Annotated in this window: 203 protein-coding genes, 5 tRNA genes, 3 pseudogenes and 1 riboswitch (1 of these 212 cut by a window edge); of the genes and pseudogenes, 98 read left to right on the top strand and 113 right to left on the bottom strand. The window is 70.0% G+C overall.

The window, feature by feature from the left end:
- Positions 1 to 85: 85 nt before the first annotated feature.
- From OHT77_RS28885 to iolC, 6 genes and pseudogenes are all read right to left on the bottom strand, one after another.
- Complete coding sequence (locus OHT77_RS28885; protein WP_328831342.1) at positions 86 to 1501, bottom strand: APC family permease; 1416 nt, start codon at positions 1499 to 1501, stop codon at positions 86 to 88.
- 198 nt (positions 1502 to 1699) lie between these two features.
- Positions 1700 to 3202, bottom strand: a complete 1503-nt coding sequence (gene mmsA, locus OHT77_RS28880) for a CoA-acylating methylmalonate-semialdehyde dehydrogenase (RefSeq protein WP_328831340.1) — start codon at positions 3200 to 3202, stop codon at positions 1700 to 1702.
- A 14-nt stretch (positions 3203 to 3216) separates the two neighbouring features.
- Positions 3217 to 5103 carry a 3D-(3,5/4)-trihydroxycyclohexane-1,2-dione acylhydrolase (decyclizing) gene (iolD, locus tag OHT77_RS28875; RefSeq protein WP_328831339.1) on the bottom strand — a complete coding sequence of 629 codons (1887 nt, stop codon included), beginning with the start codon at positions 5101 to 5103 and terminating at the stop codon, positions 3217 to 3219.
- Positions 5100 to 5694 (bottom strand): annotated as a pseudogene (locus OHT77_RS28870) (5-deoxy-glucuronate isomerase); the annotation flags it as partial. The pseudogene OHT77_RS28870 and the gene iolD, both read right to left, overlap by 4 nt.
- Positions 5695 to 5704: 10 nt before the next feature.
- Positions 5705 to 6580 carry a Cgl0159 family (beta/alpha)8-fold protein gene (locus OHT77_RS28865; RefSeq protein ID WP_443048220.1) on the bottom strand — a complete coding sequence of 292 codons (876 nt, stop codon included), beginning with the start codon at positions 6578 to 6580 and terminating at the stop codon, positions 5705 to 5707.
- Positions 6581 to 6789: 209 nt separating this feature from the next.
- The gene (iolC, locus tag OHT77_RS28860; protein ID WP_328831338.1) at positions 6790 to 7740 is read right to left on the bottom strand and encodes a 5-dehydro-2-deoxygluconokinase; all 951 of its coding nucleotides are present in this window, start codon (positions 7738 to 7740) and stop codon (positions 6790 to 6792) included.
- A gap of 377 nt (positions 7741 to 8117) precedes the next feature.
- On the opposite strand from iolC, the gene OHT77_RS28855 reads away from it, so the two are divergent.
- Positions 8118 to 8963, top strand: a complete 846-nt coding sequence (locus OHT77_RS28855) for an AraC family transcriptional regulator (protein ID WP_328834369.1) — start codon at positions 8118 to 8120, stop codon at positions 8961 to 8963.
- 501 nt (positions 8964 to 9464) lie between these two features.
- Positions 9465 to 9665 carry a helix-turn-helix transcriptional regulator gene (locus OHT77_RS28850; RefSeq protein WP_054212427.1) on the top strand — a complete coding sequence of 67 codons (201 nt, stop codon included), beginning with the start codon at positions 9465 to 9467 and terminating at the stop codon, positions 9663 to 9665.
- A gap of 136 nt (positions 9666 to 9801) precedes the next feature.
- Here the strand turns inward: OHT77_RS28850 and OHT77_RS28845 are convergent, their stop codons facing one another.
- Positions 9802 to 10845, bottom strand: coding sequence for a zinc-dependent alcohol dehydrogenase family protein (locus OHT77_RS28845; protein ID WP_328831337.1), 1044 nt, complete (start codon positions 10843 to 10845; stop codon positions 9802 to 9804).
- Positions 10814 to 13132 (bottom strand): MMPL family transporter, encoded by a 2319-nt coding sequence (locus tag OHT77_RS28840; RefSeq protein ID WP_328831336.1) that lies wholly within the window; start codon positions 13130 to 13132, stop codon positions 10814 to 10816. Before OHT77_RS28840 ends, OHT77_RS28845 begins: the two co-directional genes overlap by 32 nt.
- Positions 13133 to 13300: 168 nt before the next feature.
- Here OHT77_RS28840 and OHT77_RS28835 point away from each other — a divergent pair, with 168 nt between their 5' ends.
- The 4 genes from OHT77_RS28835 to OHT77_RS28820 all read left to right on the top strand — a co-directional run bounded on the left by OHT77_RS28835 (position 13301) and on the right by OHT77_RS28820 (position 17945).
- Complete coding sequence (locus OHT77_RS28835) at positions 13301 to 13936, top strand: TetR/AcrR family transcriptional regulator (RefSeq protein ID WP_328831334.1); 636 nt, start codon at positions 13301 to 13303, stop codon at positions 13934 to 13936.
- Between the two features lie 365 nt (positions 13937 to 14301).
- The gene (locus OHT77_RS28830) at positions 14302 to 15252 is read left to right on the top strand and encodes a PrsW family intramembrane metalloprotease (protein ID WP_328831333.1); all 951 of its coding nucleotides are present in this window, start codon (positions 14302 to 14304) and stop codon (positions 15250 to 15252) included.
- Positions 15253 to 15324: 72 nt separating this feature from the next.
- Entirely contained in the window at positions 15325 to 15564 is a 240-nt protein-coding gene (locus OHT77_RS28825) for a heavy-metal-associated domain-containing protein (RefSeq protein ID WP_266768849.1), read from the top strand.
- A gap of 116 nt (positions 15565 to 15680) precedes the next feature.
- Positions 15681 to 17945, top strand: coding sequence for a heavy metal translocating P-type ATPase (locus OHT77_RS28820; protein WP_328831332.1), 2265 nt, complete (start codon positions 15681 to 15683; stop codon positions 17943 to 17945).
- A gap of 885 nt (positions 17946 to 18830) precedes the next feature.
- Here OHT77_RS28820 and OHT77_RS28815 read toward each other — a convergent pair.
- The 6 genes from OHT77_RS28815 to OHT77_RS28790 all read right to left on the bottom strand — a co-directional run bounded on the left by OHT77_RS28815 (position 18831) and on the right by OHT77_RS28790 (position 24051).
- Positions 18831 to 20120 carry a citrate synthase gene (locus tag OHT77_RS28815; protein WP_328831331.1) on the bottom strand — a complete coding sequence of 430 codons (1290 nt, stop codon included), beginning with the start codon at positions 20118 to 20120 and terminating at the stop codon, positions 18831 to 18833.
- A 232-nt stretch (positions 20121 to 20352) separates the two neighbouring features.
- Positions 20353 to 22614 (bottom strand): SF1B family DNA helicase RecD2, encoded by a 2262-nt coding sequence (gene recD2, locus OHT77_RS28810; protein WP_328831330.1) that lies wholly within the window; start codon positions 22612 to 22614, stop codon positions 20353 to 20355.
- A 174-nt stretch (positions 22615 to 22788) separates the two neighbouring features.
- A complete protein-coding gene (locus OHT77_RS28805) occupies positions 22789 to 23265 on the bottom strand; it encodes a hypothetical protein (RefSeq protein ID WP_328831329.1) in 477 nt (158 codons plus the stop codon).
- A gap of 85 nt (positions 23266 to 23350) precedes the next feature.
- Positions 23351 to 23575 (bottom strand): DUF397 domain-containing protein, encoded by a 225-nt coding sequence (locus OHT77_RS28800; protein WP_328831328.1) that lies wholly within the window; start codon positions 23573 to 23575, stop codon positions 23351 to 23353.
- Positions 23576 to 23665: 90 nt separating this feature from the next.
- Positions 23666 to 23866, bottom strand: coding sequence for a hypothetical protein (locus OHT77_RS28795; RefSeq protein WP_328831327.1), 201 nt, complete (start codon positions 23864 to 23866; stop codon positions 23666 to 23668).
- Positions 23863 to 24051, bottom strand: a complete 189-nt coding sequence (locus OHT77_RS28790) for a hypothetical protein (protein WP_328831326.1) — start codon at positions 24049 to 24051, stop codon at positions 23863 to 23865. The genes OHT77_RS28795 and OHT77_RS28790 overlap by 4 nt, the downstream gene beginning before the upstream one ends.
- A gap of 173 nt (positions 24052 to 24224) precedes the next feature.
- Here OHT77_RS28790 and OHT77_RS28785 point away from each other — a divergent pair, with 173 nt between their 5' ends.
- From OHT77_RS28785 to rbsD, 8 genes and pseudogenes are all read left to right on the top strand, one after another.
- Positions 24225 to 24488, top strand: a complete 264-nt coding sequence (locus tag OHT77_RS28785; protein ID WP_328831325.1) for a hypothetical protein — start codon at positions 24225 to 24227, stop codon at positions 24486 to 24488.
- A complete protein-coding gene (locus OHT77_RS28780) occupies positions 24460 to 24975 on the top strand; it encodes a DUF6879 family protein (RefSeq protein WP_328831324.1) in 516 nt (171 codons plus the stop codon). The genes OHT77_RS28785 and OHT77_RS28780 overlap by 29 nt, the downstream gene beginning before the upstream one ends.
- A gap of 15 nt (positions 24976 to 24990) precedes the next feature.
- Positions 24991 to 25839: pseudogene (locus OHT77_RS28775) on the top strand (helix-turn-helix domain-containing protein).
- A 133-nt stretch (positions 25840 to 25972) separates the two neighbouring features.
- Positions 25973 to 27010: a LacI family DNA-binding transcriptional regulator gene (locus tag OHT77_RS28770; protein WP_328831323.1), complete on the top strand. Its 1038-nt coding sequence runs from the start codon at positions 25973 to 25975 to the stop codon at positions 27008 to 27010.
- Positions 27007 to 28545, top strand: a complete 1539-nt coding sequence (locus tag OHT77_RS28765; RefSeq protein ID WP_328831322.1) for a sugar ABC transporter ATP-binding protein — start codon at positions 27007 to 27009, stop codon at positions 28543 to 28545. The genes OHT77_RS28770 and OHT77_RS28765 overlap by 4 nt, the downstream gene beginning before the upstream one ends.
- Positions 28535 to 30481: an ABC transporter permease/substrate-binding protein gene (locus tag OHT77_RS28760; protein ID WP_328831321.1), complete on the top strand. Its 1947-nt coding sequence runs from the start codon at positions 28535 to 28537 to the stop codon at positions 30479 to 30481. Before OHT77_RS28765 ends, OHT77_RS28760 begins: the two co-directional genes overlap by 11 nt.
- A gap of 88 nt (positions 30482 to 30569) precedes the next feature.
- Positions 30570 to 31472 carry a ribokinase gene (locus tag OHT77_RS28755; RefSeq protein WP_328831320.1) on the top strand — a complete coding sequence of 301 codons (903 nt, stop codon included), beginning with the start codon at positions 30570 to 30572 and terminating at the stop codon, positions 31470 to 31472.
- Positions 31469 to 31861: a D-ribose pyranase gene (rbsD, locus tag OHT77_RS28750; protein WP_266768873.1), complete on the top strand. Its 393-nt coding sequence runs from the start codon at positions 31469 to 31471 to the stop codon at positions 31859 to 31861. The genes OHT77_RS28755 and rbsD overlap by 4 nt, the downstream gene beginning before the upstream one ends.
- Here rbsD and OHT77_RS28745 read toward each other — a convergent pair.
- The 3 genes from OHT77_RS28745 to OHT77_RS28735 form a co-directional block, all read right to left on the bottom strand.
- Complete coding sequence (locus OHT77_RS28745) at positions 31858 to 32742, bottom strand: hypothetical protein (protein WP_328831319.1); 885 nt, start codon at positions 32740 to 32742, stop codon at positions 31858 to 31860. The genes rbsD and OHT77_RS28745 overlap by 4 nt on opposite strands.
- A 77-nt stretch (positions 32743 to 32819) precedes the next feature.
- Entirely contained in the window at positions 32820 to 33230 is a 411-nt protein-coding gene (locus OHT77_RS28740) for a hypothetical protein (protein ID WP_328831317.1), read from the bottom strand.
- 254 nt (positions 33231 to 33484) lie between these two features.
- Positions 33485 to 34489 carry an ArsR/SmtB family transcription factor gene (locus OHT77_RS28735; RefSeq protein ID WP_328831316.1) on the bottom strand — a complete coding sequence of 335 codons (1005 nt, stop codon included), beginning with the start codon at positions 34487 to 34489 and terminating at the stop codon, positions 33485 to 33487.
- A 351-nt stretch (positions 34490 to 34840) separates the two neighbouring features.
- On the opposite strand from OHT77_RS28735, the gene OHT77_RS28730 reads away from it, so the two are divergent.
- Positions 34841 to 35230: a DUF937 domain-containing protein gene (locus OHT77_RS28730; protein ID WP_328831315.1), complete on the top strand. Its 390-nt coding sequence runs from the start codon at positions 34841 to 34843 to the stop codon at positions 35228 to 35230.
- 114 nt (positions 35231 to 35344) lie between these two features.
- Here the strand turns inward: OHT77_RS28730 and OHT77_RS28725 are convergent, their stop codons facing one another.
- The 4 genes from OHT77_RS28725 to OHT77_RS28710 form a co-directional block, all read right to left on the bottom strand.
- Positions 35345 to 35698, bottom strand: a complete 354-nt coding sequence (locus OHT77_RS28725) for a hypothetical protein (RefSeq protein WP_328831314.1) — start codon at positions 35696 to 35698, stop codon at positions 35345 to 35347.
- Between the two features lie 266 nt (positions 35699 to 35964).
- A complete protein-coding gene (locus OHT77_RS28720; protein ID WP_401326888.1) occupies positions 35965 to 36765 on the bottom strand; it encodes a sugar phosphate isomerase/epimerase family protein in 801 nt (266 codons plus the stop codon).
- Between the two features lie 35 nt (positions 36766 to 36800).
- Positions 36801 to 37955: a dihydrodipicolinate synthase family protein gene (locus OHT77_RS28715; protein ID WP_328831312.1), complete on the bottom strand. Its 1155-nt coding sequence runs from the start codon at positions 37953 to 37955 to the stop codon at positions 36801 to 36803.
- The gene (locus tag OHT77_RS28710; RefSeq protein ID WP_328831311.1) at positions 37952 to 39109 is read right to left on the bottom strand and encodes a Gfo/Idh/MocA family protein; all 1158 of its coding nucleotides are present in this window, start codon (positions 39107 to 39109) and stop codon (positions 37952 to 37954) included. The genes OHT77_RS28715 and OHT77_RS28710 overlap by 4 nt, the downstream gene beginning before the upstream one ends.
- 247 nt (positions 39110 to 39356) lie before the next feature.
- On the opposite strand from OHT77_RS28710, the gene OHT77_RS28705 reads away from it, so the two are divergent.
- A complete protein-coding gene (locus OHT77_RS28705; RefSeq protein ID WP_266768883.1) occupies positions 39357 to 40403 on the top strand; it encodes a LacI family DNA-binding transcriptional regulator in 1047 nt (348 codons plus the stop codon).
- Between the two features lie 42 nt (positions 40404 to 40445).
- Here OHT77_RS28705 and OHT77_RS28700 read toward each other — a convergent pair whose 3' ends face one another.
- The gene (locus OHT77_RS28700) at positions 40446 to 41228 is read right to left on the bottom strand and encodes a helix-turn-helix transcriptional regulator (protein ID WP_328831309.1); all 783 of its coding nucleotides are present in this window, start codon (positions 41226 to 41228) and stop codon (positions 40446 to 40448) included.
- A 55-nt stretch (positions 41229 to 41283) separates the two neighbouring features.
- Between OHT77_RS28700 and OHT77_RS28695 the strand changes: the two genes are divergently transcribed.
- On the top strand, positions 41284 to 42588 hold the full coding sequence (locus OHT77_RS28695; protein WP_328831308.1) for an MFS transporter: 1305 nt from the start codon (positions 41284 to 41286) through the stop codon (positions 42586 to 42588).
- A 52-nt stretch (positions 42589 to 42640) separates the two neighbouring features.
- A complete protein-coding gene (locus tag OHT77_RS28690; protein WP_328831307.1) occupies positions 42641 to 43678 on the top strand; it encodes an NAD-dependent epimerase/dehydratase family protein in 1038 nt (345 codons plus the stop codon).
- Positions 43679 to 43697: 19 nt separating this feature from the next.
- Here the strand turns inward: OHT77_RS28690 and OHT77_RS28685 are convergent, their stop codons facing one another.
- Together OHT77_RS28685 and OHT77_RS28680 are read right to left on the bottom strand one after the other, a co-directional pair.
- Positions 43698 to 44366: a Type 1 glutamine amidotransferase-like domain-containing protein gene (locus tag OHT77_RS28685; RefSeq protein WP_328831306.1), complete on the bottom strand. Its 669-nt coding sequence runs from the start codon at positions 44364 to 44366 to the stop codon at positions 43698 to 43700.
- On the bottom strand, positions 44344 to 44940 hold the full coding sequence (locus tag OHT77_RS28680) for a GNAT family N-acetyltransferase (RefSeq protein WP_328831304.1): 597 nt from the start codon (positions 44938 to 44940) through the stop codon (positions 44344 to 44346). The genes OHT77_RS28685 and OHT77_RS28680 overlap by 23 nt, the downstream gene beginning before the upstream one ends.
- 111 nt (positions 44941 to 45051) lie before the next feature.
- Here OHT77_RS28680 and OHT77_RS28675 point away from each other — a divergent pair, with 111 nt between their 5' ends.
- The 3 genes from OHT77_RS28675 to OHT77_RS28665 all read left to right on the top strand — a co-directional run bounded on the left by OHT77_RS28675 (position 45052) and on the right by OHT77_RS28665 (position 48205).
- A complete protein-coding gene (locus OHT77_RS28675) occupies positions 45052 to 45987 on the top strand; it encodes a bifunctional helix-turn-helix transcriptional regulator/GNAT family N-acetyltransferase (protein WP_328831303.1) in 936 nt (311 codons plus the stop codon).
- A 27-nt stretch (positions 45988 to 46014) separates the two neighbouring features.
- Positions 46015 to 46815, top strand: a complete 801-nt coding sequence (locus tag OHT77_RS28670; protein WP_328831302.1) for a sugar phosphate isomerase/epimerase family protein — start codon at positions 46015 to 46017, stop codon at positions 46813 to 46815.
- A 145-nt stretch (positions 46816 to 46960) separates the two neighbouring features.
- A complete protein-coding gene (locus OHT77_RS28665; RefSeq protein ID WP_328831301.1) occupies positions 46961 to 48205 on the top strand; it encodes an MFS transporter in 1245 nt (414 codons plus the stop codon).
- On the opposite strand, the gene OHT77_RS28660 is transcribed toward OHT77_RS28665, so the two are convergent.
- Complete coding sequence (locus OHT77_RS28660) at positions 48202 to 48789, bottom strand: RBBP9/YdeN family alpha/beta hydrolase (RefSeq protein WP_328831300.1); 588 nt, start codon at positions 48787 to 48789, stop codon at positions 48202 to 48204. The genes OHT77_RS28665 and OHT77_RS28660 overlap by 4 nt on opposite strands.
- A gap of 90 nt (positions 48790 to 48879) precedes the next feature.
- Positions 48880 to 50139: a 3-phosphoshikimate 1-carboxyvinyltransferase gene (gene aroA, locus OHT77_RS28655; protein ID WP_328831299.1), complete on the bottom strand. Its 1260-nt coding sequence runs from the start codon at positions 50137 to 50139 to the stop codon at positions 48880 to 48882.
- Positions 50140 to 50559: 420 nt separating this feature from the next.
- Here aroA and OHT77_RS28650 point away from each other — a divergent pair, with 420 nt between their 5' ends.
- Together OHT77_RS28650 and OHT77_RS28645 are read left to right on the top strand one after the other, a co-directional pair.
- Positions 50560 to 52344, top strand: coding sequence for a glycoside hydrolase family 3 protein (locus OHT77_RS28650; RefSeq protein WP_328831298.1), 1785 nt, complete (start codon positions 50560 to 50562; stop codon positions 52342 to 52344).
- A 110-nt stretch (positions 52345 to 52454) separates the two neighbouring features.
- Positions 52455 to 53087: a hypothetical protein gene (locus tag OHT77_RS28645; protein WP_328831297.1), complete on the top strand. Its 633-nt coding sequence runs from the start codon at positions 52455 to 52457 to the stop codon at positions 53085 to 53087.
- Between the two features lie 40 nt (positions 53088 to 53127).
- Here OHT77_RS28645 and OHT77_RS28640 read toward each other — a convergent pair whose 3' ends face one another.
- The 5 genes from OHT77_RS28640 to OHT77_RS28620 all read right to left on the bottom strand — a co-directional run bounded on the left by OHT77_RS28640 (position 53128) and on the right by OHT77_RS28620 (position 60886).
- Positions 53128 to 54552, bottom strand: a complete 1425-nt coding sequence (locus OHT77_RS28640; protein WP_328831296.1) for a S28 family serine protease — start codon at positions 54550 to 54552, stop codon at positions 53128 to 53130.
- Positions 54553 to 54648: 96 nt separating this feature from the next.
- Positions 54649 to 55038 (bottom strand): hypothetical protein, encoded by a 390-nt coding sequence (locus OHT77_RS28635; RefSeq protein WP_402035840.1) that lies wholly within the window; start codon positions 55036 to 55038, stop codon positions 54649 to 54651.
- A 72-nt stretch (positions 55039 to 55110) separates the two neighbouring features.
- A complete protein-coding gene (locus tag OHT77_RS28630; RefSeq protein ID WP_328831295.1) occupies positions 55111 to 58839 on the bottom strand; it encodes an ABC transporter ATP-binding protein in 3729 nt (1242 codons plus the stop codon).
- Positions 58840 to 58947: 108 nt separating this feature from the next.
- Positions 58948 to 60027 (bottom strand): esterase-like activity of phytase family protein, encoded by a 1080-nt coding sequence (locus tag OHT77_RS28625; protein ID WP_328831294.1) that lies wholly within the window; start codon positions 60025 to 60027, stop codon positions 58948 to 58950.
- Positions 60028 to 60097: 70 nt separating this feature from the next.
- The gene (locus OHT77_RS28620) at positions 60098 to 60886 is read right to left on the bottom strand and encodes a serine hydrolase (RefSeq protein ID WP_266776419.1); all 789 of its coding nucleotides are present in this window, start codon (positions 60884 to 60886) and stop codon (positions 60098 to 60100) included.
- A 208-nt stretch (positions 60887 to 61094) separates the two neighbouring features.
- On the opposite strand from OHT77_RS28620, the gene OHT77_RS28615 reads away from it, so the two are divergent.
- The 3 genes from OHT77_RS28615 to OHT77_RS28605 all read left to right on the top strand — a co-directional run bounded on the left by OHT77_RS28615 (position 61095) and on the right by OHT77_RS28605 (position 65458).
- Positions 61095 to 63389: an ArnT family glycosyltransferase gene (locus OHT77_RS28615; RefSeq protein WP_328831293.1), complete on the top strand. Its 2295-nt coding sequence runs from the start codon at positions 61095 to 61097 to the stop codon at positions 63387 to 63389.
- 221 nt (positions 63390 to 63610) lie between these two features.
- Positions 63611 to 64417 (top strand): endonuclease I family protein, encoded by an 807-nt coding sequence (locus OHT77_RS28610; protein ID WP_328831292.1) that lies wholly within the window; start codon positions 63611 to 63613, stop codon positions 64415 to 64417.
- Positions 64418 to 64675: 258 nt separating this feature from the next.
- Positions 64676 to 65458 (top strand): VOC family protein, encoded by a 783-nt coding sequence (locus OHT77_RS28605; protein WP_328831290.1) that lies wholly within the window; start codon positions 64676 to 64678, stop codon positions 65456 to 65458.
- 69 nt (positions 65459 to 65527) lie between these two features.
- Here the strand turns inward: OHT77_RS28605 and OHT77_RS28600 are convergent, their stop codons facing one another.
- The 3 genes from OHT77_RS28600 to OHT77_RS28590 all read right to left on the bottom strand — a co-directional run bounded on the left by OHT77_RS28600 (position 65528) and on the right by OHT77_RS28590 (position 69837).
- Complete coding sequence (locus tag OHT77_RS28600; RefSeq protein ID WP_328831289.1) at positions 65528 to 67213, bottom strand: thiamine pyrophosphate-binding protein; 1686 nt, start codon at positions 67211 to 67213, stop codon at positions 65528 to 65530.
- 102 nt (positions 67214 to 67315) lie between these two features.
- On the bottom strand, positions 67316 to 68284 hold the full coding sequence (speB, locus tag OHT77_RS28595; protein WP_266768930.1) for an agmatinase: 969 nt from the start codon (positions 68282 to 68284) through the stop codon (positions 67316 to 67318).
- A gap of 83 nt (positions 68285 to 68367) precedes the next feature.
- Positions 68368 to 69837, bottom strand: a complete 1470-nt coding sequence (locus tag OHT77_RS28590; protein WP_328831288.1) for a sodium:solute symporter — start codon at positions 69835 to 69837, stop codon at positions 68368 to 68370.
- Positions 69838 to 69994: 157 nt separating this feature from the next.
- Here OHT77_RS28590 and OHT77_RS28585 point away from each other — a divergent pair, with 157 nt between their 5' ends.
- Together OHT77_RS28585 and OHT77_RS28580 are read left to right on the top strand one after the other, a co-directional pair.
- Entirely contained in the window at positions 69995 to 71689 is a 1695-nt protein-coding gene (locus OHT77_RS28585) for a PucR family transcriptional regulator (protein ID WP_328831287.1), read from the top strand.
- A 77-nt stretch (positions 71690 to 71766) separates the two neighbouring features.
- Entirely contained in the window at positions 71767 to 72558 is a 792-nt protein-coding gene (locus OHT77_RS28580; RefSeq protein WP_266768936.1) for a phosphatase, read from the top strand.
- 22 nt (positions 72559 to 72580) lie between these two features.
- Here the strand turns inward: OHT77_RS28580 and OHT77_RS28575 are convergent, their stop codons facing one another.
- The 4 genes from OHT77_RS28575 to OHT77_RS28560 all read right to left on the bottom strand — a co-directional run bounded on the left by OHT77_RS28575 (position 72581) and on the right by OHT77_RS28560 (position 76395).
- The gene (locus tag OHT77_RS28575; protein WP_328831286.1) at positions 72581 to 73552 is read right to left on the bottom strand and encodes a cation diffusion facilitator family transporter; all 972 of its coding nucleotides are present in this window, start codon (positions 73550 to 73552) and stop codon (positions 72581 to 72583) included.
- Positions 73553 to 73556: 4 nt separating this feature from the next.
- Entirely contained in the window at positions 73557 to 74438 is an 882-nt protein-coding gene (locus OHT77_RS28570) for an acyl-CoA thioesterase (protein WP_328831285.1), read from the bottom strand.
- A 35-nt stretch (positions 74439 to 74473) separates the two neighbouring features.
- Positions 74474 to 75631, bottom strand: coding sequence for an acyl-CoA dehydrogenase family protein (locus OHT77_RS28565; protein ID WP_328831284.1), 1158 nt, complete (start codon positions 75629 to 75631; stop codon positions 74474 to 74476).
- A gap of 167 nt (positions 75632 to 75798) precedes the next feature.
- On the bottom strand, positions 75799 to 76395 hold the full coding sequence (locus OHT77_RS28560; RefSeq protein WP_328831283.1) for an SACE_7040 family transcriptional regulator: 597 nt from the start codon (positions 76393 to 76395) through the stop codon (positions 75799 to 75801).
- Between the two features lie 106 nt (positions 76396 to 76501).
- Here OHT77_RS28560 and OHT77_RS28555 point away from each other — a divergent pair, with 106 nt between their 5' ends.
- The 8 genes from OHT77_RS28555 to OHT77_RS28520 all read left to right on the top strand — a co-directional run bounded on the left by OHT77_RS28555 (position 76502) and on the right by OHT77_RS28520 (position 87325).
- Entirely contained in the window at positions 76502 to 78118 is a 1617-nt protein-coding gene (locus tag OHT77_RS28555) for a carboxyl transferase domain-containing protein (RefSeq protein WP_328831282.1), read from the top strand.
- A 59-nt stretch (positions 78119 to 78177) separates the two neighbouring features.
- Positions 78178 to 80166 (top strand): acetyl/propionyl/methylcrotonyl-CoA carboxylase subunit alpha, encoded by a 1989-nt coding sequence (locus tag OHT77_RS28550; protein WP_328834367.1) that lies wholly within the window; start codon positions 78178 to 78180, stop codon positions 80164 to 80166.
- An 8-nt stretch (positions 80167 to 80174) separates the two neighbouring features.
- Entirely contained in the window at positions 80175 to 81098 is a 924-nt protein-coding gene (locus tag OHT77_RS28545) for a hydroxymethylglutaryl-CoA lyase (RefSeq protein ID WP_328834366.1), read from the top strand.
- Between the two features lie 5 nt (positions 81099 to 81103).
- The gene (locus tag OHT77_RS28540) at positions 81104 to 82264 is read left to right on the top strand and encodes an acyl-CoA dehydrogenase family protein (RefSeq protein ID WP_266768948.1); all 1161 of its coding nucleotides are present in this window, start codon (positions 81104 to 81106) and stop codon (positions 82262 to 82264) included.
- 214 nt (positions 82265 to 82478) lie between these two features.
- The gene (locus OHT77_RS28535; protein ID WP_328831281.1) at positions 82479 to 83528 is read left to right on the top strand and encodes an ABC transporter substrate-binding protein; all 1050 of its coding nucleotides are present in this window, start codon (positions 82479 to 82481) and stop codon (positions 83526 to 83528) included.
- A gap of 108 nt (positions 83529 to 83636) precedes the next feature.
- Entirely contained in the window at positions 83637 to 84470 is an 834-nt protein-coding gene (locus OHT77_RS28530; protein ID WP_328831280.1) for a siderophore-interacting protein, read from the top strand.
- A gap of 151 nt (positions 84471 to 84621) precedes the next feature.
- A complete protein-coding gene (gene desA / locus OHT77_RS28525) occupies positions 84622 to 86064 on the top strand; it encodes a lysine decarboxylase DesA (protein ID WP_328831279.1) in 1443 nt (480 codons plus the stop codon).
- Positions 86048 to 87325 (top strand): lysine N(6)-hydroxylase/L-ornithine N(5)-oxygenase family protein, encoded by a 1278-nt coding sequence (locus OHT77_RS28520; protein ID WP_328831277.1) that lies wholly within the window; start codon positions 86048 to 86050, stop codon positions 87323 to 87325. Before desA ends, OHT77_RS28520 begins: the two co-directional genes overlap by 17 nt.
- A gap of 13 nt (positions 87326 to 87338) precedes the next feature.
- Here the strand turns inward: OHT77_RS28520 and OHT77_RS28515 are convergent, their stop codons facing one another.
- Entirely contained in the window at positions 87339 to 88556 is a 1218-nt protein-coding gene (locus tag OHT77_RS28515; RefSeq protein ID WP_328831276.1) for an RNA-guided endonuclease InsQ/TnpB family protein, read from the bottom strand.
- A gap of 68 nt (positions 88557 to 88624) precedes the next feature.
- Here OHT77_RS28515 and OHT77_RS28510 point away from each other — a divergent pair, with 68 nt between their 5' ends.
- Both OHT77_RS28510 and OHT77_RS28505 read left to right on the top strand, forming a co-directional pair.
- A complete protein-coding gene (locus OHT77_RS28510) occupies positions 88625 to 89176 on the top strand; it encodes a GNAT family N-acetyltransferase (protein ID WP_328831275.1) in 552 nt (183 codons plus the stop codon).
- Positions 89173 to 90951 carry an IucA/IucC family protein gene (locus OHT77_RS28505; RefSeq protein ID WP_328831274.1) on the top strand — a complete coding sequence of 593 codons (1779 nt, stop codon included), beginning with the start codon at positions 89173 to 89175 and terminating at the stop codon, positions 90949 to 90951. The genes OHT77_RS28510 and OHT77_RS28505 overlap by 4 nt, the downstream gene beginning before the upstream one ends.
- 83 nt (positions 90952 to 91034) lie before the next feature.
- Here OHT77_RS28505 and OHT77_RS28500 read toward each other — a convergent pair whose 3' ends face one another.
- Positions 91035 to 92624 (bottom strand): beta-N-acetylhexosaminidase, encoded by a 1590-nt coding sequence (locus tag OHT77_RS28500; protein WP_328834365.1) that lies wholly within the window; start codon positions 92622 to 92624, stop codon positions 91035 to 91037.
- A 95-nt stretch (positions 92625 to 92719) separates the two neighbouring features.
- Here OHT77_RS28500 and OHT77_RS28495 point away from each other — a divergent pair, with 95 nt between their 5' ends.
- Positions 92720 to 93598: a DUF4429 domain-containing protein gene (locus OHT77_RS28495; protein WP_328831273.1), complete on the top strand. Its 879-nt coding sequence runs from the start codon at positions 92720 to 92722 to the stop codon at positions 93596 to 93598.
- A gap of 60 nt (positions 93599 to 93658) precedes the next feature.
- On the opposite strand, the gene OHT77_RS28490 is transcribed toward OHT77_RS28495, so the two are convergent.
- On the bottom strand, positions 93659 to 95239 hold the full coding sequence (locus OHT77_RS28490; protein ID WP_328831272.1) for a purple acid phosphatase family protein: 1581 nt from the start codon (positions 95237 to 95239) through the stop codon (positions 93659 to 93661).
- Between the two features lie 165 nt (positions 95240 to 95404).
- Between OHT77_RS28490 and OHT77_RS28485 the strand changes: the two genes are divergently transcribed.
- Positions 95405 to 95662: a hypothetical protein gene (locus OHT77_RS28485; RefSeq protein WP_266768966.1), complete on the top strand. Its 258-nt coding sequence runs from the start codon at positions 95405 to 95407 to the stop codon at positions 95660 to 95662.
- 12 nt (positions 95663 to 95674) lie between these two features.
- Positions 95675 to 97492, top strand: coding sequence for a glutamine--fructose-6-phosphate transaminase (isomerizing) (gene glmS, locus OHT77_RS28480; protein WP_266768968.1), 1818 nt, complete (start codon positions 95675 to 95677; stop codon positions 97490 to 97492).
- Between the two features lie 123 nt (positions 97493 to 97615).
- Here the strand turns inward: glmS and OHT77_RS28475 are convergent, their stop codons facing one another.
- Positions 97616 to 98188 (bottom strand): GPR1/FUN34/YaaH family transporter, encoded by a 573-nt coding sequence (locus tag OHT77_RS28475; protein WP_328831271.1) that lies wholly within the window; start codon positions 98186 to 98188, stop codon positions 97616 to 97618.
- Positions 98189 to 98294: 106 nt separating this feature from the next.
- Positions 98295 to 98822 carry a universal stress protein gene (locus tag OHT77_RS28470; protein ID WP_266768972.1) on the bottom strand — a complete coding sequence of 176 codons (528 nt, stop codon included), beginning with the start codon at positions 98820 to 98822 and terminating at the stop codon, positions 98295 to 98297.
- A gap of 301 nt (positions 98823 to 99123) precedes the next feature.
- On the opposite strand from OHT77_RS28470, the gene OHT77_RS28465 reads away from it, so the two are divergent.
- The 5 genes from OHT77_RS28465 (at position 99124) to OHT77_RS28445 (ending at position 102716) form a co-directional block, all read left to right on the top strand.
- Positions 99124 to 99447 (top strand): hypothetical protein, encoded by a 324-nt coding sequence (locus OHT77_RS28465; protein WP_328831270.1) that lies wholly within the window; start codon positions 99124 to 99126, stop codon positions 99445 to 99447.
- A 377-nt stretch (positions 99448 to 99824) separates the two neighbouring features.
- A complete protein-coding gene (locus tag OHT77_RS28460) occupies positions 99825 to 101081 on the top strand; it encodes a GlxA family transcriptional regulator (protein WP_266768975.1) in 1257 nt (418 codons plus the stop codon).
- A 134-nt stretch (positions 101082 to 101215) separates the two neighbouring features.
- Entirely contained in the window at positions 101216 to 101818 is a 603-nt protein-coding gene (gene orn, locus OHT77_RS28455; RefSeq protein WP_328831269.1) for an oligoribonuclease, read from the top strand.
- Between the two features lie 82 nt (positions 101819 to 101900).
- A tRNA-His gene (locus tag OHT77_RS28450) sits at positions 101901 to 101973 on the top strand.
- A 140-nt stretch (positions 101974 to 102113) separates the two neighbouring features.
- Positions 102114 to 102716, top strand: a complete 603-nt coding sequence (locus tag OHT77_RS28445; protein WP_328831268.1) for a TetR/AcrR family transcriptional regulator — start codon at positions 102114 to 102116, stop codon at positions 102714 to 102716.
- Between the two features lie 35 nt (positions 102717 to 102751).
- Here OHT77_RS28445 and OHT77_RS28440 read toward each other — a convergent pair whose 3' ends face one another.
- The 5 genes from OHT77_RS28440 to OHT77_RS28420 form a co-directional block, all read right to left on the bottom strand.
- Entirely contained in the window at positions 102752 to 103807 is a 1056-nt protein-coding gene (locus OHT77_RS28440) for a LacI family DNA-binding transcriptional regulator (protein WP_328831267.1), read from the bottom strand.
- 172 nt (positions 103808 to 103979) lie between these two features.
- The gene (locus OHT77_RS28435; RefSeq protein WP_328831266.1) at positions 103980 to 105434 is read right to left on the bottom strand and encodes a GH1 family beta-glucosidase; all 1455 of its coding nucleotides are present in this window, start codon (positions 105432 to 105434) and stop codon (positions 103980 to 103982) included.
- A gap of 167 nt (positions 105435 to 105601) precedes the next feature.
- A complete protein-coding gene (locus OHT77_RS28430; RefSeq protein WP_328831265.1) occupies positions 105602 to 106522 on the bottom strand; it encodes a carbohydrate ABC transporter permease in 921 nt (306 codons plus the stop codon).
- A 14-nt stretch (positions 106523 to 106536) separates the two neighbouring features.
- Positions 106537 to 107529 carry a carbohydrate ABC transporter permease gene (locus OHT77_RS28425; RefSeq protein ID WP_328831264.1) on the bottom strand — a complete coding sequence of 331 codons (993 nt, stop codon included), beginning with the start codon at positions 107527 to 107529 and terminating at the stop codon, positions 106537 to 106539.
- 279 nt (positions 107530 to 107808) lie between these two features.
- Positions 107809 to 109128 (bottom strand): ABC transporter substrate-binding protein, encoded by a 1320-nt coding sequence (locus OHT77_RS28420; protein WP_328831263.1) that lies wholly within the window; start codon positions 109126 to 109128, stop codon positions 107809 to 107811.
- A 492-nt stretch (positions 109129 to 109620) separates the two neighbouring features.
- Here OHT77_RS28420 and OHT77_RS28415 point away from each other — a divergent pair, with 492 nt between their 5' ends.
- From OHT77_RS28415 to OHT77_RS28405, 3 genes are all read left to right on the top strand, one after another.
- Entirely contained in the window at positions 109621 to 110664 is a 1044-nt protein-coding gene (locus OHT77_RS28415; RefSeq protein WP_328831262.1) for a LacI family DNA-binding transcriptional regulator, read from the top strand.
- A gap of 587 nt (positions 110665 to 111251) precedes the next feature.
- Positions 111252 to 112679: a GH1 family beta-glucosidase gene (locus tag OHT77_RS28410; RefSeq protein ID WP_328831261.1), complete on the top strand. Its 1428-nt coding sequence runs from the start codon at positions 111252 to 111254 to the stop codon at positions 112677 to 112679.
- Positions 112680 to 112867: 188 nt separating this feature from the next.
- Positions 112868 to 114397, top strand: a complete 1530-nt coding sequence (locus tag OHT77_RS28405; protein ID WP_328831260.1) for an HAL/PAL/TAL family ammonia-lyase — start codon at positions 112868 to 112870, stop codon at positions 114395 to 114397.
- A 260-nt stretch (positions 114398 to 114657) separates the two neighbouring features.
- Here the strand turns inward: OHT77_RS28405 and OHT77_RS28400 are convergent, their stop codons facing one another.
- From OHT77_RS28400 to OHT77_RS28390, 3 genes are all read right to left on the bottom strand, one after another.
- Positions 114658 to 116127 carry a glycoside hydrolase family 18 protein gene (locus tag OHT77_RS28400; RefSeq protein ID WP_328831259.1) on the bottom strand — a complete coding sequence of 490 codons (1470 nt, stop codon included), beginning with the start codon at positions 116125 to 116127 and terminating at the stop codon, positions 114658 to 114660.
- 107 nt (positions 116128 to 116234) lie between these two features.
- Entirely contained in the window at positions 116235 to 117638 is a 1404-nt protein-coding gene (locus OHT77_RS28395) for a HAMP domain-containing sensor histidine kinase (protein WP_328831257.1), read from the bottom strand.
- A complete protein-coding gene (locus OHT77_RS28390; protein ID WP_328831256.1) occupies positions 117635 to 118339 on the bottom strand; it encodes a response regulator transcription factor in 705 nt (234 codons plus the stop codon). Before OHT77_RS28390 ends, OHT77_RS28395 begins: the two co-directional genes overlap by 4 nt.
- 111 nt (positions 118340 to 118450) lie before the next feature.
- On the opposite strand from OHT77_RS28390, the gene OHT77_RS28385 reads away from it, so the two are divergent.
- On the top strand, positions 118451 to 118990 hold the full coding sequence (locus OHT77_RS28385; RefSeq protein WP_443048141.1) for a hypothetical protein: 540 nt from the start codon (positions 118451 to 118453) through the stop codon (positions 118988 to 118990).
- A 27-nt stretch (positions 118991 to 119017) separates the two neighbouring features.
- Here OHT77_RS28385 and OHT77_RS28380 read toward each other — a convergent pair whose 3' ends face one another.
- The gene (locus OHT77_RS28380; protein WP_328831254.1) at positions 119018 to 119890 is read right to left on the bottom strand and encodes a spermidine synthase; all 873 of its coding nucleotides are present in this window, start codon (positions 119888 to 119890) and stop codon (positions 119018 to 119020) included.
- Between the two features lie 164 nt (positions 119891 to 120054).
- A complete protein-coding gene (locus OHT77_RS28375) occupies positions 120055 to 120489 on the bottom strand; it encodes a hypothetical protein (RefSeq protein WP_328831253.1) in 435 nt (144 codons plus the stop codon).
- 270 nt (positions 120490 to 120759) lie between these two features.
- On the opposite strand from OHT77_RS28375, the gene OHT77_RS28370 reads away from it, so the two are divergent.
- Positions 120760 to 122232: a hypothetical protein gene (locus OHT77_RS28370; protein ID WP_328831252.1), complete on the top strand. Its 1473-nt coding sequence runs from the start codon at positions 120760 to 120762 to the stop codon at positions 122230 to 122232.
- 58 nt (positions 122233 to 122290) lie between these two features.
- Here the strand turns inward: OHT77_RS28370 and OHT77_RS28365 are convergent, their stop codons facing one another.
- Positions 122291 to 122887 (bottom strand): histidine phosphatase family protein, encoded by a 597-nt coding sequence (locus tag OHT77_RS28365; RefSeq protein ID WP_328831251.1) that lies wholly within the window; start codon positions 122885 to 122887, stop codon positions 122291 to 122293.
- 223 nt (positions 122888 to 123110) lie between these two features.
- Here OHT77_RS28365 and OHT77_RS28360 point away from each other — a divergent pair, with 223 nt between their 5' ends.
- The 7 genes from OHT77_RS28360 (at position 123111) to OHT77_RS28330 (ending at position 129637) form a co-directional block, all read left to right on the top strand.
- Positions 123111 to 124100: a phosphatase PAP2 family protein gene (locus OHT77_RS28360; RefSeq protein ID WP_328831250.1), complete on the top strand. Its 990-nt coding sequence runs from the start codon at positions 123111 to 123113 to the stop codon at positions 124098 to 124100.
- Complete coding sequence (locus tag OHT77_RS28355; RefSeq protein ID WP_328831249.1) at positions 124051 to 125250, top strand: hypothetical protein; 1200 nt, start codon at positions 124051 to 124053, stop codon at positions 125248 to 125250. Before OHT77_RS28360 ends, OHT77_RS28355 begins: the two co-directional genes overlap by 50 nt.
- Before the next feature lie 64 nt (positions 125251 to 125314).
- A complete protein-coding gene (locus OHT77_RS28350; RefSeq protein WP_328831248.1) occupies positions 125315 to 126913 on the top strand; it encodes a hypothetical protein in 1599 nt (532 codons plus the stop codon).
- Positions 126910 to 128244: an AAA domain-containing protein gene (locus tag OHT77_RS28345; protein WP_328831247.1), complete on the top strand. Its 1335-nt coding sequence runs from the start codon at positions 126910 to 126912 to the stop codon at positions 128242 to 128244. Before OHT77_RS28350 ends, OHT77_RS28345 begins: the two co-directional genes overlap by 4 nt.
- A gap of 184 nt (positions 128245 to 128428) precedes the next feature.
- On the top strand, positions 128429 to 128800 hold the full coding sequence (locus tag OHT77_RS28340) for a hypothetical protein (protein ID WP_266769010.1): 372 nt from the start codon (positions 128429 to 128431) through the stop codon (positions 128798 to 128800).
- A 158-nt stretch (positions 128801 to 128958) separates the two neighbouring features.
- Complete coding sequence (locus OHT77_RS28335; protein WP_266769012.1) at positions 128959 to 129573, top strand: bifunctional DNA primase/polymerase; 615 nt, start codon at positions 128959 to 128961, stop codon at positions 129571 to 129573.
- Positions 129564 to 129637, top strand: a tRNA-Lys gene (locus OHT77_RS28330). Before OHT77_RS28335 ends, OHT77_RS28330 begins: the two co-directional genes overlap by 10 nt.
- Here OHT77_RS28330 and OHT77_RS45060 read toward each other — a convergent pair.
- Positions 129638 to 129763, bottom strand: coding sequence for a hypothetical protein (locus OHT77_RS45060; protein ID WP_402417602.1), 126 nt, complete (start codon positions 129761 to 129763; stop codon positions 129638 to 129640).
- Between OHT77_RS45060 and OHT77_RS28325 the strand changes: the two genes are divergently transcribed.
- A complete protein-coding gene (locus OHT77_RS28325; protein ID WP_328831246.1) occupies positions 129713 to 130048 on the top strand; it encodes a hypothetical protein in 336 nt (111 codons plus the stop codon). The genes OHT77_RS45060 and OHT77_RS28325 overlap by 51 nt on opposite strands.
- Here the strand turns inward: OHT77_RS28325 and OHT77_RS28320 are convergent.
- On the bottom strand, positions 130026 to 131348 hold the full coding sequence (locus OHT77_RS28320; RefSeq protein WP_328831245.1) for a M6 family metalloprotease domain-containing protein: 1323 nt from the start codon (positions 131346 to 131348) through the stop codon (positions 130026 to 130028). The genes OHT77_RS28325 and OHT77_RS28320 overlap by 23 nt on opposite strands.
- A 1020-nt stretch (positions 131349 to 132368) precedes the next feature.
- On the opposite strand from OHT77_RS28320, the gene OHT77_RS28315 reads away from it, so the two are divergent.
- On the top strand, positions 132369 to 134054 hold the full coding sequence (locus OHT77_RS28315) for a putative bifunctional diguanylate cyclase/phosphodiesterase (protein ID WP_328834364.1): 1686 nt from the start codon (positions 132369 to 132371) through the stop codon (positions 134052 to 134054).
- On the opposite strand, the gene OHT77_RS28310 is transcribed toward OHT77_RS28315, so the two are convergent.
- The 3 genes from OHT77_RS28310 to OHT77_RS28300 all read right to left on the bottom strand — a co-directional run bounded on the left by OHT77_RS28310 (position 134042) and on the right by OHT77_RS28300 (position 136792).
- On the bottom strand, positions 134042 to 135163 hold the full coding sequence (locus tag OHT77_RS28310) for an LLM class flavin-dependent oxidoreductase (RefSeq protein ID WP_328831243.1): 1122 nt from the start codon (positions 135161 to 135163) through the stop codon (positions 134042 to 134044). The genes OHT77_RS28315 and OHT77_RS28310 overlap by 13 nt on opposite strands.
- A 112-nt stretch (positions 135164 to 135275) precedes the next feature.
- The gene (locus OHT77_RS28305; protein WP_328831242.1) at positions 135276 to 136010 is read right to left on the bottom strand and encodes a maleate cis-trans isomerase family protein; all 735 of its coding nucleotides are present in this window, start codon (positions 136008 to 136010) and stop codon (positions 135276 to 135278) included.
- Positions 136007 to 136792 (bottom strand): maleate cis-trans isomerase family protein, encoded by a 786-nt coding sequence (locus OHT77_RS28300; protein WP_328831240.1) that lies wholly within the window; start codon positions 136790 to 136792, stop codon positions 136007 to 136009. Before OHT77_RS28300 ends, OHT77_RS28305 begins: the two co-directional genes overlap by 4 nt.
- 147 nt (positions 136793 to 136939) lie before the next feature.
- On the opposite strand from OHT77_RS28300, the gene OHT77_RS28295 reads away from it, so the two are divergent.
- Both OHT77_RS28295 and OHT77_RS28290 read left to right on the top strand, forming a co-directional pair.
- Positions 136940 to 137902, top strand: a complete 963-nt coding sequence (locus OHT77_RS28295; protein ID WP_328831239.1) for a D-2-hydroxyacid dehydrogenase — start codon at positions 136940 to 136942, stop codon at positions 137900 to 137902.
- A 22-nt stretch (positions 137903 to 137924) separates the two neighbouring features.
- The gene (locus tag OHT77_RS28290; protein ID WP_328831238.1) at positions 137925 to 139301 is read left to right on the top strand and encodes an amidase; all 1377 of its coding nucleotides are present in this window, start codon (positions 137925 to 137927) and stop codon (positions 139299 to 139301) included.
- Positions 139302 to 139363: 62 nt separating this feature from the next.
- Here OHT77_RS28290 and OHT77_RS28285 read toward each other — a convergent pair whose 3' ends face one another.
- The gene (locus OHT77_RS28285) at positions 139364 to 139858 is read right to left on the bottom strand and encodes a DUF3830 family protein (protein WP_328831237.1); all 495 of its coding nucleotides are present in this window, start codon (positions 139856 to 139858) and stop codon (positions 139364 to 139366) included.
- Between the two features lie 47 nt (positions 139859 to 139905).
- On the opposite strand from OHT77_RS28285, the gene ehuB reads away from it, so the two are divergent.
- The 6 genes from ehuB (at position 139906) to OHT77_RS28255 (ending at position 144112) form a co-directional block, all read left to right on the top strand.
- Positions 139906 to 140823 (top strand): ectoine/hydroxyectoine ABC transporter substrate-binding protein EhuB, encoded by a 918-nt coding sequence (gene ehuB, locus OHT77_RS28280; protein ID WP_328831235.1) that lies wholly within the window; start codon positions 139906 to 139908, stop codon positions 140821 to 140823.
- On the top strand, positions 140820 to 141527 hold the full coding sequence (gene ehuC, locus OHT77_RS28275) for an ectoine/hydroxyectoine ABC transporter permease subunit EhuC (RefSeq protein ID WP_328831233.1): 708 nt from the start codon (positions 140820 to 140822) through the stop codon (positions 141525 to 141527). Before ehuB ends, ehuC begins: the two co-directional genes overlap by 4 nt.
- A complete protein-coding gene (ehuD, locus tag OHT77_RS28270; RefSeq protein WP_266769030.1) occupies positions 141524 to 142174 on the top strand; it encodes an ectoine/hydroxyectoine ABC transporter permease subunit EhuD in 651 nt (216 codons plus the stop codon). Before ehuC ends, ehuD begins: the two co-directional genes overlap by 4 nt.
- Complete coding sequence (ehuA, locus tag OHT77_RS28265) at positions 142164 to 142961, top strand: ectoine/hydroxyectoine ABC transporter ATP-binding protein EhuA (protein WP_323185334.1); 798 nt, start codon at positions 142164 to 142166, stop codon at positions 142959 to 142961. The genes ehuD and ehuA overlap by 11 nt, the downstream gene beginning before the upstream one ends.
- Positions 142962 to 143181: 220 nt before the next feature.
- Complete coding sequence (locus OHT77_RS28260) at positions 143182 to 143940, top strand: IclR family transcriptional regulator (protein ID WP_328831232.1); 759 nt, start codon at positions 143182 to 143184, stop codon at positions 143938 to 143940.
- A gap of 98 nt (positions 143941 to 144038) precedes the next feature.
- Positions 144039 to 144112 (top strand) — tRNA-Lys (locus tag OHT77_RS28255).
- Between the two features lie 39 nt (positions 144113 to 144151).
- On the opposite strand, the gene OHT77_RS28250 is transcribed toward OHT77_RS28255, so the two are convergent.
- From OHT77_RS28250 to OHT77_RS28230, 5 genes are all read right to left on the bottom strand, one after another.
- The gene (locus tag OHT77_RS28250; protein ID WP_328831231.1) at positions 144152 to 145753 is read right to left on the bottom strand and encodes a long-chain-fatty-acid--CoA ligase; all 1602 of its coding nucleotides are present in this window, start codon (positions 145751 to 145753) and stop codon (positions 144152 to 144154) included.
- Positions 145754 to 145792: 39 nt separating this feature from the next.
- The gene (locus OHT77_RS28245) at positions 145793 to 146257 is read right to left on the bottom strand and encodes a DUF3592 domain-containing protein (protein WP_328831230.1); all 465 of its coding nucleotides are present in this window, start codon (positions 146255 to 146257) and stop codon (positions 145793 to 145795) included.
- Positions 146258 to 146333: 76 nt separating this feature from the next.
- Complete coding sequence (locus OHT77_RS28240; RefSeq protein ID WP_328831229.1) at positions 146334 to 146942, bottom strand: lytic polysaccharide monooxygenase auxiliary activity family 9 protein; 609 nt, start codon at positions 146940 to 146942, stop codon at positions 146334 to 146336.
- A gap of 97 nt (positions 146943 to 147039) precedes the next feature.
- Positions 147040 to 148167, bottom strand: a complete 1128-nt coding sequence (locus OHT77_RS28235; protein WP_328831228.1) for an SPFH domain-containing protein — start codon at positions 148165 to 148167, stop codon at positions 147040 to 147042.
- Between the two features lie 56 nt (positions 148168 to 148223).
- Entirely contained in the window at positions 148224 to 149552 is a 1329-nt protein-coding gene (locus tag OHT77_RS28230; protein ID WP_328831227.1) for a peptidoglycan-binding protein, read from the bottom strand.
- Between the two features lie 176 nt (positions 149553 to 149728).
- Between OHT77_RS28230 and OHT77_RS28225 the strand changes: the two genes are divergently transcribed.
- From OHT77_RS28225 to OHT77_RS28215, 3 genes are all read left to right on the top strand, one after another.
- A tRNA-Lys gene (locus OHT77_RS28225) sits at positions 149729 to 149802 on the top strand.
- A 122-nt stretch (positions 149803 to 149924) separates the two neighbouring features.
- Positions 149925 to 150662 carry a FadR/GntR family transcriptional regulator gene (locus tag OHT77_RS28220; RefSeq protein WP_328831226.1) on the top strand — a complete coding sequence of 246 codons (738 nt, stop codon included), beginning with the start codon at positions 149925 to 149927 and terminating at the stop codon, positions 150660 to 150662.
- Between the two features lie 109 nt (positions 150663 to 150771).
- On the top strand, positions 150772 to 151524 hold the full coding sequence (locus tag OHT77_RS28215; protein ID WP_328831225.1) for a GAF and ANTAR domain-containing protein: 753 nt from the start codon (positions 150772 to 150774) through the stop codon (positions 151522 to 151524).
- A gap of 324 nt (positions 151525 to 151848) precedes the next feature.
- Here OHT77_RS28215 and OHT77_RS28210 read toward each other — a convergent pair whose 3' ends face one another.
- The 13 genes from OHT77_RS28210 to OHT77_RS28150 all read right to left on the bottom strand — a co-directional run bounded on the left by OHT77_RS28210 (position 151849) and on the right by OHT77_RS28150 (position 164434).
- Positions 151849 to 152535, bottom strand: coding sequence for a class F sortase (locus OHT77_RS28210; protein ID WP_328831224.1), 687 nt, complete (start codon positions 152533 to 152535; stop codon positions 151849 to 151851).
- 6 nt (positions 152536 to 152541) lie between these two features.
- Entirely contained in the window at positions 152542 to 153093 is a 552-nt protein-coding gene (locus tag OHT77_RS28205; RefSeq protein ID WP_328831222.1) for a hypothetical protein, read from the bottom strand.
- Between the two features lie 101 nt (positions 153094 to 153194).
- Entirely contained in the window at positions 153195 to 153974 is a 780-nt protein-coding gene (locus OHT77_RS28200) for an HAD-IIA family hydrolase (RefSeq protein ID WP_328831221.1), read from the bottom strand.
- A 79-nt stretch (positions 153975 to 154053) separates the two neighbouring features.
- On the bottom strand, positions 154054 to 155535 hold the full coding sequence (locus tag OHT77_RS28195) for an alkaline phosphatase family protein (protein ID WP_328834363.1): 1482 nt from the start codon (positions 155533 to 155535) through the stop codon (positions 154054 to 154056).
- A gap of 68 nt (positions 155536 to 155603) precedes the next feature.
- A complete protein-coding gene (locus tag OHT77_RS28190) occupies positions 155604 to 156659 on the bottom strand; it encodes a 2-aminoethylphosphonate ABC transporter substrate-binding protein (RefSeq protein ID WP_328831220.1) in 1056 nt (351 codons plus the stop codon).
- 51 nt (positions 156660 to 156710) lie between these two features.
- Positions 156711 to 157508 (bottom strand): ABC transporter permease, encoded by a 798-nt coding sequence (locus tag OHT77_RS28185; protein ID WP_328831219.1) that lies wholly within the window; start codon positions 157506 to 157508, stop codon positions 156711 to 156713.
- On the bottom strand, positions 157495 to 158355 hold the full coding sequence (locus OHT77_RS28180) for a 2-aminoethylphosphonate ABC transporter permease subunit (protein ID WP_328831218.1): 861 nt from the start codon (positions 158353 to 158355) through the stop codon (positions 157495 to 157497). The genes OHT77_RS28185 and OHT77_RS28180 overlap by 14 nt, the downstream gene beginning before the upstream one ends.
- A complete protein-coding gene (locus OHT77_RS28175) occupies positions 158348 to 159394 on the bottom strand; it encodes an ABC transporter ATP-binding protein (RefSeq protein WP_328831217.1) in 1047 nt (348 codons plus the stop codon). The genes OHT77_RS28180 and OHT77_RS28175 overlap by 8 nt, the downstream gene beginning before the upstream one ends.
- Positions 159391 to 160023, bottom strand: a complete 633-nt coding sequence (locus tag OHT77_RS28170; RefSeq protein ID WP_405881795.1) for an HAD family hydrolase — start codon at positions 160021 to 160023, stop codon at positions 159391 to 159393. The genes OHT77_RS28175 and OHT77_RS28170 overlap by 4 nt, the downstream gene beginning before the upstream one ends.
- A gap of 59 nt (positions 160024 to 160082) precedes the next feature.
- Positions 160083 to 161207 (bottom strand): TIGR03364 family FAD-dependent oxidoreductase, encoded by a 1125-nt coding sequence (locus tag OHT77_RS28165; protein ID WP_328831215.1) that lies wholly within the window; start codon positions 161205 to 161207, stop codon positions 160083 to 160085.
- A gap of 132 nt (positions 161208 to 161339) precedes the next feature.
- Complete coding sequence (locus OHT77_RS28160) at positions 161340 to 162095, bottom strand: GntR family transcriptional regulator (protein WP_328831214.1); 756 nt, start codon at positions 162093 to 162095, stop codon at positions 161340 to 161342.
- A 31-nt stretch (positions 162096 to 162126) separates the two neighbouring features.
- The gene (locus OHT77_RS28155; protein WP_328831213.1) at positions 162127 to 162924 is read right to left on the bottom strand and encodes a hypothetical protein; all 798 of its coding nucleotides are present in this window, start codon (positions 162922 to 162924) and stop codon (positions 162127 to 162129) included.
- Positions 162925 to 163093: 169 nt separating this feature from the next.
- The gene (locus OHT77_RS28150; protein WP_328831212.1) at positions 163094 to 164434 is read right to left on the bottom strand and encodes an ROK family transcriptional regulator; all 1341 of its coding nucleotides are present in this window, start codon (positions 164432 to 164434) and stop codon (positions 163094 to 163096) included.
- 395 nt (positions 164435 to 164829) lie between these two features.
- On the opposite strand from OHT77_RS28150, the gene OHT77_RS28145 reads away from it, so the two are divergent.
- From OHT77_RS28145 to OHT77_RS28135, 3 genes are all read left to right on the top strand, one after another.
- Positions 164830 to 165915, top strand: coding sequence for a Gfo/Idh/MocA family protein (locus OHT77_RS28145; protein ID WP_328831211.1), 1086 nt, complete (start codon positions 164830 to 164832; stop codon positions 165913 to 165915).
- Positions 165912 to 166430, top strand: coding sequence for a heme-degrading domain-containing protein (locus OHT77_RS28140; protein WP_328831210.1), 519 nt, complete (start codon positions 165912 to 165914; stop codon positions 166428 to 166430). The genes OHT77_RS28145 and OHT77_RS28140 overlap by 4 nt, the downstream gene beginning before the upstream one ends.
- A 68-nt stretch (positions 166431 to 166498) precedes the next feature.
- Positions 166499 to 167377, top strand: coding sequence for an LLM class F420-dependent oxidoreductase (locus OHT77_RS28135; RefSeq protein WP_328831209.1), 879 nt, complete (start codon positions 166499 to 166501; stop codon positions 167375 to 167377).
- Between the two features lie 83 nt (positions 167378 to 167460).
- On the opposite strand, the gene OHT77_RS28130 is transcribed toward OHT77_RS28135, so the two are convergent.
- The 4 genes from OHT77_RS28130 to OHT77_RS28115 form a co-directional block, all read right to left on the bottom strand.
- On the bottom strand, positions 167461 to 168318 hold the full coding sequence (locus OHT77_RS28130; RefSeq protein WP_328831208.1) for a fumarylacetoacetate hydrolase family protein: 858 nt from the start codon (positions 168316 to 168318) through the stop codon (positions 167461 to 167463).
- A gap of 128 nt (positions 168319 to 168446) precedes the next feature.
- A complete protein-coding gene (locus OHT77_RS28125; protein WP_328831207.1) occupies positions 168447 to 169124 on the bottom strand; it encodes a YidC/Oxa1 family membrane protein insertase in 678 nt (225 codons plus the stop codon).
- A 90-nt stretch (positions 169125 to 169214) separates the two neighbouring features.
- Complete coding sequence (locus OHT77_RS28120) at positions 169215 to 169505, bottom strand: DUF6412 domain-containing protein (protein WP_328831206.1); 291 nt, start codon at positions 169503 to 169505, stop codon at positions 169215 to 169217.
- A gap of 40 nt (positions 169506 to 169545) precedes the next feature.
- A complete protein-coding gene (locus OHT77_RS28115; protein WP_328831205.1) occupies positions 169546 to 170073 on the bottom strand; it encodes a winged helix-turn-helix transcriptional regulator in 528 nt (175 codons plus the stop codon).
- 67 nt (positions 170074 to 170140) lie between these two features.
- Here OHT77_RS28115 and OHT77_RS28110 point away from each other — a divergent pair, with 67 nt between their 5' ends.
- A complete protein-coding gene (locus OHT77_RS28110; RefSeq protein ID WP_328831204.1) occupies positions 170141 to 171571 on the top strand; it encodes an MFS transporter in 1431 nt (476 codons plus the stop codon).
- 75 nt (positions 171572 to 171646) lie between these two features.
- Here OHT77_RS28110 and OHT77_RS28105 read toward each other — a convergent pair whose 3' ends face one another.
- On the bottom strand, positions 171647 to 172435 hold the full coding sequence (locus tag OHT77_RS28105) for a class E sortase (RefSeq protein ID WP_328831202.1): 789 nt from the start codon (positions 172433 to 172435) through the stop codon (positions 171647 to 171649).
- Positions 172436 to 172677: 242 nt separating this feature from the next.
- Between OHT77_RS28105 and OHT77_RS28100 the strand changes: the two genes are divergently transcribed.
- The 5 genes from OHT77_RS28100 to OHT77_RS28080 all read left to right on the top strand — a co-directional run bounded on the left by OHT77_RS28100 (position 172678) and on the right by OHT77_RS28080 (position 178239).
- Positions 172678 to 174153 carry a beta-1,6-galactanase gene (locus OHT77_RS28100; protein WP_328831201.1) on the top strand — a complete coding sequence of 492 codons (1476 nt, stop codon included), beginning with the start codon at positions 172678 to 172680 and terminating at the stop codon, positions 174151 to 174153.
- Positions 174154 to 174182: 29 nt separating this feature from the next.
- Positions 174183 to 175454 (top strand): MFS transporter, encoded by a 1272-nt coding sequence (locus OHT77_RS28095; RefSeq protein ID WP_328831200.1) that lies wholly within the window; start codon positions 174183 to 174185, stop codon positions 175452 to 175454.
- A gap of 253 nt (positions 175455 to 175707) precedes the next feature.
- A complete protein-coding gene (locus OHT77_RS28090; protein ID WP_328831199.1) occupies positions 175708 to 176730 on the top strand; it encodes an SEC-C domain-containing protein in 1023 nt (340 codons plus the stop codon).
- A gap of 36 nt (positions 176731 to 176766) precedes the next feature.
- On the top strand, positions 176767 to 177744 hold the full coding sequence (locus OHT77_RS28085) for a NaeI family type II restriction endonuclease (protein ID WP_328831198.1): 978 nt from the start codon (positions 176767 to 176769) through the stop codon (positions 177742 to 177744).
- A gap of 12 nt (positions 177745 to 177756) precedes the next feature.
- Positions 177757 to 178239 (top strand): very short patch repair endonuclease, encoded by a 483-nt coding sequence (locus tag OHT77_RS28080; RefSeq protein WP_328831197.1) that lies wholly within the window; start codon positions 177757 to 177759, stop codon positions 178237 to 178239.
- On the opposite strand, the gene OHT77_RS28075 is transcribed toward OHT77_RS28080, so the two are convergent.
- Positions 178236 to 179372 carry a DNA cytosine methyltransferase gene (locus OHT77_RS28075; protein ID WP_328831196.1) on the bottom strand — a complete coding sequence of 379 codons (1137 nt, stop codon included), beginning with the start codon at positions 179370 to 179372 and terminating at the stop codon, positions 178236 to 178238. The two genes, OHT77_RS28080 and OHT77_RS28075, sit on opposite strands and share 4 nt — an antisense overlap.
- Before the next feature lie 172 nt (positions 179373 to 179544).
- Between OHT77_RS28075 and OHT77_RS28070 the strand changes: the two genes are divergently transcribed.
- Positions 179545 to 180321: an HNH endonuclease gene (locus tag OHT77_RS28070; protein WP_328831195.1), complete on the top strand. Its 777-nt coding sequence runs from the start codon at positions 179545 to 179547 to the stop codon at positions 180319 to 180321.
- Here the strand turns inward: OHT77_RS28070 and OHT77_RS28065 are convergent.
- Positions 180294 to 180869, bottom strand: coding sequence for an ATP-binding protein (locus OHT77_RS28065; protein ID WP_328831194.1), 576 nt, complete (start codon positions 180867 to 180869; stop codon positions 180294 to 180296). The genes OHT77_RS28070 and OHT77_RS28065 overlap by 28 nt on opposite strands.
- 275 nt (positions 180870 to 181144) lie before the next feature.
- Here OHT77_RS28065 and OHT77_RS28060 point away from each other — a divergent pair, with 275 nt between their 5' ends.
- Together OHT77_RS28060 and OHT77_RS28055 are read left to right on the top strand one after the other, a co-directional pair.
- Complete coding sequence (locus tag OHT77_RS28060) at positions 181145 to 181990, top strand: helix-turn-helix domain-containing protein (RefSeq protein WP_328831193.1); 846 nt, start codon at positions 181145 to 181147, stop codon at positions 181988 to 181990.
- Positions 181991 to 182194 (top strand): DUF397 domain-containing protein, encoded by a 204-nt coding sequence (locus tag OHT77_RS28055; protein ID WP_328831192.1) that lies wholly within the window; start codon positions 181991 to 181993, stop codon positions 182192 to 182194. It begins immediately after the preceding gene.
- 223 nt (positions 182195 to 182417) lie between these two features.
- On the opposite strand, the gene OHT77_RS28050 is transcribed toward OHT77_RS28055, so the two are convergent.
- From OHT77_RS28050 to OHT77_RS28030, 5 genes are all read right to left on the bottom strand, one after another.
- Positions 182418 to 183011: a hypothetical protein gene (locus OHT77_RS28050; RefSeq protein ID WP_328831191.1), complete on the bottom strand. Its 594-nt coding sequence runs from the start codon at positions 183009 to 183011 to the stop codon at positions 182418 to 182420.
- 118 nt (positions 183012 to 183129) lie between these two features.
- Positions 183130 to 184551, bottom strand: coding sequence for a PIN-like domain-containing protein (locus tag OHT77_RS28045; protein ID WP_328831190.1), 1422 nt, complete (start codon positions 184549 to 184551; stop codon positions 183130 to 183132).
- Positions 184552 to 184711: 160 nt separating this feature from the next.
- A complete protein-coding gene (locus tag OHT77_RS28040; RefSeq protein ID WP_328831188.1) occupies positions 184712 to 190303 on the bottom strand; it encodes a DEAD/DEAH box helicase in 5592 nt (1863 codons plus the stop codon).
- Positions 190296 to 191243 carry a hypothetical protein gene (locus OHT77_RS28035; RefSeq protein WP_328831187.1) on the bottom strand — a complete coding sequence of 316 codons (948 nt, stop codon included), beginning with the start codon at positions 191241 to 191243 and terminating at the stop codon, positions 190296 to 190298. The genes OHT77_RS28040 and OHT77_RS28035 overlap by 8 nt, the downstream gene beginning before the upstream one ends.
- Positions 191243 to 193342, bottom strand: coding sequence for a hypothetical protein (locus OHT77_RS28030; protein WP_328831186.1), 2100 nt, complete (start codon positions 193340 to 193342; stop codon positions 191243 to 191245). Before OHT77_RS28030 ends, OHT77_RS28035 begins: the two co-directional genes overlap by 1 nt.
- A 477-nt stretch (positions 193343 to 193819) precedes the next feature.
- On the opposite strand from OHT77_RS28030, the gene OHT77_RS28025 reads away from it, so the two are divergent.
- Positions 193820 to 194677, top strand: coding sequence for a hypothetical protein (locus OHT77_RS28025; RefSeq protein WP_328831184.1), 858 nt, complete (start codon positions 193820 to 193822; stop codon positions 194675 to 194677).
- Here the strand turns inward: OHT77_RS28025 and OHT77_RS28020 are convergent.
- The 5 genes from OHT77_RS28020 to OHT77_RS28000 all read right to left on the bottom strand — a co-directional run bounded on the left by OHT77_RS28020 (position 194665) and on the right by OHT77_RS28000 (position 197855).
- Positions 194665 to 195522 (bottom strand): aldo/keto reductase, encoded by an 858-nt coding sequence (locus OHT77_RS28020; protein ID WP_328831183.1) that lies wholly within the window; start codon positions 195520 to 195522, stop codon positions 194665 to 194667. The two genes, OHT77_RS28025 and OHT77_RS28020, sit on opposite strands and share 13 nt — an antisense overlap.
- On the bottom strand, positions 195456 to 196652 hold the full coding sequence (locus OHT77_RS28015; RefSeq protein WP_328831182.1) for a JmjC domain-containing protein: 1197 nt from the start codon (positions 196650 to 196652) through the stop codon (positions 195456 to 195458). Before OHT77_RS28015 ends, OHT77_RS28020 begins: the two co-directional genes overlap by 67 nt.
- 88 nt (positions 196653 to 196740) lie before the next feature.
- Positions 196741 to 196908, bottom strand: a complete 168-nt coding sequence (locus OHT77_RS28010; protein ID WP_328831181.1) for a hypothetical protein — start codon at positions 196906 to 196908, stop codon at positions 196741 to 196743.
- A gap of 117 nt (positions 196909 to 197025) precedes the next feature.
- Positions 197026 to 197364, bottom strand: a complete 339-nt coding sequence (locus tag OHT77_RS28005; protein WP_328831180.1) for a hypothetical protein — start codon at positions 197362 to 197364, stop codon at positions 197026 to 197028.
- The gene (locus OHT77_RS28000; protein WP_328831178.1) at positions 197364 to 197855 is read right to left on the bottom strand and encodes an ATP-binding protein; all 492 of its coding nucleotides are present in this window, start codon (positions 197853 to 197855) and stop codon (positions 197364 to 197366) included. Before OHT77_RS28000 ends, OHT77_RS28005 begins: the two co-directional genes overlap by 1 nt.
- A gap of 306 nt (positions 197856 to 198161) precedes the next feature.
- Between OHT77_RS28000 and OHT77_RS27995 the strand changes: the two genes are divergently transcribed.
- From OHT77_RS27995 to OHT77_RS27970, 6 genes and pseudogenes are all read left to right on the top strand, one after another.
- A complete protein-coding gene (locus tag OHT77_RS27995; RefSeq protein WP_328831177.1) occupies positions 198162 to 199457 on the top strand; it encodes a transcriptional regulator in 1296 nt (431 codons plus the stop codon).
- 73 nt (positions 199458 to 199530) lie between these two features.
- Positions 199531 to 200703, top strand: coding sequence for a serine hydrolase domain-containing protein (locus OHT77_RS27990; RefSeq protein ID WP_328831176.1), 1173 nt, complete (start codon positions 199531 to 199533; stop codon positions 200701 to 200703).
- A gap of 231 nt (positions 200704 to 200934) precedes the next feature.
- The gene (locus OHT77_RS27985) at positions 200935 to 201537 is read left to right on the top strand and encodes a DUF5753 domain-containing protein (protein ID WP_328831175.1); all 603 of its coding nucleotides are present in this window, start codon (positions 200935 to 200937) and stop codon (positions 201535 to 201537) included.
- A 204-nt stretch (positions 201538 to 201741) separates the two neighbouring features.
- A complete protein-coding gene (locus tag OHT77_RS27980; protein WP_328831174.1) occupies positions 201742 to 202593 on the top strand; it encodes a hypothetical protein in 852 nt (283 codons plus the stop codon).
- 284 nt (positions 202594 to 202877) lie between these two features.
- Positions 202878 to 203843: pseudogene (locus OHT77_RS27975) on the top strand (hydrolase); the annotation flags it as partial.
- 114 nt (positions 203844 to 203957) lie between these two features.
- On the top strand, positions 203958 to 204260 hold the full coding sequence (locus OHT77_RS27970) for a hypothetical protein (protein ID WP_443048219.1): 303 nt from the start codon (positions 203958 to 203960) through the stop codon (positions 204258 to 204260).
- A 188-nt stretch (positions 204261 to 204448) separates the two neighbouring features.
- On the opposite strand, the gene OHT77_RS27965 is transcribed toward OHT77_RS27970, so the two are convergent.
- From OHT77_RS27965 to OHT77_RS27950, 4 genes are all read right to left on the bottom strand, one after another.
- On the bottom strand, positions 204449 to 204814 hold the full coding sequence (locus OHT77_RS27965) for a VOC family protein (RefSeq protein WP_328831171.1): 366 nt from the start codon (positions 204812 to 204814) through the stop codon (positions 204449 to 204451).
- Between the two features lie 13 nt (positions 204815 to 204827).
- A complete protein-coding gene (locus OHT77_RS27960; RefSeq protein ID WP_328831170.1) occupies positions 204828 to 205247 on the bottom strand; it encodes a hypothetical protein in 420 nt (139 codons plus the stop codon).
- Between the two features lie 62 nt (positions 205248 to 205309).
- Positions 205310 to 206848 carry an MFS transporter gene (locus tag OHT77_RS27955; RefSeq protein WP_328831168.1) on the bottom strand — a complete coding sequence of 513 codons (1539 nt, stop codon included), beginning with the start codon at positions 206846 to 206848 and terminating at the stop codon, positions 205310 to 205312.
- 65 nt (positions 206849 to 206913) lie between these two features.
- A complete protein-coding gene (locus tag OHT77_RS27950; protein WP_328831167.1) occupies positions 206914 to 208278 on the bottom strand; it encodes a DUF445 domain-containing protein in 1365 nt (454 codons plus the stop codon).
- Positions 208279 to 208384: 106 nt separating this feature from the next.
- On the opposite strand from OHT77_RS27950, the gene OHT77_RS27945 reads away from it, so the two are divergent.
- The gene (locus OHT77_RS27945; RefSeq protein WP_328831166.1) at positions 208385 to 209710 is read left to right on the top strand and encodes an SGNH/GDSL hydrolase family protein; all 1326 of its coding nucleotides are present in this window, start codon (positions 208385 to 208387) and stop codon (positions 209708 to 209710) included.
- A 23-nt stretch (positions 209711 to 209733) separates the two neighbouring features.
- Here the strand turns inward: OHT77_RS27945 and OHT77_RS27940 are convergent, their stop codons facing one another.
- From OHT77_RS27940 to OHT77_RS27925, 4 genes are all read right to left on the bottom strand, one after another.
- On the bottom strand, positions 209734 to 210591 hold the full coding sequence (locus tag OHT77_RS27940) for a DUF1707 SHOCT-like domain-containing protein (protein WP_328831165.1): 858 nt from the start codon (positions 210589 to 210591) through the stop codon (positions 209734 to 209736).
- A gap of 66 nt (positions 210592 to 210657) precedes the next feature.
- Positions 210658 to 211665, bottom strand: coding sequence for an ABC transporter ATP-binding protein (locus OHT77_RS27935; protein WP_328834362.1), 1008 nt, complete (start codon positions 211663 to 211665; stop codon positions 210658 to 210660).
- A gap of 2 nt (positions 211666 to 211667) precedes the next feature.
- Entirely contained in the window at positions 211668 to 212432 is a 765-nt protein-coding gene (locus OHT77_RS27930) for an ABC transporter permease (protein WP_328834361.1), read from the bottom strand.
- An 82-nt stretch (positions 212433 to 212514) separates the two neighbouring features.
- Entirely contained in the window at positions 212515 to 213315 is an 801-nt protein-coding gene (locus tag OHT77_RS27925; RefSeq protein ID WP_328834360.1) for an ABC transporter permease, read from the bottom strand.
- A 221-nt stretch (positions 213316 to 213536) separates the two neighbouring features.
- On the opposite strand from OHT77_RS27925, the gene OHT77_RS27920 reads away from it, so the two are divergent.
- Positions 213537 to 215984 carry a transglycosylase domain-containing protein gene (locus OHT77_RS27920; protein ID WP_328831164.1) on the top strand — a complete coding sequence of 816 codons (2448 nt, stop codon included), beginning with the start codon at positions 213537 to 213539 and terminating at the stop codon, positions 215982 to 215984.
- A gap of 16 nt (positions 215985 to 216000) precedes the next feature.
- Here OHT77_RS27920 and sugE read toward each other — a convergent pair whose 3' ends face one another.
- The 3 genes from sugE to OHT77_RS27905 form a co-directional block, all read right to left on the bottom strand.
- The gene (gene sugE / locus OHT77_RS27915; protein ID WP_033286057.1) at positions 216001 to 216321 is read right to left on the bottom strand and encodes a quaternary ammonium compound efflux SMR transporter SugE; all 321 of its coding nucleotides are present in this window, start codon (positions 216319 to 216321) and stop codon (positions 216001 to 216003) included.
- Positions 216322 to 216357: 36 nt separating this feature from the next.
- A riboswitch (guanidine-III (ykkC-III) riboswitch) is annotated at positions 216358 to 216425 on the bottom strand.
- A 53-nt stretch (positions 216426 to 216478) separates the two neighbouring features.
- Entirely contained in the window at positions 216479 to 216835 is a 357-nt protein-coding gene (locus tag OHT77_RS27910; RefSeq protein WP_328831163.1) for a GroES family chaperonin, read from the bottom strand.
- 77 nt (positions 216836 to 216912) lie between these two features.
- Complete coding sequence (locus OHT77_RS27905) at positions 216913 to 217251, bottom strand: DUF3618 domain-containing protein (protein ID WP_328831162.1); 339 nt, start codon at positions 217249 to 217251, stop codon at positions 216913 to 216915.
- A gap of 94 nt (positions 217252 to 217345) precedes the next feature.
- Between OHT77_RS27905 and bcp the strand changes: the two genes are divergently transcribed.
- The gene (bcp, locus tag OHT77_RS27900; protein WP_266769116.1) at positions 217346 to 217813 is read left to right on the top strand and encodes a thioredoxin-dependent thiol peroxidase; all 468 of its coding nucleotides are present in this window, start codon (positions 217346 to 217348) and stop codon (positions 217811 to 217813) included.
- A gap of 12 nt (positions 217814 to 217825) precedes the next feature.
- On the opposite strand, the gene OHT77_RS27895 is transcribed toward bcp, so the two are convergent.
- On the bottom strand, positions 217826 to 218305 hold the full coding sequence (locus tag OHT77_RS27895; RefSeq protein ID WP_443048138.1) for a GNAT family N-acetyltransferase: 480 nt from the start codon (positions 218303 to 218305) through the stop codon (positions 217826 to 217828).
- Positions 218306 to 218485: 180 nt separating this feature from the next.
- On the opposite strand from OHT77_RS27895, the gene OHT77_RS27890 reads away from it, so the two are divergent.
- Together OHT77_RS27890 and OHT77_RS27885 are read left to right on the top strand one after the other, a co-directional pair.
- A complete protein-coding gene (locus OHT77_RS27890; RefSeq protein ID WP_328831160.1) occupies positions 218486 to 219496 on the top strand; it encodes an HNH endonuclease in 1011 nt (336 codons plus the stop codon).
- Between the two features lie 31 nt (positions 219497 to 219527).
- Positions 219528 to 219611: transfer RNA gene (locus OHT77_RS27885), tRNA-Leu, on the top strand.
- A gap of 59 nt (positions 219612 to 219670) precedes the next feature.
- Here OHT77_RS27885 and rdgB read toward each other — a convergent pair.
- The 4 genes from rdgB to OHT77_RS27865 all read right to left on the bottom strand — a co-directional run bounded on the left by rdgB (position 219671) and on the right by OHT77_RS27865 (position 222570).
- Positions 219671 to 220273 carry an RdgB/HAM1 family non-canonical purine NTP pyrophosphatase gene (gene rdgB, locus OHT77_RS27880; protein ID WP_328831159.1) on the bottom strand — a complete coding sequence of 201 codons (603 nt, stop codon included), beginning with the start codon at positions 220271 to 220273 and terminating at the stop codon, positions 219671 to 219673.
- Between the two features lie 607 nt (positions 220274 to 220880).
- On the bottom strand, positions 220881 to 221291 hold the full coding sequence (locus tag OHT77_RS27875; protein WP_328831158.1) for a hypothetical protein: 411 nt from the start codon (positions 221289 to 221291) through the stop codon (positions 220881 to 220883).
- Positions 221292 to 221433: 142 nt separating this feature from the next.
- Positions 221434 to 222171: a ribonuclease PH gene (gene rph / locus OHT77_RS27870; RefSeq protein ID WP_328831157.1), complete on the bottom strand. Its 738-nt coding sequence runs from the start codon at positions 222169 to 222171 to the stop codon at positions 221434 to 221436.
- A gap of 129 nt (positions 222172 to 222300) precedes the next feature.
- A complete protein-coding gene (locus OHT77_RS27865) occupies positions 222301 to 222570 on the bottom strand; it encodes a PTS glucose/sucrose transporter subunit IIB (RefSeq protein ID WP_266776471.1) in 270 nt (89 codons plus the stop codon).
- 106 nt (positions 222571 to 222676) lie between these two features.
- Here OHT77_RS27865 and OHT77_RS27860 point away from each other — a divergent pair, with 106 nt between their 5' ends.
- On the top strand, positions 222677 to 223969 hold the full coding sequence (locus tag OHT77_RS27860; RefSeq protein WP_328831156.1) for a PTS transporter subunit EIIC: 1293 nt from the start codon (positions 222677 to 222679) through the stop codon (positions 223967 to 223969).
- Between the two features lie 216 nt (positions 223970 to 224185).
- On the top strand, positions 224186 to 225436 hold the full coding sequence (locus OHT77_RS27855; protein WP_328831155.1) for a PTS transporter subunit EIIC: 1251 nt from the start codon (positions 224186 to 224188) through the stop codon (positions 225434 to 225436).
- A gap of 74 nt (positions 225437 to 225510) precedes the next feature.
- Here the strand turns inward: OHT77_RS27855 and OHT77_RS27850 are convergent, their stop codons facing one another.
- The gene (locus OHT77_RS27850; protein WP_328831154.1) at positions 225511 to 226263 is read right to left on the bottom strand and encodes an MBL fold metallo-hydrolase; all 753 of its coding nucleotides are present in this window, start codon (positions 226261 to 226263) and stop codon (positions 225511 to 225513) included.
- A gap of 214 nt (positions 226264 to 226477) precedes the next feature.
- On the opposite strand from OHT77_RS27850, the gene OHT77_RS27845 reads away from it, so the two are divergent.
- Positions 226478 to 226894: a type II toxin-antitoxin system PemK/MazF family toxin gene (locus OHT77_RS27845; RefSeq protein WP_328831153.1), complete on the top strand. Its 417-nt coding sequence runs from the start codon at positions 226478 to 226480 to the stop codon at positions 226892 to 226894.
- 38 nt (positions 226895 to 226932) lie between these two features.
- Here the strand turns inward: OHT77_RS27845 and OHT77_RS27840 are convergent, their stop codons facing one another.
- Positions 226933 to 227624 carry the 3' portion of a PLP-dependent cysteine synthase family protein gene (locus tag OHT77_RS27840; protein WP_328831152.1) on the bottom strand. 259 nt of this gene lie beyond the right edge of the window, so 692 of the gene's 951 nt are visible here — the last part of the coding sequence; its start codon lies beyond the right edge, outside the window — the gene reads right to left on this strand; the stop codon is at positions 226933 to 226935.

The raw sequence follows: 227624 nt of genomic DNA, 5'->3' as shown, positions 1-227624 counted from the left end.
GCTGGTCGCGCAGTTCCCCGCGCCCCTTCGGGCCTTGCCCCTTCGGGGCTTAGGCCCGCTCGGAGGCCTAGTCCTCCTCGGGGGCCTAGTTTTCCTCGGGGAGGGAGATCAGCCAGCGGGTTTCCTTGCGGGGGCGCAGGTACAGGGCCCAGTAGAGGGTTGCCGCCGTGACTATGCCGCCTGTCCAGAGGAGGTAGGTCGTTTCCTGTTGGGTCAGGATGTAGGCCAGGACCGCTATCAGGAGGATCGGCATGGCGGGCCAGAGGGGCATGCGCCAGGCGTGGGTGTGGCGGTGGTGGCCTCGGCGGGAGAGGAGGGCCGCTACCGCGACCAGCAGGTACATGCCGGTCACCGAGACGCCTGTCACGCCGTACAGGGTGTCCAGGTTGACGAAGCAGAGGATCGCGCCCGGGATGCCGACGGCGAGGGTGGCCACCCAAGGGGAGCCGAAGCGGCCCAACTTGGAGAAGAGGGTGTTGACCGGCTGGGGCCAGGCCTTGTCGCGGGAGGAGGCGAAGAGGACTCGGGAGTTCTGGATGACCATGACGATGCCGGCGTTGATGATCGCGAGGGCCACGCAGAGGCTGACGAAGGTGCCGACCGCGGAGTTGGACCACGCCGTCACCATGGTGCTGATGTCGCCGCCGGTCAGGGTCGAGAGGTCCGACGCTCCCATCGTGATCGCCACGACCGGGACCAGGATGATCACCGTCGAGATCGCGAGGGTGGCGAGGACCGTGCGGGCCACGTTGCGGCGCGGGTTCTCCAGCTCCTCGGAGAGGTAGACCGCCGTCGAGAAGCCCTGCGTGACGAACAGGGCGATGGCCAGCCCCGAGACCACCAGCATCGCCGTCACCGTGTCCGTGTGACCGTGCGGGCCCGCGACCTGCATCGAGGTGAGGCTGCCGATGCCCCGCTGGCTGTGGGTGAAGCCGAGGAGCGCCACGACTCCGGCCGCTATGACCTCCAGGACCAGGAAGATGCCCGTGATCCACGCGTTGGCGCGCAGGTCCAACAGGCCTGCCAGCGTGGCCAGGAGCATCACTCCGGCGCCGGTCATGGACGGGTTCAGGTGGGCGATCGGGGCCAGGTAGTCCGCCGTGCCCATCGCTATCACCGGCGGGACGATCATCACGACCAGGAGTGAGAGGACGAAGACCAGCCAGCCCGCGAGGCGGCCCGCCAGTGTCGACACCATCGCGTACTCGCCGCCCGCGCTGGGGATGAGGGTGCCCAGCTCCGAGTAGCAGAACGCGACGGCGATGCAGAGGACCGAGCCGATCGCGATCGTGAGGGCGGTCGCGGTGCCGAGCGAGCCGAACAGGTCGGGGACGACCACGAAGAGCGTGGACGCCGGTGTCACGCAGGACAGCGTGAGAAGGGTGCCGCCGACGATGCCGATGGAACGCTTCAGCTGCTGCGGGTTCTTGCTCTGGCTCTGGGGGCTGTCCGACGTCGCCTCGGAAACGGCGGCCCCGGCAGTGGAGAGGGTGTCGGTCACGCGCTGATGGAACATTGACGGAAACCATCACGTCAATGGGTGTTCACCTACGGAATTCGTTGATCCAGAGCGGTTTGAGTGCCCTGTTCGGCACCTGGACGCAGTACCGGTCCCGGTTCGGCTCGGTACGGGAACCGCAGCCGTCGTAGGCGAAAAAAAGGGGCCGTCCGCGATGCGGACGGCCCCTTTCGGGGTTTTTCAGTGGTTGCGCGGGAAGCCGAGGTCCACGCCGGAGGGGCCGTCGGCCGGGTCCGGCCAGCGGGTGGTGACGACCTTGCCGCGGGTGTAGAAGTGCGTGCCGTCGTTGCCGTAGATGTGGTGGTCCCCGAAGAGGGAGTCCTTCCAGCCGCCGAACGAGTGGTAGCCCACCGGGACGGGGATCGGGACGTTGACGCCGACCATGCCGGCCTCGATCTCCAGCTGGAAGCGGCGGGCGGCGCCGCCGTCGCGGGTGAAGATCGCGGTGCCGTTGCCGAACGGGGAGCTGTTGATCAGCGCCACGCCCTCGTCGTACGTGTCGACGCGCAGGACACACAGGACCGGGCCGAAGATCTCGTCCTGGTACGCCTTCGCGGTGGTCGGCACCTTGTCGAGCAGGGAGATGCCGATCCAGTGGCCGTCCTCGAAGCCCTCGACCGTGTAGCCGGTGCCGTCGAGGACGACCTCCGCGCCCTCGGCCGCCGCGCCGGTGACGTAGGACGCCACCTTGTCGCGGTGGACCTTCGTGATGAGCGGGCCCATCTCGGAGGTCGGGTCGTTGCCGGGGCCGATCTTGATCTTCTCGGCGCGCTCGCGGATCTTCGCGACCAGCTCGTCGCCGATCGAACCGACCGCGACGACGGCCGAGATGGCCATGCAGCGCTCGCCCGCCGAGCCGTAGGCCGCGCTCACGGCCGCGTCCGCCGCCGCGTCGAGGTCGGCGTCCGGGAGGACCAGCATGTGGTTCTTGGCGCCGCCCAGGGCCTGGACGCGCTTGTGGTTCGCGGCGGCCGTGGTGTGGATGTAGCGGGCGATCGGGGTCGAGCCGACGAAGGAGACGGCCTTGACGTCCGGGTGCTCCAGGAGGCGGTCCACGGCCACCTTGTCGCCGTTGACGACGTTGAAGACGCCGTCGGGCAGGCCGGCCTCCGCGAGGAGCTCGGCGATCTTCAGGGACGCCGACGGGTCCTTCTCGGACGGCTTGAGGACGAAGGTGTTGCCGGTCGCGATGGCGATCGGGAACATCCACATCGGCACCATGGCCGGGAAGTTGAACGGCGTGATGCCCGCGACGACGCCCAGCGGCTGGCGGATCGAGGAGACGTCGACGCGGCCGGCGACCTCGGTCGACAGCTCGCCCTTCAGCTGCACGGTGATCCCGCACGCCAGGTCGACGATCTCCAGGCCGCGCGCGACCTCGCCCAGCGCGTCGCTGTGCACCTTGCCGTGCTCGGCGGTGATCAGCTCGGCGATCGCGTCGCGGTTGGCGTCGAGCAGCGCGCGGAACTTGAAGAGGATCGTGGTGCGCTTGGCGAGGGACGAGGTGCCCCAGGTCGCGTAGGCGTCCTTGGCGGCGGCGACGGCCGCGTCGACCTCGTCGACGGCCGCGAAGGCGACCTTGGTGGTGACCGCGCCGGTCGCCGGGTCGGTGACCGGCCCGTAGTTGCCCGAGGCGCCTTCGACGGTCTTGCCGCCGATCCAGTGGTTGACGATCTTCGTCATGCCCAGTTGCTCCTTCACAGATGGCGGCGTCGGGTGGAGACGTGCCGTTCGTACAGCTCACGTGCCTTGACCGCGGACGATCGGGTCGCGGTCGCGGCCACAGGTACATCCCACCAGGCCTGCGCGGGAGGCGCGCCCGACACTGTGTCTGCGGTTTCGGTCTCCACGTAGACACATGTGGGAGTGTCGGCGGCCCGCGCCTCGGCGAGCGCTTCGCGCAGGTCGCTGACGGTCTTCGCGCGCAGCACCCGCATGCCGAGACTGGCCGCGTTGGCGGCGAGGTCGACGGGCAGCGGGGCCCCGGTGTAGGACCCGTCCGCAGGCGAACGGTGGCGGTACGCCGTGCCGAACCGCTCGCCGCCCACCGACTCCGACAGGCCGCCTATCGAGGCGTACCCGTGGTTCTGTATCAGCACCACCTTGATCGCGATGCCTTCCTGTACGGCGGTCACGATCTCCGTCGGCATCATCAGATACGTGCCGTCGCCGACCAGCGCCCACACCGGCCGGTCCGGAGCGGCCAGCTTCACGCCGATCGCGGCCGGGATCTCGTAGCCCATGCAGGAGTAGCCGTACTCCAGGTGGTACTGGTCGAACGACCGCGTCCGCCAGAGCTTGTGCAGATCCCCGGGGAGCGATCCGGCCGCGTTGACCAGGATGTCGGTGGCGTCGACGATCTCGTCCAGCGCGCCCAGGACCTGGGGCTGTGTCGGGCGTACGTCGGGCTCCTCCGCCTCGTAGCAGGCGTCGACGCGCTGTTCCCAACGCTCCTTGTCCTCGCGGTACTCGGCGATGTACGAGTCGGTGACCCGGTACGCGCCCTGGCCCAACTCCCCTGCCAGCGCGGCCAGTCCGCTGCGCGCGTCGGCGATCAGCGGCTGTCCGGCGAGCTTGTGGCCGTCGTGGGCACCGATGTTGAGGTTGAGGAAGCGGACGCCGGGGCGTTCGAAGAGGGTGCCGGAGGCGGTGGTGAAGTCGGTGTAGCGGGTGCCGATGCCGATCACCAGGTCGGCCAGGCGGGCGAGTTCGTCGGCGGTGGCGGTGCCGGTGTGGCCGATGCCGCCGACGTCCTGCGGGTGGTCGTGGTTCAGGGAGCCCTTGCCGGCCTGCGTGGAGGCGACCGGGATGCCGGTGGCGGCGGCGAACTCCGCGAGGGCCGCCTCCGCCCGGCTGTGGTGGACTCCGCCGCCCGCGACGATCAGCGGCCTCCTGGCCTCGCGAACCGCCCTTACCGCGGCGGCGAGTTCGGCCGGGTCGGCGGCCGGTCGCCTTACCTGCCAGGTGCGTTCGGCGAAGAACTCGTCCGGCCAGTCGTACGCCTCGGCCTGAACGTCCTGCGGGAGAGCGAGCGTCACGGCTCCGGTCTCGACCGGGTCGGCGAGCACGCGCATGGCGTTCAGGGCGGCGGGGACGAGCGCTTCCGGCCGGGTGATCCGGTCGAAGTACTTCGACACCGGGCGCAGGCAGTCGTTCACCGACACATCGCCCGCGTACGGGACTTCGAGCTGCTGGAGCACCGGGTCGGCGGGGCGGCCGGCGAAGGTGTCACCGGGGAGGAGCAGGACCGGGAGGTGGTTGACGGTCGCGAGGGCGGCGCCGGTGACGAGGTTGGTGGCGCCGGGGCCGATGGACGTCGTGACGGCGTGTGCGGCGAGGCGGTTCGACTGTCGTGCGTAGCCAACTGCCGCGTGGACCATGGACTGTTCGTTGCGGCCCTGGTGGTACGGCATCTCATCGGCGTACTCGATGAGGGCCTGGCCGAGCCCGGCCACGTTGCCGTGGCCGAAGATGCCCCAGGTCGCGCCGATCAGCCGCTGCCGGGTGCCGTCCCGCTCGGTGAACTGGGCGGCCAGGAACCGCACCAGCGCCTGCGCGACCGTGAGCCTCGTCGTCGAGGTCATCGGTAACCCTCCGTGTGCTCGGGGTGGAAGCAGATCCGCCATTCCCCCGCCGGGCCGTGCCGGTCGTCGGGCACGGGCACGGCGTCGCCGGAGCGGACCTCCGCGAGGGCATCTGCTCCGCCCTCACGGGAGGGGAATACGCACTGATGGCCGAAACCGTTCGGGCCGTCGATCCCGAAGCAGTGGATCTCCTCCAACTCGGCCTCCTCGCCCGCGCGTTGTTCGACGTCCGAAGGCGGGGACTCCCCCGCGCGAGCCTGTTCGGGCGTGGGGGCGCGGGCTGGTGCCGTCGCCGCGTCGTTCCACCGGAACCTCCGGCGCGGGGCCGTAGCGAGCGGGGAGTCGTCGCTCGCACTTCGCTCCTGCCAGGGCGAAGCGGCCTCCCGCGCCGGAGGCGATCTTGACCTGGGCGTCTCGGGGGACGTACGCGAAGTCGGTGACTCCGGCGAACACGCTTTCCCTGCCCAGGAGTTGGAACTCTTCGTCCGCAATTCGCACGGTACATCCACCGCCGAGCGGAAGCACGGTCCACTCGCTGTCACCGGTGGTGAAGTGGCGTGTCCCGCCCGGCTCCGGCTCGACGGCCGTCATGACGCGGCCCTCACAGCAGTCCTACGGCGGTGTCGACGGCGGCGGCGACATCGCCGTCCGGCGGGTAGAGCAGCGAGCGGCCGACCACCAGGCCGCGCACGGTGGGGAGTTGGAGGGCGCCGCGCCACTTCTCGTAGGCGCCGTCCTGGTCGTCGCCGACCTCGCCACCGAGAAGGACGGCGGGGAGGGTGGAGGTCTCCATGACCTGGGCCATGTCGTCCGGGTTCTCGGTGACGGGGAGTTTGAGCCAGGTGTAGGCCGAAGTGCCGCCCAGGCCCGAGGAGATGGCGATGGACTTGATGACGGCCTCGGCGGAGAGGTCGTTCCTCAGTCTGCCCTCGTCCGTGCGGCGGCTGATGAACGGCTCGACGAACAGCGGGAGTCGACGCGCGGCCATGTCGTCGATGGCACGCGCGGTGGACTCCAGGGTGGTGAGGGAGCCGGGGTCGTCGTAGTCGATGCGCAGCAGCAGTTTGCCGGCGTCGAAGCGGAGGCGCTCGATGTCCTGGGCGCGGTGGCCGGTGAAGCGGTCGTCGAGTTCGAAGCTCGCGCCCTGGAGGCCGCCGCGGTTCATCGAGCCCATGACGACCTTGCCGTCGAGGGCGCCGAGGAGTAGCAGGTCGTCGAGGATGTCGGCGGTCGCGAGGACACCGTCGACACCGGGCCGGGACAGCGCGAGGCAGAGGCGTTCGAGGAGTTCGGCGCGGTTGGCCATCGCGAACGCGCGGTCGCCGACACCGAGGGCGCCGCGGGCGGGGTGGTCGGCGGCGACGATCATCAGCCGGCCCGCGTCATTGAGCAGCGGGCGGCGGACGCGCCGGGCGGCCGCCTCGGCGATGGCCTCGGGGTGGCGGGTGCGGGTGCGGACGAGTGCGGAGATGTCCACGCGGGGGCCGGTGGAGGGGGTGGTTCCGGTGGAGGCGGAGATACCGGAGGCGGTGGCGGAACCGGTGCCGGTGGAGGGGCGGTTGCCGGTGGCGCTGCCCTCGTGGCCGGAGACGTCGTCCCCCTCGCCCTGCTCGCCGTGCGCGTGCGTCACGCCGTCCCCGCCCTCGTACTGGCCCTCGTGCTCGGCTCCTGTCACCCGACCGGCCCTCACAGGACCGCTCCGGCGGCGACCGCGCCCTCGACCTCGGTGACGGTGGGCATCGCGGAGGAGCACTCCAGGCGGGAGGCGACGATCGCGCCGGCCGCGTTGGCGTGCCGCATGATCTTCTCCAGATCCCAGCCGGAGAGCAGGCCGTGGCAGAGCGAGCCGCCGAAGGCGTCACCGGCGCCGAGTCCGTTGAGGACGGTCACGGGGAGCGGGGGCACCTCGGCGGTCGTGCCGTCGCGGTGCACGGCCAGGACGCCCTTGGGGCCCTGCTTCACCACGGCGAGTTCGACTCCGGCGTCCAGAAGGGCGCGGGCGGCGGCGTGCGGTTCGCGTACGCCGGTGGCGACCTCCACCTCGTCGAGGTTGCCGACGGCGACGGTGGTGTGGCGCAGGGCCTCCTCGTAGAAGGGGCGGGCCGCGCCCGGGTCCTTCCAGAACATCGGGCGCCAGTCGAGGTCGAAGACCGTCGTACCGGACTTCGCGCGGTGGGCGAGGGCCGCGAGCGTGGCCGTACGGCTGGGCTCCTCGCTCAGGCCCGTGCCGGTGACCCAGAAGATGCGGGCCGCGTGGATCGCGTCCAGATCCAGGTCGTGGGCGTCGATCTCCAGGTCCGGGGCCTTGGGCTGCCGGTAGAAGTACAGCGGGAAGTCGTCCGGCGGGAAGATCTCGCAGAACGTGACCGGCGTCGGGTACTCCGCGACGGGCGTGACCCAGCGGTCGTCCACGCCGAAGTCGCGCAGCGCCTCGTGCAGATAGGTGCCGAAGGGGTCGTCGCCGGTGCGCGAGACGAGGGCGACCTCGCGGCCGAGCCGGGCGGCGGCGACCGCGACGTTCGCCGCCGAGCCGCCGAGGAACTTCCCGAAGGTCGTCACCTGGGGCAGCGGTACGCCCGTCTGCAGCGGGTAGAGGTCCACCCCTAGCCGCCCCATGGTGATGAGGTCGTACGCCATCGACTTCCCTTCGCGCCCGCGCGCGGTCTCCTGAGGACCGGACGTGGAGCGGCTTCGTTTCGGCTCTCCACGGTTTGTAGTCCCGTGCCCCGAGCCCTGTCAATGTTTTGTCCAGACATTCGGACGAGACGGGGGTGGGTTGGGGGTAAGGGCTTGCACAGTGACCGCCGTGTCAGGTTGTTCGTCGGTTGCGGGTCCGTTGTGGTTGCTCGCGCAGTTCCCCGCGCCCCTTACGGGGCGCTGTCGAGCCGTAGGACGATAAGTGGATGTCTGCTGGTGTGCACGTTCGTGCCGGGCACGGGGCCGATGGGTCCTGGGAGACCGTGCTCGCTGTGCCCCATGCCCGTCTGCGGCCCGGGGTGATCAGTTATCGGGGGATGCGGCTCGACCTTGTGCGGGCGCGGGCTCGGCTGGAGGCGCCGATCGGGGCGGCGACGCTGTTGCTCGGGTTCGAGGGGTCGGTGCGGATCTCGCGGGCGGGGCGGCCCACGGCGACGCTGGGGTCCGTGTTCTGCGGTCCTACGACGACTGCGGCGCTCGGTGAACACAGCGGGCGGCTAGCGGGAGTTGAGGTGCTGCTGATGCCGTGGGCGGCGTTCACGCTGTTCGGTACGGCTCAGCACGAGCTGGCCGACCGGGTGGTGGACCCCGATGAACTCCCGCACACGCTCGGCTCCCACTGGGCCGGTCTCGGTGAACTGGCTTCCGCGCTGGCCGCGTTGCCGACCTGGGAGGCTCGATTCGGGCTGCTGGACGACGTGTTGACCCACTGGTCGGCCGCCGGTACGCCGAGTTCGGAACGGGTGGTGCGGGCCTGGTCGGAGCTGGTGCGGACCCGGGGCGCGGTGCCGGTGCCCCGGCTCGCGGACGAAGTGGGCTGGAGCGTACGGCAGTTGGAGAACCGCTTCCGGGAACAGATCGGCCTCGGCCCCAAGGCGGCGGCCCGGGTCCTGCGGTTGCAACGGGCCCGGCGCCTCCTCGCGTCCGGCCGCAGCCAGGCCGAGACGGCGGCGGTCTGCGGCTTCTACGACCAGGCGCATCTGAGTGGCGAGTTCAGGGCGATGACGGGGTGTACGCCGGGGCAGTTCATGGGGGCGCGGGTGGGTCCGGCGGTGGCGCGGTCCGGGATGCCGGCCGGGGACCGGATGACGGGCGAGGCGACGAGTCTGCTGATCACCCCGGGCCGCAGTGCGGATTTCTCCAAGACCGGCCGAGCCCGCTGATGCAGGCTGAGCGCCGGGCCGCTTGATCCCGGGCGACGCGCGCCGTCTCCCGACGGGTCACCGGCCGACGGGGGATGCGGGGGAAGCGGGCCGGACCTGACGCAGCGGGTCCGGCCCGCCGGGGGTGGGGTCGCGGGTTCGGGGCGCCCTTGATCGAGGGTGGGGCGGGGACCCGGCCTGCCTTGCCGTCCCGCTCAACACCCCGGCTCACCTCAACACCCCCGGCTCACCTCAGCGCCTCACCACACCCCCGCCCCACAAGTCAACGCGCCGCGCTCGTACGCCCGCGTGCGCCTTTGCGTCACCTGTGTCACAAAAGCACCCCTCGTGTCACACATATCGCGTGTACGCGGGTTTTGCGTCACACCCGGTCGACAGGCGCTGCCCGTCCCTCACTGTGCGTCGTTCACCCGGCACAGGCTTGTGATCGCCAGCGCAGCGCACGGCTCCCCCGACGGCCGCCCCCGGTCGACGCCGCGGCGCGCGCAGGGAGGTGCACTCATGACCGACCGACGGCTCTGGTCGTACAAGGAAATCGCGGCCCACATCCGGGTCCAGCCCGACACCGTGCGCTCGTACCGCAAGCACGGCCTGCTGCCCCCGCCCGACCACGTGGAGAGCGGCAAGCCGTACTGGTACGCGGACACCGTCCGAGCCTGGGTCGCCTCCCGGCCCGGCAACCGGGGACGCAGAGAGGACTGACCCGAGCCGACGGACGGGTCGCCCGACCGGCGGACTGACTGACGGGCTGACGCGGTGCCGGGTGCCCGGCGCCGCTCCGGTCACACCGGCGAACTCCTCGGCGAGGTCGTCCCGCACGACTGGGATCCCGAGCAAGTCACCCCCACGGTTCGATGACCGTCACCCCCGCTCCCGGTGCCGTGTCCATCGTGGTGAGGGCGGTTGGGGTGTCGGCCAGGGTGATGGTGGTGGTGGCGAGGAGGTCGGGGCGCAGTACTCCCGACCGGACCAGCTCCAGCATGGGCGGGTAGGTGTGGGCCGCCATGCCGTGGCTGCCGAGGAGTTCGAGTTCCAGGGCGATCGCTCGGGCCATGGGGACCGGGGTCGTGCCGGACGCGGAGGGCAGCAGGCCGACCTGGAGGTGGCGGCCCCGGCGGCGCAGGCCGTTCATCGAGGCGGCGCAGGTCGCCGGGGAGCCGAGGGCGTCCAGCGACAAGTGGGCGCCGCCGCTGGTCAGTTCGCGCACCGCCTCCGCCGTGTCCGGGGTGCTCGCGCCGTCCACGCACTCCGCCGCCCCGAACTTCCGTGCCAGCGCGAGTGCTTGGGGTGAGATGTCCACCGCGATGACCCGCGCTCCGGCCGCCGCCGCGATCATCACCGCCGACAGGCCCACTCCCCCGCAGCCGTGCACCGCCACCCACTCCCCCGGTGCGACCCGGCCCCGCTGCACCACCGCGCGGAACGCCGTCGCGAACCGGCAGCCCAGCGAGGCCGCCGTCGCGTAGGACATCTCGTCCGGGATCGCGACCAGGTTCACGTCGGCGTGGTCCAGGGCGACGTACTGGGCGAAGGAACCCCAGTGCGTGAAGCCGGGCTGGGTCTGGCGCTCGCACACCTGCTGGTCGCCGGCCGCGCAGGCTGCGCAGGTTCCGCAGGCGCACACGAACGGGACCGTGACGCGGTCGCCGGGGTGCCAGGCGGTCACCCTGTCGCCGACCGCCTCGACCACGCCGGCGAGTTCGTGGCCCGGTACGTGGGGCAACGTGATGTCCGGGTCGTGGCCCTGCCAACCGTGCCAGTCGCTGCGGCAGAGGCCTGTTGCCTCTACCCGGACGGTCACTCCGTGGGGTGCGGGAGCGGGGTCGGGTACGTCTCGTACCTCGGCGGGTTCACCGTATTGCTCGAACACCACCGCTTTCATTTGGGCTCCCATCGCCGTTTTCGTCTGCGGGTACATCGTGGCTGGTCGCGCTCCGCGACGGAGCCGCAGAGCGATGCGGTCCCGCGCCCCCAGGTGGGTTCTCTCCCCCCTCGCTGACACCGAACCGGTCGTGGAACCTTCGCAGCGGGGCCGGTGCCCACCACGTCGCCGTCCCGGTCAGCTTCATCACCGCCGGGACCAGCAGGCTGCGGACGATCATCGCGTCCATCAGGACCGCCAGCGCGATGCCCAGGCCCAGCATCTTGGTGTTGGTCACCCGGGAGGTGCCGATGGCGACCATCACCACCGCCAGGATCACCGCCGCCGCCGTGATCAGGCCGCCCGTGCGCTGGAGGCCGTGGCGGACCGCCTCGTGGTGGTCGCCCGTGCGGTCGTACTCCTCCTTGATGCGGGAGAGCAGGAACACGCCGTAGTCCATGGAGAGGCCGAAGGCCACGCAGAACATCAGGACCGGGAGGGTGGTCTCTATGGAACCGGGGCTGGTGAAGCCGAGGAGGCCGGAGAGGTGGCCGTCCTGAAAGACCCAGACCACCGCGCCGAACATCGCCGTGAGGCTCAGCGCGTTCAGCAGGACCGCCTGGATCGGGATCAGGACGCTGCCGGTCAGGAGGAAGACCAGGAGCAGGGTGACGATGACGATGAGGGCCGCGGCCCAGGGCAGCCGGGTGGCTATCGCGTGCTTGGAGTCGACCAGGACGGCCGCCGTGCCGGTCACCTTGGTGGTGAACGGGGCGTCCGCCGACCGCAGTTCACCGACCAGGCGCTGCGCCGCGGTGTCGACCGCCTCGCCCTTGGGCAGCACCGTGAAGTAGGCCGAGTCGCCCTTCACCAGGGGGCCGTCCACCCCGGCGACCTCGGGGAGCCGGGTGATCTCCGCCTTGTACGCCGTGTACTGCGCCGGTGTCGCCGACCCTTCGGCGAGCACTTCGAGGCCGCCGCCGGGGTTGCCCGGGAAGCCGTCCCGGATGTGCTGCTGCACGACATGGGACTCGGCGCCCGCGGGGAGTTGGCGGTCGTCCGCGGTGCCGAACTTGACGCCCAGGAAGGGCAGTCCGAGCAGGACGAGCACCGCGGCGGTGGCCAGGGCGAAGAAGGGGGCCCTGCGCATCACGAGGTTCGCCAGGCGGGCCCAGGCCGTGTCCTCCCCGGATGCCGGTGCCTGTGTCTGTGCCTGTGTCTGTGCCTGTGCCTGTGCCGGTCGGCCTCGGCGGAACAGGCGCCGTAGATCGAGGGAGTTGACGCGGTGGCCGAGCAGCAGGAGGGCCGCCGGGAGGAGGATCAGGGCGGCAGCCGCGGCCAGGAGCACCACGGCGATGCCCGCGTAGGCGAAGGAGCGCAGGAAGTACATCGGGAAGACCAGCATCGCGGCCAGGGAGACCGCGACCGTGAGGGCGGAGAACAGCACGGTGCGGCCGGCCGTGCGCAGGGTGGTGGCGATCGCCGTCAACGGCTCGGCGCCGGTGGAGAGTTCCTCGCGGAAGCGGCGGACGATGAACAGGGCATAGTCGATGGCCAGTCCGAGGCCGAGGGCCGTCGTGAGGTTCATCGCGAAGACCGAGACGTCGGTGAACTCCGTGAGTCCGCGCAGTACCGCGTTCGTCCCCAGGATCGCGACGATGCCGATGCCGAGCGGGAGCAGGGCCGCGATCGCCGAGCCGAAGACCATCACCAGCAGGAGCAGGGTCACTGGCAGGGCGATCATCTCGGCGCGGGCGAGGTCCTCCTTGATGATCGTCTGCATCTCGTGGCGCACGGCGACGATGCCGCCGACCTTCACGTGCACCGGGCCGTGCGTGCCGCGCAGGGCGGGGGCGATGCGGTCCAGGGTGTCGTTCGTCGCCTTCTCGTCGCCCGTGAGGTGGGCGGCGATCAGCGCTTCGTGACCGTCCTTCGCGCGCAGGCCGGGAGACTTGGTCCGCCAGTACGAACCGACGCCTATGACGCCCTTCTCGCTCGCCAGCCGCGCGGTGAGGCGGTCGGCCTCGGCCGCGACCGCCGGATCGTCCACCGAGGCGCTGCCCGAGTCGATGAGCAGCAGGAGATTGGGCTGCGAGGCCGGGAACTCGCGCTCCAGGGCCTTGGTCGCGTACGTCGACTGGGCCGTCGGGTCCTCCCAGCCGCCGCTGCCCAGCCGGTCGGCGACTCCGCTGCCGGCGACCACGGCGAGTGCGGTGAGCACGAGGGCGACGAACAGCGACAACCGGGGGCGCGCGGTCACGAAACGCGTCCATCCGCCGAGGCGCGGTGGGCTGTTGACTTCGGTCATCGTGCGGTGCTCCCCTTCACCTTGACCCGGCCTCCGCGCAGACAGGTGGCATGGGTCGGTTCTGTCATAGACTGGCAAACACGAGAGACCGCTCGCGTTTGCCGGACCATCAGAATGCGAGCGACCACTCGCGTTTGTCAACGCCGTTCGGAGAGCTGGGGATAACTCGTGTCCGTGGACCAGGAGAAGGCCGGCCCCCGCCGCCAGGCCCGCGGCGAGCGCCGCATCGCCCAGCTGCTGGAGGCCGCCGCGTCCGTCTTCTGCACGACGGGCTACACCGCGTCCAGCACCAACGCCATCGCGCGCGAGGCCGGCGTCTCACCGGGCACGCTGTACCAGTTCTTCCCGAACAAGGAAGCGATCGCCATCGAGCTGGGCGACCGGCTGCTGCACGAGATGCGCGACATGTACGGCGAGGCGCTCACCCCCGTCGACCCGGCGACCCCGCTGGAGGAAGCGGTCGGCGCGGTGGTCGACCGTTTCACCGCCTTCAACTGCCGGCACCCGGTGTTCTTCGCCCTGATGCACGGCCCCGACATCCCCGGCCGGCTCGCCGAGGAGCACGATGCGCTGCACGCGAACCTGCTCGCCGGGATAGAGGCGGTGATCGCGGTGTTCCTGCCCGCCGCCCCCGCAGCCGACGTCACCCGCACCGCCCGCATGTGCCTGGGCCTCTACAAGGCCGGCCTCGAACTCGTCCTCTCCCACGAGGGCGCCGAACGCGAGGCCTACGTCCGGGAGTTGAAGAACGTCCTGATCCGCTACCTGGCCCCGATGGTCGCGGAGGCGCGGAGCACGGCCTGAGGCGCGGAGCACGGCCTGAGGCGCGGAGCGCGGCCCGAGGCGCGGAGCGCGGCCCGAGGCGCGGGGTGCGGCCCGAGGCGCGGGGTGCGGCCGGAGGCGCGGGGTGCGGCCGGAGGTACGCAGCACGGCCGGGCGCGAGCCCCGCTCCCCTCGCTTGCCCGTCGCCCGTAGTCCGTCGTCCGTCGCCCGTCGCCCGTCGCCCGTCGCCCGCCCAGCCGAGTACGTCCGGGCCGGTCACGCGGACCGGCAGGGGTGCCGTCACGGCGACGGCCGTGGTCAGGACGGGTCTCCCGGACTGCGGTATGAGGCGTACCTACCATAAAGTGCCGGTAAATCTGCCCTGTAGGAGTACGAGGGGATTTGCCGTGACCTACTCTCCGCCGCCCGGCGCGCCCCGGGCCCGCATCCCCGGGCCGCAGCAGCCGCCGCCGACGTACCCCCAGATCCGCACCGGCCTGTGGAAGCACTGTCTGGGCGGCGGACTGGGACTGTGGGTGCTGACCGCGCTGGTCACGTACGCGACGAAGAACACCACCCTCCTGCCGACGCTGATCCTGCTCGGCAGCTTCCTGGTGCCGGTGACCTTCGTCCTGTGGGCGTACGAGCGGCACGGGCGCGACCTCGGCGTGAGCGTGATCCTGGGCTGCTTCCTGACCGGCGGCACGCTCGGGGTGCTGGGCGCCTCGGTCATGGAGTACTACCTGTTGCACCCCTCCTTGTGGATGTTCGTCGGCGTCGGCCTCATCGAGGAGGCCGTGAAGCTCGGGGCGCTGATGTTCGTGCTGCGCCGGCAGTCGCGGCTGCACGGGATGCGCGCGGGCCTGATCCTCGGCGCGACGGTCGGCTTCGGTTTCGCGGCCCTGGAGAGCGCCGGGTACGCCTTCAACGCGGCCGTCTCCACGAAGGGCATCGATCTGCGCGCACTCCTGGAGACCGAGATTTTGCGCGGCGTCCTCGCCCCCTTCGGGCACGGCCTGTGGACGGCGATCGCGGGTGGCGTCCTGCTCACCTACCGGCAGCTGAACGGCCGCTTCCGTTTCACCGGCCCGGTCGTCGGAACGTATCTCGGCGTCTCCTTGCTGCACGCCCTGTGGGACTCGACGCACGGCATCGCCATCTGGCTGGTGGCCCGGCTCTCGCGGACCGGCCTGGACAAGCAGCTGTTCGCCCAGGGGTACATCCCCCGGCCGACCGATCAGCAGGAGCATCTCTTCACGGCGTTCTCGGTGGGCGGGATGGTCCTCGTGGCCCTGCTCGGCATCGCCTGGGTGCGGTCGCTGGCCCGCCGCGATCCCTCTTGGAGAAATACCCCCTAGGGGTATAGTCTGGGGACAGAGTGAGCCACCGTGGGCCACTCCGACCCCACACGCCTCTACGAGGAGAACGACATGACCGCCCAGACCGACACCCAGGGTTCCGTCACCACCGTCTACAAGGTGAGCGGGATGAGCTGCGGGCACTGCGAGGGCTCCGTCTCCGGCGAGATCTCCGGACTGCCCGGTGTCAGCTCGGTGACGGCCGTCGCGTCGACCGGCGAGGTCACCGTCGTCTCCGCCGCCCCGCTCGATGACGAGACCGTCCGCGCGGCGGTCGACGAGGCGGGCTTCGAACTCGTCGGCCAGGCCTGACCGGTATCGGCGTCAGCCCGAGCAGCACCCGTACGACACTTCTGTTCTCCGACCGGGCCGTGCCGACCAGCTGATACTGGCTCCGTGCGGTCCGGTCCGATGTCTGGAGTCCGGACATGACCAGCACCACCGCGACCAGCACCACAGAGACACCCATAGCGGCGGCACCCGAAGTCGCCGCCGCCGAGGTCGAGTTGCTCATCGGCGGGATGACCTGCGCCTCCTGCGCGGCCCGCGTCGAGAAGAAGCTCAACCGCATGGACGGCGTCAGCGCCACGGTCAACTACGCGACCGAGAAGGCGAAGGTCAGCTATCCGGCGGGCATCCAGGTCGCCGACCTCATCGCGACCGTGGTCAAGACCGGGTACACCGCCGAGGAACCCGCCCCGCCGGAGCCCGAGCCGGAGACCCCCAAGGACGACGACCCCGAACTCGCCTCCCTGCGCGAGCGGTTGACCGTCTCCGCCCTCCTCGCCCTGCCCGTCGTGCTGCTCTCGATGGTCCCGGCCCTGCAGTTCGACAACTGGCAGTGGCTCGCGCTCACCCTCGCCGCGCCCGTCGTCGTCTGGGGCGGACTCCCGTTCCACAGGGCCGCGTTCACCAACGCCCGGCACGGCGCCGCGACCATGGACACCCTCGTCTCGGTCGGCACGCTGGCCGCGTTCGGCTGGTCGCTGTGGGCGCTGTTCTTCGGCGACGCGGGCATGGCCGGCATGCACGACGAGTTCCGCCTCACCGTCGCGCGCACGGACGGCGCCTCGACGATCTACCTCGAAGTGGCCGCCGGAGTCGTCGCGTTGATCCTCCTGGGCCGCTATCTGGAGGCCCGCTCCAAGAGGCGCGCCGGTGCGGCCCTGCGCGCGCTCATGCAACTGGGCGCCAAGGACGTCGCCGTGCTGCGAAACGGCCGTGAAGTACGGCTCCCGGTGGCCGAGTTGGCCGTCGGAGACCGTTTCGTCGTACGGCCCGGGGAGAAGATCGCGACCGACGGCACCGTCGTCGAGGGAGTCTCGGCGGTCGACGCGTCGATGCTGACCGGCGAGTCGGTACCGGTCGACGTGGCACCGGGTGACACCGTCACCGGCGCGACCGTGAACGCGGGCGGGCGACTGGTCGTAGCGGCGAGCCGGGTCGGTGCGGACACCCAACTCGCGCGGATGGCGCGGCTGGTGGAGGACGCGCAGAACGGCAAGGCCGAGGTGCAGCGGCTCGCGGACCGGATCTCCGGGATCTTCGTGCCGGTGGTGCTGCTGATCGCGGTCGCCACCTTCGGGGCGTGGCTCGCCGTCACCGGCGACACGGCCGCCGCGTTCACCGCGGCCGTCGCCGTGCTGATCATCGCCTGCCCGTGCGCGCTGGGCCTCGCCACCCCGACCGCCCTCATGGTCGGCACCGGCCGCGGCGCCCAGCTCGGCATCCTGATCAAGGGCCCCGAGGTCCTGGAGTCCACCCGGCGCGTCGACACGGTCGTACTCGACAAGACCGGCACGATCACCACCGGCCGCATGACCCTCCAGCAGGTCTACGTCGCCGAGGGCACCGACGAGCGGCAGCTGCTGCGCCTCGCGGGCGCTCTGGAGCACGCCTCCGAGCACCCCGTCGCACGGGCCGTCGCCGCGGGCGCCGAGGAGCGGGTCGGACCGCTGCCGTCGGCCGAGCACTTCGAGAACGTGCCGGGCCGCGGCGTCCGCGGCCGCGTGGAGGGCCGTGAGGTGGCCGTGGGGCGCCTCTACGACGATCTCCCGGAGGAGTTGACCCGCGCCCGCTCCGAGGCCGAGAGCGGCGGACGTACGGCCGTGGTGGTCGGCTGGGACGGAATCCCGCGCGGAGTCGTCGCGGTCGCCGACGCCGTCAAGGAGACCAGCGCCGAGGCCGTACGCGAGCTGCGCGCCCTCGGGCTCACCCCGGTGCTCCTGACCGGCGACAACCGCGCGGTGGCCGCGTCCGTGGCCGCCGCCGTCGGGATCGCCCCCGGGGACGTCATCGCCGAGGTGCTGCCCGAGGACAAGGTCGCCGTCGTACGACGGCTGCAGGGCGAGGGGCGGAGCGTCGCCATGGTCGGCGACGGCGTGAACGACGCCGCCGCGCTCGCCACCGCCGATCTCGGGCTCGCGATGGGCACCGGGACGGACGCGGCGATCGAGGCGAGCGATCTGACGCTGGTGCGCGGGGACCTCCGGGTGGCCGCGGACGCGATCCGGCTCTCCCGGAAGACCCTCGGCACCATCAAGGGCAATCTCGTGTGGGCTTTCGGATACAACGTGGCGGCGCTCCCGCTGGCCGCCGCGGGCATGCTGAACCCCATGATCGCCGGGGCCGCGATGGCCTTCTCGTCGGTGTTCGTGGTCACCAACAGCCTGCGACTTAGGACATTTCGCTGAAGTCCCGCAAAGTTACCGGGAGTTACGGGAAGCTGAAGTAAGAGTCCCTCTAGAGACCGACGACGGCCTCACATAAGCTCTTCACAAGGCTCGCGCATCATCCTTACGCTGGGGTCCCGACCACGACATCGGGGCTCTTGCGTACCTAACGGACATATGCAAGAGACGCAGATCACAGTGATGTGAACGTAACCATCGAAGGGGTTCGAAGGTCTAAGTTGACGATGTCAGTAAGCGTCTTGGGGGGCGCGAACTGGCATCTGAGGATGTCTTGGGGGACTTCCTCAGAGATGCGTTGCCGGGACACGTACACCGGGGAGCTTTGAGCGGCCCTCTCGACGTGCGATGTCCCGGCAGATCGCACACATCACTGGCACCACCCAGTAGTACGAGCAGTTTTGCTCGTTCTGCTCAACGAAGCCCAAGATCCATCGGGCTTCGGCACGACAGCGATTCAGGCGCTGGTTTCTCAAAGGCGCCCGGCCGGATCCCGTGGGGGGAATCCGCACCGGGACATGGGAAGGCGCCCTGTACGCCGGCCCGTGGGGGGACCGTCGGCAGGGCGCCTTCTTCCCGTTCTCTTTTTTTGAGGCTCGGTTCGCCTCCGGGGCGCCAAAGTCGGTGTCGGGAGCGCGATCGTGCTCGACCCTTCGGGCCTCCGCGCGTTCGCGCTCCCGACACCGACGCGCCCCTTCGGCTCACTCGCCGCGTAGGGCGAGGGAGTTGAAGAGGCGCGGGCTTTTCGTGGTCCGGAGTTGTTGCTGTGCTGCAGTGCCTCGCTCTCTTAGGGACGCCGGGCACTGCTGCTTTTAGGGGCGCGGGGAACTGCGCGACCAGCCCCCACCGGGCCCGCGGTGAACGAACTGCGCGGACCCAGCGGAGCGATCAGCGGCCCTCGACCGGGACGAAGTCCCGCTCGACGACGCCGGTGTAGATCTGGCGGGGGCGCCCGATACGCGAACCGGGCTCCTTGATCATCTCGTGCCACTGGGCGATCCAGCCCGGGAGGCGGCCCAGGGCGAACAGGACCGTGAACATCTCGGTCGGGAAGCCCATGGCCCGGTAGATCAGGCCGGTGTAGAAGTCGACGTTCGGGTACAGGTTGCGCGAGACGAAGTAGTCGTCCGACAGCGCGTGCTCCTCGAGCTTCAGCGCGATGTCCAGCAGCTCGTCGGACTTGCCGAGGGCCGAGAGGACGTCGTGCGCCGCCGCCTTGATGATCTTCGCGCGCGGGTCGAAGGACTTGTACACCCGGTGGCCGAAGCCCATCAGGCGGACGCCGTCCTCCTTGTTCTTCACCTTGCGGATGAAGGAGTCGACGTCGCCGCCGTTGGCCTGGATGCCTTCCAGCATCTCCAGGACGGACTGGTTGGCGCCGCCGTGCAGCGGGCCCCACAGCGCGTTGATGCCGGCCGAGATCGACGCGAACATGTTGGCCTGCGAGGAACCGACCAGGCGGACCGTGGACGTGGAGCAGTTCTGCTCGTGGTCCGCGTGCAGGATCAGCAGCTTGTCGAGCGCGGAGACGACGACCGGGTCGAGGTCGTACTCCTGCGCCGGGACCGAGAAGGTCATGCGCAGGAAGTTCTCGACGTAGCCGAGGTCGTTGCGCGGGTAGACGAACGGGTGGCCGATCGACTTCTTGTACGCGTACGCCGCGATCGTCGGGAGCTTGGCGAGCAGACGGATCGTGGAGAGGTTGCGCTGGTTCTCGTCGAACGGGTTGTGGCTGTCCTGGTAGAAGGTGGACAGCGCCGAGACGACCGACGACAGCATCGCCATCGGGTGGGCGTCGCGCGGGAAGCCCTTGTAGAAGTTCTTGACGTCCTCGTGCAGCAGGGTGTGCTGCGTGATGTCGTTCTTGAACACGGTGAGCTCGTCGACGGTCGGCAGCTCGCCGTTGATGAGCAGGTAGGCGACCTCCACGAACGTGGAGCGCTCGGCCAGCTGCTCGATCGGGTAGCCGCGGTACCGGAGGATGCCCTGCTCACCGTCGAGGTAGGTGATGGCGGATTTATAGGCGGCGGTGTTCCCGTAACCGCTGTCCAGCGTCACCAGACCGGTCTGGGCGCGGAGCTTCCCGATGTCGAAGCCCTTGTCGCCGACGGTGCTGTCGATCACCGGGTAGGTGTACTCGCCGTCGCCGTACCGCAGTACTACAGAGTTGTCGCTCACGTCATCCCTCACCGACGTTGTGCCTCTTCTTCGAGGTTGCCCTGACTGTCTCTACCATCCCCCATTTGGCGCAGGAGAGTGCACTCGGGGTCGACCATTGGGCCTATTGGCGGCACTCAGTGCCGCCAACCTGCTCATCCTGCCCCCTCCACCCCGGCATCTGGAAGTGCTGTGTGACCTTCCTGACTCATTTGATCGATCATTTTTCGTGATGAGTCGGCGCCACGGCCGGTCACGGGCCCGAGAGTCTGAAGTCCAGGGCCGTGCAGCGCCTGCCCGCCGACACCGTGCGCACCGCCTGCCCGATCGCCTTGCGCGATCCGACCAGCACGACCAGCCGCTTCGCCCGGGTCACGGCCGTATACAGCAGGTTCCGCTGCAGCATGGTCCACGCGCTCGTGGTGACCGGGATCACCACGGCCGGATATTCACTGCCCTGGGAGCGGTGGATCGTCACCGCGTACGCGTGCGACAGCTCGTCCAGTTCATCGAATTCGTACGGCACTTCCTCGTCCTCGTCCGTCAGCACCGTGAGGCGCTGGTCCACCGGGTCGAGTGAGGTGACGACGCCCACCGTGCCGTTGAAGACGCCGTTCTCGCCCTTCTCGTAGTTGTTGCGGATCTGGGTGACCTTGTCGCCGACGCGGAAGACCCGGCCGCCGAACCGCTTCTCGGGGATGTCGGGGCGGCCGGGGGTGATCGCCTGCTGGAGCAGCCCGTTCAGGTTGCCCGCGCCCGCCGGGCCCCGGTGCATGGGTGCGAGCACCTGCACGTCCCGGCGCGGGTCGAGCCCGAACTTGGCCGGAATCCGCCGCGCCGCCACGTCCACGGTGAGCCGGCCGGCCTCCTCCGTGTCGTCCTCGACGAAGAGGAAGAAGTCCTTCATGCCGTCGGTGACGGGGTGTTGGCCGGAGTTGATCCGGTGCGCGTTGGTGACGACGCCGGACTGCTGGGCCTGGCGGAACACGCGCGTGAGGCGTACGGCGGGGATCGGACCCCCGTCGGCGAGCAGATCGCGCAGCACCTCGCCGGCGCCGACGCTGGGGAGCTGGTCCACATCGCCGACGAAGAGGATGTGGGCCCCCGGAGGTACGGCTTTCACCAGCTTGTTGGCGAGGAGGAGGTCGAGCATGGAGGCCTCGTCGACCACCACCAGGTCGGCGTCCAGGGGGCGGTCCTTGTCGTACGCCGCGTCGCCGCCGGGCTTGAGTTCCAGCAGGCGGTGGACGGTCGAGGCCTCGGCGCCGGTGAGTTCGGCGAGGCGTTTCGCCGCGCGGCCGGTGGGGGCGGCGAGGACGACCTTGGCCTTCTTGGCGCGGGCCAGCTCGACGATCGAGCGCACAGTGAAGGATTTGCCGCAGCCGGGGCCGCCGGTGAGGACGGCGACCTTCTTGGTGAGGGCGAGCTTGACGGCGGCCTCCTGCTCGGCCGCGAGCTCCACGCCAGTACGTCGTTTGAGCCATCCCAATGCTTTGTCCCAGGCCACGTCGTGGAAGCCGGGCATGCGGTCCGCGTCGGTGTGGAGGAGGCGGCGGAGCTGGGCGGCGAGGGAGAGTTCGGCGCGGTGGAAGGGGACGAGATAGACGGCGGTGACGGGGTCGGGGCTGCCGTCGGGACCGGGAACCTTCTCCCGTACGACCCCGGGGTCGCCCGACTCCTCGTCCGGGAGGGCGAGTTCGGCGAGGCACTCGATGACGAGGCCGGTGTCGACCTGGAGGAGCTTGACCGCGTCGGCGATCAACCGCTCCTCGGGGAGGTAGCAGTTGCCCTGGTCGGTGGCCTGCGAAAGGGCGTACTGGAGGCCTGCCTTGACGCGCTCCGGGCTGTCGTGCGGGATGCCGACGGACTGGGCGATCTTGTCGGCGGTGAGGAAACCGATGCCCCAGACGTCGGAGGCGAGGCGGTACGGCTGGTTCTTGACCACGGAGATCGACGCGTCGCCGTACTTCTTGTAGATGCGGACCGCGATCGACGTCGACACCTCGACGGTCTGCAGGAACAGCATCACCTCCTTGATCGCCTTCTGCTCCTCCCACGCCTCGGCGATCTTCTTCGTCCGCTTGGGTCCGAGCCCGGGAACCTCGATGAGGCGTTTCGGCTCGTCCTCGATGATCTGCAGGGTGTCCAGGCCGAAGTGCTGGGTGATCCGGTCGGCGAAGACCGGGCCGATGCCCTTGACGAGGCCGGAGCCGAGGTAACGCCGGATGCCCTGGATGGTGGCCGGGAGGAGTGTCGTGTAGTTCTCCACGGTGAACTGCTTGCCGTACTGGGGGTGCGAGCCCCAACGGCCCTCCATCCGGAGGGACTCACCGGCCTGAGCGCCGAGGAGCGCCCCTACGACGGTGAGCAGATCGCCGCCGCCCCGCCCGGTGTCGACCCGGGCGACCGTGTAGCCGGTCTCGTCATTGGCGTACGTGATCCGCTCCAGGACACCTTCAAGGACGGCGAGGTGTCGCTCGCCGGTGGTCCCCGGTTTTGCCGCCTGGTTGGACATGGGTCGACGGTAGCGGGTGGGTGTGACAGGGGGGTGGGGTCAGGGGTGGGGGTGGGGTTTCAGGGCGTGGGTGAAGGTGGGGAGGCCTCGGTGGGCAGCGTGAGGGTCGCGTGGGTCGAGTCTGCGCTCGTGTGGTGCGAGCTTGCCGCGGCCTGAGATGGCGGCCCGCGCGAACTACCGCATGGGGCATTGCAGTTCGGGCTTCGAGTGGTTCGGGGAGCAGGTCACCACTGCCAGGGACAGGTACGACGGGCGTTCGAGGTAGAAGCCGAGCGAGACGTCAGCCCCTGACTCCAGCCGCTCGGCAGCGTATTTCACCAGGCGGGCCAGCGGGGCCGGGCGGCTGGTGTTGCGCTGCACCTCGGAGGTGAACCGGGGCGCGTACAGGGCGAGTTGCTCCCCGAGCCATGACGCCGCCTCCTTCGCCTCGCCCCAAGTACCCCGCACGAGCGAGCGGGGCTTGATGAGCCAGTACGCCGTTTCCAGCGGGGGAAGATCCACCGTCGGGAACTCCGCCGCCACTTCGCGGTAACGCTGGATCAGTTCCGGCTTGCTTCCGGCGGGAGGGGGCTCCGGGTGCGGGGGTCGCCGTAGGGCCTCATTGTCGAAGCTTGCCTTCGGGCCGGTCCACACATAGGCGTGGTGGTGCACGAGTTGGTCCCGTTTCGAGGTGTGTCGGCCGGGCAGCCGAGGGCGAGGGATGGGTCCGGTTGCCCGGCCGACATCGAGGGGCGGATCAGACGTTCAGGCCGAACCGCGCCGGGTCGATACCGGCCGCGCCCAACTCCTCCGTGATGAACCGCAACGGCTCCGTGCCCGGCCGCTTGCTGTCGCCCAGGGCCCACGCGTCCTCGCCGATCCGGGCCAGGATCACGCACCCCTCCGTACAGGGGCCGCCGCACGCCCTCACGAACGAGGCTCCGTCGATGTCGAGTGCGTACAGGTCAGTTCCGTTCTGCATGACTGCACCTTCCTGCTGCGCTGATCGCGGCCATGGGTGACCGCCGCCGCCTTTGTCCCGAGCGGGAGTTGATGGGAGACGGAGACCGCCTCAGCGATCGGAGCGCTTGCCACGTGCCGCGCAGCGCGGGCACCGGCAAGGGGGCCATTCCGAGGTGGCCAGGGGAGCCAGGTCGACGTCCCCGTCGAACACGGCTCGCTCGGGTTCCCAGGACCGTCCGGAGTCCCGGGAGATCCTCATCGTCATCAGGGGGCGGTCGATGGCGAAGCCGGAGCCCGTTCCTGTGCTCATGCCGCGTGTGCCTCCGCCCGGTGCCGGCGCAGTGCAACGTTCGCGTCGGACCCGGCGCTGTAGTCACCTCTGGAGCGGGCGTTCTCGCTGGTGACCGAAAGGGAGAGACAGTCCGGGCAGCCGGGCTCGGCGAAGGGCTCGGCCGATGGTTCGGCCAGGTGATAGGCCTGCGGCTTCTGGGCCATCGCTGCCTCCTCGGCTCATCCGCGTGATGAAAGGACGCTAGGAGCCGGGTCGCCTGACGCTCCACGAACTTGCATCGACTTGCACGTCAATTCGCCTGGCTGATAACGCCATTGACGCTGTATCCGCAGTTCATCGATGCTGCTGCAAGTCACAGCAAGTACTCGAACCTAGGATGCCGGCCAGGGCCGTAGAGTTCGTTGGAATCGACCCCGAAACCGACCTGGACCACTGCCCCACGGTGTGGGCGGACGCGGAAGCGCAGGAGATCTTGTTGCAGGGGTGGAAGCCGAGCACCGAGACCCGGGCTCAGTGCGAGACAAGCAGCCCGGCGCGGGGCCGGGTGCCTGACAGCGAGGCCATCGTCAGGATTCCGGCCCGGATGATCCCGATGATCAGGGAGGCGTGTGATGCAGTCGAACGCGCCCGGCTTCACTGAGCTGCTCGGCCGGTGCGAGCGGTCCGCCGTCCACCTGGAACTACGCGACTCCTATGCCTCGACGGACCGGTTCGAGGCGTGGAAGCGCGGTGAGCGGATCAACTGGGCGGACCGTGACGCCTGGTGGCACCCCTTCTATCAGTCGATCACGGACGCGGTGGCCCGCGGCATCACGATCCGTCGGGCACGGGTGGTCTCCGAGCCCGTGTCGGAGTACATCCGCTGGGAGCACTACGTCACGCAGGCCAACCTCACGGCGGGTGAGGACGTTCGGTGGCTGCCGCGACGCCGGGCCACGAACATCCCTCTTCCCGGAAACGACTTCTGGCTGTTCGACGGCGCACTGCTCCGGGTCCATCACTTCTCCGGTGACGGGGTGGTGGCCGAGGATGAGTTCACGGCGGACCCGGAGGCCGTGAAACTGTGCTCGACCGCCTTCGAGACGGTCTGGGAGCGCGCCGTACCGCATCACCTGTACAAGATCTGACGGAAAGTCAACTCCATGTCCCCGCATCCCTCTTCGAGCGTCCAGAAGGCACGCGAAGTCCTCGCCGGCCGTCTGCGTGAGATCCGGAGGGATGCAGGGATCAGCGGCCGGGAGCTGGCCGTCAGGTGTGGCTGGTCGGAGTCGAAGTCGTCCCGCATCGAGAACGCCAGGACTCCTCCCTCCGACGCGGACATCACGGCGTGGTGCCTGGCCTGCGCCGCCGAAGACCAGGCACCCGACCTGATCGCGGCGAACAGGCAGTCCGCCGATGCCCATGTGCAGTGGAGGCGACTCCAGCGCAGCGGTCTCCGGCTCCTCCAGGACTCCGTGGTCGACCTGTAACGGCAGACCAGGTGGTTCCGCGTCTACGTGTCCGACGTGGTCCCCGGCTTTCTCCAGACACCCGGATACGCCACCGCCCTCCTGTCGTCCATCGCGGACTTCCGGGGAACCCCGGACGACGTGAGTGATGCGGTGGCGGCCCGCATGAGGCGCAACGCCGTGCTGGGCAACGCCTCCCGGCGGTTCTCGTTCGTGCTGGAGGAGTCGGTGTTGCGGTACCGGCTCTGCGGCGCCGAGACCATGGCGGCGCAGCTCGGCCACCTGCTCGCGGTCATGGACCTGCAGAACGTCGCCCTGGGCATCGTCCCGTTCTCGGCGCAGCGAACCGTGTGGCCCATGCCGACCTTCACCGTCTTCGACGACACCAGGGTGCACGCGGACACCCTGGATGCCGCTTCGGCCCTCACCCAGCCGAGTCAGGTCGAGCTGTACGCCCGGGCCTTCGAACGGCTCTCGCAGGGGGCCGTGAGGGGAGCCGCGGCTCGGTCGCTGATAGCGGGGGCGTTGTCCTCGCCGGACTGAGTCGGCCTCGGGACCAACACCCGCCCCCACCCGAACCCCCTTCATCACGATCCGGTCTCAGGGTCTTGATTTACACCCGTGTAATCGATTCCAATCCTTCGTGTAATCGATTCCACGAGGAGGTGGAACGGCGATGGCGAGCATCAAGGACGTCGCCGCCGGGGCCGGGGTTTCCGTGGCCACGGTGTCGCGGGTGCTGAATGATCATCCGTCGGTCAGTGACGACGCACGTACGCGCGTGCTGGCCGCCGTGGAGGCGCTGGGGTATCGCCCGAACGCCGTCGCCCGTTCGCTGCGGACCGATCAGACCCGCACCCTCGGCCTGGTCATCAGCGACGTGCTCAACCCGTACTTCACCGAGCTGGCCCGTTCCGTCGAGGAAGAGGCCCGTGCGCTCGGGTACAGCGTGATCATCGGCAACGCCGACGAGCGGCCGGAGCTGCAGGACCACCACGTGCGGACGCTGCTGGACCGTCGTATCGACGGACTGCTCGTCTCCCCCACCGACGGCGGCTCCCCCGGCATGCTGGACGCCGCCCGCGCGGGCACCCCGATGGTGTTCGTGGACCGGTGGATCCCGGGCGTGGACGTGCCGGTCGTGCGGGCCGACGGGCGGGCCGCCATCCGGGATCTCGTCGCCCATCTGCACGGGCTCGGGCACCGCAGGCTCGCCATCATCGCCGGCCCCGCCGCCACGACCACCGGCAGTGAGCGCGTCGCCGCCTTCCGGGACGCGCTCGCCGAGTACGGGATCCCGCTCCCCGACGCCTACATCGGGCAGGGCGACTTCCAGGCCGAGAGCGGGCGGCGGGTGACCGAGGGGTTCCTCGACCTGGCCGAGCCGCCCGAGGTCGTGTTCGCCGCCGACAACCTGATGGCCCTGGGTGCCCTGGACGCCGTACGCGCGCGTGGGCTGCGGGTTCCGGAGGATCTCGCGCTGGCCGCGTTCGACGACATCCGGTGGTTCGTGCACACCGATCCGCCGATCACCGCGATCTCCCAGCCCACGGGTGAGCTGGGGCGGGCCGCCGTGCGCGCCCTGGTCGACCGGATCGAGGGGCGGGCGCCGCGGTCCGTCACCCTTCCCGCCCGGTTCGTCGTGCGCCGCTCGTGCGGCGAACCCGGTGAGCCCCAAATCTCGTCATCCCCTGTTCGAAGGAGCCAGCCGTGAGCAACCAGGACGAGTTGCTGCGCATCGAAGGCATTCGCAAGACCTTCCCCGGTGTGGTCGCGCTGGACGGCGTCGACTTCGATCTGCGCCGGGGCGAGGTCCATGTGCTGCTCGGTGAGAACGGCGCGGGCAAGAGCACTCTCATCAAGATGCTCTCCGGCGCCTACCGTCCCGACGGCGGCCGTGTCCTGGCCGGCGGCGAGGAGGTGCGCATCCACGACGCGCAGGACTCCGCGCGGCTCGGGATCGCCACCATCTACCAGGAGTTCAACCTCGTTCCCGATCTGACGGTCGCCGAGAACATCTTCCTGGGGCGGCAGCCGCGCCGGCTCGGGATGATCGACCGGAAGCGGATGGAGGCCGATGCCGCCGTGCTGCTGGAGCGGGTCGGCGTGAACGTGTCTCCCCGCGCGCGTGTCCGTGAACTCGGTATCGCCCGGCTCCAGATGGTCGAGATCGCCAAGGCCCTCAGCCTCGACACCCGGGTGCTGATCATGGACGAACCGACCGCCGTGCTCACCTCGGAAGAGGTCGAGAAGCTGTTCTCCATCGTGCGCCAACTCCGGTCGGACGGCGTGGGGATCGTCTTCATCACGCACCACCTGGAGGAGATCGCCGCCATCGGGGACCGCGTCACGGTCATCCGGGACGGCAAGAGTGTGGGGCAGGTGCCTGCCTCCACGCCCGAGGACGAGCTCGTACGGCTCATGGTCGGGCGCTCCATCGAGCAGCAGTATCCGCGTGAACGGGCCGACACCGGCGCCGCGTTGCTCTCCGTCGAGGGGCTCACCCGGGACGGTGTCTTCCACGACATCAGCTTCGAGGTGCGGGCCGGCGAGGTCGTCGGCATCGCCGGGCTCGTCGGGGCGGGTCGTACCGAAGTCGTACGGGCTGTCTTCGGGGCCGACCCGTACGACCAGGGAGCTGTCACCGTCTCCGGTGACCGCATCCCCAAGCACGACGTCAACGCGGCCATGACCGCCGGGATCGGGCTCGTGCCCGAGGACCGCAAGGGACAGGGGCTCGTCCTCGACCAGTCCGTGGAGGAGAACCTCGGGCTCGTCACCATGCGGGCCGCGACCCACGGCGGGCTCGTCGATCTCAAGGGGCAGCGCGTGGCCGCCGCGCGGATCGCGGAGCAGCTGGGCGTACGGATGGCCGGACTCGGCCAGCAGGTACGGACGTTGTCCGGCGGCAACCAGCAGAAGGTCGTCATCGGCAAGTGGCTGCTCGCCGACACCAAGGTGCTGATCCTCGACGAGCCGACCCGTGGCATCGACGTCGGCGCCAAGGTCGAGATCTACCAGCTCATCAACGAACTCACGGCCGCCGGTGCCGCCGTCCTCATGATCTCCAGCGATCTGCCCGAAGTCCTCGGCATGAGCGACCGGGTGCTGGTCATGGCCCAGGGGCGCATCGCGGGCGAACTGTCCGCCGAACAGGCCACGCAGGACTCCGTGATGGCGCTCGCCGTCAGCACACCCGGCACATCAACCGACGCGACTACCGCTGTGGAGGGCCACCGTGGCCACTGACACGCTCAAGAGCACGACGGGCGCGAGCGGCGCCTCGGGAATCCGCCGACTGCTCCTGGACAACGGGGCGTTGACCGCCCTCATCGTCCTGGTCATCGCCATGTCGGCGCTGTCCGGCGACTTTCTGACCACCGACAACCTCCTCAACGTCGGCGTCCAGGCGGCCGTGACCGCCATCCTCGCCTTCGGCGTCACCTTCGTGATCGTCTCGGCGGGCATCGACCTGTCGGTCGGTTCGGTGGCCGCCCTGTCCGCCACCGTCCTCGCGTGGAGCGCCACGCAGCACGGTGTCCCGGTCGTCCTCGCCGTGATCCTCGCGATCGCCACCGGCATCGCGGCCGGTCTCGTCAACGGCTTCCTCATCGCCTACGGCAAACTCCCTCCGTTCATCGCGACGTTGGCGATGCTGTCAGTGGCGCGCGGGCTTTCCCTGGTGATCTCGCAGGGCTCGCCGATCGCCTTCCCCGACTCGGTCTCGCACCTCGGCGACACCCTCGGCGGCTGGCTGCCGGTGCCGGTCCTGGTGATGATCGCGATGGGTCTCGTCGCGGCCTTCGTCCTCGGCCGTACGTACATCGGCCGTTCGATGTACGCCATCGGTGGCAACGAAGAGGCCGCACGGCTGTCCGGTCTGCGGGTCTCCAAGCAGAAGCTCGCGATCTACGCCCTGTCCGGTGTCTTCGCCGCCGCCGCGGGCATCGTCCTCGCCTCCCGGCTCTCCTCCGCGCAGCCGCAGGCCGCCGACGGTTACGAGCTGGACGCGATCGCCGCGGTCGTCATCGGCGGCGCCTCCCTCGCGGGCGGCACCGGCAAGGCGTCCGGCACCCTCATCGGCGCGCTGATCCTCGCGGTGCTGCGCAACGGCCTCAACCTCCTTTCCGTGTCGGCCTTCTGGCAGCAGGTCGTCATCGGTGTCGTGATCGCGCTCGCGGTCCTGCTCGACACCGTGCGGCGCAAGGCGGGCGCGACTCCCGTCTCCGGCGCGGGCGGTGGCGGCAGGGGCAAGCAGGCGACGACGTACGCGCTCGCGGCCGTCGTCACGGTCGCGATCGTGGGCGCGACCTCCTTCCTGCACAACGACTCCTCCACGTCCACGAAGCCCAAGCTCGGTCTGTCGCTCTCCACGCTCAACAACCCGTTCTTCGTGCAGATCCGGTCGGGTGCGCAGGCCGAGGCGAAGAAGCTGGGCCTGGACCTCACCGTCACGGACGCGCAGAACGACGCCTCGCAGCAGGCCAACCAGCTGCAGAACTTCACCAGTTCGAACTACGGCGCGATCATCGTCAACCCGGTGGACTCGGACGCGGCGAGCAACTCCGTGAAGGCCGCGGACAAGGCGAAGATCCCGGTCATCGCCGTCGACCGCGGCGTCAACAAGGCGGCCGTGGACACCCTCGTCGCCTCCGACAACATCGCGGGCGGTGAACTCGCCGCCAAGACCGTCGCCGAGAAGCTCGGCGGCACCGGCAAGATCGTCATCCTCCAGGGCCAGGCGGGCACGTCGGCGGCGCGTGAGCGCGCGGAGGGCTTCGCGAAGGGGCTCAAGGCCTACCCCGGCATCAAGGTCCTCGCCCAGCAGCCGGCCGACTTCGACCGCACCAAGGGCCTCGACGTGATGTCGAACCTGCTCCAGGCGCACCCCGACGTCCAGGGCGTCATCGCCGCGAACGACGAGATGGCGCTCGGCGCGATCAAGGCGCTCGGCTCCAAGGCCGGAAAGTCGGTCTCGGTGGTCGGCTTCGACGGCACCCCGGACGGTCTGACCGCCGTCAAGAAGGGCACTCTGTACGCGTCCGTGGCCCAACAGCCCAGCCAGTTGGGCAAGATCGCCGTGGACAACGCGCTGCGCGCCGCCCAGGGCAAGAAGGTGGAGACGACGGTGAAGGTGCCGGTCAAGGTCGTCACCAAGGACAACGTGGCCGGGTTCACCGGCTGACATCGACCGGCGGACACGGGCCGGCTGACACGGGCCGGATCGGCGCTCCGAGGCACCACTCCAAGTCACCACTGTGGGGAGTCAATTGATGTACGACTACGACCTCCTGGTCGTGGGATCGGCCAACGCCGATCTCGTGATCGGCGTCGAGCGGCGGCCGGGCGCCGGCGAGACGGTCCTCGGTTCCGACCTGGCCGTCCACCCGGGCGGCAAGGGTGCCAACCAGGCGGTCGCCGCCGCCCGGCTGGGAGCCCGTACGGTCCTGCTGGCCCGGGTCGGCGACGACGCGCACGGCCGGCTGCTGCTCGACTCGCAGCGGGCGGCCGGTGTCGACACGGTGGGCGTGCTGGTCAGCGGCGCGCCGACCGGGGTCGCGCTGATCACCGTGGACCCGTCGGGCGACAACAGCATCGTGGTGTCGCCCGGCGCCAACGGAAAGCTGTTCCCGGTGGACGTCCAGGCCGCCGGGTGCCTCTTCCAGGCCGCCCGGGTGGTCTCCGTACAGCTGGAGATCCCGCTGGAGACGGTCGTGGAGGTCGTACGGAATCTCGCGGAGGGCAGCCGGTTCGTGCTGAACCCGTCGCCGCCCCGGCCGCTGCCGTCCGAAGTCCTGGCCGCCTGCGACCCGTTGATCGTCAACGAGCACGAGGCGAAGGTGATCCTCGGGGACGCGCGCGCGGGCGAGCGGCCCGAGGACTGGGCGCGGGTCCTGCTGGCGAAGGGGCCGCGTTCGGTGGTCGTGACGCTCGGCGCGGAGGGCGCGCTGGTGGCCACCAAGGACGGGGTGACCCGGGTGCCGTCCGTGAAGGTGGACGCCGTGGACACCACGGGCGCGGGCGACGCGTTCACCGCGGCGCTGGCCTGGAAGCTGGGCGCGGGGCTGTCGTTGGCCGAGGCGGCGGAGTACGCGGCCCGGGTCGGCGCGGTCGCGGTGACCCGTAAGGGTGCGCAGGACTCCTTCCCCACGGCGGACGAGGTCGCCGCACTGTGAAGAAGGCAGGGATTCTCAACCGTCATCTCTCCGGCGCGCTGGCCGAGTTGGGGCACGGGGACGGGGTGCTGGTGTGCGATGCCGGGATGCCGATCCCCAAGGGGCCCCGGGTGGTGGACCTGGCGTTCCGGGCCGGGGTGCCGTCGTTCGCGGAGGTGCTGGACGGGCTGCTGGCCGAGCTGGTCGTGGAGGGTGCCACGGCGGCGAGCGAGGTGCGCGGTGCCAACCGCGCGGCCACGGCGCTGCTCGACGCCCGCTTCCCCGACGGCCTGGACCTCGTCCCGCACGAGCGCCTCAAGGAGCTGTCGGCGGACGCCCGGCTGATCGTCCGCACGGGCGAGGCGCGGCCGTACGCGAACGTGCTGCTGCGGTGCGGGGTGTTCTTCTAGGGCTCGGGGAACACCAACGGCACGTCGTAGCGGTGCTCGGCGGCGCGCAGAGCCGGGAGGAGTTTCGTGCGGAGGGTTCGGATCTCGGCGGTGTGGGCGGTGAGGAAGCCCGTGCGCAGCCGCAGGCGGGCGGGGGCCCGGACGGCCTCGACGGGGCGCATGCAGGTGGCGTAGACGCGGCCCGACTCGGCTTCCACGACGGGGAGTTCGGCTGCCGTGGCGGACTGCTGGCGGGCGTCGGCCACGGCCATGAACCCCTGCTCGTCACGGGCCTCGACGCCGTGCGCCGACAGGCAGCCGGACAGCCCTCTTGTGGCCCGGACCGTGGCGGGATCGCCGTCCACGGAGCCGAGTTCGCCGAACCAGCGCTGTTCCACCGGCAGGTAGATGCCGCTCAGTGCGGCCGCGGCCTTCGCGCCCTCGGCCCGGCAGCGGCGTACCTCCGCCGCGGTGCCGGTACGGGCCGTGGACGGGGCGGTCGCGGGAGCGGGGACCTCCGCGCTGGCGCTCAGGCCGTGCCGGGCGATGAAGTCCAGGTCGGGGAGGGCGAAGAAGCGGATGAACGCGAGGGGGATCTCGGCGGGCAGCGCGAATCCGCCCCGGCGGGCGCAGTCGGCGGCGGCCGCGCGGTCCACCTGCCGGCCGAACACGTACAGGCCCTGGGTCCACCGGGTCTCGGCCCCGGTCGCCGGCAGGACCATGCGGACGGGGTCGGCCGGCAGGGTGCGGCCGAGGCGGGCCGGGGTCACGGGTGCGGCCCGGCTGCCGGAGGGCGGGTCGGCCACGTCGGCGACCTGGGCGCCGTGAGCGGAACACGCGGTGACGAGCAGGGCGACGACCGCCGCGAGGACGGCGCGCACCGGAACCGGGCGCGGGATCATCCGGGCACTCCTCTCCTCCCGCCGACCGGGGGCACCGTCCGGCGTGGACGGCACCCCCGGCGGACACGGGACCGGGGTCAGTGGACGACCTTGACGGTGTCGCCGCCGTTCGCGGCGCTCGCCACCGTGAACAGGGTGTTGTCGGAGACGTCGGTGCACAGCAGTTCGCTGTCGACGGGGTAACTGCCGTCCGTGAGCCAGATGTAGCCCGCGGTGCAGGTGATCCACGAGCTGCTGGACGTGTGGTAGAGACGGCCGGCGTAGCCGTCGTTGGCGTAGACCGTCTTGTCGTCGGTGTAGACGAGGTTGAGGTCGCTGCAGCTGCTGGTCGACGACTTCCGGACCTGCGTGCCGACGCCCTCGTGTCCTCCGGTGGTCAGCGTGCTGGTCACACAGGCGGCCGGTGCGGCGGACGCGGCGGGCGCGAGGACCACGCAGGTGGCCGCGGCGACGAGCGCGAGTGCGCCGGCCGCGATGGCGTTCTTCATGGGTTTTCCCCCTTCGACGGTGGTCACCGGCGGGACTGGCCGTTGCTCCGCCGGTGCTTCGCCGGACACGTTGGCAGCGCGGGCCCGCCGCGCACGAGCACCTTCGAACTGGCTCGAAAGTCGCTGGCCGGGCGGCGGAGGCCGTTGCTCCTCCGGTGCGTGCGGGATCGGTGGGGCGGCCGGGACGAAGGAGGCGGGTGAGGTCCGGCGCACGAGGGGGCCGGGTGACGCGATAGCGACCGCGGGATACGGAACTACGGGGTGCCGGGTGAGACGGGCGCCGTGGGTACCGGTCTGCGGAGCAGGGCCGCACCGAGCGGGGTGAGGGTGTGCAGCACGGTGTTGCCGACGCGATGACTGGTGGTCAGGCCGGAGTCGCGCAGGACCGTGGCGTGGTGGGTCGCGGTGGCGGGCGAGACCCCCAGGCCGCGCGCCAGCTCGGAGGTGGTCGCGCCGGACGCGATGCCGCGCAGCGCCGCCGCCCGGGTCCGGCCCAGCAGCGCGGCGAGGGAGGCGTCGGCGGGGCGCACGGGGGCGGGCTGCCGCTTGTAGCGGAGGGGGTAGATCAGCACGGGCCGTAACTGCGGGTCGGCCATGGAGACCGGCGACTGCCAGCAGAAGTAGGTGGGGACCAGGCGCAGTCCGCGGCCGTCGAGATGCAGGTCCCGGTCCTCGACGTTGTCGACGTGCAGCACCGGAGGGCACCAGCGCATCGCCGGGGAGAGGCCGGAGAGCAGTCCGTCGACGCCGGTGGCGAGGACCTCGTGGGCGCGCAGTGCGCGTTCGCCGGTGAGTTCCGCGTGGATGCGGTCGTGGTGCGGGGCGACGACGGCGTCGTAGTAGGCGCGCAGGACCTTGGCCAGCTCCTCCCGCGCCGGACGTTCCACCAGGCGTGCGGCCCAGGCGGGGACGCCGCTCGAACCGCGCAGCAGGCTCAGCTCGTGGGCGACCCGGCCGGGCGGGGTGTCGACGACCGCGGCGAGCCCGCGGTCCAGGCCGTCGGCGGACTCGGCGGGGGTGAGGAAGTCGGGCAGGTAGCGCGCCCTGGGCAGCAGCGGGACCAGCAGGCGGCGTACGGCCGCGCCGAGCGGGGTGCCGACGAGGGTGGCCCGGGCTCCCTGATGCCAGTCGGCGTAGGCCCAGCGGCCCTGGGTGGTCTGCAGCCGGTGCAGGGTGCAGACGAGCTCCCAGAGCGGGTCGGGGCCGCTCGCGAGATGGAGGCGTGTCAGGTCCTGGGGAGTGAAGTGGATCCGCAGCACTGCGCTCGCCCCCGGCTCGGTCGTCCTTCGCCACAGGATGGAGCGTGGGTGACGACCGTCATGGGGGCAACCTATGGATTCAGCCGCTCCGTTGCGTCACTTCAGGCTCACACCCCGCGCGCGGGGTGCGGTGGGGCCGGACAAATTCGAGGGGGCCCGGTCCGTCGACCGTGCCCCCTCGGGTTTTCCCCTCCAGCATCAGGACCCCTCGTGATCCCCCCAGATCCCCCTCCAAGAGTCCTGATGCCAAGTAGGACCCGCGTACTGCGGGGAGGGTTGTACGACATCTTGAGAATTTTTCAAGATGGGCTCCGGGTGCCGACCAAACCGGGCGGACGTAGCGTTTCAGACATGAGCGAAGACTCGGCTACGACCTTCCAGGGCGCCGTCCTCGACGAGCTGGGCGGCGACAAGGTGCGGGAGATCGCGGGGCTGCTGGGCACGGACGAGGCGGGCGCCCGGGACGTGGTCGGTACGACCGCGTCGGCGCTGTCCGGCGAGGCGGCGGCCGTGGAGCCCGAACCGACGCCTCAGGAGGCCCCGCTGCAGGGCGTGGCCACGCTGGGCGGTTTCGCGACCGGCGGGCTCATGGCCGGGGTGCTGGCCAAGGCGTCCAGGCCGGTGGCGAACGCGGTGGCCAAGAAGACGGGGCTGCCGCCGGCGACCGTCGCCCGGGTCGTCGAGATGGTGATCCCGGTGGTGCTGACGGTGCTCACCAAGCGGGCGGCGAAGAAGAAGTAGCCCGCGCGGTACGGGTGTCGGGCAGCCGGTACGGCATACTCCTGACCTCCTGCCCCACCCCGGATCGAACGGGGTGGGGCAGGGCTCAGGGGTGTGTCAGGGGTGCGGTCGCCGTCAGCGGACGGTGACCGGGACCGCCTTGGACACGGCGGCGCCGTCCTTGACGCGCAGGACCTGGACGCCCTTCTTCTGGAACGCGTCGGTCAGCTTGTAGGCGCTGTGGTTCACCTTGGCGGTCACCGGCAGCGACTTCCAGGTCGCACCGCTCTTGACCTGCAGCGTGACCTTGCTGCCTTCCTTCAGGCCGGTGGTCCTGCCGGTGAAGGTGACCACGTCGCCGAGCTTCACGGAGGCGTGGTCGGCCTTGAGGGTGATGCCGGCCGGGGCGGGCGCGGCGACGGCGGAGGTGGCGCCGACGGCGACGAGCGCCGCGGAGGCCACGGAGACGGCGGCGATACGCACGTTCACAGTTAACTCCTTGCTGTTTTTCTCGAATTACTTCTCTTATGCAGCTCTCAGGCTTCTCTCATACAAGAAAAAGCCCGGAAGGCCGCGCTTCCGGGCTTTGTCCCGGCACCGCGGCGAGCACGATCCTATAGACACGACCTGGGCAGATGCGGTTCCGGAAGACTCCGGAAAAGCCGAATCAACAGGTCATTCACAGGAATTGCGCCCGCCGCACGGGCCGTGAACTGCATTGATAAAAAGGAGCTGTGTGAAGGTGACTCTCACATTTATCGGAGCACATGCTCCGCGAACCGCGCCGCCGTCTCCGCCAGCACCTCGCGTCCGTCCCGGGCCCACAGGCCGTCGTTGAACAGCTCGACCTCGATGGACCCGGTGTAGCCGGCGGCCTCGACGTACGACAGCCACTCCCGCATGTCGATCGCGCCGTCCCCGATCTGCCCGCGGCCGTTCAGCACGCCCTCGGGCAACGGGGTGGTCCAGTCGGCGAGTTGGAAGGTGTGGATACGGCCGCCCGCACCCGCCCGGGCGATCTGCTCGGGCGCCCGGTCGTCCCACCAGATGTGGTACGTGTCGACCGTGACCCCGACCTGCCGCGCGGGGAACCGCTCGGCGAGGTCGAGGGCCTGGGTGAGCGTCGAGACCACGCAGCGGTCGGAGGCGTACATCGGGTGCAGCGGCTCGATGGCCAGCCGTACGCCCCGCTCCTCGGCGTAGGGCCCCAGCTCGCCCAGCGCGTCGGCGATCCGCTCCCGCGCGCCGTGCAGGTCCTTGGATCCGGCGGGGAGACCGCCGGACACGAGCACCAGGGTGTCGGTGCCGAGGGTGGCGGCCTCGTCGACGGCGCGGCGGTTGTCGTCGAGGGCGCGGGCGCGCTCGGCCGGGTCGAGCGCGGTGAGGAAGCCGCCCCTGCACAACGTTGTCACCGTGAGCCCCGCGTCACGGACCAGCTTCGCGGCCGCCTCCACGCCGTACGACTGGACGGGCTCGCGCCACAGTCCGACGGCGGGGACGCCCAACTCCAGGCAGGCGTCGACCAGTTCGGGCAGGCCGAGCTGCTTGACCGTCATCTGGTTGATGGAGAAGCGGGACAGGTCGGTATTGCTCACTGGGTCACTCCGTACAGGGCGAGCAGGTTCTTCATCCGCTCCTCGGCGAGCTTCGGGTCGGGGAACAGGCCCAGTCCGTCGGCGAGTTGGTAGGCGCGGGCGAAGTGCGGGAGGGAGCGGGCCGACTGGAGTCCGCCGACCATGGTGAAGTGCGTCTGGTGGCCCGCGAGCCAGGCCAGGAACACCACGCCCGTCTTGTAGAAGCGGGTCGGCTTCTGGAAGAGATGGCGGGACAACTCGACCGTCGGATCGAGGAGTTCGCGGAAACCGGCCGTGTTCCCGGTGTCCAGGACGCGGACCGCCTCCGCCGCCAGCGGGCCGAGCGGGTCGAAGATGCCGAGCAGCGCGTGACTGAAGCCCTGCTCGTCGCCCGCGATCAGCTCGGGGTAGTTGAAGTCGTCGCCGGTGTAGCAGCGCACGCCCTGCGGCAGCCGGCGCCGGATGTCGATCTCCCGCTGAGCCTCCAGGAGCGACACCTTGATGCCGTCGACCTTGTCGGGGTGCGCGGCGATGACGTCGAGGAACGTGCCGGTGGCCGCGTCGAGGTCGGACGAACCCCAGTACCCCTCGAGTGCCGGGTCGAACATGGGGCCCAGCCAGTGCAGGACGACGGGCTCGGACGCCTGGCGCAGGAGATGGCCGTAGACCTCGAGGTAGTCCTCGGGCCCCTTCGCCACGGCCGCGAGCGCGCGGGACGCCATCAGGATGGCCTGCGCTCCCGACGCCTCGACGAGCGCCAACTGCTCCTCGTAGGCGGCCTGTACGTCGGCCAGGGACGCCGGGCCCGTGAGCTGGTCGGTGCCGACACCGCAGGCGATGCGGCCGCCGACGGCCCTGGCCTCGGCGGCACTTCGGCGGATCAGCTCGGCGGCGCCCGCCCAGTCCAGGCCCATGCCGCGCTGGGCGGTGTCCATCGCCTCGGCGACACCGAGGCCGTGCGACCACAGGTGGCGGCGGAAGGCGAGGGTGGCGTCCCAGTCGACGGCGGCGGCCGAGTCGGGGCTCGTGTCGGCGAAGGGGTCGGCGACGACGTGGGCCGCCGAGAACACCGTACGGGAGGTGAAGGGGGTGCCGGAGGTGACGGCGAGGGGTTCCTGCCGGGGCTCGTACGCCCTCAGGGCCCCGCTGCTGTCCGGGAGTTGGATGGTCACAGGGTGATCTCCGGAACGTCGAAACGGCGGCCCTCGGCGGACGACTTCAGGCCCAGCTCGGCAAGTTGGACACCCCGGGCGCCGGCCAGGAGGTCCCAGTGGTAGGGGGCGTCGGCGTAGACATGGCGGAGGAACAGCTCCCACTGCGCCTTGAAGCCGTTGTCGAACTCGGTGTTGTCCGGGACTTCCTGCCACTGGTCGCGGAAGACCTCGGTGGCGGGCAGGTCGGGATTCCAGACCGGCTTCGGGGTGGAACTCCGGTGCTGGACACGGCAGTTGCGCAACCCGGCGACAGCAGAGCCCTCGGTCCCGTCGACCTGGAACTCGACGAGTTCGTCGCGGTTGACGCGCACGGCCCAGGAGGAGTTGATCTGGGCGATGGCTCCGCTTTCGAGCTCGAAGATGCCGTAGGCGGCGTCGTCGGCGGTGGCGTCGTAGGGCTTGCCGTTCTCGTCCCAGCGCTGCGGGATGTGGGTGGTCGCGATGGCCTGGACGGACGTGACGCGGCCGAACAGCTCGTGGAGGACGTACTCCCAGTGCGGGAACATGTCGACGACGATGCCGCCGCCGTCCTCCGAGCGGTAGTTCCACGACGGGCGCTGGGCGGTCTGCCAGTCGCCCTCGAAGACCCAGTAGCCGAACTCGCCCCGGATGGACAGGATCCGGCCGAAGAAGCCGCCGTCGATGAGCCGCTTCAGCTTCAGCAGGCCCGGGAGGAACAGCTTGTCCTGGACGACGCCGTGCTTGATGCCGGCGGCGTCGGCGAGGCGGGCCAGTTCGAGGGCGCCGTCGAAGTCGGTGGCGGTCGGCTTCTCGGTGTAGATGTGCTTGCCCGCGGCGATCGCCTTCTTGAGCGCCTCCTCGCGGGCCGAGGTGACCTGGGCGTCGAAGTAGATCTCGACGGTCGGGTCGGCGAGGACCGCGTCGACGTCCGTGGAGACGTTCGCCGGGTCGAGGCCGTGCTGCTCGGCAAGCGCCTTCAGCGCGTGCTCGCGGCGGCCGACGAGGATCGGCTCCGGCCACAGCACGGTTCCGTCGCCAAGGTCTAGACCACCCTGCTCGCGCAGTGCGAGGATCGAGCGGACGAGGTGCTGTCGGTAGCCCATGCGCCCGGTCACGCCGTTCATGGCGATACGCACCGTCTTGCGTGTCACGTGTTCCCCTTCGTCCGCATGCGTCTCATCGCATGTCCCAGCGCATGTCCTGATTGCAGCAAGCGCTTTCTACATATGCAGAAGCTAGCCTTTGCCCACTGGTCTGTACAAGACCGTGATGGGGTCGAGTTGTTCGAGGGGGCGAACGACCGGGGTAGGTGGCCTTATGGTCTGCTCGGACGGGGGCTTCCTTTGAGCAGCCTGTGTACAACGGCGTACGACGATGCGCGACCGGAGGACGAACAACATGACGGTGACCCTGGCGGACGTGGCGGCCCGCGCCCAGGTCTCCCCCGCGACGGTGTCGCGCGTACTGAACGGCAACTACCCGGTCGCGGCCACCACGCGCGAGCGCGTGCTGCGGGCGGTCGACGAGCTGGACTACGTCCTGAACGGTCCCGCGAGCGCGCTCGCCGCGGCCACGTCCGACCTGGTCGGCATCCTGGTCAACGACATCGCCGACCCGTTCTTCGGGATCATGGCGAGCGCGATCCAGTCCGAGATCGGCGGGCCGGGAGGTCGTGCCGGGGGCGAACGGCTGGCGGTGGTGTGCAACACGGGCGGCTCTCCGGAACGCGAGCTGACCTATCTGACGCTGCTCCAACGACAGCGGGCGGCGGCGGTCGTGCTCACCGGTGGCGCGATGGAGAACGCGCCGCATGCGGCGGCCGTCGCGGCGAAGCTGCGGAAACTGGGCGAGGCCGGGACGCGGGTGGTCCTGTGCGGACGCCCTCCGGCGCCGGACACGGGGGCGTTCGCGCTGACCTTCGACAACCGTGGCGGCGGGCGTGAACTGACGGAACACCTGATCGGTCTCGGCCACCGCCGGCTGGGCTACATCGCGGGTCCCGAGGAGCGGACGACCACGCGGCACCGGCTGGAGGGCCACCGGGAGGCGCTGGCGACGCACGGGATCACGGAGGACCCGCGCTGGACCGTGCACGGACGCTACGACCGGCGGTCGGGTTACGAGGCCACGCTGGAGCTGCTGCGCCGGGACCCGTCCCTGACAGCTGTCGTCGCGGCGAACGACTCCGTCGCGATGGGGGCGTGCGCGGCGCTGCGCGAATCGGGACGCCGGATCCCGGACGACGTCTCCGTCGCCGGGTTCGACGATCTTCCCTTCAGCGTGGACGCGGTGCCTTCGCTTACGACGGTGCGGTTGCCGTTGTCCGAGGCGGGGGCCCGGGCGGGGCGGATCGCCATGGGGCGGGAGGAGCCGCCGCCGGGCGGGATCGCCACGGTTCGGGGGGAGTTGATGGTCCGGGGATCTTCTGGGGTACCGCGGAAGTAGCTGTCCCTGAGCCGGGTCCGAGTGCGGCCGCGGGCCACCCGCCTATCCGCCCGCCCCGATCCGGTACGTGCCCGGTGTCTGGCCCATCGTGCGGCTGAACGTGTCGATGAAGGCGCTGGTGGTGGCCCAGCCGCACCCCTGTCCCGTCTCGCTGACCGTCGCCCCTTCCGCCAGCAGGACCATCGCGTGGAAGACCCGTACGGTGGTCCGCCATTGCGGATACGTCATGCCGAACTCGGTTCGAAACAGCCGGGCCAGGGTGCGTTCGCTGACGCCGATGCGGCGGGCCAGCCAGGTGGCGGTGCGGGGTTGTCGCAGGTCGTCCGTGACCAGTGAACAGGCCTGCTGGAGAAGGGGGTTGGTGGGGGTGGGCAGCGTCAGCGGTTCCACCAGGGCGCGCCGGAGCCGGTCCCGCAGGACCGCGCGCAGGCGGCGTGACTCCTGCGGCGGAAGGTCCGGTTCGCTGCACGCGATGATCAGTTCGCGTACGAGCGCGTCCACGGCCACGACGACCGGCGTCACGGAGTCCAGCAGCACATCGTGGGCGGCGAAGCCGATGGTGTGGACGGAACTGTGCCCGTGCACCCGGTGCTGGTGCCAGATGCCCGCCGGCAGCCAGATGGCACGCGCACTGGACGCCACCCAGGACGCCTCGCCCGTCTGCACCGCCAGCACACCGGCACTGACGTAGAGCAGCTGGTGGTAGCCGTGCTGATGACGGCCGATGACATCACCCGCGAGGTGCGCGTGCGTGGTGTCCCGGGGCTCGGCCGCCACCCCGTCCACCGCTTCCGCTCCCGCTTCCGCCTGACCGTTTTCCGACATACCTCGGCAGAATAACGGAAGCGCCCCACCCGGCCGCCCTGCCAGCGTGAGAACCATGCCGCCGACATCCCCCGCCCCCTCCCCACCCGCACCGAAGACCCGCCTCACCGACAGGATGCGTGGTGTCGCGCTCGACACCCGCCCGCTCCAACACCCCGTGTTCCGGCGCCTGTTGATCGGCCAGAGCGCGGCCTACGTCGGGACGATGGTCACCGACGTCACCATCCCGGTGCAGGTGTACGGGCTGTCCCGGTCGTCACTGTTCGTGGGGCTGACGGGCGTCGCCGGCCTCGTACCGCTCGTGGTCTTCGGGCTGTACGGCGGTGCCGTCGCCGACCGCTTCGACCGCCGCACGCTCTACCTCGCCTCGGCCTCGCTGACCTGGGTCGTCACGCTCGCCCTGCTGTTCCAGGCGGTCGCCGACGTGCGTTCGGTCCCGCTCGTGCTCGGCCTCGTCGCCGTGCAGGCCGGCGCCTTCGCCGTGTCGTCCGCGGCCCGGGGCGCGATCATCCCCCGTATCGTGCCGACCCCGCTCGTGCCCGCCGCGAACACCCTGTACTTCACCGCCGGCAACGTCGGACAGGTCGCGGGACCGCTGATCGCGGGCGTCCTGATCTCCCTCCCGAACGGCTACAGCTGGGCCTACGGCGCCGACGCCCTGCTGTTCTCCCTCCTCCTCTGCTCCGCCCTGCGCCTCCCCTCGGTCAAGCCCACCGGCGAGGGAACCGCCACCACGGGCGGGCTCCGCTCGGTGCTCGACGGGCTGCGGTTCATCGGCGCCGCCCCGGTGCTCTGGATGTCCTTCGCGGTCGACATCGCGGCCATGACCCTGGCCATGCCGACCGCGCTGTTCCCGCAGGCTGCGCAGACACGCTTCGGCGGCGGGGTCGGGCTGCTGTACTCGGCCATCGCGATCGGCTCGGTCGCGGCGGGCCTGTTCAGCGGCTGGATCGGACGCGTACGCCGCCAGGGCCGGGCACTCGCCATCGCCGTCGTCGCCTGGGCCACGGCGGTCGCCCTCGCGGGCACGGTCCACCAACTCTTCGCCGCCGCAGCCCTGTTGGCGGCAGCCGGAGCGGCCGACCTGGTCAGCGCCGTCTACCGGCAGACCATCCTCCAGACCTACGCCCCCGACGCCCTGCGCGGCCGACTCCAGGGCGTCTTCACCGTCGTCGTCGCGGGCGGCCCCCGCCTCGGCGACCTCCGCGCCGGCGCCATGGCCTCCACCACCGGCCTCGGCCTCGCCTGGACGGGCAGCTCGCTGCTGTGCGTGGTCGTCGTCATCGCGGGCGCACTGCTGGTCCGCCCGTTCTGGCACTACGACGTCCCCGCCGCGCTGCCGGCGCCCTCACAGCCGTAGAGCCCCGGAGCCGCACCAACTCCCCTGCCCGGTCCTGTCCTACGATCCCTCCATGCCTCGTGCCCTCATCCTCGGCGGAACCGGACTCGTCGGACGGGCGACCGCGCTGCGGTTGCTGGGGAGCGGGTGGCAGGTCGATGTCGTCGGGCGGGACTCGGCGCGGATGCCGCCCGAACTCGCCGCCGCCGGTGCTCAGTTCATCGCGGCGGACCGGGCCGACCAGGGGCAGCTGCAGGCCGCACTCGGCGCCGGTGCCGATCTGCTCGTCGACTGTCTCTGCTTCACCGCCGCCGACGCCCGGTCGTTGCTGCCGCTCGCCGCGAACTCCGGTTCCACCGTGGTGATTTCGAGTCGCGCCGTGTATGCCGACGCGGAGGGCAACCACGTCAACTCGGATGTGCCGCCGCACTTCGCCGCGCCGATCACCGAGGACCAACCGACCCTCGCGCCGACGACCGACATCGACTACCGCTCGCGCGAGGGATACGGCGCCAACAAAGTCGCCGCCGAACAGGTCGTGTTGGAGAGCGGGTTGCCCGTCAGCGTCGTGCGGGCGTCGCAGATCCACGGGGTCGGGGCGTCCCCGGCGCGTGAATGGGCCGTCGTGAAGCGGGTGTTGGACGGGCGTACGGCCTTGCTCCTGGCCCGGCGGGGGGTCGGGGGCGTCCACACCACCGCCGCCGCGAATCTCGCCGCGCTCATCGAGACCGTCGCCCACCGGCCCGGCACCCGCGTCCTCAACTCCGCCGATCCGGACGCGCCCAGCGCGCTGGAGATCTGCCGGACCATCGCCGGGCACCTGGGCCACGAGTGGGAGGAGGTCCTGCTGGACGACACCGCGCCTGCCGGGCTCGGCCGTACGCCCTGGGACTCCCCGCATCCGATCGTCCTCGACACCTCCGCCGCCACGGCACTCGGCTACCAGGCGGCCGGTACCTACGCGGCCACGATCGCGCCCGCCCTGGACTGGCTGGTGGACGCGGCACGCGACGGCCAACCCCCCGCCGACGCCGACTACTTCGCGGAGTACTTCGACTACGCGGCCGAGGACGCGTATCTCGCGAAGCGGGTCGGGCGGCTCGGGCGATGACGGGGAGGGGCGGGCCGCCTCACGGGTGGAAGCGCCACCGGCCCTCGGAGAGGACGTCCACCTTGCCGTCCCTGACCCGGATGGCCGTGTCGTCATCGATGAAGTAGATCGGGAAGTCCGCGCGCTCGACGATGCGGTCGGCCCAGGCGTCGTCCCGTTCGGGGAAGTCCGGGGAGTACAGGTGCGGCTTGAGGTACCAGTCGAAGAGGCCGAACGGGGGCTCCACGGTCGTCGCGTCGAGCACGTGGAGGTCGGCGGTGTCCCCGATGACGTCGGCGGAGTGGCCGGTGAGATGACGGCTGAAGATCATGGATCCGGCGCTGACGCCCACGTAGATCCGGTCCTGCAGTGCTTCGAGGAAGCCGTCGGCCAGGCCGTTGCCGGTGATGCTGCGGGCGAGGTGGTAGTGGTTGCCGCCCTCGACGTAGACGACGTCGGCGTTGAGCAGCCGGTCCAGCACCAACTGCCGTGGCAGGCCGTTCAGTTCGAGGACGTCGAACTCGCGCCAGCCGAGGCCGTGCAGCCGGTTCAGGTCCGCGACGAACCATCCGTGGTCACCGGGTTCGGCGACGGATGCCGTCGGGACGTACACGACGTTCGCCGACCTGAACGGCTTTCCCAGCATGTCCCGCAGGGCGTCCCGCAGGGTGTCGTTGCGCAGGCCGCTAGCCGTCAGCAGAAGGTTCATCGGGCGAGCCAAGCACGGCCGCCGGGCCCGCGCAACGAACCCTGACGCACCACTCGCCGAGCCACTGCTCGGCGCCCCATGCCTCGTACCGTCCCACCTCGGTGAAGCCCAGTTTCGCGGCGAGGCGCATCGAGCGGGTGTTGGCGGTCTGGGTGCAGAGGACGACCGGGCTGCCGGGCAGCGCGGCGGCGAACCAGGCCAGCACCGCCCCGCACGCCTCGGCGGCGTAGCCGTGTCCCCAGGCCTCCGGCAGGAACAGGTAGCCGAGTTCGGGCTCCCCCGCGTCCGGGCGCACCTGGCTGCGGTACTCCGATCCGCGCCGGTTCAGCTCGACGGTGCCGATCATCGCTCCGTCGTGCTCGACGACGAAGACGCCGGGGCGGCGGCCGGGTGTCTCGGACATCGTGCGCTCCAGCTCGTCGCGGGGGCGCGGGCCGCCGACGTACGTGCCCACCTGCGGCGATGTGTGCAGCTCGATGAAGGCGGCGCGGTCGCGGGGCTCCGACTCACGGAGCACGAGGCGGTCGGTGCGTATCGGGGCGGGAGGCCAGGCGAGGGGGCCGAGTCCGGTCATGGCGGGCAACCTATCGCAGGCCCATGGCAATTCCGCCGCCCTGGTACTACCGTCGGAACCACCAGACCTCTGACTGAGTCAACTACCCTGAGCGAGCACCGGGGATCGATCATGACCGTCCAGGACATCCGCGCCTTCAACCGCTTCTACACAAACGTCATCGGCGCCCTCGACTACAGCCGCCACCTCTACGCCCCGTTCACCCTCACCGAGTCCCGCGTGCTGTACGAACTCGCGCACTCCCCGCGTACGGACGCCGCCGACCTCCGCGGCGAACTCTCGCTGGACGCCGGGTACTTGAGCCGGATCCTGAACCGGTTCGAGCAGGACGGGCTGATCGAGCGGGCGCCCTCGCAGCGGGATCCGCGGCGGCGGCAGGTCACGCTCACCGTGCGCGGGCGGGAGACCGCCGACCTCCTGGCCGAGCGGGCGGACGAGTCCGTCGGCGCCCTGCTCGCGACCGTGCCGGACGCCGACCGGCCGCGGCTCGCCGAGGCGCTCCGTACCGTGCGGACCCTGCTGTCGGGGTCGGACCGGGGGCGGCCGCGGCCCGAGGACGTCGTGCTGCGGGAGCCGGGGCCCGGTGACCTGGGCTGGATCGTGCAGCGGAACGCGGCGCTGTACGCCGCCGAGTACGACTTCAACGCCGACTACGAAGGGCTCGTGGCGCGGATCGTCGCCGATTTCGCCGAGGACCACGATCCGCATCTGGAGCGGGTGTGGATCGCCGAGCTGGACGGGCGGGCGGTGGGGTGCGTGATGTGCGTGCGGGACGACGCCCCGGGGACCGCACGGCTGCGGCTGCTGCTCGTCGAGCCGGACGCGCGGGGGTTGCGGATCGGGGACCAACTGGTGGGCGCGGTCGTCGAGTTCGCGCGCGGGGTCGGCTATCGCGACCTCGTGCTGTGGACCAACGACATCCTGGGTGCCGCCCGCCGTATCTACCAGCGGCACGGATTCGTCCTCTCCGCCGAGAAGCCGCACCGCTCCTTCGGCAAGGATCTCGTCGGCCAGGACTGGCGGCTCGACCTGCACCAGCGGCAGTAGTGAGCGGTGACGAGTAGGGTCCGTGGCATGAAGCTCGCGTTCTCCACCCTCGGTGTCCCCGGCCTCCCCGTGACCGACGTCCTGGACCTCGCCGTCACCCACGGTTACCACGGCGTCGAACTGCGCGCGCATCCCGAGGAGCCCGTGCACCCGGGTATCGACGCCGCCCAACGGGCCGACGTGGTCGCCGAGTTCAAGTCCGCCGGGATCGAAGTCCCGGGCCTCGCCGGGTACGCACGCGTGGCCGCGCCGGGTGACGACGACGCCGTACTCGCCGAGATCCGTGAACTGCTCGAACTGGCACGGGACTTGGGCGCACCCTTCATCCGCGTCTTCCCCGGCGCCGGCCCCGACCAGCCCGTCGAGGAGGCCGACGCCACGGCCGCGCGACGGCTCGGCACGGCCGCGGAGTGGGGCGCCGACCTGGGCGTACGCGTACTCCTGGAGACCCACGACTCACACCGCACCGGCGCGGACGCCCTGCGCATCCTCGGTCCCGTCGGCCATCGGCAGGTCGGCGCCCTGTGGGACGTGATGCACACCTGGCTCGGCGGCGAACAGCCCTCGGAGACGGTCGCCGCACTCGGCCCCTACCTCGGCTACGTCCAGGTCAAGGACATCGCCTCGGCCGATGACACCACCCCCCTGCCGCTCGGCGCGGGCGCCCTGCCACTCGCCGAATGCGTCGAGGTACTGTCCCGCCACGGCTGGGACGGCTGGCTGTGCTGGGAGTACGAGAAGCGCTGGTACGAGACAGCGGCACCCCTGCCCGGACTCCTGAGCGCGGGCCACGATCACCTGGCACGCCTGCTCAACGACTCGGCGTGACTCCGTACAAAGTCGGCGGGCGCGGTCGTAGAAGACCTGCCGGGCGGCCGTAGAAAAACAGTTCGCCCGGTTCCGAAGCCTCCCTATAGGGTCCCCCGGTGCCCCGACAACCCGCCGCTCCGCGCGCTGCCCTGCCCGTGTCCTCATGAGTCCTGGTCTCGGGCTCGGGCGGACGTTGATCGATGTTCGGCCGTTGCGGGCTTCGCCGGTGTTTCGGCGGTTGCTGGTCGGGCGGACGGTGTCGGTGCTCGGCGGGTTCATGACCCTGGTGACCGTCATGTACCAGGTCTGGGAGATGACCCACAGCACGGTCTGGACGGGTGCGGTCGGGCTGGCGAACGCGGTGCCGACGGTGGTCGTGGGGGTGTTCGCCGGGTCGTGGGTGGACCGGGGTGACCGGCGGCGCATCTTTCTCTTCAACACCGTTGCGCAGGCGGTCTGTTCGCTGCTCCTCGCCGTGCAGGGGTTCACCGGTCACGTGCCGGTGCTCGGCGTGCTCGCGCTGGTCGCCGCGCAGTCGTGCTTCGGCGCGGTGGGCGGTCCGGCGTCGGGTGTGTTCATACCCCGGCTGCTGCCGAAGGAGCAGGTGGCGGCGGGCCTGGCGCTCAACAGGGTGTCCTTCACGACCATGATGCTCATCGGCCCCGCACTCGGCGGCCTGCTGATCGGCTGGGCGGGCATCGGCGCCTGCTACCTGGTCGACGCCCTCACCTTCGTCCTCGGTTTCTACGGCGCCTTCGGCCTGCCCGCGCTGCCGCCCGAGGGCGAGCCGTCGCGGGGCGGACTGCACGGGGTTCTGGACGGGCTGCGTTTCGTGGCCGGCCACCAGGTGGTGCGCGGCGCGCTGCTCATCGACCTCGCCGCGACCGTCCTCGCCATGCCGATGAGTCTGTTCCCGCTGGTCAACTCCGAGCGCTTCGGGGGTGATCCGCGCACCCTGGGCCTGTTCCTGTCGGCGATCTCGGTCGGCGGGATCGCGGCGTCCGTGTTCTCCGGCGCGGTGACCCGGCTGGGCCGACCCGGGCCCGTGATGCTCCTCGGTGCGGGTACGTGGGGCGTGGCGCTGGCGGTGTTCGGCCTGATGACGAACCCGTGGGCGGGCCTGGCCTGCCTCGCGCTGGCCGGTGCCGCGGACTCCCTGTCCGTGATCTCCCGCAGCACGATCGTCCAGACCCACACCCCGGACGCCCTCCTGGGCCGCGTCTCCGCCGCCGAACAGATCGTCGGCCAGGCGGGCCCCAACCTCGGCAACCTCCGCGGCGGCCTGGTCGCCGGCTGGACCTCCGGCGCGACGGCCCTGGTCAGCGGCGGGGTGCTGTGCGTTCTGGCGGTGCTGGGCGTGGGGGCGGCCACGCCCGAGCTGCGGAGCGGCCGACAACACCCGCCCTAAGCCGGCCGAGCCACCAACCGCGTCGACCCGTCCAGGCACCAGTCCAGCACGGCCGGCCAGGACCCGTACCCGGCGACCAGGTCCAAGTGCCCTGCCCCCGGGATGAGTTCGGTGGGCAGGGCGAACGGGTCTCCATAAGCGACGCGGGCGTTCTCCGGGCAGTGCGGGTCGTCGTCGCCGGCGACGAGGCGGACGTCTCCGGGGAGGGTGAAGTCGGCGGCGGGCGGAGCAAATCCGGCGACCTCGGGATACTGGGCGACCACGGCACGCGAGGGCGGTCCGACCAGTAGCACCCGGTCCGCCTCGTCGCCCCGCACCTGCCCGCGGGCCACCGCGTGCAGCCAGAGCAGCGCCGACGCGCTGTGCCCGAGGACGACCCGTTCGGTGGCCCCGCTGTTGTTCAACTCGTCGAGACAGCGGGCGAGTTCACCCAGCCATACGTCCAGGTCGGGGGCGTCGGGGTCGGGCAGCTGGGGGTAGACGACGTGGTGGCCGAGGTCGCCGAGGCGGTCGGCCAGCCAGTGCTGCCAGTGGTCCTTCGGGCGGTGGTTCTGCCAACCGTGCAGGATGAGGTAGGAGTTCATGAGGCGATGGTTTCCGATCACCGGCCGATCGGTCCAACTGGGCGCGTGCGCAACCCTGTTCGCCCACGCACCCCTGTTCGCCCCGCCCCCTCATCCCGGCAACTGCCCCCGCAGCGCCTCGAACGCCTCATGGAACCCCGGGAACGTCTTCCGCACACACCCCGGGTCGTCGAACGACATCCCCGGCGCCCGCAGCCCGGCGACCGCGAAGGACATGACGATGCGGTGGTCGCCGTAGGACTTGATCTCCGTGCCCGCGAGACCCGAAGCCCCAGCCTCAGTTCCCGTCCCCGGCCGGATCTCGATCCAGTCGGGCCCCGTCTCCACCCCCACCCCCAACCGCCGGAGGTTCTCCGCACAGGCCTCCAACCGGTCGCACTCCTTCACCCGCGTGTTCCCGACGTCCTCGATACGCACCGGCCCGGAGGCGAAGGGGGCGATCGCCGCCAGCGTCGGCATGGTGTCCGAGATGTCCCGCATGTTGACGGTGAGGCCGCGCAGTTGGCCCGTCCCCCGCACCCGGGTGCCCCGCGCGTCCGTCTCCACCTCGGCGCCCATCCGCCGCAGGATGTCGACGAAGCCCAGGTCGCCCTGGAGCGCGCCCGTGCCGAGGCCCGGAACCGTGACCTCGCCGCCCGTCAGCGCCGCCGCCGCGAAGAAGTAGCTCGCGGTGGACGCGTCCGGTTCGATCCCGTAGGTGGTGGCCCGGTAGCCCCCTGGAGGGACGACGTAGACGGAGCCCTCCGTGCGGACCTCCGCCCCGAACTCCCGCATCATCGCGATCGTGATCTCGACGTACGGCGCGGAGACCAGGTCGGTGACCCTGACACGGAGACCTTTCCTGGTCAGGGGGCCGAGCAGGAGCAGGGCGGTCAGGTACTGGGAGGACTGGCCGGCGTCGAGCACCACCTCGCCGCCCTCCACGCCCGCCGCCTCGATGCGCAACGGGTGGTGGCCCTCGGCCTCCTCGTGCCGCAGGTCGACGCCCAGGTCGCGCAGCGCCTGGGTCAGCGGAAGGAGCGGGCGGCGCTGCATCTGCGGGGACGCGTCGAAGCGGAAGCTGCCGTGGCCGGCCGCCGCGAGGGTGGGCAGGAAGCGGGCGGTCGTCGCGCCGTCCCGGCAGTACACGTCCGCCTCGGCGACCGCCGGGCCGTCCGGGCGGCCGTCGATCTGCCAGGCGTCCGGGGTCCGGCCCACGCGGTAGCCGAGCCGGGTCAGGCCCTCGGCGAAACCCTCGGTGTCGTCCGAGCGGAGCGGGCGCCGGAGGGTGGTCACCCCGTCGGCGGCCGCGGCCAGGAACAGCGCGCGGGCGGTGATGGACTTGGAACCGGGGATGTCGACTACGGGCATGCCCTCATGATCGGGCGGCGGCCGTCCGCCCCGCCGGGACGTCCACGGGATGGACCGCCGCCGTTCGCCCGCCCGTTCCTGTGCGTGACCGCATCCGTCCCGTTGTGCACGGGTTCACCAACTTCCGGGAATCGGGGCGAACCGGGGAACCCGGACCGCTTCCGCTTCGTCCAAGACGCATGCTGCCGGACGAGTCTCCGCGGTACGGCGTCGGCCTCGCTGCTGGCTGCGAACGCTGACCAACCCTCTCCTCCGTACCGCGGCCGACAGCAAGCCGTCATCGGCGCGCCCCCCTCCAACTGCGCCGATGGCGGCCCCTCGGCCGATTTGCTGCGCGCTCCCTTGACTGGCGGAAACTTCCCGGATATTCGTGAAATCTTGGAAGTTTCCTTCAACGGATCACCTCCGGAAGGAGCGCACGTGCCCTCCAGACGTACCGTTCTCGCCGCGACCATGGGCGTCACCGCGTCCCTCGCGATCGGCGGCACCGCCCACGCCGACGACACGCGACTCCGCTCGCTGATCTCCCGCATGACGCTGCCCGAGAAGGTCGGCCAGCTGTTCGTGATGCGGGTCTACGGCCACTCCGCCACCGCCCCCGACCAGGCCGACATCGACGCCAACCTGAGCGAGATCGGCGTCCGCACGGCCGCCGAGCTGATCGCCAAGTACCGCGTCGGCGGCATCATCTACTTCACCTGGGCGCACAACACCCGCGACCCGCACCAGATCGCCGACCTCTCGAACGGCATCCAGAAGGCGTCCCTGAGCCAACCCCGAGGGCTGCCCGTGCTGGTCGCCACCGACCAGGAACACGGCATCGTCTGCCGTATCGGCGCCCCCGCGACCCTCTTCCCGGGCGCGATGGCGATCGGCGCCGGCGGCTCCCGCGACGACGCCCGCACCCTGGGCCGGATCTCCGGGGCCGAGCTGCGCGCGATGGGCGTCAACCAGGACTACTCCCCCGACGCCGACGTGAACGTCAACCCGGCCAACCCGGTCATCGGCGTGCGGTCCTTCGGCGCCGACCCGGACGCGGTGGCCGGCCTCGTCGCCGCCGAGGTGAAGGGGTACCAGAGCAGCCAAGTCGCCGCTACCGCCAAGCACTTCCCGGGGCACGGGGACACCGCCGTGGACAGCCACTTCGGGTTCCCCGTCATCACGCACAGCCGCGAGGTGTGGGAGGCGCTCGACGCCGTGCCCTTCCGGGCGGCCGTGAAGGCGGGCATCGACTCGATCATGACCGCCCACATCATGGTCCCGGCGCTCGACGACTCCGGCGACCCGGCCACCCTCTCCCACCCGATCCTCACCGGCATCCTGCGCGGCGAACTCGGCTACGACGGCGTCGTGATCACCGACTCGCTGGGCATGGAGGGGGTACGGCAGAAGTACGGGGACGACAGGGTGCCGGTGCTCGCCCTCAAGGCCGGGGTGGACCAGCTCCTCAACCCGCCGTCCCTTGACGTGGCCTGGAACGCGGTCCTGAAGGCGGTGCAGGGCGGGGAGTTGACGGAGGCGCGGCTCGACGAGTCGATCCTGCGGGTGCTGCGGCTGAAGGCCAGGCTGGGCCTGTTCAAGGACGCCTACGTCAGCCGGGCGGGCGTGAGCCGCACGGTCGGGACCCGGTCCCATCTCGCCGCCGCCGACCGCATCGCCGAGCGGACCACCACCCTGCTGGTCAACGAGGAGGGGCTGCTGCCGCTGTCCCGTCGTACGCACGGGAAGGTCCTGGTGGTCGGCGCCGATCCGGCCTCCCCCTCCGGTACCACGGGTCCCCCCACCGGTGTGCTCGCGGCGGCCCTCGGCGAGCTGGGGTTCACGGCGACCGCCCGGTCGACCGGTACCGATCCCTCCGCCGCGACCGTCTCGGCGGCCGTCGCCGCGGCGCGCGAGGCGGATGCGGTGGTGGTGGCGACGTACAACGTCACGGCGGGCAGTTCGCAGCGGACGCTCGTCGAGCAACTCGTCGCCACCGGGCGGCCGGTCGTGGCCGTCGCCGTCCGCAACCCCTACGATGTCGCCCAACTGCCCTCAGTGTCCGCCTACTTGGCGTCCTACTCCTGGACCGACGTCGAACTCCGGGCGGCGGCACGGGTGATCGCGGGCCGGGTCCGGCCGCGCGGGAAGCTCCCGGTGGCGGTGCAGCGCGCGGACGATCCGGCGCAGGTGCTGTATCCCGTGGGGCACGGGCTGTCGTACTAGGGGTACGTTCCCCACCCGCCCCACCCCCGGCAAGCGGCCCAAAGCCCCCCGCACGTCTGGCGTGCGCCCGCTGTCGCGGGTCACGCTGGGCGGGGCAGCCGGGGGGATCGATGCGTGAGAGATGGTGCGTGGGGGTGGGGTGCGCGGTCCTGCTCGCCGCCCTGGTGAGCGGCTGTACGTCCGCGCACGGCTCCGACGCCGGGGACAGCCGGCTCGACCCGAAGACCTCCGCCGCGCCCGTGGTCACCCAACCCTCCGCCTACGGCGCGGAGTTCCTGGCCGTCGACGAGTGCAGCTCCTTCGGCACGACGAGTTTCACCGAGGTGCCGTGCACCAGCGAGCGGGCCGCCGCGCGGGTCGTCGCCCGCCACGACGGCGAGGTGAGCGGCGGTCCCCTCTGCCCGGCGACCACCGACTTCGTGCTGCACATCAGCGCCCAGGGCCCCTCGGGCGCGGGCGGCGACGGGGTCATCCCCAAGGGCTACGCCTGCATGCGGAACCTGGAGCCGCCGCACCCCGGCGACCCGGGCGGCGGGGGCGGGCCCCGCACGATCGTCGGCGACTGCGTCTACGGCTCGGGCAGCGGGCAGGTCCGGGAGACGGCGTGCGACGGCTCGGGCACGAAGAAGCCGCAGTACAGGGTGGTCGAAGCCGTGCCCCGGCGCGCGAGTTGCCCCGCGTCGACCGCCCTGTACGTCCAGCTCGGCGGCGGGCGACCCGTGGGCTGCGCCCGGCCGGTGTAGTCGGCTGACCGTCAATGGCCGGGCGCAGCAGGGGTGTTGGTTACGGCCGGAGCGTCGGTTCGCGCTGCACGTCCTGCCGGTCGAGCTTCGCGTCGTACGGCGCGAGGGGCTTCGCCTGTGCGGTGGTGGGGGCCGGGACGCCGGCCCAGGCCAGGATGCGGGCGGTGGCCAGCGCCTTCTGGTCGGCGCTCAGGCCGGCGACGTTCGCGCCGTGGTTGAGGCCGGGCGCGGTGAAGACGTAGGAGTCCTTCGCGCCCTTGCCGACGGCGAAGCGCTCGGCGCCCCACGGGTCGTTCTGGCCGTAGACGAAGAGCATGTGGTCGGCATGGTGGCGGACCCAGCTGTCCACGTCCCGCATCGCGCCCGGCCGGAACCTCATCGGGATGGAGCGGGGGACGAAGTTGCGGGGCGGCTGGTAGCCGTAGCGGAGGTACTTCTTCTCGATGTACGGGAAGTGGATGGTGGGGGCGCCGAGTTGGGTGCCCGCCTGGTAGTAGTACGGGGTGTACGGGGCCAGGCCCTGGTCGGTGTAGAAGGAGAAGCCGGAGATCGTGTCGACCGAGGTCCAGATCTCGTCGTCGGTGGCGGTCGCCGCGTTCGCCGGGACGGTGTCGCAGTCGGAGAGCAGGCTGTACTGCCAGAAGCCCCAGACGTAGTCGAGGACGACGGCCTCGAACGCCTTGTCGAGGCTGCCGACGGTGGTGAAGGTGTAGCCGTTGTCGGCCGCGTACGCCGCGTACTTCTTCTCCAGCGGGCCCCTGCGCACCAGCGCCTCGCGCTGTACGGCGTCCAGGCGGTCGCGGCACTCCTTGGTGCCGACCTTGGTGAAGAAGCGGTCGTAGGCCGAGTCCTCGTCGTTCACCACGTCGTTGGGGGCGACGTAGGCGACGACACCGTCCATGTCACGCGGGTAGAACCGCTCGAAGTAGGTGGCCGTCATGCCGCCCTTGGAGCCGCCGGTGGCGATCCAGTTCTTGGTGTAGATCGGCTTGAGGGCCTTGAAGACGCGGTGCTGGTCGCTGGCCGCCTGCCAGATGTCGAGCTTGGACCAGTCGGCCGGCTCGGGGCGGGACGGGGTGAAGTAGCGGTATTCCAGGGAGACTTGGTTGGCGTCCGCGATGCGGGTCGGTTCGCTGCGGCTGGGTGTCGTGGAGACGTTGTAGCCGCCGGTGTAGAAGACCGTCGGGCGCGAGACGTCCTTGTGCAGCACGGTGATCCGCTGCTGGAACGTGCCCTTGGAGGGGTGCCGGTGGTCGACCGGCTGGGTGTAGTTCAGGACGAAGTAGCGGTAGCCGGTGTACGGCTTCTCCTCGACCAGGCTCATGCCGGGTATCGCCAGCAACTGGTCCTTGATGTCCGTGACGTGGGCGGTTCGGCCGGCCTGGGCGGCGGTGGCCGCTCCGGCCGTGCTCAGCGTGCCTATGAGCACGGTGAGCGCGAGCAGCCATCTGAGCGCCTTGCGCATGCATACTCCCCTGTGAGGCAGTTGTGAACGGGAAGCTAGCGGAGCAACTCCCGTCACACCAGAGGAGGTTGTGCGGCCGGGGCGCCGGCCTGCGGTTCAGCACATCCAGCCGGAGCTGACCGAGCCGCCGCCGACCGAGCCCTTCACCAGGACGCACCGGTGGCCGGCGTGCACGGTGACGGGTCCGGCCCGGCGCGTGTACCGGCCGCGGTCGACGACCGGGCGGTTGCCGCGCGCCTGCACGCTGACCGACATCGTGCGCCTGGCGCCGGCCTTCTTCGGGACGGTGTAGGCGCAGACGTAGTCCCCCCGGCGGAAGACATGGACGGTGCCGGTGGAGAAGGGCAGCGTCTCCACCTCGTGCCCGGGGCAGATCACCGCCGCCTGGGCGGTGCCGGGGGCGGCGAGCGCGAGCAGTCCGGACGTGGTGAGCACGGCCGTGCCGAGCGCCACCCGCCGTCGTAGCGCACCCATGTCCACAGTCATCCCTCCCGCACAGCAGCCGGACAGCGTACTGATGTACGGACGCAAGACGTACGTCGCATGGTTGCGCGGGGCTCAGCCGGCCGCGACCGGCTCCTCCGTCTCGGGTGCCCCGACGAAGGTGCGCCACAGTTCGGCGTAGTACCCGTCGAGCGCGAGCAGCTCGTCGTGGGTGCCGTCCTCGACGACCCGGCCGTGGTCCATCACCACGACCCGGTCCGCGCGGGCCGCGGTCGTCAGGCGGTGGGCGACGACGAGGGTGGTACGGCGGCCCGCGAGGCGGTCGGTGGCCTGGTTGACCTGGGCTTCCGTGGCCAGGTCCAGGGCCGCCGTGGCCTCGTCGAGGAGGAGGATGTCGGGGTCGACGAGTTCCGCCCGGGCCAGGGCGATCAGCTGGCGCTGGCCCGCCGAGAGGTTGCGGCCGCGCTCGGCGACCTCGTGGAGGTAGCCGCCCTCGAGCGTCGCGATCATCTCGTGGGCGCCGACCGCGCGGGACGCGGCCTCCACCTCGGCGTCGGTGGCGTCGGGGCGGCCGTAGGCGATCGCGTCGCGGACGGTGCCCTGGAAGAGGTACGCCTCCTGGGGGACGACCCCGAGGTGGTGGCGGTACGACGTGATGTCCAGGGCGCGCAGGTCGGTGCCGTCGACGGTGACCCGGCCGCCGGTCGGGTCGTAGAAGCGGGCGACCAGTTTCACGAGCGTCGACTTGCCCGCGCCGGTCTCGCCGACGAAGGCGACCGTCTGGCCGGCCGGGATGCTCAACCGCACGCCCCCGATGGCCTCTTCGTCGTCGCCGTACGCGAAGTGCACGTCCTCGAAGGCGATGTCGCCCCGCAGGGAGAGGACTTCGAGGGGTTCGTCGGCGGCCCGGGTGGACGTCGGTTCCTGGAGCAGCTCCTGGATGCGGCCGAGGGAGACGGTGGCCTGCTGGTAGCCGTCGAAGACCTGGGAGAGCTGCTGGACCGGGGCGAAGAACAGGTCGATGTAGAGGAGGTAGGCGACCAGCGCGCCGGTCGTGAGGGTCGCGTCGTCCACCCTGCCCGCGCCCGCGATCAGCACGGAGGCCGCCGCCACCGACGACAGCAGCTGGACGAAGGGGAAGTAGATCGAGATCAGCCGCTGGCCCCGGGTGCGGGCCGCGCGGTAGCTGCTGCTGCGCTCGGCGAAGCGCCGGCTGCCGTCCTGCTCGCGCCGGAACGCCTGCACGATCCGCAGCCCCGACACCGACTCCTGGAGGTCGGCGTTGACCAACGACACGCGCTCACGGGCGAGTTCGTACGCCTTCACGCTCGCCCGGCGGAAGAAGAAGGTCGCGATGATCAGCGGCGGCAGGGTCGCGAACACGACCAGGGCGAGCTGGATGTCGATGACCAGCAGGGCGACCATGATGCCGAAGAAGGTGACGACCGAGACGAACGCCGTGACCAGGCCGGTCTGGAGGAAGGACGAGAGGGCGTCGACGTCCGTCGTCATCCTCGTCATGATCCGGCCGGTCAACTCCCGCTCGTAGTAGTCGAGTCCGAGGCGCTGGAGCTGGGCGAAGATCTTCAGGCGGAGCGTGTAGAGGACCCGTTCGCCGGTACGGCCCGTCATGCGGGTCTCGCCGCGCTGGGCCGCCCACTGCACAACCACGCCCAGCAGCGCCAGAAGCGACGCCGACCAGACCGCGCCGATCGCCATCTTGCTGACGCCCTGGTCGATGCCGTGCCGGATCATGATCGGCAGGAGCAGGCTCATGCCCGCGTCCACGGCGACCAGGCCGAGGCTGATCAGCAGCGGGGCACCGAACCCGCGCAGCAGCCGGCGCAGCCCGTACGAGTCCTCGGCCCGCACCGCGCGCGCCTCGTCGATGTCCGGGACGTCGGTCGCCGGGGGCAACGCGTCGACCTGCGCGAGGAGTTCGGGCGTCGCGGGCATCCCGGACAGCGCGGTGTCCTTGGGCTCGCGGTCCCCCGTCCACAGCCGGGGCGTGACCCCGCGCTCGGCGTCGAACTCAGCGTCCAGCTCGTCGCGTACGGAGGTGTCCTCGGCCGGTGCGGCCGCCTGGGCGTGGCCGGGCGAGACGCCGCCGAGTTCGTCGGGGTCGGTGAGGAGGCGGCGGTAGAGCGCCGAGCGCTGCTGGAGTTCGTCGTGCGTGCCGATGTCGGCGAGGCGGCCACCGTCGAGGACGGCGATGCGGTCGGCGAGGTTGAGGGTGGAGCGGCGGTGCGCGATCAGCAGGGTGGTGCGGCCCTCCATGACCTGCTTCAACGCCTCGTGGATCTCGTGTTCGACGCGGGCGTCCACCGCCGAGGTCGCGTCGTCCAGGACCAGCAGGCGCGGGTCGGTGAGGATCGCGCGGGCGAGGGCGACGCGCTGGCGCTGGCCGCCGGAGAGGGTGAGGCCCTGCTCGCCGACCGCCGTGTCGTAGCCCGCGGGGAGTTCCTGGATGAACCGGTCGGCCTGGGCGGCGCGGGCGGCGGTGAGGATCTCGTCCTCGGTCGCGTCGGGGCGGCCGTAGGCGATGTTGTTGCGGACCGTGTCGGAGAAGAGGAAGGAGTCCTCGGGGACCAGGCCGATCGCGGCGCGCAGGGAGTCGAGGGTGAGCTCGCGGACGTCGTGGCCGCCGATGAGGACGGCGCCGTGGGTGACGTCGTAGAAGCGCGGGAGGAGGAGCGAGACCGTGGACTTGCCGGAGCCGGAGGAGCCGACGACGGCGAGGGTCTCGCCGGGGCGGATCTCGAAGCTGAGGCCGTTGAGGACCGGGCGCTCGTGGTCGTAGCCGAAGGACACGTCGTCGAACTCGACCGTGGCCGGGGCGTCGGCGGGGAGTTCCTTGGTGCCGTCGGTCATCGACGGCTCGGTGTCGATCAGTTCGAGGACGCGTTCGGTGCCGGCGCGGGCCTGCTGGCCGACGGTGAGGACCACGGCGAGCATGCGGACCGGGCCGACGAGCTGGGCGAGGTAGGTGGAGAAGGCGACGAACGTGCCGAGCGTGATGTGCCCGCGCACCGCGAGCCAGCCGCCGAGCGCGAGCATCGCGACCTGGCCGAGGGCGGGGACGGCCTGGAGGGCGGGGGTGTAGCGGGCGTTCTGCCGGATCGTGCGGAGGCGGCCCGCGTAGAGGCGGCGGCCGACCTCGCGGAGCTTTCCGGTCTCCTGGTCCTCCTGGCCGAAGCCCTTCACCACGCGTACGCCGCTGACGGCCCCGTCGACGACTCCCGCGACGGCGGCGGCCTGGGCCTGCGCGTACCAGGTGGAGGGGTGCAGCTTGCTGCGGCTGCGCTTGGCGATGAAGCCGAGGGCCGGGGCGACGGCCAGGGCGATCAGGGTCAGCGGGATGGACAGCCAGGCCATGATCGCCAGCGAGAGCACGAACAGGAGGACGTTCCCGATGGTCATCGGGAGCATGAAGAGCAGGCCCTGGATCAGCTGGAGGTCGCTGGTGGCGCGGCCGACGACCTGGCCGGTGGACAGCTCGTCCTGACGGCGGCCGTCGAGGCGGGTGATCGTCCCGTACATCTCGGTGCGGAGGTCGTGCTGGACGTCCAGGGCGAGGCGTCCGCCGTAGTAGCGGCGGACGTAGGCGGAGACGTAGACGAGGAGCGCGGCGACGATCAGGGCGCCGGCCCAGGGGGCCATGGAGCGGGTGTGGCCGGTGATCACGTCGTCGATGATCACCTTGGTGACCAGGGGGACGAGGGCCATGACCGCCATGCCCGCGAGGGAGGCGCCCAGGGCGAGGACGACGTCCTTGGGGTAGCGCCACGCGTATCCGGCGAGCCTTCGGGCCCAGCCTTGTGTCTCCCCCTGTTTCGCTGCCACGCGGTGCCTTCCGTTCGCCCCTGATCTGCTGGTCTTACGGAAGGCACCAACGCGGATTGAAGCGGATTTCATCCCTCCGCAACATTGCGCTTCGCGGGGGGTGCGTTTTCAGCCCCGCGCCTCTGAAGACCGGAAAGCGGGCGTTGTGCGGACCCGGAGGTAGTAGAAGCGGGTCGTCTGTACGGCGTTCTGGTTGTCGTCGCTGACCAGGAGCACCTTGTAGGCGCCCTTCTCCCTGCCCGTGATCACCATGCCCTCGATGTTGTCGAGGAGGGGGTTCGGCTGGGGCTGCTTCGCGGTCGCGCCGAGGGACGGGCAGTCGGCGATGTCGGCGAGCAGGGTCTTCTTGATCAGGCGGACCCCGGGCCGGCCGGTGAGGTGGTCGATGCCGCTGGTGTCCGTGGCGTGGCGCGGGTCGGCCAGGTAGAGGCGGACCGTGTTGCCGACGCCGCTGGTGAAGCCGCGCTCCAGGACGAGGAGCCGGCCGTCGGGCAGGGCCTGCACCTCGGGGACGCCGAGGAAGGAGGCGTCGGGCTTGTACGCGTACTGCGCGGCGAGCCTGAAGTGGTCGCCCTTGGTCCGGGTCCAGGTCTGGAAGCGGACGGCGCCCGAGGTGTCCCCGGCGATCGGGGCCTCCATCGACGCGAGGAGCGTGCGGCCGCCGGGCAGCAGGGTCAGGCCCTCGAAGGTGAGGTTCGAGGAGGCCCGCCCGGCCGGGGCGACCAGCAGCGAGGAGGGGACCGGGAGGCGGTCGAGGATCTTGCCGTCACGGGAGTAGCGGCGGATCGACGGTTCGGTCTCGGAGGTGATCAGCCGGGTGCCGTCGCGGTCGACGACCAGGCCCTCGGAGTCGAGGTCGGCGCCGTTCTCGTCGGCGAGGTGGACGACCCGCTTCGGCTGGAGCGTCTTCGCGTTCAGGTCGAACAGCGAGGAGCGGTCCTCCAGGGCGGCCAGCGAGCCGTCCCTGTCCAGCGCGAGCGCGGAGAAGTTGCCGACGAAGGTGCCGTCGTAGGTCGTCTTGTCGAGCGCGTCGGAGAAGCGGTCGATCGAGACGGACGACGAACAGGCGTTGCTGGTACGGGAGTTGGTGGTCCCGGTGCTGACGGCGGTCGCGGGCCCGGCGGCGGTGAGGCAGGTGGCCGCCGCCAGGCCGGCGGTCGCGGTCGCGAGTACGGTTCTCAGGCGCATGGGCGTCACCGTAGGTCGGACGGGTGACGCGCGGGAGACCGCGCAGTGAAGCGCTTCCCCGGAACGAGCCCTAGGCCAGGTCCTTGTGGATCGCCTTCGCGACACCCTGGATCGTGGTGATGCCGTAGCTCATCGTGCTGTTGTCCTGGGTGAGCACGGACATCATGTAGTCGTGGCCGCCGCCGCTGAAGGTGCCCAGGCTGTGGACGCGCCAGCCGTGCGTCGAGCGCTGCAGCCAGCCGTTCTTGACGTGCACGGTGACCTTCGAGGGGGCGCCGGACGGGGTGCCCCAGCGCTGCGACGAGATGACCTGGTTCATCAACTTCAGGATGTACGCGCGGGAGTTGTCGCTCAGCACCGAGTTCTTGGCGGTGACCAGCTTGAGCAGCTTCTGCTCGTCGGTCACGGTCTCCTGGGTCAGGCCCCAGTAGTTGTTCGCGCCGGGCTTGGTCTGGGTCATGCCGGCCGCGGACAGGAAGCCCTTGATCTTCGTCATGCCGAGCTGCTTCCACAGGGTGGAGGTCGCGTCGTTGTCCGACTTGGTGATCATGGCCTTGGTGAGCGTCGTCTCGCGGGACGTCAGCAGGCGGTTGTGCTTCTTCGCGTCCCACAGCAGCGTGGCGAGGACGGTGACCTTGACGGTGCTGGCCGAGTCGTAGGCGCTCGTCGCCCGCAGGGTGCAGGTGGTCTTGGTGGTCCGGTCGTAGAGGCCGACCGCGACGGTTCCCTTACGGGTCGCGAGCGCGGCGGTGATGTCCTTCTTCAACTTGGCGGCCAGCCCCGCCTTCGCGGACGTACAGCTGACCGTCGGGGTGGCCGCGGCGGCGGGCGTCGCGGTGGCCAGGACGGGTATGAGCATCCCGGCGCCCACGCCGACGGCCAGCACTCTGGCCCGGCGGGATGTCCAATAAGACTGAGTCATGCACGAGTTGACTCACAGGAAGGCATGAAAGGTTGTACGGGTTGGAGAACGGTTGTGCGACGTATTACCCCGCCCTGTGCGAATTCACAGGCAGCGGCCAGGTACGGCACAGCACCCTCCCACCCTGCTTTCGCACGATGCGTGGGTGACATCTGCCACCGATCCGCACCCCCCCACCGAACCCGCGTCCGCCGACTGGCCGCCGCCGGCGCCACCCGCCGACGCGCCGCCCGAGAAGGCGCCCCGCTGGTCGCTGCCCGTCCTGGTCGCGATCATGGTCCTGGCGGCCGTGCTGTACTCCTGGAACCTCTCCGGCTCCGGCCTGAACAGCTTCTACAGCAGCGCGATCTACAGCGGCACGCAGAACTGGAAGGCCTGGTTCTTCGGCTCGCTGGACGCCGGCAACTTCCTCACGGTCGACAAGCCGCCCTTCTCCCTGATGGTGATGGGCCTGTCGTGCCGGATCCTCGGCTTCGGCACCTGGCAGATGATGCTGCCGGAGGTCGCCGCCGCGCTCGGCACGATCTGGATCCTGCACACCTCCGTGAAGCGGTACTTCGGCCATGCGGCCGCGGCGATCGCGGCGCTGGTCCTCGCCCTCACCCCCATCACGGTCGCCATCAACCGTGACAACAACCCCGACACGATCCTCGTCCTGCTGATGGTGGCGGGCGCCGCCCTCGGCCTGCGCGCCGTGCGCACCGAGCGGCTGCTGCCGCTGCTCGGCTCCGCGGTCTGCTTCGGCTTCGCGTTCAACACCAAGCTCCTCCAGGGCTACATCGCCCTGCCCGCCGTCTTCGCCGTGTACCTCTTCGCGTCGAAGCTCGGCTGGAAGCAGAAGGTCGTCCAACTCGCCCTGGCCACGGTCGCGTTGGCGGTCTCCAGCTTCTGGTGGGCCACGGTCGTCTCCCTCGTCCCGGCCGCGGACCGCCCGTACATCGGCGGCTCGACGGACGGCACCGCCTGGGACCTGATCATGGGCTACGACGGCTTCGGCCGCGTGTTCGGCGGCGAGGGCAACGGCGGCGGGGGCGGGGGTGGCGGCGGCACGTTCGCCGGCACCGCGGGCATCGGCCGTATGTTCAACGACGTCCTCGGCGGCCAGATCTCCTGGCTGCTCCCCTTCTCGGCCATCGCCCTGATCGCCGGCCTGGTCCTGGTCGGCCGCGCCCCGCGCACCGACCCGACGCGCGCCGCGCTGGTCCTGTGGGGCGGCTGGACCCTGCTGCACTACGTCACCTTCAGCATGGCCCAGGGCACGATGCACCCGTATTACACGACCGCGCTCGCCCCGGGCATCGCGGCCCTGTGCGGTGGCGGCGGCGTCATGCTGTGGCGCGCCTTCCGCGGCGGTGACGCCCGCTGGTCGTGGGTCCTCCCGGCCGGCCTCGCGGTCACCGGGATCTGGGCGATCGTGGTGCTGCGCCGGGCCTCCGGCTGGAACACCTGGCTGTGGCCGACGATCGGCGTGCTGATGGTCCTCGCGATCGTGGGCCTGTTCGTCTTCCGCTCCGGCAACCGGACCCGCCTCCTGACGGCGTCCGTCGCGGCGGCGGTCATCGCGGCGCTCGCCGGTCCGACGGCGTACGCCGTGACCCCGGCCGCGTCCAGCGGTACGGGCGGCGGCATGGGCGGTACGAACCCGACGGCGGGTCCGTCGACCGGCGGCGGCATGGGCGGCCCCGGTGGGGGCGGCGGCCGTGGCGGCTTCGGCGGCGGGATGCGCGGCGGCGAGGGCGGCCCCGGCGGCGGTACGGCTCCGGGCGGCACCGGCACGGGCGGCGGCACCGGCAGCGGCCGGGCGAGCGGCGAGATGCCGGGCGGCGGCGAGGCTCCCGGCGGGATGACCCCGGGCGGCGGCGGTACCGGCGAGGTGCCGCAGGGCGGCCAACAGGGCGGTACCGGCGGGGAGTTGCCCGGTGGCGGTACGGCTCCTGGCGGCACGGGCGGCGAGAACGGTACGGCCCCGGGCGGCACCGGCGGTACGCGCGGCGGCTTCGGCGGCGGTGGCGGCATGGGCGGCACCACGTCCAGCGCGCTCGTCTCGTACCTGGAGAAGCACCAGGACGGCGCCAAGTGGCTGCTCGCGGTCTCCAATTCGCAGAGCGCGGGCCAGCTGATCCTCAGCACCCACAAGCCCGTCATCTCCATGTGGGGCTTCACCGGCTCCGACAAGGCGATGACCCTCGCCAAGCTCAAGGAACTGGTGAAGAAGGGCGAGCTGCACTACATCCAGCTCGGCGGCGGCGGGATGGGCGGCAACAGCGCCCTGAACACCGAGATCACCGCGTGGGTGAAGAAGAACGCGACGGCCGTGAAGGAGAGCGCGTACGACAAGAGCGCCTCCACGGAGGGGAGTTCGGGCTCGACGGGCTCGTCGTCCTCCACCACGACCACCACGTCGACGATCTACCGGCTGGACCCGTCGGACGTGAAGTGACGGCACCGACGTAGCCGAACGGCCGACTGCCCCCGACCACAAGGCCGGGGGCAGTTCCGGTGTGCCACCCCACGTTGTCGCGCTGTCAACTCGCGTAGACACAGGGCAGATTGTCGCTTCAGGTCACCGGATCGACACGTCCCGTTTATTTACTGGACCGCATGAACATGTCACGCTCCCGTTTGCCGCCCCATTCAACCCGCGTAGATGGGACACTCTTTATGCTTGGGACACGGATCCACCGCTGGAAATCGGTGGCGCTGACGACCGCCGCCGTCCTGGTCGGCTTCGCCGCGCCGACCCTGACCGCGACCCCGGCGTCGGCCACGACGACCGCGTACGACTCGACGTACTACAAGAACGCGGTCGGCAAGACGGGCACGGCCCTGAAGTCCTCGCTGCACACGATCATCAGCACCAACGTCACGAAGATCTCGTACGCGGCGGTCTGGAACGCGCTCATGGCCACCGACCAGGACCCGAACAACAGCAACAACGTGATCCTGCTGTACAGCGGTGTCTCCCGCGCCAAGTCCCTCAACGGCGGCGACGTCGGCGACTGGAACCGCGAGCACACCTGGGCCAAGTCCCACGGCGACTTCGGCGAGGTGACCGGTCCCGGCACCGATCTGCACCACCTGCGTCCCGCGGACGTCCAGGTCAACAGCATCCGCGGCAACCTGGACTTCGACAACGGCGGCAGCGCGGTCACCAACGGCGGCGGCAGCACCGTCGACTCCGACTCCTTCGCACCGCGCGCGGCGGACCGGGGCGACGTGGCCCGCATGATCCTCTACATGGCCGTGCGCTACGACGGCGGCGACGGCTTCGCCGACCTGGAGCCCAACGAGAAGGTCAACAACGGCAGCAACCCCTACATGGGCAAGCTCTCCGTCCTCAAGGCCTGGAGCGCGGCGGACCCGCCCAGCGCCTTCGAGGAGAAGCGCAACCAGGTCATCTACGACACCTACCAGCACAACCGCAACCCGTTCATCGACCACCCGGAGTGGGTCGAGGCGATCTGGTAGGAAGCGACTGCCCGGCCTGAACTCCCTCTGCTTCAGGGGGAGTTCAGTCGCTCCTGCGCTTGCCCCCGACGCGGCGGCCGTCTCCCACCCCGTGTCCGTCCATGGCGGGAAGTCCGTCAGCGCGCGGCACCGGCACCGGCGAGCGTTCGGCCGTTCGGTGGAAACCGGGGGCCTGTCGGTGCTCGTGCACGGACGGCGGCGGCGGGCGGGACGGCATCGTGGCTCCCGTCCCGGCCCACCCCCGTCCAGGAGGACTTCATGCTCGGCACCGACTTCGTCACCGGATCGCCCAACTGGCTCGACCTCGGCAGCCCCGACACCGACGCCGCCGCCGCGTTCTACGGCGCCGTCCTCGGCTGGCAGTTCGTCTCGGCCGGTCCCGACACCGGCGGCTACGGCTTCTTCCAGGTGGACGGGAAGACCGTCGCCGCCCTCGGCCCGCTCACCGAGGAAGGGGCCAAATCGGCCTGGATGATCCACTTCAGGACCGACGACATCACGGCCACCGTCCAGGCGGTCACGGCAGGCGGCGGGACCGTCCGCATGGAGCCCATGGACGTCATGGGCGAGGGCATGCTGGCCCAGGCCACCGACCCGCAGGGCGCCCAGTTCGCGCTGTGGCAGCCCGGCAGGACCGCGGGCCTGGAACTCACCTCCGCCCCCAACACCCTGCTCTGGGCGGAGCTGCACGCCCCCGACCCGGAGGCGGACATCGCCTTCTACCAGGGCCTGTTCGGCTGGCGCACCCAGGACATGCCGGCGCCCGGCATGACATACCGGGTACTGAGCACCAGCGAGGGCGACCAGCAGGACGCGTCCTTCGGCGGAGCAGCGCCCCTGAACGACGGCGAGGGCGAACTCCCGCGCTGGGTACCGTACTTCCACGCGACGGACACGGACGCCACGGTCGCGACGGCCCAGTCCAACGGCGGCTCCGTCCTCATGCCGGCGACGGACGTACCGGAGGTCGGCCGCATGGCGTGGCTCGGGGACCCGTTCGGAGCGGTGTTCGCACTGCTGACGCCGGATCCGCGGATGTGAGAGCGGGTGCGCGACGCGGACGTGTGGCGCTCGGCGCCGGAGCGTCACACGTCCGCGGGGCGGTACCCGTCACCCCACGTGCGTGGCCGCGAACATCCGCAACACAGCCGGGAGCACGACCACCGAAGGCCCAGGCGTCGCAAGGGACTTCGCGAGGTCCTCCTCCAGCGCCTCCGGTGAGGTCCGCAGCCCCCGCACCCCGAACGACTCCGCCAGCGCCACGTAGTCCGGCCGGGTCAGTTCCGTCGCCGTGGCCTCGCCGAACGCGTCCGTCATGTACTCGCGGAGGATGCCGTAGCCGCCGTCGTCGACGATGAGCCAGGTGACGTTCAGGTCGTACTGCTTGGCCGTGGCCAGCTCCGCGATGGAGTACAGGGCGCCGCCGTCCCCGGACACCGCCAGCACCGGACGGGTCGGGTCGGCCGCCGCCGCGCCCAGTGCCGCCGGGAAGCCGTAGCCGAGGCCGCCGGCGCCCTGCGCGGAGTGGAGGTGGTTGGGGCCCTTCGCGTCGAAGGCCGACCAGGCCCAGTAGGCGAGGATCGTCATGTCCCAGAAGGAGGGGGAGTTGGGCGGGAGGGCCTTCCTCACCGACGCCAACACGCTCTGTTCCAGGGTCAGTTCCTGGGCGGCGATGCGTTCCCGGACGCGGACCAGCAGTTCGGCCACCCGGGTCTCCGCCGTCGGGTCCGTCCGTTCCGTCACCGTCTCCAGGAGTGCCTGGAGTCCGTGCCACGCGTCCGCGTGGATTCCCAACGCCGGGTGGTTCGACTCCAGTTTGCCGAGGTCCGCCTCGATCTGGACGACACGGCCGCGCGGCTTGAACGTGTGGTAGTTCGAGGAGAGTTCGCCCAGACCCGAGCCGACCACCAGTACTACGTCCGCGTCCTCCAGGAAGTCCGTCGTATGGCGGTCCTCCAGCCACGACTGGAGCGACAGGGGGTGCGTCCACGGGAACGCGCCCTTGCCTCCGGGAGTCGTGACCACCGGGGCCTGGAGCCTCTCGGCCAGTTGCCGCAGCTTCTTCGACGCGTCCGCGCGGATCACTCCCCCGCCCGCGATGATCACCGGGCGGGCTGCGCGCGACAGCAAGTCCGCTGCCACGGCGGTGAGTTCGGGGCGCGGGACCAGGTCCTCCGGGGTCGCGTCCACCGCCGTCACCACCGGCAGCGACGTCTCGGCCAGCAGCACGTCCTGCGGGATCTCCACCCACACCGGGCCGTGCGGAGCCGTGAGCGCCGACTTCCACGCCTCCGCGATCGCCGACGGGATCTGCGACTGGGTGCGGACCGTGTGGACGGACTTCACCACGCCCCTGAACGAGGCGGACTGGTCCGGGAGTTCGTGGAGATAGCCGTGGCGTCCGCCGCCCAGACCCGGGGTCGGGATCTGGCTGCTGATCGCCAACACCGGGGCCGAGGCCGCCCGCGCCTCCTGGAGCGCGGCCAGTGACGTCAGCGCGCCCGGGCCCGTCGACAGGAGCAGCGGGGCCGCCTCGCCGGTGATGCGGCCGTACGCGTCCGCCGCGAACCCCGCGTTGTTCTCCACCCGCAGGCCGATGTACCGCAGGTCGGAGCGGCGCAGCGCGTCGAACATGCCGAGGGCGTGCTGCCCGGGCAGGCCGAAGACCGTCGTCGCGCCGAGGCCCGCCAGGGTCTCCACGACCAGGTCACCGCCGTTGCGCCCGGGGGGCGGGTTCAGCGCGGCGGAGATCTGCGCGGCCGTCGGGCGGAGTTCCAGGTCGTGGTCGTGCGTCACTTGCTCTCTGTCTCCCTACGAGTCGCCGAAACGGGTCGGCGAGTCACTGAACCGGGTCGGCGGCCGGCGGTCGTTCGCGCAGCGCCAACCGCCCTTCCCGCCCTACGCGTTGCGTGCCTCCGCGATCTGCCGGGACATGATCGTGATCAGGTCGTACGCGGTGTGCGACGCGGCCACCGACGTGATCTCGGCGTGGTCGTACGCCGGTGCCACCTCGACGACGTCCGCCGATACCAGGTTGCAGGATGCCAGGCCGCGCAGGATCTCCAGAAGTTCGCGGGAGGTCAGGCCGCCGGCCTCGGGCGTGCCGGTGCCGGGCGCGTGGGCCGGGTCGAGGCAGTCGATGTCGATGGAGATGTAGAGGGGCCGGTCGCCGATGCGCTGGCGCAGCTGGTCGGCGACCTCGTCGGCGCCCCGGCGGTACACGTCCGCCGACGTGACGATGCCGAAGCCCATCTTCTCGTCGTCCTTGAGGTCCTGCTTGCCGTACAGCGGGCCGCGGATGCCGACGTGGGAGAGCGCCTCCGTGTCGAGGATGCCCTCCTCGACGGCCCTGCGGAACGGGGTCCCGTGGGTGTACTCGGCCCCGAAGTACGTGTCCCAGGTGTCGAGATGGGCGTCGAAGTGCAGCAGGGCCACCGGGCCGTGCTTCTTCGCGACCGAGCGCAGCAGCGGGAGCGCGATGGTGTGGTCGCCGCCCAGGGTCATCAACCGCGCGCCGGTGTCGAGGAGTTGGTCCGCCGCCTCTTCGATGGTCTCGACGGCCTCGTTGATGTTGAACGGGTTCGCCGCGATGTCCCCGGCGTCCGCGACCTGCGCCAGCGCGAACGGGGAGGCGTCCTGCGCCGGGTTGTAGGGACGCAGCAGCCGGGACGCCTCGCGGATCGCGTTGCCGCCGAAGCGGGCGCCCGGCCGGTAGGAGACCCCGGCGTCGAAGGGCACCCCGACCACGGCGACGTCCGCGGTGCCGACCTCGTCCAGGCGCGGCAGCCGGGCGTAGGTCGCGGGGCCGGCGAACCGCGGGAAGCGCGAGGAGTCGACGGGGCCGCGGGGCGTCTCGTTGCTGGTCATGGGGACTGCCTTCTTTCCTACGCTTCGTGACGTATGGGATGGGTTACGTGCAGCTTGTGGCTGTTTGCGCGTCCGCTACGACTTTACTGGTGCGCGGCGACCGGTTCGGACGCCCGTTCGGGGGTGCCGCGGCCGGCGAGCCGGTCCCGCCAGGCGGCGAGGACGGCCGCGTCGGTCGGCGGCGTGGCGAGGGAGACGGTCACATAGGCGGCCAGAGACAGCAACAGGCCGTAGTAGACGGGCTCGTTGGCGAGGATGCCGTAGGCCGCCATCAGGCCGACGACCGCGAGGCCGCCGACGATCACCGAGGCGAGTGCGCCCTGTGCGGTGCCGCGCTTCCACAGCAGGCCGCCGAGGATGGGGACGAGGAGTCCGCCGACGAGGAGGTTGTAGGCGACGGTCAGCGCCTCCACGACGTTGTTGAGCGCGATCGCCGTGACGATCACGCCGACGCCCATGACGAGGATGAAGACCCGGTTGCCCCGCACCTCGTCGTGACCGCCCTCGTCGCCCTGGTCCCTGGCCGCTCCGCGCAGCCGCGACCAGATGTCGTTGTTGGCGACCGTGGCGCAGGCGATCAGCGCGCCGGACGACGTCGACATCACGGCGGCCAGGGCGGCGGCGAGCACCAATCCCCTTACGCCGATGGGGAGTTCGTCCTTGACGATGGTGGCGAAGGCGTCGTCCGGGCTGCCGAGGTTCGGGTAGAGGACCTTGGCCGCCGTGCCGATGACCGCGCCCGCGACGGCGTAGACGAGGCAGTAGGTGCCCGCGACCGTGCCGCCCCACCTGGCGGTCTTGTCGCTGCCCGCCGTGAACACGCGCTGCCAGATGTCCTGGCCGATGAGCATGCCGAACGTGTAGATCAGGACGTAGGTGAAGATCGTCTCGCCGCCGATGCCCAGCGGGTCGAAGTACCCGGTGGGCAGCTTCGCCTTCATCTCGCCGAAGCCGCCCGCCTTGACGACCGCGATCGGCAGCAGGAGCAGCAGCACGCCGATCGTCTTCACCACGAACTGCACCATGTCGGTGAGGGTGATGGACCACATGCCGCCGAGCGTCGAGTACGCGACGACGATCGAGCCGCCGAGGACGATCGCGAGGGTGCGGTTCATGTCGAAGAGGACGTCGAAGATCGTGGCGTAGGCGATCGTCGAGGTGACGGCCAGCATCAGGGTGTACGCCCACATGACCACGCCGGAGATCACGCCCGCGCGGCCGCCGTACCGGAGATCGAGCATCTCGGAGACGGTGTAGACCTTCAGACGGGCGATGCGGGCGGAGAAGAAGACGGAGAGGGCGAGCAGGCCGAGGCCGATGGTGAAGACCATCCAGGCGCCGGACAGCCCGTACTGGTAGCCGAGGCCTACGCCACCGATGGTGGACGCGCCGCCCAGGACGATCGCGGCCATGGTGCCGGAGTACATGACCGGGCCCAGGCGGCGGCCCGCGACCAGGAAGTCGCTCTTGGACCTGGCGCGGCGCATGCCCCACCAGCCCATGGCCAGCATGCCGGCCAGGTAGACGACGATCACGGTGTAGTCGACGGCCATACGGGGGCCTCCTTCGCGCGCTCTGGGGGGTCGTCCCCGGGGCCTGGGGGATGTCTCGGGGGGGCTTGCGCCGCGACTGACCCTAGGTGGCCGGAAAGCGGCTGCGAAGTGTACGTTTCATCCATCCGAGCCCCAGGCGATGGAGGAAACATCCACCATGCCGGACCTCACGGTTCCGCCCACACCGCCCACTCCCCCCGTGCCCCTCGGCGCCCTCCTGGCCCGCGAGGACCTGGGGCTGCGGCAGATCGCCGGGCCGTCCGACCCCGACATCGCGATCCACTGGGCGCACACCTCGGAGATGCCGGACCCGTACCCGTACCTGCTCGGCGGCGAACTGCTGCTCACCGCGGGCGTCCACATCCCGGACGCGGCCGGCTCCGGCACCTACTTCGACGACTACGTCGCCCGGATCGTCGAGGCGGGCGGGGTGGCCCTCGGCTTCGGCGTCGCACCGGTCCACGACACCGTGCCGCGCGCCCTGGTCGCCGCCTGCGACCACTACGACCTCCCCCTCCTGGAGGTCCCGCCGCCCACCCCCTTCTCCCGCGTCGCCCGCGCGGTCTGGCAGCTGATGGCCCAGGCCCGCCTCGCCGAACTCCGCCGCGTCACCGAGGCCCAGCAGAGCCTGGCGGCGGCCGCCTCCCGCCCCGACCCGCTCCCCTCGGTGCTACGCCAGCTCGCCCAACGGGTGGGCGGGCGCGCGGTGTTGTTCGGTCCTGACGGGACGGAGATCGCGGGGGCGGGGCGGGGAGCGGGGGCGGTTGGAGCGACGGGGGCGGGACGCGGAGTGCGGGCAGTGGGAGCGCCGGGGGCGGTGGCGGGAGGCAGGACGGGCTCGTCGGGTACGGGTACGGAAGGTGGGCCCGGCGCCGAGGCGAGCGGCGCGGAGGTGCGGGAGGCGTTGGCGGAGTTGGTGCGGGTGGTCCGGCCCCCGGGCGCTCCCACTTCGTCCCCTACGTCCGCCACCGCATCCTCCACGTCACCCGCCTCCACCCCCGCCTCCACGGACAGCACACCCCCGACCCGCCCCACCCCCACCTCCGCCACCGACACCGTCTCCGGCGTCCACCTCGCCGCCTACGCCCTCGGTACCGGTCAGGGTTTCGTCCTGGGGGTCGCCGCCCCGCAGCGCGCGCCCGGCGACCACACCATCGCCTCCGTCGCCGCCGTCCTGCTCTCCCTGCTCACCGGCGAACACCAGAGCCGCACGGGAGCGGACCGGTCCTCGGCGCTCGTACGGCTGCTGCTGGGCGCCCCGCCGGAGGACGTCGCGTCGCTGCTCGGCGGTGACCGGTGGCTGGTGGTGCACGCGCTGCCCGACGCCGGTACCGGCCCCGATCCCGTCGCCACCTCCGCCCTGGGCGCCGCCCTCGGTTCCGCGCTGATCGACCTGGCGCCGGAGGCCGTACGGGTCCTCGTCCCCGGCGACCGCGCACCCGCCGCGCAGCCCGGCTGGACCCTGGGGGTCAGCGCTCCCGTGGCCCCGGAGGACTGGTCCGCCGCCGACCAGCAGGCGGCCCGCGCCCTGGCCCGCGCCCGCGCGACCCGTACCCCTCTGGTCGTACACGGCGCCTCCGGCCGCGCCGGGCTCGCCGACCTGCTCCCCCACGACGCGGCCGAGGAACACGCCCGCACCCTCCTCGCACCGCTCGCCGCGCACCCCGCGCTCGTCGAGACCCTGCGCACCTGGCTCTCCCTGCACGGGAGTTGGGACCGTACGGCGGTCGCCCTCGCCGTGCACCGCAACACCGTGCGGCAGCGGATCGCCCGGTGCGCGGCGCTGCTGGAGACGGACCTCGACGATCCGGACGTACGGATGGAGCTGTGGTTCGGCCTGCGTCAGCTGTGAGTCACCCCTGAGTGATCCACATCCCAGCGTGCGGGACGCCGGGCACGCGCACAGTCCTCTGCTTCACAATGGGAACCATGCCGATATCCGGGACACCCAGCCGCGCCGAGCTCGTCGACCACCTTGTGAAGACCCGTATCGCGGGCGAGGTGGCCACGCCCCGCGAGAACAACCTCTCCCACTACCGCAAGCTCGCGAACGGCGACCGTCACTACTGGCTCGGGCTGGAGCTGGGCGACCGCTGGACGGACGAGCAGGACGTGCTCGCGGTGATGGCGGAGCGGGTGGGCGTGAACGACGATCCCGAGTACCGCTACGGCCAGGACACCATCGACCCGGAGCTGACCGTCGAGGGCCTGGACCGGATGGCGGCGCGGCTGCGCAAGGCGGCCGACGGGCAGCAGCGGGTGCTCTTCGCGACCGGCCACCCCGGCGGTCTGCTGGACGTGCACCGCGCCACGGCCGCCGCCCTGCGCACGGCGGGCTGCGAGATCGTCGTGATCCCGGAGGGGCTGCAGACGGAGGAGGGGTACGTCATGCAGTTCGCCGACGTGGCCGTCCTGGAGCACGGCGCGACGCTCTGGCACACGCACTCCGGTGAGCCGATGAAGGCGATCCTCACCGCCCTGGAGCGCGAGGGCCGCCCGCTGCCCGACCTGGTCGTCGCCGACCACGGCTGGGCGGGCTACGCGGGCCGCCACGGCGTCGACTCCGTGGGCTACGCCGACTGCAACGACCCGGCGCTCTTCCTCGCCGAGTCCGAGGGCACCGTACAGGTGGCGGTCCCCCTCGACGACCACGTCGTCAGCCCCCGGTACTACGACCCGATGACGGCGTATCTGCTGGCCGAGGCCGGTCTGTCCGCCTGAGCCGCCGGGCTCGGGTCCCCTGTCACGGCCAGGGGTTGAGCCCTTCCGCGCGGCGCTGCGCGTATCCCGGTGTCGGATCCAGGTAGACCCGGCTGACCGCCGGGAACGCCTCCCGCAGCCGCTGCTCGGCCTGTTCGCAGGCCCACTCGATCTGCGCGGCGCTCGACCGGTCCCGGAAGTCGATCTTCGCGGCCACCAGCGCCTCGCGCGGACCCTGCACGAGGGTCGTCAACTCCAGTACGGCCTCGATGTGTTCGACCCCGAGCAGCTCCTCCTTGATCCGCTCCCGCACGGCCTTGGGCAGCGGGCGGCCGATGAGGAGTTCCGCGTTCGAGCGGCCCAGCACCCAGGCGACGTAGAGCAGCAGGGCCCCGATGCACAGCGAGGCGGCGCCGTCCCAGGCGCCGGAGCCGGTGAGCTGGCCGCCGAGCAGGCCGCCCGCCGCGAGGACCAGGCCGACGAGCGCGGCGGAGTCCTCGAGTACTACGGCCTTCACGGCGGTGTCGGGGGTGTAGCGGAGGTAGCGCTTGAAGGAGGCGTCGAAGCGGGCCGCCTCGCCGCGCGCCTGGCGTACGCCCGTCCGCAGGGAGTAGCCCTCCAGGAGGAAGGCGACGCCGAGCACGATGTACGAGACGAGCGGGTCGCCGAGGTCCTCGCCGGCGACGAGGGTGTGGATGCCGTCGTAGATGGAGAAGACCGCGCCGCCGACGAAGGTGGCGACGGCGGCGAGCATCGCCCAGATGTAGCGCTCGGGGCCGTAGCCCAGGGGGTGGTCCTCGTCGGCGGGTTTGCTGCTGCGCTTGAGGGCGGTCAGCAGGAGGAGTTCGGTGACGGTGTCGGCGACGGAGTGCGCGGCCTCCGACAGCATCGCGCTGGAGCCGCTGATGACGCCGGCGACCGCCTTGGCGAGCGCGATGCCCAGGTTGGCGACGGCCGCGACGATCACGGTGACGGTGGACTCGCCGCCGCCGTCACCCTCCTCTGTTTCTGCCATGCCCTCAGTGTTCCCGAGGAACCCGGACCACGCCCTCCTGAATGACGGAGATGGCCAGTTGGCCGTCCTGCGTGTAGATCCGCGCCTGCCCGAGCCCGCGCCCGCCGGACGCCGACGGCGACTCCTGGTCGTAGAGCAGCCACTCGTCCGCCCGGAACGGCCGGTGGAACCACATGGCGTGGTCGAGGGAGGCCCCTACGACATCCCCTACGGCCCAGCCGCCCCGGCCGTGCGCGAGGAGCACGGAGTCGAGGAGGGTCATGTCGGAGACGTAGGTCGCGAGTACTACGTGGAGCAGGGGCTGGTCCACGGGTCCGTCGAGCTTGCCGTTGGTGCGGAACCACACCTGGGAGTGCGGCTCGCGCGGCGCGCCGAACCTGCCGTACGGCGGCTCCTCGACGTAGCGCAGGTCGATGGCCTCGCGGGCCTCCAGGAACCTCTCGACGATCTCGGGGGCCATGTGGTCGTAGCCGCGCAGCCGGTCCTGCGAGGTGGGCAGGGTGGCCGGGTCGGGGGCGGACGGCATGGAGGTCTGGTGGTCGAGGCCCGTCTCGGGGCGCTGGAAGGACGCGGAGAGGGCGAAGATCGGCTGCCCGTGCTGGACCGCGACGACGCGGCGCGCGGTGAAGGAGCGGCCGTCGTTCATGCGCTCGACGGTGTAGACGATCGGCGCGCCGGGGTCGCCGGGGCGCAGGAAGTACGCGTGCAGGGAGTGCGCGAGACGGTCCTCGGAGACCGTCCGGCCTGCCGCGACCAGCGCCTGGGCCGCCACCTGTCCGCCGAAGACCCGGGGGACGACGGCGGACTGCGACTGGCCGCGGAAGATGTTCTCCTCGATCTGCTCCAGATCGAGCAGGTCGAGGAGACTCTGAAGTGCCTGGCTCATGGCACCTTTTCTACGGGCCGGTAATTTCGGGGACCTTACAGGCCCATGTCCTTCGCGATGATCGTCTTCATGATCTCGCTGGTGCCGCCGTAGATGCGGTTGACGCGGTTGTCCGCGTACAGGCGGGCGATCGGGTACTCGTTCATGAAGCCGTAGCCGCCGTGCAGCTGGAGGCAGCGGTCGATCACGCGGTGGGCGACCTCGGTGGTGAACAGCTTGGCGCTGGCCGCCTCGGCGGGGGTCAGCTCACCGGCGTCCAGGGCCTCGGTCGCGCGGTCCACGACGGCCTCGGCGGCGTCCACCTCGGCCTGGCAGGCGGCCAGCTCGAACTTGGTGTTCTGGAACGCGGCGACGGGCTGGCCGAAGACCACGCGCTCCTGGACGTACTGCTTGGCGAACCGGACGGCGGCCTTGGCCTGCGCGTACGCGCCGAAGGCGATGCCCCAGCGCTCGGAGGCGAGGTTGTGGCCGAGGTAGTAGAAGCCCTTGTTCTCCTCGCCGAGGAGGTCCTCGGCCGGGACCTTCACGTCGACGAACGCCAGCTCGGCGGTGTCGGAGGTCTTCAGGCCGAGCTTGTCGAGCTTGCGGCCGACCGAGTAGCCCTCGGCCTTGGTGTCCACCACGAAGAGGGAGATGCCGTGACGGCGGTCCTCCTTGGTGGACGGGGAGGTGCGGGCGCAGACGATCATGCGGTCGGCGTGCACACCGCCGGTGATGAAGGTCTTGGCGCCGTTGAGGACGTAGTGCGTGCCGTCCTCGGAGAGCTTGGCGGTGGTCTTCATGCCCGCGAGGTCGGAGCCGGTGCCCGGCTCGGTCATCGCGATGGCCCACATCTCCTCGCCGGAGACGAACTTCGGCAGGAAGCGCTTCTTCTGCTCGTCGGTGGCGAGCAGCTTGATGTAGGGCAGGCCGAGCAGCACGTGCACACCGGAGCCGCCGAAGTTGACACCCGCGCGCGCGGTCTCCTCGTAGAGGACGGCCTCGAACTTGTACGAGTCGATGCCCGCGCCGCCGTACTCCTCGTCCACGCGGATGCCGAAGACGCCGAGCTCGGCGAGCTTGTAGTAGAAGTCGCGCGGCGCCTGGCCGGCCGCGAACCACTCGTCGTAGACGGGGACGACCTCGGCCTCGATGAAGGCCCGGAGGGTATCCCGGAACGCCTCGTGGTCCTCGTCAAACACCGTACGGCGCACCGCCGGCCCCTCTCTGCGCCTGAACCGGCGCCGCTCTCGCGGATGTGGTTGCTCGCCGTCGGGGTGCCTCAAGTAATGGCTGCGGTCCGATGGCTAAGCGCTTGCTCAGCATTGAGCGTACCGGCGGGTAGGCGGAGGCGTCCAGCGGAACGGGCACGTAACGCTCGTCACGCCCCCGCCGCCGCGAACGCCCCCCGGGCCATCCGGTGCAGCAACTCCGCCGTGGCCCCCCGCCCCGGCAACGCCCCCGGCCTCCCCAGATGCGGGGTCGAGTTCAGCAGGCCGAACACCGAGTGCACCGCCGAGCGCGCGCTGGGTTCGGCCAGGTCCGGGTACACCTCGCGGACGACCTCGACCCACAACTCGACGTACTGGCGCTGGAGTTGGCGCACCAGCTTGCGGTCGGTGTCGCGGAGGCGGTCCAGCTCGCGGTCGTGCAGGGTGATCAGGGGGCGGTCGTCGAGGGCGAAGTCGATGTGGCCCTCGATGAGCGAGTCGAGGAGCAGCTCGGAGGACGTCACGCCCTCCGCCTCGGCCAGGCGGCGCTTCGCACCCGTCAGGAGCTGGCCGCTGATGCCGACCAGCAGCTCGGCGAGCATCGCGTCCTTGCCCGGGAAGTGCCGGTACAGGCCGGGGCCGCTGATGCCGACGGCCGCGCCTATCTCGTCGACCCCGACGCCGTGGAAACCCCGCTCGGCGAAGAGCCGCGCGGCCTCCTTGAGGATCTGCTCGCGGCGGGTGGGGGCGTCGGTTCTCGTGGTCATGGAAGCAATTCTAGACAGGGAGGTTAGCGGTCGTTAACCTGAAGGAAATGGTTAACGCTCATTAACGGTCGAGAGCAGCCGATCGCTGTGCGAGGGGACCCACGACATGCACGAGGCACCGGAGCTGACGAGCGCGGCGGACCCCGCGTCGGAGGCGTGGCGGGCCAACGAGGCGGCGCACCGCGCGCTGGGCGAGGAACTGCGCCAGAAGCTGGCCGCGGCCCGGCTCGGCGGCGGCGAGCGCGCCCGGGACCGGCACACCGCGCGCGGCAAGCTGCTCCCCCGCGACCGCGTGGACACCCTCCTCGACCCGGGCTCGCCCTTCCTGGAGCTGGCCCCGCTGGCGGCCGACGGGATGTACGACGGGGCCGCCCCGGCCGCCGGTGTCATCGCCGGGATCGGGCGGGTGAGCGGGCGCGAGTGCGTGATCGTCGCCAATGACGCCACGGTCAAGGGCGGCACGTACTACCCGATGACCGTGAAGAAGCATCTGCGCGCCCAGGAGATCGCCCTCGAGAACCGCCTCCCCTGCATCTACCTCGTCGACTCCGGGGGCGCGTTCCTGCCCATGCAGGACGAGGTGTTCCCGGACCGCGAGCACTTCGGGCGGATCTTCTACAACCAGGCCCGGATGTCGGGGGCCGGGATTCCGCAGATCGCGGCCGTCCTCGGGTCGTGTACCGCCGGTGGGGCCTACGTCCCCGCCATGAGCGACGAGGCCGTCATCGTCCGTAACCAGGGGACGATCTTCCTCGGCGGGCCGCCCCTGGTGAAGGCCGCCACCGGTGAGGTCGTCACCGCCGAGGAGCTGGGCGGCGGCGACGTGCACGCACGCGTGTCGGGCGTCACCGACCACCTCGCGGAGGACGACGCGCACGCCCTGCGGATCGTCCGGAACATCGCCGCCACGCTCCCCGCGCGCGGGACCCTCCCCTGGGAGGTCACCGAGTCGGTGGAGCCGAAGGTCGACCCGTACGGCATCTACGGCGCCGTCCCGGTCGACTCCCGTACCCCCTACGACGTACGGGAGATCATCGCGCGCGTCGTCGACGGCTCGCGCTTCGCCGAGTTCAAGGCCGAGTTCGGGCAGACCCTGGTCACCGGCTTCGCCCGCATCCATGGTCACCCGGTCGGGATCGTCGCCAACAACGGCATCCTGTTCTCCGAGTCCGCCCAGAAGGGCGCCCACTTCATCGAGCTGTGCGACCAGCGCGGCATCCCCCTGGTGTTCCTGCAGAACATCTCGGGGTTCATGGTCGGCAAGGACTACGAGGCGGGCGGCATCGCCAAGCACGGCGCCAAGATGGTCACCGCCGTCGCCTGCGCGCGCGTGCCGAAGCTCACGGTGGTGGTCGGCGGCTCGTACGGCGCGGGCAACTACTCGATGTGCGGCCGGGCGTACTCCCCCCGCTTCCTGTGGATGTGGCCCGGCGCCAAGATCTCCGTGATGGGCGGCGAGCAGGCCGCGTCGGTCCTCGCGACCGTGAAGCGGGACCAGCTGGAGGGGCGCGGCGAGGAGTGGCCGGCCGAGGACGAGGAGTCCTTCAAGGCCCCGATCCGGCAGCAGTACGAGCGCCAGGGCAGCGCCTACTACGCGACCGCCCGCCTCTGGGACGACGGGGTCATCGACCCGACGGAGACCCGCCAGGTCCTGGGACTCGCCCTGACCGCCTGTGCCAACGCGCCGCTGGGAGACCCCCAGTTCGGCGTCTTCCGGATGTGATGAGGATGCCCGAGATGGTCGACACCTTCGCGATTTCCGGGGCGCCCGAGGGACCCGGGATGTTCGACACGGTCCTCGTGGCCAACCGTGGCGAGATCGCGGTCCGCGTGATCCGCACCCTGCGCTCGCTCGGTGTGCGCTCGGTGGCCGTCTTCTCCGACGCCGACGCGGACGCCCGGCACGTCCGCGAGGCCGACACGGCGGTACGGCTCGGTCCGGCCCCCGCGTCCGAGAGCTATCTGTCGGTGGAACGGCTCCTGGAGGCGGCGGCCCGCTCCGGCGCGCAGGCCGTGCACCCCGGCTACGGCTTCCTCGCGGAGAACGCGGCGTTCGCGCGCGCGTGCGCCGACGCCGGGCTCGTCTTCATCGGTCCCCCGGCCGACGCGATCGCCCTCATGGGCGACAAGATCCGCGCCAAGGAGACCGTGCAGGCGGCAGGCGTCCCGGTCGTCCCCGGCGGCCGCGACCCCGAACTCGCGGAGGCGGCCCACCAGTTGGGCGCCCCCGTCCTCCTGAAGCCGTCGGCGGGCGGCGGCGGCAAGGGCATGCGCCTGGTCCGCGACCTCACCGTCCTGGAGGAGGAGATCGCCGCCGCCCGCCGCGAGGCCCGCGCCTCCTTCGGCGACGACACCCTCCTGGTCGAGCGCTGGGTCGACCGCCCCCGCCACATCGAGATCCAGGTCCTGGCCGACACCCATGGCAACGTCGTCCACCTCGGCGAGCGCGAGTGCTCCCTCCAGCGCCGCCACCAGAAGGTCGTCGAGGAGGCCCCGAGCGTCCTCCTGGACGAGGCCACGCGCGCGGCGATGGGCGAGGCGGCGGTCCAGGCGGCCCGCTCGTGCGGGTACGCGGGCGCGGGCACCGTCGAGTTCATCGTCCCCGGCAGCGACCCGTCGTCGTACTACTTCATGGAGATGAACACCCGTCTCCAGGTCGAGCACCCGGTGACCGAGTTGGTCACCGGCCTCGACCTCGTCGAGTGGCAGCTCAGGGTGGCCGCGGGCGAGCGACTGCCCTTCGCGCAGGACGACATCACGCTCACCGGACACGCGGTGGAGGCGCGCATCTGCGCCGAGGACCCGGCCAAGGGCTTCCTCCCGTCCGGCGGCACGGTGGTCCGGCTGCACGAACCCCAGGGCGACGGCGTCCGCACCGACTCCGGCCTCTCCGAAGGCACCGAGATCGGCAGCCTCTACGACCCGATGCTCTCCAAGGTCATCGCCTACGGCCCCGACCGCGCGACCGCGCTCAGGAAGCTCCGGGCCGCCCTCGCGGACACGGTGGCCCTGGGCGTGCCGACGAACGCCGGTTTCCTGCGCCGGCTGCTGGCCCATCCGGCGGTCGTTGCGGGCGAGTTGGACACCGGACTCGTCGAGCGGGAGGCGGACGGGCTGGTGTCCGGCGAGGTGCCGGTGGAGGTCTACGCGGCCGCCGCCCTGCTGCGCCACGCGGCGCTCACGCCCGGGCGGGGCTCCGGCTGGACCGACCCGTTCGCCGCCACGGACGGCTGGCGGCTGGGCGGGGAGCGGGCCTGGACGGCGCACCCGCTCCAGGTGCCGGGCCACGACCCGGTGACCGTGCGCGTCCGCCGCACGCCCGAGGGCGGCACCGAACTGCTGCCGGACGGCGCCGGAAAGCCGCTCGACGGGTCCGGCTGGGCCGGGCCCGACGGCCGGTTCGTCGTGCGGCTCGACGGACTCGTGCACACCTTCACCGCCCTGCCGGACGGCACCTGGCTGGGCCGGGACGGGGACGCCTGGCAGGTGCGGGACCACGACCCGGTGGCCGCCTCGCTCAGCGGCGCCGACCGCTCCGGCGCCGGTTCGCTGACCGCGCCGATGCCGGGCACGGTGACCGTGGTGAAGGTCGCCGTCGGGGATCACGTGGCCGCGGGGCAGAGCCTGTTGGTGGTCGAGGCGATGAAGATGGAGCACGTCGTCTCCGCGCCGCACGCCGGCACCGTCGCCGAACTCGACGTGACACCGGGCGCGACGGTCGCCATGGACCAGGTGCTGGCGGTCGTCACCCCGGTGGAGGAGGACCAGTGACACTCCCGATGGTCGTACCCGCCCCCGGTCTGCCCGCCCGGGTGCGCATCCACGAAGTGGGCGCGCGGGACGGACTGCAGAACGAGAAGGCGACCGTCCCCACGGAGGTGAAGGCCGAGTTCGTCCGGCGGCTCGCCGACGCGGGCCTGACCCGCATCGAGGCGACCAGCTTCGTGCACCCCAAGTGGGTGCCCCAACTGGCCGACGCCGAGGAGCTGTTCCCCCTCGTGCGCGACCTGCCCGGGGTCGAACTCCCGGTGCTGGTGCCGAACGAACGCGGCCTCGACCGCGCCCTCGCGCTCGGCGCCCGCCGTATCGCCGTGTTCGCCAGCGCCACCGAGGCCTTCGCCAAGGCCAACCTGAACCGCACGGTGGACGACGCGCTGGCCATGTTCGAGCCGGTGGTGACCCGGGCGAAGGCGGCCGACGCGCACGTGCGCGGCTATCTGTCGATGTGCTTCGGCGACCCCTGGGAGGGCGCCGTCCCGATCCACCAGGTCGTCCACGTCTGCAAGTCCCTGCTGGACATGGGCTGCGACGAGTTGAGCCTCGGCGACACGATCGGCGTCGCGACTCCCGGCCATGTCCTGGAGCTGCTGTCCGCGCTCAACGAACAGGGCGTACCCACCACGGTGTTGGGCGTGCACTTCCACGACACCTACGGCCAGGCCCTCGCCAACACCCTGGCCGCCCTCCAGCACGGCGTCACCACCGTGGACGCCTCCGCGGGCGGCCTCGGCGGCTGCCCGTACGCCAAGTCCGCCACCGGCAACCTCGCCACCGAGGACCTGGTGTGGATGCTCCGGGGCCTCGGCATCGAGTCCGGAGTCGACCTCGACCGTCTCACCGCCACCAGCGTGTGGATGGCCGACCACCTGGGCCGACCCAGCCCGTCCCGCACCGTCCGCGCCCTCTCCCACAAGGACCAGTGACCGCCATGGACCACCGCCTCTCCCCCGAGCTGGAAGAACTCCGCCGTACGGTCGAGGAGTTCGCGCACGACGTCGTCGCCCCGAAGATCGGCGACTTCTACGAGCGGCACGAGTTCCCGTACGAGATCGTCCGCGAGATGGGCCGCATGGGCCTGTTCGGACTGCCGTTCCCCGAGGAGTACGGCGGGATGGGCGGCGACTACCTGGCGCTCGGCCTCGTCCTGGAGGAGCTGGCCCGGGTCGACTCGTCGGTCGCGATCACCCTGGAGGCCGGGGTGTCGCTGGGTGCGATGCCGATCCACCTCTTCGGCACCGACGCCCAGAAGGCCGAGTGGCTGCCCCGGCTCTGCTCCGGCGAGATCCTCGGCGCCTTCGGCCTGACCGAGCCGGACGGCGGCTCCGACGCGGGCGCGACCCGGACGACGGCCCGCCTGGACCCGGACACCGACGAATGGGTGATCAACGGCTCCAAGTGCTTCATCACCAACTCCGGTACGGACATCACCGGCCTGGTCACGGTCACCGCCGTCACCGGCCGCAAGCCCGACGGCAAGCCCCTCATCTCGTCGATCATCGTGCCGTCCGGGACCCCCGGCTTCACCGTCGCGGCGCCGTACTCGAAGGTCGGCTGGAATGCCTCGGACACCCGTGAGCTGTCCTTCGCGGACGTCCGCGTCCCGGCGGCCAACCTGCTGGGTGAACAGGGCCGCGGCTACGCCCAGTTCCTCCGCATCCTGGACGAGGGCCGCATCGCCATCGCGGCGCTCGCGACCGGTCTCGCGCAGGGCTGTGTCGACGAGTCGGTGAAGTACGCGAAGGAACGGCACGCGTTCGGGCGGCCGATCGGCGCGAACCAGGCCATCCAGTTCAAGATCGCCGACATGGAGATGAAGGCCCACACCTCCCGCCTCTCCTGGCGCGACGCGGCCTCCCGCCTGGTCGCCGGCGAGCCCTTCAAGAAGGAGGCGGCCCTCGCCAAGCTGTACTCCTCCACGATCGCCGTCGACAACGCCCGCGACGCCACCCAGGTCCACGGCGGCTACGGCTTCATGAACGAGTACCCGGTGGCCCGCATGTGGCGCGACTCCAAGATCCTGGAGATCGGCGAGGGCACCAGCGAGGTCCAACGGATGCTGATCGCCCGCGAGTTGGGGCTCACGGGCTGAGGCAGCGGCCTGCACGGGCTCGGCGCGTCGGGATACCCAGGTCTGCCGGCAACGGGGCCGGCCGTCGGGTGCCCGGACCGGGCGGCAGCTCCTGCCGGCCCGCCTTCGAGCCGAGGGCGGCGGTGACCCCGCCCGCTGGACACATGGTGAGGTTAGGCTAACCTACCTTCGAATTGTCCGGCGGGCGCTCCGCCCTGTTCGAAAGCAGCCATACATGTCCAACGCCCGTGCCACTCACCTCTCCCGCCGCGGCATCCTCGCCGCGGGCGGCGCCCTCGGCCTCGGTGCCGTGCTCGCAGCCTGCGGCGACGACGACGCGAAAAGCGGTGGCTCGGACAAGGGGACGACGGCCGCCAAGTCCGGCCCCTGGACCTTCAAGGACGACCGCGGCCAGACCGCGAAGACCGACAGGACCCCGGCGAACATCGTCTCGTTCATCGGTGTCGCCGCCGCGCTGCACGACTACGGCATCGAGTCGAAGGGCGTCTTCGGACCGACCAGGCTGAAGGACGGCAAGGCCGACGTCCAGGCCGGCGACCTCGACATCAGCAAGGTCACCGTCATCGGCAACGAGTGGGGCCAGTTCAACATCGAGAAGTACGCGGCCCTCTCCCCCGACGTCCTCATCACCACGATGTTCGACGCGGCCGGCACGCTCTGGTACGTCCCGGAGGAGTCGAAGAAGAAGATCCTCGCGGTGGGGGCGCCGTCCGTCGGCATCTCGGTGTACGACGTGCAGCTGCCGACGCCGTTGCAGCGGATGCTGGAGCTTGCCAAGTCCCTTGGCGCCGACACGACTTCCTCCACGATCACCGCGGCCAAGAAGCGGTTCGAGGATGCGGCGGCCCGGCTGCGCGCCGCGACCAAGGCCAAGCCGAACATCAAGGTGCTCGTGGGGTCCGCCAGCCAGGACATCTTCTACGTCTCCGGGTCCAACCTCTCCGTCGACCTGGAGTACTTCAAGGCGCTCGGGGTGAACTTCGTGGAGCCGGCCGCTTCCGCGCTCAAGGCGAGTGGTGGGTGGTACGAGAACCTGAGCTGGGAGAACGTCGACAAGTACGGGGCGGACGTCATCATGATGGACAACCGGACGTCGGCGATTCAGCCCGCGGACATCACTGAGGGCACGTGGAAGAAGCTTCCGGCTGTCAAGGCGGGGCAGGTCATCGCGCGTAATCCTGAGCCGATTCTGTCCTACGACAAGTGTGCGCCTCTGCTTGAGGATCTGGCCAAGGCGATCGAGAGTGCGAAGAAGGTCAGTTGATCTGGGGTGGTTCGCCTTGTGGGGAGCTGCGAGTCCGATGTGGCTGGTCGCGCAGTTCCCCGCGCCCCTAGGTATGCATCCCTGACGCCGACTCAGGAGTCACCCCCTATGACCACGGCCGTTGCCGCGCCCTTCCGCTTCTTTTCACTTCAGGTCTCGCGGACGGAGCGGCTTGGGCCGTCTCTGGTTCGGGTGACCTTTGCCGGGGATGATCTGGCGTACTTCTTCTCCGACGGGTGTGATCAGTCCCTGTCGTTGTTTCTTCCGCATCCCGGTCAGGTCGAGCCTGCCGTGCCCCATGAGCTCGGGGACGGGTGGTGGCAGGGGTGGCGTGAACTCCCGGACGACGTGCGGGCCGTGATGCGGTCGTACACGCTGCGGGGGCTGCGTCGCGATCCCGACGAGATCGACATCGACTTCGTGTTGCACGAGCCCGCCGGGCCCGCCTCGCGGTGGGCCTCGCGGGCCGGTGCCGGTGATCGGGTCGTGTTGCTCGGGCCGGCCGTCGCGGGCAATCGCGCGATCCGGTTCCGGCCGCCGGAGGATGCCGATCTGGTGGTGGTATGGGGGGACGAGACCGCCGTACCGGCCGCCTCGGCGATTCTCGAGGCGCTGCCCGCGGGTGTGCGTGCGCGGGTGTGGCTCGAAGTCCAACATGCCGGGGATGTCCAGGAGTTGGCCACCGACGCCGATGCCGAGGTCACCTGGCTGGTGCGGGACGACCAGGGCGTCGAGGGGTCCCCCATGGCCCTCGGCGCCCTTCGTGCTGCCCAACTCCCGCCCGCCGAGCGGCCGTACGTGTGGATCGCGGGCGAGTCCGGTCACGTGAAGGCGCTGCGGCGGCACTTCGTGGGTGAGCGGGGGATCGACCGGCGCCGGGTGACCTTTGTCGGGTACTGGCGGCGGGGGCTCAGCGAGGAGCAGTTGCGCGACGCCGGGTGACGGCGTGCGGGACCACTGATGCGTGAGTGACGGCTGTCACGGGAGCGGCGGGCTTCCAGGACGTTAAGTTAGGTTAGGCTTACCTAAGTTGATGTTGCGGAACCCCGCCGCTCACTGTCCCGCACGGACTTCCCCACCGGAGGACCCCCACATGCGCTCGCACCTGCTCAATGACACGACTGCGGAGCACTACCGCCGCTCCGTGACGGAAGGCGTGGAGCGGGTGGCGGCCAAACTCGCCACCACGGAACGACCGTTCACCGGCGTCACGGTCGACGCCCTCTCCCCCCTCATCGACCGGATCGACCTCGACCGCCCGCTGCACGACACCGGCGCGGTGCTCGACGAGCTGGACGAGGTCTACCTGCGCGACGCGATCTACTTCCACCACCCCCGCTACCTCGCCCACCTCAACTGCCCCGTCGTCATCCCGGCCGTGCTCGGCGAGGCGGTGCTCTCCGCCGTCAACTCCTCCCTGGACACCTGGGACCAGTCGGCTGGCGGCACCCTCATCGAGCGCAAGCTGATCGACTGGACGAACGAGCGGATCGGCCTCGGGCCGCACGCCGACGGGGTGTTCACCTCCGGCGGCAGCCAGTCCAACCTCCAGGCGCTGCTGCTGGCCCGCGAGGAGGCGAAGACCGACAGCCTGGCCACACTGCGCGTCTTCGCCTCCGAGGTGAGCCACTTCAGCGTGAAGAAGTCGGCGAAACTGCTGGGCCTCGGGCAGGACGCCGTGGTGTCGATACCCGTCGGCGCCGACAAGCGCATGCAGACGGTCGCGCTCGCCCGCGAACTGGAGCGCTGCAAGGAATCCGGGCTCGTCCCCATGGCCGTCGTCGCCACCGCCGGCACCACCGACTTCGGCTCCATCGACCCGCTGCCCGAAGTCGCCGCCCTGTGCGAGCAGTTCGGGGTGTGGATGCACGTCGACGCGGCCTACGGCTGCGGACTGCTCGCCTCGCTGAAGCACCGGAGCCGGATCGACGGCATCGAGCGCGCCGACTCCGTCACCGTCGACTACCACAAGTCCTTCTTCCAGCCGGTGAGTTCGTCCGCCCTGCTGGTCCGCGACGCCGACACCCTGCGCCACGCGACCTATCACGCGGAGTACCTCAACCCGCGCCGCATGGTGCAGGAGCGCATCCCCAACCAGGTCGACAAGTCCCTGCAGACCACCCGCCGCTTCGACGCGCTCAAGCTGTGGATGACGCTGCGCGTGATGGGCGCCGACGGCATCGGCCAACTCTTCGACGAGGTCTGCGAGCTGGCCGCCGAGGGCTGGAAGCTCCTTGCCGCCGACCCGCGTTTCGACGTCGTGGTCGAGCCCTCGCTCTCCACCCTCGTCTACCGCTACATCCCGGCCGCCGTCACCGACCCGGCCGAGATCGACCGCGCCAACCTGTACGCCCGCAAGGCCCTGTTCGCCTCCGGTGACGCGGTGGTCGCGGGCACGAAGGTCGCGGGCCGCCACTACCTGAAGTTCACCCTGCTCAACCCCGAGACGACGACCGACGACATCGCCGCCGTCCTCGACCTGATCGCCGGCCACGCCGAGCAGTACCTGGGAGACTCCCTTGACCGCGCTTCCTGAACCCGCCACCAAGACCTACGACTTCGTGGGCATCGGGCTCGGTCCCTTCAACCTCGGCCTCGCCTGCCTCACCGAGCCCATCGCCGAACTCGACGGCGTCTTCCTGGACTCGAAGCCCGCCTTCGAGTGGCACGCCGGCATGTTCCTCGACGGCGCCCACCTCCAGACGCCGTTCATGTCGGACCTCGTCACCCTCGCCGACCCGACCTCGCCGTACTCCTTCCTCAACTACCTGAAGGAGAAGGGGCGTCTGTACCCCTTCTACATCCGCGAGAACTTCTACCCGCTGCGCGTCGAGTACGACGACTACTGCCGCTGGGCCGCGGACAGACTCACCAACGTGCGCTTCGGCACGACGGTCTCGGAAGTGACGTACGAGGACGAGGTCTACGTCGTCCACACCGAGGCCGGTGACGAGTTCCGCGCCCGGCACCTGGTCCTGGGCACCGGCACCCCGCCGTATCTCCCGGAGGCCGTCGCGGGCCTGGGCGGCGACTTCATCCACAACTCCCGCTACATGCAGCACAAAGCGGAGCTGCAGGCCAAGGAGTCGATCACCCTGGTCGGCAGCGGGCAGTCCGCCGCCGAGATCTACTACGACCTGCTCAGCGAGATCGACGTCCACGGCTACGAGCTGAACTGGGTGACGCGCTCGCCGCGCTTCTTCCCGCTGGAGTACACGAAGCTCACACTGGAGATGACCTCCCCGGAGTACATCGACTACTTCCACGCCCTGCCGGAGCACACCCGCTACCGCCTCACGGCCGAGCAGAAGGGCCTCTTCAAGGGCATCGACGGCGACCTCGTCAACGACATCTTCGACCTGCTCTACCAGAAGAAGGTCGGCGGCGCCGTCCCCACCCGGCTGCTCACCAACTCCGCGCTGAACACCGCCACTTACCGCGACGGCGTCTACGAGCTGGGGCTGCGCCAGGAGGAGCAGGAGAAGGACTACAGCCTGCGCTCCCAGGGTCTGATCCTCGCGACCGGCTACAGGTACGCCGAGCCGGAGTTCCTCAAGCCCGTCCACGAGCGGCTGCGCTACGACGCGCGGGGCAACTTCGACATCGCCCGCAACTACTCCATCGACACCACGGGCCGCGGCGTCTTCCTCCAGAACGCCGGCGTCCACGCGCACAGCATCACGTCCCCCGACCTGGGCATGGGCGCGTACCGCAACTCGTACATCATCCGTGAGCTGCTCGGCACCGAGTACTACCCGGTCGAACAGACCATCGCGTTCCAGGAGTTCGCCGTTTGACGTCTCCCCGCCCTTAAGGGGCGGGGGCTCCCACAGCTTGCGCCATGGTCTTTCCTGCTTCGTCGCCGACAGCCCGCCCGGAGGAACTCCGTTGAGGTCTTACACCGGCTCCACAGGCCGACACCGCCAGCCCGGCGGCCAGAATGTTCTCAGCGGCATTGTGGTCCCGGTCATGGCGCGTACCGCACCCTTCGCAGGTCCAGTCCCGGACGCCGAGCGGCAGTACCTCCAGGATCAGACCGCACAGTGCACATGTCTTGCTCGACGGGAAGAAGCGATCGATCACGACGAGTTCGCGCCCGTACCAGGCACACTTGTAGTCCAACATCGACCGCAGCTCAGCCCACGACGCATCTGCGATGGCGCGTGCCAGCGTGCGATTTCTCATGAGCCCGTGGACAGGCAGATCCTCGATCACGACCAGTTGGTTCTCCCGGACGAGTCGAGTGGTCAGCTTATGCAGGTAATCACGTCGCCGATCAGCGATCCGCGCATGAATTTTCGCTACCTTTTCACGCGCCTTGGCCTGGTTCTTGGAACCCTTCTCCTTACGGGCGAGCTCCCTTTGAGCCGCAGCCAGACGAGCCGTATCCTTTTTATGGAACGTCGGGTTGGCCACCTTCTCACCCGTGGACAGAGCGATCAGGCTATTGATTCCGACATCGATCCCCACGGCACTGTTCTTGACAGGAAGAGCCCGCACTCCGGCATCCTCCACCAGGATGGACACGAACCAGCGACCGGCCGAATCACGCGAGACGGTCACAGTGCTCGGCTCCGCGCCGTCAGGCAGACGGCGCGACCATCGGATATCAAGCGGAGTATCCATTTTAGCGAGGGTCAGATGCCCGTCGCGCCACTTGAACGCCGACCGAGTGTACTCGGCGGCCGCCCGAGACCTCTTCCTCGATTTGAACCGCGGGTACTGTGCACGCTTCGTGAAGAAGTTCGTGAACGCCGCCTGCAAGTGTCTCAGCGACTGCTGGAGCGGCACACAAGACACCTCGGCCAGGAAGGCCAGATCTTCTTCCTTCTTCCATTCCGTCAACATCGAAGACGTGGCGGCGTAGGAGATCCTTCTCCCCTCTTCCGTCCACGCCCGACTACGAACGTGCAATGCCATGTTATAGACCTTGCGCACGCATCCGAACGTCCGGAGCAGCTCAACAGCCTGCTCCGCCGTCGGATAGAAGCGGTACTTGAATGCCCGCTTCACGCGCAGAGTCTCCATTTCTCAAACGCTAGCCGTCCCCTCTTCGGCATGGCACCGTTTTCATGAAAAAGCCCAAGGAGTCCCCGATGAGCGCCGTCTCCCAAGTCGGCACCTTCACCTTCCGCCCCCTCGACCCGCTCCAGGACGCCGAGTTGCTGCACCGGTGGCTCACGCATCCCAAGGCCGCGTTCTGGATGATGCAGGACGCGAAACTGGAGGACGTCGAGCGCGCGTACATGGAGATCGCGGCCGACGAGCACCAGCACGCGCTGCTCGGGTTGCAGGACGGGGTGCCCGTCTTCCTGATGGAGTACTACGACCCCCGGCACCGCGAACTGGTCGGCCTGTACGAGCCGTTGCCCGGTGACGTCGGCATGCACTTCCTGACGCCGGCCACCGAGAAGCCCGTCCACGGCTTCACCCGCGCGGTGATCACCGCCGTGCTGGCCCGGCTCTTCGAGGACCCGGCCGTCGACCGTGTCGTCGTGGAACCGGACGTGTCGAACACCGCCGTGCACGCACTGAACGAAGCGGTCGGATTCGTGCCCGAGCGTGAGATCCAGAAGCCGGAGAAGAAGGCCTTGTTGAGCTTCTGCACACGGGACCAGTTCGTGGCGGCCACGGCGGTGACCGCATGAGCCTCGCCGACGCCGTCGCCCACCTCTCCCCCGAGCGCTGGGAGAAGGCCAACCGCCTCCTGATCCGCAAGGCCCTCGCGGAGTTCGCGCACGAGCGGCTGATCACCCCCGAACCGGCGGAAGGTGACCGCGACTTGTACGTCGTCCGCAGCGATGACGGGCTGACCCGCTACCGGTTCGCCGCCACCCGGCACGCCCTCGACCACTGGCAGGTCGACGCCGACTCCATCACCCGTGACCGCGACGGAGCCGAACTCCCGCTGGCCGCACTGGACTTCCTCATCGAGCTGCAGCAGGCGCTCGGGCTGAGCGAGGAGATCCTGCCGGTCTATCTGGAGGAGATCTCCTCCACCCTCTCCGGCACCTGCTACAAGCTCACCAAGCCGCAGGTACCGGTCGCCGAGCTGGCGAGGAGCGACTTCCAGGCCATCGAGACGGGGATGACCGAGGGCCACCCCTGCTTCGTCGCCAACAACGGCCGCCTCGGCTTCGGCATCCACGAGTACCTCTCGTACGCCCCCGAGACAGCGAGCCCGGTCCGGCTGGTGTGGCTGGCCGCGCACCGCTCGCGGGCCGCGTTCACCGCGGGCGTGGGCATCGAGTACGAGTCGTTCATCCGGGCCGAGTTGGGCGCCGGGACCGTCGAGCGGTTCGGGCGGACCCTGACCGACCGGGGTCTCGACCCCGACGACTTCCTCCTCATCCCCGTCCACCCCTGGCAGTGGTGGAACAAGCTCACCGTCACCTTCGCCGCCGAGGTCGCCCGCGGCCACCTCGTGTGCCTCGGCGAGGGCGACGACGAGTACCTCGCGCAGCAGTCCATCCGGACCTTCTTCAACAAGTCGCACCCCGAGAAGCACTACGTGAAGACGGCCCTGTCGGTCATCAACATGGGCTTCATGCGCGGACTGTCGGCCGCCTACATGGAGGCGACCCCGGCGATCAACGACTGGCTCGCCCAACTCATCGACAACGACCCGGTGTTGAAGTCCACCGGCCTGTCGATCATCCGCGAGCGGGCCGCCGTCGGCTACCGGCACCTGGAGTACGAGGCCGCGACCGACCGCTACTCGCCGTACCGCAAGATGCTCGCCGCGCTGTGGCGCGAGAGCCCGGTCTCCTCGCTCCAGGAGGGCGAGTCCCTGGCGACGATGGCCTCGCTGGTGCACCTGGACCACGAGGGCGCGTCCTTCGCGGGCGCGCTGATCGAGCGGTCGGGGCTGACCCCGGTGGAGTGGCTGCGGCGGTATCTGCGAGCGTACTTCACCCCGCTGCTGCACAGCTTCTACGCCTACGACCTGGTGTTCATGCCGCACGGCGAGAACGTCATCCTCGTCCTCAAGGACGGTGTCGTCGAGCGCGCGATCTACAAGGACATCGCCGAGGAGATCGCCGTCATGGACCCGGACGCGGTGCTGCCGCCGACGGTGGAGCGGCTGCGCGTCGAGGTCCCCGAGGACAAGAAACTGCTGTCGATCTTCACCGACGTCTTCGACTGCTTCTTCCGCTTCCTCGCTGCCAACCTGGCCGGCGAGGGTGTCCTGGAGGAGGACGACTTCTGGCGTACGGTCGCCGACGTCACCCGCGAGTACCAGGACGCGGCACCCGAACTCGCCGACAGGTTCCGGCAGTACGACATGTTCGCCCCCGAGTTCTCGCTCTCCTGCCTCAACCGCCTCCAGCTGCGGAACAACAAGCAGATGGTGGACCTGGCGGACCCCTCCGGCGCGCTCCAGCTCGTCGGCACCCTGAAGAACCCCATCGCCGGGTTCTGACCCCACAGACAGGCGGGCACCCCGGGGTACGGTCCCCCGGGGTGCCCGCCCTTGTGCCGTGGCGTACAGGTCTTACGCGTCAACTAGCTCGCGGGCCACGGCACTTGGGGTGATCGGTAGTAGTCGATGCCGAGTGCGTCCCAGCGCGGGGCCTGGGCCGCGAGCCGCACCTTGTACGTGTCCCAGTCGTGCGTCGAGGCAGGCGACCAGCCCAGCTCGGCCACGCCCGGCAGCCTCGGGAAGGCCATGTAGTCGAGGTTCGCGCTGGTCACCAGCGTCTCCGACCACAGCGGTGCCTCGACGCCCCGGATCGCCGAACTCGGCACTCCGGCAAGGTAGTTGCCCGGGTTCCAGTCGTAGGACCGCTTCACCTCGACGAGGCCGGCCCAGTCCTGGCCGAGCGGGGTGGCCTCGGTGTACTTCATGTCGAGGTAGAGCCGGTCGGCGGGCGAGAGGATCAGCCCGGTGCCGTTCTTCGCGGCCTCGGCGACCTGTGCCTTCTCGGCGGCGTCGGTGTCGTCGAGTCCCCAGTACTGGGCGAGGGCGCCCTTCACGGGGTGGGCGCCGGTGATCTGGTGCCAGGCGATCACCGTCTTGCCGTACTTGGTGACGATCGGCTGCACCCGGTCCATGAACTTGACGTAGTCCTCATGGCTGGTGGACTGCGCCTCGTCGCCGCCGATGTGGAGATAGCGGCCCGGCGTGATCGCGGCCAGCTCGCGGACCACGTCGTCCACGAAGCGGTACGTGAGGTCCTTGCCGACGCACAGCGAGCTGAAGCCGACGTCGGTGCCCGTGTAGAGCGGGGGTGCGACGCCGTCGCAGTTCAGGTCGGCGTAGGAGGCGAGGGCCGCGTTCGTGTGGCCCGGCATGTCGATCTCGGGGACCACTTCGAGGTAGCGCGAGGAGGCGTAGCGGACGATCTCCTGGTAGTCGGCCTTGCTGTAGTGGCCGCCGGTGCCGCCGCCGACCTCGGTGGAGCCGCCGTAGGTCGCCAGGCGGGGCCAGGAGTTGACGGCGATGCGCCAGCCCTGGTCGTCGCTGAGGTGCAGATGCAGTTCGTTGATCTTGTAGAGGGACAACTCGTCGATGTAGCGCTTGACTTGGCCGACGGTGAAGAAGTGCCGGGAGACGTCGAGCATCGCGCCGCGGTAGGCGTAGCGCGGCGAGTCGTCGATGGTGCCGCCCGCGATCTGCCAGGGTCCGGGCTGCCGGGAGGTCTTCTCGACGGCGGCGGGCAGGAGTTGGCGCAGGGTCTGCACGCCGTGGAAGAGCCCGGCGGGCCTGCTCGCGGTGATGGTGACCCCGGCCGGGCTGCTGTTGAGCCGGTAGCCCTCGGCGCCGAACGTGCCCTTGGCGAGGCGGAGTTGGATGCCGCCCTTGCCGCGGGTGGTGACCGGCAGGCGGTAGCCGGTGGAGGGCCGCAGGATGCCCGCGAGGTACTCGCCGATCCGCCGCGACTCACGCGATTCGCCGACCCGGATGCGGGTGCCGCTGGTGATCCGGTACGGCTGTCCGGCGGGCGCGACCTTGGCGGGCGCGGGGATCACGCGGCCCAGCGGGGTGGCGGCGGCGGGCGCGGCGGGCGGTGCGGCGCCGACGACGGACACGCTCGCGGCGGCGACGAGCAGCAGCGAACCGAGAAGGCGGGTCGTTCTGTGGCGCTGTCTCACAAGGCGTCTCACGAGCGGTCCCTTCCTTTGAACTTCCTTTGAGCCCGGACAGGTACAGACCATTCTGTCGGCAGAGCGATGGAACAATCCCTCCTATGGCGGAAATCATCCAGAAGGACGGCACCTGGGTCTTCGACGGCGACGCCCTGCGGCTGACTCCCGGGCGGGACAAGAACGTCGGCCTGTTCCGCAAGACCCTGGGTGAACTCGTGGTCCCGCTGGGCGCGTTGGCGGGCGTCTCCTTCGAGCAGGGCCGCAGGTCGGGGCGGCTGAGACTGCGGCTGCGGGACGGCGCCGACCCGCTGCTGCACGCCACCGGCGGCCGGCTCACCGAGGGCGACGACCCCTATCAGCTCGGCGTCGAGTCGGACCGGTACGGCGTCGCCGAGTACTTCGTGGACGAGGTGCGCAACGCCCTGCTGCTCGACCAGGTGCCGGCCGATCCGGTGGACGAGTACCTGCTGCCGGGGCCGGCCGTGCCCCTGTCGGTGTCCGCGGGGGACGGCACGGCGAGCTTCGACGGCGAGCGCGTACGGCTGGAGTGGAACTGGAAGACCGAGGACGCCAAGTCGGCCGCCGGCGCCCGCACGTTGGCGGTGACGGACCTCGTCGGTGTGGAGTGGCGCCCGTCGGCCGGTCTGGAGAACGGCTACATCCGCTTCTCGGTGCGCAACGCGCCGACCAAGGCGCCGCCCAAGTACGACCCCAACTCCGTCGAGCTGTGGGGCTTCAAGAAGGACCCGCTGATGGCCCTGGTCGCCGCGGCCGTCCAGGCCCGCCTGCCGCACCCGGCCGCCGAAACGGACGTACGCCCTGAACAGCCCGAGCCCGCACGGCAGTTGACGGCCGCGGCGGAGGACGGCCACGACGCGCTGCTGCGGCGGCTGCGGGAGCTCGGGGAGCTGCACCGGGACGGGGTGCTCACGGACGACGAGTTCGCGATGGCCAAACAGGCGGTCCTCAAACGCATGTGAGGACCGCCTGCCGGATGAGTCGCGCCCCGCCTTCCGGGCGTGACTCGGCTTGATTCAGTGCTACTTGGCCTTACGGGCGACCGTGAAGCGGTCGACCTCGGCGCCGGTCTCGGCGATGCCGCGGACCGTCAGGGTCGTCGTACGGCCCCGCTGGGCGGGCTCGACGTCGACGCGGAGGAACGAGTAGTTGAGGTAGCGCACGCGCGACCACCCGACCGTCTCGTTGACCTTGCCGTCCTTCGTGTTGACGAAGGCGGCGACCGAGTCGACGTCGGCGACGTGACCCTCGTAGGAGTCCGGGGCGGAGAACGCGTACAGGCTGCGGCCGGCCGCGCCCGCCGTCACGTAGACGACACCCTCGGTCTCCGGGTACGCCGTGCCGCCGATCGGCAGCTTCTTGACGACCGCGTTCTTCTTGATGACGTCGGTGCGCTCGTACTGGTGGTTGTGGCCGTTGATGACCAGGTCCACCGTGTACTTCTCGAACAGCGGCACCCACTCGTTGCGCACTCCCCCCTCCGAGGAGTGCGCGGTCGAGGTGCAGTACGCGCAGTGGTGGAAGAAGATCACCACGAAGTCGATGTCGTGCGCGGCGCGGTACTTCTTGAGCTGCGCCTCCAGCCACTTGGTCTGGGTGCCGCCGGAGATGCCGAGGTTGGCCGGGATCTCGAAGGACACGTCGTTGGCGTCCAGCGAGATGACCGCCGTGTTGCCGTAGACGAAGGAGTAGACGCCCGGCAGGTTCTTCTTGTCGGGGCCGTTGTCCGGCAGGTTCCAGCGGGCGTCCTCGCCGCCGTAGCCGTTGGGCGAGTACCAGGCCTCCATGTCGTGGTTGCCGTAGGCGGGCATCCACGGCACGGACTTGGCGACCGACTCGGTCTGCGCGAGGAACTGGTCCCAGGTGCGCGAGTCGAAGCCGGCGTCGGCGGTCTGGCCGGCGCCCGCCGGGTCGGCGTAGCAGATGTCACCGGCGTGCAGGTGGAAGGCCGGGTTCTGGCCCAGGAGAAGGCTGTTGTTGGCGAGGCCGTGGTAGCCGACGCCCTCGTCGCCGAAGGCCGTGAAGGTGAACGCCTTCTTGTGGTCGGGGGCGGTGGTGAAGGTGCCCAGCGTGCCGAGCAGGTGGGCCTCGGCCGGGTCGAAGCCCGCGTGGCCGACGCCGTAGTAGTAGGTGCGCCCCGGGCGCAGGTGGGTCAGCTTGGCGTGCAGGTAGTACTGGGTGTGGTCACCGCTCGCGCCGACGCCCGCCGGGGTGTACAGCGTGCGCACCTCGGCCTCGATCTTGCGGGAGAGGTCCCAGGGGTGCGCGCCGATGCGGACGAAAGGTTTCTTGACGTTGGTCGGGACCTGCCAGGAGACCGTCACCTCCGTGCTCGGGTCGTTGCCGAAGGCGAGGTGCCGGCCGAACGGGGAGACGAGGGCCCCGTCGACCGTCGACGCGGTGGAGGTGGAGGCGTAGGTGGCGGAGGCCTGGCTGGGGACGGCCGCCTGGGCGACCGCGCCCGGTACGAACACGCCACCCGCGACGGCGCCGAGCGTGACGGCACCGCCCCTGATCATCGTGCGCCGCGAGAATCTCGCGCGCAGGTACTCGTGCTGTTCCGCCATGCTCATGCGCTCGGCGAGCTCGGCGGGTACTCCCATACGAGGAATGTCCATGGCGTCTGAAACTCGTCGACATGGGCAACGGCGCGCAAGACACAGGATGGACAGCTTACGAACAGAGCCCCATAAGACTTTCAACAGGCCGTTGCCCGATATCGGGCAGGATTCTTGCAAACCTTCCCTCGATACCCCAGGATCAACCGGGTGCACGACGAACTCGTTGATCATCTGACGCGCTCCACGACCCTCAACCGGGGCGAGGCACTGCGGGTGATCCAGGACGTGCTCGCCTACTTCGACGAGACGACCGAGGAGTACGTCCGTCGCCGCCACCGCGAGCTCCAGGCCCAGGGCCTGGTGAACGCGACGATCTTCGACCGGATCGAGGCGGACCTGAAATACCGGGCCGTGGCCCCGCCGGAGCTGACGCTCCGACAGCTGCGCCGGATCGTCTACGGCTAGGAATACCCATACATGTGCGGAATTGTCGGATACATCGGCAGGCGTGACGTTGCTCCGCTTCTGCTGGAGGGCCTGCAGCGGCTGGAGTACCGCGGCTACGACTCCGCGGGCATCGTCGTCACCACCCCGAAGACGGCCGGTCTGAAGATGGTCAAGGCCAAGGGCCGGGTCCGTGACCTGGAGGCCAAGGTCCCGGCACGCTTCAAGGGCACCACCGGAATCGCCCACACCCGCTGGGCCACGCACGGCGCCCCGTCCGATGTGAACGCCCACCCGCACATGTCCGCGGACAGCAAGGTCGCCGTCGTCCACAACGGCATCATCGACAACGCGTCCGACCTCCGGAAGAAGCTCGAGGCGGACGGCGTCCAGTTCCTCTCCGAGACCGACACCGAGGTCCTCACCCACCTCGTCGCCCGCTCGCAGCAGGAGAAGCTCGAGGACAAGGTCCGCGACGCGCTCCGCGTGATCGAGGGGACGTACGGCATCGCCGTCCTGCACGCCGACTTCCCCGACCGCATCGTGGTGGCTCGAAACGGCTCCCCGGTGGTCCTCGGGATCGGCGAGAAGGAGATGTTCGTCGCCTCGGACATCGCCGCACTGGTGACGCACACGCGCCAGATAGTGACCCTGGACGACGGCGAGATGGCCACCCTCAAGGCCGACGACTTCCGGACATACACGACCGAGGGCACCCGCACCACGTCCGAGCCGACCACCGTCGAGTGGGAGGCGGCCTCCTACGACATGGGCGGCCACGACACCTACATGCACAAGGAGATCTTCGAGCAGGCCGACGCCGTGGACCGCGTGCTGCGCGGCCGCATCGACGACCGCTTCTCCACCGTGCACCTCGGCGGCCTGAACCTGGACGCCCGCGAGGCCCGGCAGATCCGCCGCGTCAAGATCCTCGGCTGCGGCACCTCGTACCACGCGGGCATGATCGGCGCCCAGATGATCGAGGAGCTGGCCCGCATCCCCGCGGACGCCGAGCCCGCCTCCGAATTCCGGTACCGCAACGCGGTGGTCGACCCCGACACCCTCTACATCGCCGTCTCCCAGTCCGGCGAGACCTACGACGTCCTGGCGGCGGTCCAGGAGCTGAAGCGCAAGGGCGCCCGCGTCCTCGGCGTGGTCAACGTCGTCGGCTCGGCGATCGCGCGCGAGGCGGACGGCGGCATGTACGTCCACGCGGGCCCCGAGGTCTGTGTCGTCTCGACCAAGTGCTTCACCAACACCACAGTCGCCTTCGCCCTGTTGGCCCTGCACCTCGGCCGCACCCGCGACCTCTCCGTCCGCGACGGCAAGCGCATCATCGAGGGCCTGCGCAAACTCCCCTCCCAGATCACCGAGATCCTGGACCAGGAGGAGGAGATCAAGAAGCTGGCCGCCGAGTACGCCGAGGCCCGCTCCATGCTCTTCATCGGCCGGGTCCGCGGCTACCCCGTGGCACGCGAGGCCTCCCTGAAGCTCAAGGAGGTCTCCTACATCCACGCGGAGGCCTACCCCGCCTCGGAGTTGAAGCACGGCCCCCTCGCCCTGATCGAGCCGGCCCTCCCCACGGTCGCGATCGTCCCCGACGACGACCTCCTGGAGAAGAACCGCGCCGCCCTGGAGGAGATCAAGGCCCGCAGCGGCCGCATCCTCGCGGTGGCCCACCAGCACCAGGAAAAGGCCGACCAGACCATCGTCGTCCCCAAGAACGAGGACGAACTGGACCCCATCCTGATGGGCATCCCCCTCCAACTCCTCGCCTACCACACGGCGTTGGCCCTGGGCCGGGACATCGACAAGCCGAGGAACCTCGCGAAGTCGGTCACGGTCGAGTAGACACCCTTTGCCTTTAGGGGCGCGAGGAACTGCGCGACAAGCCCCCACCGGCCGCAGAGGCCGACGAAACAGAATGGCCCCCCACGTGTTGCCTCACACACGAGGGGGGCCTCCTGTTACCGGTCAGCTGGTGGCCGTCACACCCCGCCCAGCCGCCCGTCGAGGAAGCACCGTCGGCCAGTGCGCAAGCGCCGCCGTCGCCGAATACCAGGCAACAGCCCCCGCAGCGACCCCGAACCACCCCCCGACCTTCCCCAGCCCGTCATTCCCGGCGAACTGGGCAACCGCCAGCAGCACGAGCGACACGAAGAACAACCCGTAGACCCCCTGGGCGAGTTGGTCCCCACCCGCGAGCGTCACCGAGAGCGCGACGAGAGCGAACAGGACCAGGAACAACCCCGCCGCGTTGTCTGACGCGGAGCCGCCCGCCGAGACGGCCCAGGTGAACCAGAGCGCGCCGAACGCGGTGAACGCCGTACCGCTGACCGTGTCGCCGTCACGGAACGCGAGCAGTCCGACGAGGAAGAGGGCAACTCCGCCCACGTAATGGGCGACTGACACGGCGTCAGCCGTGGAGACGCCGTCGATGACCTTCGTGTACCCGAGGCCGAAGGCCAACAGGGTGATTCCCAGGGCGAGTCGGCCGGCGATCGAGACGATCGAGGTGGTGCTTCCCGCGGAGACGTCATTGTCCACGGCGGGCTCCCTTCATGCATGTGCGTTTGTGCGGTGTGACCGATATATGCCCTTCACAAGGACACAAACACCTCTGCACAGCAGGGAATTCGGAACCGACGACGCGTCAGGGAATGACGATGACCGGCCGCTGCGCCCGCTTGGCGAGCCGCCCGGCGACGGAGCCGAAGATGCGTCCGACGATGCCGTGCGTGGAGCCCACGACGATCGCGTCCGCCTCGTACTCCCGCCCCACCTCTTCGAGTTCGTGGCAGATGTCGCCGCCGCGCTCGACCAGGATCCAGGGCACTTCCGCCAGGTACTCGGCGCACGCCAGCTCCAGACCCAGCACCTCGGTGCGGTGGTCCGGCACATCGACGAAGACCGGTGGCTCGCAGCCCGCCCACACCGTGGTGGGCAGCCGGTTGGCGACATGGACGATGATCAGCCCCGAGCCCGAGCGGTGGGCCATGCCGATCGCGTAGGCGAGGGCACGCTCACTGGACATGGAGCCGTCGAAGCCGACGACCACACCGTGCTTGAAGGCGGGGTCGCAGGAATGACGTGGTTCTTCCGCCGCCAGGGGCTCGGCCGCCGTGGGATCGGCGACGGGCCGCTTGCGGTCCGCGGGTTCGAAAGATTCGTGACCGGCCATGGGTGTCTCGGCGTTTTGATCCTCTTGGGAGGGGACAACAGGATGCGGCGGAGCTGTGTCCGGGAATCATCTTCCCAACCCCATACCCCCAAGGGTACGGCGGCACTCCTCCTTAGCCCATATCCCGCACATGCTCCGGCGGAGTTCCCCGGAGCATGCACGAGGGGGCGCCCGTAACGCAATGGTTGCTGCCCCGTACAGGCGGTTTGCACAGGATTCACTTACCGACGGGGTGCCCTACAGTGACCGACGCATCGAACACGCGTTGAACCCGGCGAGCCGCCGCCCCAGGGAGCACGCCATGTCCGGACACCGCACGACGACCTCCGAGTCACACCCCGGCCCGGACACCGCGACCGATGTGGTGCGCTGGGCGGTATTCAGCTGTGTCCTCGTCCCCGTCGTCCTCCTCTGGTACGGCACCTCCCTCGCCGGCGCCACGGGTACGGCACTGGGTCTGGCGGCCGTCACCGCCGCCTGCCGGGTGCTGCTGCGCCGGTCCGAGCGGAGCACCGTACGACTGCTGGCCGAAGAACAGCCCCCGCACCGCGGCCACCGGCACCGGGCCGGGGCGGGGGCGCACAGGGGCGGGCGGCGCGCCGGGGGAAGTACACCGGTCGACTGACCGGTTTCCGCGCACGCGCCCGACGCTTTTCAGCCAACTTCCGGCCACCGCGCATCTGTTGTCCGAACCACCCCCCAACCCCCGTTCCACCTGCACCGAAAGGGTCTGGGAGGGCGTGCGCACCCTACGGGGATTGGCCACTACGACGAGGCGCACTTCCCTGCACGGCCCGCGAGTGCAACGCTTCGTGATCGAATGCTTCACGCCAAGTTGCCATGTCGACAATGTGCCGGTTGCCGAACTGGTCACCCCGGCACCACTGGACACAGTAGATTCGATCTTGACGTCTTACGGCGGGGGACTCGTGCAGGACCGAGGGGAAACGTGCAGGAGCGACACAACCGAGGAGCCGCGACCACCGAGGGGGGCTTAGCAGTATGAGCCACGACTCCACTGCCGCGCCGGAAGCCGCGGCCCGGAAGCTTTCCGGGCGACGCCGCAAGGAGATCGTCGCGGTGCTGCTGTTCAGCGGCGGCCCCATCTTCGAGAGTTCCATACCGCTGTCGGTGTTCGGAATCGACCGGCAGGACGCCGGAGTTCCGCGCTACCGCCTCCTTGTGTGCGGCGGCGAAGAAGGACCGCTGCGGACCACCGGGGGGCTGGAACTCACCACACCGCATGGCCTGGAAGCGATCTCACGGGCGGGCACCGTCGTCGTGCCGGCCTGGCGGTCGATCACCTCGCCACCGCCCGAGGAGGCGCTCGACGCGATCCGCCGCGCGCACGAAGAAGGGGCCCGCATCGTCGGCCTGTGCACCGGCGCCTTCGTGCTGGCTGCCGCGGGTCTGCTGGACGGCCGCCCGGCGACCACCCACTGGATGTACGCGCCGACGCTGGCCAAGCGCTATCCGTCGGTGCACGTCGATCCGAGAGAGCTCTTCGTCGACGACGGGGACGTCCTGACGTCGGCCGGTACGGCGGCCGGAATCGATCTCTGTCTCCACATCGTGCGGACGGACCACGGCAACGAGGCGGCCGGCGCGCTCGCCCGACGCCTGGTGGTCCCCCCGCGCCGAAGCGGCGGTCAGGAGCGCTACCTCGATCGGTCTTTACCAGAGGAGATCGGCGCCGACCCGCTCGCGGAGGTCGTCGCCTGGGCGCTGGAGCACCTCCACGAACAGTTCGACGTGGAGACGCTGGCGGCTCGCGCGTACATGAGCAGGCGTACGTTCGACCGCCGCTTCCGCTCGCTCACCGGCAGCGCTCCCCTGCAGTGGCTGATCACGCAGCGGGTGCTCCAGGCGCAGCGTCTGCTGGAGACGTCGGACTACTCGGTGGACGAGGTCGCGGGCCGTTGCGGCTTCCGCTCGCCGGTGGCTCTACGCGGCCATTTCCGGCGGCAGTTGGGCTCGTCGCCCGCCGCCTACCGGGCCGCGTACCGGGCCCGCAGGCCGCAGGGCGACAAGCAGGTGGACGCCGACGGCGCTCCCGGGCAGCCCGGCGGTCCGGCGTCGCTGGGTCCGGCTGGGCTGCCGCCCGCGCTGCACCCGGACGGTCCGGTGCCGATGCAGTCGCGGCGTACGGCGGCGAGCGCGCTGTCGGCGACGGCGTCGGCAGGGTCGGCGGAGAACGGCCGTGAGGCGTACGCGTCCAGTCGGGCGGCGAGTCTGCCCGGCCAGCGGAGCGCCACGTAGGACCGCCGCGGGTATGACGGGACTCTCCCGGAGGTCTCCCCTAGGGGGTCTCCGGGAGTTTTCGTATGGGCCCGGACCACAAGGTCACCGCACGATCGGCTCAGCCGGGCGGCCCGCACCTTAAGGTTAGACATATGAACGATCGCATGGTGTGGATCGACTGCGAGATGACCGGCCTCTCGCTGTCAGACGACGCTCTCATCGAGGTGGCCGCCCTCGTCACCGACTCCGAGCTGAACGTGCTCGGCGAAGGGGTGGACATCGTCATCCGCCCGCCGGACCAGGCGCTGGAGACGATGCCGGACGTAGTACGCCAGATGCACACCGCATCCGGGCTGCTCGACGAGCTGGCGGGCGGTACGACGCTGGCCGACGCGGAGGAGCTGGTCCTCGCGTACATCCGGGAGCACGTCAAGGAGCCGGGCAAGGCACCGCTGTGCGGCAACTCGGTCGGCACCGACCGCGGTTTCCTGCTCCGTGACATGCCGACGCTGGAGGAGTACCTCCACTACCGCATCGTGGACGTGTCCTCGGTGAAGGAGCTGGCCCGCCGCTGGTACCCCCGGGCGTACTTCAACAGCCCCGAGAAGAAGGGCAACCACCGGGCCCTCGCCGACATCCGCGAATCCATCGCCGAGCTGCGCTATTACCGCGAGGCGATCTTCGTCCCGCAGCCCGGACCCGACTCCGAGACGGCCCGCACGATCGCCGCGAAGCACGTCCTGCCCACGCCGTAAAAGGCGTGCGCGAGCACCCCTTCAGACCCTGTACACTTTTTCTCGGCCGGTCGGTAAGCCTTCGAGTGAACGACCGGGCATGGTGGGTGTAGCTCAGCTGGTAGAGCACCTGGTTGTGGTCCAGGAAGTCGCGGGTTCAAGTCCCGTCACTCACCCTGAGTAATCAGCCGGTGACTTCGGAAACGAAGTCACCGGCTGATTCGTTTTCCGGCACCGGAAAACCCGCCTACAAGGACCGCGTAAGTGGAACGAGTGCACTTTTGGGCTGAGGCAACCGAGAGGTACAGTGGGTGGTATGAGCGAGACGCCGACCACCGTACCGACGATGGGCCGCCGTGAGCGGAAGAAGGCCGCCACCCGGCAGGCGCTGGCCGATGCCGCGCTGGAGTTGTTTCTGGAGCACGGGTACGACCAGGTGAGCATCCGGGATGTCGCCGAGGCGGCGGACGTGTCGACGACGACGCTCTTCAAGCACTTCCCCAGCAAGGAGGCGCTGGTCTTCGACCTGGACGCGGACCAGGAGGCCGCGCTCGTCGCGGCGGTGCGTGAGCGGGCGCCGGGGACGTCGGTTCCGCAGGCGTTGCGCGATCATCTGTTGGGCGCGCTGTTCTTCTCCGCCGAGGGCAGTGAGCAGCTCGCCACGTTCCACCAACTCGTGCGCGGCACACCGGCGTTGACCGAGTACCACCGCCGGATGTGGATGCGCCACCAGCACGCGGTGGCGGCCGCGATCGCCGAGACCGCCGGCGCCCCCGCCGACGACCCCCGCTGCGCGGCCCTGGCCCACTTCGCCCTGGAGGCCCGCACCCTCGCCGAGTCCTCACCGGACCCGCGGGACACCCTGAACGCCGCGTTCGATCTGCTGGAGCGGGGCTGGGACGTCGTACGGCCCGGTTAGCGGTCAGGTGGTTCGGATCGGCCGCGCGTCAGCCCTTACGACGATGCCCTCGTCACCAACTCCGTTGCCAGGACGGCCTGTCGGCGCTCCGGGCCGCGAGTTGCCGCCGGGCGGCGGTCCGCGATCTCCGCGAGCAGCAGGTCGATCATCGAGCGGCCCATCTCCTCGATCGGCTGGCGGACGCTGGTGAGCGGCGGGTCCATGTGGCGGGCGATGGCCGAGTCGTCGTAGCCGACGAGGGCCACGTCGTCCGGTATGCGGCGGCCCTCCTCGCGCAGGACCTGGCGGGCGCCCGCCGCCATCACGTCCGAACCGGCGAAGACCGCGTCGACGTCGGGGCGGCGGAGGAGCAGTTCCGTCATCGCGCGGCGCCCGCCCTCCTCGGTGAAGTCGCCCGGCTGGATGAGGTGTTCGTCCACTTCGTGGCCCGCGTCGAGCAGCGCCGCGCGGTAACCGTCGACGCGGCGCTGGGCGCCGTAGACGTCGAGGCGGCCGGTGATGTGGGCGATGCGGGTGCGGCCCCGGGACAGGAGGTGTTCCACGGCCGAGCGGGCGCCGCCGTAGTTGTCCGAGTCGACGGAGGTCAGGGGCTCGGTGGCCGACCGGGGGCCGCTGATGACCGCCGGGATCTCCAGCGCGGCCAGCAGGTCGGGCAGCGGGTCGTCCGCGTGGACCGAGACGAGCAGGACACCGTCCACCCGGTGGGCGGCCAGGTACTGGGCGAGGCGCTGCCGCTCCCGGTCGCTGCCCGCGAAGATGAGCAGCAACTGCAGTTCGGTGTCGGCCAGTTGGGTGCCGACGCCCTTGAGCATGTCGGAGAAGTACGGCTCCGCGAAGAAGCGGGTCTCCGGCTCGGGGACGACCAGGGCGATCGCGTCCGTGCGGTTGGCGGCCAGCGCCCGGGCCGCCGTGTTCGGGACGTACTCCAGCTCCGCGACCGCCGCCTCGACGGCGGCGCGGGTCGCGTCGCTGACCCGGGGCGAGCCGTTGATCACCCGGGAGACCGTGCCGCGGCCCACGCCGGCACGGGCGGCGACTTCCTCCAGGGTCGGCCGTCTGCCGCCCCGGTTCCGCCCACCGCTGACCGCCATGGTCGCCGCCTTCCGTTCGCAGCTTTCAGGCCAGGAATGTAACAGCCGAGGCCCGGACGCCCCGCTTCCATCGTCCCTCGTCGACCGGGGTCCCCGCCCACCGAGCCGTGGATCGGTACGGCGGGACACGGCCGCTGTCCGGGCGGCGCCCCTCAGGCCGGGCGGCCGGGCCTCACCCGTCCTGGCCGGCGGCCGGCAGCGCGTTGCCCCGGATCACCCCGGCGTACCAGTGGGCGCTCGCCTTGGGAATGCGGCGCTGGGTGGAGTAGTCGACGTAGACGGCACCGAAGCGCTTCGAATAGCCGTAGGACCACTCGAAGTTGTCGAGCAGCGACCAGAGGAAGTAGCCGCGCACGTCGGCTCCGTCGGCGACCGCCCGGCGGACGGCGTCGAGGTGGGCGTGGAGGTAGGCGATGCGCTGCGGGTCGTTGACCAGGCCCTCGGGGGAGACGTAGTCGTCGAACGCGGCGCCGTTCTCCGTGACCATCAGCGGCAGCCCGGGGTGCGAGGCGGCCAGGTCGGTCAGGAGGGTGTACAGGCCGCTGGGGTCGATCGCCCAGTTCATCGCCGTGAGCTGGTCGTTGGCGAGGTGGAAGTCGACGTTCGAGGAGCCGGTCCACGGGGAGTGGTCGCTCGCGCCGTGGCCGTCGTTCTTGGTGGTGCCGTCGCCGGAGCCGGCCGAGACGACGGTCGGCGCGTAGTAGTTGACGCCGAGGACGTCGATGGGCCGGGAGATCTCGGCGAGGTCGCCGTCCCGCACCAGCTCCGTCCAGTCGACGAGGTGCGCGGTGTCGGCGAGCAGGTCCTCGGGGTAGGCGCCGTCGAGGAGGGGGCCGGTGAAGATCCGGTTGCCGACCGCGTCGATACGGCGGGCGGCCTCCGCGTCCTCGGGGCTGCCGGTGAGCGGGCGCACCTGGTGCAGGTTGAGGGTGATGGAGGTCTGCGCGGTGGCCGGCAGGACCTCGCGCAGCGCCCCGACCGCCTGGCCGTGGGCCAGGTTGAGGTGGTGCGCGGCGCGCAGGGTGGCCGCCGGGTCGGTGCGGCCGGGGGCGTGCACGCCGGAGCCGTAGCCCAGGAACGCGCTGCACCAGGGCTCGTTGAGGGTGGTCCACAGGCCGACGCGGTCGCCCAGGGCCCGGCCCATGATCTCGGCGTACTCGGCGAAGCGGTGCGCGGTGTCGCGCTGCGGCCAGCCGCCCGCGTCCTCCAGCTCCTGCGGCAGGTCCCAGTGGTAGAGGGTGGCGACGGGGGTGATGCCGGCCGCGAGGAGTTCGTCGGCGAGCCGGCGGTAGAAGTCGAGTCCGCGCTCCACGGCGGGCCCTCGGCCGGTGGGCTGGACCCGGGACCAGGAGATGGAGAACCGGTACGCCTTGAGGCCGAGGTCCTTCATCAGGGCCACGTCGTCGCGATACCGGTGGTAGTGGTCGGCGGCGATGTCACCGGTGTCGCCGTTGCGCACCTTCCCCGGGGTGTGGCTGAAGGTGTCCCAGATGGAAGGGGTCCGGCCGTCCTCGGCGGCGGCACCCTCGACCTGGTAGGCGGCGGTGGCCGCGCCCCAGACGAAGCCCGGGGGGAAGGAGGTGGTGACGGCCGGTTCGGCCTTGGTCTCGTGTCGTACGGCGGTCATGTGAGCGCTCCCGAAGTGGAGTGAGTAAAAGCCGGACGGTGGTCCGGCGGTGAGGGGAAGCGGACGGGGCACGGCGGCGGGCGCCCGGCCGGGTACGGCCCGCGTGCGCGGCGGGCCGTACGGGAGGGTGAACTGGGCCTGCGCGAAAGGCGGTTGGCAGCCCCGCGTCAGCCCTTGACGGCGCCCGCCATGATGCCTCCGATGATCTGCTTGCCGAAGATCACGAACACCAGGAGCAGCGGGAGGGTGCTGATCAGCGCACCGGCCATGACGATGCTCTGGTCGGGGGTGTAGGAGGCGCTGAGCTGGCCGAGCGCGACCTGGATGGTGGGGTTGTCCTGGTTCAGGGCGAGGAAGGGCCAGAAGAAGTCGTTCCAGGCCTGCACGAAGGTGAGCATCCCCAGCACCATCATCGCGGGGCGGGCGGCGGGCAGGACCACGTTCCACACGATGCGGATGTTGGTCGCGCCGTCCACCTTGGCCGCTTCGATGAGTTCGTAGGGCAGGGCCTCCAGCAGGTACTGCCGCATGAAGAAGACGCCGAAGGCACCGACGAGGGTCGGGAAGATCACCGACTCCAGTTTTCCGCCCCAGCCGATGTTCGCCATCATCATGAACAGCGGTACGACGCTGAGCTGCGGCGGGATCGTCAGGGTCGCGATGACCGCGGTCATCAGGGCGCCCCGGCCGCGGAAGCGCATCTTGGCGAAGGCGTACCCGGCGAGGGTGCAGAAGAACAGCGTGGCCGCGGTGATGGAACCGGCCACGATGACGGTGTTGACGATGGCCTTCCCCAGGTGGGCCTGGTCCCAGGCCGACTGGAGGTTGGTCCACAGCCGGCCGCCCGGCAGGAGCGGCGGCGGGCTGTCGAGGACCCGCTGCTGGTCGTGGGAGGCGGCCACCAGCGTCCAGTACAGCGGGAACACCGAGCCGAGGCCGACGATGATCAGCGCCGCGTAGGTGAACGGGCCGCCCTTGAGCTGCTGGCCCGCGCCGATCTTGAAGCGGCGGCGGCCGGCGCCGGGGGTGACGGGAAGCGGCGCCGGATCGAGGTCCGGCGCGGTGGGGGTGGTGCTGGTCGTGGTCATCGATATCGCTCCCGTCACGCCGCGCTCTTGCGCAGGACCCGGCCGACGATCAGGTTGATCAGGGCAATGAGCAGCAGCAGGACGAGCATGGCCCAGGCGACGGCCGCGGCCGGGCCCAAGTGGCCCAGTTTCCAGCCGTAGTTGAAGAGGTAGATGCTGAGCGTCTCGTACTGGTGCTCGCTGCCTCCGGTGGAGCCGAGCGTGCCGCCCTGCAGCAGCAGCGGCTCACCGAACAGCTGCATGGAACCGATGGTCGAGATGACGATCGTGAAGAGGATCGTCGGCCGCAGCGAGGGGATGGTCACCTTGCGGAACTGCTGCCAGCGCGTCGCCCCGTCGATCGAGGCCGCTTCGTACAGGTCCGTGGGCACGGCCTGCATGGCCGCGAGATAGATCAGGGTGTTGTAGCCGGTCCAGCGCCAGATCACGATGGCCGAGATGGCGAACTTGGACGACCACTCGCCGTTGCCCCAGTCGGTGTTGCCGATGCCGACGAAGTGCAGCACCCAGTTGAGCAGGCCGCCGTCGGCCCGGAAGACCAGGGCGAAGACGAGGGCCGCGGTCGCCACCGAGGTGGCGTACGGGGTGAGGATCACCGTCCGCCAGAACGTGCTGGCGCGCAGCTTGTAGTTGAGCAGGTGCGCGAGGCCCAGGGCCATGAGGAGCTGGGGAACGGTCGAAATGACGCCGATGACAAAGGTGTTGGTGACCGCGGTCCAGAACTCGGAGTCCTGGAGGATCTTCGCGAAGTTGTCCCAGCCGACCCACTCGGACTGGCTCAGGCTCGTCATCTCCACCCGGTGCATGGCTATCCAGCCCGTGTACAGCATCGGGTAGAGGCCGAAGGCACCGAAGATGAGGAAGAAGGGGGCGATGTACGCGTACGGCGACGCCTTGTCGTCGAGGCGCCACAGACGGGTGCGCCACACGCTGGGTTCTTTCGGCACGGCGCCGACGCCGCCGGGTGGCGGGGTCGGGGCGTCCCGGGTGGGGATTGTGGTTGCCACGGAGGGGGTCCTTCCCTGGATCTCGGCCGGGTACGGGCAGGGGGCGGGCGCGGGGCCGGGCACCCGGCCCGGGACACGTCGTCGCCGTCGGGTCGCCGGTCGGGCGGACACGGTGCTGCGGCGTCCGGTGAGTGTGCGCCGAACACCGCGGAAAAGACCGGCACTTGACGACCGGGGCCGCTGCGGACGACCCCCGCGCCTACGGCGGGAGCCGCCGGGCGGCCCCACGCACGCAGCGCGGTGCGGGCGGCCGCCGGGCCGCCCGCACCGCGGCCTGTGTCAGCCGATCACCTTGTCGATCGAGTCGGTCGCGGCCTTCCACGCCTTGTCGGGCTTGGTCCCCCGCTGCTCCATGTTGTTGATCTGCGTGGAGATCGTGTCCTTGATCGTGCCGTCCTTCGCGCCGAGCACGGCCTCGGGGATGGCCTTCGCCTCGTCGGCGTAGATCTGGCCGATCGGGGCGTTGTTGAAGTACGGCAGCGTCGCGTTCTTCACGCTGGCGAGGTCGTAGGCGCCCTTGTTGGACGGGAAGACACCGATCGCCTTGAACACGGCGGCCTGCTGCGCCGGAGCGGTCAGCCACTTGACCAGGTCGGTGGCCGCCTTGACGTTCTTGCCGCTCTTGGGCACGGCCAGGAAGGAACCGCCCCAGTTGCCCGCGCTGGTGCCGGGCGCACGGGCGATGTCCCACTTGCCCTTGTAGGCGTCACCGGAGTTGATGGAGATCTGGCCGGCCATCCACGCGGGGCACGCCACGGTGGCGACGGTGCCCTTGCGCAGCGCCGCCGTCCAGGCGTCGGTGAACTGGGGCAGACCCTCGGTCAGCTTCTTGGACGCGGCTTCCGCGGCCAGGTTCCAGCCCTGCTGCACGGCCGGGCTGTTCTTGTAGACGGCCTTGCCGGAAGCGTCGTAGTACTGCTCGGCCGAGGAGCTGACGACCGCGTTGTACATGGCGCTCGCGGAGTCCATGAAGTAGGTGCCCTTGGGCGCCTTCGCCTTGAACTTCTCGCCGAGCTTGAGGTAGTCCTCCCAGCCGCCGGCGACGGCCTTGGCGACCGAGTCACGGTCGCTCGGCAGGCCCGCGGCCTTGAAGAGGTCCGAGCGGTAGCACAGGGACATCGGGCCGATGTCGGTGCCGGCGCCGATGACCGAACCGTCCGACGCGGTGGCCTGCTTCTCCTTCCAGGAGACCCAGTCACTCACGTTGATCGACTTGCTCAGGTCGGTGAACTTGGCCGCCTGGGTGTCGACGACCTCCTTGATGCGGCCGACCTCGATGCCCTGCACGTCCGCGAGGCCACTGCCCGTGTTCAGCTGCTGAAGCATCTTCGGGTAGTAGTCGGCCTCGTTGGCGGTGACGTTCTCCTTCACCGTGATGTTCGGGTGCAGCTTGTGGTACTGGGCGAACAGGCCGGCTTCCTTGTAACCGAACTGCCCGTAGTCGGCCACCGTGAGAGTGATGTTCCCGTTCGAGTCCTTGGCGTCCGAGGAGCTGTCGCTGCTACAGCCGGTCAGCAACAGGGCCGAGGCTGTCAGGACCGTCGTGGTCAGGGCCGCTGCTCTGCGGCCTTGGCCGCCGCCGGTACGGGTGATGCGCATTCCACTACTCCTTGTTCCAGTGGGGAACGGGGTCTCAGGAATCGGACCGCCGAGGCTCGACGATCCGGACCTGCCCTCTCGTTTCGAGCAGCGGCCAGCCCACGGCACTGGACGTGCAGTGAAAAGGTGCTGGTCAACGGTGTGCCATGCGAGATAGAGGGACGGGCCGTTGGTGGTTTCATCCACACGGGAGGAGGCCCCCGAGATTCCGTGGGACCGCTCCCACGCGGCATGCCGGAAGACTCCTTCGTGCCGGGCCGGGTGTCAAGACTTGAAAACGGGCTTGTTGCGCAAGCGTGTTCCGTACGTCACGTGAATGTGTCGCTCCACCAGGCGTCACCGGCCGGACACGGGCCGGTCGCGCACAGGATTTACGCAGGTGATCCAAGGAGTCGCCGAGCGGGTACGGCACCGGAGCCGCCCAGCCGGGCCGCCGCCCGAATTTCTGGGCAAGAATGAGGCAAGTCCCCACTGATCGCCGGAAGGTGAACGATGAGCCCTGCCGAGCAGCCGCCCCGGCGCGCGGACGTCCGGCGCCCGACGCTCAACGCCGTGGCCGCGCTCGCCGGCGTCGGCCGCGGCACGGTCTCCCGGGTCATCAACGGCTCCCCCAAGGTGAGCGACCACGCCCGCGCGGCCGTGGAGCGGGCGATCGACGAACTCGGCTACGTCCCCAACCCGGCCGCCCGTTCGCTGGCGACCCGGCGTACCGACTCGGTCGCCGTGGTCGTCCCCGAGGGCGAGGACCGGCTCTTCTCCGAGCCCTACTTCTCGGGGATCATCCGCGGTGTCTCGGCCCAACTCGCCAGCGCTCAGATGCAGTTGCTGCTGGTCCTGACGCCGGACGAGAAGGAGTACGCGCGGCTGGCCACCTACCTGTCCGCCCACCGGGTGGACGGCGTGCTGATCCTCGCGGTCCACAGCGGCGACACCCTGCCCGATCAGCTGCACGAACTCGCCGTGCCGACCGTGCTGGCCGGGCGGCGCGGGCAGGGGGAGGCGCTGGGACACGTCCGCGCGGACAACAACGGCGGTGCCAGGATCGCCGTCGAGCACCTGCTCGCCACCGGCCGCCGGACCGTCGCCACCATCACCGGGCCCCTGGACATGGACGCCGCGCAGGCCCGACTCGACGGCTACCGCGAGGCGTTGGCGGGCACGGGCATCACCGTCGACGAGGACCTGATCGCGTACGGCGACTTCCGCGAGGAGGGCGGCCGGGCGGCCATGCGGGAGCTGCTGCGCAGACGGCCCGGCCTCGACGCCGTCTTCGCCGCGTCGGACGTGATGGCGTCGGGTGCGGTGCTGGAGCTACGCGCGTCAGGCCGGCGCGTGCCGGACGACGTCGCCGTAGTCGGCTTCGACGACTCGATCGTGGCCCGGCACATCGACCCCCCGCTGACCAGCGTCCGCCAGCCACTGGAGGAGATGGGCCGCACCATGGCAAGCATCCTGCTCGACGAAATCGCCCACCGCGGGGACGGTCACCGCCAAGTGGTCCTGCCTACGCGGTTGGTGGTGCGGGAGTCGGCGTGAGGGGGGCTTGGGGGGGGGCGGGGGCGGACTACGGCGGGGGGCGGGGCGGAGGATGCCGGGGGGCGCGGGCGAAAGCGTCGGGGGCGGACGGAAGACACCGGGCGGGGGCGGAAAGCGCCGGGCGCGGGCGGAAGACGCCGGGGGCGCGGGTGGTGCGGGTGGTGCGGGAGTTTGCCTGAGCGGTGTCCTCGCCGGTCGAGTACCGGGCGCGGGTGAAAGGCGCCGGGAGGCACGCGCGGATGACTCCGGAGTCGGGCGAATGACACCGGGGGCGTGGGTAGTGCGGGCGGCGCGCCAGTTCGCCTCAGCGGCGCCCGCGCCCGTCGAGTGCCGGGGGCGGGCGAAAGACGCCGGGGGCGTGGGTAGTGCGGGCGGTACGGGCAGCGCGGGAGTTCGCCTCAGCGGTGCCCTCACCGGACGAGTGCCTTGCGCGGGCGAAAAACGCCGGGCGGCACGAGCGGAAGACCCCGGGAGGCACCCGTGGAAGGCCCCGGCCGCAAGCGAAAAACGTCGGTTGCGCGACCCCCTTTACCCATGGGAGCGCTCCCATGCATAATGGGCGCCACTCGACCCATGGGAGCGGTTCCATGCCCGACCTGACGACCGCGGTCTTTCCCCCTGCCTTCCTCTGGGGCGCCGCGACCTCCGCCTACCAGATCGAGGGGGCGGTGCGGGAGGGCGGCCGTACGCCCTCGATCTGGGACACGTTCAGTCATACGCCGGGCCGGACGGCCGGTGGTGAGCACGGTGACATCGCTGTCGACCACTACCACCGCTACCGCGACGACGTGGCGATGATGGCGGACCTGGGTCTGACGGCGTACCGCTTCTCGGTCTCCTGGCCGCGGGTGCAGCCGACCGGCCGGGGCCCGGCGGTCCAGGTGGGCCTGGACTTCTACCGCCGCCTGGTCGACGAGTTGCTCGCGCACGACATCAAGCCCGCGCTGACCCTCTACCACTGGGATCTCCCCCAGGAGTTGGAGGACGCGGGCGGCTGGCCCGAGCGCGACACGGCGTACCGCTTCGCCGAGTACGCACAGATCGTGGGCGACGCCCTGGGCGACCGCGTGGAGCAGTGGATCACCCTCAACGAGCCCTGGTGCAGCGCCTTTCTGGGCTACGGCTCGGGCGTGCACGCACCGGGCCGTACGGACCCGGCGGCCTCCCTCAAGGCCGCGCATCACCTCAACCTGGCGCACGGACTGGCGACTTCGGCGCTGCGCACCGCGATACCGGCCCGCAGCTCGATCGCGGTGAGCCTCAACTCCTCGGTGGTCAGGCCCGCTTCACTCTCCCCGGAGGACATGGCGGCGGCCCGGAAGATCGACGACCTGGCCAACGGCGTGTTCCACGGACCGATGCTGCACGGGTCGTATCCGAAGTCACTGCTGGAGGCGACCCGGTCGGTCACCGACTGGTCGTACGTCCAGGACGGCGACCTGACGCTCATTCACCAACCGCTGGACGCACTGGGGTTGAACTACTACACCCCCACCCTGGTCGAGGCGACCGAGGCGGCCCCGGCCGGCAGCCCGCGCGCCGACGGTCACGGCCTGAGCGCGTTCTCCCCCTGGCCGGGCGCGGACGACGTGGCGTTCCTCCAGACCCCCGGCGAGCGCACGGAGATGGGCTGGACGATCGACCCGACGGGCCTCTACGACCTGATCCACCGGTACACCCGGGAGGCACCGGGCCTGCCGCTGTACGTCACGGAGAACGGCGCGGCCTACGACGACAAGCCCGACCCGGAGGGCAACGTCCACGACCCGGAGCGGATCGCCTACCTCCGCGGCCATCTGTCGGAGGTGCGGCGCGCGATCACGGACGGCGCGGACGTACGGGGCTACTACCTGTGGTCCCTGATGGACAACTTCGAGTGGGCGTACGGCTACGGGAAGCGGTTCGGCGCGGTGTACGTCGACTACGCGACGCTCGCCCGTACGCCCAAGTCGAGCGCCCGGTGGTACGGCGAGGCGGCCCGCACGGGCACGCTCCCCTCGGCGGAGGACGCCTGACCCACGGGGAAACCGGGGGACGGGGGCGAGGCGCGGCATGCCATGGGGGGCGTGCCGCGCCTCGGTGTGTCACGGAGGGGCGCCTCGGCGGGGTGCGGCCGCCCGTCCGTGAGACCGCCCTTGCCACGCGCTAAATAGAGTGATTCATTCGATCCGCAAGTGAATGGATACACGTCAAGCGCGAGGAGATGTCCGTGGCCGTCACCCTGGGCCGGGAGCCGATCACCGTCGAGCAGTTCGTCGCGGTCGCGCGGCACGGCGCCCGGGTCGAGTTCGACGCGGTCTACGTCGACCGGGTACGCAAGTCCCGCGCCCTGGTCGAGCGCTTCCTCGCCGAGAACCGCCTCGTCTACGGCGTCACCACCGGGTTCGGCGACAACGTCACGGAGGTCATCGACCCGGCGGACGCCGAGCGGCTGCAGCGGAACATCGTGCGGTCGCACGCCGTGTCGGTCGGGGAGCCGTTGCCCGTGGAGGTCGTCCGGGCCATCGCGCTGATGGAGTTGGTCGGGCTCGGGGAGGGGTTCTCCGGCATCCGGTTCGAGACGCTGGAGCTGATCCGGCGGATGCTCAACTCGGGGGTCACCCCGCACGTTCCAGGCGAGGGTTCCGTCGGCTACTTGGCCCCCGAGGCACACATGGCGCTCGTCCTCCTGGGCGAGGGCCGGGCCTGGTACGGCGACGAACTCCTGCCCGGCGCCGAGGCGTTGGCCCGGATCGGCGAGAGTCCCGCCCAACTCGCCTGCAAGGAAGGGCTGTCCCTGACGAACGGGACGCACTCGGTCACCGCGACAGCCGTACTGGCCGCCCACGACGCGGGAGTCGCGGCCACTACGGCGGACGTGGCCGCGAGCCTTTCGGTGCAGGCGCTCAAGGGGACCGTCCGCGCCTACGACGCCCGGATCCAGGAGCGGAAGCGGCACCCCGAGCAGGCGGCCGTCGCCGAGAACCTGCGGCGGCTGACCGAATCCAGCGCGATCTGCGCCGAGTTCATCGACCACCGGCTCCAGGACAGCCTGTCCCTGCGGGCCGTACCGCAGATGCACGGCGGCGCGAAGCGGGCGCTGGCGCAGGCGCGGGAGGTCGTCGTCGAGGAGCTGCACTCCGTGGGCGACAACCCGGTCATCCACCCCGAGGGCGAGGACGGGGTCGCGCTGAGCGGGGCGAACTGCGACAGCACGTACGTCGGCATCCAGGCCGACACGATGGTCAACGCGATGACGGTCCTCGCCAAGGTCTCCGAACGCCGTACCGACCGCATGGTCAACAGCAACTTCAGCGAGCTGCCCGCCTTCCTGGTCCGCGAACCGGGCCTGAACAGCGGCTACATGATCGCCCAGTACACGGCCGCCGCCCTCACCATGGAACTGCGCGGCCTGGCCGTCCCCGCCTCCGCCGACAACGTCACCACCTCCGCCAACCAGGAGGACACCGTCGGCAACGCCTACTGGGCGGCCCTGAAGGCGTACCGCGCGACCCGCAAACTCGCCTACGTCATAGCCATCGAGCTGATGTGCGCCGTCCAGGCCCTCGACCTCCTCGCCCCGCTCTCCCCCTCCCCGGCGGCGGAGGCCCTCCGGGCCCGGATCCGGGAGACCGTACCGACCGTCGACGAGGACCGCGTCTTCCACACCGACATCGAGCACATCGCCGAACTCGTGCGCAGCGGTGAGGTGTTGGCGGTCGTGGAGGGTGTGGTGGGGGCGCTGCACCGCTGACCTGCGCCTTGCCGCCGACGCCCGGCCCGCTCCACTCAGATCGTCGGCGGCGCGGTCCCCTTCGGCAAGAGGCAGGCCGGGGGCGGAAGTTCGCGGTTCGGCGGCGGGCCGGGGGGACCGGGCGGGTTCGGGGGCTTCGGCGGCCCCGGGCCGTTCTGAGCCACGCGGGGTCGACCTGCCCTCTCAATCGCCCCGCCGGATACGCCAGTTGGGCGCACCCGGAGATCTCCGGGTGCGCCCAACTCCCTTGCCCTACTGACCTACTGGAACGCGGCGAACGCCTTGGAGAACGCGTTCGCGCCCTGGACGATCGAGCTGCACGTCGCGTCCGCCGCCGGCTGCGCGCCACCGGCGCACTGCTTGTCGCGGGTCGCGGACCACATCGAAAGGCCGCCCAGGCCCTTGGACTTGGCGAAGTCGACCAGCTGGGTCGCGTCGTCGACCTTGAAGATCTCGGACGCGACGTCGTTGACGCCGATCATCGGGGTGACCGCCACGGCCTTCCAGGCGGCGCTGTCGGACAGGCCCAGCACGCTCTTGACCTGAGCCTGGGTCGCGGTCGCCGCCTGGGTGGCGTAGGTGCCCATGTCGCCGCTGTACGCGGGGCCGTAGTCCATCGCCATGATGTTGACCGTGCTGATCTTCACGCCGTTGGACTTGGCGTTGGACAGCAGGTTCACGCCGTCCTGGGTGAGGCCCTCGGGCATCACCGGGAGCGTGAAGGAGACGTCCAGGTTCGGGTGCTGCTGCTGGAGCTTCGCTATCGCCTGGGCGCGGATGGTGTTCGCCGCCGTGTTGGGCAGCGCGCCGCCCTCGATGTCGAAGTCGGCCTTGGTGAGGCCGTACGCGTCCACGACCTTGCCGTACGCCGTCGCCAGCGCGCTCGCCGAACCGCAGGTCGTCGCCAGCTCGGAGCCGGACGCGCCGCCGAAGGAGACCCGCACGTCGCCGCCCTTGGCGCGCAGCGCGCCGATCTGGGAGGCCACGCCGTCGCTCGCGAGGTCCGTCACGCCGCCCCACTTCGGGGTGCAGCCGCCGCCGTCGGTGATGAAGGCGAGGTTGTAGTTCTTCACGCCGGTCGCGGTGACGTTGGCGAGCAGGTCGAACGCCGGGTAGAGGGACGTGTCGACGTACGGGGCGAAGCCCGCGCCCGCCGCCGTGCCGGTGCCGGTGCCGGTGGTCTGGGTCGGGGAGGCGGAGGGCGCGGTGGGCGTGGGGGTGGGGGTGGAGGTCGGCTTGGCCGTGGGGGTGGCCGTCGGCGTGGACGTCTCGGTCGGGCGGCCGCTCGGCTCCGGCGTCGCGGTGCTGTCCGTCGAGCACTTGGCGTTGTCGATGAGACAGCCGGTCGGCTGGGCGGTGCCGCTGACCACGAAGCCCACGGTGACGGACTCGCCGGCCGCGAGACCGTCGGTGTCCCACTTCGGCGGCTTCACGGTGACGTGCTGTCCGCTCACGCTCGACTCGGCGTTCCACAGCGAGCTGAGCGTCGCGCCGGACGGGAGGTCGAACTCCAGCGTCCAGTCCTTCTCTCTGGCACCGGTCGTGTTGGTGACGACGTACTGCGCGGTGTACCCCGTGGACCACTCGCTGGTCCTGGTGTACGCCGCGCCGACGCTCGCCGCCTGGGCGATACCGGTCAGCATGATCGCGCCGCCACCGACCACCGCCGCGGCGACCACTCCGCCGATCACCTTGTTCCTCTTGCTGATCCTGCGCCGGTGCGTGCTCATCGCGTGCCTGCTTTCGCCGTACGGGGTGGGGGTGCGGCAGCACGCTAGCGATCCGGAACCAGGCAAAACGCCTGTTCCGGGCGGCGGTTGACGATCTTAGGGTGCGCTTAAGGAAGGGATCGGGAACGGTTAAAGGTTGAGACCAATCGGCCGCGCCGACGTCGTCGTACGGCTCCTCGATGGCCGTTGCGCTCGGGCTCGCGTCCGTCCAGCTGAATCCAGATCCGCACCTCCGTGCCGCCGAGCACCGAGGAGCCGATCCGGACGTCCCCGCCGGTCGCCTCCGCGAGCCGGCGCACGATGTCCAGCCCGAGCCCGGTCGACCCGGCGCTGCCGGAACCGCGCCCGCGGGCCATCGCCGCCTCGGGGTCGCGTATGCCGGAGCCCGCGTCCGAGACGAGCACGATCACCGCGTCCTCGCTGTTGTGCACGTCGACCGCGAAGGCCGTGCCCTCGGGGGTGTGCCGGAACACGTTGCCCAGCAGGGCGTCCAGGGCCGCGACCAGGTCGGCGCGGGCCACGGGTATGCGCACCGGCCGCTCCACCCCGGCGACCCGCACCTTGCGGCCCTCGTCCTCGGCGAGCGCGGACCAGAACCGCATCCGCTCACGCACCACCTCGGCCGCGTCGCACCCGGCACCGGGCCCGGCCGCCACGGTCTGCGGCTTGGCCTCGCGCGCGGTCCGGATGATCGTGTCGACCTCCTTCTCCAGCTGCGCGACGGCCGTCCGCGTCTGCTCGGCGGCAGGCCCCTCCCCGAGCGAGGCCGCGTTGAGCCGCAGCACGGTGAGCGGTGTGCGCAGCCGGTGCGACAGATCGGCCGCCAACTCCCTTTCATTGGCCAGCAGTTGTACGACCTGGTCGGCCATGGAGTTGAACGCCACCGCGGCCAGCCGCAGTTCGGTCGGCCCCTCCTCGGGCACCCGCGCGCCCAGCTTGCCCTCCCCCAGTTCGTGCGCGCCCTCGACCAGGCGCTGCGCGGGCTGCACCATCCGTACGCCCAGCCGGTCGGCGACCGCGACGGACCCGACGATCAGCGCGATGCCGACGCCGGCGAGCACCGCCCAGGCCGTGCCCACGCCGTTGCTCACCTCGGACTCGGGGACGTAGACCTCGACGACGGATATCTCGCCGGAGCTGAGCGCGACCGGCTGGAGCAGGACGGAGCCGCCGGGCACCTCGGTGGTGGAGGCGCGGCCCAGCTTCCGTACGGTCGCGATGTCCTTGTCGGCGGCGCGCTGCCGGCCGATGTCTACGGCCGCCTTCCCGTCCCCGGCCGGTATGTGGACGGCCATCCCGGAGTCCGCGCCCGCGGACGCGACGACCTTGTCGAGCTGGTCGCGGTCGGTGGTGATGGACAGCGCGGGGGCGACGGCGGCGGCCTCCCGCTCGGCGTTCGAGAAGGCGCGGTCGCGGGCCATCTCCTTGATGACCAGGCCGAGCGGCACGGCGAAGGCGACGACGACCATCGCCGCGATCGCCAGACAGACTCTGACCAGCGCCCACCTCATCGCAGCGGCTCCGCTCCCGGTGGCTCCAGCTTCACGCCGACCCCGCGCAGGGTGTGCAGATAGCGCGGCCGGGCCGCGGTCTCCCCCAACTTCCGGCGCAGCCACGACAGATGGACGTCGATGGTCTGGTCGTCGCCGTAGGACTGCTGCCAGACCTCGGCGAGGAGTTCCTTGCGCGGGACGACCACGCCGGGGCGGCCGGCGAGGAAGGCGAGGAGGTCGAACTCGCGGCGGGTGAGGTCGAGTCGGACGCCGTCCAGCTCGGCCTGGCGGCGCAGCGGGTCCACGGCCAGGCCGCCGACGCGGATCACCGAGGACGGGGGTGCCTCGCCGGTGCCGGCGCGGGAGCGTCGCAGCACCGCGGACATGCGGGCCGAGAGGTGGTCGACCGAGAAGGGCTTGGTGAGGTAGTCGTCCGCGCCCGCGTTCAGCAAGCGGACGATCTCCGACTCGTCGTCCCGCGCGGTGGCGATGATCACAGGGACATCGGTGATCCCGCGCAGCATCTTCAGCGCCTCGGACCCGTCCAGGTCGGGCAGTCCGAGGTCGAGAATGACCACGTCGAAACGGAAATGGGCGACCTCGCGCAGCGCCTCAAGTGCCGTACCGACACTGCGCACCGTGTGCGCCGCATCGGTCAGATGCCGGATGAGGGCCGAGCGCACGAACTGGTCGTCCTCGACCACGAGCACACTTGCCATGCGCCGCACCGTACGCCATGCGGGCGACCCGTATCCGGGCCTGTGGACAACTCCCGCCTGTGGACAACCGGTGGGACATCGACGGGACACCCGTGGGCCGCGTGAGGCAGTATGGCGGCGATGCGCAGAGGACTCGTCAACGGGCTCGTCCACGTGCTGGCTTGGTCACTGGCCACCGGCGCGGCCGTCACGCTGTCCTGGTGGGGCGTCCACACGGTCATGACCGGCACGGCCTACGACCCTCCGCGCGCCCTGCCCATCACGGCGGTCGGCGCGACCGCGCAGGAGGCGACACCACCGGCCTCGGCCACGCCGAGCCCCGAGTCGTCCCCGAGCCCGTCGAGCACTCCGACGCCGACCCGCAGCCCGAGCGCGGCCCCGACGAGGACGGCGACCACCACCAGCCCGTCCCCGACCACGTCCCCCTCCGGCCAGGTCAAGAGCTACGCCACGGACGGCGGGCGGGTGGTGCTCGATCTCGCCCCGGACTACGTGACGCTGGTGTCGGCGACGCCGGGTACGGGCTGGGCGATGCAGGTGTGGAAGACCGACTCGTGGCTCCGGGTGGAGTTCACCAAGGGCACGGACAAGGTGTCGGTGATCTGCACGTGGCACGACGGGGCACCGCGCGTGGACGTCGGCAACTACTAACCGGGATCGGTGAGTTGCGGGTACGCCCTAGCGGAACACGGACGGGGGCGGTGCGGGTGAGGCGACCGCCGCGGCGTCCGTCACCGGGACCGCGCCGCCGGTGAAGTCGGTGAGTTCCCGGCCGTGTTCGAGCCGTCCCGGGTGCGGGTCGGAGGCGGCGCGGCGGGTCAACTCGGCGACGGGCAGCGGGTGTTCGGAGGCGACGAGCACGGCGTTGCCGAACCGCTTGCCGCGCAGCACGGTCGGGTCGGCGATCAGCGCGCGTTCCGCGAACCGGGCGGCCACGGTGGCGATCTGGCCCCGGAGATGCGCGAGCGGAGGTCCGTCGGCGAGGTTGGCGGCGTAGATCCCACCGGGCTTGAGCGCGCGGCGCACCTCGTCGAGGAACTCGGTGGACGTCAGGTGGGCGGGCGTCCGGGCTCCGCTGAAGACATCGGCCACGACGAGGTCGGCCCACCCGTCGGGCACCTTCGTGAGCCCCGCGCGGGCGTCGGTGGAGCGCACCCTGATCCGCGCGTTCGGGTCCAACGGCAGCTCCCGCCGGACCAGTTGGACGAGCGCCGCGTCGAACTCGACGACCTGCTGGGTGGAACGGGGGCGGGTCGCGGCGACATACCGGGCGAGCGTGAGGGCTCCGCCGCCGAGGTGCACGGCGTGGATCGGCTTCCCGGCGGGCGCGGCGAGATCGATGACGTGCCCGAGCCTGCGCTGGTACTCGAAGGACAGATAGGCGGGGTCGTCGAGATCGACGTACGACTGCGGCGCCCCGTCGATCAGCAGCGTCCAGGCACGCGCGCGTTCCCGATCGGGTATGAGCTCGGCAAGCCCACCGTCGACGGGCTCGACGACGGCCTCGGCGGCCCCGGCACCACCGCGCCGACTGTTCCTGGACTTTCCCATTGCCTCATTATCGGCGGCCGGGGAAGGTCCGGCGCGCTCGCCCTACAAGCCCCGGCTGGCATCAGCGCCCTGAAGGGGCGCGGGGCTGTGTCGATATGCGGCTCCGCCGCGTGGGCGCGACCAGCCCCCACCGGCCCGCGGATGACCACGACCTCCCTGCGGAGCTATCGACAGCCGTCCGCCGCCTCGATCAACCGAGCCGCCTCACCCAGCGCAGCACGCAGCACCTCGGGGTCGGTAGCGAGATCGGCATCGCCAGGCGGAAGCAGCCAGTCGGAACCCTCGACAGGGGGCTCGGGGTCGGGCGCGAGCCGCAACCCCCGCCCGTTGGTCTCCGTACACGTGCTCCCCGGCAGATCCCACGCCGCCGCCGTACCCGGCGGAACCAGAAAGCCGAGGGTGTCGTCGCCGTCGTCGTGCAGCACGGGTCCGACCCCGTCGCACGCACCGCGCCGCAGGATGTCCACCGCCTCCAGCCCCTGCCGCGTCGGCACCGTCACCAGATCGCAGGCCGAGTCCGCGAACGGTGGCGCACTGCACTCCGCGCTCGGCATTCGAGGATCGACGCTCTGCCGTGACTCCATCCCGGTCTCCACCACGGAACCCCTCCTTGGACGAGCGGGTCGGGAGTCGGGTGGCTCCCGGTCCATGGAGTTCAACGCGTCGAGGCGTCAACGGCTACGGCACAAGTCCGCCGCAAAGGATGGCAGTTCATGGCAGATCGCGGATGAGATATCCGGTTTGTAGCCAAACCCTGCGTGGCGGACCGTGCACAGCAGGTACGTTCTTGCCCGCTGGAAACAGGGCGTCACTCAACAAGTCACCCTGAATCCGGCATGGTTCGACGGTTCGCACGAGAGGACCCGGCCATGGCGTCGTCAATGGTGACCCCGCCCCCGTTCCCCCAACCACCGAGACCCAATCTCGCCTTCCGGCGGCTGCGCGGACAGCGCTCACCGGCGGAGTTCGCCGCGGCCGTACGCCGGTCCGCGCGGGAGATCGGCGAGCGGGTCAGCTGCGACGCGCGCTACGTCGGCCGCGTCGAGGCCGGTGAGATCCGTTGCCCCAACTACGCGTACGAACGGGTGTTCCTGCACATGTTCCCCGGCCGCACGCTCGCCGACCTCGGCTTCGCGCCCCGCTCGTCCGTACGCGGACGCGGGGCGCGCACCGCCGAGGACACGCCCCCCGCACACCTCACGAGCCCGGCCCCCTTCGCGACTGAGGCGGCCGGGGCGGGTGAGACGCGGAGGGTGCACGAGCCGTATGACACGCAGGACCCGTACGACACGCACGAGAACCACGAGAACCACGAGGAGAGCGACGTGCTGCGTCGCGCATTCATGAGGGGCGGCACCGTCACGGTGGCCGCCGGCACGCTGGGCCCGCTCGGGCTCACCTTCGACGCCCGGGCAGCGGAACGTTCCGTCCGCCGTCCCGGCACGAGCGAGGCGGGCGCCCTGGAAGAGGCCGTCCGCAGAATCCGGCTGCTCGACGACCGGCACGGCGCCGACGGCCTCTACCGGCGCGCGGCGGCCCCGCTGCGCGCCGCGTACGCCCTGCTCGACGCGGGCACCACCCGGCAGTCCGTCGCCGAGAGACTGCACTCCGGCGCCGGTGAACTCGCCATCTCCGTGGGGTGGCTGGCCCATGACTCCGGCCGCTTCGACGACGCCCGCTCGCACTACGCGGAGGCCCTCGCCACGGCCCGGATGACCGGCGACGCCGGCCTTGAGGCACACGCCTTCTGCAATACGGCGTTCCTCGCGCGGGACGCCGGCCGGCCGCGCGAGGCGGTGCGCGCCGCGCAGGCCGCGCAGCGGGTGGGGCGGCCGCTGGGGTCCGCCCGCCTGATGTCGCTGCTCGCGCTGCGCGAGGCGGGCGGCTGGGCGGGGCTCGCCGACCGCACCGGGTGCGAGCAGGCGCTGGCCCGGGCGCAGGCGCTGTTCTCGCGGGGGCACTCGGATGCGGACCCGGAGTGGATGAGCTTCTACGGGGAGGCCGAGCTGGAGGGGCTTGAGGCGCAGTGCTGGTCCACCCTCGGTGACTGGCCTCGGGCCGCGCGGCACGCTCGGCGGGCGGCGCAGCTCCAGGACCCGCATTTCACCCGGAACATCGCGCTGTACATGGCCGAGCTCGCTGATGATCTCGCGCGGGGCGGGCGTCCTGATGAGGCGGCCACCGCGGGGATGCGGGTGCTGGATCTCCTGGATCTGGTGCAGTCGTCCCGGATCCAGACAATGTTGGCCGGGACCGCGCGGGTGTTGTTGCCCCACAAGAGGGCGTCGGGGGTGTCGACGTTCCTGGAGAGGCACTCGAATCTGCCTCGTACCGCGGCTTAGGCGCGGCGGAGGATGCGGTGTGGTTCGTCGCGGGTCCGTGGGGCTGGGCGATTGCCGCCTACGGGACCAGATGACCCACGTCGTTCCAGCTCTCGACGGCCGGGTCTCCGTAGGCCCAGCCCAGTACGGAGAGGGACGTCGGGTTGAGGCGTATCCGGGCCGCGAAGTCGATCGGCAGGCCGAGCCAGCGGGCGCCGATCGAGCGGAGGATGTGGCCGTGGGCGAAGACCAGGACGTCGCGGTCCTCGGCCCGGGCCCAGGCGACGACCTCGTCCGCGCGGGCGGTGACCTCGGCGAGGGTCTCCCCTTCGGGGACGCCGTCGCGCCAGATCAGCCAGTCGGGACGTACGGAACGGATCTCCTCCGGGGTCATGCCCTCGTAGGCGCCGTAGTCCCACTCCATGAGGGTGTCCCAGTCGGTGGCGCGGTCGCCGAAGCCGGCGAGTTCGCAGGTCTCACGCGCGCGTGCCAGCGGGCTGGTGCGGACCTCGACTCCGGGGAGGCCGTCGAAGGGGGGCCTGTGCAGTCGCTCACCGAGCACCTTGGCGCCGCGTCGGCCCTCTTCGAGGAGCGGAACGTCGGTCCTGCCGGTGTGCTTCCCGGACAGTGACCATTCGGTCTGTCCGTGCCGGGCCAACAGGATGCGCGGTGCCATGAGGGACCTTTCCGGGATACAACGGGATACGCGAGACGCGGGAGGCGGATCACTCCATCATCGCTCACCCTTGAGAAGGGCAACCCAGGGGGCGATCTCTGCGTCTTTGAGGTCCGGGGCGCCCGAAACAGGGCGCGCACATACGCCGTAAAGTGTCCCGACCGGGCTATCGGGAAGCCGGACCATGGGCAGCGCACCAGCACAGAAGGGGGAGGGCGATCGGATGCCGCAGACCGAGACACCAGGCATCGAGGCGGACCGGCGAAGCCGGCTGCGCTGGTGGACCGAGCTGCCGCTGATCCTCATGGTGTACGCCTCGTACTCGGCGGGCCGCCTGCTGGCCAGGGGCGACACGGCGAGCGCCGTCGACCACGGCCTGGCGATCCTGCGCATCGAGAAGTTCCTCCACATCAACGCCGAGCACCCGCTGAACCGCCTCTTCACGCGCGAGGCCTGGCTCGGGATACCCGCGGACTTCTGGTACGCGTCACTGCACTACCTGGTGACGCCCGCGATCCTGATCTGGCTGTTCCGGTCCCGCGCGCAGGTCTACCGCGCGGCCCGCACCTGGCTGATGACCTCCACGTTCATCGGCCTGATCGGCTTCACCCTCCTCCCTACCTGCCCGCCCCGCCTCCTCTCCCCCGGCTACGGCTTCGTGGACACGATGGCCAAGTACAGCTCGTACGGCTGGTGGGGCGGCGACGCGAGCGCCCCCCGCGGCCTCGGCGGCATGACGAACCAGTACGCGGCGATGCCGAGCCTGCACTGCGGCTGGGCCCTGTGGTGCGGAGTGATGCTCTGGCGCTACGGCGGCAACCGGCTGACCAAGGCCGTCGGGGTCGCCTATCCGCTGCTCACCGCGATCGTGGTCATGGGCACCGCGAACCACTACCTCCTCGACGCGGTCGCGGGCGTGGTCGTGATGGGTCTCGGGTTCCTGCTGGCGCCGCAGGTGATGAAGGCCGCGGACCGGATCAGGACGCGGTTCGAGGGACGCGGCTCACTCGTCGCGGCCCGCTCGCGTGACGCCGCCCGGAGCGCTTCCCGTGATGCCTCTCGCGGCTCAGAAACCTCAATTGTCAGTGGCGGATGCCAGACTTCCCCGGGTGAGCGAATTCCACGGCAGCGCGAGTCACAGCTCGGTACCGGAGCCGAGCCGGGTGCCTCCCCCACGGACGCGGGGGACGGCGCTCCGGCACCGGCTCGCTGAGCTGCGCGGCCCCGACGTCCCTGCCAAGGCGCTGGACGCCCGCGCCCTCGCGGCCCTGGCCGCGAACCCGGGCTGCAAGCGCCGCGCGATCCTGGACGGCGCGGGGGTGAACAAGGCGGTGCTGGCCGACGCGCTCGGCTCGCCGTCGGCCTTCGGACAGTCCCAGTTCGCGTTCATGCGGGGCAACGCGTTCGAGGCCAAGGTGAAGGCGGACGGCGGCGCGGAGCTGCTGCGGCTGGTGCACGAGAAGCTGGACCCGGGCGCCGAGCCGCCGACCCGCGCGCGGGTGCCCGAGCTGGCCGCGATCGGCCCCGAGGGGCGCGCGGCCCGTACGGCACTCGCGCTGCGCGAGGCCTCCGAGGCCGCCGCCTGGACCCTGCTCGACCATCCGATGCTCGCCCTGGACGTGGCGGGTTCACCCGCCTTCCTGGAGCCGGACGCGGTGGTCGTGCACCCGGACGGCAGTTGGACGGTCGTGGAGATCAAGTCCTTCCCGATGCTGGACGGTTCGGCTGACCCGGCGAAGGTAGGCGCGGCGGCCCGCCAGTCGGCGGTGTACGTGCTGGCGCTGGAGGAGGTCGCGGCGCAGCTGAAGCCCGCGCCCCGGGTCCGGCACCGCGTCCTCCTGGTCTGCCCGAAGGACTTCTCGAACCTGCCGACCGCGTCCGCCGTCGACGTCCGTAAGCAACGCGCGGTGACCGGACGCCAGTTGGCCCGCCTCACCCGCATCGAGGACATCGCCGACACCCTCCCCGAGGGCACCTGCTTCGCCCCCGACCGCCCGCCGGCCGAGCTGACCGCCGCCGTCGAGTCGGTCCCCGCGGCCTACGCCCCCGAGTGCCTGGCCGCCTGCGAGCTGGCCTTCCACTGCCGCGACCGCTCCCGCGCCTCGGGTGCGGTCACCACCCTCGGCCGCTCCCTGCGCGCCGAGCTGGGCGACCTGACGACGGTCGACGAGGTCCTGTCGGCGGCCCACGGCGAGTCCGGCGACCCGGACGACCCGGCGGTGGCCGCGCTGCGGAGGGCGGCGGAACTGCGCGCCGAGGCGCTGCGGGACGCGGCCGAGCGACAAGGGCAGGTGCCGGGGAGCGCCACCGGGCTGCGGCTCGTCGAGCCCCTGGAGAGCGTGCCGGGCGGTGGCGCGCGATGACCGCGATCCCGTACGGCCCGCACCCCCGCACCCCGTTCCCGGTCACGCACCCCGAGGGGACCCCGTGTCGCTGATCTCGACTCTCGCCCGCCTGGAGGCCGTTGACAGCGGCCGGGCCCAGCCCACCGCCACCGTCCTGCACCGGCACCTCTCCGCGCGCCCCCTCGTCCTCGTACCGCTCACCACCGCCGGTGAGGCCGGGGCGCCCCTCGGCGCGCTCGTCGGCACGGACCGGGACGCGCCGCGGCTGCTCGTCGTACCGCAGCCGCGTGACCGGGACCTCAGGTTCGCGTTCCTGGCCGAGCTCGCGGACGTGGTCCTGCCGTACATCGACACGTTCGCGGACGAGGTGGAGGCCGCCGAGCGCAACGAGACCGATCCGGAGACCGGCAAGCGGGTCAAGGTCGAGGTCGAACTGTGCGCGGACGCACCGCAGTTGATCGTGCCGAGCCGCGCGGGCGTCGAGCTGGTGCGGCTGCTGGGGCGTTCGATGCGGTTCCGCAGGACCGCCGAGCAGGACCCGGAGACCCCGCATCCCGCGCCCCCGCACGTGCCGTTGCTGGGGCGCTGGCTGACCCACTTCGGGGAGCGGGCCCGGGTCCCCGGTTCCGCGCTGCTGCTCGCGCTCACCGAGGTGCTCGGCCGGCACTGGGCCACCGGTCAATCCAGCCTGGAGGACCAGCACTTGGGCGCCCTGCTCGCCTGGATCGCCCCGCCGGACGGCGTCTCCGGCGCCGAGGCGGCACTCGACGCGGAGCTACGGCGGGACGCACAGGGCCAGTTGGTGTGCCCGCCGGCCGGGCCTGCCACGGACCCGGCGTTCGACAACAAGCTGCTCGCCCCGGCCATCGAGCGCTACGACCGCGCGCGTACCGCCCTCGCCGCCGCCGAGGACGGCCTGGAGGCGGACGACCGGCTCGGTGAACTCACCGCCGCCGAGCGGGAGATCAGGTCCCTCGTCGAGAGCAGGACCCGTCCCACCTGGGACGCGGTGTGGCACGGCATCGACCTGCTGCGGACACTGCCGGAGGGCGCGCACGCCGTCGACCGGTGGACCCGGGACCGCTGGTCGTTCACCGGCCACCGGGACCGGATCGTCGCCGGCGAGCCCCCGCAGCCGCGCCGCGACGACGCGGTCACCGCGGCCAACAAACTGGCCACGCGCGAGCGCGAACAGGCCCGCCTGGACGCCCAGGAGGCCCTGGACGACCCGCTGGTGATGGCCGGGCGGCGGCTCGCCGGGGAGGCGTTCGCGGGCGAGGTCACGGATGTCGTCATGGCGTACAGCGAGGGCAAGAGCCCCCGCCCGCGCCCGCTGGTGACCGTGCGTACGGACGACCGGCCGCATCTCGGGGAGCGGGCCAAGGTGTTCCGGTCGCTGGGCGGGAAGCCGCAGTCGGCGGAGTTCGTGGGGCACGAGGAGGACGGCGCGGTGGTGGTGCTGCGGGTCGTCGACAAGATGGGGCGCGGCAAGGAGCCGGAGACCGGTTCGCTGCCGGAGAAGGGCGACCGGATCTGCTTCACGCTCTTCGAGCACGAGCAGCGGGGCGGCGCGAAACTGCCCGACCCGGAGGAGACACCGTGGACCCACGGGGGCCCGCCGGGCGAGGAGAGTGCCGTCCAGGAGTCGGCCGACCCGGTGACCGAGGAGGACGTCCTGTGACGACCGTGTTCGACCCCGGTGCCGAGGCAGGACGCGCGACCGACGCGATCCTCCACGACACCCTGCACGGCACGGCTCGCGGAGTCGTCGTCGACTCCCCGCCCGGCGCCGGCAAGTCCACCCTCGTCGTCCGCGCGGCCCTCGAACTGGCCGACGCGGGACGCCCGTTGATGGTGGTCGCGCAGACCAACGCGCAGGTCGACGACCTCGTCGTCCGCCTCGCCGAGAAGAACGGCGAGCTGCCGGTCGGCCGTCTGCACAGCAGTGACGCGGACCCGTACGACAAGGCGCTGGACGACCTGCCGAACGTACGGAAATCGGCGAAGGCGGGCGAGCTGGCCGGGCTGCCGGTCGTCATCTCGACGGCGGCGAAGTGGGCGCACGTCACGGTGGACGAGCCGTGGCGGCACGCGATCGTCGACGAGGCGTACCAGATGCGCTCGGACTCGCTGCTGGCCGTGGCCGGGCTGTTCGAGCGGGCGCTGTTCGTGGGCGACCCGGGGCAGTTGGACCCGTTCGCGATCGTCGGCTCGGAGCAGTGGGCGGGCCTGTCCTACGACCCCTCGGCCTCGGCGGTGACGACACTCCTGGCCCACAACCCCGAACTGCCGCAGCACCGCCTGCCGGTGTCCTGGCGCCTCCCGGCGTCGGCGGCCCCGCTGGTCTCGGACGCGTTCTACCCGTACACCCGCTTCCGCAGCGGCACGGACCACGGCGACCGGCGGCTCACCTTCGGTGTCCCGTCGGACGGTTCGGGCCCGGACCAGGTCATCGACGAGGCGGCCGAGTCGGGTTGGGGCCTGCTGGAACTCCCCGCCCGCCACACCCCTCGCACGGACCCGGAGGCGGTGCGGGCGGTGGCGACGGTCGTACGACGCCTGCTGGACCGGGGCGGCGCGGCCACGTCGGAGCGCTCACCGGACCCCACGCCCCTGACCGCCGACCGCGTCGCCGTGGGCACCGCGCACCGGGACCAGGCGGCGGCGGTCCGCGCGGCGCTGGCGGAGCTGGGCGTCACGGACGTGACCGTGGACACCGCGAACCGGCTCCAGGGCCGGGAGTTCGACGTCACGGTGGTCCTCCACCCGCTCTCCGGCCGCCCCGACGCCACCGCCTTCCACCTGGAGACGGGCCGCCTCTGCGTCCTCGCCTCCCGCCACCGCCACGCCTGCATCGTCATCTGCCGAGCAGGCGTGACCGACCTCCTGGACGACCACCCGTCGACGGAGCCGGTACAGCTGGGGGTGACGGTGAAGTTCCCTGACGGTTGGGAAGCGAACCACGCCGTGCTCGCGCATCTGTCGGAACACCGGGTGGTCTGGAGACCTTGACCAGTGGCTCCTCGTGGTCCGGGTGGCCGGTGATGAATAGCGTGCCAGGCGGCTGGGCAGCAAGGAGTCGGTGTGGGAGCGGTGCCTCGGGAGTATGCCCAGGGCCACTTGCGCGGTCGGGGGACAATGGACGGTGGTCCGGCTCGTCTGGCGGGTCATTCATGACGTACGAGGAGGAGAAGACATGGCGGAGCACACGCCGCGTCGCAATGAATCGCGGCTACGCCCCGCGCCCCTGCTCTTCGAGCCCGCACAGGCGGCCGAGGACCCGGAGCACTTCTTCGACCTGGAGTCGATGGACGACCCCCGCGAGCTGCTGACGCGGGCGACGGAGCTGACCCACGCGTTCCGCGCCGCCGCCGACCGCGCGGTGGAGTTCCAGGCGATCGCGGCGGCCCAGCTCGCCGACCCGCGCCGCTTCGACCGGCTGACCACGGCGGACATCGCCGAGCGCGCCGAGTGGACCGAGGACTACGCGAAGAAGATGGTCGAGTTCGGCCGCGATCTGCTGCGCGGCAGCGAGGGCAGGGACAGCGGGGCCGTCGACCCGGTGTGACACCGGTCGACTCGTGTGACTCCCCCGGCGTCAGAAAGCATCCAGAAAGCACTTCTGGCATATGCCGGTCGGGCAAGATACTCCCTCCCGCCCCCTCCTGTCCCGATTTCCGGCAACCCACGGAGACCGGGCGGTCACGGCCGGTAGATCTATGCGGCATGAGCAGCACACAGGATGAGCCCTTCGCCGACCGCTTCGACATCTCGGGCGTCACCTCGGACGGTGCCGCCTGGCTCGCCTCCGCAGGAACGTATCCGCGCAGCACCCTCGCCCTCTGGACGGAACGCCCGGGCGCCCCGGTCGTCCTCCCCTGCGGCTCCGCCTTCGACGTCGTGAGCGCCCCGGCGGTCTTCGGCCGCCGCATGGTCGACCGCTTATGGGAGGAGGGCCCCGGCTCGGGACCGGTGGCCACCTACCGGGGCCGGATGCTCCTGTTCGCCACCCCCGGCACGGCTCAGCGACTGCCCTCGCTGCTGGGCTGGGAGGAGTGGGGCACGCACCCCGGCGAGCACAGCCGTACGGGGTCGGTCCCGCCGTTGCTGTGTCACGGCAAGGGCGACGCGGTGACCGTCCCGGCGCTGGTCGGCGGGGCCGCACCGGCACCGTTCGACGCGCGCTGGCTGGTCGCACCGGACACCCGCCGACCCTGGCTTCCCGGCGCCGAAATCCTGCTCTGGGCGGCCGTACGGGCGGCCCGGACGGCCGTGCGGATATCGATTTTTCCTCCCGCCGATCAGGATGCTAAGGTCTACGACGTCAGCAGGCGCCGCTAGCTCAGTTGGTTAGAGCAGCTGACTCTTAATCAGCGGGTCCGGGGTTCGAGTCCCTGGCGGCGCACTAGCGATTAGGTCGCTGACCTGGGCGTCCTCGGTTATCCGGGGGCGCCTTTCGCATGTCCGGGACCCGGGTGAGATGGTCCGTCAGCCACAGCTCGTACGCGGTGAGCGGGCGATCCGGACGCAGTCGTTCCGGGTGTCCGGCGGGCGGTTCCTGAAGGTCGTCGTCGGCGCACGCGGAGAGGTACGGCAGCCCGAACGCCAGCAGCAGATCGTCGAACCAATCACGGAGCGCCGCCACGCGCCGGCCCCACCATGTGCCTCCGGCTCCCCCACCCATGCCGCCCGCCTCCCCGCCCGTGTCTCGCTCACCTCCGGAAAGAATGAGCAGAAGCGCTACAGCGCGGGCTCAGGCCGACTGGAGCGGGAGGCCGCGTGCCGAGGGGCCTTCAGCTCTCCGGGCCGGGGGTGATCACCACCGTCCAGGAGCCCGCGGCGGTCCGGCCCTCGACCTCCACCTTCACGTGATCGCCGGGCACGGTGAAGCTCTCGCCGAGGGAGACGGGGGCGTCGGCGAGCGGCGGGTAGACCGAGGTCTCCCAGCAGGCCTCGGTGTGCGGGTGGGCGTCGACGACCTCGATCGGGCCGTTCCCGGAGGCCGCGCCGTCGCGCACCCGGTACACGAGGATGCCCTGCTTGCAGGCCGTGCTGTCGTTGCCGACCGGGCTGCGCGCCTCGAAGGCCAGCGCGCTGTCCGTCCCGGTGCGCACCACCGCGAGCTTGGTCCCGAGGCCGAGTCCGAACGCCGGCGATCCCGCCGTACCGCCGCCCGAGGTGCCCGGTCCTGCGGCCACGGGTTCCAGGGTCAGGCGGGTCGGCGCGGTGCCCCGTACGCAGACCACCTGGCGCGGGTCCAGCCAGCCCAGCTTCCACTTGTGCCAGGCGAACAGGTCCGGGGAGAGGCCGAACTGGCTGCCCATCAGGTCCCAGTCGCCGACGTAGGTGTCCCAGTCGCCCTTGCCGTCCACCGGCCGGTGGTAGAGGTCGGGCAGGTCGAAGACGTGGCCGGTCTCGTGGGCGAGGACGAGCCGGTCCGGCGGGTGCTTCTCGAAGACCGTGACGACGCGTCGGATGTCCGTGCCGTCGGCGCGCAGCGGGGTGTCCAGGTTGACGACCTTCGTCGCGTCCGAGTCCACGCCGGGGGCGTCCGGGTCGGCGACGAAGTAGACGATGTCGTAGCGCGAGAAGTCGACCTCGGGGTCGGAGGCGGCGAGCGCGTCGCGGAGGTACGCGGCCCTGTTCACCGGGTTCCAGTCGCGCTGTATGGCGTACGACGTCGACGGGTGCGGCATGCGGATCCAGTTCCGCAGGGGGTGCGGGCGGAGCGTGAACCTGCCGTAGGAGGCGCGTTCGTAGAAGCGGGTGGTGGCCGGGAAGTGGTCGGCGGCGAGTTCGGCGGGGGTGGTCCGCGGGGTCGCGTCCGGGAAGGAGAGGAAGACCATCACCGCGTTGAGCGGGCGGGTGGGGCGTACGTAGGCGGAGTTCCAGGTGTCCAGGCCCTCCGAGTGGTGGGCGTCGGTGCGCTTGAGGGCGCAGGGGGTGGTCGAGAACGGCTCGGCGACCGACTGGCTGGACATGATCGAGGTCGCGGCGAGGGCGGACATCGTGGTGAACACGGCGGCGGTGCCGCGCAGTCCGGGCCGGGTCCGCCACTGGGTGAGCCCCCTGAGCGCCGTACGGGAGAGCCCCTTCAGGGGGAGCTGACACGGCACGTGGACCTCCGGGAGCGGGTTCGCGGGACACCGACACCCAGCCTGTGATGGTTTGTTGGGGTACGCCCTGTTTATCTGCACCAGAAGGGTGAGGGGCGGGGCCCGGACGGCTGAGACACGCCCGGCCCGACATCCGGAAACACTCACGGAACGTCACATGTGGTCGGCCATTTGAAGAACCTGCCCAGGTGCGGGCGGAATCGATCTGCCGGAAAGGGCCGTTGTTCCGGGACACTGGACAGTGGCTGGAAGGGCCGGGGGCCAACCTCTATGATCGGCACACTTTCCTGCACGGACACGGCACGGCGGCCCCCCACCCGGTCGGCCATCCCGACGAGACCCATCCGAAGATCGAGTGCACTGCGGGAGCGAGCGGTGAGCGGAACGTCCGAAGGGCCGGCGCCCGCGGCAGACCTCATCCGGCCAGCCGTCACAGAGAGTAAGAGCGGGGCATCACCTCGCACAGATGTCACCGGGTCCGAGGGGTCCGGTTTCCCCGATCCCGGCGAGTCCCGCAGGTCGGGGACGTCCGGGGAGTCACCCGTGCGCGGACCGTCCGGCGAGCCCGGCGGGCCCTACGATCCCGTCGAATCGGGCGAGCCCCGCGGGCCGGGCGCGCCCAGCGACCCTGTCGAGTTCAGCCTCTCCCCCGAACTCATCGGCACCGCCGAGTTCCGCAACACCGGGTCGGTCGGCAAGCCGGTCGAAGCCAGCCTGTCCGCCGAACTCATCGGCACCGCCGATTTCCGCAAGCCCGGGTCGGTCAGCCTGCCGGTCGAAGCCAACCTGTCCCCCGAGCACATCGGCACCGCCGAATCCCGCAAGCCCGGGTCGGTCAGTGTGCCGGTCGAGTTCAGCCTGTCCGGCGAGCCCGGTGCGTCTGCTGGCCCCGTCGACCCCGGCGACTCCGTCAGCCCCCTTGACCCCGGCGAGTCCCTCGACCCCCTCGCCTCCCTCGACCCCCATGACTCCCCCGAAGGCGGTCGCTACGGTTCCGCCTTCTCCGCCGCGCCCCTCGCCATGGCCGTCGTCGACCGTGAAGGCCTCGTGGTCAGTGCGAACGACTCCTTCGGCGCGCTGCTCGGGAAGCCCGGGGCCGCGCTCACCGGGATGGTCGCGGCGGAGTTGATGGATCTGAAGTCGGACGCGCGGACCTGGGATGCGTATCGCGAGGTGCTGGGCGGGCGGCAGGCCAAGTTGAGTTGTACGCGGCGGGTCAAGCATCCCGATGGGCATGTGCTGTGGGTGCAGGTGAGTGCGGCACCGCTCGCCGCCGAGGAGCACGGTGTGCTGCTGTCGCTCACCGACATCAGTGCCCGCCGTGAACTCCAGGCGCGGCTGCGGCACTTGGAGATGCACGACCCGGTGACCCGGCTGCCCAACCGCACCCTGTTCTTCGAGCGGCTGTCGGCCGCGCTGGAGGCGGAGTCGTACGAACAGGGCGGCACCGGGCGGATCGGCCTGTGCTATCTGGACCTCGACGGCTTCAAGGCGGTCAACGACACCCTCGGACACCGCATCGGCGACCGGCTGTTGGCGGCCGTGGCCGAGCGGCTGACCCGGTGCGCGGACGAGGCCGGTTACGCCCGGGCGAGTTCACCGCTGGTGGCGCGGCTCGGCGGGGACGAGTTCGCGCTGCTCGTCGAGGACTCGACCGGGACCGACCAACTCGCCGATCTGGCCGAGTCGGTGCTGAAGGCGCTGCAGGCGCCGTTCGACCTGTCGGGGCAGCGGCTGTCGCTGTCGGCGTCGATCGGTGTGGTCGAGCGGCACGCGTCCGGTACGACGGCCACCGGCCTGATGCAGGCCGCCGACACGACGCTGTACTGGGCGAAGGCGGACGGCAAGTCCCGCTGGACGCTGTTCGATCCGGAGCGCAACGCGCACCGGATGACCCGCCAGGCGCTGGCCTCCACGCTCCGCCCCGCCATCGAGCGGGGTGAATTCACCCTGGAATACCAGCCGTTGGTGGGGATGGAGACCGGACGGCTGCGCGGCGTCGAGGCGTTGGTGCGCTGGAACCACCCGCAGTTCGGCATGCTGACGCCGAATCGGTTCATCGGACTGGCCGAGGAGGACGGCTCGATCGTGCAGCTCGGCCGCTGGGTCCTGGTCACCGCCTGCCGTCAGGCCAGGCGCTGGCAGCTGGACCACCCGGACGAGCCGCCGATCTTCGTGAGCGTCAACGTGGCCGTACGGCAGGTGTGGGACTCGGACCTGGTCGCGGACGTCGCCGAGACGCTGGCCGAGACCGGACTCGCCCCGCATCTGCTGCAGTTGGAGCTGACCGAGTCCGCGGTGATGGGGTCGGCGGGGCGGCCGTTGCAGGCGCTCCAGGCGCTGAGCGAGATGGGGGTGCACATCGCCATCGACGACTTCGGCACCGGCTACTCGAACCTGGCGTATCTGAGCCGGCTCCCGGTCTCCGTGCTGAAGCTGGACGGTTCCTTCGTGCGCGGCTTCCAGTACGAGGGCGAGGGCGTCGCGCCGAACCCGGCGGACGAGGTCATCGTCGAGGCGATGATCCAGCTCGCCCACCGGCTCGGGCTCTCGGTGACCGCCGAGTGCGTGGAGACCTCGGCTCAGGCGACCCGGCTGCGCCGGATCGGCTGCGACACCGGACAGGGGTGGCTGTACTCCCGCCCGGTGACGCCGGATCGTATCTCCGAACTGCTGGGGACGAAGGCCTGCAATCAGGCTTCCTGAGCTACCGTCAAACCGTAGGCGTCCGCGATCAGTTCGTACGAGCGCAGCCGCAGGTCGCCGTTGTGGGCGTGGGACGTGAGCATCAACTCGTCGGCGCCCGTGCGCTTCTGGAGGTCGTCGAGGCCCGCGCGGACCTCGTCGGCGGTGCCGTGGATCACGTTGGCGTTCCAGGAGGTGATGAACTCCCGCTCCATGGGGCTGAATTCGTACGCCTCGGCCTCTTCGGGGGTGGGCACCAGGCCGGGGCGGCCGGTGCGCAGCCGGACCATGTTGAGGGCGGCGGCCAGCACCTGGCGGCGGGCCTCCTTCTCGTCGTCGGTGGCGAGGGCGGAGACACCGATCAGGGCGTACGGCGCGTCGAGCACCGCGCTCGGGCGGAACGACTCGCGGTAGAGGTCGAGCGCCGGGATGGTGTTCTGCGCGGAGAAGTGGTGGGCGAAGGCGAACGGCAGGCCGAGCATGCCGGCGAGCCGGGCGCTGAAGCCGGAGGAGCCGAGCAGCCAGACCGGCGGGCGGTGCGGGGACTGGACGCCGCCGGGCGAGGTCGACTGGATCGGGCCGGGGACCGCGTGGATGCGGGCGTAGGGGTGGCCGGAGGGGAAGTCGTCGTCCAGGAAGCGGGTGAGTTCGGCGAGTTGCTCGGGGAAGTCGTCGGCGCCCTCGTTCAGCCGGTCGGTGCGGCGCAGGGCGGCGGCGGTGGCGCCGTCGGTGCCGGGGGCGCGGCCGAGGCCGAGGTCGACGCGGTGCGGGGCGAGCGCCTCCAGGGTGCCGAACTGCTCGGCGATGACGAGCGGCGCGTGGTTGGGGAGCATGACGCCGCCCGAGCCGAGGCGGATGCGCTCGGTGTGGGCGGCGAGGTGGGCCAGGATCACGGCCGGCGAGGAGGAGGCGACGCCCGGCATCGAGTGGTGCTCGGCGACCCAGTAGCGGTGGAAGCCGCGCGTCTCGGCGAGCTTGGCGATCCGGACGCTGGTGCGCAGCGCGTCGGTGGCGGTGCGGCCGGCGCCCACGGTCACCAGGTCCAGTACGGAGAGGGGGACGGGGGCGGTGCCCTGTGCGGTCCCCCGGATCTCGTCGGTCGTGCCCCGGACCTCGTCGTCTGCCGCCACGGTGGGTGCCTCCTGTTGTGAGCTGTGCGGTGTCCTTCTCCGCTCCGTCACCGCGTAACAGGAGGCTGTCTCCGGTTTATTCCCCGGAGCACCCCGTGACGGACCGTGCGGGTCAGCCCGCCTGCACGAGCGGCTCCTTGGTGAACAGCGCGCCCAGGTCCGGCGCGTTGACCTTGCGGTCCGCCAGCCGCAGGGCCTCCCAGACGGTGACCTGGTTGGCGGTGAGGACCGGCTTGCCGAGCTGCTTCTCCAGGTCGGGGATGTGGGCGGCCGTGTGCAGGGCCGTGTCCGGGAGGAGGACCGCCTCGGCGTCCGGGCCGTCCACCGCCCGGGCCAGGGCGAGCACCTCGTCGTAGCCCCAGGTGCCGACCTCGGCGGCGGTGATGATCCCGGAGGCGCGCACGGTGACCGGTTCCACTCCCCCGGCGAGCAGGAAGGCCGCGAACAGGGCCGCCACGTCGTCCGGGTACGTGGCCCCTACGGCGACCCGCCGCACCCCCAGTTCCTGCGCCGCGTGCACGAACGCGAAGGATGTCGACGACGCGGGCAGGCCCGCCGACCGGGCGAGGGCGCGGACCTGGCCCTGGGCGCCCTCCCAGCCGTAGACGAAGCTGCCGCTGGTGCAGGCCCAGACGACGGCCTCGGCGCCGGACATGCGGAGTTGTTCGACGCCTGCCGTCAGCCGCTCGGGGGAGCCCATCTCCAGGAGCGCGTCGACGCGGTGCGCGTCCTCGCCGATGTCCGTGTGGACCACGTCGAGGCGGACGTCGCTGCCGAGGAGCTGTTCCATGCGCGGGTAGTCGTCCTCGGCGGAGTGGCCCGGGTAGAGGAATCCGAGTGCGGTCATGACCAGCCTTCCTGGTGTTCTTCGGGCAGTACCGGACCCCGGCGGCGCGCCGATTCGTCCAGCAGCGCCTGATAGGGGCCCACCGCACGCGTACCCAGTCGGCGCAGCGCTGCCCACATCGTGACCTGGTTGGCCGATACGACCGGTATCCGCAGTTCCGCCTCCAGCTGGGGGATCACGTCGTACGTCGGGAGGTTGGTGCAGCTGATGAAGAGCGCGTCGGCCTCGCCCTTGACGGCCTGCCGGGCCATGTCGACGACATCGCGGTACGGCACCTTCCAGATGTGCCGGGTCAGGCCCATGAAGGCGCGGCCGGTGACCTCGACGCCCGCCTCGGCGAGGTACTCCTCCAGGGACTGGGTGACGGACACCGTGTACGGCGTGACCAGGGCGATACGGCGGGCGCCCAGGTCGGCGAGGGCGGCCAGCAGGGCGCCCGAGGTGGTCAGGGACGGCACCTCGCCGGCCCGGGTCATCGCCTCGCACATCGCGCGCTCCCCGGCGATCCCGCCGACGAAGCTCCCGGAGGTGCAGGCGTACGCGACGACCTCGGGGGCGATCGCGTTCAGCGTGCGGACCGCGTCGTGCAGCGTCTCGTGCTCGCTGACGAGCCGGGCCAGGTCGAGGCTGACCTCGACGGGGACGAACGGCGTCCGCGTGAGATGCAGCGAGATGTCGTCGGGGACCCAGCGCCACAACTCGCGGTCCAGCGCGAAGTCGAAGGGGGCGACGACACCGACACCGCGCTGCGGGCGGGGTCCGCCCAGGAAGGAAACATGCATGGCTACACCGGCCTCACCAAGAGAAACGGGGTGACAACGGTCCGTGCGGGCGTCCGTGTTGACGAAGGTAGGTTCGAGTGCGAGCGTGGTCAATCCGTGCATGTCAGACGGCCGCGCCCTGTACTCCCCCGCGAGAAACGGCTTCGCATGACCGCAACTCCCGCCGCCCTGCCCACCCTTCTCGTCCTGGACGCCGACCCGCTGCCGAGGCTCGGGAAGCTCACCGGCCGGGTGCGCGTCGAGCACGCCGACGCGTCGACGCTCGCCGATCGACTCCCGTCCGCCGACGTCCTGTTGGTGTGGGACTTCACCTCGCACGCGGTGCGCTCCGCCTGGCCGGGTGAGGGTCCCCGGCCGCGCTGGGTGCACACCGCGAGCGCGGGTGTGGACCACCTGATGTGCGCCGAACTCGCGGACTCCGACACGGTGGTGACGAACGCGCGGGGCGTCTTCGACCAGCCGATCGCCGAGTACGTCGCGGCCCTCGTCCTCGCGATGGCCAAGGACCTGCCCAGGACGCTGGAGCTCCAGCGGGAGCGGACCTGGCGGCACCGCGAGGCGCAGCGGGTGGCCGGGACGCGTGCGTGTGTGGTCGGCTCCGGGCCGATCGGGCGGGCGATCGTCCGTACGCTCAAGGCACTTGGGGTGACCACGGCGCTGGTCGGCCGCACCCCGCGCACCGGTGTCCACGGCCCCGGCGAGCTCGACCGGCTGATGGCCCGCGCCGACTGGGTGGTCGCGGCGGCCCCGCTGACCGACGACACCCGGGGCATGTTCGACGCCCGCCGCTTCGGCTGCATGCAGCCCTCGGCGCGCTTCATCAACGTCGGCCGGGGACAGCTCGTCGTGGAGGACGCGCTCGCCGAGGCGCTGACCAAGCACTGGATCGCGGGCGCCGCCCTGGACGTCTTCGAGGCCGAACCCCTCACCCCCGAGAGCCCGTTGTGGCAGGTCCCGGGACTGATCGTCTCCCCGCACATGAGCGGCGACACGGTCGGCTGGCGGGACGAGCTCGGGACGCAGTTCGTCGCGGCGTACGAGAGATGGGAGGCGGGAAAGCCGCTGCCGAACGTGGTCGACAAGAAGCGCGGGTACGTACCGGGGCACTGAACTCCCCACTCTGGAGGGCCGGATGACGACCGAACTCACCGAGCTGACCGCCGTGGAACTCCTGGACGGTTACCGCAGACGGGAGTTCAGTCCCGTGGAGGCGACCCGCGCGACCCTGGAACGGGCCGAGGAGATACAGCCCGCGGTGAACGCGTTCGTACGGCTCGACGCGGAGGGCGCGTTGGCACAGGCCGCCGAATCGGCCGAACGCTGGCGGCGCGGCGAACCGGCCGGGCTCCTCGACGGGGTGCCGGCCACCGTGAAGGACATCCTGCTGCAACGCGGCACACCCACCCTGCGCGGCTCCAAGACCATTGCGGAGCAGGGCAGTTGGGACGAGGACGCGCCCTCCGTGGCCCGGCTCAGGGAGCACGGCGCGGTGTTCATCGGCAAGACGACGACCCCGGAGTTCGGCTGGAAGGGCGTCACGGACTCCCCGCTGTCGGGCGTCACCCGCAACCCGCATGACCCCTCGCGCACGGCGGGCGGTTCAAGTGGCGGGAGCGCGGCGGCCGTTGCCCTCGGCGCGGGCCCGCTGTCGCTGGGCACGGACGGCGGCGGCAGTGTCCGTATCCCCGCCTCCTTCTGCGGGATCGTCGGGCTGAAGCCGACGTACGGCAGGGTGCCGCTGTATCCGGCGAGCGCGTTCGGCACGCTGTCGCACGTCGGGCCGATGGCGCGGGACGCGGCGGACGCGGCGCTGCTGCTGGACGTGATCGGTGTCCCGGACGCCCGTGACTGGTCGGGCCTGGACCGCCCGCCGGGCTCCTACCGCGAGGGCCTCGCGGACGGTGTGCAGGGTCTGCGGATCGCGTACTCGCCGTCCCTCGGCGGCCAGGTCGCGGTGCGTCCGGCGGTCGCGGCGGCGGTACGGCGGGGCGTGGAGCGGCTGGCCGCGCTCGGCGCGTACGTCGAGGAGACCGACCCCGACTTCAGCGACCCGGTGGACCCCTTCCACACCCTGTGGTTCAGCGGCGCGGCCCGGGTGACGCAGAAACTCTCCCCGCAGCAGCGGGAGTTGCTCGACCCGGGGCTGCGCGAGATCTGCGCGACGGGAGGGGGTTTCTCCGCGCTGGACTACCTGGCGGCGGTGGACGCCCGGATGGAACTCGGCCGCAGGATGGGCCTGTTCCACGAGCGCTACGACCTCCTCGTCACGCCGACGCTGCCGATCACCGCGTTCGAGGCGGGAGTCGAGGTCCCCAAGGGTTCCGGGCACCGCCGCTGGACCGGCTGGACCCCGTTCACGTACCCCTTCAACCTGACCCAGCAGCCCGCCGTCACCGTCCCCGTGGGGAACGACGGCGACGGGCTGCCGATCGGGATGCAGATCGTGGGGGCCCGGCACCGGGACGAGCTGGTGCTGCGCGCGGCGCACGCGCTGGACCGCGCCGCCTGAGCCGGGATGCCCGCGGTCGCCGCCGGACGTCACTCCGGCGGCGACCGCATCGGCATGGCTTCCTACGCGCGCCGGAAGCTGAGGCTCTCCCCCGCCGCCCCCGTCCGCCACAGGTCGTTGCACGCCTCCGCCATCTCGTCCAGGCCCTCGACCACCTGGCCCCAGACGATGCCGGGCACCCAGCCCACGTCGCCGTTGAGGAGGAGGTTGTTGCGTTCGTAGAACAGGGCCAGGTCGACGAGGGTCGTACCGGCGCGGACCTCGCGGTCGTAGCCGTAGGCCTTCGTGCCGAGTTCCGTGCCGGCGAAGGCGAAATAGCAGAGATCGCCCGGTATGGGGGTGACCGTGGGGTTCTCCAGCGGGGGTTCCGTTTCTGCGAATGGCGGGAAAAGGGCGTAGATCTCGTTGCGGGCGTACTTGGCGTGGTAGACGTCGCCGGTTAGCGGGAGTGCGTTCCAGATGGCCGCGCACGTCAGCGGGGCGCGGTCTACCAGCAGTTTTGCCCGGCAGTGGACGTTCCGCTTTGCGAGTGAGACCTCGATGAAGTGATCCGTCATGTCTTCCAGGGTGCATAACCCGGGAGCGGTCGGGTAGCTGCGCGCCCATGGCTCCACCAATTGGGAACGACAGACACACATCCGGTCACACGCCGGGTCACACCCGCCGGGCACTGCTCGCCGGGGTGGCGGCGGCAGGTGCGCTGGGCGCGGCCGGCTGCAGTCGGGTGGCCACCGCGTCGACGACGAACGGCGGTGATCTGCTCGCCCGGCTGAAGGCGCAGGGCGTCGTACGGCTCGGGATAGCGGGTGAGATCCCGTTCGGGTACATCGACAAGGACGGTCAACTGACCGGTGAGGCACCGAAGTTGGCGGAGGCGATCTTCAAGCGGCTCGGCGTCGACAAGGTGCAGCCCGTGCCCACCGAGTTCGGCTCGCTCATACCCGGCCTGAACTCGCAGCAGTTCGACGTCGTGGCCGCCGGGATGTACGTGACCCCGGAGCGCTGCGCGCAGGTCATCTTCGCCGACCCGGACTACCAGGTGCTGGACGCCTTCGTCGTCCGCAAGGGCAACCCGAAGGGGCTGCACAACTACAAGGACATCGTCGCGAAGAAGGCGAAGTTCGCCACCGGCACCGGCTACGCGCAGATCCAGCACGCCGTCGACTCCGGGTACCAGCAGAGCGACATCCTGATCGTCCCCGACCAGGTCGCGGGGCTGAACGCCGTGGAGGCAGGGCGCGTCGACGTCTTCGCCGGTACGGCGCTCACCACCCGCGCTGTCGTGCAGAAGTCCGCGAAGGCCGAGTCGACCACGCCCTTCGCCCCGCTCGTCGACGGGAAACCGCGCATCGACGGCGGCGCCTTCGCGTTCCGGCCGACCGAGACCCGGCTGCGGGACGCCTTCAACGTCGAGCTGCACAAGCTCAAGAAGAGCGGGGAGCTGTTCCGCATCCTGCGGCCCTTCGGGTTCACCAAGGCCGAGATGACGGACCTCACCGCGAAGGAGCTCTGCAGCGGATGACCTCCGGCCTTTGGGAACTCGTCCTCAAGGGGGTCTGGACCACCGTCCAACTCCTCGTGTTCAGCGGGCTGCTGGCGACCGCCGTGGCCTTCGTCGTGGGCATCGCCCGCACCCACCGGCTGTGGATCGTCCGCTTCCTCGCGGGCTTCTACACCGAGGTGTTCCGCGGCACCTCCGCCCTCGTCATGATCTTCTGGGTGTTCTTCGTCCTCCCGGTCGCCTTCGGCTGGCAGCTGGTCCCCCTGTGGGCGGGCACCCTCGCGCTCGGTCTGACCTACGGCGCGTACGGCACGGAGATCGTGCGCGGCGCCCTGAACGCGGTCGACCCGGCGCAGCAGGAGGGCGGGGTCGCGCTGAGCTTCACGCCCTGGCAGCGGATGCGGCTGATCCTGCTGCCGCAGGCGATACCCGAGATGATCCCGCCCTTCTGCAACCTGCTGATCGAACTCCTCAAGGGCACCGCCCTGGTCTCGGTCATGGGCATGGGCGATCTCACCTTCAGCGCCAACCTGGTGCGGCTCGCGCTGCAGCAGAGCGCGGAGATCTACACGTACGTCCTGCTGATCTACTTCGTGATCGCGTTCGCCCTCACCCGGCTGATGCGCGGCCTGGAGAAGAAGCTGAAGGCGGGCATCGGCAAGGGGCCCGTGAGTACTGAGACCCAGCGGGGCCGGACCGTGGGCGTCGGAGGTGGTGTCTCGTGAAGTGGGACTGGAACGCCGTGAGCGATTTCATGCCGTACTTCTGGGACGGCCTCAAGGTCACCCTGCAGATCCTGGTCCTCGGATCGCTGATCTCGTTCGTCCTCGGACTGGTGTGGGCGCTGCTGATGCGGACGCCGACGCGCTGGGTGCGCTGGCCGGTCGGGATCGTCACCGAGTTCGTCCGGGACACCCCGCTGCTGGTCCAGCTCTTCTTCCTCTTCTACGTGTTGCCCGAGTGGGGCCTGACCTTCTCCGCGCTGACCACCGGTGTCTTCGCGATCGGGCTGCACTACTCGACGTACACGATGCAGGTCTACCGCGCGGGCATCGAGGCGGTGCCCGTCGGCCAGTGGGAGGCGGCGACGGCGCTGAACCTGCCGGTGCGCAGGACCTGGACGGCCGTGATCCTGCCGCAGGCGATCCGCCGGGTGGTCCCGGCGCTCGGCAACTACGTGATCGCGATGCTCAAGGACACCCCGATCCTCATGGTGATCACCGTGCTCGAACTGATGGGCCGGGCCCGGCTGTTCTCCCAGGACCACTTCCAGTTCACCGAGCCCATCACCGTGATCGGGGTGGCCTTCATCCTCATCTCCTATCCCGCCTCCCTGCTGATCCGAGCCCTGGAGCGACGCCTTGTCCGCTGACACGCCCCTGACGAAAGAACCCGACGCCAACGCCAACCCCCCGGTGGACGGCAGCGAGTTGATCCGCCTGGACCACGTCACCAAGCGCTTCGGGTCCAACACCGTGCTCGACGACCTCGACTTCTCCGTGGAGTCCGGCAAGCACGTCACCCTGATCGGTCCCTCCGGGTCGGGCAAGACCACGATCCTGCGGCTGCTGATGACCCTGACCAAGCCGGACGAGGGCACGATCACCGTCGACGGGGAGCAGCTCTTCCCCGCGCCCGAGAAGCAGGTCCGGGAGATCCGCAAGAAGATCGGGATGGTGTTCCAGCAGTTCAATCTGTTCCCGAACATGACCGTGCTGCGCAATGTCACCGAGGCGCCGGTCACCGTCCTCGGCCTGCCCAAGGAGGAGGCCGAGGCGCGCGCCCTGGAACTGCTCGACCTGGTCGGCCTCGCCGACAAGGCCGGCGCCCGCCCGACCCAGCTCTCCGGCGGCCAGCAGCAGCGTGTCGCGATCGCGCGGGCGCTGGCGATGCGGCCGCAGATCCTCCTGCTGGACGAGGTGACCTCCGCGCTCGACCCGGAACTGGTCGCGGGCGTCCTCGACGTCCTGCGGGACATCGCCCGCACCACCGACATCACGATGCTCTGTGTGACCCACGAGATGAATTTCGCCCGGGATATTTCAGACCAAGTCCTGATGTTCGACTCGGGAAAGGTCATCGAATCGGGATCGCCGGAGCAGATCTTCGGCGATCCGGAACAAGAACGGACCCGGGAATTTCTCGGCGCCATTCTTTGACAATTATTCAACTACGTCAGGTGAGCAATCGAACACCCAAGGTCCACGTCACGGGGCATGACCGAGGCATATGCCAAAGGATTCGCGCCGCAGTTCGGAGGGTGTAGAGAGGCCCACATTCTCGCCAACAGCCGCTCCACATCGGCCGTTTGACAGCTATCGTGGAAGGGATTCGCTGTCCGGTATCACGGTCCAAAAAGCGAGCGCAGGGAGAAACACCGTGGCGCTGATGCACGAGCCGACCGCGCCTTACCACTCGGTCCAGGACGCCCTGCGCATCCTGGAGACAGTCGCCGGGCACACGACCGGTGTCACGGACACCGAACTCGCCCGCATCACCGGCCTCGGCGCCGACCGCCTGACGATACTGCTGCGGACCCTGCGCCGCGAGGGCTACGTCGAGCAGCTCACCGACGGCGCGTACATCACCGGCGAGTCCCTCAGCCGGCTCGGCTCCGCGTCGGGCCGGGAGCTGGCGGTGCGCGAGCAGATCCAGCGGACCCTGGACCGGCTGCGGGACTCGCTGGGCGCGGCGGTCTACGTCAGCCGGTACGTCGACGGCGAGGTCACGATCACCCAGTACGCGGCCGGGCCCACCACCCCGGCCGTCAACGAATGGGTCGACTTCCGCGTCTCCGCGCACGCGACCGCGCTCGGCAAGAGCCTGCTGGGGCAGCTCGATCACAACGGCCGGCGGGACCATCTCTCCCGGCACAAGATGGCCCGCCTCACCTCGCGCACGATCACCAGCGACCGGCTGCTGCTCTCCCGCCTGGAGACCCAGCCGCCGACGGTTCCCCACCTCGACCTCCAGGAGTACGCGGTGGGCACGGTCTGCGCGGCCGTACCGATCACGGCCGGCTCCTCGGTGGGCTGCCTCGCCCTCTCCCTCCCGGTCGAGCACGCCCACCGCCTGCGCCAGGCGGCCGACACCCTGAACCGCGAGGCGGGCCCGGTCCTTCTCTCCCTGGCCATCTGACGGCTGCCCCGAGGTTGGTCCGAAGCACCCCTCCGGACCAGGTAGTATTTTCTCGTCGCCCTCCGCGAGACACAGATCCAGCGGAAGGCGTGAGTCACGCGCCGCTAGCTCAGTTGGTTAGAGCAGCTGACTCTTAATCAGCGGGTCCGGGGTTCGAGTCCCTGGCGGCGCACGATGACGATGGCGAGGTAGGTCCGCGGAAAACGCGGACCTACCTCGCCATCGCTGTGTCCTCCGGGGTCAGCCGCCGATAGGCCGCTTCCCCCGGCGGCCGCCACCACACCGGATCGGCACAGGCGACCCCCTCCCGCCGCAGCCCCGCCCGGTGGATCTTGTTGGTCGCGGTCACCGGCATCCGCTCCACCACCCGCACGAAGCGGGGTGCCATCTTCGTGCCCAGATCGGGCTGGGCGAGGAGGAACTCGGCGAAGTCGAGGGGGTCGAAGCGGCCGGCGACGGTGGCCATGACCTGGTCGCCGGTGACCGGGTCCGGTACGGCGTAGACGGCCACGGCGTCGGCGCCGTCGTAGCGGGCGAGGATGTTCTCGATCATCGCGGCGGCGAGGTTCTCGCTGTCGACGCGGAGGCGGTCGTCGGTGCGGCCGGCGAAGTAGAGGTAGCCGTCGGTGTCGCGGTAGAAGAGGTCACCGGTCCAGTACCAGCCCGCCCTGCGCCGCTCCGCGTCCGCCTCGGGATTGCGCCAGTACCCCTCGAAGGGGTTGGGCCCGCGGTTCACCAACTCCCCTATCGCCGCTTCCCCGTTGAGCAGCCGCCCGGCCGAGTCGTAGTCCGCGGGCGGGCATTCGGCCCGCGTCTCCGGATCGAGTACGACGAGTCCGGGCGCCGCCCGCCCGACCGCCCCGGCCGGTGTCCCCGGCGACCACTGCACCGCGGCCCCGCCCTCCGAGGACCCGTACCCCTCCACCAGCCGCACCCCGAACCGCCGCTCGAACGCCGCCGCGTCCACCGCCCCCGCCTCCGTGCCGAACCCCATGCGCAGCGGGTTGTCCCGGTCGTCGGCGCGCTCCTCGGTGGCCAGGACGTACTGCACGGCACGGCCGACATAGGTGAAGTACGTGGCCCGGTACTCCCGTACGTCGTCCAGGAACCGCGACGCCGAGAACCGCCGCCGCAGCGCCACCCCCGCCCCGGCCACCAGCGCGGGCGCCCAGTCGGCGATCACCGCGTTGCCGTGGAACATCGGCATGCAGATGTAGTGCACGTCGTCCGGGAGCACCCCGAAGCCGTCGACCAGGGACTTCCCCGCCGCCGCCAGCCGGCCCTGGGTGCAGATCGCGGCCTTCGGGGCGCCGGTGGAACCGGAGGTGAAGTAGAGCAGGACGCGGTCGTCGGGGGTGGCCCGGCTGAAGGCGTCCGGTCGCGCGTCCGCGTAGGGGGCGAGGAGGTCGGTGTAGGGCTGAGTGTCCGTCACCAGCACGTCCACGTACGGTAGTTGCAGGCCTTCGAGGAGCGGGAGGTGGGTGTGTTCGGTGACCAGGATCCGGCATTCGGTGTGCAGGATGTCGCGGGCCAGTTCGGGGCCGCGACGGGTGGGGTTGATGCCGGCGACGGCCGCTCCCGCGAGGGCCGCCGCGCTCAACCACAGGGGGTATTCAGGGGTGTTGTCGAGCAGGACGCCGACGTGGGGCGGTGCGCCGGGCGGCAGCAGGTCGGTGAGGAGTGCGGCTCTGGCCGCGGCGCCGGCCGCCACCTGGTGATGGGTGAGCATGTGCTTCCCGCACCACAGTCCCGGGCGGTGGTCGCCCCACCGCGCCTGGACGAGTTCCGCGACGGTACGCCTCGTGGACTCCATGCAGGCGCACGGTAGTTGACGTACCGTCAGATGTGGAGGCTACGGGCTCAGGAAGTCGTCGGCCGCCGAGAACATCTCGTGGACCACGAGCATGAAGCCGATGCAGAAGGCGATGAAGACACCGAGGAACACCAGCACGCAGCCCGTGCCGGCGGCGAGTTTTCCTCGGGCCGGGGCGTGGGCGGTGGCGTGCTCGGGGTGGTCGGCCGTGTAGTGGACGGTGACGATGTCGCCCTCCAGGACCGTCCCCGGGCCGTTCGGTTCCTCGAAGCGGACGGTGCGACCCTCGGGGGTGGTGAACTCGTAGACGTGGTGCAGGGTCGTCGACACCATGGTGTCCCCGCCGCCGCTGGTCGTCGTGTACGTCCGCAGACAGCGGCCCTCGGCCGTGAGGCCGCTGTTCCAGGCGCTGCTGACCCGCCGCGAGCGGCGGACCACGGCGACCGCGCCGAACACGACCAGGGTGATCATGAGCAGAGGTATGACGTAGAACAGCGCTTCCATGGTGTCCCCCGAGGTCAGGTACCGCTTGGTGGAGGGAACCTACCCGCGGGGGACACCGGACTGTCTCAAGCAATGCTCAGAAGGTGACGTCCGAGCAGGAGTAGAACGCGTTGGCCGTGTCCGAGATCGTCCACACCGCGACGATCACGTGGTGGCCGGAGAGGCCGGACGGCAGCGTGCCGGTGTGGGAGATGGTGGACGACGAGGGGCGCTGACCGTTGTAGGGGACGGTGAGGAACGGGGTGGTGTTGAGGTCCGAGCGGGTCAGGTTGTGGTTCTGGTTCCAACCCGCCTTGGTGACGTAGTACTTGAAGTCCGTCGTGGCGTGGATCGCGGTGAACTGCCAGCGGAACGTGTACGACTGACCACCCGTCACCCTGGTCGTCGGCCACGCGGCGCCGGACGGCGCCTTCGGTGCGCTGAGCTGGGCGAAGCGGCTGATCCCGGCGTTGCAGATCTGGCCGTCGGCGGGACCTGTCCCCGGGAAGCCCTTGGGGCCCTCGACGCTCTGCGGCTCGTACTGGATGTCACCGCAGTTCGTCACCGTGCCGTTGGCGCAGAGCTTCTGCCTGCTGATGGGGAGGTCGGTGTAGCCGTGGCTGCTGGCGGCCCCGGACGAGAGCACGATGGCCCCGGCCGTGGTGAGCCCGAGCACACCGGCGTACCACTTGGTCTTTTTGCGCATGCTGCCGCTCCTGGAGAACGTGTGGGGAGTTCCGTGAGCCGTGCAGGTCTAGACCAAGTCCCAGATTATTGCCCTTACTTGACCGTGTCCATACCGCTCACGGCGCGGCTTCTCCCCGTCCCGAGCAGAAGGCGACGGTCAAGTCCTTCACCAACGCCTTGCGTTCGTAGTCGTCCAGCTCCACCAGACCCCGCATGGTCAGCCGGGTCACCGTGTCCTCCACGGAGTCGACGACCGACGTGAGCATCGTCGCCCGCTGCTGCGCGTCCAGCGTGGCGATACGGCGCCGGGTCATCGCGGCGGCGACCTCCGGGGCGTACTCCACCCGGACCGGGCGCACCGAGAACACCTCGATGCCGACCGGCGCCGCGTCCCCCGCGACCAGCCGGGTCAGCGCATCGGCGGCCAGATCGGCGGCGCCCTTCGCGCCACCACCCGGCGGCTCCACCGGCACCCGGGCCAGCGCCGCCTCCACGCACTCGCGCAGATACGTCTCGTGGTCCTCGACCCCGAGCGTGGCCCGCGCGGTGTCCCGCACCCGCCACACCACCAGCGTCACCACCCGCAGCGCGACCCCGTTCGCGTCGGCCGCCGGCATCGGCTCACCGCGCCAGTGCCGCAGCCGGACGTCGACCCGGCGGCGCAGCAGCAGCGGGTTGACCCACATGAGGCCGGTGCGCCGGACGGTCCCCCGGTAGCGGCCGAACAGACCGAGCACCCAGGCCCGTCCGGTACGGCCCCGGGCCAGCCCGCCGAAGCCGAACAGGCCGAGCGCGCCCGCCCCGGCGTACGCGGCCCACTGCGCGGGACCGAGTCCGGCACCGGCGTAGAACGGCAGGCGCAGCGCCTCCGTCGCGAGCGGGGGCAGGACGCCCGCCCACCACGAGGTGACGAGGCAGCCGGCAAGGCCGCAGGAACCGGCGAGCACGCCCGCCGCCCCCGGGAGCACCCGCGCGGGGCGTTCCGCCAGGTCGGGGTCGACCTCCGGGGCCGGGCGCGGCTTGGCCGGGATCGGGCGGCGGAAGCGGGGCTGCTCGCCGGTGCCCTGCCGGCGCGCCACGACCGCGGGCCTGAGCGGGACCGAGACGGGGTCGGGGTCGTCGCGGAACAGCAGGTGGACGGGGATCTCGGTGGTCGCCTCGTTCTGGATGAGCCGCGCGGGACGGGTCGGTCCCTCGGGCGGCCCCTCGTTCTCGGGCGTCTGTGAAGTGGTCGTCGTACTCATAGGTGCCTCCAGCCTCCGCGCCAGATGCGTCATGACAGTGCTTGGGTGTGTGGGGCTCACGAGAAGAGGCGGCGCCAGGTCTCCGGGCCCGGGTAGCCGTCCGCCGCGCCGCCGCGCCAGCCCTGGGCGCGCTGGAAGGCCTCGACGTTGCGCCGGTCCGGCTCGCCCCAGCGCGGACCCGGGCCGGTCGTGTAGTACTTGCCGAACCCCTTCTTGACCAGCTGCTTTCCCAGCTCGGTGACGTACTTGTTGTTCGCGCCGGGACGGAATGCGGCCTTGCCCGGGTAGCCGGGGACGCCGTGCGAGGACGGTGCGGGCGGGCCCGCCGCTCCCACCGGCACCGTGCCGCCGACGTTCTTGCCCTTGCCGGTGACGAGCAGTGCCCAGGTCTGCGGGCCGGGCAGGCCGTCCGCGTCCGCGCCGGTCCAGCCCTGGGCGAGCTGGAAGGCCTGGGTGGCCCGGCGGTCCGCGTCCGACCAGCGCGGGCCCGGACCCGAGGTGTAGTACGCGCCGGCGCCCCGGGCGACGAGCATCGTGCCGAGCTGGGTGACGTACTTGTTGTCGGCGCCGGGGCCGAAAGACGACGCTCCCGGATACGGCGTGGTCGTCTTGCCCGCGTCCACCGGCGTCACCGGGGGGACCCCTTCCGTACCGCCCGTCACGCCCTTGTAGCGGTAGGGGACATAGCTCTCCGAGTGGCTCCAGTACGCGTACGGGGTGGACTGGCGGCGGGCGTGCGAGGGGGTCTCCTCCAGGGCGATGTAGTAGGTGTGCGTGTAGTCGGTCCAGCCGCCGAAAATGACGACGTGCGAGCCTTTCTCGGGGTTCGCCAGATTGTGGAAGAGGAGAATGTCGCCGGGTTCCAGTTCCTCCTTGGTGATACGCACCCCGTACTGGTCGAGACTTCCGGTCCATTCGTTCCCCGGCAGCCCCCAGGCCATCGAGACGAACCCCGAGCAGTCCTGCCGGTAACCGTCGGACCAATACGCGTTCATGCTGTACGGCACCTGCGCGGCGATCCAGGTCTTGGCCCGGTTGATGATCTCCGCGCGGGTGGTCGTGGGGGCCTTGACGGCACCGGCCGGTTTGCCGCCCGGGCCGTGGAGGGGGGCTTTGCTGCCTTGCGGGGTGGCGGGTTCGTCACCGTTGTCACCTGCGGGGACGCCGGGTCGGGCGGGTGCGTGGGGGGCGGCCGCGGCCGGTGCGGTGTGCCCTGCGGTGAGCGCGGCGGACGCGGCGGCGGCGATCACGAGGGCCCGCTGGGCGGCGAGGTGACCGCCGGTGCGGCCGGCCGTGGAAGATGACAGAAGGCGTCGCCGCTGAACGCATCCGGGGCAGTCGCAATCGCTCGCGGGATCGAATTCCTCGAATACCGGAGTCTCCATGCGATGCCCCTCACACTCCAGGTGGAAATATCCGCGCTCGTGCACGTCCGCCAGTTTCTCAACTGTCTTCCGGACTCGCATGTTGACGGTCCGAATGATGTACACCGGCCCGGGCGCGGGGAGGCGGGTGGTCCGGAGCACCCTCCACCGTCCGGTAGAGTTGTGCAGGTCAGCAGGCGCCGCTAGCTCAGTTGGTTAGAGCAGCTGACTCTTAATCAGCGGGTCCGGGGTTCGAGTCCCTGGCGGCGCACAGACAGCAGGGCCCTCCGCATCGCGGGGGGCCTTTTGCGTGGCCGGCGTCTCCGGGTGCCGGCCAACATCCGTGCGGGCGGAACACAGCTCTCCCCCCGTTTGGCCGGATACCCTCTGGCCATGGCAGCCCGTGACCTGCAGGAGCGAATCAAGAAGCTCATCCTCGACCGTCGGCTGCCCTCCGGGGCCCCGCTGCCGACCGAGCCCGAGCTGATGGTGTTTCTCGGCGCGAGCCGGAACTCGGTGCGCGAGGCGCTCAAGGCGCTGCAGGCGGTGGGGATCGTCGAGATCCGGCACGGGTTCGGGACGTACGTCGGCCCGATGTCGCTCGCGCCGATGGTCGAGGGCCTCGCGTTCCGTACGGTCGTCGGGCACAACCGGGGCGAGGACAGCCTGCTCCAGCTGCTCGAACTGCGGGAGGCCGTGGAGTCGGGCCTCGTCGCACGGCTCGCGGGGCGGCTGCCCGAGCGGGACCTGGCCGAACTCGACGCGCTGGTACGGCAGATGGAGCGGGAGGCCGCCGAGGGGATCGGCCTCGCGGCCACCGACCGCGCCTTCCACGCCACGCTCTACCGGGGCCTGGACAACGCCCTGCTGAGCGAGGTCCTGGACGCGTTCTGGGACGCCTTCCACCGCGTCCACACCGACCTCGCGACCGGCCCCCAGAACCCCGAAGTCACCTGCCGCCAGCACCGGGAGATCCTCGACGCGGTCCGCTCCGGGGATGCGAAGCGTGCCGAGAACGCCATAAGAGAGCACTTCGACAACGTGCGTACGAGACTGTCCACAGCCGTGCCGCGTGATCCCCGGGCCCGCCCCGATGAACGCGTACGACCGGTGAGCCCTTCGGGGAGTTGACGCTCGCGCCCGCTTCAACGCGTGAGCGGACACCGGGGTGTTGTCCACCGGCCGTTACTCCTCGCTCCCTTTGGGTAGGTGCGCGCCGGGAGAGGGAAGGGCGGCCGTCATGGAGCACACGACCCGGGAGGGGCGGCTCGCCGCGGCTCTGGTGGAGGTCGCCGACACCCTGACGGACACCTTCGACACCGGGGACTATCTGCGGCGGCTGTCCGATCACTGCGTGGAGCTGGTGTCGGCCTGGGCCGCCGGGGTCATGCTGATCGACGCCGGTGAGCCGGTGTCGCTGGCCGCGAGCAGCCGCCGGGAGGACGTCGCCCTCGATCTGCTGGCCGCCCAGCACTCCGGCGGGCCCTGCCTGGAGAGCTACGGCTCCGGGCGCGCCGTTCCGCCGGTGTCGATCGGCGTGGCCCACGCGGCCGCCCGCTGGCCGGAGTTCACCGAGCGGGCGCTGCGGCACGGCATCGCGGCGACCTTCGCGGTGCCGGTGCGGCGGCGGGACACCCTGCTCGGCGCGCTCAACGTGTTCGTGCCGACCGTGCCCGACAAGGCGTCCGGCAGCGGGCGTTCGGAGGTGCTGGTGGCGCAGGCGCTCGCCGACGCCGCCGCGCTGGGCCTGCAGAACCAGCGTGCGTACACCCAATGCCGTTCCCTGGCCGGGCAGTTGCAGGAGGCCCTGTCGAGCCGGGTACGGATCGAGCAGGCCAAGGGGATGCTCGCCGAGCGCTGGCAGGTCGGCACCGACGAGGCGTTCGGCGCGCTGCGCGGGCATGCGCGGCGGCACCGGATTCCGCTGGACCGGGTGGCCCGGTCGGTGATCGAGGGGGCGGTGGACGACACCGGGCTGCGGCCAAGTCCTTAGACCTGGAGGGGACTTGGCGAGCAATCCGGTCGGGGTGCGAGGGGAGATCCATGCGGGCCCGGCGGATCGACAGTGACCATTGCATATGACACAGAGCAACTGGCGTGGGACATGGCGTCATTTGCCCTCTAGGCCCGGACACTCATTCGTTCTAGAGTCTTTCCCAACGGCCCCAGCCCCCGGCCAGAGTCCCTATCACTCACGGGTTTTCCCAGACCTCCCGCGCCGTTCGCCGGGTTACTCCCGCAGCCCGTGCGCGTGCGGTTGAGGACCAGCCCGGTCGGCGGCTTCAGGGGGGAGCGGGTCGTCGGCCGGGCCCGGTTGTCACAGTCCGGTGCCGGTGAGATAGGCGGAGACGATCACGTTGGCCGTGTAGCTGCGGCTGGCCCGGTCGAAGGAGCCGCCGCAGGTGATCAGCCGGAGCTCGGCGCGGCCCGACTGCCGGGTGCCGTAGGCCTGTTGGGCGTCGAAGTGGTCGCGGGTCAGGACGCGGACGTCGTCGACGGTGAACTCGGCGACCTTGCCGTCGTCGCGGATCACCCGGATCGTGCGGCCCGGGCGGAGCGTGCTGAGCTTGTAGAAGACGGCGGGGCTGGTCTCGGTGTCGACGTGCCCGACCAGCAGCGCGGTGCCCGCGGCTCCCGGCCGTACCCCGCCGCCGTACCAGCCGACCACGCCGGGCTGGTCGAACGGCGGTGGGTCGATCGCGCCCTGTGCGTCGAGCGGGCGGGCCACCACCGGCGCCTGTACGGCGAGTTGGGGGATGTCGATGCGCTGGGGCAGCGCGTTGTCACCCAACGGCTTGGCGGGGGGCGGGAGTTCGGCCTCCGGGGGCCGTCCGACGGCCGCCATGTCTCCGGTCGCGGGCGCGGATATGCCCTGCCGGATGTCGGTGAGGTCCTGCCCCCACAGCCACAGCCCGAGCAGCAGCACGGCCCAGGCGACCCCGGTGAGCAGCCGTCCGGTGCCGGAGGAGCGCCCGTGCTCGGCGGGCCTGTCGTGATCGAACATGGCGGGTCAGCCCGTCCTGCGGCTCCGGCGGGCGCTGCGCAGCGCCACGGCCGCCGCGGCGACACCGGCCAGCAGGAGACCCACCACCGTCTGCGCGGTCCCGGGACCGGCGGCCCGCACGTCCACGGCCGCCATGTGCGCCGTACCGCCACCGCCCGCGTGCACGGGGGCGACGGGCGAGGCGGGCGGCTGCTCGGAGGGCTGCGCCGTCGGGGACTGGGACGCGTTCTCCGCGACCTTGATGGCGCCCTTGACCGTCAGGCTCCCGCAGGTGATCTTCACGTCGTAGCTGCCCGGCTCCAGCGTGCTGCGGACCCGGGTCTCGCCGGCGAGGGTGCCGGACGCGCCCGCGAGTTTCGCGTCGGCGACGAAGGCGGCCGAGGCCGCGGTGCCCGTCGTACCGGCGCAGCCGCTGATCCTGAGGGAGACGTCGGCGCCGGGGGCCGGGGAGGCGGGGGTCACCGAGACTCCGCCTCCGTCCGCCGCGTACGCCGTGGGGGTGAGTGCCGCGAGGACCACCGCGGCACCGGCACAGAGAGTGACTTTCAGTGAACCCATCGTGAACCTCCAGATATCTGGAGACTCCTCCTCGCCGCCCCCGCGCGCATCCCTGACGGCGTTCCGTTGCTCCGAACGGGCGAGTCAGGGGGTGATCGGGTTCAGATGCGGTCGACCAGGTCCGCGATGGAGTCGACGACCTTGGACGGGCGGTACGGGAAGTTCTCGATCTGCTCGGGCCGGGTCAGGCCGGTGAGCACCAGGAACGTCTGCATCCCGGCCTCCATGCCGGCCAGGACGTCGGTGTCCATGCGGTCGCCGATCATCGCGCTGGTCTCGGAGTGCGCGCCGATCGCGTTCAGGCCGGTGCGCATCATCAGCGGGTTGGGCTTGCCCGCGAAGTACGGCTGCTTGCCGGTCGCCTTGGTGATCAGGGCGGCCACCGCGCCGGTCGCGGGCAGCGGGCCCTCGGTGGAGGGGCCGGTCTCGTCCGGGTTGGTGCAGATGAAACGGGCGCCCGCGTCGATCAGCCGTACGGCCTTCGTCATGGCCTCGAAGGAGTAGGTGCGGGTCTCGCCGAGGACCACGTAGTCGGGCTCGTGGTCGGTGAGGATGTAGCCGATGTCGTGCAGCGCGGTGGTCAGCCCCGCCTCGCCGATGACGTACGCCGTGCCGCCCGGGCGCTGGTCGTCCAGGAAGCGGGCGGTGGCCATCGCCGAGGTCCAGATCGACTCGACCGGCACCTCGAGGCCCATGCGGCGCAGGCGCGCGTGCAGGTCGCGCGGGGTGTAGATCGAGTTGTTGGTCAGCACCAGGAAGGGCCGGCCGGACTCCCGCAGCTTCTTGAGGAAGGCGTCGGCGCCGGGGATCGGCACACCCTCGTGGATGAGGACACCGTCCATGTCGGTGAGCCACGATTCGATGGGCTTGCGGTCTGCCATGTGCTCTGTCTCCTGGCGTTGCGTGTCTGCGGTGGGCGGGGGCGCCGGAACCGCGCCGTACCGACGCCCCCCACCCTAGTCAGGACTGGCTCAGCCGGACTCCGTCGATCACCCAGTACCAGTTGTTGCCGCCGGTGTAGCGGAAACGCAGCCTGGCCGTGGTCACGCCCGCCGGGATCTGCAGGGTGACCGTCTCGGTGCGCGAGGGCACGTCGGCGGTGTAGGTGCGGACGGAGACGGGGGCCGCACCGTCGTAGGAGACGAGGACCTCGCCCTTCTGCGGGGACTCCTGCCGGTAGTACGTGGTGTACGTGAGGGTCGCTCCACGGCCGCCGGTCACCGGGTAGGCCGGGCTGACGAGGGTGGAGTCGAAGGTGCCGGAGACCGTCTTGTCGTTCCACTCGTCGCCGTCGGCGACCGCGAAGACGTTGCGGGCGCGGACGTTGGACTCGCGGCTCTGGTCGCGCTGGGCCTGGGTCCAGAACTCGTCGGTGGTGAAGGACCAGCCGCGCCACTCGGTGACCCCGCCGGTGCCCATCGCCGAGTTGTCCACCGACCAGCCGGCCGGCGGGGTGTGGGTGAAGCCGAGGACGCTCGCGGGAATGCCGGTCTCGTCGACGCGGGCCGTCAACTTGCCGCGCAGGGCGTCGAATTCGTCCGGCTGCGGCTGCTGGAGCGGGCGCCCGTCCAGCCCCCACGCCGGGTCGATGGCGACGCCGAGGTGGGCGAGCGCGGAGACGGCGACGTCGGGCATCTTCACGTCGTACCGCACCGAACCGGCCGCCAGGGTGGGCCCGTTGGCGATCAGGAAGGTCTGCCGCTCCTGGAGCGTGGAGCCGCCGTGGCCACCCGGGTCGGTGTGGCCGTGGTCGGCGGTGACCATGATCAGCCAGTCCTCGCCGGAGTAGGTCGGCCGCGCCTTCAACGCGGCGACGATCTGGCCGAGTTGGGCGTCCGCGGTGTGGATCGCGTCCAGGTACTGCTGGGAGGCGGCGCCGTAGCTGTGGCCCGCGTGGTCGATGTTGTCGAGGTGCACGAACACCGCGTCCGGGTTGCCGTCCCGCAGCTGCGCGACCGCGCGGGAGGTGGTGCCGGTGTCGTACTCGGCGCTCGGGGTGGACACCCGGGTGTCCACCTTGGCCGAGAAGACGGTGTCGGTGATCGGCGCCCAGGATGCGACGGCGTAGGTCACGAGCTGCGGCTTCGCCGTCTCGACGCGGGTCAGGAAGTCGGGGTACCTGGTGAACTGGGCGCCGGTGAAGGCGTTGTCCTTGACGAGGTGCTTGTCGGGCCAGACCCCGGTGATGATCGTGGACCAGCCGGGCCCGGACAGGGTGGGCGCGAGCGGGTCGGCGTAGATGCTGCTGGGCGCGGTGAGCCCGGCCGCCATCAGGGCGTCCAGGTTCGGGGCGTCGGCGTCCTTGATGCGGGTGAGCAGACAGCCGTCGAGTCCTACGACCAGGACCTTGGGGGTACGGGTCGCGGCGCGGGCGAGCGCGGTGAGCGGGCCGGCGGTGGCGGCGACCGCTGCGGCGGAGACGAGGAACGTACGGCGGGACATGCGGGACGACACGGGGACCTCCGTAGGTGACGGGTGGTTCGACTGCCGGTGCCTGAAAGGACGTTGACTCAGCTGCCGGTGGCGGACTGCCAGTCCTCGACGTACGACGTCAGGTTCTTCTCGATGTCCGCCCAGTCCGGCTGGAAGACCTCGACGCCGGTCATCAGCTTGGTCAGGGCGGTCGCGTTGGCGTCGGTGGCCTTGACGTCCTGGCGGGCGCTGAAGCCGCCGCCGATCGAGCTGACCTGCTGCTGGGCCTTGGCGCCGAGCATGAAGTCGAGGAGCTTCTTGCCGTTGGCGCTGTGCGGGGCCTTGGTGACGAGACCGGCCGCGTACGGGAGGGCGAAGGTGGTGGGCTTGCCGCCCTGCTTCGCCGGGAACCAGATGCCGAGGTTCGGCATGGTCTGGGACTGGGCGTAGTTCATCTGCACATCGCCGTTGGCGACGAGGAGTTCACCCTTGTCGACCTTGGGCGCGAGCTTGCCGGTGGAGGCGGACGGGCCGACGTTGTTGGACTGCAGCTTCTTCAGATAGTCGAGCGCCGCGTCCTTGCCGCCGAAGTCGTGCATCGCCTTGATCAGTACGGCGGTTCCGTCACCGGCGACACCGGGCGTGGAGTACTGGAGCTTGTTCTTGTACTTGCCGTCGAGGAGTTCGTCCCAGGTGGTGGGCGCCTGGGTGAGCTGCTTCTTGTTGTAGACGAACCCGAAGTAGTTGTTGACGACCGACGTCCAGGTCCCGTCGGCGGCCTTGTCGGCACCGCTCACCTGGTCGGCGCCGGCCGGCGTGTACTTCTGCAACAGCCCCTTGCTGTCGGCCTGTTGGATGAACGGCGGCAGGGTGACGAGGACATCGGCCTGCGGGTTGCTCTTCTCGCGGACGGCGCGCTGCACCATCTCGCCGGAGCCGCCCTCGACGTACTTGACCTTGATGCCGGTCTGCTTCTCGAAGTCCTTGAAGATCTCGTCGTACCAGCCGTCGCCGTTCTCCCCCTTGAGCCCGTCCGCGCTGTAGACGGTGACGACCTTGGCGTCGGAGGCGGCGGAGGTGCCACCGCAGGCGGTGAGCAGCGGGGTGGCGCAGAGCGAGACGGCTACGGCGATCTTGAGCGTGGTTCTGGGCATGGCGAGGCCAACTCCTGGCGTGGTGAGGTCAGTTGAGGTGGTGCTGACGGATCAGCGGTACGCGGCCCGGGTGCGGACCCGGGAGACGACGAGCAGGACGAGCAGCGTCGCCGTCATGAGGACCACGGCGAGCGCGGACCCGGCGAACAGGGCGCCGCGGTCGGTGGCCGAGTAGATGAGGACCGGAAGCGTGGTCCAGTCGGGCGGATAGAGCATCATCGTGGCGCTCAACTCACCCATGGACAGGGCGAAGCAGAGTCCTGCGGCGGCGGTGAGCGACGGCAGCAGCAGCGGCAGCCGGATCCGCCACAGGACGTACAGCGGCCGGGCGCCGAGAGAGGCGGCGGCCTGTTCGTAGGCCGGGTCGAGCCGGACGATCGCGGCGGACACGGACTGGTAGGCGAAGGCGGTCACGAGCACGGTGTGGGCGAGGATCACGATCCACCGGGTGCCGTTGAGCAGCAGCGGCGGCTTGGAGAACGCGACGAGGACCGCCAGCCCGACCACCACCGACGGCACGGCCACCGGGAGCACGAACAGCGCGTCCATCACCCGGCGTTGCCGCTTCTTGAGCCCGGCGGCGGCGAGCGCGGCCCAGGTCCCGATGCTGAGCGCCAGCAGGCTCGCGGTGAGCGCGGTGACCAGGCTGGTGGTGAGCGCCTGGAGGGACTCGCCCCGGGTGGCGGCGGAGTAGTGGGAGGCGGTGAACCCGGAGGGCAGCACACCGGACCAGTTGGTGGCGAAGGAGGCGCCGAGGACGACGAGGAGGGGCAGCGCGAAGAGCGGCAGGAAGAGCGCGGCGAAGACCAGCCACACAGCCCACTTCGCCTTGCGGCTATGCACCAACACGACGGCTCACCACCCGGTAGAGCCCGTAAAGCCCCACAGATATAAGGACGTTGACGACGGCGACCACACACGCGCCCGGGTAGTCCGACTCCAGGATCGCCTTGCTGTAGACGAGCATGGGGAGCGTCTCGACCCCTTTGGCCCCGGTGAACAGCACGATCCCGAACTCGTTGAGACAGAGGACCAGTACGAGGCTCCCGCCGGCCGCGAGCGCGGGCAGCGCCTCCGGCAGGATCACCTGCCGGATGATCCGGGGAGCCCGCGCCCCGAGCGAACTGGCCGCCTCCAACTGCGCGGTGTCCAGCTGCGAGAACGCGGCGAGCAGCGGCCGCATCACGAACGGCGTGAAGTAGGTGATCTCCGCGAGCAGCACACCCCAGGGCGTCGCGAGGAACTGGAACGACCCGACGATGCCCGTGGTGCCGTAGATGAAGAGCAGGGCGAGCGTGATGAGGAAGGAGGGGAAGGAGAGGTAGACGTCGATGAAGCGGGCGACCGTCCTGGCTCCGGGGAAGGGCACGAACGCGATGACCAGCGCGAGCACGAACCCGAGGACCAGACACCCGATCGTCGAGACGACGGCGATCCAGACGGTGGTCCAGAGGGCGGTACGGAACAACTCCGAGGCGAAGACGTCGGAGTAGGTCTGGAGCGAGGTCCCGCCGGAGTCAGGGTGGAGGGACTGTTGGAAGACGAGGGCCAGGGGATAGAGAAAGAACAGGCCGAGGACGGCGACGGGCAGCAGGGCGATGCCCAAGGGGCGCGGGGCTGCAGGTGATGTGCGGCTACCGCCGCGTGGGCGCGACAGGCCGCCACCCGGCCGCACCCGACGAACGACCTCACTCATCGCCGACTCCAGCGGCCAGCAACACCGCGTCGTCGGGAGCGAAATGAAGAGTCACCGCATCACCATGAACAGGCGGCTTCTTCAACTCCGGCACGTCAGCCATGACCCGATGCCCATGGACACCCACGTAGAGCCGATGAGTGGCCCCCCGCCACTGCACCTCGCTCACCGTCCCGGACAGCTGGTTGGGCCCCTCCCCCAGCCCGACCAGATGCGGCCGCACACACAGCGTCGCCGGCCCCCCGGAAACAGCCCCCCGCGCCTCGACCCGCTGCTCCCCGAAGAACACCCCCCGCTCCCCCACACTCACCGGCAACAGATTCGCGCTGCCGACGAAGGAAGCCGTGAACTCGCTCTTGGGCGCCCGGTACAGCTCGCGCGGTGTCCCGCACTCCTGGAGCCGGGCCCGGTCCATGACGGCGATCCGGTCGGCCAGCGTGAGCGCCTCGACCTGGTCATGGGTGACGTAGAGGATCGACACCTCGGGCAACTCCCGGTGCAGCCGGGCGAGTTCGGCGAGCATCCCGGACCGCAGCTGCGCGTCGAGCGCGGAGAGGGGTTCGTCGAGAAGCAGCACCCCGGGCCGGATGGCCAACGCCCGTGCGATGGCCACCCGTTGCTGCTGCCCGCCGGACAACTCCCTTGGGTGGCGCCGGGCGTACTCCCCCATGCCGACCATCTCCAGCGCCTCCGCGACCCGGGTACGGATCTCCCCCCGCGGCACCTTCTGCGCCTTGAGCCCGAAGGCCACGTTGTCCTCGACGCGCAGGTGCGGGAAGAGCGCGTACTGCTGGACGACCATGCCGACACCCCGCCGGTACGGCGGCAGGTCGGTGACGTCACGGCCGCCGAGGAACACCCGCCCCGACACCGGCCGGACGAACCCCGCGACCGCCCGCAGCGCGGTGGTCTTGCCGGAGCCGGACGGTCCGAGCAGGGCCATGACCTCGCCGGGTTCGACGGTGAGGTCGAGGGCGTCGAGGACGACGGTGCCGTCGTAGGCGACGCTGACCGAGTCGAAGCGGATGCCGTTCGTCATGCGAGGACTCCGGGCAACTGTCCTACGCCGTCGAGGACATGGCCCGCACCGGCGGCCCGCAGCGCGTCCGCGTCGTGCGCGCCGGTCAGCACACCGGCGACCAGGCCGGCGCCCGCGCGGACCCCGCTGAGCATGTCGTACGAGGTGTCGCCGACGACCGCCGTCTGCCGTACGTCGTCGGCGACCGCCGTACGCAGGAAGGCGGTCAGGACCATGTCCGGGTACGGGCGTCCCCGGCCGCCGGCGTCGGCGGGGCACAGGGTGAGGTCGGCGAGGTCCCGCCAGCCGAGCGCGGCGAGGATCGCGTCCTGGGTGGCGCGGGCGAAGCCGGTCGTCAACACGACCGTACGGCCTTGGGACTTGAGGGTCTCGATGGTCTCGCGGGCACCCGGGAGGGCGGCGACCCGGCCGGCGTCGACGAGTTCGGCGTACGCCGCCTCGAAGGCCTTGTTGGCGTCCTGGGCCCTGGTCTCCTCGCCGAACAGGTGGCGGAAGACGGAGATCTTGGACTCGCCCATGGTGGCGCGGACGTAGTCGAGCATGCCGGCGGGTTCTTCGCCCAGGTGGCGGGCAGCGGCCGTGAACGCCTCCTCGACGAGACCGCCGTCGGCGACGGTGGTGCCGGCCATGTCGAGGACGACGAGACGGATGTCGGGTGTCGTGGGGTTGATGAGGGAGGTCACGGGGGTCACCAGTCCAGTTCGTTCGCGGTGGTCTCGGCGATCGCCGGGGAGCAGGTCATGCCACGGCCACCGGGACCGGTGACCAACCAGACGCCGTCGCGCACCTGTTGGCGGTGGACGACGCGGGCGGGGTCGGTGCACTGCGCGTACACACCGGCCCAGCGGCGGCGGATCTTCGGGAGCGGGCGGCCGAGGAACGACTCGACGACCTCGGCGAGGTGGTCGTAGGGGGCCTCGGTGGTGTCGAAGGCGAAGGGGTGCTCGTACTCGTGGGTGTCGCCGATGGTGAGTCCGCCGTCGGCGCGCTGCACCATGAGGAGTTGCATGGCGTGCGCGGCCGGGGTCGGCAACTGCGGCTGGTCGGCGTTGAGTCGGTCGAGGGCCTGGCCGCGGTAGGCGGGGTAGTAGCGGAAGCTGTCCGCGTCGGCGACCGAGGTGGTGAGGGGTTCGCCGAGCGGGTCGGTCTGCATCATCTGCAACCGGACGCGGCGGACCGGGAGTCCGGGCCCGGCGAGTTCGCGGACGAGCCCGCTGAGCCAGGCGCCGGTGCACAGCACGACCGCGTCGGAGGCGTGCACGTCCCCGTGGTCGTCGCGCACCGCGTGCTCGCCGATTACCTCGCGGACCTCGCGGCCCGGCAGGAAGGTGTAGTTCGGGGACTTCGACAGCTCGGCGCGCAGGGCGAGTTGGGCGGTGCGGGGTTCGACGGCCGCGTCGCGCTCGCAGTACAGGGCGGCGGTGAAGTCGCCGCGCAGGGCGGGGTTGACGGCGCGGGCCTCGGCGGGGGTGAGGAGCTTGTAGCCGCGCGCGGCCGAGTCCTCACGGGCCACGGCGGCCTCGGCGACGGCGAGTTCGCGGTCACCCCTGACCGGGGTCAGCGACCCGTTGGCCCGGAAGCCGAGACCGGGGACGCGGGCGCCTATCTCCTCCCACAACTCCCGTGCGCGCAGCGCGGTTTCGAGTTCCGCACCGCCCGCGCGGCCACTCACCCAGATCTGGCCGAAGTTGCGCAACGAAGCACCGCGAGCCTCCGCCTCGCGCTCGATCTGTACGACCTCATGGCCGCGTTCCACTGCTTGCCAGGCGTGCATGGTTCCCACCACGCCGCCTCCGACGACTGTCACTCTCACGACGGTCACGCTCCTCCGGATCCGGGAACCGGAAAGGTCCGGCTCCCAACGAAAGCGTGAACGACCCATCACGTTTGGGCTAGACCCGTTATCTACCCGTGATAATCGAGGGCGCTGCGGCAGCCCTGTTTCTCAGCCTCTGTGGTGGGTGGTGAAGGAGAAGCGGTCGCCCCGGTACAGGCCACGGACCCGTTCCAGCGGCCGGCCCTCCGTGTCCCGGGACACCCGGTGGATCAGCAGCATCGGGAGGGCGGGCGGGGTGCCGATGAGCAGGGCCTCGCGCGGGGTGGCGAGCACGGTCTCGATGCGTTCGTCGGCGTCGCCGAAGTGGATGCCGCGGGCGTTGAGGTAGCCGTAGAAGGAGGAGTCGGGCTCGAAGTCGGTGTCGAGGTGCGGGACCCGGGCGACGGAGACGTAGGTGCTCTCGAGGCCGACGCGCTCGTCGTCGGCGAGCAGGACGCGCTCCAGGTGCCAGACGGGTTCGCCCCGGGTCAGTCCGGTCTCGGCGGCGAGGGCGTCGGTGCAGGGGAAGCGGTCGAGGCTGACCAGGCTGCGGCCCGGGGTGCGCCCCTGCCGCCGTACGCCCTCGGTGTAGCTGGCCAGGGACAGCGGCTGCTCCAGCTTGGGACCCGCGACGACCGTGCCCCGGCCCTGCCGGCGCAGCCTGCCCTCCAGCACGAGTTCGCGCAGCGCCTGCCGCACGGTCTCGCGGGCGACCTCGTACCGCTCGGAGAGGTCGCGCTCGGTCGGGATCAGCCCGCCCTCCCCCAACTCGTCGAGGAGCACGGCGATTTGGGCCTTCACCGCGTAGTACTTCGGGATACGGCCGTGCTCCGGGATGCCGGAGCGGACGGGGGCGCCGGGGGCCTGGTCGTTGGGGTAGTCCACACGGAGATCGTCGCAGAAGCGACGGGGTGTCCTAGCGGCGCCTCCGGGCCACGAGCAGGGCGCCGGTGGTGACGAGCAGGACGGAGGTGGCGGCGAGGACGAGGTGTTCGGTGCCGATGCCGGTGCGGGCGAGTTCGTCGGCGAAGGAGAGGTCTCCCTCGGGGGAGGGCGACGGGGCGGCGGACGGGACGGGGCTGGCCGGGGAGGTGGCCGTGGGCGCGGTCTCCATGTCGGCGGGGTTCGCGGGTTCGACGTCGAAGCGGTAGTCGTTCGACTGGCCGACCCAGTCGCCGTCGTCGGCATGCCGTTGCACGACGGCCGCGTTGACGGTGATCTCGTTCGCCGCGGTGTCCGGGGCGAGCGCGAGCCGGACCTTCACCGTGAGGGTCTTGCCGGGGTCGACGGTGAAGCCCGGGAAGCCGTCGTCGAAGGCGCCGACGAGTTCGGCCTCGTCGGTCCGGTCGAAGTGCACCGGGTAGGGGCGGGCGCTGGTGCCGTCGTAGAAGTCGAGCCTGGGCTGGGACGGTTTCAGGGCGCGGCGCTGGTCGACGAGGACGACGACCGGGTGGATCGCGGTGCAGCGGCGGGCGGTGGTGTTGGTGAGGTCGAGATACCAGGTGCCGTAGTCGCCGCCGGCCGGGTAGGAGTCGGGGCCGTCGTGGATGCGGGTGGTGAGGGGGAAGGTGTGGGCGTCGGGGGCGGCGCAGGCGGGGACGGCCGCGGCCGCGTGGGCGGGTGGTACGGCGGCGAGGAGCAGGGGGGCGGCTGCCGCGAGGCAGAGGGACAGGGATGTGCGCAGTGGGATGCGCGATCTCAGGGGCAGTCGCATAAGCACATGAGCGTGCCGGAGGGGTGGGGTGGATCGGGGGTGACGTGCCGGGCGGGGGTCGCGAATGCCTCGAACGGGGGCGCGGGGGCGTCTGTTCGGCGGACGTGGGGTGGGGGTCGATGCGGGGGCGGGTTCTTGGGATAGGGGGGTAGGGGATACGGGGTACCCGCTAACCGTCCGCCCGTCCGAACAGCGGCCCGAGCAGCAACTGTGCCGCCCCTTCCGCGACCCCGCGCGCCCCTCCGGGGGCGACCCGTACGGGTACGGCGGCCTCGCGGGCGCCCTCGCGGCGGGCGTGTGCGTCGAGGACGGCGGCGACTCCGCGCACGAAGGGTTCCGGGTCGGCGGCGACGGTACGGCCGCCCAGCAGCACGAGGTCGATGTCGAGCAGGCCCACGAGATTCGCTGCCCCCGTACCGAGCACCCGCGCCGCTTCGTCCAGGTCGCCCCGCGCAACGGCGGCCAGGCACAGGGCCTCGATACAGCCCCGGTTCCCGCAGTCGCAGGGCGGGCCGTCCAGCTGGATGACCTGGTGCCCGAACTCCCCCGCCCCGGTCCGCGCGCCCCGGTGCACACCCCCGCCGATCACCAACCCGGCACCGAGCCCGGTCCCGAGGTGCAGATACGCGAAGGACCCACCCTCCCCGGCCACGGCCAGCCCCAACGCGGCGGCGTTCGTGTCCTTGTCCACGACCACAGGAACCCCGAGCCGCCGAGCGAGCGCATCCCGCAGGGGAAACCCGTCCCACTCGGGAAACCCGGTGACGCGGTGCAGGATGCCGTGGGCGTGATCCAGGGGTCCGGGGAGGGCGACGCCTACGCCGAGCAGATTCCGGGCCGGAGCGGGGGGCGGCGGCGGGGCGCCCTGGGCTACTGGGTCCGCGACGGCGTCCTCGGCTGACGCCGGCTCATCTTGGACCGCCGGGTCTCCGGCCGACCCCTCCGCGCCTCGGCCTAGCGGGTCCCCGACCGCATCCCCGACGATCCCCTCCGCCCCTCGCCCCGCCGAATCTCCGTCCGGCCCCGCCACCCCCGGGGCCACGGCATCCCCGACCGCCTCCCCGGCCGGTCCCGCCGCCCCCCGCACCTCCATGCCCTCGTCCGCACCCCCCACCAACCCCTCGACCTCCCGAGCCACCGCCTCCACAACCACCCCGGCCCCCGCCCCCAGATCCAGCGGCGCCCTCCGCTCCCCCACCACCTCACCCATGAGATCCACGAGCACCACCCGCAGCTCATCGCGGTCGAGATGCACCCCCACCGCGTGCCCGGCCCCCGGCACCAACCGCAGGACCGTGCGCGGCTTGCCGCCGGTGGACGCGCGGCGGCCCGCCTCCGCCGCGAGGCCGGAGTCACGCAGCCGGGCGGTGATCTTGCTGACGGCCTGCGGGGTGAGCCCGGTGCGGTCGGCGAGTTCGAGGCGGCTGATCCCGTCCGTACCGGCCGTCCGCAGCAGGTCGAGGACCAGCGCGGTGTTGTGACTGCGCAGGGCAAACAGATTCGCCCCCACGACACTCACGCCTCGCCCCGCCACCGGACCCGCACCAACGCCCCGCCCCGCCACCGAACCCCCACTCACGCCCCTGCCCGCCACCACACCGCTGCCCTTGCCCACGCCTCCGCCCGGCACCGCAACCGCACCGGCACCGGCACCGGCACCGGCACCGGCCGAGTCGCCCCCGGCCCCGGCCCCGGACCTCACCCCACCCGCACCCGCACCCGCACCCGCACCCACCGAGTCGTCCCCGGCCCCAGACCCCACCCCACCCGCGCCTTCACTCGCCGAACCGCCCCCGCTCCCAGACCTCGCCGAACCCACCCCTGACCCACTCCACGCACCGTTGTCCACACACCCATTCTCCCCACCACTTGCACTTTGGCAACAGCGTTGCGAAAGTGGAGGGCATGACTGGACGTACGACTCGCACACCCCTCCGCGTCGGCCTCGTCGGGTACGGCCTCGCCGGCTCCGTCTTCCACGCCCCGCTGATCGCCGCCACCGAGGGCCTCGCCCTCGACACGGTCGTCACCTCGAACCCGGAGCGGCAGGAACAGGCCCGCGCGGAGTTCCCGGACGTCCGCACCGTCGCGACCCCCGACGACCTGTTCGCCCACGCCGACGACCTGGATCTGATCGTCATCGCGTCCCCGAACAAGACGCACGTGGCGCTCGCGACGACGGCCCTGAAGGCCGGTCTCCCGGTCGTCGTGGACAAGCCGATCGCGGGCACCGCCGCCGAGGCCCGTGAGCTGGCCGCCCTCGCCGAGCAGCACAGCCTGCTCCTGTCGGTCTTCCAGAACCGCCGCTGGGACAACGACTTCCTGACCCTCCGCAAGCTCATCGCCGAGGGCGAGCTGGGCGACGTCTGGCGCTTCGAGTCCCGTTTCGAGCGCTGGCGCCCGCAGCCCAAGGGCGGCTGGCGCGAGTCCGGCGACCCGGCAGAGATCGGAGGTCTCCTCTACGACCTCGGCAGCCACGTCGTCGACCAGGCCCTGGCCCTCTTCGGCCCCGCCGCCTCCGTGTACGCCGAGTCGGACATCCGCCGCCCGGGCGCGGAGACGGACGACGACACGTTCTTCGCCCTGACCCACACGAACGGTGTCCGCTCCCACCTGTACGTCTCCGCGACGACCGCCCAACTGGGCCCGCGTTTCCGCGTGTTGGGCTCCAAGGCGGGCTACGTCAAGTACGGCCTCGACCCCCAGGAGGCCGACCTGCGCGACGGCAAGCGCCCGGGCACGTCGGACAGCTGGGGCCAGGAACCCGAGTCGCTCTACGGTCGTGTCGGCGCCGGCGAGTCCCCGCTCACCGGCGGTGGCCGCCCCGAGCCGACCCTCCCCAGCGACTACCCCGCGTACTACGCGGCCGTCGCCGCCGCCCTCCGCGACGGCGCCCCCAACCCGGTGACCGCCCTGGAGGCGGCCGCCACCCTCGACGTACTGGAAGCCGCGCGCCGCAGCGCCCGCGACGGAGTGACGGTGACCCTGTGACCCAGCACAAGCCCGCGATCACCCAGCGGATCGCCCCCGAGATCACCCCGACGGTGGAGGAACTCGAGGCGCAGGAACGCCGGTTGGTGTTCCAGCACTTCACCTACGACGACGCGTGGGCCCTCGGCTCGCTCCTCGTGGAACGGGCCCGCGAGAGCCAGGCCCCGGTCGCCATCGACATCCGGCGCGGCGGCCAGCAGCTCTTCCACGCGGCGCTGCCGGGCTCGGTGCCGGACAACGACGCGTGGATCGACCGCAAGCGCAAGGTGGTCGAGCGCTTCGGCGCCGCCTCCTACCTGGTGGGCACCCGCTACCGCGCGAAGGGCACCACCTTCGAGGACTCCTCGCGTCTCGACCCGGACGAGTACGCGGCGCACGGCGGGTCCTTCCCGATCAGGGTCGAGGGCGCCGGCGTGATCGGCACGGTGACGGTGAGCGGCCTGCCCCAGTTGCAGGACCACCGTTTCGTGGTGGCGGCGCTGGAGGAGTTCCTGGACGACGCCCGACGGGATTAAGCGGGACCCGACTCCGGTTGGCACTGTCCACAGGTGCAGACGGCCCGACAGCGGAGGGAACAGCAGCGATGAGCAGCGAGACACCGAGGAACCTCAAGGAGACGGTCGGACGCTACGGCATCTGGAGCGTCGGCCTGCGCAACGAGGATCCGGCCCGCCGCGGCGAACTGGCCGAAGCGGCGGCCGAGTTGGAGCAACTCGGCTTCGGCACCGTCTGGTTGGGCGGCAGCAGCGCCGCCCGGCACGCCGTACCGCTGATCGAGGCGACCTCGACGCTCACCGTCGGCACCAGCATCCAGAGCATCTGGCAGTACGACGCGGCCGAAAGCGCCGCGGACTACGCGGAGGTGGAGGCGGCCCACCCGGGCCGCTTCCTGCTCGGCCTCGGGGTGAGCCACGCGAAGCTCGCGGACCAGTACCGCCGCCCGTACTCGGCGCTCGTGGCCTACCTGGACGCCCTGGACACCGCCGGAGTCCCCGCCGACCGCCGCCTCCTGGCCGCCCTGGGCCCGAAGACCCTGGAGCTGGCCCGGGACCGCTCGGCCGGCTCGATCCCGTACCTGGTCACCCCGGAACACACCGCCAAGGCCCGCGCCATCCTGGGCGAAACCCCCTTGCTGGCACCGGAGTTGAAGGTGGTCCTGGAGACGGACCCGACCCGGGCCCGCACCGTGGCCCGCGACTACCTGGCCATGTACCTGGCCCTCCCGAACTACACCAACAACTTCCTCCGCAACGGCTTCACGGAGTCCGACCTCGCGAACGGGGGCAGCGACCGCCTGGTCGACGCGGTCTTCGCCTGGGGCGACGAGTCCTCGATCCGCACGAGGATCGACGCCTTCCTGACAGCGGGCGCGGACCACGTAGCCCTACAGATCGTGGACGGCACCTCCCGCGAAGCCCTCCCCCGAGAGCCCTGGCGCAAGCTCGCCTCGCTATTGGGGTAAGGGGCATCACCCCAGGGGCGCGGGGAACTGCGCGACCAGCCACAACGGCCGCGCACCCGCAAACCGACAGGACCCCCCACCCCTCAGGCGTCCTTGAACTCCTGCCGCTGCCTGCCCAACCCGGCGATCTCCAGCTCCACAACATCCCCGGCCCTCAGGAACGGCTTCGGCTCAGGCTGCCCAAGAGCAACCCCCGCAGGCGTCCCGGTGTTGATGACATCCCCGGGATACAGCGTCATGAACTGGCTGACGTACCGCACCACTTCAGCCACCGAGAAGATCTGCTCGGCCGTGGTCCCGTCCTGCTTCAACTCCCCGTTCACCCACAGCTTCAACGACAGCGCCTGAGGATCCGGCACCTCGTCCGCCGTCACCAGCCACGGCCCGAGCGGGTTGAACGTCTCGCAGTTCTTCCCCTTGTCCCACGTCCCGCCCCGCTCGATCTGGAACTCCCGCTCGGACACGTCGTGCGCGACGGCGTACCCGGCGACATGCGCGAGCGCCTCCTCGTGGGACTCCAGATAGCGGGCCGTACGCCCGATGACGACGGCGAGTTCGACCTCCCAGTCCGTCTTCACGGACTTACGAGGCACCAGCACGGTGTCGTTCGGCCCCACGACCGTGTCCGCGGCCTTGAAGAAGATGACCGGCTCGGCGGGCGGCTCGGCGCCGGTCTCGCGGGCATGGTCGTGGTAGTTCAGCCCGATGCACACGACCTTGCCGATCCGGGCCAGCGGCGGCCCGACCCGGAGCCCGTCGGCGTCGAGCGCGGGCAGCTCCCCGGCGTCGGCGGCGGCGCGGATCCGGCCGAGCGCGGCGGTGTCGGCGAGCAGTGGCCCGTCGATGTCCGGGACGATGCCGGACAGGTCGCGCAGGGTTCCCTCGGCGTCGAGCAGCGCGGGCCGCTCCGCTCCTGCCGTACCGACTCGCAGCAGCTTCATGTTCACCATCTCCATCGATCGCGGGCGGTCGACCGATGGGTGCAGCCATCGGAGGACTGGTCGATCCTCCAAGCTCACGGTCCAGTCCGCAATACCCGGTTCACGGACTGGACCGTAACCGCAGCCGGTCAGGTGTAGAGCACGGCCCGTTCCACGGCGCTCCAGGCCGCGCTGGTCACCACGTACAGCGCGACGGCGAGCGGTACGACGGCGACGGTGATCAGCGTGCCGTAGGAGAGGAGGGGCAGCACCTTGCCGAGGGCGCCGGTGCCGGGGCCGGCCGGGGCGACGGCCGCCGCGCGCCGGGTGCGGACGTAGGTGAAGGTCGCGACCGCGGCGACGACGAGGAACAGGCCGACGTAGACGAGCCCGGCCGGTCCGAACAGGCCGTCACCGGCGAGCGCGTCGGCCCAGTGGCCGCTGAGCGGGGCGGCGAACAGCTGGTGGGAGAGCAGGCCGCCGTCGCCGCCGCCGGAGAAGAGGCGGTAGAGCAGGAAGAACGCCGGGAGTTGGAGCAGGCTCGGCAGGAATCCGGAGAACGGGGAGACCTTCTCCTCGGCGTGCAGTTCCAGCACGGCCTTCTGCAGCTTCTCGGGCTGCTTCGCGTACCGCTTGCGCAACTCGGCTACGCGCGGCTGGAGTTGGGCCCGCGCCTGCGTTCCGCGCGCCGCGGCCCGCGACAGGGGGTGCACGAGGAGTCGTACGAGAGCGGTGAACAGGACGATCGCGGCGGCTGCGGCGGTCGCGCCGAACAACGGGTGGAGCAGGTCGGCGAGTTGCTCGACCAGGGTGGCGAAAACGGACATGGGTGAGCCCTCCGTGGGTCTCGTCGTGCCGGGAGTGGGCATGGCGACGGGACGACCCCGCGCGGAGGCGGAAAAGGCTGGTGGGAATGCCTACGCGGTGGTCGTCCGGAGGGTGTTTCCGGGGGCTCGGGGGCGCGGCCGGCCCGAGGCGTCGGGGTCGCGCTGGGGCAGGAACGCCGTACGGCGGGCCCGGTCGCGGATGGCCGTGCGGACCCGGGTGGGCGGTACGGCGGGTGCGCTGCGCGCGGTGAGGAGGGTGCAGACGGCGAGGGCGGTGCCGGTCGCGGCGAGCGCGACGGCGGCCGGGAGACCGGCGGTCTCGAGCAGCACCATCGGGAGCAGGAACAGGAGCAGCAGGGCGATCACGCGACTGCGCCTCATGGTCCGCCCCCTCCCCCAACTACCGTGCTCGTACCGTCCGTTATACCGGATCGGCCTCGATCGGCTCGAGCAGCCGCCTCGGTTCGAGGAGCGCCCGGCCGACCGGATCGGCCGGGTCCTGGTCGAGGCCGGGACCCGGGTACATGATGACATCCCCTACCGGGACGACGACAGCGCAGGTGGGGCACTCGCCGTAGGAGCCGATTTCGGTGCCGCAGTCCGCGTGCCGGAAGTACCGGCTCTGGGTCTCCTCGTACTGCTCGCGCTTCCAGCGGCCGAGCGAGCGCACCACCGGCCACAGGGCGATCCCGCGCTCGGTGATGACGTACTCGTCACGCGGCGGGGACTCCTGGTACCGGCGCTTCTCGAGGATGCCCTCGGCGGTGAGCGCCTGAAGGCGGGCGGCGAGGACGGCGCGCGGGATGCCGAGGTGGCCGAGGAAGTCGTTGTAGCGCCGTACGCCGTAGAGGGCGTCGCGGACGACGAGCAGCGTCCAGCGCTCCCCGACCACCTCCAGCGCCCGGGCCATCGAGCAGTCCTGTCCCGCGTAGTCCTTACCGAGTCCCATGCCGCCACCTTAGCCACTTTCCGACGTCAGGTTCAATGAACGAACCTACGGTGCTACGGTACCCCTCATGGATAGGTTCAATGAACGAACCCTCACAGAGGATTCCGAGACGGCCACGACGCGGCAGGCGTCGGAGACACCGGGGGCCGCCGCCCCTGGCGTGCCGCATCCCCGCGCCACCCTCGCCCTGACCAGCGCGGCCACCGCCGTCGCGCTCATGACGTACACCGCGCCGATGGTCACGCTCCCCGACATCGCCGCCGCCCTGCACACCCCGCTCTCCGCCCAGGCCTGGCTCCTGAACGGCACCCCGCTCGGGCTCGCCGCGCTGCTCCTGGTCGCCGGCAGCCTCGCCGACGACTACGGCCGCCGCCGCATCTTCCTGGCCGGCACCTTCGCGCTCGGCATCACCACCGCGCTCTCGGCGCTCACCTCCTCGACCTGGCTCTTCACCCTGACCCGCGTCGCCCAGGGCGCGTCCAGCGCGGCCCTGCTGGCCAGCAGTCTGGGCCTGATCGTGCACGCCTTCCCGACCGCACGCGGCCGCCTGCACGCGACCGGTGTCTGGGGCGCCTTCGTCAGCGGCGGCATAGCGGTCGGCCCGCTCGTCGCGGGCGCGATGCCCGACTGGCGCGTGGCCTACGGCGTCCTCGGCGCCGCCGCGCTCGTCGTGGCCGCCCTCGGCCTCCGCACCCTGTCCGAGTCCCGCGCGCCGCGCGGCGGACGCCCCGACCTCGCCGGAGCGGTCACCTTCGGACTGGCCCTGGTCGCCCTCGTCGCCGCCCTGACCCTGGGCCGGGACGGCTGGCTGCGCGCACCGGTGGGCCTGCTGCTGCTCGCGGCCGTGGTGCTGGTCGGCGTCTTCGCGCTGGTCGAGCGCAGGGGTACGACCCCGATGATCGACCTGAGCCTGCTGCGCCACCGCCCCTTCCTCGCCTCCTCGGCGAGCGGCCTGTTCACGGGCCTCGCGGTGATCGGCCTCTTCAGCTTTCTGCCGACCCTGTTGCAGCAGACGCTCGGCCTGTCCGCGATGAGCACGGCCTGGCTGTTCCTCCTCTGGTCGGGCCTGTCCTTCACCGTCGCCCTCCAGGCCCGCCGCCTCGCGGGCCGCGTCTCCTCCCGGCACCAACTCGCCCTGGGATTCGTCCTCCACGCGGCCGGCGTCCTGACGATGCTGGGCGCCCTGGACTCCGGTTCCTGGCTACGACTGCTGCCCGGACTGGTGATCGCGGGCGTCGGCAGCGGACTCCTGAACGCCGCGCTTCCGCTCCTGTCCGTCGAGTCCGTACCGGCCGCGCGGGCGGCGATGGGCTCGGGGGCGCAGCAGACGTTCCGGTACATCGGGTCCTGCGCGGGGGTCGCGCTGACCATCGCGATCGCCACGTCGGCGGGCAGTGGGCTCGCGCGCGGGGCGGACATCGCGATGGTGGTGTCGGCGGGCCTCGCGGTCCTGGCCGCGGCGAGTGTGGTGGTGCTGCGGGAGCGGGAGCGGGCGTGAACTCGCTTTTGGGATACGGGACTTGTGGCGTCCCGTGTCTCGTCGCGGCCGTTCATCTCACCGAGGCCGCTCGTCTCACCGGGGGCGCGTGGAGGTGAGCGTGCCCCAGACCACCATGCGGTACCGGGAGGTGAACTCCGGGGTGCAGGTGGTGAGGGTGACGTAGTAGCCGGGTCGGCTGTAGCCGTAGGACGGTTTGACGATCGAGCGCGGGACCGGGCGGATGACGCCGGAGTCGGCGGCGGAGGTCTGCGGGAGGATCTTGTCGACGGTGTACGTGAACGTGGCCGTGCTCGTCTCGACCTGGACGGTGTCCTTCAGCCGCAGGCTCGGCAGATACCGGAACGGCTCGCCGTGGGTGTTGCGGTGCCCGGCGAGCGCGAAGTTGCCTGCCTGGCCCGGCTGTTGGGTGCCGGGGTAGTGGCCGACGTACCCCTTGTTCAGCACGTTCTGCTTGCTGACGCCCTCGGCGATGGGGACGCGGAGGTGGAGGCGGGGGATGGTGAGGATGGCGTAGGCCTGGGAGCGGTGGGGGGCGGTGGCGGAACCGGAGCCGGAACCGGAGGACGTGGTCGAGCCGCCGGTCGTCGGGCTTCGGCGCGGTGAACTGCCCCCGGTCGAGCCGCCGTTGGCCGACGGGGTGCCGCCACTCCCCCCACCCGGTGTCGCCCATTGCCGTTCCAGGGCCTGCACTTGGTGCTCGGCGCCCTGGCGGGCCTCGCGGTTGGTCCACCAGAGCTGGTGGACGACGAGGAGCAGCAGGATCACCCCGGCGGTGACCAGGAACTCGCCGCCGGTCCACAGGGCGCGTCGGCCCAGCGCACGGCGTCGACGGCTGTGGTGCTGCACGACGGGGACCCGCATGGGCCGCACGATAAGGGCCGGTCCGCCAACTCACCAGAGTCATGGCCGCTGTTACCGGCGAAGGTACCGGCCGGCCGCCCTACCGCCCGCCCCCGTTCGATCCTTCGTACACGGGTTTTAGAAAGGGGTGTCACAACCCTCGACAACCTCACGCGGCACACCCGATGCTTCCTGATGGCACGAGCCGGGGGGATGGCCGACGCCGGTGGGACGACCGGCGGTTGAGCGAATCGGGAGTAGAGATGATCCGACGCAGAACCCTGCTGGCCGCGGCGGGCGGTGGTCTCCTCGGCACCGCCCTGGCGACCGGTACCGCACGGGCCAACGCGACGATCGCGGTCAACCCGGTGACGAAGTACGGCACTTGGGAGGGCTGGGGCACCTCGCTGGCCTGGTGGGCGAACGTCTTCGGCGCCCGGGACGACTTCGCCGACATCTTCTTCACCACCAAGTCGACGACGTACAACGGCACTTCACTACCGGGCCTGGGCCTGAACATCGCCCGGTACAACCTCGGCGCGTGCAGCTGGAACACGGTGGGCGGCGAGTCGATGGTGGCCTCGGCCAACATCCCGGCGTTCAAGCAGATCGAGGGCTACTGGCAGGACTGGAACAACGAGGACCCGACGTCCTCGGCCTGGGACTGGACGGCGGACGCGACCCAGCGGGCGATGCTGGTGAAGGCGACGGCGCGCGGGGCGACCAGCGAGCTGTTCGCCAACTCCCCCATGTGGTGGATGTGTCTGAACCACAACCCGTCGGGCGCGTCCGGCGGCGGCAACAACCTCCAGTCCTGGAACTACCGCCAGCACGCCTCCCACCTCGCGTCCGTCGCCCTCTACGCGAAGAACAACTGGGGCGTGAACTTCGCGACGGTCGAGGCCTTCAACGAACCCTCGTCGAGCTGGTGGACGGCGACGGGTACACAGGAGGGCTGCCACATGGACTCGACCGTCCAGGCGGCCGTACTCCCGTACGTCCGCAGCGAGTTGAACAGCCGCGGCCTGACGAGCACGAAGATCTCGGCGTCCGACGAGACGAGTTACGACCTCGCGCGGACGACGTGGAACTCCTTCAGCGCGACCACGAAGGGGTATGTGAACCGGGTCAACGTCCATGGCTACCAGGGCTCGGGCGGCCGTAGAGACCTCCTCTACACGGACGTGGTGACGACGGCGGGCAAGGCCCTCTGGAACTCCGAGACCGGCGACAGCGACGCCACCGGCCTGACGATGGCGAGCAACCTGCTGTACGACTTCTGCTGGCTGCACCCCACGGCGTGGACGTACTGGCAGGTCATGGACCCGTCGTCCGGCTGGGCGATGATCGCGTACGACCAGAACACGCTCGCGGCGGGCGCGGTGCAGACGAAGTACTACGTGATGGCCCAGTTCAGCCGCCACATCCGCCCCGGCATGACGATCCTGGACACGGCCGTGAGTTACGCGGCGGCGGCCTACGACGCGAGCGCCAAGCGCCTGGTGATCGTCGCGGCGAACACGGGCTCGTCGTCGACGACTCTGACCTTCGACCTCTCCAAGTTCACGACGGTGGCGGGCGGTTCGAGCGGTCTGGTCCCGCGCTGGAACACGGTGACGGGTGGCGGCGGCGATCTGTACACCGCCCACTCGGACACCTACGTGAGCGGCAAGACGGTGAGTGCGACGTTCGCGGCCGGGGCGGTGCAAACGCTGCAGATCGACGGGGTGGTGATCTGACCGCCGAACTCCGTGGCGGGGGCGGCCGGTTGGGCCTGCTCGCGCTGGCGCTCGGCGGTTTCGGCATCGGCCTGACCGAGTTCGTGATCGCCGGGCTGCTCCCCCAGGTGAGCGACGACCTGAACGTGTCCACCGCTGCCGCGGGTTGGCTGATCTCCGGCTACGCCCTGACGGTCGCGGTGGGCGCGATGGCGGTGACGGCGACGACGGCGGCCCTGCCCCAAAAGCCGGTCCTGGTAGCCCTGTTGGCGCTGTTCGTGCCGGGCAACCTGCTGTCGGCGCTGGCCCCGACGTACGGCGTGATGCTGCTGGGCCGAGTCGTGGCGGCCCTCTGCCACGGCTCGTTCTTCGGCATCGGCTCCCTCGTCGCCCGCCGCCTGGTCCCTCCCGAACGCGCCTCCCGCGCCGTCGCCACGATGTTCGCCGGCCTGACGGTGGCGAACGTCCTCGGAGTCCCCTTCGGCGCGCTCGTCGGCGAACGGTGGGGGTGGCGGGCGACGTTCTGGTCGATCACGGCGATCGGGGCGGTGGCGCTGGTGGCCGTCGCGGTTCTGGTCCCGGGATGGGCGGGAGCGAGGGGTCGCGGGGGCGAGGCGGGAGTGCGGGGTGGTGGGGCTGGATCGAGAGGCGGCCGGACGGACCTCCGTACGCAGGCGCGCGCCTTCCGCTGCACCCAGGTCTGGCTGACGCTGACGGCCACGGCCCTCGGCTACGGCGGCATGTTCGGCGCGTTCAGCTACCTCGCGTACACCTTCACGCGGGTCGCGGGGTTCTCCTCGACGGATGTGGCGTGGCTGTTGGTGGTCTACGGCTCTGGCCTGGTCGTCGGCAACATCGCGGGCGGCCGGGGCGCGGACCACAACCGTGACGCGACGCTGCTCGTGTCGCTGACGGGCCTGGCGACGACGCTGGCGGTGTTCGGGGTACTGGCGAGCAGCCGCTCGGCCTCGGTGGTCCTGGTGTTCCTCCTGGGCGTGTTCGGGTTCGCGACGGTCCCCGGGATGATCACCCGAGTGACGGACGCGGCGGGCGGCGCACCGCTGGCGGCGAGCGCGAACGTGTCCGCGTCGAATGTGGGCAACGCGGCGGGGGCGTGGGCGGGCGGCCTGGTGATCAGTGCGGGGTTCGGGTATGCGGCGCCGTTGTTCGTGGGGGCGGGGATCGTGGCGGTCGGGTTGGGGGTCATGGGGGTTGCGGCGCGGGGGGCTGTTGGGGCGAGGGGGGAGGGTCGTAGAGGCACAGGGGGCGAGGAAGTGCAGATGGGAGGAAGTACAGGGGGCGTAGAAACGAGACGGCCGTAAAACCTACGGAGACGAGGCGGCCGTAAAACTCGGGGGAACGAGACAGTCGTAGAACTCACTGGACCGAGCCGGTCGTAAAACTCAGGGAAACCCGGATGCCACCCGGTGTTCCCCACGGAGCGACCCGGTGTTCCCCGCGGAGCGGCCCGCGCCGACGCCCGCACCGCTCCCCCACCCCACCCTCACCGGCCGACCTGGGCATATCTCTGCCCTTGCCTCCATCTGCGCAGGCATCGGCAGTACCGTGTCGTTCATGCGCCCCGACACGCCCGCCGAGAACGTCGACCACCCCGCCGAAGCGGCCCGCCTCGAACGGACCGCCGCCCTGTATCCCGAGGACGCCGAGGCCCTGCTCCTGCAGGCCGCGGCCCACCTGGAACTGGCCGGCGACCGCCCCGCCGCCACCGCGCTCTACGACCGCCTGCTGTCATCGGCGGAGTCCCTGGAGACCCCGCATCTGGTACGGGCCCTCAAGGCCTCGAACCTCTGGGAGTACGGCCACGAGGCCGAGGCCAGGGCGATCATCGACGGCATCCGCGCGGGGGCCCCGCGGGACCCGGCGCCGTGGGTGATCGTCGCGGAGTCCCTGGAGTCCCACGACGAGTTGGAGGCGGCGCAGGAGACGTTCACGGAGGGCGCGACTCTGCTCCTCACGGACGTGGCCGAACCCCCGTACTCCACCCACCCGTTGCTCTTCGGGCGCCACCGCGTCCGCCGCATGCTGGGCGTCGCCCACGACGAGTGGGACACGCTGGCGGACACCCTGCACTCGACGCATGCGTCCCCGGTTTCCCTGGACGAGCTGCACGACCCGAAGCGGGTGTGGTCCCTCGGCTCCGACAACCCGGCGGAACTCGAGGCCGAGATCTCGCGACTGCGGGCGGAGCTGGGGGCATACCGGGAGGCGTTGTCCCGCCCCTTCCCCGTGGCCGTACTCCATTGGCCCGAGGGCGAGTTGGCCGAACTGGTCGCCGCGTACGAGTCCCTCACGGCGGAGTACCCGTCCCACGAGGAACACCTCGCGACGATAGAGGGTTCGCTGCGGGAGCTGGCCGCCTCCGGCACCCCGAACCTCGGCATCGTCACGGGCACGGTCCCGTCCTACGAGGCGTTCGCCGCGTCGGAGGGCGCGTCCCCGTCAGACGTCGACCTACTGCCGCAGTACGCAACGACGCTGGCCGCGCGGGGGCGGGCTGTGGTGTGGCCGCCTCAGCGGGGGGCTTCTTGTTGGTGTGGGTCGGGGCGGGCGTATGAGGAGTGTCACGGCATCTCTTAGCCAATAGGCCACTCGCCCACAGCTAAGGAAACGAGCTTGGAAGACTCCCTTTTCTCCCGTGACATCGCCGCCGCCACCAACATTGCGCAATCGAACGACCTCCGCAGTAGCGACTCAGGCCTGCAGGAGGTATTCGACTGGTTCAGATTGCGACCAGATTTCACAAGACGTTTCGGTCAAGCAGTGCGCCAGTCGATCGACGAGGTACTCGACGGCCAGCGGACGGGTCGATTCGATATTGACGACCTCGAGAAAACAGAGAAAACATATCTGGGAACCAAGGTAGAGATCATCCTCCGCTCCGAGTTTGAACTAGGGCGCGGACAGTCCATGGACTACTTCGTAATCGGCCACGAAGTGGATTCGAAGTTCACAATCGGGGAGAACTGGACGATCCCCGGGGAGGCAAATGGTCACATCTGCCTACTCACTAAGGCAAACGATCATGAAGCCTCCTACAAAGTGGGTATGCTCCGAATCCATGGCGACCTTCTGAACATCGGTAGAAACCGAGACGGAAAGGGCACCCTGTCAGCCGCGGGCAGAGCAGCCGTGAAATGGCTCACACCTGACGGAAAGCTGCCCGAGAACATCCTGCTAAGTCTGCCCGAAAGGGAAAGGCTCGCAATCTTCAACGCATCCGCCGGGCGCCGCGGCCATGGAAACGGAGGTCAGTCTCGGACAAATGAGCTATTCCGTCGCGTTCAAGGTCGCCCCGTCAACCGCAACACCGTCCTCACAGTAGCGCGCCAAGATGACAGCCCTAAGCGTGTGCGTGATGCCCGAATCCACCTTCGCCCAGAGGGCATCATGATTCTTGGCCACATGAATGAACATCCGCGGATTGCTCGCGAACTGAATCTTCCAGTTCCGGAAAAAGGATCTTGGGTAGCCGTTCGCGTAGGGGAAGTCACAGCTGCCGACACCTCGCGCCGAAGTACGCGGATCGGCGACGCGCATTACGCAGTCTGGCGAGAGGGGGACGGCAACTATGCGGCTCCTGCCGCGTACTGAATGGACAGCGCAATGAGCGAAAAGCCATCGGGGAATGCCCCGCTCACTTGGACACCTCCGGAAGGATCATGGGCTTCATCTGCTGCCCGGCGCCGCAACATGCAGGCAATCCGCAGCAGGGACACGAAGCCCGAACAGCTGATCCGCCGACTGGTACACGCACAGGGATTGCGCTACCGCGTAGCCGCCAGGCCTTTGCCACAGCTCCGGCGCACAGCCGACATGGTGTTCCGCCCTGCCAAAGTCGCAGTGTTCATCGATGGTTGCTACTGGCACGGTTGCCCAGACCATTACGTACCACCAAAAACCAACTCGGGCTACTGGTCCGACAAGGTGGCCGGGAACATGACACGCGATCGAGACACGGACCGGAAATTGAAGGACGCAGGTTGGCTCGTACTCCGCTTTTGGGAGCACGAGCCATCCGACGAGTGCGCGGCACGGATTTCGACCGAAGTACAGAAGAGGCGTGAAGCCCTTAAGAAAGAAAGCTAACGCTTGCTTCCAACGCGCTCACGATGAGCCTTCAGCACGTCGATGATCGACTTTCCGATGGCCTCGGCAACAGGAGGAGGAAAAGCATTTCCAACCTGCCGGTACTGCGCCGTTTTACCTCCGCTGAAATTCCAGTCCAGAGGAAAACCCTGAATGATCGCAGCTTGAGGAACCGTGAGCATCGGTCCTTCACTGCCGAAAAGGTCCCTGCCTTCGGTGCCGGTTGGCTTACCGCCCACTGGAGCGTTAGCCACGCCCATGCCTGACACGCCCAGGGCCTTCCACGCTTTCTTGGCTCGGCTGGGGCCGAGGTCGGCACCGCCGTGTTTTTTCGAACCACCCACGAGCGTAGGCGCTACATCCTTGCGCGCAGCTTCCTTCCACGTCTCGTAAACCTGGCGCGCAGCGGCAGCCTGAGGGCCCTGCTTAAACGGCTTGAGGCGTGCCTGCATCGTCGCTTTTAGAGCGTCGTAAACCGTAACCCGCTCGGCATTGGGTGCAGGACGTTCGTACTTTAGATCCTTCAGTACGTCTTTGCGGAAGGCTACGAGAATAGAACGGGGCCGAAGCTGAGGAACGCCGAACTGCTCTGCCTCATAGATGTTCCATCCCACGACCTCGTAACCCGGCAGCCCGTTCTCGTCTGGCTCCATATCCTGAAGCTGAGCCTGGATACGCTGCCTGTAGCCGTCAAACTTTGCATCCATCAGACCGCGCACGTTCTCGATCATGACGGCCCTCGGACGAACCTCATCCGCCAACTTCAGGATTCGCGGGAAGAGGTCCCGCTCGTCATCTTCACCCAGCTGCTTACCTGCATGAGAGAACGGGGGGCACGGAACACCACCAGCGAGCAGGTCGACTTCACCCTTGCGGTAGAGCCCTTTGCTCTTCTGCAGGCTCTCCCCGGGGTCGAACTTCACCACGTCCATGCAGAGCACGTCGCAGTGCTTACGCTCCCACTCCCATTCCGAACGTGTCCCGATGTTGTCCGACAGAGTAGTCGCCGCATGCTTGTCGATCTCGATGAGCGCGAGATGCTTGAACCCCGCAGCATGCAGACCGATGGCCTGGCCACCCGCGCCCGCGCAGATCTCAATCGATGTGTAGTAGTCCTGGTCAGTGTCGGTCATCGACCCTCCTCTTGCATGAACTCCGCTGACGTCCCGCACTGCCAGCCACTACAGAGGGTGACAGATGACACTGACATCGCGACCGACATCGCGGCCTCCGACAGTCTGCGTCATCACACACCCGACTTGAGCCACTCACGAAACGGCATCGAATGCCCGTACGATATCGCCCATGGCAAGAATCTCCTGGACCAGGGACGAACTGATGCTCGCCTGCGCGCTTGTTGCCGAGAACGGCTGGCACGAGCTGCGGCAGAACGACCCTGAGACCCTGGAGCTGTCCGACCTGCTGCGCACCCTGCCCCTGCACAGCACTGCAGCCAAATCCGATCCGAGGTTCCGCTCGCCTAACAGCGTCAGCCGCAAGACCACCGACATCGCTACGGCGCACCCTGACTACAGAGGGACAACAACGCGAGGCGGCCAGCCAACGCGAGACGTTGTCGCCGACTTCCTCCGGTACCCAGCCGAAATGGCGGCTGCCGCCAGCGCCATTCGTTCGGGCATCGCTTCCGGGGAACTGCACCGCATCAAGCCACAGCCGGAAGAAGCCGGTGACGATGAGGAGACGACCGCACGCGAAGGACAACTGCTGGCACGGTGGGCCATCTATCGCGAGCGTGACCGCGGGCTGCGGGACCGCAAGATTCAGCAAGCACGACGCCGCGGTGAGGTGATCCGGTGCGAGGTCTGCAGCTTCGACTTCACATACGCATACGGCGAGTTGGGCACCGGATATGTCGAGGTTCACCACAGGCTGCCCCTCCACGTATCCGGTCCCACGGAGACCAAGCTCGACGATCTGGCCTTCCTGTGTGCCAACTGTCACCGCATGTGCCACAAGAGCTTCCGCGGAGAATCCTGGCGCACACCCGACACCCTCCGGGCCGAGATGCAGAAGGCCTCTCGCAGAAGAATCCCTCACGCCGCCTCCGATTCAGCTTCATAGTGCATCTGAGCACGGTCGAGGATGTCATCCGGGTCATGTCCGCCAGAAGCACTCCAGTGCAGCAGATCGGCGATCAGCTCAACCGCCGACCCCGCAAGGGCCACCTCTCGCCGCCGACCCCCCAGGGGCGGGCCACTGCCTGCCTCCAAATAGTTCTCCAGCACTTCGACTGCTCGCTCAAGGCGTAGGCAAGCGCGCTCCTCCTCCACGGAGACCTCACACCAGACCGCCTTGCCCACCGCGGACACGACTGCGCCCCAGTCCACCGCGAGCGCTGCGAGCAGATGCAACCCACGACCACACTCCTCTGTGCACTCCGCCAGCCTGGGTGAAGGCAGAACAGGACTCCTGTCATGCACTTCGAGCCGCAGGCGCTCGCCTCGCCGCTCAAGGATCAAGGTCGCCGAAGTCCCCTCACCGACATGCTTGATCACGTTCGTCGCCAGTTCCGTGACGAGCAGCTCCGCCTCATCGACAGCCGTGAACATGCCCCACCGGCCAAGCTGCTTGGCAGTGGCTCTGCGCAGCAAGCGCACTTCAGCCGGCATTGCCTCGAAAGGCAGGACACAGCGGAGTCGGGGTTCGGTGGCTTTGCAACCAGACACATCCAGTCCTCTCTCCCTGTCCACGCACATGCTGCGCCCACCGTGTCCATACGGCTGCACTGCGTAGCGATCTATGGGCGAGCATGACACAGAGAACTCTCACTGTGTAACTTCTCACCAAAATCTATCGGGTGAATCTGATGGTGGGTCCACTGATCCGCTGCATAGCCTGACGGGGAACTCCGGGCCGGCCGCCCGGCACATGGCGAAGGAGCCGAATGTCCGAACGGACCACAACCCGCCGCCGCCAACTAGGCGCGACGATGCGGAAGTTGCGCGCCCGTAAGGGGATGACCCTTGAGGAGGCGGGTGGGCTCGTTGGTGTATCCAAGGCGACGGTCAGCAGGTACGAGACCCAAGCCGGGCCTGTGAAATGGCTCGTTGTAGATGCACTGTGCCGTGCGTACGGAGCAACTGAAGCCGAACGTAAGGCAGTTGTCAGCCTGGCGAAAGACGCCAAACAGCAGGGCTGGTGGAGTTCCTTCGCCGATTCCATCCCGGAGAGCATGAACCTGCTCCTCACGCTCGAAGACGAAGCCGTGCACGAGAGCCATTTCGCCTGCGTGTATGTCCCCGGTCTCCTGCAGACGCGCGCTTACAGCACAGCGCTCCAGAAGGCCAACGAAGTCCCCTTGGAGTCGGCCGAGATCGAGCGGTTGGTCGACATCCGCATGAAACGGCAGGAGATTCTCACCCGCCCGAAACCGCCGCGGCTCTGGGCGATCCTCGATGAGTCCGTGATCCGTCGCGTTGTCGGGTCACCGCAGACCATGAAGGACCAGCTTGACCGGCTGCTCGAAGCCAACGAATCGCCGCACATCACGCTTCAGGTGCTGCCCTTCTCCCAGGGAGCCCATGCTGCTGCCCTTGGCAGCTTCGTCATCATCGGCGGTACCGAACCAGCCCTCGACGTGGTCTACGTCGACTTCCACACGGGCTCCCTCTTCCTGGAAAAGGATGAGGAACTGGACAGATACAGACTTGCGTTCGAGTACCTCCGTGCACAAGCGTTGGACATGGAGGCTTCCTCCGCCATGATCCACCGTGCACGCAAGGAGCTTTAAATGCCTGTCGGTCCTCAGTCCCTCCCCAAGCCCATATGGTTCAAGTCGTCTTACAGCGGCGGTAACACCACCGAGTGCGTAGAGGCTGCCATCGTTCCGTTTGGTGTGCTTGTACGGGACTCCAAGCGGCCTGAGGAACTACACCTCGTGGTCTCGGCGAAGGCCTGGGCCGACTTCCTGACGAGAGACAGACTCGGCAGCTGATGGGCGTGGCGGGGCATCAAGGCAACCATTAATCCCGGGCCACGGCGCCGCAGGCGAAGCAAAGTTGGCCCAGTGAGCAGGGCCGCTGCGGACGGCCGCGCGGACTCCAAGCTCAACGGCCCCTCGTGGAACGCGGTCCACGATCCGGCGCGTAACGCTGCCCGCCCCTCGGGCCGTCGGCATGATGCCCTGGCCGATGAGCAGCGCGGCCGTACACGGTCCGCTACGGGAGCCGCACGATCATCTGGTCCTTCTGCTCCTTGGAGAGCAGCTTTGTCTTACCGATCGCCTTCACCACGAGCTCACGGATCTTAGCGCTGTTGAGCTCCAGCGAGCACAGGGTGTAGTGCTGCCGACCGTTCACCGTGCTCGAGGTGATGTCCAGCCCCAGCTCTCTGAGCTCCCTGATGCGGCGCTCCGTGTGGACGTCGTCCGCGTTGATAGTGCGGAGACGAGCGTTGTCAACCGGTGAGCCAATCTCCTGGTGCAGGACGGCGAATAGCTCTTCGTTGGCCTTCGTACCGTACGGGACCTTCAGATACTGCTCGGGTACATGGCCCGAAAACCTCGAGTGCATTTCAAGCTGGATCCGCGCTCGCAGTTCGTGGAACTCGACACAAGATGCCGGCAGTTGAGACCGCAGCAGCGACTGCATGGACTGTGCCAGAGCGTGCTTCGCGAACAGGTATGCGTCCAGGATCGCGGCAGGCGACTCGTCCGGCTCCTTCAAGGCTGAACTGAGCGCGTTGACCGCGAATTCAGTGTCAGGCTTCAGGCGCTGCCACACCTCAAACGCGCCCTGATTCTCTATCGCCACGCTGCACTGCCCCTCTCCTTCATTTCTGACACGTGCTCATCAAGTCCGAGACGCTACCGCAGCAGTCCAATGGGGGAAGTCAATTTCGCGCAGACCCGTACAGCAGCTGCCTGCACCGTCACCGCGAGCGCCTGTTCTCCTCTGCCTGTTGCGCCGCGAGCCCGCGCAGTACGGCCCGATCCATCTTCGGAGTGGCGTCCAGCAGTTCCATGAACCACGGCGCGATCCACGACGAGTCCCGATGCAGCCACTCACCCGGCGGCAGGACCGTACCTGGTTTCCATAGCTGTGACGGCGGCTCGGAGCTCCTAGATGCCGCTGCGATGCCGACGCTGGGCTCCCAGTCGTCGGGAACCCTCCGCCCTAGCTGGGCAGTCACGCCGATGAGCCACCACTGGAACATCCACTGGGACGGGGAGGACGAGTCGACAGCCGCACGCACGGCCGAGGATGCGAGACCCACCGACTGTAGTGCGACGAGCGCCAGTCCTTCAGGCGGGGGAAGTCGGGGGGCCGTGTCCTCGGTGACGAGCGCCTCGCCGTCCTGGACCTTCACGTCGAAGGTCTCAGACACCCGAACGATCTCAGCGTATGTGTCCTCAGCAAGTTCAACGTCCAGGAATTCCCTGATCCCGCCGTAGAAGTTCAGCTGGGTTTCGATCCTCAGCTCCGCCCCTGCCCTCCGCTTCAGCTCATCAACCAAGCTCGGCCACGGTCGTGAACTGCGAGTGCCAGAGCCGAATTCGTACCAGTCCTCTTTCGTGTCATTCGATACGAACAGCACACGGCGGCTGGATGCAGGCAACTGGCTGACGTGCTCAACCAGCTCTTCCCAAAGCAGGAAATCGCCAGCCGACCTCAGGGGCGTGTCCTTGTCGGAATCCGCGAATCCTGGAGGGATCTTGTTCGGGAAACGAAATGCGGTTGCTTCCTCCAGGCGCTTGCGCAGCACTTCATCGTCCGGCTGCTGACCGACGCCTTCTCCGTAGAGTTCCGCAACGCGCGGGAGGATCGGGTCCTCTGCATCGGCCGCGTTGAGGGCCAGGCCGTGATCAGCCTTCAGCATGTCCAGGTGGCGCTTGAACTCGTCCCGGTAGACGGACAGGTACTTGTCAACGTCTGCGTCTTTGACCAATGCATCCAAGCTGGCTATCTCTTCCGGCGCTCGGGCGTACTTGCCCAGCTGAGTGCACACGAGGTTCTTGGCCTCGACAATCGCCTTGCGCGCGGCCATGAGCTTCTTGTTCACATCTGACGCAGCGTCCGCCAGCGCCCTCTTCCGCGACTCAAGCGTGCTACGGCGGCCACGGACGAACTCGAGGCCGACCTGGTACGGCATCCACAGCCTTCCCGCGGTCTGCTCGAGTGCCGACAGGACCTCTTCCCGGGACGTCTCCGTGTACTCGTACAGGCTGAGGAGCACGTTCGTGTCAAGCACGATGATCCCGTTCTGGAAGAACGCGCTGCGCTCAGCATCCACCGCCGATGGCTGCGGCTGAAGCCATGCCGCAAACCGCTGCAGGAGTACCGGGTCGCTCATATCTGCCTCCGGCTCAGCCGTCCTCAAATCCTCGGATGATCATCCTGGCACAGGCCGCCGGTAGCCACGAAGCGCGTGCACGGCTATCGATGCCTATTTCTCGGCACAGGCAATCAACTGCCTCTGCAGTTACGCCTTCCAGACCGCAAGAGGACATCGCCTACTGCATTCCGTCGAAGTCGGCGAGAAGAGCTGTGACCCGTGCTGGTGCCTTGTCGAGGAGGAAGTCGTCGACGAACACCACGTCCGGAACGTTCCGGCCATCAGATGCGGCAGCGTTGCGAACGACACTGATGCGGGCGGACTGCAGTGACCCGTCGGCCGCCTCGAACGGGCTCTTGGCGGCGACCCAGACCCGCTCCTCGAACAGAACGGCAGGCCCGGTGCCTCCGAGGTCGTCCACGAACTCCGCATCTTCGGACGGGAAGTCCGAAGCCCAGTTCCGCAGCAGCCCCGCAGCCCGTCGGACGCGCTGATCGCTCGCGGCGCCCTTGCCCTGGAGGATGGCAAGGAGGTCACCGGCCAGCCGCCAGTCGAGCAGACTGTGGTACGCCATGTTCGTGTAGTCACGGAGACACTGGTAGCACGAGCCTCGGCAGTCGCGGCCATGCACTCCCACGGCGAAGTCGGCCAGCATCTGGTCAGCGGTGGTCATGAGCTGCTCGAAGACGTCGCGCTCAGCGAGGTGCGTGCAGTAGCCGGCACCGTTGTCCAGGGTGTCGGAGAGGAAGGCGAAAGTGCGCGCCTCGCGGCTACCGGATCCTGCTCCGTGGATGCCGGACGCGATCTCGTTGGGCTGGACTTGAAGGATTGAGCCTGCGGCGGTCCGAAGCAGAGCAGCAAGCGAGTACCAGGCGGCCCGCCTGCCTGAGCGCTCGTCCGGGAAGCCGGTGCTCTGAGGCACGGACGTGAGGTTGAGACGCAGGCCGAGAGCAGGGATCTCGCCGGCCTGAGGCCCGAGGAGGAACAGATCGGTGTGCTGGGCAGCGCCGATGGCGGTGGTCAGCGGTTCCTCACCGGCTGCGATGTCTTTCGGAAGCCATGGGAACAGCTCCGCCGCCCCGGTCTCCAGGTATGCGCCGGCCCAGCGTGCAGTCGGGGTGAGCTTCGCGAAGTTGAAGAGCCGACCGCCGTTGTCGTTGACCGCGAACCGCTGGCCCTTGCCCGCGTGGACGGCCATTCCTGCTGTCGCGATCTTCTCTGGCGCGCCACGCTCGAGATCGGCGGCCGTGCGCGGTGCCAGCGACCTCGAACGCCAGGCAAAGTTGCCATCGAAATCGCGGGCCTTGCCACCGGAGTAGAAGCCTGCCGGTTCGCGGAGTTCGATCTCCCGGTATGACCCATCAGTAGCTCCGCAGGCGCGGCAGGGCCGTTGGGGCACGTCGTCCTCCTGAACTAGAGACACTTGCACGTTGTCCGCAAGGTGTCCGCAGGCGCGGCAGATCCCGATGGGGATGGACTGTCCGAGCGGCTGGTCCACAGCTCGCGGGGACCTGCCCATCGGCTCGAACGCGACGACTCCGGTAGCAGTGTGGACCTGCCCGTCCTTCACGGTCTCCGCACCAGGTGCGAACTGCGAGATGGCAATGTCCAGAGAGCGGTCGACGACTCCGCTGGGTGGCCATGGGTACGAGTCGTAGGGGCGCTTCGTGTACAAGTACCGGGCTGACGTAGGGAATCCGAACATCGGCAGCAGGCCCGACTCTGCCAGTCGCTGGCTGAGCTCATGGTGGCCGTTGGATCGGTCTGCAATCTGTGTAACGCGGTCGACGAGCTCCGAGGCGACCCATTCCGCTGCCTCGGCCGGGGACCACACGCTTCGGGTCCGGTCGCCGAGGGCTCCAGCGAGCCTTCGAATCTCGGAATCGTGCGACTTGATCCAAGCGCCAACAGCCTCACTGACGATGTGCCAGTCGACGCAGTGCCCGAACTGGCCGTGGACGTTGCGGGTCGGGTCGAGCTCGCCGTCGCCCTCCATTACAACCTGCACTGCGTCAAAGGCTCGGCGCAGCACTTCCGCTGCAAGGACCCGCTGATAGATGTCCTTCATGTCGGTAGACAAATACGGCTGTGGGGTCGCGTCGTTGGTGATGCGCTTTGGGTCTTGGAAGTAGTACTCGTCATGGCTGCGGCCACGGCACACGGTCAGGGCGAGAGCGACCGGCGAACTGCGGCGTCCAGCGCGTCCCACACGCTGCTGGTAGTTGAACCGCGTCGGAGGCATGTTGGCCATGAGGACTGCGGACAGCGGGCCGATGTCGACACCGGCTTCCATCGTGGTGGTGACGGAGAGGACATCGAGGGTGTCTGGGAGCGCGTGCTCTTTGCCGTCAAGGAAGATGCCCTGGAAACGGGCTTGGCGGGCCTGAGCGTCGAGGCGGTCAGTCTGGCCGGTGAGTTCAGCGGTGTTGAGCCGGAAGTGCCCGAACTGCTGGCGTGCCATCCAGGCGTAATAGTCGGCGTCGGTGCTCTCGAACTGTTCGGACTCTGCAGGAAGGGGCCGTCTGCATTTCGTGCAGACGCCGACGCCCGGGTGGAGGTGACGGCGATTGCAGGTGGAGCAAGTCCAGGACACAGCAGCGCCGTGGCGCAGCGCAACGTGCTCGGGTTGGATGACGTACTTGAGGACTGCAGTCCCCCAGATCCGCTCCACCGTGGCCTGGAGGTCGTCCGGGTCCTGACCGAGGTGATCGGCCGCACTGGCCCAGAAGTCCCGGAGCTTCTTCGGCGGGTTGTCTGCAGGGCTGCGCAGACCGGCGAACCGGCGCATGTGGCCAAGGATCCGCAGGCTCGTCCGAGCGAGCGCGGCATCCGACGCCCGCTCGGCTTCGAGCGGCGCCTGGTCAGACGCAAGCGTGAGCCACCCCAGGCCGAGAGATTCGAAGTCACGCCCGGCGCTGCCGAAAAGGCCGCTGAGCAGTTCGGTGCTGAGGGATTCGCGCATGTCCTGGCGCAGCTGTTCCTGGCGCTCACTCAGGACAAGGCCGGATTCATCCCGTACTTCGCCGTTCTGGCCCTCAGGCCAGCGGAACAGCGAGGTCCAGGGCTGCGGGAGGGAGCCCTTCTGGTAGGCCGTTTGCTGGAGGGAAGCCTTCGGTCCGCCGGGGTTGGCGCCAAGCTTCACGAGGTGTTCAGCAACGGCGGCGGCATGGCTATCGAGACTGGGCACGCGGCTCAGGAGGTTGTAGAGCGCGGCCTCTTCAACTGGGTCGGGGACATCATCATCGAGGTCGTCGAGGCTCGCAGCGGCTTGAGGTTTCTGGAGCTTCTCCCACGCATCGTATGTATCCCGGTCTCGGGCCCGGAGCCGGACGCGTGCGGCTTTGGCCGTCTCTCTGTCCACCGGGTTGTCGGGTGACTTCCGGTAGAAGCCCGATACGGCGGATAGGTCAGCCACCGGGTCGCCCTGACCCGCGACCTCCTCGGCAAGGAGCAGGCGCAGCAAGTCCTGGTAGTGGCGGAGGCCTAGGCCGGCCGACAACTTGGCCGCGTCCTGCCGACTGTCGGAAAACACGACGGCCTGCCGGTTCGGGAGGAGCGAGAGAATGCCAGTGGTAAGCACCTGGTTGACCTTCTCGAAACCGGTACGCATAGACCGGACCGGGGTGCGCATGCGACGCGGGTCGCCCAAGCTGAGGTGCTCACTCCCGGCCTGCTTCAACTCCCAGTCATCGCCACACGAAGGGCACTGGGTCGGCGCCGCGGGGAGGTTGCCGGACTTGAGTCGGGTGTTTCCCCTCTTGGACGGGGGAACACTGATGTGGAAGGACCAGCCAGTGTGGTTGGTCTGGTTCCGGAGCATGCCAGTGCGCGGGTCGTATTTACTGCGCTTGAACTCGAAGCTGGCGCTCAGCACCCCTTTGTCGGACGTGCGGTCCCAGGCGGTTTTTTCCGTGGCCGGTTCATCCCTGCGCGGCCAGTAGACGATGTAGTTGGCCGCGCTCGGCCCGAGAGCAGCAGCGTCGGGAAGCGAGTCGAGGTCGGGCAGGTCGGCGAGCAGGCCGGCTTCGAAGGGCCGCCCCTTAGCGTTCTGGAATGCCGACCCGGGGGCGTATCCGCCAAGGAACGCATCCCCACAGTTCTGGCAGTAGAGGAGCTCCAGGACGCGGGCGTCGCAGCTGCACCGAGGTGTGGGTCGGGAGTACAGCTTGCCGACGGTCCTCTCGGCGCCTTCCAGGCGCGGGGCATCAGGGCAGGCAGGGTCTGAACAGGCCCACACTCCGGGAATGTTGCGGAAGAAGAGGTGTCCACGGAGCTTGGGAGTGCCGACGGCCTCCGAGCTGCGCAGCGCGGTGAGAATTCCGCGCATCGCGTCCGCCTGGATCTGAGCATCAGCGCCAGGAAAGAGACGCGCGGCGACTTCCGTGTCGAAGTCCGCGATGAGCCGGTCGCCGTCACGCAGGGCATTGACGAACGCATCGGCGGCTCCAGTGTCAACCAGGAGCCTGTCAGCCTCAGCAGGTTCGGGAGCGGCGCCGAGAGCCGCGTACGCAGGGGCATGCTCGGAGATATCGGTACGTGTGTGGGGCGGCAGCACGAGCTGGCCGCCGAGGACCTCGAACCGGTCGCGGTCAGCGCCGAAGAACTCCTGCAGGAAGTCCAGGTCGCGGGGCGCCTCAAGGGATGCCGAAGCCGCGAGGATCCGGAACTTGTCCGGCTTGTCGTCCAAGCCGAGCCGGTGGCGCAGGTTGCGCAGGAGGAAGGCGATCTCCGTGCCTGCGGTGCCCCGGTACATGTGGAGCTCGTCGACGACCAAGGTGAAGCGGGCGTCCGGGACTTCCTCAAGCCAGCGGCGTGTCTTGTCGAAGATGCCCGACTCGCGTGACCGCATCAGCATGACGTTCAGCATGCTGTAGTTCGTGATCATGATGTCCGGCGGTGCCTGGATCATGTCCCAGCGGCAGCGCATCTCCGCGCCATCGAGCCTCGGGATAAAGAACCGGCCGTCTCCGGCAGCCTTCTGAGCCTGGCGCGAGCGCTCCTCCGTCGCAGCGAACTCCTTGCGGAGCGTCTTCACGCCGGCGGTTGAGCCGAAGTCACCGGGAACCGGCGTCGCCCCGGTATACCGGCCGAAGTAGAAGCGGTGGCCTGGTCGTGATCGCGCAAGCCACGCCCGGACCTCGTCACCGTCGAGAGCCTTGCGCAGGCGCATCATCTGATCGTCGACCAGGGCATTCATCGGGTAGAGGACCAGAGCACGTACGGCAGCATGCCGGCCGGTCTCGCCTGCCCGCTGCGGCTGGTATTCACCGTCAGGGGACGCCCACCAGCGATTGGACGGCAGCGTTCCCGCCGACCAGGCCCCGGATTCACGGACGAGGTCGGCCAGGACCGGCAGCATGAACGCCTCCGTCTTGCCTGAGCCGGTACCTGCCGTGACGACGACGTCCCGCCCGTCTCGGGCCGCAGCGGTGAGGGCTCGGTGCTGGTGCTCGTAGAGCGACGGAACACCCTGCACCAGGCCTAGCTGCACCAATTCCGCGAGGTCTGGGTGGGCACCCGCTGAACGGACGGACTCCGCGATCCCTGCGTCCACAGTGGCGTATCGCGGGCGGACTTCCAGGAGGGGACGCCGCCACGCCCCGCCGTCCACGTCGAAGAGTCCCTGCCGTTCCTCTTCCAGGTGCTGGTCAGCGAGGCCGAACGGAGTGTTGTAGTAGCGAAAGAGCGCTTCTTTCAGGTGCTCGAACGACCCCAGGATGTCAACGTCCCGGCCGCTGCTGCGGGGCTGTTCCTCGACGGAGTCACTCATCGTTCTCTCCAAGGTGCTGTCCGAGCGAGTCTGCGATCTTGGTTGCTACGGTCTGGGGCACGTTGTCGTACGCCAGGTTCTCGGCATGCGCGTTAATCCGCGGCGCAAGGCCGGAGCACATGACGGCCACGCGTCTGTGCAGGTCGGGCAGGGGGTAGCCCCAGTCGACGTAAAGAGTCCCGAATCTCTCCCGCCCGCAGTCCTGCTCGGGCAGCCAGCGAAGCACATCGGCCTCCGGGTCCCGGGATTCCAGGACGGCATAAACCCCTTCCTCGTGGCTGGTCTCGTACCACTCGCCATTGCGCAGGACTTGGCATACGCGCTTGCCTTCGCGCTGCTTGAGCCGGTAAAGGCCATCGCTCAGGGGCCGGTCTGCAGGCTGGTATTCCCGGCGATCCAGGTTGTACTGCTCCAGTGGCTGCCCGAACTCCGGTTTAGACGTGCGTACTTCGAGTCCGAGAGGTGGAAGCAGGGCAGCACCTTGGAGGGCAAAGCACGACGCGTACTGGGCTCCAAGCTCGGCCGCCCACTGGGCCAGTCCAGCCTCGTCATCGAACTGGACGATCAGCGAGACAGGGAGAGGGATATCCCGAGGCGGACGCGCACTCGGCACCCGGAAAAGTTCCACCAAACCGTCTTTTACGGCCTGTTCGATTCGATCGTCGAAGGCAGCTGTCCGACTCCCGGTCAGCGCCGCCAGCCCTCGCGCCCTCGGCAGCCGCGTCAGTGCGGGCGGTGCCGCGGACCAACGCCGGTTGCGCCAGTCAATGTCCATGTGGCCGAGTGAGACAGCGTCGCGCAGCCAGCGGCCTGGGGCGCCCGGTTCGATGTCCGGGCAATGTGTGGATGCGAGCCACCACATACCCTGCTTGACGTCGGACAGCGCTCCCGCTCCCCGCTCGCTCACCCAGCGCAGCAACAGGTCTCCTGGATCAGTCATCAGGCCCCCCGCTTTCCGGCGATTACTTCCGCCGCCGCCACATAGCTGAGCCATACCGGGGTGTGCGAGCGCTCTGCAGCACTGAGCACCGCATGCGCCCAGGCGTAGTCGTCGTGAGACGGCGCCGGGGCAGGAATGTCCGCTGCTGCGGCCAGCGCCCGAACGGACCACCGGGCTGTCGTCCGGTAAACCAGCCAGACATATCCTTCCGGCACCTCGACCTCAAGGCAGGAGCCGCGGGCGTCCTCCGGCAGCCGTGTCACCATCCACGCTGGGACTGACTGCTGCTTGACTCTGCGCGCACTGCCACAGGGATCGATCAGAACGGCTTCCAGGACATCACTCCGCACAAGCTCGGTGCGCGGGAGCCTGATGCTGTCCGGTGCATAAGCACCTCGGATAACCGCCCCGGAATTGCCGACTTCGCTCAGCTCGCGCCGGGCAGTGCCGTTACAGTCATACCCGAGCATCCCAGTCCTTGGCGGAAGCCCCTCGTGCAGCCCGTCGTACAGGGTGAAGACCTGGCTGCTCTGCGCTGTGCCTACTCGGTGCTCCCCCTCGTCAAGGGGGACGAGGCACAGCGGGAAGGGAATGCGGGGATCTGCACGCAACTTCTCGGTGCGGCCGTCAAGCACGACCTCCACGCGGCCGTCCGGGGATTCACTCGCGGGCAGCAGCAGGTCCGGGCCACCGCCGCGGAGAAAGTGGCCTGCGACTCCGGAACCCACCTTGTACTCGGACGCGATGCGGAGCCCGCCGGACAAGTCGGCGTGTTGCCGGATCTGGGGCTCAAGGACGTGGGCATGGGCTCCACCGCGATCCAGAGTGCTAGTGAAGGCGCCCCCGTTGACGGCACGGACGCCTTTGAACAGCTTCCAACCCACCACCGGGGCCGCCGTCTCGCGGACCGTCCGGCCGCCAAGAGCATTGACCATGGAGCGCACTTCACCGACAGCGGAGTCTGCAGCGAGGATCCAGTGCTGTTCGCCAGGCTCGAAGTACTCGGTGCTCACCCACTCACCGAGATACGGATGCATCCGCAACAGCACTACATCCTGCGGCACCCATTCCAGAACCAATGCCTCACCTTCGAGACATATGCCGTGAGCCAACTGCTGCGGGGAAGGCCGGAGGGACTCCAGCCCTCCGTAGACGTCGCCGTACTCCTTACGAAGGGTGAATGTGCGCCCGCCAGACAGAGTGACCTCAGTCTCGGGCCTCGCTTCGACGGCCTCGGCAAGCCAGTCAAGTCGCCTTCCTCGGTCGGCGACCATGAGCCGGAGCCCAAGAGCCCTTCGCCGGTGTCCCTGCTCCGGCTCGTGAAGAGTCCCGTCCCAGTCATCGGCAAGTCGCTTGAGGAGACTTGTGATGAGAGTTTCACCGGTGTCGCCAGCGCCTGCGAGCTCCTCCATGAGCCGGGGGGACAGGTCCCGCTCCCGGCCCGCCGTCCAAACACGAAGCCGCCGCAGAAGCTCTCGGCCGGAAACCTCGGTCCGATTGCGCGGCCTCAGGCGAGTTGTGGCGAAAAAGCGAGTGAGGATCTGCCGGTCCGAACCACGGACCAGCGCCTGCGAGATGGGGAAGCCGATCTTCCAGTAGAAGTCGTCAGTGCTCACCGTGCTGGTGCCGAAGAGGCCGCCCGTGTCCTCCAGCCAGCTGTCCAGCTGGGCCCACATCTCGGCGACGTCTTCGAATGCCTTCTCCAGCTTGTTCGCGCGGTAGCCAGACAGTTGCTCGCCGAACACCTGGATCCAGCGCCCGTAAAAGTTACTCCTCAGCATCCCGTCGGATGACGCCATGCGGGTAGCAGCCAGTACAGACAGGGCGAGCACCGGAAGGCTAGGAGGCGGCTCCTCGGTCCCGTTGTTCACCCATTGCACGCACTCGCGCTGGACGTGGCTGAACAACGGTCTTTCCGGGTCGCTCCAGTTGAGTTCGCCAGCAACAGCCTGAGCCAGACCCGTCTCGATACCGTAGAACTCGGCGAGCTGCCGTTCGATCTCGTCATCCACATACAGGACGGCGCTCTGTAGCGCGTGATCCGCGCCGAAGAACTCTATAGAGAGCACTTCGTGCCATTGTCTGTACGTCGCTCTCATCAGCCTTCCCGCTCCCCCTCCGTATCCGCGCACCAAGACCCGGTACAGGGGCGCGCTCAACGGTCACTCACCGCCATGAGGGAGGGCACAGCCGTCTGTCCGCGCAACAGGTAAGCGGAGGAACGCACTTACTACGCATGCAGGGCAATCACCCTACTGCGGAAGCTACTTGCGCAACAGGCATATGCACGAGATTCGTCACCTTACGTAGCGGCACCACCACAGACAATTGAGGCTTACGGAGTGTCCGCGATGGGCGTATATCTCACGACCGGCTTCGAGGACATTGCCGGAGATGAGCTGAGTTGTGACGCCCTAGGTTCCCGAGGAGCCGACTGGCTCGGTGTCCCCCGCCACACCCTCTCTGCGCCATCCGCCCGGCGCTGTCGGAATTACGCAAGCTCGGTATCCGCGTCGTCATCGTCGGCAACCAGAGGCGTCGGGCACCTCCGCCCCACCCCTGCTACGGTCGCGTCCATGGCGCTCTCGGTCTCCACAGGTCAGGCTGTCGACCTACGCGTACAACCGGTTGACGAGGTTCTTGATCGCGTCGAGCGGTCTCTCCAAGTGGGGCTGCTCCCGGACACGATGGTGCGCAAGCGCCGATCCGTGGGGGCCAGAACAGACCGCGACACCTGGGTTCGGATCGAGCGGCGCCTGCTCGACAAGATCTCCGACCAGGGGTGGAACGGGACTGAAAGTGCCGCCCGTCTGAAGGGCATCGCCCAGCCCGAATGGCACGGATGTGTGGTCTGGCGGGCCACGGACGGGCCCGTGATGTGGCGAGCCGACGAAACCGAGCTTCTGCCAGGAGCTCCTGTCGGAAGCGCCATCCTGAGCGATGCCCCGGAGCTGCCGGATGACTGGTGGGAGGCGTTGAACGCGTCATTGGACGCACTGGCGGCCCAGAGCACGAGGCGGATCGCCACGCCGGACACGGACACCATCACCCAGGCCCTCGTCACCGAGTCCATCCGCAATGTTTTCTCCGACGATTTCGATACGACCATCGAGCAGTGGGTGCCGGCCCACGCGGACCTGAACTGGGCCAACATGACCGCTCCGGCGTTCGGTCTCTTCGACTGGGAGGACTGGGGCAGCGCGCCGCGGGGTCTGGATGCGGCCTCGCTGTGGGCGAGTTCCCTTGCTGTCCCGGCTCTGGCCGATCGTGTATGGCGCGAGCGCCGGTCCGATTTCGAGAGCCGGGACGGCAAGATGATGACGCTGTTTGCCTGCTCGAAGATCCTCGGGCCGTACGCGCACCCGGAAGACCCTCGGCTGGAACCCGCCCGGCGCATGGCCGAACAGGTCGTCAAGGAGCTTCAGACCGGCTGATTGCGTGAGCGGTCTCGCAGGAGACTCCGGTACTCCTGGACCGTTCGTTCCTCGACCTCTCCGACCAGGGCGCCGACGAGTTCGCCCAGATGGGCGGGCTCATCAGTGCCCACAGCCATAGTGCCGACCCTCGGCAGGTGATAGGCGGCTATGAACGCCGCCTGCACACGCGAGAGTTGACGTCTGTCACCGAGGAAGACGCGGGGGTCGATCCTGGCCCACACCGAGTCGCTGGTGCTGCCGCCGAAGGGGCTCATGCCCCATACTTCGCTGGGGTCCAGGTCCCACGCCTTGATGAGGGCCTCCTCGGCGTCCAGCGTTCTGACTCCGACGAGTAGGCCGGCGCGGACCATGAGGGTCGCTGGCCTCGGTACGGCCGGGCCGATCAGTCCTACCAGGGATGAGGGATCCCAGGAGGCGATGCCCCAGGCAGCGCACAGGCCCTTGCTCGTGGCGTCATCAAGGGCAGCGCACGCTTCTGCCAGCACCTCCTGGCAGTCAGGGCCGGCCTCGCGGAGCGAGTGTTCCGGGTTGTGCAGGAACACCAGATCCGGCTCCTGCCCCAGGTCACCTACCGCCTGTTCCACGGCCGCGTGCAGCCGTACGGGACCCAGGGAGTGCTCCGCCCCGCCCGGTCCCGGAAAGTAGCCCACTTTCGTGGAGACGGTGAACTTCGGCAGCAGGTCTCCGGCCGTCTGCGCCAGGACCTGGTGCGAACGGAAGCCGAGGTAGTTGGTGCTGGTGTCGAGTGCCGTGACGCCGAGGTCGAACGCCCCTGTCAGGAGCCGGCGTTCGTGACGAGACCGGTGTAGCCCGAGAACAACTCGGGGGTCAGCACCGCGCACAGCTCCTCCTTCACCAGGATCTCAGCGGCCTCCGCTACTTCGGCCCCGGCGACGGCCGCGGCCTGTTCCAACTCGACCGGCCGGCCGCTCAGCAGCAGACGCAGGGCGGGCAGGGCCTTGGCTGCGAGGGTGAGCTTCTTCCCCGAGGCCACGATGTCGACGGTCTCTCCGTGTTCCTGAATCTGGGGCGGAAAATGGGTGGTGCACACCACGGCGTCGAGCGGCCCGAGTATGTCGAGGAACGGCAGGTGCCGAGGCAGGGTCGTCGCTTGCTCGTAGGCGGCCAGGAAGTCGGGCGGCGGGCGTTCGCTGGCCAACTGGGCGGCAGCCGCGGTCAGGGCTTCGCTGCCTGTTCCCTGCCAGCGGTCGAGGTCGTGGCGGAAGATCTCGTGTTCGCGGCACCAGTCGCCCAGCCACGCGAGCCAGCTCGCCCCTGTGCGTTTGGTGATGCCGAACGTGACGTGAAGGCTGTTGCCGGAGCCGCTGCCGGTCCGTGTCGCCTGGTGCCAGTGGCCTCGGGGTATGTGCATGACGTCGCCGGTCCGCATCAGGCCGGACCAGATGATCTCGTCGCTCGGAGTGGTGTTGGGGTCGGCGTCCCGGTACATCGGGACGTTGCGGGAGGTCGCGCGGACCTCCCATTCCTTCTCACCCGCGAGCTGGACGATGACGACATCGTGGTCGTCCCAGTGCAGGGGGAAGCCGGAGGCGTCGTTCGTCGTCAGGTACGCGTTGACCTGGACTCGCTCGTGGGACCACCACTGCAGGGCCCGGCAGGCGACTTCCATGGTCGGATCGAAGACGTTGGCCTGGTCCATGATCACCGTCGCGCCTTCGCCCAGGAGCCTGCCCAGGCTGCGCATGTTGACCATGGAGATGCTCTGGCCCCGGGGACTGACGCTGTCGGTGTAGTAGATGGCCGGATGGACCTCCTCGCCCTTCTGGAAGCACCGGAACTGCGGGCGGTTCAGGCTCCTGCGCATGGCGATGTCGAGCAGGCGGTTCGGGGTCATGATGCGGGAGACGAGTGCGGGGTCGTCCATGCTCCCGTGCACGAAGTCCTTGCCCAGCTCCTCGGGTCCGCTCCATCCGAGTGTTGTCTCGATGGCGCTGATCAACTGATGTTCCATCGTTGCGTCCTCCCATGGGTTCGGCCACGTGCTTCGGACGCGGTGGGGGCAGGTACGGCCGACCGCACCGGCCCCCACCGCTTGGTACCTACTCGCTGTCGTGCAGGTTGCCGTCGCCACCCGGCCACGGCGCGTCGCCGGAACTACCCTGGTTGTCCGACCGGAGGCTGTCGTACCGGTCATGGACGGCGGTCAGTTCTGTCACCGCCACCAAGAGGCCGCTCCGGGCCGGAGGCGGTGTTGTGGGCTCTTCCACCTCGTGCTCCTTCCTTTTTGGGTTCTCCCGCCAAGGTCGGCGGGAGGTCGATGGCCGCCCCATGGCCGGGGAGTAGTGATGCCGTGGAGCGGCTGTCCTTGGGGGAGAGGTGCGGCCCTACACCCGCGAGTGGGCGGGTCTGCGACTCGTCGGCAAGACGCTCGTGTCCTCGCGCATGTTGGTCTCCAGGACGCGCTGATCCAGTTCGTACAGACATGCGCGGCAGACGTAGAAGGCCGCGTGCATGCCGCTCGACTGAACAGGCCCGATCCACGTCACCTCGACGTCGTCACGTCCGCACCACAGCCAGCACTCGCCGCGGGTCAACCACGCGTGGCGGTCCCAGAGCGCGTACTCGGTGGGTTGGCGGGTGACGGGGTCGATGTCGCGACGGGTAGGACGGAAGACCACATCGGGATCGGGCAGCGGAGTCGGTCGTAGCGAATGTCGTCCCATCACGCGACCGCCAGGGTCAGCGGCGCGGTTTCAGCCACGATTCCGTGCTTCGGCCGACGCGCGAAGAACCGGCGCAGAACGACGGCTCGTATGGCAGGCGCTGTCATAGGCAGCTCGATCTCCGCCCACACGTGCTTGCCGTGCTCAGATGGCGCCCAGGCACAACGCAAGGCGAGAAGATCGACCAGCGCCAGCCCTCTACCGCTCTCGTCTTCGTCTTGGGTCCAACTCATCTGCGGGGCTGATGAGTTGCCGTCGAGGACATCGATCATCAGGGATCCAGGTCGGTGGTAGAGCGTGACGGCGACGGGTCCCTTCCCGTGGACCACGCCATTGGTGATGAGCTCGGATGCGACCAGGCGTATGGCGTCGGCTTTCTCGTCGTCCATCGGCACGCCCCACGTACGGACCTGGTCGATGACCTTGCGCCGGGCGAAGGGCACGTCGCTTTCCGTACCGGCGAGGACGAATCGATGGACGATCGTGGACATGCGGGGACGCCTCCGAAGAGATGGAGAGCGGCTTCGTCCCCGACGGAGGACACGGGGACGAAGCCGCCGATCTGAGGAACCGTTCCCGAAGCGGACGCCCTGCGCGCGCTCCTCGTTGGACGGCTGACACTCAGTCAACGGGCCCAGCAGGCAAGGCGGAACGTTTCTAGGGGGTTCCTCATGGGGACGCCCTCCCCGTACACGGACACGCGAAGTAGCCTCCCCACTACGCCGCGAAGGGATGACGGGAGTGAAGACGTGCCAGGTGAACCGTTAGCAGTCCACCCTCTGGGCTTCCTCCGCCACATGCGCGGATGGGGCAAGGCCGAGTTCGCCCGCCTCATGCAAGCGCACGGGAGATCACTCGGAATCCCGCTCGCGACCAACCGGACGACCGTGTGGAAGTGGGAGCAGGGACAGGAGCCGGACGCAGACGCCCAGCGCGTGCTCGCCGACTTGCTGCGCGTCCCGTACGAGCAGGTCCGGGAGGAAGGATGGCCCCGGTGGCTCCCCGTCTGGGAGATCACGGGGCTCACCACACCGTGGACCGAGGCCGGTACCGTTGAAGCCTTGTCCGAACTCGTGGGAAGTGGCCGCATGGACGGCCGGGGCTTTCTCACCATCACCGGCGCCGCCCTGACGGGCCTCGCGGCGAGCTGGGCGGACGCGCCCTCCGCCTTCGCCTCAGCGCTCAACGGCGACCAGGTCACGGACACGATGGTCTCGACGATCGAGCAGCGCATCAGCACGCTCCGTACGCTCGACGACCAACTCGGAGGCTCCCGGCTCCTGGAGCAGGCACGCGGTGACCTCGCCTTGGTGACCGGTCTCCTCGGCGCCGGACGGTACACGGACAGGATTCGCGTCCGCCTCTACTCGCTGGCGGCCTGGGTGTCGCACCTGGCCGGCTGGATGGCCTACGACGCTGGCCTGCGGTCCGCCGGCCAGCACTACTACGTCGGGGCCCTGCGCAGCGCTCGAACTTCCGGAGACAACGCCTTCGGCGCCTTCATCCTCGCGGAGATGGGCGTCCAGGTCTCCGAGGCTGGACGAACCGCCGAGCGGGTCGACCTCATCTCGACCGCCATCGACAACGCACCCCAAACTCTGTCGCCGTACGCCCAGTCCTTCCTCTACCTGCACAAGGCCGAGGCACTGTCACGCGACGGCGACCACCGGAACGCCGGAACGGCGCTCAACCAAGCTGTGTCTCTCTGGGAGCACGGCTCGGCGGAGGAGAACCCGGACTGGCTCAACTGGTTCGGCGAGGCACAGTTGAAGTCGACCGAAGGCAAAGTCCTGTTGCGTTCCGGACAGGTGGAGCGCGCGACGAGTTCCCTGGAGACCTCCGTGGAGAGCGCGGCTCCTCGGGACAAGGCCGTACGCTCCAGCCGCCTGGCAGAGGCACGGCTCGCCGGCGGCGACCTGGAAGGGGCTCTGGACGCCGCGAACTACGGCGCCGGGCTCCTGGAGAGCAGTGTCAGTTCCGTACGGGCTTTGGACCGCTTGAAGGAGTTCAACGCTCGACTCGAACCGCGCAAATCCGTCTCCGCCGTCCGCGAGTTCCGCGAGCGTCTTCAGGCGCTTCCCGTCGCGGCCTGACAGTCGCCGTCTCGCACTTCGAGGGCCAACCCGCCCCGCTGGAGCAGCCGATCCAAATGCCAGGATGGACGGCATGACGACGATCGACGGCGAGGTCGAGGCTGGATTCGAACCGGTGCGTGAGGCGTTCGAGGCGAACTTCTCCCAGCACGGGGACATCGGTGCGGCGGTGTGCGTGTACCAGTACGGTCGGCCGGTGGTCGACCTGTGGGGTGGCACCGCCGATCCGGAAACCGGTCGTCCGTGGACACGACACACGCTGCAGCTGGTCTACTCGGCCACCAAGGGCGCGACCGCGACAGCGGCGCACATGCTGGCCCAGCGCGGCGTATTGGACCTGGACGCACCGGTGGCGAAGTACTGGCCGGAGTTCGCCGCGAACGGCAAGGCGGACATCCCGGTGCGATGGCTGTTGTCCCACCAGGCCGGGTTGATCGCGCTGGACCAACCGGTCCCGCTGGACGAGGCGTTGGCCTGGCACCCGATGGCGGCTGCTCTTGCCGCTCAGCGTCCCCTGTGGACGCCGGGCACGGCGCACGGGTACCACGGTCGCACCTGGGGCTGGCTGGTCGGCGAGGTGATCCGCCGCGTGTCCGGCCGGACGCCGGGCCGCTTCTTCGCCGACGAGATCGCCGCCCCTCTCGGGCTGGACTTCTTCATCGGATTGCCGGCGGATGAACGGGACCAGGTCAGCCGCATGGTGTACCAGCGGCCGGAGGTCGACCTCACCACCGTGCCCGCCGAGTCGGTTCCCGAGGGACTCCGCGAACTGGTCGCCGCCTGGCGCGACCCGAACTCGTTCAGCAACAGGGCGTACGCCGTCACCGACCCCGCCGAGATCGATTTCGACTCGCCCGCAGTGCAGGCCGCGGAACTCCCGGCCTCCAACGGCATTAGCACCGCTCGCGGGCTGGCGCGCATGTATGCCGCGCTGATTGGCGAGGTGGACGGCGTGCGCCTGCTCACCCCGGAAACCCTGGAGGCGGCGACCAAGGAGCAAGCTGGCGGGAAGGACCAAGTGATGCTGATCCCGAGCCGATTCAGCTCCGGATACATGCTGCCCACCGAAGCCAACCCCATGACCAGCCCGAGCGCTTTCGGCCACACTGGGCGGGGGGGCTCGCTCGGCTTCGCCGACCTGGAGCACGGCATTGCCTTCGGTTACGTGATGAACAACATCATCGGAGGGGCCGACGATGTGCGTGCGGCTTCGCTGGTCGACGCGGTGCGAAGGTCGCTGATGTAGAGCGACCCAGGGGAACCGCGTCCGCGTGGGTGAGGCGCACCCGGACCTGGCGTTCGCCAAGTGGGCCGCACACATTAGTCGGCGCTTCGACCTCGATGCGCTCTTCTCGAATCACGACGTCCTGATGACCGGCCGGATCGCACTCCCGGGATGCACTAGCGATGATCCGCGATCCGTTGCACAGGGTATGAGCCCGGCTCGTCGACCGTCAGCAACCGAAGGGAACGTGCAGTGACCAGTTCGATCCCATGGCAACAGCGGCTGTCCACCGGTACCGAAGACATCCAGGACGAGGTGATCGGCTGGTATCAGCAGACTCGGCACGGCAAGGCGTATGTCCCGAACATGATCTGGGGCACGCTCCAGACCGAGGCGTACGCAACCGTCATCCTGCGCCGTGTCGTCGAGTTTCTCAGAGTTCCGGACGACGTACCGGCGGGCGTGGCCAAGCGCATGGAGCGACAGCAGGTTCTGTACGACGGTGAGCACCGTTATGACGTGATCCTCGGCGAACAGGCCCTGTACACGAACGTTGGGGGCGGTGAGGTCATGGGCGAGCAGTTGGAGCGTCTTCTTCGCGAGATGGACCTCCCCTCGATCGGCCTTGGAATCCTCCCTGCCGACGCCGAGTTCGGCATCGTCCCCATGCCCGGGTTCAACATGGGTGAGGACCGCGCCCACTACGAACTCGTCTCCTGCGGCGTAGACATCACCGACGCCAGTGAACTGGCCCTCCACCACAAGGCCTTCGATGCCCTCAGCACTGCGGCGCACTACGGCGACTCGGCAAAGCGGCTGATCGACAAGGCTCTTGCCTTCTGGAGCAACGCCTGAGCGTCAACGGCACTGGCACGAGCGCCCGCCAGCGGAACCGCCCATGCCTGGTCAATATTAACCCCCAAGCCCCACTGGCCCGTTACGCACTTATTGCACAAGAGATCTTCACCATTTCCGACCTGAGTTCATATGATGCGGAGATCAACAGGCCCGGCCAAGGAGAGACTTGGGCGGGCCTCTCAGGTTCCTGTGGGGGGTTTCATGCGTACACGTGTTGCGGCTGCCGCCGTTGTCTCCAGTGCCGTCGCCCTGTCCGCGCTCGCACTTCCGGTCGCCGCCCAGGCGGCGGAGCGTCCGGGTGCGGCGGCGGGGCTGACTTCCTTTGCCGCGAAGACCGTTGGACCCAGAGACTCACTGGGCAACACCAAGTTCTCGCACGCCGTGATCAACGGCGGCAAGGACATCGTCCTCGGCACCACCGGCACGAAATCCGTCACCGTCACATACACCGCCAAGGACGCGAACGGCGTCGCTCTCACCGAGGCCTTCCTGTGGCAGGGCACGGACAGTTCGACCACGGCCGGAATCACCGGTGGGCTCGGTACGGACGACGACCCCGCCTGCACGGAGACGGCGACCCAGGGCACGTACACCTGCAAGGCCGTCTTCAACATCCACCCCGCCACCGACATGAAGAACAACGGCGTGGCCGGAACGTGGAAGCTGTTCCTGGGCGCCTGGGACCTGTACGCGAACGCCAGTTACAACGACGACGTCGCCACCGCCTCGATCAAGAAGGCCTCCACGCTGACCGCCAACGCCACGCCGGAGCCGGTCAAGAAGGGCAAGACCATCACGGTCACGGGCAAGCTCGCCCGCGCCAACTGGTCGACGGGCAAGTACGCGGGCTACGTGTCCCAGCCCGTGAAGCTCCAGTTCCGCAAGAAGAGCAGCAGCACCTACACCACCCTCAAGACGGTCAAGACCAACAGCACTGGCGTCCTGAAGACCACCACGAAGGCCACAGTCGACGGTTACTACCGCTACGTCTTCGCGGGCACGACCACCACCGCCACGGCCACAGCACCCGGCGACTTCGTCGACGTCCGGTAAGCGACGGTCCGACAACACCAGACGCCAGCACCGCATGCCAGCACTCCGGTGCCGGGTCGCCCCCATCACGGCGCCCGGCACCGCACCATTTCTCGCCCCCGGTATCGCCGAGTAAGAGATCTACATGAACCCCCAAACCCCCCTCCCCACACCCCCACCCCCTGTGTACCGTCCTCCCGTGCGCTGACCGGTGATCACTCAACTACCGTTCTACGCGCGAAGATTCACCGCACACAGACAGATCCACTGCCGCACCCGCACCCCTGTTCACTCCACCCCCACTCATGGAATCCCCCCACTCCACGGAGGTTCACCGGATGCTCAAGCTTGGCAAGTTCACGTCACGCCGCAGGTTCACCACCGCCCTCACCGTGCTCGGCATGGTGGCCACAGGCGCCGCCGTACAAGCCGCCACCGTCACCCCCGCCCACGCGGCCACCACCCACCGTGTCCTGTTCGACGACGGCCACGCCGAAGAGGCCGGGAACGCGGACTGGATCATCTCCACCAGCAAGCCCGACCCGCTCGCCCAGGACTCCTCCCCCTCCTCCGACAAGGACTGGACCGGCGCGCTCTCCTCGTGGGGTATCGCGCTGCAAAAGACCGGTGACTACAGCCTCAAGACGGCGACCAGCGCGCTCACTTACGGCGGCTCCTCGGCCACCGATCTCTCCAAGTTCGACACGCTCGTGCTGCCCGAGCCGAACATCAAGTTCACGACCGCCGAGAAGACCGCGATCATGACGTTCGTCAAGAACGGCGGCGGGCTGTTCATGATCTCCGACCACACCGGTTCGGACCGCAACAACGACGGCTACGACGCGGTCCAGATCCTCAACGACCTGATGACCAACAACACCGTCGACTCGACCGACCCGTTCGGCCTCTCCATCGACTCGCTGAACATCACCTCCGGCTACCCGGCCGCGATCACCGACAGCAGCAACCCCGTCCTGCACGGCTCCTTCGGCACGGTCACCAAGAGCCTCATCGCCAACGGCACGACGGCCACGATCAAGCCCGCCGACAACTCCGCCGCCAAGGGCCTGCTCTACCGCTCCGGTTACTCCGGCAACACCGGCGCCTTCTTCGCCACGAGCACCTTCGGCAGCGGCAAGGTCGCGTTCTGGGGCGACAGTTCACCGATCGACGACGGCACCGGCCAGTCCGGCAACACCCTCTACGACGGCTGGAACGACACCGGCGCCACCAACGCCGCCCTCGCCCTCAACGCCACGGAATGGCTCTCCTCGTAAGCCGTAAGCCGTAGGGCCACTGAGGCTGACATGCAGCCGCGCGTTAGCCTCAGTGGCGATATCCGATCAGCCCCGTTCGTCGGTTCCAGGAGGCACGTCATGGCCAAGATCCCCAGCATTCCCAGCTCCGTGATCGCGGCGAGCGGGCTTGTCGGTGGCTACGGCGTGGCCCGCTGGACCCGGAAGCGCCAGCTAGGCGGAGTCGTCCTCGCCGCAGCCGGGGCCACCGCCGCCAACCAGTGGCGCCAGCAGGCCGGCGGCAAGGCGGCCGGCGCACTCACCGTCACCTACATCGCCGCCTTCGCCGGATCCCACCCCTTGGCCAAGAAGGTCGGCGCCTGGCCCGCGGTCTTCGGTGTCGCCGGCGCCGTAGCCCTCGCGTCCTGGGCGGTAGCCGACCGGAAGGCGTGACGGCCGTCAGCCGCGTACGGCGCGAAGGCGTCGTGTCGGGGGGTGTCCGCCCGCAGCGGTCGGCGCTCAGCACCGCCGCACTCTCAAGAAACCTTGCCGCGCCGATCCGAGGACGGACACCCCCCGGCGCGGCGCCGCCCCCCAACGCACCGCAGGCGAACCACGACGCTCCCGCGCCCGACGACGCCTCAGCCCCGATGTCCCAGCACGTTCACCACGCGCCCACCCGGATCCCGCACGAAGAACCGCCGCACTCCCCACTCCTCGTCCCGCAGCTCCCGCACGACCTCCGCACCGGACGCCACCACCTCGGCCCACACCGCGTCCACGTCCTCGACCTCCACACTCAGGTCGGGAACGACAGGCGCGGTGCGTTCCTCCGTGAGGAAGCTGATCTGGGCGGTGGGATTCGAAGGAGACGCCAGGGTCATGACCCACCCCTGGTTCATGACCTCCTCGAAGCCCAGCAGGCCGTAGAAGTCGGCGTTCGTGCTCATCGAGTCCTTGTCGTCCTCCGCCACTTGGAAGTCGGGGACGATCCTGCGGATGGTCATGGGGTACGGCTCCTCACGATCGATGCCCGGCGGCACACAACAGGCCGTCGTTCGAGTCTTCCTCACGCGGCCGGAACCAGCGTCCCACCCCGGCCACGACCAGCGTGCCCGCCGCGATCACCAGCGTCGCGGACGCCCACGCCAGCGGCCGTTCCGCCTCGAACGACACGTACATCAGCACGGCCGGCCCCACCGCCACCACCAGCAACGGCCAGGCCAGATCGTCCCGGTGCCCGAAGTAGCCCGCCAGGACCACCAGGATCACCGCGAGCACCGCACCGGCCCCACCGTGCGCCCCGTCCGACGCCGGGACCGCCCCCGACGGAACGCAGAGGGCGTACGCCGCCGTAGCGAGGACGGCGCCGAGTGTGCGGGTCAGCCAGCGTTCCGGCCAGGGGCGCGTGCGCAGGGGGCTCAGCAACTTCTCGGTCATACGCACGAGATTCGCCCGTGGGGCCGGACACCAACAGAGTACGAGTACTCAGATACCGAAGCTCAAGACGTCGACGGCGCCGCAGCCCCCGCCCCGGGGCCCGCCCCGGGACCCGCCCCCACCCCATCCACCGCGGTCAACGGCTTGGCCACATCCTCCAACGACCGCCCCTCCGCCCGAACAGCCAACACCGCCGCCACCAGCCCGGCCACACACATCAACGCGGCCCCGATCTGGAACGCGAGCACCGTGTCCCCGACCTTCCCCGTGTTCGTGAGATCCGCGAACAGCAGCGGCCCACTGATCCCGCCTGCCGCCGTACCCAGCGCGTAGAAGAAGGCGATCGACATCGCCCGGGTCTCCATGGGGAAGATCTCCGAGACCGTCAGATAGGCGCTGGACGCACCCGCGGAAGCGAAGAACAGCACCGCACACCAGCAGGCCGTCAGCGTCGTCGCGCTCAGCGACCCCCGGTCGAACAGCCAGGCCGTGCCGAACAGCAGCAGCCCCGAGAGCAGATACGTCGACGAGATCATCACCCGGCGCCCGACCGTGTCGAAGAGCTTGCCGAGCAGCAGCGGCCCGAGGAAGTTGCCGACCGCGATGACCGCGAAGTAGTAACCGGTGTTGCCCGTAGGCACGTCGAAGAACTTCGTGAGGATCGCGCCGAAGCCGAAGGTGATCGCGTTGTAGAGGAACGCCTGCCCGATGAAGAGGGAGAAGCCGAGCGTGGCGCGCTTGGGGTAGTCGTGGAAGATCGTGCGGGCGATCTCCGCGAAGGAGACGCTCTTGCGCTGGTGGATGGTGATCTCGCCCTCGGCGGGCGGCAGTTCGTGCCCCTGTTCGGCCTCGATGCGGCGCTCGATCGACGTGACGACCTCGTCCGCCTCCCGGTCCCGGCCGTGGATGAGCAGCCAGCGTGGACTCTCCGGCACATGGCGTCGTACGAGAAGGATGACGAGAGCCAGCACGGCGCCCAGCGCGAAGGTCAGCCGCCACCCCACGTCCGCCGCGAAGATGTTGGTGTTCAGCGCGACGATCGACAACAACGACCCTCCCACCGCGCCCACCCAGAAACTGCCGTTGATGATCAGGTCCACGCGCCCCCGGCAGTACGCCGGGATCAGCTCGTCGATCGCGGAGTTGATCGCCGCGTACTCGCCGCCGATGCCGAAGCCGGTGAGGAAGCGGAACGTGAAGAACCACCAGGTCGAGAAGGAGGCCGCGGTGAGGGCGGTCGCCGCGAGGTACACGATCAGCGTGATCATGAAGAGCTTTTTACGGCCGTAGCGGTCGGTGAGGTGGCCCCAGAACAGGGCACCCACGCACGCACCCGCCACATACAGCGCCGCCGCGATACCGGTGACCTGCCCGGAGCTGATCGGCAGACCGCTGCCGGGCTCGGAGAGGCGGCCCGCGATGTTGCCGACGACCGTGACCTCCAGGCCGTCGAGGATCCACACGGTGCCGAGGCCGATGACGATCGTCCAGTGCCAGCGGGACCACGGGAGGCGGTCCAGGCGGGAGGGGATGGACGAGGTGATCGTCCTGCCTCCGCCGCCCCCTGGCGGGGTTTCGGCACTCGCACTCGCACTGGCCATCGGGTTCCTCCTCGTCGAGCGAACCCCCTCCGGGTGCCCCCGGAAATCGACCCTTACACCCGCATCTACACCCCCGCCAGCCGGGTCACCGTGTAGATCAACAAGCCCACCAGCGATCCCACCACCGTGCCATTGATCCGGATGAACTGCAGGTCGCGGCCGATGTTCGCCTCGATCTTCCGGGTGGTGTGCTCGGCGTCCCAGCCGGCCACGGTGTCGGTGATCAGGGAGGTGATCTCCTTGCGGTAGGTCGTCACGACGTACACCGCCGCGCCCTCGACCCAGCCGTCGACCTTCGCCTGGAGCTTCGGTTCCACGGCCATCCGCGCGCCCAGCGACAGCAGCGAGGCCCGCACCCGCAGCCGCAGCTCACTGCGCTCGTCCTCGGCGGCCGACACGATCATCGAGCGGACGGACGTCCAGGCGCTGGCGATCAGGTCCTGGACCTCGCCGCGGCCGAGGACCTCGCCCTTGAGACGCTCCACGCGCGCGCGGGTCTCCGTGTCGGACTGGAGGTCGGCGGCGAAGTCGCCGAGGAAGCGGTCCAGGGCGCCGCGGGCCGGGTGGGAGGGCATGTCGCGCATCTCGGTGACGAAGCGGAGCAGCTCCTTGTAGACGCGCTCGCCGATGCGCTTGTCGACGAATCTCGGGGTCCAGCCGGGGGCGCCGCCCTCGACGGCGTCCATGACCTGGTCGTCGTGCAGGACCAGCCAGTCGTGCGCGCGGGCGACGATCAGGTCGACGACCCGCTTGTGGCCGCCGTCGGCGACGATCCGCTCCAGGGTCTTGCCGATGCCCGGGGCGATCTCCTGGGCGTCGGCGCGGCGGGTGATCGCCTCACCGACGATCGCCTGGACGTCCGAGTCCCGCAGGACCGTGAGAGCGCCCCGGAGGGCTGCCGACAGCTCGGCCGTGACGCGGTCCGCGTGGTCGGGGTCGGCGAGCCAGGTGCCGAGGCGGCTGCCGATGCCGACCGCGCGCAGCCGCTGTCGTACGACCTCCTCGGAGAGGAAGTTCTCGCCGACGAACTCGCCGAGGGAGACGCCCAGTTGGTCCTTCTTGGTGGGGATGATCGCGGTGTGCGGGATGGGCAGGCCCAGCGGGTGGCGGAAGAGGGCCGTGACCGCGAACCAGTCGGCCATCGCGCCGACCATGCCGGCCTCGGCCGCCGCCGCGACATAGCCCGCCCAGGGTCCAGCGCCCGAGTGCGACGCCCATTTCGCCAGGACGTAGACGACGGCCACGAAGAGCAGCAGTGCCAGCGCGGTCAGCTTCATGCGGCGGACGCCGCGCTGTCTCTCCTGGTCGGCGGCGCTGAACGTGGTCATCGTGCGGCGGGACCCGTCCTTCTCGGTGGCCGACCCCAGCCCCGCCTCCGCCCCCGCTTCTGTCCGGTCCATCCGCTCCACCCGTTCGCCCGTACCGTACACATTGTCCCTTCCTGTCCGACTCCCGGAACTGGACAGGAGTTCCCGTTGTCACCCGATCGGGCAAAATGGCAGGGTCCTGCCATTCACCCGAGGAGCTCAGTACCGCGTGACCAAGCGTCGTGGTTATGCCCTGCTGTCCGCGATCATCACCCTGATCGCGGTCCTTTCCGCCTGCATATACCTCGGGGCCGCCGCGGGCGACGGAACCCGCGACGACGGGAAGAGCTCCCCGGGCTCGCGCTCCGGCGGCTCCGCGGCCCCCGCCTCGGCCGGCACCTGGGTGGGTGCCTGGGCCGCCGCCCCCGTGGCCGGTGAGACCGGCACGGAGAACACCGGTACGGCGGGCCGCTCGGTGCGCAACATCGTCCACACCAGCGCGGGCGGCGCGGGCGCCCGGATCACCCTGTCCAACCTCTACGGCCGTACCCCGCTCGGCGTCACCCACGCCTCGATCGCCCTCGCCGCCGCCCACAACAGCTCCGCCGCGGCCCCGGGCACCATGCGGCGGCTGACCTTCGGCGGCGCGACCTCGGTCACCATCCCGGCCGGGCAGCAGACACTCAGCGACGCCGTCCGCCTCCAAGTCCCCTCGGGCGCCGACCTGTTGGTCACCACCTACTCCCCCACCGCGGCGGGGCCGGTCACCTACCACCCGTACGCACGGCAGATCTCCTATCTCGCCGCCGGGGACCACGCCGAGGACGCGACCGGCGCGCCGTACCGTGAACGCACGGCGATCTGGCGGTACCTGACGTCGGTGGACGTGCTGAGCGACCAGGCGAACGGCACGGTCGTCGCGTTCGGCGACTCGATAACCGACGGGTCCACCTCGACCGAGAGCGCCAACCGCCGCTGGCCGGACGCCTTTTCGCGGCGGCTGCGCGCGGCCGTCGCCGCCGGGCAGGACGTGCCCCGCTACAGCGTCGTCAACGAGGGCATCAGCGGCAACCGGGTCCTCGTGAGCCTCGACGGCCGGCCCGCCGCCAACCAGAGCGGCCTCACCCGCTTCACCCGTGATGTGCTGGGCCGCCCGAACGTCAAGGTCGTCGTCGTCGACCTCGGCATCAACGACGTCCTGCACGACGCCCCCGCCGACCGGATCGTCACCGGCCTGCGCACCCTGGTCGGCCAGGCCCACGCCCGCGGCATCAAGGTCGTCGGCGCCACCCTGACACCCTTCGGCGGCTACTTCCGCAGCACGGCGGCCCGCAACGCGGTCCGCCAGCAGGTCAACGCGGCGATCAGGAGCGGCACGGTCTACGACGCCGTCGTCGACTTCGACAAGGCGCTGCGCGACCCGTACGACCCGCGCAGATACGCCTCGGAGTACGACTCGGGCGACCATCTCCACCCCGGCGACCGGGGGTACCGGAAGATGGCGGCCACGATCGACCTCGCGGACCTCAGGGGCGCGGTGCCCGCCCAGCTGTAGCCCGGGCCCCTCGCGGAAAAACCTCAGTCCCAGTCCCGGTGCCTGCGCTCACGCCGGTCCCGGTGCCGCTCGCGCCGCTCCTCGTGCCGCTCCCTGCGCTCCTCGTGGCGGCGGCGGATCGCGTCGCGGTGCTCCTCCATCGCCTCGCGGTGGGCGTCGTGCAGGCCGGACAGGGCGTCGCGGTGGGAGCCGTAGAGCTCCCTGGCGGAGGAGCCGCGGTCCAGTTTCTGCTGGCGGCGCTCCTCCTTGAGGCGCTGCCGCTCGGCCCGGGTCACCTTGCGTTCGATGCCGACACCGCCCCAGAAGGCGAAGCCGGTCACGATCACGCGCGGCGCGCCCGGATCGCCCGGCACGCCCTCCTCGCTGTGGTCGAAGGCGCCCATGATGCCGATGCCGCGGACGACGACCTCGACGCCGGGCGGCACGACGACCTGCGCTCCGCCCATGATCGCGATGCAGTTGATCTCGACCTCGCGGTCCGCGAAGTTCGCCTCGCGCAGGTCGATCTCGCCGCCGCCGAAGAAGGAGAAGCAGGTGAAGCGCTTCGGGACAGTCCACCGCCCCTTGCGCTGGAACCCGGACAGGATGGCCACCGCGCCGGTCGACGAGCCCTCGCCGCCGACGATCCGCCCGGCCCAACTCCCGCCGTCCACCGGCTCCTTGACCATGTTCACCCGCGGCGGGGCGACCCCGGGGGCGGGCAGGTCCTGGGTGATGGGGGTGAGTTCGCCGTACGTCCGCGCCTTGTAGGTCGCCTCCAGTCGCTCCTCGAACTCCTCCATGTCGAGGCGGCCTTCCGCGACGGCGTCGCGCAGCACCTCGGCGACTCGCTCACGGTCGGCGTCGGATGCGCGGAGCTCCGGGACTGCGTCGTCGGTCATACGGAGCAGCCTACGAGCTGACTCCGCGCAGGGCCATGAGGGAAAGCGAGCCCGCCGCCCCCCGTCCTACGACACCGCTTTCTCGGCCTGCTCCGACGGGGGTTTGGGGGTGCCCCCCATTGAGTACAGCATCTTCGCGATGACCGCCTCGATGTCCGGCTCCCGCACCGACAGGTCGACCATCGGGTACTCGGCCGCGATCCGCGCGACCAGCGGAGCCGCCGACTCCGACGCGGGGAACGCCAGCCACTGCCGCGGGCCCTCCACCTTCACGACCCGCGCGTCCGGCACCTCGATGGGCGGCAACTCCCGCTCCAGGTCCACCACAAGGGTCCGCTCGCTCTCCCCCGCCTCGTGCAGCCCGGCGAGGGGGCCGTCGTACATCAGGCGGCCGTGGTCGATGACCATGACGCGGGAGCACAGCTGCTCGATGTCCTGGAGGTCATGGGTGGTGAGCAGGACCGTGGTGCCCTGCTCGGCGTTCAAGTCCCGCAGGAACTCACGGACCTTGGCCTTGGAGATGACGTCCAGGCCGATGGTCGGCTCGTCGAGGTAGAGCACCTCGGGGTCGTGCAGCAGAGCCGCCGCGATGTCACCGCGCATCCGCTGGCCGAGGGAGAGTTGGCGTACGGGGACGTCCAACAGGGCGCCCAGTTCGAGGAGTTCGACACAGCGGTCGAGGTTCTCGGCGTAACGGGCGTCCGGGATGCGGTACATGCGGTGCATCAGCTTGTACGAGTCGATCAGCGGGAGGTCCCACCACAGGGTGGTCCGCTGGCCGAAGACCACGCCGATGCGGTGCGCGAGCCGGGTGCGCTCGCGGGACGGGTCGATGCCGGCGACCCGCAGCCGGCCCCCGCTCGGGGTGAGGATGCCGGTGAGCATCTTGATGGTGGTCGACTTCCCGGCGCCGTTCGGACCGATGTAGCCGACCATCTCGCCGCGTGCCACGGCGAAGGAGATGGAGTCGACGGCCCGCACCTGCCGCCGCTCCCGTTTCATGAACCCGGTCTTCTTGCGCACGTCGAAGACCTTCTCGACGCGGTCGAGGTGAATGAAATGCTCGTCCACGATCCTCAACTCCCGGTGCTTCGGTACGACTTGAGCCCGGCCCGCCAGGCGAGACCGGCCAGCGCACAGCAGGCGAACGCGACCAGCGGCGACGCGAAGGCCGCGCCCGCCGGCAGGTCCAGCGGATACGGCCGCCCCAACACGTAGGAGGCGGGCACCCAGTTGACGAAAGCGAGCGGCAGCATGAAGGTCACGCCCCGCACGAAGTCCTTGCCGAACACGGCCGGCGGATACGACAGCAGGGTGTTGCCGCCGTAGGTGAACGCGTTCTGCACCTCGGCCGCGTCCTGCGCCAGGATCTGGAAGGCCGCGCCCGCCACGAACAGCGCCCCGAAGATCGCCGCCCCGCAGAGCAGCATCACCGGCACCAACAACACCCTCTCGACAGTCCAGTCGACGTCGATGTGGAGAAGCGCGTACCCGAGGACCAGGGTGCCCTGGGTGATCCGGCCCAGACGGCGCAGCGCGAAACGGTCGGCGCCGATCTGGGCCAGCACCGGCGCGGGGCGTACCAGGAGGGTGTCGAAGGAGCCGTCGCGGATGCGGGCGCCGAGGACGTCCATCGAGCCGAGGACCAGATCGGAGAGGCCGAACGCGGTCGACGACAGGCCGTACAGGAAGGCGACTTCGGGCAGCGACCAGCCGCCGAGCGAGCCGACCTGGGAGAACATCAGCAGGATGGTGACGAAGTCGAGGCCGGTCACCAGCAGGTTGCCGACGACGGTGATGACGAAGGACGTGCGATAGGCCATGCTCGACCGGATCCACATCCCGGCGATGAGGCCGTAGGCCCGCAACCCCTCGCGCCAGCGCGGCAGTTCACCCGTCCGGTGCTCACTCGCGCGGATCGTCTCAGCCACCCTGCACCACCACTCTCCGCGTCGCCGCCGACTGCATCAGCCGCCCCGCCGCGAGCAGCACCACCGCCCAGGTCGCCTGGAACGCGTACGCGTGGAGCGGGTCGGTCTTTCCCATCAGCACGTCCGCGGGCATCTGGAGCTGCGCCGCCCAGGGCAGCGCCTGCACGAACGTGCCGAGGCCGCCGGGGAAGGCGTTCAGCGGGAGCACCATGCCCGAGCAGAAGATCCCCAGGATCATCATGGCCTGGTTGACGCCGGTGCCGTCCAGCAGCCAGAACACGCTCAGCGCCGCGAGATAGCGGATGCCGAAGCTGACGGCCATCGCGAGCAGCAGCGCCACCAGGAGGGCCAGCCAGGACCTCACGTCCGTGGGAAGTGCCATCGGGAAGAACAGCGCGCCGAACGCGAACGGGATCACGCCCCGGCCGATCAGCTGGAACAGGGCCCGGCCGAAGTCGCTTGCCAGCCACCAGAGTTGGAGATCGGCCGGCCGGTACAGGTCGACGGCGATGTCGCCCGTGCGGATGCGGTCCATCAGGTCCTTCTCGAACCCGCCGCCCTGGATCGCCAGCGTCGCGTACAGACACTGCCCGAGCCACACGTAGGTGACGGCCTGTGCCTGGTCGTAGCCACCGAGATGCGGGCGCTCGTCCCACAGCGCCAGGTACGTGTAGACGAGGACGACACCGAAGACGGTGTTGGTGAAGACCCCGGCGAGCGTCGCCGCCCGGTAGGTCGCGTACCGCCTGAAACCCCCCGCCGCGACGGCCGCGTACAACCGCCCAGCGCCCACAGAAACCACCCTCCGTCCCCTCTTGACACCGAAGCGCAGGAGCCTAGTGCGCAGGTGGTGACGCACGCCACGCATTTTCCGGGCAAGTGCGTGCCGATGGGAGGGAACGGAACGCATGGTGCGAGAGTCTTCGTCTGGGGGCGCAGAAGCGCACAAGGCCGTACAGGAACGTACGAGGCCGTACGGGACCGTACGACGCGAAACAGGAGTCCGTGCACGACATGAGCGACCAGCCGCAGCCGCAGCAGCCGAACCAGGGCTGGGCACCGAGAGAGCCGGAAGCGGCCGCCACCCCCGAGGCCCCCGCGGCGCCCGGCGGTGAGAAGCCGAAGAAGGCCAAGCGGCCCAAGCGCACCGGGTGGCGCCGGGCCGTCCCGACCTGGCGGATGACGCTCGGCGGGGTCGTCGTGCTCGTCGCGCTGCTGATCGGCGCGTTCTACCTCGGCTACTCGCTGGTCAAGATCCCGCCGGCCAACGCGCTCGCCATGAAGCAGTCCAACGTGTACCTCTACGCAGACGGCTCCCAGCTCGCCCGCGACGGCGAGGTCAACCGCGAGAACGTGGGCCTCGCCCAGGTCTCCAAGAACGCCCAGCACGCCGTACTCGCCGCCGAGGACCGGGACTTCTACACCGAGTCCGCCGTCGACCCCAAGGCGATGGTCCGCGCCGCGTGGAACACCGCGACCGGCAAGGGCACCCAGTCCGGCTCGACGATCACCCAGCAGTACGTCAAGAACTACTACCTGGGCCAGGAACAGACCGTCACCCGAAAGGTGAAGGAGTTCTTCATCTCGATCAAGCTGGACCGCGAGGAGTCCAAGGACGAGATCCTGGAGGGCTACCTCAACACCAGCTACTTCGGCCGCAACGCCTACGGCATCCAGGCCGCAGCCCAGGCCTACTACGGCAAGGACGCCGCCGACCTCGACGCGGGCCGCGGCGCCTACCTCGCCGCGCTGCTGAACGCGCCGAGCGAGTACGACGTCGTCGCGCATCCGGAGAACAAGGCCGCGGCGCTGGCCCGTTGGAACTACGTCCTCGACGGCATGGTCAAGAAGGGCTGGCTCACCCAGGCCGAGCGCACCGGCATGAAGTTCCCCATGCCGAAGGAGGCCACGGCCTCAACGAGCATGTCCGGACAGCGTGGTTACATCGTCGGCGCGATCAAGGACTACCTCACCACCAACAAGATCATCGACGCGGACACCCTCGAAGCGGGCGGCTACCGCATCACGACGACCCTGCAGAAGAGCAAGCAGGACGCCTTCGTCAAGTCCGTCGACGACCAACTCATGTCGAAGCTCGACAAGAAGAGCCGCAAGGTCGACAACTACGTACGCGCGGGCGGCGCTTCGGTCGACCCCAAGACCGGCAGGATCGTCGCGATGTACGGCGGCATCGACTACGTGAAGCAGTACACGAACGGCGCGACCCGCGGCGACTTCCAGGTCGGCTCCACCTTCAAGCCGTTCGTCCTCACCTCCGCGATCCAGAACGACTCGCAGACCCAGGACGGCCAGACCATCACGCCCAACACCTACTACGACGGCACCAACAAGCGCCCCGTGGAAGGCTGGAACGGCGGCTCGTACGCCCCGGAGAACGAGGACGAGGTCTCCTACGGCGACATCACCGTCCGCACCGCGACCGACAAGTCCGTCAACTCGGTGTACGCGCAGATGGCGGTCGACGTGGGCCCCACGAAGGTCAAGCAGACCGCCGTCGGCCTCGGCATCCCGTCCGACACCCCCGACCTGACCGCCACCCCGTCGATCGCGCTCGGCCCGTCCACCGCGAGCGTCCTCGACATGGCGGAGGCCTACGCCACCATCGCCAACCACGGTGAGCGGCACACGTACACGATGATCTCGAAGATCACCAAGGACGGCACGGACGAGATCAAGCTGCCGGCGAACAAGACGACCCGCGCGGTGAGCCGCGAGGCCGCCGACACCACCACCTCGGTCCTGCAGAGCGTCGTCGACAACGGCACCGCCACCGCCGCCCAGGGCGCCGACCGCCCCGCCGCCGGCAAGACCGGCACGGCCGAGGAGGACACGGCGGCCTGGTTCGCGGGCTACACTCCCGACCTCGCCACCGTCGTCTCCGTCATGGGCCAGGACCCCACCACCGCCGCCCACAAGTCGCTCTACGGCGCGATGGGCCTCGAACGCGTCAACGGCGGCGGGGCGCCCGCCGAGATCTGGGCCCAGTTCACCAAGTCCGCCCTCAAGGGCACCGAGGCGAGCGACTTCGACCTCCAGCTCCAGGACGGCGCCGAGACCGTCGCACCCCCGAGCCAGCAGCCCAGCTCGCCGGCGACCACCGGCGACCAGAACAACGGCGGCACGACCACCACCGGCGGCCAGGGCGACCAGGGCCAGACCCAGGGCCAGACCGACGGCGGTACGACGACCACCGGCGGCGACACCACCACGACCGGCGGCACCACCGGCACCACCACCGACGGCACCACCGGCACGGGCGGCACCGCCACCGACGGCGGCACCACGACCACCGGCGGCACGACGGGCACGACCACGGACGGCGGGACCACCGCGACCGGCGGCACGACGGGCACCACGACGGACGGCGGGACGACCGGGGACACCACGGGCGGCACGACGACGGCCGGGCCACAGAGCACCACCGGCCGGAAAAAGGAGTAAGCGCGGGTCTCCGGTCTCAGTGACCGGAGGTCGCCTTCAGCCCCACCACGGCGACCAGCAGCAGACACACGAAGAAGATCCGGGCGGCGGTGGCAGGCTCCCCCAGCACCACCATGCCGAGCACCGCCGCCCCCGCCGCACCGATCCCGACCCACACGCCGTAGGCGGTACCGATGGGGAGCGACTTCGCGGCATACGACAGCAGCAGCATGCTGGCGACGATCCCGGCGCCGGTGAACACGCTGGGGACGAGCCGGGTGAACCCGTCGGTGTACTTCATCCCGATCGACCAGCCGACTTCGAGCAGACCGGCGACGACAAGCAGAACCCAGGCCATGAGAGGCACCTCCGAGGCACGTGTGTGACTGACGGCAGTGCGTCGTCTTTGCGTGTCTCCCGGTACGGCGCGTCTCGTCGGGCTGCTTCCCAACGTAGCAAAGGAACGGCAAAAGGGGCTGGTGACGATGGTCACCAGCCCCTTCGACGCTCGCTTCCTACAGGTACAGCCCGGTCGAGTCCTCGGACCCCTCGAACCGGTCCGCGGCCACCGCGTGCAGATCCCGCTCCCGCATCAGGACGTAGGCCACCCCGCGCACCTCGACCTCCGCACGGTCCTCCGGGTCGTACAACACCCGGTCACCGGGCTCCACCGTCCGCACGTTCTGCCCTACGGCGACCACGTCGGCCCAGGCCAGCCGGCGCCCCACCGCCGCCGTCGCGGGAATCAGGATCCCGCCACCCGAACGCCGCTCGCCCTCGCTCTTGTCCTGACGCACCAGCACACGGTCGTGCAGCATCCGGATGGGCAGCTTGTCGTTCTGGGTGCTCTGCTCGTCTCTCTTGGCGCTCACGCCCACGAACCTACCTGTCCAAGGCCCGTCCGTACGCGGCCGGGTGGCCCCGGAACCGGCCCCGTCCCGCCGCCGCGTCAGCGCCTGCGACGCCGGGAGCCGAGGACGAACAGGCCGACGACACCGACGGCGACCAGCGCGACCGGGACGATCCGCTCGATCCGCGGGGCGCCCTCCTCGTCCACGAACTGGCCCCTGACATCGCTCACGACGCGGTTGACACCGACGTACGCCCTGCCGAGGGTGTGGTCGATGTTCGACGCGACCTTGGCCTTCGCGTCGCCCACGATCGTCTTCGGGTGCACCCGCACCCCGATCTCGTCGAGCGTGTCGGCCAGGACATCGCGGCGGCGCTTGATGTCCGCCTCGATCTGCGCCGGCGTTCTGGTGTCCGGCGTGTTCGACGTGTCCGTCACCGTACGGCCTCCGAAGTCTGCTGGTACTTGTGCCGCACAGTCTGTCAGCTCTCGGGCGGAGTGCACTGTCAGCACCCCCGGTTACGCTAGCGCGATGAGTGAACGACTCCAGCCCGGGGACGTTGCCCCCGCCTTCACGCTGCCCGACGCCGACGGCCACGAGGTGTCCCTCGCCGACCACAAGGGCCGCAAGGTCATCGTCTACTTCTACCCGGCGGCCCTGACCCCCGGCTGCACCAAGCAGGCCTGCGACTTCACGGACAACCTGGAGCTGCTGACGGGCGCCGGCTACGACGTCATCGGCATCTCCCCCGACAAGCCGGAGAAGCTCGCCAAGTTCCGCGAGAAGGAGAACCTCAAGGTCACCCTCCTCGCGGACCCCGACAAGAAGGTCCTCGACGCGTACGCGGCCTTCGGCGAGAAGAAGAACTACGGCAAGACGTACATGGGCGTGATCCGCTCCACGGTCATCGTCGACGAGGCCGGCAAGGTCGAGCACGCGCTGTACAACGTGCGGGCGACGGGTCACGTGGCAAAGATCATCAAGGACCTGGGCATCTGAGACGCCGGGCCGCTAGCGCTCCACCGCCCCGCCGTACCTGAACGAGATCCACACATCGGGAGGCAGGCCGACCCGCCCGGGCACCGGCCTGCGCTCCTCGCCCCACGCCCCCGGAGCCAGCTCCTCACCCACCCGCCGCCAGAACGCCACGGCCCCCGGATTGACGTCCTGGAACGCGACCTCCCAGTCCCCCGGATACCGCGCGACGACATCCCGCACGGCCCGCATCCCGACCCCACCCCGCCGGGCACCCCGCACGACGAAGAAACTGTTGAGAATCCGGGTGGGCCCTCCGATCCCCCGCACGAACGCGAACCCGACGGGATGCACACCACTCAGGAAGAGATACGGCGCCCAGTCACCGGCTTCCCGGGAGCCCCCTGCTCCCCCGGCCTCCCCGGAATCCCCGAACGCCGCGGCCACCCGCTCACTGCGGAACGTCCCGTCCGGGTGGGGCAGTTGAGACACCCCGCCGTTCCTGAACTCCGACAAGTCCCACGAAAAAGGTCATGAAAAAAACCTCCCGGGCGGACAAGGGTCCGTGCCTGGAAGGCTTTGGCGGGTTGGAGCATATCAACTGCCTTGCGGCGCGCGGGCGTGACTGTCCGACAAGCGGTTCGTTACTCCGTACGAGGCCACGAACGTGTGGTCGACAACGGAGAGGTGACATGCGTGTACGGCAAGGAACAGCTCGCCCCGATCGTCGCGCAGGCCCGCAACTGGGCCGATCTGATGAGGCGGCTCGGGTTGAAGGCAAGTGGAGGACAACGGCGTGTCCTCCAGGAGAAGGTGGCGGGGCACGGGCTCGACACGAGCCACTTCGTCAAGCGCAGCCCGTGGAGCAGATACCCGGACTCGGCCATCGCCGAAGCCGCCGCCTCGTCCTCCTCGCTGAGGGAGGTGGCGCTGAAGCTCGGTGCCGCTCCTGCCACCGGGACGCTGTCGCACATTCGGCGTCGCATTCACTCGGCCGGCATCGACGTCAGCCACTTTCCCGGCATCGGCAGATCCGAACTGGACCTGCCCTTCACCACTGAGGAACTCAAGGCGGCTGCCGAAACGGCGACCAGTGTGCGCGGCGTGGCTCGCGCCCTGGGGGTCCCGGACGACAGCCGCTCGCGTGCGACCCTGCACCGCATGCTGCGCGCCCAGTGCATCGGCATGGAGCACTTCTCCCATCAGCGCATATCGCTTCCCGAGGGCAGGCTCCGCGACCTCGTCCGACAGTCCACGAGCTATGCGGACGTCCTGCGCGGTCTCGGCCTGGACGTCAACGACACCAATCACCGGCGTGTCCGGCGCGCGGCGGCTCGCCTCGGCCTGGACACGAGCCACTTCAAGCGCAGGTCATGGGCGCGGCCGGAACCCCCCGCCCCCAAGCCCCTCGCTCACCGCGTCCTGGTCGTCCTGCCCTCTCACGCGGGACGGACCAACAGGTCCCAGCTGCACCGGGCCCTGACCGAGATCGGGGTGCCGTACGCGTGCGAAACCTGCGGCAACGCGGGTGAGTGGCTGGGGCGCCCGATCACCTTGCAGATCGACCATGTCAACGGAGACTGGCGCGACAACCGCCGGGAGAACCTGCGGTACCTCTGCCCCAACTGTCATGCGTTGACGGAGACCTGGTGCCGCCAGAAGCAGAGGGCGCCCCTCGTCGCACCACTTGGTCTGCCCTTAGACTGAACGCCACGGTCGAGCGTGATGACCGTTTTGGGCGGCCGTGATGGAATTGGCAGTCATGCTGGGTTTAGGTCCCAGTGGGTTAACGCCCGTGTGGGTTCGAATCCCACCGGCCGCACCGACCACGTCGTCGAAGGCCCGGCTCGCGTGTTCCGTGAGCCGGGCCTTCGACGTGTCTCAGCCCAGCAACTCCCGCACCACCGGCACCAGCGCCCGGAACGCCTTCCCCCGGTGGCTGATCGCGTTCTTCTCCGGTGCCGTGAGTTCCGCGCAGGTTCGTGTGTCGCCCTCGGGCTGGAGGATCGGGTCGTAGCCGAAGCCGTTGGTGCCTGTCGGGGTGTGGCGGAGGGTGCCTCGTAGCTGGCCCTCGACGACTCGTTCCGTGCCGTCGGGCAAGGCCAGCGCCGCCGCGCACGCGAAGTGGGCTGCGCGGTGTTCGTCCGCGATGTCCGACAGCTGGGCCAGGAGCAGGTTCAGGTTGGCCTGGTCGTCGCCGTGGGTGCCGGACCAGCGGGCCGAGAAGATGCCGGGGGCGCCGTTCAGTACGTCGACGCAGAGGCCGGAGTCGTCGGCGACCGCCGGGAGGCCGGTCGCCCGGGCGAGAGCGTGGGCTTTCAGGAGGGCGTTCTCCGCGAAGGTGATGCCTGTTTCCTTGACGTCCGGGATGTCGGGGTACTCCTCCGCGCCGACGAGCTCGTGGGGCAGGCCCGCGTCGGTGAGGATCGACCTCAGTTCGGTGATTTTCCCGGCGTTCCGGGTGGCGAGGATCAGGCGTGTCATGCCGTCCAGTATCCCGGCCGCGCCCGCGCCCACGACAGCCCGGGCTCCGCAGCACGCCGTGGGCCGCACGCCTCGCCTACGACATGCCAACCGCCGCCGCACACCCCAGCACCTCAACACCCGCCGCACACCCACGAAATCCGACGCCCGCCGGACAACACCCCGACACCAGCCACCAGACACACGCCACGGCTACCGCATCCCGACCGCCGCCGCACACCCCCGGCGCCCCAACAACCCGCCGCACACCCACGAAATCCGACGCCCGCCGGACGGCACCCCGACACCAGCCACCAGACGCACCCCACGGCTACCGCATCCCGACCGCCGCCGCACACCCCCGGCACCTCAACACCCGCCGCACACCTCGGCACCGGCCACACGCCCACGTCAGCCCAACCGCCGCCCCACGCCCCCGTCGCCTCAACAACCCGCCGCACACCCCGGCACCTCAACACCCGCCGCACACCCCTGCGCCGGCCGCACGCCCCCGGCATCCGACGCCCACGTCAGCCCAGCCGCCGTCGCACGCCCACGTCAGCCCAACCGCCGCCGACCACCCACGCCGGCCCAACCCCGCCGCAGACGCCGCAGACCCCCAACCCCCCTACGACGTACACACCTTCGTCAACTCCCCCGCCGCATCCGTCACCGGGCTGATGTCAGGCGTGTTGTCGCCGTTGTTCACTGCCGTGCGGACGTTGTCGACGGCCTCGCGGAGGTGGTCGACCGCCTTGTTGACGTCGGCGTTGTCCGTCTTGTCGCCGATCTTGTCGAGGTCCTTCTCGATGGAGTTGAGGGACGCGTCGGTCTGGGTGGGGTCGTTCGCCGCGTTCTCCACGGCCTGTTGGAGGCCGGTGACGCTGTCGGCGATGGTGTCGGCGGTCTGGACGCAGTCGATGGCCTTGTCGACGGCGTCGCAGCCGGTGGTGAGGCCGGCGGTCAGGCCGATCACGGCCGCGCCGGCGGCTATGGCGATCCGGCGACGGCTGCTGCGGCTTCGTCGGCTTGCGGCCATGGTTTCGGTGCCTCCCCATGGGGTGGCCTCGGCGGCCGGCCCCGTTTCCGTTCCGTATGCGTAGGGACGCGGGGGCGGGCCACCGGGTTGCCCCGGCGGCCCGCCTCTCTTGGTACGCCCTTTACCTGTCCGATCCAGCTTCTTACTTCTCCAGCAAGGCCTCAAGTGCCTTTCGCTGTACGGCGGCCAGGTCGTCGCAGCCGGCGACCGCGAGGTCGAGGAGGGCGTTGAGCTCGTCGCGGGCGAAGGGCTCGGCCTCGGCGGTGCCCTGGACCTCGACGAAGCGGCCGTCGCCGGTGCAGACGACGTTCATGTCGGTCTCGGCGCGGACGTCCTCCTCGTAGCAGAGGTCCAGGAGCGGGACTCCGCCGACGATGCCGACGGAGACCGCGGAGACCGTGCCGGTGAGGGGCTGGCGGCCGGCCTTGACGAGCTTCTTGCCCTGGGCCCAGGTGATCGCGTCGGCGAGCGCGACGTACGCGCCGGTGATGGCGGCCGTACGGGTGCCGCCGTCGGCCTGGAGGACGTCGCAGTCGAGGACGATGGTGTTCTCGCCGAGGGCCTTGTAGTCGATGACGGCGCGCAGCGAGCGGCCGATGAGGCGGCTGATCTCGTGGGTGCGGCCGCCGATCTTGCCGCGGACGGATTCGCGGTCGCCGCGGGTGTTGGTGGCGCGGGGCAGCATGGAGTACTCCGCGGTGACCCAGCCCTCGCCGCTGCCCTTGCGCCAGCGGGGGACGCCTTCGGTGACGGAGGCGGTGCAGAAGACCTTCGTGTCGCCGAAGGAGACGAGGACGGAGCCCTCGGCGTGCTTGCTCCAGCCGCGTTCGATGGTGACGGGGCGGAGCTGTTCGGGGGTGCGGCCGTCGATTCGAGACATGGCGAAGAGCCTAGTCGTAGGACCGGGTCGGGCAGGCGGGAAGGGCCTGCGGAGAGGCGTGCGGAAGGGGCTCCTCCCGCGTCGGGAGGAGCCCCTTCAGTAGGCGAAGCCGGGGATGGTCCCCGTGCTTCACATCATGTCTTCGATGTCCGCCGCGATCGGGTCCGCGTCCGTGCCGATGACGACCTGGATGGCCGTGCCCATCTTGACGACGCCGTGGGCGCCGGCGGCCTTCAGGGCGGCGTCGTCGACGAGGGCGGGGTCCTTCACCTCGGTGCGCAGGCGGGTGATGCAGCCCTCGACCTCTTCGATGTTGTCGATGCCGCCCAGCCCCGCAACGATCTTCTCAGCCTTGGTGGCCATGTTGTTCTCTCCCTGATCCGAACCGCTTTGTCGCAGTAACCCACAGTTGGCCCAGCTTCGCGAGCGGTCATGTCGTGCGTGCCGAATGATGGTGAACGATCACGTCGCCAACTGGTCTACACCACATTACCGAGAGGCGTCCATGAGTGCCGACAGTGCCGCCACCCGTCCTGGGCGCAGCTATTGGAGCACCCTGTTCCAGGGCCTCCAGAAGATGGGCCGCAGCCTCCAACTGCCCATCGCCGTCCTGCCGGCCGCCGGCATCCTCAACCGGCTCGGGCAGCCGGACGTGTTCGGGGACGACGGCCTGGGGTGGACCAATGTCTCGAAGGTGATGGCGGGTGCGGGCGGCGCGCTGCTGGACGGGCAGCTCGGGCTGCCGCTGCTGTTCTGTGTGGGTGTCGCGATCGGGATGGCGAAGAAGTCGGACGGGTCGACGGCGCTGGCCGGGCTGGTCGGCTTCCTCGTCTACTACAACGTGCTGCGGCAGTTCCCGAAGGACTGCACGGGCGGTACGAACGTGGTGCCCGGCATCGGCTGCCAGGCCGCCGATCACTCGGTCTCGGCGTTCACGTACCAGAATCCCGGGGTGTTCGGCGGGATCGTGCTGGGGCTGCTGACCGCGTTCTTCTGGGTGCGCTTCCACCGTACGAAGCTGGTGGACTGGCTCGGCTTCTTCAACGGGCGGCGGCTGGTGCCGATCATCATGTCGTTCGTGGCGATCGCGGTCGCGGCGGTGGCGCTGTGGGTGTGGCCGCCGATCGGCACCGGTCTTGAGCACTTCAGCGACTGGCTGAGCGCGCGGGGTGCGCTGGGCGCGGGCGTGTTCGGGCTCGCCAACCGGGCGTTGCTGGTCGTGGGGCTGCATCAGTTCCTGAACGTGCCCATCTGGTTCCAGTTCGGCAGCTATACGAAGCCGGACGGGACGGTGGTGCACGGTGACATCAACATGTTCCTGGCGGGCGACCCGAACGCGGGGCAGTTCACGTCGGGCTTCTTCCCCATCATGATGTTCGCGCTGCCGGCGGCGGCGCTCGCGATCGCACACTGCGCACGGCCGGACCGGCGCAAGGAGGTGAGCGGGCTGATGCTGTCGGTGGCGCTCACGTCGTTCGTGACCGGTATCACCGAGCCCATCGAGTACTCGTTCCTGTTCATCGCGCCGGTCCTGTACGCGATCCACGCGGTGCTGACCGGGGTGTCGATGGCGGTGACGTGGGGGCTCGGGGTGCACGACGGTTTCAGCTTCTCGGCGGGGCTGATCGACTACGCGATCAACTGGAACCTGGCGACGAAGCCGTGGGCGATCATTCCGATCGGGCTGTGCTTCGCGGCGGTGTACTACGTCGTCTTCCGGTTCGCGATCACGAAGTTCGATCTGAAGACGCCGGGCCGGGAGCCGGAGGGCGAGCGCGAGGACGTCACCAAGGCGTGACCAACAGCCTTACGGCGTAGGCGAGTTGGGCCCCGGGACCAGTGGTCCCGGGGCCCTCTTTCATGCGTGCCGGGGTGTCCGTCCGCGGGTGTGTCGCCGTGTACGTGGCGTAGTGATCCGGTCGCAGATTCAGCGGGTTCCTTTATGCGGACTTCATCTGCTACAACAGGTCTACACCACTGAGTGGTGTAGACCACCACCCGATGGAGGAAGTCCATGAGCACTGCCACCGCGCCAACGGCGGCACCCACAAAGAAGTGGGGATCCGGCCTGTTCCAGGGCCTGCAGAAGATCGGTCGCAGCCTACAGCTGCCGATCGCTGTGCTTCCGGCGGCGGGCATCCTGCTCCGGTTCGGCCAGGCCGACATCCACGACAAGCTGAACCTCCCGGACAAGGTGACGGCCGTCTTCGCCACCGCCGGTGGCGCGATATTCGACAACCTGCCGCTGCTGTTCTGCATAGGTGTCGCGATCGGCTTCGCCAAGAAGTCCGACGGCTCCACCGCCCTCGCGGCGCTCGTCGGCTTCCTCGTCTACAGCAATGTGCTCAAGGCCTTCCCCGTCACCGACGCGCAGATCCTGAAGGGCGCCGACGTACCGGCGACCTACAACAACCCCGGTGTCCTCGGCGGCATCATCATGGGGCTGCTCTCCGCGGTGCTGTGGCAGCGGTTCCACCGGACCAAGCTGGTCGACTGGCTCGGCTTCTTCAACGGCCGCCGTCTCGTCCCGATCATCATGGCCTTCGTCGGCACGATCATGGGTGTCTTCTTCGGCCTCATCTGGAAGCCGATCGGCGAGGGCATCTCGAACTTCGGTGAGTGGATCACCGGTCTCGGCGCCTTCGGTGCCGGTCTGTTCGGTCTGATCAACCGCGGTCTGATCCCGGTCGGCATGCACCAGTTCGTCAACTCGGTGGCCTGGTTCCAGATCGGCGACTACAAGAACTCCGCCGGTACGGTCGTCCACGGTGACCTGACCCGCTTCTTCGCCGGTGACCCGTCCGCCGGACAGTTCATGTCGGGCTTCTTCCCCATCATGATGTTCGGCCTCCCGGCCGCCGCGCTCGCCATCGCGCACACCGCCCGCCCGGAGCGCCGCAAGGCCGTCACCGGCATGATGATCTCGCTCGCCCTGACGTCCTTCGTGACCGGTGTGACCGAGCCCATCGAGTTCTCGTTCATGTTCATCGCCCCGGTCCTCTACGCGATCCACGCGGTGCTGACCGCCCTGTCCATGGCGATCACCTGGGCCCTCGGCGTCCACGCCGGCTTCACCTTCTCCGCGGGCTTCATCGACTACGCCCTCAACTGGAACCTCGCCACCAAGCCCTGGCTGATCATCCCGATCGGTCTGGTCTTCGGCGCGGTCTACTACTTCGTCTTCCGCTTCGCGATCACCAAGTGGAACCTCCCCACCCCGGGCCGCGAGCCCGAGGAGGAGGTCGAGGACCTCACCAAGGCGTGACCCTCGCGGCCTGAGCCCGGCGTGACGAAGGCCCCCGGCACCGAAAGGTGCCGGGGGCCTTCGCCTGCGTGGAGCTAGATGTCGTACGACACTCTCGGCGCCGCCAGTTCCACCGGGCCCGCGTAGGCCTGCCGTGCGTCGGCCAGGTTGGTCTGGGGGTCGGTCCACGGGGGGATGTGGGTCAGCACCAGGCGCCTGACCCCCGCCCTGGTCGCCGTCTCGCCCGCCTCGCGGCCGTTGAGGTGGAGGTCGGGGATGCTCTCCTTGCCGTGGGTGAACGCGGCCTCGCACAGGAACAGGTCGGTGTCCCGGGCGAGTTCGTCGAGGGACTCGCTGACGCCCGTGTCGCCGGAGTACGTCAGGGACCGCCCGCCGTGCTCGACGCGGATGCCGTACGCCTCGACGGGGTGGCGGACCCGCTCGGTGTGCACGGTGAAGGGGCCGACGTCGAACGTGGACGGCTTCACCGTGTGGAAGTCGAAGACCTCGCTCATCGAGGAGGCGGTGGGGGTGTCGGCGTAGGCCGTGGTCAGACGGTGTTCGGTGCCCTCGGGGCCGTAGACCGGGATGGGGTCGCAACGGCCGCCGTCGTGGCGGTAGTAGCGCGCGACGAAGTACGCGCACATGTCGATGCAGTGGTCGGCGTGCAGATGGCTGAGGAAGATCGCGTCGAGGTCGTAGAGACCGCAGTGGCGCTGCAGCTCGCCAAGGGCGCCGTTGCCCATGTCGAGGAGCAGCCGGAAGCCGTCGGCCTCTACGAGGTAGCTCGAACAGGCCGATTCCGCGGACGGGAACGACCCCGAGCAGCCGACGACGGTGAGCTTCATAAAGCAGAAACCTCCGCTGGCGGGAACTTCTGGAGTGGGGTGACGGGGGTCGTGCGGTCCGTCGAGCGTAAGGCGCAAAAGGGCCGGTCGCTCCTCCGCCAAGGGCTGTTGTGGGGCAACTCACCTGTGGTGTCACCGGTTCGGCTGGAACCGGGGCGTGTGGGGTGTGTGGTGGGGCGCGCGGCGTTGTTTGCGCGCCGGTACGGTCGTTCGTATGAACACGTACTGGTGGCTCGGGCTCGCGGCGGTGGTGTTGCTGGCACTGGTCGCGACGCTGGTTGACGGGTGGGGGCGGTCGTCCCGGCGGGGGCGGGGGGACCGGCCTCGGCCCGCGGAGATCTGGTGGGCGAACGTGCCCTATGAGGATCAACCCGGGGCGGCGAAGGACCGGCCCTGTCTGGTGTTGGCGGTGCGGGGGCGGAAGGTCACCGTCGCGAAGATCACCAGTAAGCAGCATGAGGGGCGGGGCGGGGTGATTCCCTTGCCGCCAGGCGCCGTTGACGATGCCCGGGGGCGGGCCAGCTATCTGGAGACCGACGAGCTGCGGAAGGTGTCGGTGTCCGAGTTCCGGCGGAGGGTGGGGGTGGTGGACCCGGTCCTTTGGGATCAGGTCCGTCACCTCAGCAATTGAGGGGTCTCGTTCAGCCCCGCGCCCCTGAAAACATCACCTCACGCCCAGAGTTGGCCCTGGAGGGTGGCGATGGCCTCTTCTGTCGTGGCTGCTGTGTAGACGCCTGTCGACAGGTACTTCCAACCGCCGTCCGCCACCACGAAGGCGATGTCCGCGGGCTCGCCCGCCGCTACGGCTTTCCTGCCCACGCCGATGGCCGCGTGCAGGGCCGCGCCGGTGGAGACGCCGGCGAAGATGCCCTCCTGCTGGAGGAGTTCCCGGGTCCGGGTGACCGCGTCGGCCGAGCCGACCGAGAAGCGGGTGGTCAGGACCGAGGCGTCGTAGAGCTCGGGGACGAAGCCCTCGTCGAGGTTGCGGAGGCCGTAGACCAGGTCGTCGTAGCGGGGTTCGGCGGCGACGATCTTCACGTCCGGCTTGTGTTCGCGGAGGTAGCGGCCGACGCCCATGAGCGTGCCCGTGGTGCCGAGGCCCGCGACGAAGTGGGTGATCGACGGGAGGTCGGTGAGGATCTCCGGGCCCGTCGTCGCGTAGTGGGCGCCCGCGTTGTCCGGGTTGCCGTACTGGTAGAGCATCACCCAGTCCGGGTGTTCGGCGGCGAGTTCCTTCGCCACGCGGACGGCCGTGTTGGAGCCGCCTGCCGCGGGGCTGGGGATGATCTCGGCGCCCCACATGTTGAGCAGGTCACGGCGTTCCTGCGAGGTGTTCTCGGGCATCACGCAGACCATGCGGT

Origin of the sequence: Streptomyces sp. NBC_00252, assembly GCF_036187565.1 — a bacterium.
In the GTDB taxonomy this organism is placed as follows: Bacteria; Actinomycetota; Actinomycetes; order Streptomycetales; family Streptomycetaceae; genus Streptomyces.
The sequence above is the reverse complement of the archived record's forward strand: the minus strand, read 5'-3'. Positions and strand labels throughout refer to the sequence as shown.

What these genes read in the sequence shown, in the direction of transcription:
- OHT77_RS28465 (WP_328831270.1), top strand. Translation starts at nt 99,124, where the DNA reads ATGTCCGGACACCGCACGACGACCTCCGAGTCACACCCCGGCCCGGAC.
- OHT77_RS28390 (WP_328831256.1), bottom strand. Translation starts at nt 118,339, where the DNA reads ATGGCAAGTGTGCTCGTGGTCGAGGACGACCAGTTCGTGCGCTCGGCC.
- OHT77_RS28675 (WP_328831303.1), top strand. Translation starts at nt 45,052, where the DNA reads ATGACCGTCCAGGACATCCGCGCCTTCAACCGCTTCTACACAAACGTC.
- iolC (WP_328831338.1), bottom strand. Translation starts at nt 7,740, where the DNA reads ATGGCGTACGACCTCATCACCATGGGGCGGCTAGGGGTGGACCTCTAC.
- OHT77_RS28515 (WP_328831276.1), bottom strand. Translation starts at nt 88,556, where the DNA reads ATGGAGACTCTGCGCGTGAAGCGGGCATTCAAGTACCGCTTCTATCCG.
- OHT77_RS28025 (WP_328831184.1), top strand. Translation starts at nt 193,820, where the DNA reads ATGGCGCTCTCGGTCTCCACAGGTCAGGCTGTCGACCTACGCGTACAA.
- OHT77_RS28075 (WP_328831196.1), bottom strand. Translation starts at nt 179,372, where the DNA reads ATGACCGACACTGACCAGGACTACTACACATCGATTGAGATCTGCGCG.
- OHT77_RS28690 (WP_328831307.1), top strand. Translation starts at nt 42,641, where the DNA reads ATGCCTCGTGCCCTCATCCTCGGCGGAACCGGACTCGTCGGACGGGCG.
- OHT77_RS28190 (WP_328831220.1), bottom strand. Translation starts at nt 156,659, where the DNA reads ATGCCCAGAACCACGCTCAAGATCGCCGTAGCCGTCTCGCTCTGCGCC.
- OHT77_RS28620 (WP_266776419.1), bottom strand. Translation starts at nt 60,886, where the DNA reads ATGCTCATACCCGTCCTGGCCACCGCGACGCCCGCCGCCGCGGCCACC.
- OHT77_RS28105 (WP_328831202.1), bottom strand. Translation starts at nt 172,435, where the DNA reads ATGCGGGTCCCCGTCGTGCAGCACCACAGCCGTCGACGCCGTGCGCTG.
- OHT77_RS28740 (WP_328831317.1), bottom strand. Translation starts at nt 33,230, where the DNA reads ATGAAGAACGCCATCGCGGCCGGCGCACTCGCGCTCGTCGCCGCGGCC.
- OHT77_RS28035 (WP_328831187.1), bottom strand. Translation starts at nt 191,243, where the DNA reads ATGACTGATCCAGGAGACCTGTTGCTGCGCTGGGTGAGCGAGCGGGGA.
- OHT77_RS28845 (WP_328831337.1), bottom strand. Translation starts at nt 10,845, where the DNA reads ATGAAAGCGGTGGTGTTCGAGCAATACGGTGAACCCGCCGAGGTACGA.
- OHT77_RS28245 (WP_328831230.1), bottom strand. Translation starts at nt 146,257, where the DNA reads ATGGAAGCGCTGTTCTACGTCATACCTCTGCTCATGATCACCCTGGTC.
- OHT77_RS28305 (WP_328831242.1), bottom strand. Translation starts at nt 136,010, where the DNA reads ATGACCGCACTCGGATTCCTCTACCCGGGCCACTCCGCCGAGGACGAC.
- OHT77_RS28015 (WP_328831182.1), bottom strand. Translation starts at nt 196,652, where the DNA reads ATGGAACATCAGTTGATCAGCGCCATCGAGACAACACTCGGATGGAGC.
- bcp (WP_266769116.1), top strand. Translation starts at nt 217,346, where the DNA reads ATGAGTGAACGACTCCAGCCCGGGGACGTTGCCCCCGCCTTCACGCTG.
- OHT77_RS27875 (WP_328831158.1), bottom strand. Translation starts at nt 221,291, where the DNA reads ATGGCCGCAAGCCGACGAAGCCGCAGCAGCCGTCGCCGGATCGCCATA.
- OHT77_RS28220 (WP_328831226.1), top strand. Translation starts at nt 149,925, where the DNA reads ATGGCAGCCCGTGACCTGCAGGAGCGAATCAAGAAGCTCATCCTCGAC.
- OHT77_RS27850 (WP_328831154.1), bottom strand. Translation starts at nt 226,263, where the DNA reads ATGAAGCTCACCGTCGTCGGCTGCTCGGGGTCGTTCCCGTCCGCGGAA.
- OHT77_RS28340 (WP_266769010.1), top strand. Translation starts at nt 128,429, where the DNA reads ATGGCGGAGCACACGCCGCGTCGCAATGAATCGCGGCTACGCCCCGCG.
- OHT77_RS28070 (WP_328831195.1), top strand. Translation starts at nt 179,545, where the DNA reads ATGGCAAGAATCTCCTGGACCAGGGACGAACTGATGCTCGCCTGCGCG.
- OHT77_RS28055 (WP_328831192.1), top strand. Translation starts at nt 181,991, where the DNA reads ATGCCTGTCGGTCCTCAGTCCCTCCCCAAGCCCATATGGTTCAAGTCG.
- OHT77_RS28560 (WP_328831283.1), bottom strand. Translation starts at nt 76,395, where the DNA reads ATGACCACGAGAACCGACGCCCCCACCCGCCGCGAGCAGATCCTCAAG.
- OHT77_RS28575 (WP_328831286.1), bottom strand. Translation starts at nt 73,552, where the DNA reads ATGGCAGAAACAGAGGAGGGTGACGGCGGCGGCGAGTCCACCGTCACC.
- OHT77_RS28585 (WP_328831287.1), top strand. Translation starts at nt 69,995, where the DNA reads ATGCCGGACCTCACGGTTCCGCCCACACCGCCCACTCCCCCCGTGCCC.
- OHT77_RS28625 (WP_328831294.1), bottom strand. Translation starts at nt 60,027, where the DNA reads ATGCGCCTGAGAACCGTACTCGCGACCGCGACCGCCGGCCTGGCGGCG.
- OHT77_RS28405 (WP_328831260.1), top strand. Translation starts at nt 112,868, where the DNA reads ATGTCCGTGGCCGTCACCCTGGGCCGGGAGCCGATCACCGTCGAGCAG.
- OHT77_RS28445 (WP_328831268.1), top strand. Translation starts at nt 102,114, where the DNA reads ATGAGCGAGACGCCGACCACCGTACCGACGATGGGCCGCCGTGAGCGG.
- speB (WP_266768930.1), bottom strand. Translation starts at nt 68,284, where the DNA reads ATGACCAGCAACGAGACGCCCCGCGGCCCCGTCGACTCCTCGCGCTTC.
- OHT77_RS28040 (WP_328831188.1), bottom strand. Translation starts at nt 190,303, where the DNA reads ATGAGTGACTCCGTCGAGGAACAGCCCCGCAGCAGCGGCCGGGACGTT.
- OHT77_RS28430 (WP_328831265.1), bottom strand. Translation starts at nt 106,522, where the DNA reads ATGACCACGACCAGCACCACCCCCACCGCGCCGGACCTCGATCCGGCG.
- OHT77_RS28090 (WP_328831199.1), top strand. Translation starts at nt 175,708, where the DNA reads ATGCGCCCCGACACGCCCGCCGAGAACGTCGACCACCCCGCCGAAGCG.
- recD2 (WP_328831330.1), bottom strand. Translation starts at nt 22,614, where the DNA reads ATGTCCAACCAGGCGGCAAAACCGGGGACCACCGGCGAGCGACACCTC.
- OHT77_RS27940 (WP_328831165.1), bottom strand. Translation starts at nt 210,591, where the DNA reads ATGACCGACGACGCAGTCCCGGAGCTCCGCGCATCCGACGCCGACCGT.
- OHT77_RS28365 (WP_328831251.1), bottom strand. Translation starts at nt 122,887, where the DNA reads ATGGCACCGCGCATCCTGTTGGCCCGGCACGGACAGACCGAATGGTCA.
- OHT77_RS28170 (WP_405881795.1), bottom strand. Translation starts at nt 160,023, where the DNA reads ATGGCCGGCACCACCGTCGCCGACGGCGGTCTCGTCGAGGAGGCGTTC.
- OHT77_RS27860 (WP_328831156.1), top strand. Translation starts at nt 222,677, where the DNA reads ATGAGTGCCGACAGTGCCGCCACCCGTCCTGGGCGCAGCTATTGGAGC.
- orn (WP_328831269.1), top strand. Translation starts at nt 101,216, where the DNA reads ATGAACGATCGCATGGTGTGGATCGACTGCGAGATGACCGGCCTCTCG.
- OHT77_RS28130 (WP_328831208.1), bottom strand. Translation starts at nt 168,318, where the DNA reads ATGAAGCTGCTGCGAGTCGGTACGGCAGGAGCGGAGCGGCCCGCGCTG.
- OHT77_RS28065 (WP_328831194.1), bottom strand. Translation starts at nt 180,869, where the DNA reads ATGCCGGCTGAAGTGCGCTTGCTGCGCAGAGCCACTGCCAAGCAGCTT.
- OHT77_RS28210 (WP_328831224.1), bottom strand. Translation starts at nt 152,535, where the DNA reads ATGTTCGATCACGACAGGCCCGCCGAGCACGGGCGCTCCTCCGGCACC.
- OHT77_RS27845 (WP_328831153.1), top strand. Translation starts at nt 226,478, where the DNA reads ATGAACACGTACTGGTGGCTCGGGCTCGCGGCGGTGGTGTTGCTGGCA.
- OHT77_RS28460 (WP_266768975.1), top strand. Translation starts at nt 99,825, where the DNA reads ATGAGCCACGACTCCACTGCCGCGCCGGAAGCCGCGGCCCGGAAGCTT.
- OHT77_RS28215 (WP_328831225.1), top strand. Translation starts at nt 150,772, where the DNA reads ATGGAGCACACGACCCGGGAGGGGCGGCTCGCCGCGGCTCTGGTGGAG.
- OHT77_RS28100 (WP_328831201.1), top strand. Translation starts at nt 172,678, where the DNA reads ATGATCCGACGCAGAACCCTGCTGGCCGCGGCGGGCGGTGGTCTCCTC.
- OHT77_RS28325 (WP_328831246.1), top strand. Translation starts at nt 129,713, where the DNA reads ATGGTCCGTCAGCCACAGCTCGTACGCGGTGAGCGGGCGATCCGGACG.
- ehuB (WP_328831235.1), top strand. Translation starts at nt 139,906, where the DNA reads ATGGCTCCACCAATTGGGAACGACAGACACACATCCGGTCACACGCCG.
- OHT77_RS28195 (WP_328834363.1), bottom strand. Translation starts at nt 155,535, where the DNA reads ATGTCCCGCCGTACGTTCCTCGTCTCCGCCGCAGCGGTCGCCGCCACC.
- OHT77_RS28825 (WP_266768849.1), top strand. Translation starts at nt 15,325, where the DNA reads ATGACCGCCCAGACCGACACCCAGGGTTCCGTCACCACCGTCTACAAG.
- OHT77_RS28720 (WP_401326888.1), bottom strand. Translation starts at nt 36,765, where the DNA reads ATGACGGTCAAGCAGCTCGGCCTGCCCGAACTGGTCGACGCCTGCCTG.
- OHT77_RS28360 (WP_328831250.1), top strand. Translation starts at nt 123,111, where the DNA reads ATGCCGCAGACCGAGACACCAGGCATCGAGGCGGACCGGCGAAGCCGG.
- OHT77_RS28000 (WP_328831178.1), bottom strand. Translation starts at nt 197,855, where the DNA reads ATGTCCACGATCGTCCATCGATTCGTCCTCGCCGGTACGGAAAGCGAC.
- OHT77_RS28795 (WP_328831327.1), bottom strand. Translation starts at nt 23,866, where the DNA reads ATGAGCACAGGAACGGGCTCCGGCTTCGCCATCGACCGCCCCCTGATG.
- OHT77_RS28840 (WP_328831336.1), bottom strand. Translation starts at nt 13,132, where the DNA reads ATGACCGAAGTCAACAGCCCACCGCGCCTCGGCGGATGGACGCGTTTC.
- OHT77_RS28125 (WP_328831207.1), bottom strand. Translation starts at nt 169,124, where the DNA reads ATGTCCGTTTTCGCCACCCTGGTCGAGCAACTCGCCGACCTGCTCCAC.
- OHT77_RS28180 (WP_328831218.1), bottom strand. Translation starts at nt 158,355, where the DNA reads ATGAGTGAGGTCGTTCGTCGGGTGCGGCCGGGTGGCGGCCTGTCGCGC.
- OHT77_RS28410 (WP_328831261.1), top strand. Translation starts at nt 111,252, where the DNA reads ATGCCCGACCTGACGACCGCGGTCTTTCCCCCTGCCTTCCTCTGGGGC.
- OHT77_RS28205 (WP_328831222.1), bottom strand. Translation starts at nt 153,093, where the DNA reads ATGGGTTCACTGAAAGTCACTCTCTGTGCCGGTGCCGCGGTGGTCCTC.
- OHT77_RS28700 (WP_328831309.1), bottom strand. Translation starts at nt 41,228, where the DNA reads ATGTCGGAAAACGGTCAGGCGGAAGCGGGAGCGGAAGCGGTGGACGGG.
- OHT77_RS28230 (WP_328831227.1), bottom strand. Translation starts at nt 149,552, where the DNA reads ATGGAGACTCCGGTATTCGAGGAATTCGATCCCGCGAGCGATTGCGAC.
- OHT77_RS28145 (WP_328831211.1), top strand. Translation starts at nt 164,830, where the DNA reads ATGACTGGACGTACGACTCGCACACCCCTCCGCGTCGGCCTCGTCGGG.
- OHT77_RS28645 (WP_328831297.1), top strand. Translation starts at nt 52,455, where the DNA reads ATGCGTGAGAGATGGTGCGTGGGGGTGGGGTGCGCGGTCCTGCTCGCC.
- OHT77_RS28785 (WP_328831325.1), top strand. Translation starts at nt 24,225, where the DNA reads ATGCCGGCCAGGGCCGTAGAGTTCGTTGGAATCGACCCCGAAACCGAC.
- OHT77_RS28590 (WP_328831288.1), bottom strand. Translation starts at nt 69,837, where the DNA reads ATGGCCGTCGACTACACCGTGATCGTCGTCTACCTGGCCGGCATGCTG.
- OHT77_RS28800 (WP_328831328.1), bottom strand. Translation starts at nt 23,575, where the DNA reads ATGCAGAACGGAACTGACCTGTACGCACTCGACATCGACGGAGCCTCG.
- OHT77_RS28175 (WP_328831217.1), bottom strand. Translation starts at nt 159,394, where the DNA reads ATGACGAACGGCATCCGCTTCGACTCGGTCAGCGTCGCCTACGACGGC.
- OHT77_RS28550 (WP_328834367.1), top strand. Translation starts at nt 78,178, where the DNA reads ATGTTCGACACGGTCCTCGTGGCCAACCGTGGCGAGATCGCGGTCCGC.
- OHT77_RS28155 (WP_328831213.1), bottom strand. Translation starts at nt 162,924, where the DNA reads ATGCGACTGCCCCTGAGATCGCGCATCCCACTGCGCACATCCCTGTCC.
- OHT77_RS28540 (WP_266768948.1), top strand. Translation starts at nt 81,104, where the DNA reads ATGGACCACCGCCTCTCCCCCGAGCTGGAAGAACTCCGCCGTACGGTC.
- OHT77_RS28030 (WP_328831186.1), bottom strand. Translation starts at nt 193,342, where the DNA reads ATGAGAGCGACGTACAGACAATGGCACGAAGTGCTCTCTATAGAGTTC.
- OHT77_RS28705 (WP_266768883.1), top strand. Translation starts at nt 39,357, where the DNA reads ATGACGGTGACCCTGGCGGACGTGGCGGCCCGCGCCCAGGTCTCCCCC.
- OHT77_RS28385 (WP_443048141.1), top strand. Translation starts at nt 118,451, where the DNA reads ATGGCGGCGATGCGCAGAGGACTCGTCAACGGGCTCGTCCACGTGCTG.
- OHT77_RS28635 (WP_402035840.1), bottom strand. Translation starts at nt 55,038, where the DNA reads ATGACTGTGGACATGGGTGCGCTACGACGGCGGGTGGCGCTCGGCACG.
- OHT77_RS28640 (WP_328831296.1), bottom strand. Translation starts at nt 54,552, where the DNA reads ATGCGCAAGGCGCTCAGATGGCTGCTCGCGCTCACCGTGCTCATAGGC.
- OHT77_RS28110 (WP_328831204.1), top strand. Translation starts at nt 170,141, where the DNA reads ATGGATAGGTTCAATGAACGAACCCTCACAGAGGATTCCGAGACGGCC.
- rdgB (WP_328831159.1), bottom strand. Translation starts at nt 220,273, where the DNA reads ATGACACGCCTGATCCTCGCCACCCGGAACGCCGGGAAAATCACCGAA.
- OHT77_RS28290 (WP_328831238.1), top strand. Translation starts at nt 137,925, where the DNA reads ATGACGACCGAACTCACCGAGCTGACCGCCGTGGAACTCCTGGACGGT.
- OHT77_RS28470 (WP_266768972.1), bottom strand. Translation starts at nt 98,822, where the DNA reads ATGGCCGGTCACGAATCTTTCGAACCCGCGGACCGCAAGCGGCCCGTC.
- sugE (WP_033286057.1), bottom strand. Translation starts at nt 216,321, where the DNA reads ATGGCCTGGGTTCTGCTTGTCGTCGCCGGTCTGCTCGAAGTCGGCTGG.
- OHT77_RS28670 (WP_328831302.1), top strand. Translation starts at nt 46,015, where the DNA reads ATGAAGCTCGCGTTCTCCACCCTCGGTGTCCCCGGCCTCCCCGTGACC.
- OHT77_RS28235 (WP_328831228.1), bottom strand. Translation starts at nt 148,167, where the DNA reads ATGAGTACGACGACCACTTCACAGACGCCCGAGAACGAGGGGCCGCCC.
- OHT77_RS28380 (WP_328831254.1), bottom strand. Translation starts at nt 119,890, where the DNA reads ATGGGAAAGTCCAGGAACAGTCGGCGCGGTGGTGCCGGGGCCGCCGAG.
- OHT77_RS28605 (WP_328831290.1), top strand. Translation starts at nt 64,676, where the DNA reads ATGCTCGGCACCGACTTCGTCACCGGATCGCCCAACTGGCTCGACCTC.
- OHT77_RS28435 (WP_328831266.1), bottom strand. Translation starts at nt 105,434, where the DNA reads ATGACCGCCGTACGACACGAGACCAAGGCCGAACCGGCCGTCACCACC.
- OHT77_RS28855 (WP_328834369.1), top strand. Translation starts at nt 8,118, where the DNA reads ATGCGGCTCGACCTTGTGCGGGCGCGGGCTCGGCTGGAGGCGCCGATC.
- OHT77_RS28080 (WP_328831197.1), top strand. Translation starts at nt 177,757, where the DNA reads ATGAGCGAAAAGCCATCGGGGAATGCCCCGCTCACTTGGACACCTCCG.
- glmS (WP_266768968.1), top strand. Translation starts at nt 95,675, where the DNA reads ATGTGCGGAATTGTCGGATACATCGGCAGGCGTGACGTTGCTCCGCTT.
- OHT77_RS27995 (WP_328831177.1), top strand. Translation starts at nt 198,162, where the DNA reads ATGCGCGGATGGGGCAAGGCCGAGTTCGCCCGCCTCATGCAAGCGCAC.
- OHT77_RS28790 (WP_328831326.1), bottom strand. Translation starts at nt 24,051, where the DNA reads ATGGCCCAGAAGCCGCAGGCCTATCACCTGGCCGAACCATCGGCCGAG.
- ehuC (WP_328831233.1), top strand. Translation starts at nt 140,820, where the DNA reads ATGACCTCCGGCCTTTGGGAACTCGTCCTCAAGGGGGTCTGGACCACC.
- OHT77_RS27965 (WP_328831171.1), bottom strand. Translation starts at nt 204,814, where the DNA reads ATGACCATCCGCAGGATCGTCCCCGACTTCCAAGTGGCGGAGGACGAC.
- OHT77_RS28060 (WP_328831193.1), top strand. Translation starts at nt 181,145, where the DNA reads ATGTCCGAACGGACCACAACCCGCCGCCGCCAACTAGGCGCGACGATG.
- OHT77_RS28730 (WP_328831315.1), top strand. Translation starts at nt 34,841, where the DNA reads ATGAGCGAAGACTCGGCTACGACCTTCCAGGGCGCCGTCCTCGACGAG.
- OHT77_RS28505 (WP_328831274.1), top strand. Translation starts at nt 89,173, where the DNA reads ATGAGCCTCGCCGACGCCGTCGCCCACCTCTCCCCCGAGCGCTGGGAG.
- OHT77_RS28510 (WP_328831275.1), top strand. Translation starts at nt 88,625, where the DNA reads ATGAGCGCCGTCTCCCAAGTCGGCACCTTCACCTTCCGCCCCCTCGAC.
- OHT77_RS28335 (WP_266769012.1), top strand. Translation starts at nt 128,959, where the DNA reads ATGAGCAGCACACAGGATGAGCCCTTCGCCGACCGCTTCGACATCTCG.
- OHT77_RS28315 (WP_328834364.1), top strand. Translation starts at nt 132,369, where the DNA reads ATGGCCGTCGTCGACCGTGAAGGCCTCGTGGTCAGTGCGAACGACTCC.
- OHT77_RS28660 (WP_328831300.1), bottom strand. Translation starts at nt 48,789, where the DNA reads ATGAACTCCTACCTCATCCTGCACGGTTGGCAGAACCACCGCCCGAAG.
- OHT77_RS28415 (WP_328831262.1), top strand. Translation starts at nt 109,621, where the DNA reads ATGAGCCCTGCCGAGCAGCCGCCCCGGCGCGCGGACGTCCGGCGCCCG.
- OHT77_RS28400 (WP_328831259.1), bottom strand. Translation starts at nt 116,127, where the DNA reads ATGAGCACGCACCGGCGCAGGATCAGCAAGAGGAACAAGGTGATCGGC.
- OHT77_RS28240 (WP_328831229.1), bottom strand. Translation starts at nt 146,942, where the DNA reads ATGCGCAAAAAGACCAAGTGGTACGCCGGTGTGCTCGGGCTCACCACG.
- OHT77_RS27990 (WP_328831176.1), top strand. Translation starts at nt 199,531, where the DNA reads ATGACGACGATCGACGGCGAGGTCGAGGCTGGATTCGAACCGGTGCGT.
- OHT77_RS27960 (WP_328831170.1), bottom strand. Translation starts at nt 205,247, where the DNA reads ATGACCGAGAAGTTGCTGAGCCCCCTGCGCACGCGCCCCTGGCCGGAA.
- OHT77_RS28440 (WP_328831267.1), bottom strand. Translation starts at nt 103,807, where the DNA reads ATGGCGGTCAGCGGTGGGCGGAACCGGGGCGGCAGACGGCCGACCCTG.
- OHT77_RS28535 (WP_328831281.1), top strand. Translation starts at nt 82,479, where the DNA reads ATGTCCAACGCCCGTGCCACTCACCTCTCCCGCCGCGGCATCCTCGCC.
- OHT77_RS28545 (WP_328834366.1), top strand. Translation starts at nt 80,175, where the DNA reads ATGGTCGTACCCGCCCCCGGTCTGCCCGCCCGGGTGCGCATCCACGAA.
- OHT77_RS28610 (WP_328831292.1), top strand. Translation starts at nt 63,611, where the DNA reads ATGCTTGGGACACGGATCCACCGCTGGAAATCGGTGGCGCTGACGACC.
- OHT77_RS28135 (WP_328831209.1), top strand. Translation starts at nt 166,499, where the DNA reads ATGAGCAGCGAGACACCGAGGAACCTCAAGGAGACGGTCGGACGCTAC.
- OHT77_RS28250 (WP_328831231.1), bottom strand. Translation starts at nt 145,753, where the DNA reads ATGGAGTCCACGAGGCGTACCGTCGCGGAACTCGTCCAGGCGCGGTGG.
- OHT77_RS27930 (WP_328834361.1), bottom strand. Translation starts at nt 212,432, where the DNA reads ATGTGGATCCGGTCGAGCATGGCCTATCGCACGTCCTTCGTCATCACC.
- OHT77_RS28755 (WP_328831320.1), top strand. Translation starts at nt 30,570, where the DNA reads ATGTACGACTACGACCTCCTGGTCGTGGGATCGGCCAACGCCGATCTC.
- OHT77_RS28395 (WP_328831257.1), bottom strand. Translation starts at nt 117,638, where the DNA reads ATGAGGTGGGCGCTGGTCAGAGTCTGTCTGGCGATCGCGGCGATGGTC.
- OHT77_RS28680 (WP_328831304.1), bottom strand. Translation starts at nt 44,940, where the DNA reads ATGACCGGACTCGGCCCCCTCGCCTGGCCTCCCGCCCCGATACGCACC.
- mmsA (WP_328831340.1), bottom strand. Translation starts at nt 3,202, where the DNA reads ATGACGAAGATCGTCAACCACTGGATCGGCGGCAAGACCGTCGAAGGC.
- OHT77_RS28580 (WP_266768936.1), top strand. Translation starts at nt 71,767, where the DNA reads ATGCCGATATCCGGGACACCCAGCCGCGCCGAGCTCGTCGACCACCTT.
- OHT77_RS27955 (WP_328831168.1), bottom strand. Translation starts at nt 206,848, where the DNA reads ATGGCCAGTGCGAGTGCGAGTGCCGAAACCCCGCCAGGGGGCGGCGGA.
- OHT77_RS28300 (WP_328831240.1), bottom strand. Translation starts at nt 136,792, where the DNA reads ATGCATGTTTCCTTCCTGGGCGGACCCCGCCCGCAGCGCGGTGTCGGT.
- OHT77_RS28495 (WP_328831273.1), top strand. Translation starts at nt 92,720, where the DNA reads ATGGCGGAAATCATCCAGAAGGACGGCACCTGGGTCTTCGACGGCGAC.
- OHT77_RS28745 (WP_328831319.1), bottom strand. Translation starts at nt 32,742, where the DNA reads ATGATCCCGCGCCCGGTTCCGGTGCGCGCCGTCCTCGCGGCGGTCGTC.
- OHT77_RS28490 (WP_328831272.1), bottom strand. Translation starts at nt 95,239, where the DNA reads ATGGGAGTACCCGCCGAGCTCGCCGAGCGCATGAGCATGGCGGAACAG.
- OHT77_RS28045 (WP_328831190.1), bottom strand. Translation starts at nt 184,551, where the DNA reads ATGAGCGACCCGGTACTCCTGCAGCGGTTTGCGGCATGGCTTCAGCCG.
- OHT77_RS28370 (WP_328831252.1), top strand. Translation starts at nt 120,760, where the DNA reads ATGGCGTCGTCAATGGTGACCCCGCCCCCGTTCCCCCAACCACCGAGA.
- OHT77_RS28005 (WP_328831180.1), bottom strand. Translation starts at nt 197,364, where the DNA reads ATGGGACGACATTCGCTACGACCGACTCCGCTGCCCGATCCCGATGTG.
- OHT77_RS28665 (WP_328831301.1), top strand. Translation starts at nt 46,961, where the DNA reads ATGAGTCCTGGTCTCGGGCTCGGGCGGACGTTGATCGATGTTCGGCCG.
- OHT77_RS28120 (WP_328831206.1), bottom strand. Translation starts at nt 169,505, where the DNA reads ATGAGGCGCAGTCGCGTGATCGCCCTGCTGCTCCTGTTCCTGCTCCCG.
- aroA (WP_328831299.1), bottom strand. Translation starts at nt 50,139, where the DNA reads ATGCCCGTAGTCGACATCCCCGGTTCCAAGTCCATCACCGCCCGCGCG.
- OHT77_RS28850 (WP_054212427.1), top strand. Translation starts at nt 9,465, where the DNA reads ATGACCGACCGACGGCTCTGGTCGTACAAGGAAATCGCGGCCCACATC.
- iolD (WP_328831339.1), bottom strand. Translation starts at nt 5,103, where the DNA reads ATGACCTCGACGACGAGGCTCACGGTCGCGCAGGCGCTGGTGCGGTTC.
- OHT77_RS28820 (WP_328831332.1), top strand. Translation starts at nt 15,681, where the DNA reads ATGACCAGCACCACCGCGACCAGCACCACAGAGACACCCATAGCGGCG.
- OHT77_RS28570 (WP_328831285.1), bottom strand. Translation starts at nt 74,438, where the DNA reads ATGAGCCAGGCACTTCAGAGTCTCCTCGACCTGCTCGATCTGGAGCAG.
- OHT77_RS27920 (WP_328831164.1), top strand. Translation starts at nt 213,537, where the DNA reads ATGAGCGACCAGCCGCAGCCGCAGCAGCCGAACCAGGGCTGGGCACCG.
- OHT77_RS28115 (WP_328831205.1), bottom strand. Translation starts at nt 170,073, where the DNA reads ATGGGACTCGGTAAGGACTACGCGGGACAGGACTGCTCGATGGCCCGG.
- OHT77_RS27980 (WP_328831174.1), top strand. Translation starts at nt 201,742, where the DNA reads ATGCGTACACGTGTTGCGGCTGCCGCCGTTGTCTCCAGTGCCGTCGCC.
- OHT77_RS28685 (WP_328831306.1), bottom strand. Translation starts at nt 44,366, where the DNA reads ATGAACCTTCTGCTGACGGCTAGCGGCCTGCGCAACGACACCCTGCGG.
- OHT77_RS28555 (WP_328831282.1), top strand. Translation starts at nt 76,502, where the DNA reads ATGCACGAGGCACCGGAGCTGACGAGCGCGGCGGACCCCGCGTCGGAG.
- OHT77_RS28285 (WP_328831237.1), bottom strand. Translation starts at nt 139,858, where the DNA reads ATGACGGATCACTTCATCGAGGTCTCACTCGCAAAGCGGAACGTCCAC.
- OHT77_RS28200 (WP_328831221.1), bottom strand. Translation starts at nt 153,974, where the DNA reads ATGGCAGACCGCAAGCCCATCGAATCGTGGCTCACCGACATGGACGGT.
- desA (WP_328831279.1), top strand. Translation starts at nt 84,622, where the DNA reads ATGCGCTCGCACCTGCTCAATGACACGACTGCGGAGCACTACCGCCGC.
- OHT77_RS28420 (WP_328831263.1), bottom strand. Translation starts at nt 109,128, where the DNA reads ATGCGCATCACCCGTACCGGCGGCGGCCAAGGCCGCAGAGCAGCGGCC.
- OHT77_RS27855 (WP_328831155.1), top strand. Translation starts at nt 224,186, where the DNA reads ATGAGCACTGCCACCGCGCCAACGGCGGCACCCACAAAGAAGTGGGGA.
- OHT77_RS28770 (WP_328831323.1), top strand. Translation starts at nt 25,973, where the DNA reads ATGGCGAGCATCAAGGACGTCGCCGCCGGGGCCGGGGTTTCCGTGGCC.
- OHT77_RS28695 (WP_328831308.1), top strand. Translation starts at nt 41,284, where the DNA reads ATGCCGCCGACATCCCCCGCCCCCTCCCCACCCGCACCGAAGACCCGC.
- OHT77_RS28780 (WP_328831324.1), top strand. Translation starts at nt 24,460, where the DNA reads ATGCAGTCGAACGCGCCCGGCTTCACTGAGCTGCTCGGCCGGTGCGAG.
- rph (WP_328831157.1), bottom strand. Translation starts at nt 222,171, where the DNA reads ATGTCTCGAATCGACGGCCGCACCCCCGAACAGCTCCGCCCCGTCACC.
- OHT77_RS28530 (WP_328831280.1), top strand. Translation starts at nt 83,637, where the DNA reads ATGACCACGGCCGTTGCCGCGCCCTTCCGCTTCTTTTCACTTCAGGTC.
- OHT77_RS28295 (WP_328831239.1), top strand. Translation starts at nt 136,940, where the DNA reads ATGACCGCAACTCCCGCCGCCCTGCCCACCCTTCTCGTCCTGGACGCC.